Raw genomic sequence first — 230686 nt, 5'->3', positions numbered from 1 at the left:
GCGCTCGACCATTTCTTGCTGGCGGGCAATGTAGCCGGCATATTTGGTCTGGATCTCCAATTGCTCGGCGACGGCTTCCGGAAGGACAGAAAATTCGGGATCCAAGGCACAAAGCTGAGCCATAGAGATCTCTGGACGGCGCAGCAATTCCTCCAGAGTGCGGGCATTTTTCATATCGCCCAAGCCAAGATCTGCCAGGATTGCCGTTTCCGATGGACGTATTTTGCGACTGCGCAGGTATTCGCGGCCATGCGCCAAATGATCCTGCTTTTCGTTGAAAATACGCCAGCGCTCTTCGCTCACCAACCCTATCCGTCGCCCCACCGGGGTCAATCGCTGATCAGCATTATCTTCGCGCAAAAGCAGACGATATTCGGAGCGCGAGGTAAACATGCGATAAGGCTCCTCGGTTCCCAGGGTCACAAGATCATCAATCAGCACGCCGATATAAGAGCTGTCGCGGGTCAGGATCAACGGCTCCTCACCGCGCACCGCGCGGGCTGCATTGATTCCCGCGAGCAACCCCTGCGCCGCAGCCTCTTCATAACCGGAGGTTCCATTCACCTGGCCGGCATGGTAAAGCCCTGCAATCGCCCTGGTTTCCAGGCTCGGTTGCAACTGGGTCGGAGGGAAAAAATCATACTCAATGGCATATCCCGGGCGCATGATTTCGACCTTCTCCAGACCAACGATGGTACGCAGGAAAGCCAACTGCACATCAGGGGGCAAGGAAGTGGAGACGCCGTTGGGATAAATTTCGCGGGTCTGCAACCCTTCAGGCTCGAGAAAAATCTGGTGCTGATCTTTCTCGGGAAAGCGCATGACTTTGTCTTCGATGGACGGACAATAGCGTGCGCCCACGCCGGAAATTTTTCCGGTATAAAGGGGAGAGCGATCAAGACCCGTGCGGATGATTTGGTGTGTATGAGCATTGGTGTAGGTAATATAGCAGGGAACCTGTGGAACTGTAATTGCCGCGCTAAGGCAAGAAAAAGGCTTCGGGGGATCATCACCGGGCTGAGGCTCAAGACGTGAAAAATCTATAGAATTGGCGTCAAGCCTAGCGGGAGTGCCGGTTTTAAGCCGACCCACCCGCAAGCCCAAGGCGCGCAACTGATCCGAAACCCCCTCCGAAGGCGGTTCGCCCGCCCGCCCAGAAGGGTAATGAGACAGACCTACATGGATCAGTCCCTTCATAAAGGTCCCAGTGGTCAGAATCACTGTGCGTCCCGAAAAAACCAAACCCTCGCGTGTCTTGACCCCAGTTACGCGCGCTCCCTCAAAGAGCAGAGACTCAACCGTCCCTTGCTTCAAATCCAAGCCGGACTGATCCTCAATCACCTGCTTCAGGCGCTGCCGGTAGAGGTTGCGATCGGCCTGCGCGCGCGAAGCGCGCACCGCAGGGCCTTTTTTGGTATTCAGAGTGCGAAACTGGATGCCTGTTGCGTCGATATTGCATCCCATCTCTCCGCCCAGGGCATCAATTTCTTTTACGAGATGCCCCTTTGCCAGTCCGCCGATGGCCGGATTGCAGGACATCAGCCCGACAGTATCCAGATTCATGGTCAGCAACAGCGTAGCGCAACCCATGCGCGCCGCCGCCAAGGCCGCTTCACACCCAGCATGGCCGGCACCGACGACAATAACCCCGTAAATTTTTTCCTGTGAGGAACTCATGGGTATATTTCCCTGAAATACCAAACGGTTAGACAAAATGTTTCACGTGAAACATTTTGTCTATTTGCCAATACAGAAACGCTCAAAAATCCGCTGCAGTATTTCTTCCGGGGCGGTTTCCCCGGTAATCTCACCAAGATGATCGAGACCCTGGCGGATATCCAAGGCAACAAATTCAAGAGAGAGGCCATCATCGTGTGCGCCCAAGGCTCTATGGAGACTTTCAGAACATCGCACAAGGCAATCATAATGCCGTTCCTCGGTAACAAAAAGACCCTCACCGCAAGAGTCTTCCGAAGCGTCAAGAAAGAACTCGCGAATTCTGCTGCGCAAATCATCAAGACCCTGTCCAGTCTTTGCCGACAAGTGAACCCTCGGCAAAGACTGTAAATCTGAATCCAGGTCACAGAGACCAAGATCGCTTTTATTGACAACCAAAAGCACCTTGTGAAAATCGCAAAGACCCAAAGCCCCGAAATCCTCGTCCGTCAGGCCCTGATTTCCATCAACCATAAACAGCACCAGATCTGCTTCTGCGATTTTATCACGACTGCGGCGCACCCCTTCCTGCTCAACAGGGTCAGAACTGTCGCGCAGGCCGGCACTATCGATAAAGCGCGCACGCAGGCCCTGGAGGTCGATTTGTTCTTCAAGTGTGTCGCGAGTTGTGCCGGGGAGGTCCGTAACGATGGCTCGTTCACTGCCAAGCAGGGCATTAAGCAAGGAACTTTTTCCAACGTTGGGTCGACCAAGAATTAAAACCGCAACACCTTCGCGCAGAACCCGTCCGGATTCGAAACTTTCCAAAAGTTGTTTAACTTGACCAAGGCTTTCTTGCAGGTGGCTACGAATGCGGTTTTCCGATGAGGGATCGAGATCCTCTTCGGGAAAATCGATCCAAGCCTCAACGACAGACAAAACATCGCACAAAGTCTCACGCAATGCGGAACAGCGCTCGCTGAGCGCCCCTTGGAGGTGGCGCATGGCGAGACGCTGCCCCAAAACACTCTGAGCATTTATGAGTTGCATCACCCCTTCGGCCTGGCTTAAATCAATCCGTCCATTCAGAAAGGCGCGCAACGTAAATTCACCAGGATGCGCCAGACGTGCCCCTTGCTCAACCAATGCTTCAAGGATGCGCCTGCCGACCACGGCGCCGCCGTGGCAATGAATTTCAACTACATCCTCCCGCGTGTAGGTGTGAGGAGCTCGCATAAAAACAGCCATCACCTCATCGATGGGCTCTTCGGCACTAAGGCCGAAGTTCCCAAGGTAAAGACGATGGCTCGAAAATTTTTTATTCTTCCGCCGGGGGTGAAAAAGACGCTCCAACAGGGGCAGGGCGAGTGCCCCGGAGATACGAATGATGCCGATCCCGCCCTGACCGAAAACCGTGGCGGGAGCGGCAATGGTAGCGCGATCGCCGTAATCCAATTTATTTTTTCCGGTGAATCAAAACCTGCTGCCCAATGGTCAGTATATTGTTGACCAACCAGTAGAGAACCAACCCGGCAGGAAAATTCAGAAACAGAACCGTAAAAATTACGGGCATGGCAAGGAAAATTTTTGCCTGGACCGGATCAAGCGTCGTGGGCGTGAGTTTTTGCTGGAGAAACATGGATGCCCCCATGAGCAAGGGGGTGACGTAATAGGGATCTTTCGCCGAGAGATCGGTAATCCACAGAAAGAAGTGGGCATGGCGCATCTCGATGGACACCATGAGAACCTTGTAGAGAGCAAAAAATACCGGAATCTGGACGAGCATAGGCAGACAGCCCCCCAGGGGATTGACCCGGTGTTCTTTGTACAGATTCATCAACTCAAGATTCATCCGTTGTTTATCGTCTTTGTATTTAGTCCGAAGTTTCTGCATTTCCGGCTGCAATCTCTGCATGGACTTCATCGAATTAAAACTTTTCTGGGTTAGAGGCCAGAAAAGAATTTTAATGATTACAGTCAGCAGAATAATCGCTAAACCATAGTTGTGTAAAAAACTGTTGAAAAATATCAGGACGTGTAGCAGAGGGCGAGCCATAAACCCGACATACCCAAGATCAACGGCGTCACTCAACTGATAGCCGAGGGATTGCAAGGTATCAAAGTCTTTGGGACCGAAGTAAGCGAAAAACTCGAACTCGGCCTGCTCGCCAGGATGCAAGGTTCGATAGGGAGTTATCAACGCGTTGCCGATAAGATCATTGCTGCGAAAGACTCGCGCACGTTCGGCACTGTCAGCAAGGGGAACCAAAGCGTTCAAAAAATATTTTTTTTCAAACCCCGTCCACAGAACCCCTTGGGAATAGATGGATTCACCTTTGCGCAGATCGTCCACCTTATCTTTTCTCTTTTTCCCGTCGGCATAGGTGCTGGGTCCGACAAACTCATACATGGTACCGGCCATATCCTCATGCCAGGGCTGCACAAGGGTCAATGAAAGATTGCCGGAGAGAGGCGCGTTACCACGGTGAACAAGTTCAAGAGATACGGGCACCTGATAGGAATTTCCAGAAATGGTCAGGGTTTTGCGCACAAAAACGCCATCGGCGATCTGACCCTCAAAAACAAGTTCCCGCACATCGGTGGAACCGAGCTGAAGTCTATTTCCAGGAAAATCCGCCAGAGCAAAAACCGGTTGTTGCGCACCTGAAAATCCGTCGGTACCAGAAATTTGCAAGGTGCCGGAACTTTTTCCCAGGGTATCAAGCAGAACAAAAGCGGGTGAATCCTCATCCATGGTTTCTCGATACTGAAGAAGTTCGATCCTCCGAATGGTTCCGTAATTTTCATCGATCTCCATACGGAATTTATCGCTGAGGATTTCAATAATCCGTCCAGGCTGCGGAGCACGAACCTGAAATTCGGTCTCGATTCCGACAGGAGGACGAGTTACATGCGTATCAGGACTTATGTCTCTGGCATCAATAACCGATTCTTCACTGACGAGCGGCGGGGACGGGGGAGGGTAAAGAACCGTAAAACCAATCCAAACCACAAGCATCAATAAAATAGCAATCAGGGTATTTTTGTTTTCCATAATGGCTCCGCAGAAAAGCTAATCAGGGCAGGGGATCAACGCCCCCGGGATGAAATGGGTGGCATTTCAGTAATCGCCGGGTTCCAAGCAACACCCCTTTAAAAACGCCGTATTTGGATATGGCTTCGAGGCTGTATTGAGAACAGGTAGGATAAAATCGACAGGAAGGCCCAAATAGCGGGGATAAAAAATATTGATAAAAGCGGATCAAATTCAAACAGATAAGCCGCATGACGAAGACCTTAGACTTTTTTGCCCCCCAAACGCTCCTGCAACTCGGGTACAACCTGTGCGAAGCTTAGAAGGTGCGCTCCCGATCTCGCGATGATCGACAGGTCATATCCAACCATCTGCTTTTGCAAATGAATCCGATAGCATTCACGCAGCAAACGTTTGACCCGATTGCGTTTGACCGCATTGCCGACTTTGCGACTGACAGTCAGCCCTAAACGACTCTGACTCGTGCCGTTTTTATGCACATAAACAAGAAAGTGGGGCGTTCTAAACAAACGCCCCCGCCTGCGAATTTCGGCAAATTCTTTCCCTGTTTTAACGCGCGCCGCGCCGGGCAGCGGATAATTTTTAACCTTACTCACCAAAAATAACTATTTTTTGGGAATTTCCACCACCAGGCGGTGACGGCCTTTGGAACGACGACGCTTGATAACCTGCTGACCATTGCTGGTCAACATCCGCTTGCGAAACCCATGAGTTCTTTTGCGACGGATGCGGCTCGGCTGATAGGTACGTTTAGACATTGGATATGCACTCCTTCGAGCAATCTGTGAAAATAGACGTAGAAAAAAGCATTTCAAACATATCCTGAAAAAAAAGTCAACAACCTTTGTTTTTCTCTCCCTTGGCCGCTCCCGGAGGCCTGGGCAGGAGTTCGAGAAAATTTCTTGAAATAATTACCTATCTCTGTTAATTTTGCAGACTTGATTTTGCCTTGGAAAATAGTGATTTTAGATAAATTTGAAGGTTTTCCACAAGTGTGGATATCCTGTGAGCAACCGCAGGTCTGGTGAGCTGCTTTTTTTCAAAGATTAATAATAACTTTTCATCTTTAAATAGTGATTTATGGACAGACTCTGGCAAGAAACACTCGAACATCTTAAAGAAATTATCAGCCCGCAGCTGTTTTCAACGTGGATCAAGCCCATACACTTTATCCGGGTCGAAAAATCCACGGTGTTTCTTCAGGTACCCAATCGATTTTTCCTTGATTGGATCAGAGATAACTATGCCTCACGGATTGAACAAGCCCTTTCCACCATGGGAGCCGTTGATTATCACGTTGTCCTCGAAGTAGGCAAGCCGGAAAACGCGATAGGTACTCCTGCGGAGAGTGATGCAAATCAGAATTTTTCCGCGCCGGTTGAAAAGGAAATATTTCCCCAGAAGAAACCTGAATTTTTTCCATCCAATCTTAATCCGCGTTATGTTTTCAATGATTTTGTTTCCGGATCATCGAATCAGTTTGCCCATGCTGCCGCCATGGCCGTGGCCAATAACCCCGCAACGACCTATAATCCGCTATTCATCTATGGAGGAGTTGGTCTGGGAAAGACCCATCTGGTCAATGCCATAGGCAACGCTATCCTGAAAAAAAATCCGGATATGCGGGTTTGTTACTATGCCTCTGAAAAATTCATGAACGAATTAATCAATTCTCTACGCTATGCGCGTATGGATGAATTTCGCAATAAATTCAGATCCATGGATGTTCTTCTTATCGATGATGTGCAATTTATCGCCGGCAAGGAACGCACCCAAGAAGAATTTTTCCATACGTTCAATGCCTTATATGAGGCCCATAAACAAATTGTCGTAACCTCAGATAAATTTCCCAAGGACATACCGGGGTTGGAGGAACGCCTTCGTTCCCGCTTCGAATGGGGACTGATTGCCGATATCCAGGCACCGGACGTCGAAACAAAACAAGCCATTTTAAAAATGAAAGCCGAAAAAAACGCCATACCTCTTCCAGAGGATGTTGCTTATTTTCTATCCAACTCAGTTACCAGCAACGTCCGGGAACTCGAAGGTTTTCTCATTCGCTTGGGCGCCTACGCCAGCCTTACTTCGACGTCCATCACCCTGGAGATGGCACGTGAGGTACTCAAAGATATTCTGGTGGAGAAAAACAAAGAATTGACGGTGGAAGAAATCCAAAAAACCGTGGCCGCGCATTTCAATATAAAAATGGCCGATCTTAAATCTCCAAAAAGGCTCAAGGCTCTGGTCCTGCCACGCCAAATAGCCATGTATCTAGCGCGCAACCTAACGTCACTTTCTTTTCCCGAAATCGGCGAGCGCTTCGGCGGTAAAGATCACTCGACTATCATTCATGCCATTAAAAAAATTGATAGGTGTCAAGAAGACGATTTTCAGTTGCGCGCCGTCATCACCACCTTAAAAAATAATCTGACGCGATAAGGATGGATAAGTTGTGCGTAACCCTCTCAATAACTCGGGGGATAACACCAGTGGCCATCTTATCCCCAAAAAAAGGCTTTGGCTCCACAGCCGAAAAACATTCTTCCCAACATTTTTTTTATATTAGTTTCAATAGGTTAAGGTGGTTATCCACGAATCAACGTCCATGTACTATTACTACTATGAAAAGACTTTTAAAACCATAGAACCAGATAGGTCCTGTGAAAAGGAGTTCTTCCATGAATTTTAAAATTGAAAAACAGGTTTTTCTCAAGGGACTGGCCAAAGTTCAAGGAATCGTCGAGCGTAAAAATACCATCCCGGTTCTGGCCAATGTCCTTATTGAGGCAGGGGAAGAAACTGTCTGTCTGACAGCCACCGACCTGGAAGTCGGTATGAAGGCCTATTATCCCGCTCAAATTGAAGCGCCTGGTCGCATCACGGTTTCGGCAAAAAAACTTTTCGAAATTATCCGTGAATTACCCGAAGGTGAAATATCCTTCAAGGCAAAGGATAACTGCTGGATTGAAATCCGCTGCGGCAAAGCCCTATTTAATCTCGTAGGTCTCTCCCCGGAAGAATTCCCCCATTTTCCTAAAACCGACCAGAGTGAGCCGGTTATTCTCAAAAGCGCGGAACTAGCAGGGATGATTGAAAAAACAGCATTTGCCATGTCCACGGATGAAACCAAATATAATTTAAACGGCTTGTTTTTTCGTTATGAGGAGACCGATTCAGGTCCGAACCTGTTTCTGGTAGCTACTGACGGTCACCGTCTAACCAAAATCGGTTGCCAAATTCCAGTGAGCGAATGCCAGGAGTTGCGCAAAGGCATCATTTTCCCGCGCAAAGGTATTAACGAACTGCGAAAACTCGCAGAAGAGGGAGAAGCTGACATTCAGCTGAGCTTCCGTGAAAACAGTGCGGTCATCACCAAAGGCACAACGACTATCCTTATGCGTTTGGTTGATGGACAATTTCCGGATTACGAGCGCGTCATCCCCAAAACCAACGATTTGATCGCCGAAATTCCAGCCGAAAATTTTTGTCATGCTTTACGTCGCATGTCTACCCTGGCCAGCGAAAAATCCCGAGGCATAAAAGTATCTTTCAAGCAAGACTTTCTTGAAATATCTTCATCCAACCCGGAACTCGGCGATGCCCGCGAAGAAATGGAAATTTCTTATCAAGGACCTGAAATTGCCCTGGGATTTAACGCCCGCTATTTGACCGACATTCTTCAGGCCAACGACGAGGAAAAAATTCTTTTTAAAATTAAGGACAATATTTCCCCCGGCCTGATTACCCCGGGAAATGCAAAAAATTATTTGGCAGTCATCATGCCGATGCGTCTATAATGACGATTTTCCTGGAAAGGGAAAAAGCCTTTTATTAAAAGGCTTTTTTTTTGAATTTGTTCCCTGCTATGGTAATTACGTCTTTAAATTTTATAGCCTTTCGCAATTTAACTGCGACAAAATGCACACCGGCTGCGGATTTCAATGTGCTTTGGGGGCAGAATGCCCAGGGAAAAACTAACTTTCTTGAAGCTGTTTACCTTCTGGGATTTCTTAAAAGTTTTCGCACTCAACGCAACGAGGATCTGATTTCCAGTGGTGAGACGCACAGTCGCCTGCAAGGGAACATTGCTTCAGGACCTTTGTCACACCATATCGAATTAATGATTGAGCCCCAGCAGAAGCGTGTTCAACTGGATACCAAGAAGGTACGCAAAGCATCAGATATCCTTGGAATTTTACGCCCGGTGTTATTTTCACCGGATGAAGTGAACCTGGTTAAGGGATCACCATCCGGAAGACGTGATTTTCTTGATCGTGCCCTGCTTCAGGCCGATCCTACCTATCTTGAACGAGTTCAGGATTATCTGCGAACCCTACGTCAGCGCAACCGCCTGCTGCGCAATGGTGCCGCGGATTCGGAGTTGTCTCCCTGGAATGAGGCACTGATTACGAACGGTGCTCGAATTCATAAGGATCGTTGCCGATTTATAGAGCAGTTGCAGCCGCGAATACAGCACGCTTATGCCCGGATTACCGAAGTTCAGGAAGAGGCACGGTTAAATTATCCAAAGTCCGAAATTGAAAATCCCGCCGAGGATATGCGCTGTGCCTTGCATCGGCTGGCACGGGAAGAAAGACGCCTAGGTCAGACCCTGGTCGGACCTCACCGGGAGGACCCGCAGTTTCTCGTCAATGGCCAAAATTTGCGTGCTTTTGGCTCTCAAGGACAGCAGCGCTGTTTCATTCTCGCCTTTAAGGCGGCGCAGATCGAACACCTCGAACAGACAACGGGAGATTCCCCGGTTTTATTGCTTGACGACATCACCAGTGAACTTGACAGCCAACGGAAGAGTTACCTTTTTGATTTTTTGCGAGAACGCCGCGGCCAGGTGTTTTTGACCACGACTGATGCCGATTCCCTGCGCCGCGAAGGATTGGCCCAGGCTCGTTTCTTTCACGTAAAAAAAGGACAATTGCACGATGAGTGACAAACAGCAGGAACTTCTAACATCCCTTGAAAAAAAGGAATATGGCGCCGGCAGCATCAAGATACTCGAAGGGCTCTCCGCTGTACGCAAACGTCCGGCCATGTATATCGGTTCCACCGGAGCGGCAGGACTTCATCACTTGGTCTACGAACTGGTGGATAATTCCATCGATGAGGCTCTGGCCGGTCACTGCACCGAGGTTTCTGTAATCATTCATCTCGACGGTTCGGTCACCGTGGAAGATGACGGCCGCGGCATTCCTGTGGATATGCACCCCACCATGAATAAATCCGCCGCGGAGGTTGTGCTTACGGTTCTGCATGCCGGTGGTAAGTTTGATAACGATTCCTATAAGGTTTCCGGCGGATTGCACGGCGTCGGCGTGTCGGTGGTAAATGCTCTGGCAGAAAAGCTTGAGTTGGAAATTCGCCGCAACAGCAGCATTTATCGTCAGAGCTATCAACGCGGGATTCCTGATAATCCTCTGCGTGAAGACGGTGCCACCAAGAAACGCGGAACCAGCATTACCTTTTGGCCCGATCCCCAGATTTTCGAGACCACGGATTTTTCCTTTGAAATCCTTTCTCAGCGTCTGCGCGAAATGGCTTTTCTCAATGCCGGGGTCAAAATTCATATCCTCGATGAACGCAGCGAAAAAAAACATGATTTTTTCTATGAAGGTGGCATTGCATCCTTTGTGGAGTATCTCAACCGCGCAAAAACCCCTCTGCATCCACAGCCTATCTACATTTCCGGGGAACGAGAAGGTGTCGATATTGAAGTCGCCATGCAATACAACGATGGTTACGATGAGAAAATCTTTTCTTTCGCCAACACCATCAACACCCACGAAGGCGGGACTCACCTTATAGGTTTCAAGGCAGCGTTGACCCGCACCATGAACAGCTATGCGACAACCAACAATTTTCTTAAAAACGTTAAAACCACTATTTCCGGCGACGATTTACGCGAGGGTCTGACAGCGGTTATTTCGGTGAAAATACCGGACCCCCAGTTTGAGGGGCAGACCAAAACCAAACTCGGTAATTCGGAAATTAAGGGCTATGTGGAAACTCTTCTCAATGAAAAACTCGCCGAGTTTCTCGAAGAAAATCCGCAGGTTGCGAAAAAAATTCTCGAAAAAGGCATCGAGGCGGCACGTGCTCGCGAAGCAGCGCGCAAGGCCCGTGATCTGACCCGCCGCAAAGGGGCATTGGAAGGTTTGTCCCTACCCGGAAAATTGGCCGACTGCCAGGAAAAAGATCCGGCCCACTCGGAAATTTACCTGGTCGAGGGTGATTCGGCGGGCGGTAGCGCCAAGCAGGGTCGTGATCGCCGCACTCAGGCGATTCTGCCCCTCAAAGGCAAGATTCTCAACGTCGAAAAAGCACGGTTCGACAAGATGCTCACCTCGGCTGAAATTCGCACCCTGATCACCGCCATGGGCACGGGCATCGGCAAAGACGACTTCGATATCGCCAAATTGCGTTATCATCGCATCATCATCATGACGGATGCCGATGTCGATGGTTCGCATATTCGCACCCTGCTTCTGACCTTCTTCTTCCGTCAGATGCCTGAACTCATCGACCGCGGTTATCTCTACATCGCGCAACCGCCGTTGTACAAGGTCAAGCGGGGCAAAAAAGAAATTTACCTCAAGGATGACGCCAGTCTCCTGGAATATCTTCTGGACGAAGGCACCGAGGGCGCTACGGTGCAGATGGAAAAAAGTGGCAAGGTGCAGCGGGGTAAACAAATCATCCCGACTCTGCGCAGCATCATCGAATTTAATAACCTCTTCGATAAGCTGGTGCACAAGGGCATCAATCGCGAGGTTTTGAACGTATTTGTACGTGGCAAAATTCAAAACGGTTTCGCCGATATGGTTGATCTCACTCCTCTGGCCGAGCGCCTCAAGGCTGAAGAACCGCGCGCCGATTTTAAGGTGTTGCAGGATCCGGCACGCATCTTTTTTACCCTTGGCAATCTGCGCGCTCGCATCGACCAGAGTGCCCTGGAAGCTCTGTCTTCTCAGGAATATAAAATGTTGTTGGCGGCCTACCGCAAGGTCGAGGAAATCTGCCTTACCGAAAAAGCCTTCATTTCCTATGAAGGCAAAGAAATGGTTGAGGTCACCGACCGCCAGGATTTGCTCAAACATTTTCTTGACCGCGCTAAAAAAGGCCAATACATCCAGCGCTACAAGGGCCTGGGTGAAATGAATCCGGAACAGTTGTGGGAAACCACCATGAATCCTGAACCCGGCAAACGGGTATTGTTGCAGGTCAAAATCGAGGATGCGGTAGAAGCGGACGAGATCTTTACCGTACTCATGGGTGATCAGGTCGAGCCGCGTCGCGACTTTATCGAAAGAAACGCCCTCAACGTGTCCAACCTGGATATCTAAATTTTCAAGGAATGACGACTCATGCTGGAGCCTCAACCGCCTAATAAATTCACGGTCAATATCGAAGACGAAATGCGCAAGTCCTACATGGACTACGCCATGAGTGTCATCATCGGCCGCGCTCTACCCGACGTACGCGATGGGCTCAAGCCCGTGCATCGGCGGGTGCTGTTTGCCATGCATGACCTTGGCAACGAGTGGAACAAGCCCTACAAGAAGTCCGCCCGCGTCGTCGGTGACGTCATTGGTAAGTATCACCCCCACGGCGATTCGGCGGTCTATGACACCATCGTGCGCATGGCGCAGGATTTCTCCATGCGTCATCCTCTCGTCGACGGCCAGGGCAACTTTGGTTCCATTGATGGCGATTCGGCAGCGGCCATGCGTTACACCGAGGTGCGCATGGCGCGTCTGGCGTCGGAGTTGCTTGCCGACATCGAAAAGGAAACTGTCGATTTCGGGCCCAACTACGATGAATCAATGCATGAACCCCTGGTCCTTCCGGCCAAGTTTCCCAATTTGCTGGTCAACGGCTCTGAAGGGATCGCCGTCGGCATGGCGACAAAAATTCCGCCGCACAATCTGGGCGAGGTCATTGATGCTCTGGTGGCCGTCATCGACGATCCGCGGTTGCGCATCGACGAGCTGATGGAGATCATTCCCGGTCCCGATTTTCCCACCGCCGGCTTTATTTTCGGCCTCGAGGGAATCCGCGAGGCCTATCGCAGCGGACGTGGCATCATCCATATGCGTGCCCGCGCCCTGGTCGAGGTGGACAAGCGTACCGGCCGCGAGGCGATCATCATCACCGAAATCCCTTACCAGGTGAATAAGTCCCGGCTCATCGAAAAAATAGCCGAGTTGGTCAAGGATAAAAAAATCGAAGGCATTTCCGATCTGCGCGACGAATCCGACCGCGACGGTCTGCGGGTTGTCATCGAGCTGAAAAAAGACGTGATCCCAGGCGTCATTCTCAATCAGCTCTACAAAATGACGGCCATGCAATCGTCTTTCGGCATCATCATGCTTGCCATTGTCAACGGACAACCGCAGGTTCTCGATCTGCGCCGCATGCTCGACCTGTTCGTTGACCATCGCAAGGAGGTGGTGACGCGACGTTGTATCTTTGAGCTGAAAAAAGCCGAAGCGCGCGCCCATATTCTCGAAGGCCTCAAAATCGCTCTCGAAAACCTCGATGAAGTGATCGCCATCATCAAGGCTTCGGCAAGTCCGGCGGAAGCCAAGGAGCGTCTGATTGCACGTTTTTCATTCAGCGATCTGCAGGCTCAGGCAATTCTCGAGATGCGTTTGCATCGCCTTACCGGCCTGGAGCGCGACAAGATTATCGCCGAGTACCAGGAGGTGCTGGCGCTGATTGCGCGCCTCAAGGAAATTCTTGCCAGCGAAGTTGAAATTCTTAAAATAATTCGCGGTGAACTGCTCGAAATCAAAGAGAAATTCGCCAACCCCCGGCGCACCGAAATCGTTGCGCGCACCGGTGAACTTTCCCTTGAGGATCTTATCGTTGAAGAGGACATGGTGGTGACTGTGTCCCATTCGGGCTACATCAAGCGCAATGCCGTGTCCCTGTATCGCGCGCAGCGGCGCGGCGGTAAGGGTAAGACCGGCATGCGTCCCAAGGAAGAGGATTTTGTTGAAAAACTCTTCATTGCCTCGACGCACAGCTTCATCCTGATTTTTACCGACCAGGGCAAGGTTTACTGGCTCAAGGTTCACGAAATTCCCCAAGGGGGACGTGCCGCGCGCGGTAAGGCCATCGTCAATCTGCTCAATCTCGCCGCCGGCGAACAGGTCATGACGGTGCTGCCGGTAAAGGGGTTCGAAGAGGGCCGCTACATCATCACCGCCACACAAAAGGGCACGGTAAAAAAGACCGACCTCATGGCCTACTCCAATCCGCGTGCCGGTGGGATTATCGCCCTGACCATCGACGAAGGTGATCGGCTGATCGCCGCGCGTCTCACCGACGGCAGTCAGGACATCATCCTGGCCAGCCGCACCGGCAAATCCATCCGCTTTCCAGAGGCCGACGCCCGCCCCATGGGCCGCACCGCGCGCGGGGTACGCGGCATGATGCTCGAAGGCGACGATCTGGTGATCGGCATGGAGACCGTGACCGACGCCACCGCCGCGACCCTGGTCACCGTCACCGAGAATGGCTACGGCAAGCGCACCAACCTGGATGAATACCGGGTGCAGAGCCGCGGCGGCAAGGGCATCATCACCATCAAGACCTCGGAGCGCAACGGTAAGGTGGTTGACATCAAGCTCTGCGAGGAAGATTCGGATCTGATGTTCATTACCGACCGCGGCAAAGTGCTGCGCACTTCGGTCGGTCACCTCTCGGTGATCGGTCGTAACACCCAGGGCGTGCGCCTTATGGTGCTCGAACCCGGCGAACGGGTGGTAGCGGTGGCCAAGCTGGCGGAGAAGGATGAGGAAAATGAAATCGATTCGGAAATTGAAGAAGCAGATATTGAAGGAGGAATTGAAGCGCCGCCGCAAGACGAATAAGCGCTGGTTGCTGTTACCGGCGGCGTTGCTTATCGCAGCGTTGGCCGGCGGCGGCTGGTATTATTCTCACCAGGAAAATTTCATCGAGCGAAAATTTGAACGCGCACAAGGGTTACTGATTGAAAAGAATTACGCCGAGGCGGCGCACCTGTTACAGACTTTGACAAGGCAACATCCCGATTTTAATCGTGCGGATGAAGCCTTGTTTCGCCTCGGTGAAGTCCAGCACCTCTACCTCAAGAAGGATCAGGATGCGCTCCTCACCTTCCTGCTGGTGGAAAAAAATTATCCTGACAGCCCTTTCAATCTCAGGGCGCAGCGCCTGGCAGCCGACATTTACATGGACCGTCTGGAAGACTACGGGCGTGCTGTGATCGCCTACCAGAAACTTCTCGACCAGGGGGTTGCCGAGGGCGATCAGCTCCAGTATCGTATTGGTGAGGCCTACTTTCGCTTGAACAATTTCGAGCAGGCGCGAATTGAATGGGAGAGCCTGCTCAAGCTGTTTCCCGACAGTTCCCTGGTGCCGGAGGCGGGGTACCGCATTGCCGTCAGCTGGTCGCTGGAGGGCGAATATGAGCAGGCTGCCGAAGAATTCGAGCGGGTATATGCCACTTGGCCTGAGCATCCTTATGGCTTGGAGGCGCGATTTGGCTTGGCGTCCTTACTTGAGGAGCAGGAGCAGTTGGTAGCGGCGCTGGAGATATTACAAGAACTGCGTGGCCATTACCCCCGTCCCGAGGTTCTCGAGCAGCGCATCATCCAGGTCGAGGAGCGCATCGAAAAAAAGCAGGACGCCATCTGAGAGGATAGCCCTTATGAAAATTGGAGTCATCGGTGCCGGAAGCTGGGGCACCACTCTGGCCGATCTGCTGGCCCGCAAGGGCTATGCGGTGACTCTCTGGGCCTATGAGGCTGACCTGGTCGCGCGCATGACACAAAACCGCGAGAACGACCTGTTTCTGCCCAAAGTCGAACTGGCCGCAAATCTTTCTTTCAGCGCTGATCTCGCCCAGACCGTGACGGGTAAGGATCTGCTGCTGCTGGTGCCGCCCTCCCAAGTCATGCACGCCCTCATGCTGCAGGCCGGGCCGCACATTTCGCCAGGCACCCTGGTGGTGAGTGCCTCCAAAGGCATTGAAACCGAAACGCTGCGAACCATGTCCGAGGTTCTGGAGGAAACCCTTCCCAGGGCTTTGCACTCGCGCCTAACCTTTCTTTCCGGACCTTCGTTTGCCAAAGAAGTCGCGGCCGGCATGCCGACTGCGGTGGTGGTGGCCGGCCGCGATCTGGAAACCGCCCGTCTGGTGCAGGAGGTGGTCAGCACCGATACTTTTCGCACCTACACCAATACCGATATCATGGGGGTCGAACTCGGCGGTGCCCTGAAAAACGTCATCGCCCTGGCTGCCGGGGTCTCCGACGGGTTGGGCTTCGGCTATAACAGTCGCGCGGCGCTGATTACCCGAGGATTGGCCGAAATGACGCGCCTGGGTCTGGCCAAGGGTGCGCAGGCGGCTACTTTTGCCGGATTGGCCGGGATGGGGGATTTGGTTTTGACCTGTACCGGCGATCTTTCGCGTAACCGCAGCGTCGGCATCGAACTGGGGCGCGGACGCAAGCTTAAGGAAATTCTCTCCGGCATGAAGATGGTGGCCGAAGGCGTCAAAACCAGCCTTGCGACCTATCGTCTGGCGCAAAAACTTGGTGTTGAGGTGCCCATTACCGAACAGATGTATCTTATTCTTTATGAAGACAAGGATCCGCGGCAGGCCGTCATCGACCTCATGGCGCGCGATCTCAAGGCTGAAAACGTTTAAACTCGACAAGAAAAGGAGCTTTCATGCGCCAACTGTTTGCCGCTTTGTTGCTACTGATGATTTTTGTCATGCCGGCGTCGGCCGGCGAGATCGCCGTGATCAATACCGATCGGGGAGACATCCACATTGAGCTTTACGCGGACAAGGCACCGAAGACCGTGGCGAATTTTCGCAAGCTTGTGGAGGAAGGATTTTACGACGGACTGAGTTTTCATCGCGTGGTGCCGGGCTTTGTCGTCCAAGGGGGCGACCCTCTGGGCAACGGCACGGGTGGCCCCGGCTACGACCTGCCGGCAGAAATTCATGCGAGTCTCAAGCATCGCTCCGGTGCCGTCGCTACCGCGCGCAAGGGCGACCGCGTCAACCCAGAGCGGCGTTCCTCGGGTTCTCAATTCTATATCTGCCTGGGTCCCCAGCCTCATCTGGACGGAGACTACACCATTTTTGGCCAAGTCGTGGAGGGAATGGACGTGGTCGAGAAAATCCAAGCCGGCGACCTCATGAATAAACTTACCCTCAAAAGCACCCCCTGATTTCATGTTCCAGTCACCCAAGGCGGATCCCTTCAGCGGCGATCCGCCTTTTTTGTCATAATTTCTCAACAAGACACCTGAACCTCTGGCCTTTTACTCTCAATCAATTATAATCTATAATTTCAGGTGCTTGTCCGTGTCCTGATTTTCCGAAAAAATGCCTCGGCGTGCCTGCTTACCAGGGGGAGTCAGCGAAGAATGTCTGTGAGCCGTGTTCGCATCATGACTTACCAGGTCGGTTCCTGTCGTGGCAGCGATGGCCGCAGCGATCCTGGGCGCGTTGCCGAGGTGATTGCCGAAGGGTGCCCCGACATCGTCGCCGTGCAGAATATCGACGCGGACTCGGCATGCGACCACTTGCAGCAACTTGAAAAACGCCTGGGAATGACGGCTTACTCCAAGGGCCGGCGGGGTTGCAATGCTTTTCTCTCCTATTTTCCCCTGGCCGGATTGCGTGAATACGATCTCGGCGATGGGGGTAGCTGCTTGCGCGGCGATGCCGATGTGCGCGGCAAGCGACTGCATCTATTTAACCTGCTTCTAAAAAGCGGACTGCGGCGTGGTCGACAAGTGCAGAATCTTCTCAGTCGCGATCTTCTCGGGGATGACGCTCTGGTGTGTCCCGCCCTGATAGTGGGCGACTTCGGCGATATCGTCTGGACCCTGGCCAATCTTGAACTCAATATTCACCTGCGCCAGGCGCGGCGGCCTCTGTGGTCAGCCACCTATCCGGCGCGCTTTCCTCTGATCGGCCGTGACCGCGCCTACCTCAAGGGCAAAATCGAGGTGCTTGAGTCCCACATCGGTCGTTCTCGACTGGCGCGTTGTGCCGCACCACACCTTCCTCTGATCCTCACGGTGGAAATCCATGAGCCCGCCTGCACCCTGCGGGTCAAAGAAATAAAGAGTCGCGGTATGGAAGTCGCCGCCGGCTGAATACGGTCTGTCGAGGCTGTGGATAAGGTTGTGAAAGCAGTGGACAGGATTCAGATATCTGATATTTTCCAGCAAGTTGCGCAGCTACTCGAAGTGCAGGGCGGAAATCCGTACCGGGTCGGTGCCTATCGCCGCGCGGCACGCAGTCTGGTCGATTTTTCCGGATCTCTGGATGGATTGGCCGGCGCCGGGCGCCTGCGGGAGATTCCCGGAATCGGCGAGAAGCTCGCGCAAGATGTCGCGGAGGTGCTGAAAACCGGCGATCTTGCCTTGCGCCGCGAATTGCTTGCAACTTTGCCCAAAGGTGTCGAGGAGCTTCTGCGGATACCGAATCTGGGCCCGAAACGCGCGCGTATTCTTCTGGAGAAATTACAGATCGGCTCCCTGGGCGAATTGGAATACGCCTGTAACGAGAACCGCTTGTTGGATCTGCCCGGCTTCGGTGCCAGGATTCAGGATGTCATTCTCGCCGGTATCGAGCGTCTCAAACGTTTCAAGGGGCGCTTTCTCCTCTCTGACGGGCTGGAGGCCGCCGCTCTGCTCACAGCAGGGCTCGCCAACCATCCCCAGTGTGCGCAGCTCTCGGAGGCCGGCAGTGTGCGACGTGGCTGCGAAACAGTTAAGGATGTCGATCTGGTGGCGGCCGGCCGGCCGTGCCGCGTCCTATTGGACGTCTTTTATGCCACCCCGGGCGCGGTCATGCAGACGCCGCGCGGCAACAAGGCAAAAATTCGGTTGAAAAATGGCCTGCAGGTCGATCTGCACTGCGTTTCGCCTGCGCAATTTCCAGCCGCGCTATTGCATTATACCGGCAGCCGTGAGCACAACATTGCCTTGCGCGAACATGCCCGCGGCCTTGGCTTTGACCTGAGCCCTCAAGGTCTGAGAAACGCAGGCGGTTTGATTGCTTGCGCCAGCGAAGAGGATCTTTACCGGATTCTGCAGCTGGCCCCCATTGCGCCCGAATTGCGGGAGAATCGCGGTGAGATCGCCGCGGCTGCGGAGAATCGTCTGCCGAGGCTGGTGCAGGAGGCTGATCTGCGCGGTGTCTTTCATGTGCATACGGTGGCCAGCGACGGCCGGGCAACCCTTGCTGAACTGGCGGCCGCGGCACGTGCACGCGGCTGGAGCTATCTCGGTATCTGCGACCATAGCCAAAGCGCTCATTACGCCCGGGGGCTGGACGCTGAACGGGTCAGAGAACAATGGCGTGACATTGATGAACTTAATTCCCAATTTGAGGATTTTCAATTGCTCAAGGGCATCGAGTCGGACATCCTGGTCGATGGTCGGCTCGATTACCCGGATGAGCTGCTGGCCGGATTTGATTTTGTCATCGCCTCGATTCACTCGCATTTCAATCTGGGCCCGGCGGCGCAGACACGTCGTCTGCTGGCGGCCATCGCCAATCCTCGGACCACCATGCTCGGTCATCCCAGCGGGCGTCTTTTGCTGGCGCGCGACGCCTATCAATTTGATCAGCAAGCAGTGCTGCAGGCGGCAGCCAGGCATGGCGTCGTGGTGGAACTCAACGCCAACCCCCAGCGTCTCGATCTTGACTGGCGCCTGCTGCGCACCGCCAGGGATCTCGGCGTGCTCATCGCGATCAATCCTGATGCCCACAGCGTGCAAGGACTCGATCATGTGCGCTACGGAGTTATCAGCGCACGCAAGGGTTGGCTGGAAGCGCGGGATATTCTCAATTGTCGGGAAAAGGGCGAAATGCTGCAATACCTGCGGGCGCGCCGCGCCGGTTTTGCGGCACGGGTGGCTTGTCCTTGAGCACCGCAGCGAGCCGCCGCGCGGCAGCCCTCGTGGTTCTGTCTGTGTTGGAGACAACCCACGCGGATGCGCATTGCGCGCTGCATCATGCCGATCCATGGCAGTTGTTGGTGGCGACCATGCTGTCGGCGCAATGTACCGACGAGCGGGTCAATCAGGTCACACCGGCACTTTTTGCCCGCTATCCTGATGTCGCGGCATTTGCCGAGGCGGATCTGGGCGAGTTGGAAGAAGCCATTCGGTCGACGGGATTTTTTCGCAACAAGGCACGCAGCATTCAGGCTGCGGCGCGGGTGTTGTTAACCGATTTCGCCGGACGGGTACCGACAAGCCTGGAACAACTGGTGAGTCTGCCCGGTGTCGGGCGCAAAACCGCCAACGTCGTTCTGGGTGTGGCCTTCGGCCAGGCCGGCATGGTGGTCGACACCCACGTAAAGCGCATTGCTTTTCGGCTAGGGTGGACGGCGGAGCAGGATCCTGAGAAAATAGAGAGAGATCTTCGATGGTTATTGCCGGCTGAAAAATGGACGCAAACCGGGCATGTCCTCATTTTCCATGGACGGCGCATCTGTAAGGCGCCGACTCCCCAATGTTCGCACTGTCCGGTGAGCAAACCCTGCCCCCGCCGGGGGGTGGTCAATTCACGGTGAGGGTTCATTGAAGCGCGTTTTTGTTTTTTCGATTTTTGTTCTGATGGCTGTGGGGCTTATGGCCTCGACCCTGGGTGGTTGCGAGCAGCGCAGTCGCACCCTGCGTCTCGGCGGGGGTCCCTATGGCGGAACCTTTCAACTGGTGGGCGAGGGGTTGGTCGAGGTGTTGCAGCCCCACCACCCGGGGTACCGTTTCATGGTCGAGCGCAGCGGCGGCTCTGTCGCCAATCTGCGCGCCTTGGAGCGCGAGCAGATGGATCTTGGCCTGGTGTATGCCGCAGATTTCTGGGTGAGCGGCGGCCCGGACGAGAAGCCCGTGCCGGTGCAGCTGAAAAATGCCCTTCCCGCGGCACGCCTGTTCGGTGCGGTAGCTCAGTTGGCAGTGCTCGAACGCAGCCGCATCACTCGGCCTGAGCAGCTCAGAGGAGCGCGGATCGCGGTGGGCAACCCCGGATCAGGCGCTGCCCGCGCGGCGGAGCGTTATTTTCGCGCTCTGGGTATCTGGGAGCAGATCGTGCCCGTCTATCTGGGGTATGACATGGCGGTGAGCGAGTTGCTTCGCGGCAATGTGGTGGCGGTATGGGAAATGGTTGGAGTGCCCAGCGCCTCCTTTGAGGCGGCGTTGGCGCAACGGCCTCTGCGCCTGATAAATTTGCGCGATGTCGCGGGGATGGTGCGTTTTTTTGAACTCAACCCCTATTACCGACCGGTGGATATCGCTTCCGGAACCTACGAGGGACAGCAGCAGGCGGTGAGCAGTTTTGAGGACAGCGCGCTGCTGGTGGCCGGGCGGCACCTCTCACGGGATATGGTGTGGCGTATTCTTGAGGGGGTCTACAGCGAAGAGGGGGTAAAGTCGCTGCGCCGTGTGCATCCCGTGCTGGCTGATTTTTCCGCCGCCGCCGCCCTTACAGGGATCAACATCCCCTTGCATCCCGGCGCGGCCTATTTCTGGCGGCAGCAGGGGCGCGAACTTCCCGCGGCCTTGCTGCCGGAGGCCGTGGAGGATTCTCCCCTTGTTAATAGAGATCTTCCAGATCCAGGCGGAAAAAGTCCTGAGCCTTGAGATCCTTCTCGTCCATGCTGTAGCGCGTCGGGGCGCTACCGGGTGCGAAGGCCTCGAAGCGCAGGTGTTCGGCATCCTCGGTGGTGAGCAGTCCGGTGCGCGGATCAATGGGACGAAATTCGATGGAATCGGGTACGGGAAAGTGGGCGGGCGGCAGATCCCTGACCGCCTCCTGCATGAAGGAAATCCATGCCGGCGCGGCCGCTCGCGCACCGGTTTCATATCGACCCAGGGACCGTTCCTGATCGTAGCCGACCCAGGACGCGGCGACCAGTTGCGGCACGTAACCGATGAACCAGGCGTCCTTGAGCTCATTGGTGGTGCCGGTTTTCCCCGCCACCGGCCGATTAAGAACCTTGGCGCGCTGCCCGGTGCCGTCCTGCACCGCGCTTTCCAGCAGATTGGTGACGAGGTAGGCGGTGGTCGGCGAGATGACCCGCTCGGGCGATTGCCCCAGTAGGCGCTGTCCGGCGCCCAGGCCCATGGGAAAGTCGCCGGGATCGATGGATTCGAGAACGCGTCCGTCACGATCCTTAATGCGCACGATATACGAAGGCGAGGTGCGCACCCCGCCACTGGCGAAAACACTGTAGGCGCTGGTCAACTCCATGGGGGTCATGGCGGCCGAACCCAGAGCCAGAGTCAAGTCGCGGGGCAGGGGCGCCTCGATACCGAGTTTGCGGGCATAGTTAAGGGCATAGCCGAGGCCGATATCCTCGAGAATTTTTATGGTCACCACGTTGCGTGATAGGGCGAGCGCCTCGCGGAAACTGGTCTGACCTATAAATTTATCATCGTAGTTTTTCGGCCGCCATTCGGTTTCTTCGCCAGAAGCGCTCACCTCGCGATAGATCACGGGATTGTCGAGAATCAGTGTCGCCGGGGTATAGCCGCGGTCGAGGGCGGCGGCATAGATGAGGGGTTTGATTGCCGACCCGGGCAGGCGCCGTGCCTGGATGGTGCGGTTGAACTGGCTGGTGCCGAAATCATAGCCGCCCACCATGGCCCGGACCAGGCCGTTGCGCGGATCCAGAGCGATCAGAGCTCCCTGAGCCAGGGGTTCCTGCTCCAGGGCGAGACTCAGCGAACCGTCCGCATTGACCTTGGTGATGCGGACCTGCACGACCGACCCCAAAGGCAGACGTGTGCGTCCGCCATTGGCATTACCCGCCGCCGGGCGATCGGCGGCCACGACTTCGATGGTGCCGGCCCACCGCGCCTCGCTACGCTCGATGGTGCCGCTCCGGGCGCCCAGGCGCAGACGCAACCTGCGCTCATCAGAGCCGGTAAGAACCGCTTCATGCAGGGTATCTGCCTCGGGCGCAGCGCTGTCGAGGCTCTCTTGCTGCCGCAGCAAAAAATCATCCACTTCCGCCGGGGCCAAAACCCGCAGGGGGCCGCGATAGCCGCGACGCTTGTCGTGGTCGCGCAGATTGTCGCGCACCGCCGCCTGAGCGGCCTGCTGCATGCCGAGGTTCATGGATGTATGAACCTCGAGACCGCCGTTGTAGAGCAGGTCCTCGCCGTAATTCTGTTCCAGGTAGCGCCGTACCTGCTCGGTAAAATAGGCGGCGCCTGCGATGTGGCGGTTGACCCGGGGATGAATGGTCAACTCTTCGGCGAAGGCCGCGCGCGCCTCATCGGCGCTGATGAAGCCTTCATCGGCCATGCGATTGAGAACATAACGCTGGCGCTCCTTGGCGCCGGAAAAATTTCGATAAGGCGAAAAGCGGCTCGGCGCCTGGGGCAGGCCGGCGAGCATGGCGCATTCGGCCAAGGTGAGTTCCTGCACGTCTTTATTGAAGTAGTTTTCGGCGGCGGCCTGCACACCATAAGCGGCGTGGCCGAGGTAAATTTGATTCAGGTAGAGGTAGAGAATGCCCTCTTTGGACAGTCGCTGCTCCATGCGCCAGGCCAGGATGGCCTCTTTGAACTTGCGCGAGAATTTGCGCTCCGGAGTCAGCAGCATGCTCTTTGCCACCTGCTGGGTGATGGTGCTGCCGCCCTGGACGATGCCGCCGGCTTGCAGGTTGCGAATGGCGGCACGCACAATGGAGATGAAGTCTATGCCCTGGTGGCGGAAAAACTGGGAGTCTTCCGCAGCGACAAAGGCATTGACCAACTGCTGCGGCAAGCGCTCGACGGGCACCAGGATGCGGCGCTCCCGCGAGTATTCGGCGATCACCGCGCCATCGTCACTGTAGACCCGGGTGATGATCGGCGGCCGATAGTCGGACAGAGTGTCGACCCGCGGCAGATCACCGGCGACATAGACATAGGCCGCGGCCAGCAAGCCCGCCGCGCTGACCACCATGAAAAGCAACAACAGGCTCAGATATTTGAGGAGGCGTCCGATTGACATAAGGCGAAAAAAAATCCTTTTTCCGGTGACTTTCAAAAGGCGCATGTTACCATGGGGTCCTAGAGGGGGGCAACCGTTTTGCCGTTTGCCATCGCCGCCGCCTGTGTTATCATGAACTAAGATTTTATCGGGAGAGGTTTGCAGTATGAAGGGATTGTTGATTTTTCTGGTTGCCGCCGCCGGGTTGGTGGGTTGTGCCATGTTGGGATCCTGGAAAGCGATTCCGCCGCCGGGAGGCTGTGATCAGTGCCATCAGGCGGCTATCAGCAATGATTGGAGTGTTGCCATCGCGCCGGTCTATCTCAGTGATGAAAGCGGGACGCCTGCCTGGCAGCAGCCGACCTCGGTAATGCCGCCCGAAGCTTCGACCCTGGAGCAGCAGAAACTTACTGAACAGCGCTGTTTTCGCTGCCATAAGGGTCCTGATCGGGCGCACACCCAGTATAAAGGCCGCTACCATCATTGACAGGGCCCGATGCCAGATAGTTCAGACCCTTTTCCCTGCCGGGCGAGGGTCTTTTTGTTTGTTTTTTGGTAACATTTCAGCGTGTGCCGCGGCTAAAGTTACTTTTTTTGAGTCCAGGGAGTTCAGCTATGTTCCGTCGCACCAAAATCGTTGCCACTGTCGGCCCGTCCTGCGCCAACGAGGAGAAATTACTGGCTCTCATGGAGGCCGGCGCCGATGTCTTTCGTCTGAATTTTTCCCACGGCAGTCATGCCGACAAAGCGCAGTGGATCCGCACCATTCGCGCTCTTTCCGTGCGCCGCCGCTGTGCCGTAGGCATCATCGGCGACCTGCAGGGCCCCAAAATCCGTACCGGACTCATGCGCGGCGGGCAGATGTTGCTTGAAGTCGGGCAGGAGGTGCTCATCACCACGCGCGAGGTCCTCGGCGCCGACGGGGTGATCCCCACCATCTATGAAGCCCTGCCCGGCGACGTGGAAATTGGTGATCGTATCCTGCTTGATGATGGCCTGATGGAACTTGAGGTGCTGGGTGTCGTCAATGGTGAGGTGCGCTGCCGGGTCAAGGTCGGCGGCGCTCTCAAGGACCGCAAGGGCATGAATCTGCCCGGGGTTAAGGTTTCGGCCCCGGCTCTCACGGAAAAGGACGTTGAGGATCTCGCCTTCTGCGTGGAGCATGAGGTCGATTTTATCGCTCTGTCCTTTGTGCGGCGTCCCGAGGATGTTTGGGAGCTGAAAAACCGTCTTTACCAGGCAAAATCCGACATTCAGGTGATTGCGAAAATCGAAAAGCCCGAAGCAGTCGACAATTTTTCCGCGATTCTTGAAGCGGCCGACGGTATCATGGTGGCGCGCGGCGATCTTGGCGTGGAAATGCCGCCGGAGAAGGTTCCGCTGATCCAGAAGCGCATTATTCGCGAATGCAACGAGGTCGGCAAACCGGTGATCACCGCGACCCAGATGCTAGAGAGTATGATCGGCAATCCACGCCCGACCCGTGCCGAAACCTCCGATGTGGCCAACGCCATACTTGATGGCACCGACGCAGTGATGCTCTCGGGCGAAACCGCAGCGGGTCAATATCCGGTGGAAGCGGTCACGCTCATGGCGCGCGTGGCCCACGACGTGGAGTCCGATCCCAATCTGCGCGAAATGGTTTTTCACACCATTTCCGAAACGCGCGGTTATCGCAGCCTGCCCGAAGCCATCGGCCAGGCCGCCTGCCAGGTGGCCAAATCCCTCAGTACCACGGGGATCCTGGCGTTCACCCAGACCGGCAGTACCGCCGCCCTGGTGGCCAAGTTTCGGCCCAGCGTGCCCATCTTCGCTGTTACTCCTTCACCCCGTGTGCGCCGCCGACTGGCTCTCTACGCCGGCATCCGCTCGATTCGTGTCGACATCGAAGGGGACACCGAGGCGCAGATCCGCTCGGTGGAAAAGGCGGTGCTCGCCGCCGGAGTGCTCAAGCGCGGCGACGTGGTGGTTATCACCATGGGCAGTCCTGTCTCGGCGCCGGGTACCACCAATCTGATGAAGGTGCATCGCATCGGGGTTGGAGATTTCTACGAAGTGCACTAACGAAAACCGGGCCTTCGGCGTTAGCCGTCTGGCAGGAGAGACCTCAAAACAGCGATTCTCTCCCCCAATCCCAAAAAAGACGAGATTCGACCGATGAAAAAAGCCGTCATCCTTTACAGCGGCGGACTTGATTCCACCACCTGCATGGCGCTGGCCGGCCGCGCGGGTTTTGCGTCCTATGCCCTGTCCTTCGCCTACGGCCAGCGCCACAGCATTGAACTGGACAAGGCCCGCGAGTACGCGCCGCGCATCGGCGCGGCCGAGCACCTGGTGGTCGAGGTCGACATGCGTCGCATCGGCGGCAGTGCGTTGACCGCCGAGGGCCAGGTACCTAAGGACGGGATTGAGGAAGGGGCGATCCCGGTGACCTACGTACCGGCCCGCAATACATTGTTTCTCTCTTTCGCTCTGAGCTGGGCCGAGGTGCTGGGAGCCTTCGACATTTTCATCGGCGTCAATGCCCTTGATTATTCGGGCTATCCCGATTGTCGCCCGGAGTATATCGCCGCCTTTGAGCAACTGGCCAATCTCGCTACCCGCGCCGCAGTCGAAGGGCAGGGGCGCTACCGCATTCACACGCCGCTCATCGATCTCACCAAGGCGCAGATCATCCAGCGCGGTCTCGCTCTGGGCGTCGATTACGCCCTCACCCATTCCTGCTACGATCCTTTGCCCGAGGGTCTGGCCTGCGGCCGCTGCGATTCCTGCCGCCTGCGCCTCAAGGGTTTTGCCGAGGCGGGGGTAGAGGATCCGCTCAAATACGCCTAGAAAGAGAATCTTCATGCGAGACGTGCAGAAAACTCCCGATACCCGCAACATCGCCATCGACAAGGTGGGGGTGAAAAACATCCGCTATCCCATCGTCGTCATGGACAAAAGCAAGGCCCGCCAGCATACGGTGGCAAGGGTCAACATGTACGTGGATCTGCCCCATCATTTCAAGGGCACTCACATGAGCCGTTTCATCGAGGTTCTCAACCTCTATCACGGCGAAATCAGCATAGAGAGCCTCGACACCATGCTGCGCGAGATGAAACAGCGCCTCGAAGCGAGTCGCGCCCACCTGGAGCTCGATTTTCCCTACTTCATCGAAAAGAGCGCCCCGGTTTCCGGGGCGCGCAGCCTCATGGAGTACCAGTGTCGCATGATCGGCATTCTCGGCGAGGAGCAGGATTTCGTCCTCGGCGTCAGCGTACCAGTGACCTCCCTGTGCCCCTGTTCACGCGACATCAGCGCGCGCGGCGCCCACAACCAACGCAGCCTTCTCAGCGTGCAGATCCGTTACCAGGGCCATGTCTGGATCGAAGATCTGGTCAGCTGGCTCGAGCAGTGCGCCAGCGCCCCGGTTTATGCCCTGCTCAAGCGCGAGGACGAAAAGGCGGTGACCGAGCAGGCCTACGACAACCCCATGTTCGTCGAAGACATCGTGCGTGCCGTGACCCAGAAGCTCTCCGCCGTGCCAGAAATCACCTGGTTTCAGGTCGAGTGCGAGAATTTCGAATCGATCCACAATCATTCGGCCTATGCTTTGGTCGAGAGCCACGCGCGGCCGCTGTAGAAACCGCCTGTGGATAAGTCTGTGGAAGGTGTGGATAAGGTGCGGGACGCCAGGTTCCATGGGAAAAACGTTCTGGGGATCTTTGCCAAGGAGCCGCTGTCCGGACAAGTCAAAACGCGTTTTTGCCCGCCCCTGTCGCCCGCGGAGGCGGCCGACTTGTACACGGTGAGTCTGCGGGAAAGCGTTGCGCGCCTGAGCGCCGGCGCTTGGCGGACGGTGATTTTTTACGCCGGTGCGCGCGATTATTTTGTGCGCGCTTTCCCCGGCGTGGACTTGCTCGCGCAGCAGGGCGCGGATCTCGGCACGCGCATGGGCAACGCCCTGAGCGGGTTGTTGGCGGCTGGCGCCCGAGCGGCCGTGCTTAGCGGCACTGACAGTCCCGATCTGCCCCTCAGCCACGTGCAGGCGGCCTTTACCGTTCTGGGCGAGCAGGAAGTTGTCGTTGCTCCGGCACAGGACGGAGGCTATGTGCTGATTGGTGAAAGCCGCCATTACCCGGAGCTCTTTATGGATATCCCCTGGAGTACGCCGCAGGTTCTGGCCCTGACCCGCAAGCGCGCACGCGAGGCGGGGATTGGGTTGCAAGAGCTCGCGCCCTGGGAGGATCTCGATGATCTTGCCGCCTTGCGCGCTCTGCTCAAGCGCTCACCCGCAAGCGCTACCGCGCACTATCTGCAAACCCACTTCGCCCATATTCTCTGATCCGGAGTTGCTTGCACAGGAGGTTTCTGCATGGCTCGAACCGTTTTTATCACCGGTGCTTCCTCAGGCTTCGGCGCTGCCTGCGCCCGCGCCTTTGCCGCCCGGGGCGATCGACTGGTTCTCGTCGCCCGCCGTGCCCCGCAGCTTGAAAGCTTGGCCCGGCAGTTGGCTGAGATCACCCAAGTGCACCCCTTGGTTCTCGACCTGCGCGAGCGCGCCGCCGTTGAGGGCGCACTCGCCGGATTACCGGCGGACTTCGCCGAAGTCGACGTGCTGGTCAATAACGCCGGGCTGGCCCTGGGCCTTGAACCGGCGCACAAAACCGATCTCGACGACTGGGATGCCATGGTCGACACCAACATCAAGGGCCTGATGTACTGCACCCGCCTGTTGCTTCCGGACATGGTCGCGCGTCGGCGCGGCCATGTGATCAACATCAGTTCCACCGCCGGCGACTGGCCTTATCCCGGCGGCAACGTCTACGGCGGCACCAAGGCTTTTGTCGCCCAGTTTACCCGCAATCTACGTGCCGACCTGCTCGGAACCGGGGTGCGAGCAAGCTGTGTGGCCCCCGGAATGGCCGAAACCGAGTTTTCCAAGGTGCGCTTCAAGGGCGACACCGAGCGCGCCGAGCAGGTCTACGCCGATACCCGCCCCCTCACGGCCGAAAATCTGGCCGAAATCATCGTCTGGGTGGCCAGTGTGCCGCCTCACGTCAATATCAACAGCCTCGAAGTAATGTCCGTGGATCAGGCGTGGGGGCCTCTGGCGGTACACCGGGAAAAACCTTCCTGAACTAAGTGCAGGGGTGTGTCTGGCGGCTGGCGATTTTGCTGCCGCCTGAGATCGGCCGGCTGGCTGTAAAGCCTTTTCCTTCCTTGCCCTTCAGATGCTCCCAGGCGCCGATATGGACCAGGGCGCCTTCCCCAACTCGCCTAACCATCAACGGATACATCTGTTCAGTACGCATCGCATGGCGCGCCGGCAACGCTTGTGGCCATCGTAATGGACGGTGCCGAACAGAAATAGCCTGAAAACAAGCAGGAGGCTCTTGAGAAAAAAATAAAAATGAGCTAATATTGCTCATGGTTCATAAGGAAAAACTCAAAAAGGCGGTTGCTGTGAAACGCAGAATCTGGATTGGGGCGGCGGCCGTTGTGCTTCTGGCCTATGTCGTTGTAAGCCTTTGGCAGGTGGGCCATACCCGCGCCCAGGCCGCTGACGCCTACCTTGAGCGTCAACTGTGGTTGGCCCGTCAGGGCGCGCTTTTTCTTGAGCGCCAGGGCAGCAAAGATCTGGCCTCTCTGGCGGCGGCGGTTGAAGGCTTAACCATTAGCGAAGGACGCCTGGCCGAAAGTCACATGAGCCTGTTTGATCGGCGCCGGGAGACTTTTTTGCCGCTGCTCGCGGCGCCCCCCGCCTTAGATCTGCAGGTCGCCGGCGATCCGGAGTTGCGGCGCAGATTGGCGCGCGGTGCTCACGGCGGTTTGGTCCTCGCCCTTGCGGACGAGCGCTGGCTGGTGACCCATTTGCCCCTTAATGCCGGGGATGCGCCCCTGACCCTGATTTTGGCGACGCCGGAGAGCGAAATTGTCGCTCCTTGGTACTCTTTTGCGCGGGTGCAACTGGCGGGGCAATTGATCCTGCTGATGGTTGCGGCGGCTCTGGGGTGGCGGCTCCGGCTTCGCCCAGAGACGCCCGCGGACGGCTCGGAGGATGTGCAGCCTGGTCTCCAGGACACTTTGGCGGAGTTGCAGAATCAGTGCCGCGCCCTAGCGCAGGAAAACGCCCTGCTCGGCGCGGTGCGCCGCGAGTACCAGTTGCTTGTCGAGGGTGCTGAATACGGCACGGCGCGACTCAATTCCAACGGGTTGATCCTGTTTTGCAGCAAACCCTTGCTTGCGCTTTGCGGATGTGAGCGAACGGATCTGGTTGGGCGCAATCTTCTGGATCTCGATATCTTTGCCGACGACGCGCGCCAGAAATTGCGCAACAGCCTGGGAGATCTGCGCAACGGTGTTGCCACACCGCCGCACTCATGCGTGCTGGCGCGGTCTGGCGACGGGCCGCTCGAGGTGCAGGTCAAACTTTCGCCCCTGAGGGTAGACGGCGAAACCACCGGCTATGTGCTCCAAGTGCAACAGTCGGTCTGCGCCGAACCTTATCTCAGGGCATCGCTGTCGTAGCCTTCCCGGGCGAGTCGCCGACGCACCGCAGCGATATGCTCGGGGCCGCGTGTTTCGAGTTCAAGCAGTACCTCGGCGCGGCCCAGCGGTAGATGTGAACGGCGTCGATCATGGCGCACGGCAAAGATATTGGCCCCGGCCTCGCCCAGGATCGCGGTGAGCCGCGCCAGGGCGCCAGGCACATCGGGCAATTCCAGTCGCAGCTTGAGATAGCGCCCTTCTTCCAGCAATCCCCTTTCCACCACCCGCGCCAGGGTCTGAACGTCGATATTTCCCCCCGAGAGAACACACACCGTGGTGCCGCGATGAAGCGGCGGCGCGGCGCTGAACAGAGCTGCCGGTCCTACGGCGCCGGCCCCTTCGGTTACCAGCTTGGCCTTTTCCAGCAGAGTGACGATGGCCTGAGCGATGGCCTCTTCCTCAACGGTAAGAATATCGTCGACCCGTTGTTCGATTACCGGGTACGTCAGCTCACCCACTGCTTTGAGAGCAATGCCGTCGGCCAGGGAATGGGCTTCGGGCAGCGCTACCCTGTGTCCCGCGTGGCGCGACCTGAGTGCCGCGGCGGCTTGCGCCGCTTCGACCCCGATGATGCGGGTAGCGGGACGCAGACTCTTGATGGCGGTGGAGATTCCGGCAATCAATCCGCCGCCGCCGATGGGGACCAGCAAAGTATCCACTTCGGGCAGATCTTCGAGGATTTCGAGGCCGATGCTGCCCTGGGCGGCCATAATCAGGGGGTGATCGAAGGCCGGCACATTGAGCAGACCCTGCTCCTGCTCCAGAGTGCGGGCTACAGCGGCCGCCTCGTCGTAAGTGCTGCCGCGCAGAATGACCCGGGCGCCGTAGTCACGCGCGGCAAGCACTTTGGCCAAGGGCGTGGTTTCGGGCATGACGACCGTGGCCTGAATGCCTGCTAGGGTGGCGGCCAGGGCGACGCCCTGTGCATGGTTGCCGGCCGAGGCGGTGATGACCCCGGCGGCTAGGCGCGCGCGCTCCTGGCAGGCAAGAAACCAGGTTGCGCCGCGAATTTTGAAGGAGCCGGTCCGCTGTAGATTTTCGCACTTGAAAAACAGGGGCGAGCCCAGGCGCTCGGAGAGATAGGGTGAGTGGATCAGCTCGGTGCGCCGTACGCGCCCCTGCAGATGGGCAGCGGCTCGGCGGATGTCGGCAAGTTCGATCATGGCGCCAAACTCCCTGATTTCCTTCAAGCATAAACGCTTAAGCGAACTCGGCAAGCCACCTTGTTTGGTCGTTGTTGACTTGCGCGGGGGGATCGTCGATAATCGCAGCTTCGTTATTGAAAAACCGTCGCTTTTTCAGGGAGACAGATACGTGGACATGCTTCTCGAGGCAGGACCGGTGGTCAAGCTGGTCGTGCTGATTCTCATCTATTCATCCGTGGTGTCCTGGGCCATCATTTTTTACAAGGGACGAGTGGTTTACCGGGCCATGCGCGATTCTCAGCGTTTTCTCGACTTTTTCTGGGCCAAGAAGCGCTTTGATGTTATCAGCCAGGGATTGCGCGATTTTCCCCATGCCCCCCTGAGCGTGCTGTTCCGTGAGGCCTATCAGGAATTGATAAAGGGTCAGCGGCGCCGCGAGGGCGAAGATGCGCCGCAAAGTTTTGATTTCAGTGGCGGCGACAATGTCGCACGTGCCCTGCGGCGTGCAACGACTTCGGAGATTCAGCGCCTGGAAAAGTACCTGCCCTTTCTCGCCACCACCGGCTCCATTGCGCCCTTCATCGGGCTGTTCGGCACCGTGTGGGGAATCATGGATTCCTTCCATGAAATCGGCGAAACCGGCAGTGCTTCTCTGGCGGTGGTCGCCCCCGGCATCTCCGAAGCCCTGTTGGCCACCGCCATCGGTCTGGCCGCGGCCATCCCGGCGGTGGTGGGTTATAATCATTACCTGGCCAAAATCACCAACCTGAGCAACCAGATGGATAATTTTTCTCAGGAATTCCTCAATATCGTCGAGCGGATGGGGAGGCGCTAACCCTTGGGTTTGGAAGTCGGCCGCCGCGATGCGGGGGGGCGCCGCATGCTCTCCCAGATCAATGTCACGCCCTTTGTCGATGTCATGCTGGTTCTGCTGATCATGTTCATGGTTACAGTGCCCATGATGCAAAGCGGCGTCGAGGTCAATCTGCCCGAAGTGGCCGATGCTCCGACCCTGGATCAGGTCCAGGATCCCCTGGTGGTGAGCGTCACACGCGGCGGAGAAATCTCCATTGGTCAGGTTTTGGTCGAGAGCCCCGAGCAGCTGTTGCCGGTGCTGCGCCAGGTCATGGTCGGGCGCGAGACCCAGGAAGTCTTTCTTGAGGCCGATCGCGATGTTCCCTACGGACGGGTGGTGCAGGTCATGGCCGCTATCCGCGGCGCGGGCATCGAAAAGCTCGGCATGATCGCTCAGCCTCCCGAGGAGCCTGCTTCGCGCAGGCGTTGAACGTCTTACGCCCATGAACCGCAATCGTCACAAACGAGAGCCGAAGAGCACGCAGACCGAACGCGGCTTGGGACGCATGCTGCTCATGTCACTGCTGCTACATGGTGCCGTGGTGCTGTTGTTGGGTACCAGCTTTCATTCTCCGCCGGTGCGCGATACGCGACCGGTCTATTATGTTGATCTGTCGCAAATGCCGGTGGCTGATCCGCAGGCGGGACGTCCCGATGCCGCGCCGCCGCGCGCTGAACCCTCGGTCGCAACGCCGGTCCGCTCCGAACCGGCCCCGGCGCCGCCTCCGCGTCCCGCGCCTCAGCCCGTTGAGGTCGCGCGTCCAGCACCACCACCCGCGCCCAAGCCAGAGCCCAAGCCAGAGCCCAAGCCGGAGCCTAAACCGGAGCCTAAACCGGAGCCTAAACCGGAGCCTAAACCGGAGCCTAAACCGGAGCCTAAACCGGAGCCTAAACCGGAGCCTAAACCGGATCAGCGCCAGGCGCAGCAGGCCGACCTTGAACGCAGCTTGGCCGAGATGCGCGAGCGGACCCGCCGCCAGGAAGAAGCTGAGGCGCTTAAGCAGCGTCTCGCCGCATTGGCGCAACGCGATACCCGCCAAGCGCCGTCCAGCGCCGATGCCCCCCTGGGCATGCCCGACGGGCGCGGCAGCGAGGCCGGTGTTTCCCAGCAGGTCTGGCTGCAGGCGTTTCTCAAGGAACAGTGGAGCCTGTCGCGCTATCAGGTCAGTCGTCGGGATCTGGAGGTGCAGGCGACCCTTATTTATGATCCCCGCGGCAACCTGCTAGATTACCGCTTCACCAAGGAGTCCGGGGATCGCGTCTTCGACGATTCGGTGCGTGCCGCCATCCTGCGCGACCGCCGACTGCCCTTCGAACCCGGTCGGCGCTGGGAACCCCAGGTCGTATTCAACCTCAAGGATTTACTGGAGTAAATATATGCTGCGTGCTCTTATCCCTTTTCTTCTGGCCCTGACCCTGGCAACCCCTGCTGCCGCTCAGATCGAAATCCGTGCCCCGGGGCAGCAGACCATTCCCCTGGCGCTGACCAGCTTTCTGCCGCGCGACCAGGGCGGCGCCGCGCCCGAGGTGGCAGCGGAGGTGAAGGCGGTGCTGCAAGCCAATCTCGACCTTGCCGGAATGTTTTCCTTTATCGACCCGGCCGCTTTTCTCTCCGACGCGCAGCGTATCGGCCTGCTCAGCAGCGAGGTCGATTTCGCCCAATGGCGCCTGCTTGGCGCCGAGGTGCTGGTCAAGGGAAGTTATGCGGTGCAGGGTGAAACCCTCGTCATCGAGGCTCGGCTGTTTGATGTGACGCGCCGGCGCCTGCTCGAAGGGCGTCGCTACGTCGGACGCCTCAGCGATGCTCGTTACATGGCGCACGCCTTCAGCGATCAGATTCTCAAGAGCCTGACCGGTAGCCAGGGGCCGTTTAACACCCGTATCGCCTTTATTTCCGATGCCAGCGGCCACAAGGAGCTTTACCTGATGGATGTGGACGGGCATAACGCGACCCGTATTACCAACCATCGCTCCATTGTGCTCAATCCCGACTTCTCGCCGGTGGGCAAGGAGCTGGTTTTTACCTCGTACAAGGAAAACAATCCCGACGTCTATCGCAAGGAAATCTACTCAGGAAGTGAAGTGCGCCTTTCCTCGCGTCAGGGGCTCAACATCAGTCCGCGCTACCGGCCCGATGGACGCGAGATCGCCCTCACCCTGAGCTATCAGGGCAACCCCGATCTCTACCTCATCGGTACCGACGGCTCACTCCGCCGGCGCCTGACGCAGAACTGGAATATCGATGTGGAGCCCAGTTGGAGTCCGGGGGGCGATCAGATTGCCTTTTTGTCCGACCGCCAGGGCGGCCCGCATGTATTCATTATGGATGCGCAGGGTGACAACCTGCGGCGCCTGACTCCGGCGGGTACCCACAATGGGACTCCGGCCTGGAGCCCCACCGGCGAGCGCATCGCTTTTACCCGTCTTGAGCAGGGTCGATTTGACATTTACACCATTCGTCCTGACGGCAGCGACGAGCGGCGCCTGACTTTCGGCGCCGGCAGCAAGGAGCACCCTCGCTGGAGTCCTGATGGGCGCTTCCTGGTCTATTCCCTGACCCAGGACAGGCAGAAATGGATTTATGTCATGCGTGCCGACGGCACCGGAGCGCGCCGCATTTCGCCCCCCGGTGGTCAGGCGTCCCATCCCGCCTGGTCGGGGCCCTGGCAACAGTAGTTGAGTTTTTTGCCGTTTCTCGTTAAGATAGCGATGTTTTTCGCCGCCGCTCCATTCCGGAGCGAATCGGCATAAAAAGGATGATTTTTTTCAGGAGTGCTCAGAGATGAACAGGTTCCATCGGGTTTTTCGCGCAGCTTTGATTCTTGTCGCAGTGTCCCTGGTGTTTTCCGGCTGTGCCAGGCAGCCCGTCGAGGCCGACATTGCGCGAGCACCGGAGGTGACCGAGACCCGCCTGCCGGCTACCGACTTGCGCGGCTATGATGACAGCGTCCTCCAGGAAGGCCGCATTCGTGAGGCGGATCGTTATGATCGCAGCGTCCCCGGCGCGGCCGACATCGCCGCAGCCCTGGAGCGTGTTCACTTCGAGTTCGACGCCTTCACCCTGAGTTCGCGCGCCCAGGAGATTCTTACCCGCAACGCCGCCTATCTGCGCGCCAATCCCGAGGTCAAGGTGCTCATTGAAGGACATACCGACGAGCGCGGCTCTGATGAGTACAATTTGGCGCTGGGCGAGCGCCGCGCCCAGGCGGTCAGGAATTTCCTGGTTTCGCTGGGCATTGCAGCGGAGCGTTTGTCCATCATTTCGTACGGCGAAGAGTTGCCACTTGACCCGGCGAACCATGAAGATGCTTGGGCCAAGAACCGCCGTGCCGAGTTCAAGCCGGTCCTTTGATTTTAGGGTCGGCCGTATCGCAAAGGGCCGCGCTTAGCGCGGCCCTTTTGCCTTAGATAGCGGAGGTCATTGATCCATGAAAAGAATCAGAATTTTTCTTGTGCTGTTCTTGTTTGCGGCTCTCGCCGGTGGTTGCCTGCCGAGCCAGAGCCAACTGCGCCTGGAGCAAGACCAGCAGGAACTCAAGCGGCGTCTGGCCGAGCTCGAACGCCATACGCTCGGCCGCTCCCAGGAGCAGAGCCAGGAAATGTCTGCTCGCCTTGAAGCCCTGGCACTCCAGCAGGCCGAAACCCAGGTCGCTCTGGATGCTGTGCGCGTTGAGCTGCAAAGTATTAACGGCCGTCTCGAAGATACCTCGCGCAACAATGCGCAATTGCGCGACGAACTGCGTCTGGTTCGCGATGATCTCGGGCTCAAGGTCAGTGCCCTGGAAGACCGGCTTGCAGGTGTTGATGCGCGCGGCGGCAGTGCCGCGGCCGCTGCGGTGGCCGGCGCCGCACGGCCTCTTGAACCCGCAGCCGAGACCGCCGAGGAACGCTACCGCAAAGGGCTCGACCAGATTATGCGGCAGAACGAATTTGCCGCTGGTCGTGAAACCCTGACGGATTTTCTGCGGCGCCATCCCGACCACGAACTCTCCGTCAATGCCCAATACTGGATTGGCGAGGCCTTTTATGGCGAGAAGAAGTTCGAAAACGCCATCCTCCAGTTTCAGGATGTCATCCAACAACATGGTGAACATCCTAAGGCTGCTGCCGCCATGCTCAAGCAGGGGTTGGCTTTTGACGCCCTGGGGGATCGCGGCAATGCCCGGGTCATCATGGAAAAGGTGCGAGAAGCCTACCCCCTCTCGGACGAGGCCAAAAAAGCCGGGGAGCATCTCGATCAGTGGCGCTGAGACGCACACCGATGCTCGACTCTGCCTTCGCAACCCCGCCTCTTGTACTCCTTCACTGAATCGCTCGCGCACCTGTTGCACCCCGTGCCTCAGGTGCGCGTCGCGCGCCTCGTTTCGTCCGGCCGGATCAAAACCAATCACCACCTGCATAACCACCAATTACATAAAAATCAATCCGCCCCCTTTTCCCCGCCCAAATACCTGTTATCTTTACAGTATCCAATTTCTTCCGAAAGGATGATCCTATGCGCGCAGCGGACAAAGACGAAAAGCGTTCTCTTGAGGTGGCGGAAGCCTCGCGGGAGACTGAATGGCAGCAGCCGAGTTTCGTTAAAGAAATGTTCATGGGGCGGCTGCAGACCGACCTTATCTTTCCCTTTCCCGAACAGGATCCGGCGGATAAGTCCGTCGGTGATGACATACTCGCGCAGGTGCGAGATTATCTGGAAAAAAATCTCGACGCGGACCGCATCGACCGCACCTGCAACATACCCAAGCCGGTGATCGCCGGCTTGGCCAAGCTGGGGCTGTTCGGGATCAAAATTCCAAAGGAATACGGTGGCTTGGGGCTTTCGCAGATTAATTACAACCGCATCATTCATCTGGTGGCGAGCCACTGCGCCTCGACGGCGGTGCTTCTTTCTGCCCATCAGAGCATCGGTGTGCCCCAGCCCCTGAAGATGTTCGGCACCCCGGAGCAGAAGCAGAAATATCTGCCGCGCCTGGCGGCCGGGGCCGTGAGTGCATTTGCCCTGACCGAGCCGGAGGTCGGTTCCGATCCTTCGCGCATGAGCGCTCAAGCGGTGCAGAGTGAGGATGGGCAAAGCTGGATCATCAACGGCGAGAAGCTGTGGACCAGTAACGGACCTATCGCCGAACTGCTGGTCATCATGGTGCGCACCAATGACCCAGGATCTGAAAAACCGGAAATCACAGCGTTTATCGTCGAGGGCGACAGCCCCGGCCTGGAAACCGTGCATCGCTGTGACTTCATGGGGCTCAAGGGGTTGCGCAACGGCCTGCTGCGTTTTCGCGATGTGCGCGTTCCGGCGGAGAATATCCTCGGCGGGCGCGGCGAAGGTCTGCGCCTGGCCCTGCAGACCCTTAACGTCGGACGCCTGACCCTGCCCGCGGCCAGTGCGGCGACCATGAAACAGGCCCTGGCCATCGCCGTCGACTTCGGCAAGTCTCGCCGTCAGTGGGGAGCGCCTATAGGTCATCACGAGGCGGTCGCGGCCAAGATCGCGCGTATGAGCGCCGACCTTTTTGCCGTCGACAGTTTGACCTGGCTGACCTCGGCCATGGGTGATGCCGCCACCCAGGACATTCGCCTGGAAGCGGCCATGGCCAAACTCTTCTGCACCGAAGCCATGTGGCGCAGTGTGGATGATGCGGTGCAGGTGCGCGGCGGGCGCGGTTATGAAACGGCGGACTCCCTGCGGGGTCGCGGCGAAGCGGCGGTGCCCACCGAGCGGCTGTTGCGCGATGCGCGCATCAATCTCATTATCGAAGGCACCAGTGAAATCATGCACCTGTTCATCGCCCGCGAGGCCCTGGACGCACACCTCAAGGTGGCCGGCATGAGTGCCACCTCGACGCGCATGGATGTGAAAAATGCCGCGCGCTTCTATGCCAAATGGTATCCGCTGCTGTGGCTGCCGCGCCCCGCGGTGTTCAAGAGCGTGGATCTGCCCTGGAGTCTCAAGCGGCATCTCTGGTTCGTGGAGCGCGCCACCCGGCGCCTGGCGCGCGATCTGTTTCACCGCATGATGCTCCATCGTCAAGGGCTGCAGAAGAAGCAGATGCTGCTGGCCCGTCTGGTCGACGCCGGCGCCGAGCTGTTCGCCATGACCGCTGTCATTGCGCGCGCCGGCAGCCCCGAGGCGCCGCCCGGCGCCGACAAATTGGCCGATCTTTTCTGCCACCAGGCGCGTCGCCGCCTCAGCCGCCTGCATCGCGAGGTGTATTTCAACGATGACCGCCGCGCCTATCGGCGTGCTCGCGAGGTGCTCGACGGGCATTATCCCTGGCTGGAAGACAACATCCTCAGTACTTGGAAAGGAACGGAACCTCCGACATGAACACAGCCTATGATTTCATCATTCTTGGCTCCGGTACCACCGCCTTCGCCGCCGCCCGCAAGGCCTCCGTCCTAGGTGCGCGGGTACTCATGGTGGAGCAGAGCAAACTGGGCGGCACCTGCGTCAATTGGGGCTGCGTGCCGAGCAAAACCCTCATCCACAAAGCCAAGGAATTTTATGCCGCGGTACGCAGCGCGCCCTTCGGCATCAATCTGCGCGCCGAAGAGCCCGACTATAATCTGCTCATGCAGGCCAAGACCCGGGCTGTGGAAGATTTGCGCCGCGAGCACTACCAGAAAGAACTCGATGCCGATCCGCGTATCGAGGTTTTGCGCGGTCACGGCCGCTTTCTTTCGCCGCGTGAACTTCAGGTGGGGGCCGAAGTTCTGGTCAGCGACAAATTCCTTATAGCCACCGGCGGCGTCCCGCGCAGTCTGCGTCTGCCGGGGCTGGTCGAGGTCGGTTATCTCAACAGCTACTCCGCTTTGAATCTGCCCGCTTTTCCCGAGTCACTGCTGATTATCGGTGGCGGGGTGGTGGCCGTGGAAATGGGCCAGATGTTCGCCCGTTTCGGCACACGGGTGACGATTGTTGAACGTGGTGAGCGCCTGCTCAAGGAATTTGATGCGCGTCTCGTCGATATTTTTGCCGGGATTCTGGAGGATGAGGGGGTGGAGCTGATCTATAATTTTGAAGCCCAGGAAGTTCGTCGCGAGGGCGAGTTGGTCTGCCTTCACGGACGCACCAGGGAAGGCGAGGGGGATTGTTGTCTGCGCGCCGAGCGCATCATGCTCGCGGTGGGCACTGCCCCGGCCGACGACGACATCGGACTGGAGGAAGCGGGGGTGGCCCGCGATGCGGCGGGCTTTATCTGCGTCGATGAGGAAATGCGCACCAGCGCCCCGGGTATCTGGGCGGCCGGCGATGTCACCGGGCCTCCCTTGATCGCCCCTTCCGGTGCCCGCGAGGGCGAGGTGGCCGCGGAGAACATGCTCAATCCCGACGCGCATCGGCGCATCGACCACCGTACCACGCCCATGGCAGTGTTTGTCGACCCTGAACTGGCCGCGGTGGGGCTGAGTGGCGCGCAGGCACGGGCGGCCGGAAAATCGGTGGTGGAAACCTTTCTCCCCCTCGACCGGGTGGCCAAGGCCCACGTTATGGGCGGGCGGCGAGGCGGCTTTGTACTCTGTGCCGATCAAGGTTCAGGGCGGGTGCTCGGAGTGCAGGTTCTGGCACCGCGCGCCGCCGATCTTATCCATGAGGCGACCCTGGCGGTACGCTTCGGCCTCAGCGTTCAAGATCTGGCCGAAACCGTCCATGTCTATCCCACCATCGCCGACGGCCTGCATCTGGCCGCCGTCGAGAATATCCGGCAGCGGGGTTAGGGGGGGCGTTTCGTCGGTCCTGGAGGCTTGTTGCTCAAGGAGCGCAGAGGGCGTCGACGGCGTCGAAATCGAAACGCAGTGCGGCGAGTTCGCGCAGCAGGTCGAGTTTTTCCTGGTCTTCGGCGGTGATCTTGGACACATCATCCGTGATGAGATTGTGCAGTTCGGAGGTAGAGTGGCGAGTCGTGCGCAGGTAGGGTATGTGGCTGCGATCCAGAATTCTCTGAGTGATTTTACTGATCGGACTAATGCCGGGAATGACCAGGCCTACGAGCCTTGAGCGGTATTCCTCCATCTGGTAGAGGTTGGCCAGGGTCACCAGCAGTTCGTCACGGCTGCTGGTGACGATCAGCAGAGAGGACTCCTGCAACAGCTCGGTAACGCGTTGGGTCGAAGCGGCGCCGATCTGCACGTGATGGATGATGCGCCCGGCCTCGCTCTGATCGCCCTGCAGGGGTGTGTCGAGCAGACGCGCGATGCGCCTCAGGGTCGGGTTGGCCAGCACCGGTTGGTAGTTGAAGCCGCCCAGAACCTCTAAGGATCGAGGTGCAAAAGCGCGGCGCAGGTAGTCGAGGGTGATTTCACGCTTTTCCGCAACCAGCTTGTTGGCAACGATGCCGCGCACCCTGACGCCCTGCTCGCGAAACAGGGACAGGTTGAGGCATACCGCGTCGATGACGTTGCCCACGCCGCCGCCGGTGACCATGAGGACCGGTGCTTGGAGAAGATGGGCGATGCGCGCATTGGATAACTCCAGCACCGAACCGACTCCGGTGTGCCCGGCGCCTTCGATGATGACGAAATCACAGGTGCGGTCGAGTTCGGCATAGGCTTCGACAATTCTGCGCTCCAGCACCGCTGGATTGATTTCACCGTTAATCATGCGCCGTGTGGTGTCGGGTTGCAGCACCACCGGCGACATGTGCGGCAGATGCGCGCCCAGATTGAACACCTGGGCCATGAGCGCGGCATCCTTGTCCATCGCCAGCCCTTGGAAAAGCGTCGGCTTGGGGCCGAGAGGCTTGATGAAGCCGACCCTGGCGTACTTTGCCAACGCCAGGTATAACAGGGAGATGCTGGTGGTGGTTTTGCCGCAATTCTGGCCGGTGGCGGCGACGAAAATCTTACGAGCCATGATATCTGCTCCTTGGGGCGGCAATGGCACAGCGAATGTGTTTACACAATAGCCCCAAGCTGCCGCCGGTGCAAGAGGCGCAACCGGTCTTTGGTGAAAGACCCTGGCGGTGGGCAAGGACGAGCGACTTGGGCAAAAGGAAAGGATGGGTCAACTTATGTGGAGATTTCTGAACAAATATCGGGACATTGGTTTGCTGCTCATGCGCCTTGGCCTGGGAGTCATGTTTCTCGTGCATGGCGTGCCTAAGTTGCTCGGTGGACCCGAGCGCTGGTATCAACTGGGGCTAGCCATGAGCTATCTGGGAATCGACTTCATGCCGCATATGTGGGGCATCGCTGCGGCCCTGGCCGAGACCTTGGGTGCGCTCTGTCTGATTTTCGGGTTTTTCATGCGCCCGGCCTGCCTGGTGCTGGCCTGCACCATGGCGGTGGCCGCCACCATGCACCTTGGCCGTGGCGACGGCTTGCAAGTTGCCTCCCACGCCATTGAGCTGGGGATCGTGTTCTGCGGCCTGCTCATCCTGGGTCCCGGCCGCTTCAGCCTCGACCGGAGCTGAGGATCAGAAATCCAGGTGAAAGCAGCTTGAGGACTGGAGAGCGAAGATTATGATGCGGACCTTGCTGCAACTTGGTGCGGTGGGTTTTTCCATGGCCGCGCTCCTTGACCCTCTGTGGGTCAGTGGCTTGGGACGCCCTATTGCCTGGCAACGTGATTTGTTGCTCGCAATCGGAGGAATTCTTTGCTTCTACGCCCTGGTCAGGTTTCGCGATCTGCTCTGAGGTCGCGAAACCTGGCCGGGGGGGTCAGTGGCTTTGGTGTTGGCAGTCACGGCGCCACAGACAGTCGTCCTGGCCGCATTCCAGGCGCCAGGGTGCGCCGTAACAATCGGCATTGCCTTCATGCCTCTGAATGGCTTGGATGAGTTCAGCTTTCTTCATCTTGCTGGTCGCCTTGATTCCCATGGTCTTGGCGATTTCCCGAATTTCCGCAACGTTCATTGTTCTTTTCTCCTTGTAGATTGCTCATCTCTATGGATTGCCCGAGTATTACAGCAACAAGATTACACACTCGGCAGAAAAGTCAATAGTTGCATCTGTATTGAATACGCTGCCGGTGCCGGCGAGGTTTTATGCCTTGACTTCCACTCCGCATCGGTTATTTGGTTAAAAAGGTTTTTTTTGCGGATCTGCTCGCATTTGAGCGAACCGAGGGCTTATCGTCACTTTATATCAAGGGAGAGATATCAATGATTCGTTTACTTTTGTCTGCAATGATGCTGGTTTTGCTGAGCCTGGGTTTTGCTTGGGCCGATGACGATTTAATGCGGCGCGCCAAGGCACAGTTCCAACCGATTCCCGACACTCCGCCGGTGCTTGAGGGCAATCCCGCGACGCCGGAAAGGGTCGAACTGGGGCGCATGCTCTACTTTGACCCGCGCCTGTCCAAATCGCAATTGATCAGCTGCCAAACCTGCCACAACGTCGGACTGGCCGGCGCCGACCTGCAGGAAGTGTCAACCGGCCACGGCTGGCAGAAAGGCCCGCGCAATTCCCCCACGACTTTCAACGCGGTGTTTAACGTCGCGCAGTTCTGGGACGGGCGCGCGCAGGATCTTGCGGAACAGGCCAAGGGCCCCGTGCAGGCCTCCGTCGAGATGAACAACACCCCGGAGCGGGTCATGGAAACTCTGGGCAGCATGCCCGGCTATGTGGATGCCTTTAAGGCTGCCTTTCCGGACGACAAGGAGTCTCTGAGCTTCGACAACATGGCCAAGGCCATCGAGGTCTTCGAGGCCACCCTGATCACCCCCAACGCCCCCTTCGATCAGTTTCTCAAGGGTGACGCCAACGCCCTCAGCGCCGTTGAGAAAGACGGACTCAGGGCCTTTATGGGCAAGGGCTGCGCCAGTTGCCACAACGGCGTCAACATGGGTGGCCTCGGCTATTTCCCCTTCGGCGTGGTCGAGCGTCCCGGCGTGGACATCCTGCCCGAGGAAGATCTCGGCCGCTATCAGGTGACAAACACGGCCGCCGACAAGTATGTGTTCCGCTCACCGCCGCTGCGCAATGTCGCGATTACCCAGCCCTATTTCCACTCGGGCCGGGTATGGAGCCTGCGTGACGCCGTCGCCATCATGGGTTCCGCGCAGCTCGGCATCCAGCTCTCCCCCGAGGAAGCTGATCAGATCACGACCTTTCTCGCTACCCTGACCGGTGAGCAGCCCGAAGTCCTGCACCCGGTGCTGCCCCCAACGACCGAAAAGACGCCCAAGCCCAGTCTGGACTAAGCGCGACGGTTGAATAAGGCGAGAAATCTCAGGGCCCCCGTCGACTATGGCGAGGGCCCTGAGATTTTTTTGTTCGATAAAAAAAGGAGGGGGGACAGACTATTCATGTCATCTGGTGCGACAGGAAAGAGCCCTCAAGATATTTTGCGTGTCGCCTGCTATAACATCCATCAGGGGGTGGGGCGCGACGGCCGGCGCGACCTGCAACGGGTGGCGCAGGTCATCACAGCTATGGATGCCCATGTAGTGGTTCTGCAGGAAGTCCACGTGCTTTTCGGCAGCTCCAGCGAGCGGCGTCAGCTCGACGATCTGGCCGTAGCCACGGGCATGGTCGGCATCAGTGGCCCGACGATGCTGCGCCCCGATGGCCACTACGGCAATGCGGTGCTGGTACGGGTGCCTGTGGTGCGTCAGCGGTTGCACGACCTCAGTTATGGGTCGCGTGAACCCCGGGGCGCGGTCGAGCTTGAGTTGGACACGGACATCGGTCGGGTGCGCCTCATCGCCACCCATCTGGGGTTGGTGCCGCGGGAACGGCGCCGTCAGGTACGCAGGCTTTTGGAGTTGGCCGAAGAGGGCACGCAACCCCTGATATTGGCCGGCGATTTCAACGAGTGGTGGCCCTGGGGACGACCGGCGCGCCGGCTCAACCGGGCGTTTCCCGGTATGCCCGCCCCGGCGACCTTTCCCGCCCGCTGGCCGATATTCTCTCTCGACCGTATTTTCGTCGCTCCCCGGGGAGCTTTGCACAGTTTACAGGTCATCCGAAAGGGCGCGGCGGCCCTGGCCTCCGACCATCTTCCCCTGCTGGCCGAGATCGGACGGCCGACCTGAGGGGTTCCTGAACCTTTTGTCGCTTGCGACTGCAAAATCCAGGTCGATCTGCCTCCAGTTCACTATTTTTTCTTTGACAAAACTCGATTATTTCAGCACTGATAAGAACCTGGTGGGCTTTCAGGGTGGCTGTCAAAAGTGGTTTTCAGGTATTGGGGTTTGAGATGAAACGGATAATTCGACGCTTCTGTGGCCTGGTGTTTTTTCTCTGGATGCTGGCCGGTTCAGTCGCAGGGGCGGAGTATCCGGGAGTCTCTCAGGTTCCCGGTCTGGCCGCTGAGGTGGCGGCACAAGCCGTGCAAGCCGAAAGGCAAGTGGAGGGCTTGCTCGACACGGCCGCCTTTGAAACCCAGTTGCACCTCGCTGAGGGACGTTATCACCAATTACAGCAGCGCATGGATCAATATGGCGATCCCGCCACCTGGAGCATTGATCGGCTGCTTGAGGTGCGTGCCCTGCTGCAGGAAGAGCGCTCGCGCCTGGAGCGTGTACTCCTGGCGCTTGCGGCTCGCCAGGAGGAAAACGAGCGGCTGCGCCGCACCTGGGAGGAACGCCGGCAGTTCTGGCAGCGTTGGGAACAGCAACTGCGCGGTGATGAGGTTGTCTTTCCGCGGGAAACCTTTGCCCAAGCGCAGGAAGCTGTTCGCCGCGTCCTTGAGGGCGTGGATTCCGGCAGCGCGCCCCTGGTGGTGCTGCAGGAAGAGTTGACACGTCTGCTCAATCTCAACCTTTCCCATTTAACCCAGGTCGATGACATTTTGCGCTTGGTGCGTGGCCAGATTCTGCAGCGCACCGGGCATCCGCTGTTCAGTGCCGAGTTTTTTCACCAGTTCACCGCAGGGTTCGTTGATGAGGTGCGGCGTGGATTGCGGGAAGCAATACGCTTGGATCTGCGCTACTTTATCCGCCAGGGCTGGATCCTGGTGTCTCAGGTGCTGGTCGTTTTTGCCACCGCCGCCTTTATTTTGCGTTATCGTCGCCAGGTAGAAGGGACGCCGGAGTGGCGCTTTATTCTCGACCATCCCTGGGCAACGGGCATCTTTGTCTCCACGGCGGCCCTGACTCCCCTTTATGTCATTCCTCCGGCACTGTGGCGGCTGGTGCTGTGGGTGCTGCTTGCCTTTTCCACGGCGGTTTTGATTTCAGGGCTTGTGCGCAACCCCATGAAGCGTTTTACCGTCTACCTGCTGGCCACAGTTCTGGTCCTGTCCATGACGCTTCAGCTCATTCATTTGCCGACGCCTCTGCTGCGCCTGTTTATGGCGGCGTTGGCTCTTATCGGCCTGCCTCTCAGCCTGTTTCTGGCACACCTCAACATCCGGCGCCATGAGGGGCACATCAATATTTTCACTCTGGGCTTGCGCGCCGGAGCACTGGTCTGTCTGGTGTCCTTCCTCGCCCAGGCGGCAGGCTACAGCACCCTGGCTTCCCATCTCATCGACGCCTCGATCAAATCGGTGTTCGTCGGCATTTTTGCGGTGATGGTCGTGCACCTCGGACAGGGCGGTATTGATTTCTTTCGGGAACATCCCCTGCTGCAAAAGCGCGCCTTCGTGCAACAGTTCGGCGTGGAAGTCGCCAAGCGACTCAAGGCCCTGCTCGCCGTTCTCGTATGGGGCGCCGCGTTGTATCATTTCCTGGCCGTCTGGGGTTTTTACGACAGTTTCGCCCAGGCTTGGGGGGATTTGACCGGTGTTGGTGTGCTGGTCGGCCAGGTCCAGCTAACCCTGGCTATGTTGCTGTTGTCGCTGCTGGTTATATACCTGTCGATCCAGGCCTCCTGGCTGCTGCGCGCGATTCTCGACACCCAGGTCTTTCCCTACAGTCAGGTGGATCGCGGCATCCGCGACGCGATCAAAAAACTCATACACTATTTTCTGGTGTTCCTTGGTTTTCTGCTGGCCATGAGTCTGACAGGCATTGAAATGCGCAATTTTGCCGTGCTAGCTGGAGCGTTCGGCATCGGCATAGGTTTCGGTTTGCAGAATATCGTGAACAATTTCGTCAGCGGGCTGATTCTGTTGTTTGAGCGGCCGGTCAAGGTGGGAGATCTGATCGTGGTCGATCAGGATTGGGGCACGGTGCGCAAAATCGGCCTGCGTTCGACGATTATCGAAACCTTTGACAATTCAGAGCTGATCGTGCCCAATTCGCAATTGATTTCGGATAAGGTCACCAACTGGACGCTGTCAACCTCGAGGGCGCGAGTGATTATGCCGGTGGGCGTGGCCTACGGCAGCAATGTCGAGCGCGTTATAGAGATACTGAATGAGGCGGGAAGCCGCCATCCCCTCGCTTTGGAAGAGCCTGCTCCGTCGGCGATTTTTGTCGGCTTTGGCGACAGTTCGCTTAACTTTGAGCTGCGTTGTTATATCGCCGATGTCTCTAAACGGCTCAGTGTGCGCAGCGATCTGGGCCGTGATATCGACCGTCGCTTTCGCGAAGCCGGGGTTGAAATACCCTTTCCCCAGCGTGATTTGCACCTGCGTTCGGTGGACGGCGAGATTATAACGCGGGCGAAACGAGAATCCGAAAAAGCTTCTGCGCCTCCTTCCGCCTGAATTTTCATTCGTCGTACTTGGCCAGTTGACGCCGTCGCCGTGCCAGAGCTTTTTCGCCGCGCTCAAACTGCTGCAGCAATTGCTGGCGCAAATCACCCGCCATTTCCTCGCCGCGCTCGACTAGATCCCCAGCCTGCTCACCCAGACCTTCAATCATGTCATGCAGGCGGGTCGCGGCTTCCTGGGTGCTCTGGCCGGCACGGCGGCTCACCTGGTGCAGGTTGCGCTCGATCTTGCGGCGGGTACGGCGTCCCGATTGCGGTGCGAACAACAAGGCAACCGCCGCTCCTGCAGCACCCCCTGCCAACAACAGCAATGCTCCCGTCAGGGTCTTGTGGCTCTGATCACTCATACCGTACCTCCTTTTGATTTCTATAACAAATAACACAGTTCCGAGCCGGTGCAAGAATCCGAGAGCCTTTAGGGAAAACAAAAAAAATCCCCGGCCGCAGGAGCCGGGGATGACAACGAAATACTCAAAATGCGAGACTTTTAATAGAAGCCGAGATCTTTGAGAACCTGGGGACGGACTTCGTCCTGGGCCAGCACTTCGTGGCAGATGGTGCAGTCCATGGAGATGAACTCGCCGGTTTCCGCCTCATGCATATCGTTGTGGCAGCGGATGCAGCCGTTCTGGAAGTCAAAATCCTCCGTGTGGGCGATGTGATCCACATAGGTTCCCCAGGTAATGTTCATCTCGGGGAAGACGTTCTCCAGGTAGGCCGCCTGAACGCCGGCGATGGCTTGCTCCAATTTGCCGGGATTTGCGGCGATGAAATCGGGATAGTTCTTTTTGTACCAAGTGTTGAGCTCGTTGGCGATGGCGTTGCGCGCTTCATCGTGGCTGGCGTAGTCACGCTGAATGACTTCCATGGCTTGGCGCTTTATATAGGGCAATTCCTGGGAAATGACACCCTCAAGCATCTTGCGGTCCAGGGCGGGACCGGGCTTTTTATAGATGTGCGTAGGCCGGTTGTGGCAGTCGATGCAGTCCATGGTGCGTTCGACGACATCGGCTCCGATTTCGGCGAGTACCTCGTCGGCATCGGGCGTACGATAGATGACTTTGGTGCCGTCTGGACGATGCAGGGTGACCTCGGGGATCACCGTGCGGTCGGGAGATGCCTTGTAGGTGATGAGGTTGTCTTCCGACACATGCCAGTGGATGCCATGGGGACTGGTGGTGCGATCGCCCGCCGAGCCGATTTTCATGAGCAGCACGTTTTTCCGGTGCGTGTTCTCTTCGTCTTCGTCGAAATGATCATTGACCACCAGGCGGTTGCCGTGGAATTTCTCGGGCCGGTGGCACTCGGCGCAGGTTTCCGTGGCCGGGCGCAGGTCATGGAGCGGCGTGGGAATGGGACGCGGGAAGGTGTCCAGCATGACCGCAAGCAGCTGATAGGCGCCGGTGATTTTGGATTTGACGAACCAGTCGGCACCGGCGCCGATGTGACACTCAACACAAGCGACGCGGGAGTGGGGCGAGTTCTGGTAGGCCGTGTACTCCGGGCTCATGACCGTATGGCAGAACTGGCCGCAGAAGGCGTTGGACTCCATGTAGTGATAGCCACGATAGGCCAGCAGGCCCATGATGAAGAGGTTGATGCCGGTCAGAAACACTGCGAAAAACACCAGCTTACGTAGCTTGCTGAATTTGGCTGGATCAGTGAAATAGTCGCGCAGGTATTCCATGGTGAAGAGGCGCACCTCTTCCTGGCCCTTGAAGAAAAACAGGCCGAGGAACACCATGACCAGGCCGGTGATGAAGGCGGGTCCCAGAACCATGTAAATAAGCGCAGCAACGTAGGTGTTCTGAATATGCCAGATAAGATCATAGAAAATGGCGCCGAGCAGAAACGGGAAAATTACAGTGACGATCATGGCACCGATGAGAGACACCCGACTGTGGGTGATGCCTTTGGCAAAGGCGGTGACGATGTTGGTCAAGCTCTTCATTCTTGCAGCCCCTTTGTGTTGGAATTGTTGCAGGAGTGAGATTTATAAGACGGCTTCGCGGCTAGTCCTGAGCGCAGCAAATCAACCATCGCGCGGCGGTCGCCAGGCGACCGTATATATCCCGATTTTCACACAGGTGTGAAAAATACCTGGAAAAACATCGGTTTGTCAATGCATAAAATGCCCGCCAGGGGTGAGCAAGTGCGCATAAAAAAAGAGGAAACCGTACAGGCGCGGCTGTGTTATGCCCCCTTGAAAGACTGTGCAATTGCACGGGCCGACAAAAGAAACGCCGGCGCATAGGCGGTCGGCATTTCTTCTTGTTAAGGGCTCGAATCGCGTTCCTTAGTGGGCTTCTTCCTTCAAAAACACGGGGAAGATTTTGTTAAGAAAGTAAAAAAGCACAAACGGTGTTGTAATCACCAGCAGGGCTCCCGCCAGGCCCTCACGGAAGGTTTCCCACGTAGTTGGAATGATCGGCACATGGTAGTGCATGAAGCCGGCAAAGGTCAGGGAGAACGCCTGGCCGCCGATGACGACGTTCCAGCGCATCATGAACACACCAAAGAGCACCAGGGCGCTGGCCAGGGCCGCACGCTTTACCGTCAGCCCGGGAATGAGCAGAAGAATGAAAGGAACCAGGTTGCCCAGGCCGAACTGCAGCAAGAAAATCTGTGTGAAGTCCACTTCGTAAATGACCGAGCGAAGAATTTCCCAGGATTTGACTGCTGTATAGCCGCGGAAAATGATGTCCAGCAACTCCAAGGTTACCGCCAAAATCATGAAGATCAGCAGATAACGGGCGCTTACGCGGACTTCATAATCTTCAACGCCTTTGAGCTGCTCGACGGTGGCACCACCGGCTGTCCCTTTGCGACGTGCCCTGAATTTGCGGATTTCCATGGTGAGGATGTAGCACAGAATGCACAGGGCGATGCCGGACACCACTGCCGAACAGATGAAAATGACAGGCATCAGAGGAGTCATCCACAGGGCATTGGCCTTGACCGAGCCGAAAATAAAACCTGCGTAACCATGCAGGAAGCAGGCGACGGGAATACCGATAGCCGCAAGGACCGTGACTGCCTTGTGGTCCTTTTCCAGTGCCGCGGGACTGATGTCCGTGGCCCCCAGGGTGAGCAGGGAAAAGAACTTGAGCCGCAGGTTGTCCATGCCGTTGCGATCAGATTTGTTTTTCAGGCCCTGCACGGTATCGACAAAATGCTTGCGGTAGACGAACCAGAGCTCCGAGGCAACGATGCAGGCATAGGTCAGAAAGACGATGCCGAAGGCTGCTATGGCAGAGGTGAAGTGAGGTGTCATCATGACATGAATGCCGCGCAGCGGTTGGGACAGGTGCAGCATCAAGGGCATCATCGCCACCGGCAGCAGAGCAAACGAAAAGACCAGCGAGAAGCGCGCGATATCCTTGAGTTGTTTAAAGCCGAACACATGGTAGAGCGAAGAGAGAACGAAAGCACCGGCCACCAGACCGGTCATGAAGGGGTACATGACGATCTGGATGGACCAGTAGATATATTCATTGGGCAGAACGAACATTTCTTTTGCCGTCCAGATTTCACCGTGAGTCAGCATCTCAACGCACCTCCATGTTGAGCCCGAGATAGTAAACCTGGGGCTTGGTTCCGAAAGCATCCTTGAGCACCCCGACCCTCTGCGTCATGACCACCTTGGTAACCGGATCTTCAGGGTCTCTGAGATTGCCGAGCTTGCGCGCCCCGAAGGGGCAAGCGAAGGCGCAGGCCGTGGTCTCGCCGCGATGAATGCGGTGGTAGCAGAAGTTGCATTTTTCCGCCACATGGTGGATCGGGTGAAAGAAGCGCACACCGTACGGGCAGCCCATGACGCAGTAGCCGCAGCCGATGCACCAGGTGCGATCGACGAGCACCACGCCGTCCTCGGTCTTGTAGGTGGCGCCCACCGGGCAGACCTGTACGCAGGAGGGGTGATCGCACTGGTTGCAGAGCTTGGGTACAAAGAATGCCTGGGCGATGTCTTCATCGGCAATTTTGAGTTTTCCGGCGGTGCCGCGCTCGATTTCACGGTTGAGAAAACCTTCGTTGGCGCCGCGCGGCGAGTCGGCGTGGACCTGGCCGTCCTTGGTCATAACATAGCGCTCGACCCAGGTTCGCGTGGCATTGGTTTCCTGGGGAATGCCGTTTTCGTCCTTGCAGGCCTTGACGCAAAAGCCGCAGCCCACACATTTATGAGTATCGACGAGAAAGATCCAGCGCAGGTCGGGACGTGCGCCAAATACCTCGCGCGGATCGAGCCAGTCGAAAGCGGCCAGGGGTGCGCTCGCTCCGACGACGGCAACGGCTGTGCCTTTGAGAAAATCACGACGCTTCATGACTACATCTCCTCCAGGCTTGGATTGTGGGGATCGTGGCAATCAACACAGGACATGCCCGGATTGTGCTCATCGGGTTCGATCCCAGACAGCTTTCCGCGGTCGCTGCCCGGGTAGGGCAAGCGGGCATGGCAGCGCAGGCATTGCTCGCGGCTGCGGTCGATGGTGAGTTGCACCGGATCCTCGGGATGGTTGAGGGCTGGACCATGGCAGTTTTCGCACTGGATCGCGCCGTGCATGGAGGTCGGGGCAAGGTCCGTCTTGTCCATGTGGCAGTCAGCGCAGTAGGTCATGGAACGGTAAAGGGAGGGGAACTCTTTCCATTCCTCGACATTGCTCGCCCGGTACCAACCGTACATGTAGCCTTCACCGCCGTGGACGCCGAAATCCTTTGGCACATAAAAGGCGCGGCCGATCAGGATGACGACGACCAGAGCCAGCACGACATAGAGGGGGCGCCAGATATGATTTTTCACGATCAACTCCCTTCCGAAATGATAATTGTCCCGGTGGATTGCAGGTGATCTGCATAAAAAAGCATTTAACTTTCCTTGTGCGAGGGTTTAAGAGATTTCCGACTCTGCCTGAAGGACGCGTCAAGAAACCACAGACAAAACGAAAAAACAACGAATTTTTGAACCGTTCTAGGGTGTGCGGTTGCGCACTTGCCCCTGCGCTAAAAAGCAAACTTGTGTTCTATTTCGCAGTTCTGTAAAGACCGGGTCGAGAAGTGCTTGCAGAAGCACAGGCTTAGGTTTGGCCAATGTGCGTCAGTAAATGGATGTGAAAAGCTGGGTAGTAAAAAAAATATAAAAATGTTATACAAAAAAAACAGTTAAAAAACAAATGTTTTAGATGGCAAGAATTTGTACGGTAAAAAATATAAAAAAGGGTTTTGGGGGTTTAGGTTGGGTCTTTGGGTGCTCATTTTCGCAATTATTCAATGCCTGTTCAGAAATTATAGCAGCCTATTTCAAAAATCATTGGTAGGGCTAAAATTTTTGGTCCGCGATGACGTTCCGCAGCAGCAAGGGGTTTTCCCTGGGGAGCCGTTTCATGGGTGATAATTCGTCTTTGGAAGATCGTATCGAGCGACTTTCCGCAGAGGTTCAGAGGCTTCGTGAGCAGGTTGATCACCTGAGCAGGCAGCAGAGTTCGCCTGTGCCCAACCCTGCGGTTTCATTGAAGGCTTCCGAAGCGGTCGGCGAAGCCGAACCCGCTGATGCCTTTTTCTCCTGGGTGGGCCGCTCGGCTTTGCTGCAGCGGGTTTCGGCAGTCTGTTTTTTAATGGTTATTGCCTTGATCCTGCGCACACTGACCGACAGCGGATGGCTTGACATCCGCATTGGTTCCCCGACAGGAATGTTTTACGCAACCGCTCTAATGCTTCTTGGTTTGCTGCAGTACCGCAGCGGTAGACCTCTGGCGCCGGTGTTTGCCATATGCGGTGCGCTTCTGATGTTTCTGGTGGTCAGTGAGACCCATGCACGCTTCTCTTTTCTGCCGACGGCTTTAGCCTACATTCTGGTCATTGGGACTGGTGCCTTGATGGCCGTCATCAGCTATGTGTCCCGCGCGGCCCTGCCTATTTTTGTCGGAACGCTGGGCCTGTGCATTGCCGGAGTGGCCCTCGATTACCCCAATCCTTCCTATCCGGCTCTGGTCATTTTGCTCATTTCTGCTAATGCTCTAGGCTTTGTCGCTTCGCGGCTGCAGCGCTGCTCCTGGCTGCGGTGGACGCTTTTTCTGGTAACCGCGGTGCTGATTCAGGTGTGGGGCTACAAAATCGGTTTAACGCTGGGGGGAAAGGCGCAGCCTTCAGGTGATCTGGCGCAACGGTGGTTTTTCCCGTCCATGTTGCTGTTTGCCATGGGATATTTGCTCAGCGCACTCTACGGAATCTTGCGTCCCGCCTCGGAGAAAATCGCCCGGTTTGATTTTGCGTTGCCAGCGGTAGCTGGGGTCTGGTCTTTTTCGGTGACAGTCTATGTGGCGCAAATTTGGTTGGGAAACCTTGTGGGCGTGACGCTGCTTGGCGCCTCGGCCGCCATCGCCTATTTTTCCCTGGCGCTTTGGCTGGGGCAGCGCCCGGGTGCTGAAAGGCGGGCGGCAACCAGCTTTTTCCTGGGTGGGTCAGTCCTCGCAGGTCTGGTGCTTGGTCTGGGGGCTGGTGCGCCCTTGTTGGCCCTGGGCGTGCTCGCCGGGACCGCCTTTTGGGGAGCCCACCTTTCGGCGCAATGGCGCCTAGGTGCCTTGAGGCTGGTGTCCTATCTCGTGCAATTTTACGTGTGCTTTGCGCTGGGGAGTTGGCTTCTGGCGGATCTCCATCGTACGCAATACCTTCCGGCCATGGCTCTGGCCGGAGCCTTGGCGGTCGCTGTTTTTTGGCATTATCGCTGGTGTCTGCGCAATCCGCCGCCGGCTGAATCGCGATTTTTTTCTAAACTCGATGAAGGTAACCGGCTCTGCATATTTCTGCTGCTGGCCTCCCTGGGGCATGCCTATTATTTTGCACGGGGGGTATATGCCTTGGTGGTACCGGATTTCTCGTCGACCGGACTGTTTGGTTTTATGGGGATGCAGTCCGTACTCATCAGTGTCGGGGCAGTATTTGTCATGATTTGGTCTTTGGTGCGTCGGGATCGCGAGATGCGCAACCTTGCGGTCCTGATCACACTGGTGGGTGCCGGAAAGGTGTTCCTGTTTGATCTGCTCGGACTTTCGGGGCAGGGTATTGAAGGATTTCCTCTGGTAGTGAGCATCTTTTCTTTCGGGGCTGCCATCGCCGTTCAATCCCTGGTTTTGGGTCGCTGGCTGCGCATTGGCGCGGCCTGCACACCCACCCAGAAAGAGCAATCCGGACAGGGCTCAGAGTCATCGGCCGCCCGCAGGTAGCAAGTATAAGGGTTTCCTGGCGCTCAGCTAAGCTTGGTGGTTGATGGTGCAAAAAAAAAGGGCTGCCCCCATGGGAGCAGCCCTTTTTCTTGCAGTTAACCCAGGCCGGAACCCCGGCCGTCAGGGATCAGTGAAACCCAGAGGTCATGAAGGCGTAGATCATCAGGAAGACCAGACCGATGCCGGTAAATACGGCAAGGAAGCCGAAGGTCTTAAGGATGAAATCATACACAACGCCTGAAGGTTTGGGCTTGACGAACTGCTCGGTGATGCCGAGTTCCTCGTAGCGTTTCCACTGGTCAAGACGCTCGTGGATGAACTCTTCTTTGTTCATTTCACCGTTGAATATAACGAAATCCATGGGGAATTTCTCTGGCCGGCCATGGGTGTTGAAGAAATGGACGGTGAAGATAAACCCGGTCGCGAGAAGCGCCTCGTCCGAATGGACAATGGTCGCGACGTTGAAGGCCCAGCCGGGCAGGAAGCCGCCGAAAAACTCAGGGAACCAGAGCATCAGGCCCGAACCGCCAATGGCGATCATGCCCCAGAACACGGCGAGGAAGTCGAACTTTTCCCAATATGTCCAGCGCTCGAAAACCGGCTTGGGTCCCAGGAACAAGAACCAGCGCACCATTGCGGTAATGTCGCGAACATCACGCAGGTTGGGGAACAAGGAATCCGGTCCGAACAGTCGCTGCAGGGGATTTCCGGGAAGATCCTTGCGCACGAAAAGAAAGTTCCAGCTCATCACCAGGGAGGCACCGAAGTAGACAAAGGTGATGACGGCGCACCAGCGGTGAATGAGGGCTGCATTGTGGGCTCCGCCGAAGAACTCCATCAGCAATTTGGCCCAGGGTTGCCCCGCAAATTTGAGCGGCAAACCGGTCAAGGAAAGCCCGAGGAAGCTGATGATGACCAGCAGGTGCAGGAAGATATGCAGGCGGTTAAAGCGCCGATAGATCTTGTGTGCTTCGGGAATGTGGTGCGGAACTTCCCCGCGAATCAGAGCGGCGCGCTTTTCACGGTTTTCGACAAAACCGCGGAACATCCAAAGCAGGGTGTGTATCCAGAAAACCGCAAAAACCGAGACCAACAAGGTGGTCATGGCGATGAAAGTCCAGTAGAGAATCGGATAGTTTGCCCGGTCAGTCATGTCGCCATGGGAATAGAACTGTACAAACAGCGGGGTGGCCCCGGGATGACAGGCGCCGCAGGTAGCCACCAGGTTGTCCTGATGGGTGCTGGCGCGCGGATCATTGTGATTAAAAACCCCATGGGATGTGTGGCAATCGGCACAGCCTGCGACCAGTTCAGGATAGCCGAGACGATAGGTCTTGCCGTGGTAGCTGCTCATGTAGGTGGAGACGGCAACGCTGGTGACGTTGTTGCGCGCCATCATTTCCTGGTCGGCATGGCAATCGAGGCACACCGTGGTATGAAATTCGCGATTGTGGAAGGAGGTTGGATCACCAATTTCCTCGATGCGGTGCAGGTTGTGGCAGTCAAAGCAGGCAGCCGAATCCATCTTGCCCTCAGCCACGGCCTGGCCGTGAATCGAGTCGTTGTATACTTCCCAGGAATCCCAGTGGCACTCGGTGCATTTGTCGTTGGCGATGTTTTTGTCGCCCTGCCAGTACTGGTGGCTGTGAATGTCGTGATGGCAATCGGCGCAGCCGATGCCGGACAGCATATGCACCGAAGCAAAATGCTCGGCGGTCTCCTGCTTGTGACAACGCACGCACTGGGCCGGCCCGGGCATCTGCTCGCCCATCATGTGGGCGTCCAGGTCGGTAATGTCAGTGTGGCAGCTGGTGCAGGCGTTGCGGCCGTGGACTGAAGCGGCGAAAACTTCCGCGGACACCACGTTGTCGTGGCATTCGAGGCAGGTCATGGGGTCGATGGCAAGGCCGTTTTCAGCCCCCTGGACGGGTAGGCTTAACGGCAACAACAAAAGTACCGCAACGGCAAACCTGGAAAATAACTTAAACATTGAACTCCTCCTAGCGTGGTTGCTCCCTAAAAATCACAGGTTGTGCAAATTGGAACGAGGTGGCAGTGTACAAAAATAAAAGACAAGGTGAAATGGTAGGGTTTGAATCTAAAAAAACAGGGTGTGTTCCTGGGGAACACACCCTGTTTTTCTTCTTAGTAAGCGACGGTACCCGCCAGAGCGATGACCTGCTCGGTGAAGGGGTTGGCGAACAGGATGATCATGGCCACAACGAACACGTAGATGGCGAGGGACTCGATCATGGCCAGACCGATCATCAGAGTGGTCAGAACCTTGCCGCTGGCACCGGGGTTGCGCGCCACGCCTTCGACCGCGCTGCGGATGGCGTTACCCATACCGAGACCGGTCCCCAGGGAACCGAGAGCCATCGAAAAGCCTGCAGCGATCATGCACCAAGTAAAGAAATCCATGTTTTTTCTCCTTTTTGCGGTTTGTTTTTCCTATATGGCATAGGACTGTGGACATAACTGAGTTCACCTTGCTTTGATTCTTGATTAGTGCTGTTCTTCCAGTGCGCCGGCCAGATAGATCATGGCCAGCAGCGTAAAAACGAAAGTTTGAATGAAAGCGATGAGCAGACCGAGCAACATCATCGGCACCGGTAGCAGAAACGGCACCAGGGTGAGGAAGATCATGAGCACGACTTCCTTGCCGAACATGTTGCCGAAAAGACGCAGGGTCAGTGATACCAGCCGGGCAATATGACCGATGACCTCAATGGGGATCATGATTGGGGCCAACCACCAGACGGGTCCGACAAAATGCTTCAGATAGTGCAGGCCGTGCTCCTTGAAGCCGACGATGTGCGAGAGCACCACAACGGTGGCGGCCATGGCCAGGTTGGTGTTGACGTTGGCCGTTGCAGGAAAGCAACTGGGCACCAGACCCAGCAGGTTGCAGGTGAGGATGAACAGGGCCAGAGTGGCGATCAGGGGCAGATAGCCGCGGCCCTTGGGGCCCATGATCTGATCCATGAGATCGAGGATTGCACCGACGACCACCTCCATCAAATTCTGCAGACCCTGGGGAACCATCTTGAGGTTGCGCCCGGCGGCAAATGCCAAAACGATGAGCAGCGCCATGGCGAGCCAGGCATAGAGTACGTGTTCTCCGACATGCAGGTTGACCAAATCGGCCAGCCAATCCAGAAATAAAAACGGGTGAATCATGAGATGAAAGTCTCCTCGCGAGGTCTTGTCACCTGTGCCGGACGAAGCGAACGATCGCGGTACAGAAGATGTTGATAACCACCACCGAAAGGCCCAGCGCCAATCCCACCGGATGGACGCCGAGGCGGGCGATGAGGAAGTAAAGAATTATGCCGAGGGCCCCCATGCGCAAAAAGTAACGCACCTGAAAAGCCCGTGCGGTTTGAGGCGATGGCTGAGCCAGTATCTGTTGCAGCCCTCTGTGCAGCCACCAGAAACCGGCGAGGGCCAGGACACCACCGGCAAGGATCCCGGAAGTCAGCATCGCGGAGCGCCATAAAAGACTCAACGCGACCAGGCCAAGCAGGATAATCCAATTGCGCTGAGCGAGTCGCGACAGAAATTCCCGATCCGAATCACTCACTGTCGGTCATCGTCGTCGTTTTTCTGCTGCCGCTTGAGTTCGCGATCGGTCAGAATGTAGATGTTGCGAAAGCCCGCAACGACACCGAACAGCAGAAAGAGCAGGGTCAACCAGGGCGATGTGCCCAGCCACTTGTCGAGGTAGTAGCCGATGGCCAGACCCATCAGGGTCGCAACCACCATGGATATCCCGATGCCGGACAAAAAGCCCAGCGATTTAATCAGTTGGCGGTCTTTTGAGGCCATGGCTTTTGTATACAGCATGCAAGGGATACGGAAAAACCCGTCCTAATTATCACAGGGTTTGGGGGATGTCAACGGCTTTTTCGGCGCACACCCCTCCGCGGCAGGGCCGTGTGGCACCTGCCGCGGAGGGGTGCGCAAGTTGGAATCTCTTCGGCTCAGAGCGCTGCAAACGCACGCTCGGCGGCCTCGATGGTGCGGTCGAGATCGTCCCGGTTGTGGGCCATGCTCATGAACCCGGCCTCAAACTGCGAAGGGGCGATGTAGACCCCCTGATCGAGAAGCTTGCGGAAGAAGCGGCCGAAGGCGTCGGTGTCGCTCTGCGCGGCCTGGGCAAAGTTGTCGACCGGCCCATTTTGAAAATAAGTGCAGAACATGCCGCCGACCCGCTGGAAGCAGGTTTGCAGTGAGGTCCGGCCGGCTGCTTGGCGCAATCCTTGCTCAAGGTAGGCACTTTTTTCTTCGATCTGTTGGTAGAAGCCTTCTTCTTTAAGCAGGCTCAGGGTGGCGATCCCGGCGCTCATGGCCAAAGGATTGCCGGAGAGGGTTCCGGCTTGGTAAACTCCGCCCTGGGGCGAGAGCCTGTCCATTATTTCGGCTTTGCCGCCGAAGGCGCCCACCGGCATGCCGCCGCCGATGATTTTGCCCAGACACACCAGATCGCCCCAGACCTGAAAGCGCTCTTGGGCGCCGCCGTAGGCCAGGCGGAAGCCGGTCATAACCTCATCGATGATCAGCACGATACCCTCGGCGGTGCACAGTGCGCGCAAGCCTTCGAGAAAGCCCTTTTGCGGAAGGACGCAACCCATGTTGCCGGCGACCGGTTCAAGGATGATACAGGCGATGTCGCCGGAGTTGGCGGCGATCAGTGCTTTGACTTCGCCCAGATCGTTGTAGGTCGCAGTGAGGGTGTGTTTGGCGAAATCGGCGGGCACGCCGGGCGAGGTGGGCACGCCGTAGGTGGCGGCGCCGCTGCCGGCTTTGACCAGCAGGCTGTCGGCATGCCCATGGTAGCAGCCGTCGAATTTGAGGATCTTGTCGCGCCCGGTATAGCCGCGCGCCAGACGGATGGCGCTCATGGTCGCCTCGGTGCCAGAGGAGACCATGCGGACTTTTTCCATATTGGGATAGGCTTCGCACACCATTTGCGCCAGCTGGGTTTCCAGGGCGGTGGGCGCGCCGAAGGAGCAACCCGATGCGGCGGTCCTGGTAATGGCTTCGATGACCTTGGGATGGGCATGGCCAAGGATCATCGGTCCCCAGGAGCCCACATAATCGATATAATCGTTGCCGTCGGCGTCGACCACATGGGCGCCCTGGGCGCGGCTGATGAACACCGGATCGCAGCCCACCGATTTAAAGGCCCGCACCGGACTGTTCACCCCGCCCGGAATGAATTGCTTGGCCTGGGCAAAAAGCTTTGCCGATTCCTTGTGTTCCATGATGAGAATCCTTTTGTCGATGCGGAGGCGCTCCTCCGTTGAAAATTGATGAGCCCCGCCGGTTCGCACGGGAGCCCGGTCACTCGAGGATGAGGGCTTGCTTAGCATGGGCGAGAGGGGATGTCAAGCGCTGCCGCGGGCTCTGAATGCCCTGAAGAAAAAGCAGGCGCGGTCTACCTTTGGTTTGCGGCGCAAATCTGTCCAGGAGTCGCTCGAGGGGCGGTTGAAGGGTGCGATAAGTGCCTGGAATCAGGCTTGTCGGCTGAAGGGAGTGTCTCCCTCCACCGTTAAGTGTTTGACAGAGACCAAGCCCTCCATTAAATTGAGCCCTCAGGTCGCTGCGCGCTTTCTGGAATAAATTATCGGCGGAGACTTTCGTGACCGAACTTGCCCTCATTCTCATCAGTGCCGTCTTCGTCAACAACTTCGTGCTCGCCCGGTTCCTCGGCATCTGCCCCTTTATGGGGGTGTCGAAAAAGGTTGAAACGGCCTTGGGAATGGGCATGGCGGTAACCTTTGTCATGACCGTCGCGGCTGTCGCGACCTGGCTGATCCAATATTTTATCCTGACCCCTTTGAACATTGAATATCTGCAAACCATCGCCTTTATTCTCGTTATTGCCTCGCTGGTGCAGTTGGTGGAAACGGTGATGCAGAAAACCAGCCCGGCACTTTATCAGTCCCTCGGCATTTTCTTGCCGCTGATCACCACCAACTGTGCAGTGATCGGGTTGGCGGTTCTCAGTATCCAGAACGAGTACACATTTCTTGAGGCCGTGGTGTTTGCTCTCGGGGCTGCCATCGGTTTTACCTTGGCGCTGGTGCTCTTTGCCGGTTTGCGCGAGCGTATCGAGCTTGCGCCGGTGCCCGCTGCCTTTCGCGGGGCGGCCATCGGTTTTGTCACGGCCGGCCTGCTTTCCCTGGCCTTTATGGGCTTTGCCGGATTGGTGAAGGGATGATGCCCGGTGCGTGCTCTGGTCGACAGGAATCCTGGTTATGCTTGAAGCGATACTGAGTCTTGGTGGCATCGGCTTGACGGCCGCGATTATTCTGGGCCTGGCCGCGAAAAAATTCGCCGTTGAAGTCGATCCGCGCGAACTGGCTCTGCTTGAGGCGTTGCCCGGAGCCAATTGCGGCGCTTGCGGCTACCCCGGCTGTAGCGGGTTTGCCCAGGCGCTGGCCGAAGGCCGGGCTGATCCCGGTGACTGCACGCCGGGTGGCAAGGAAACGGTGGAACAGGTTGCGCGCATCCTTGGTGTGGCGGCGGTCAGTTCTGACCCGCAGGTTGCGGTGGTCCTGTGCCAGGGCGATCGTCAGCACGCCGCGGATAAGTATCGCTATCTGGGGATCGACGATTGCAACGCGGCACAGAAGCTAATCGGCGGCCCCAAACACTGTCCCGGTGGATGTCTGGGTCTGGGAAGCTGTTTGCGGGTTTGCCCCTTCGGCGCCATCGAAATCACTCCCCAGGGGCTTGCGGTGATCAGCCGCGAATTCTGCACGGGCTGTACCAAGTGCGTCGCGGTCTGCCCGCGCGAATTGATCCGCATGACACCCGCAGCCGCCGAGGTGCATGTGCTGTGCAACAGCCACGACAAGGGCGCGGTGGTGCGCAAATATTGTTCGATCGGCTGTATCGCCTGCCATATCTGCCACAAGGCCGCGCCCCAGGCCTACATCGTCGAGGATTTTCTCGCGCGGGTGGTGTATGAGCATCACGGGGACGCGGCGCCGGGGGTCGAGAAGTGTCCGACCAAATGTATTCGCGACTTTGCCAAGGGCTATCCCGCGGGAAGCTCCTTCCTGGGGCCTGCATCATCTTCCAAACCGGATATCGCGGCCTGAGGCCGTTTTTCAGGGACCGCCCATCATGATCAAGCAGTATAAAACGTTTCGCGGTGGCCTTCACCCCCCCGACTGCAAGGCGGGTTCGGCACACAAGGCTATCGAGGACTGTCCCCTGCCTGAAGAGCTGAGCATTCACCTGTCCCAGCACATCGGGGTGCCGGCTGAAGTCTGCGTAGCCGTCGGTGAGCGGGTTCTCAAGGGCCAAGCCATTGGGCGCGCGCGCGGTATGGTATCGGTTCCGGTGCATGCTTCGACTTCGGGCGAGGTGGTGGCCGTGGAGCCGCGGCCTCACCCGTCCGGCAAAACTCTTGAGGCAGTGGTTATTCGCCCCGACGGCATTGATGAACGACACGGCGCTTTAAGCGGCGCGGATTATCGTAGCCTAAGCCCAGAACAGTTGCGCGAGCGTATCCGTGGGGCGGGTATTGTCGGCTTGGGTGGAGCGACCTTTCCTACGCATGTCAAGCTCTCGCCGCCGCCCGAGAAATCCATTGATACCCTGATCATAAACGGCGCTGAATGCGAGCCCTATCTGACGGGTGATCATCGCCTGATGGTCGAGGCTGCTGCGGGGATTGTGCTCGGCATCAATATTTTTCGTCGGGCGCTTGGTGCGCGGCGGGTATGCGTAGGCATCGAAAATAACAAGCCCGATGCCGTTCTCGCCATGCGTCAGGCATGCCGCGAGACCGGCATTGAGGTGGTGGCGCTTGCGACCAAATATCCTCAAGGCGCGGAAAAACAGCTGATTTATGCCATGACCGGGCGCGAGGTGCCCAGTGGCGGTTTGCCCATGGATGTCGGAGCGCTGGTACAGAATGTCGGTACCGCGGAGGCGGCGGCCGCAGCTCTGAGCAGTGGCCGACCTTTGATCGAGCGTGTTCTTACCGTAACCGGACCCGGGGTGGCCGAGGCGAAAAACCTGCGGGTCCGTATCGGCACGCCCCTTTCGCACTTAATCGCCTGTTGCGGCGGCCTCAAGGGGGTGCCCGCCAAGATCATCGTCGGCGGGCCGATGATGGGAACGGCGCAGCTTGGACTCGATGTGCCCGCAGTGTGCGGGACCTCCGGCGTTCTGGTGTTGCGCGAAGAAGATCTTGCCGTGCGGCCCGAGGGGCCCTGTATCCGCTGCGGGCGCTGCCTGCAGGTTTGTCCAGCGCGTCTTGCCCCTACCACAATTGCCGCCTATGCCCGTCTCGACAGGATGTCTGAGGCACGGGCGTTTAACGCCATGGACTGTATCGAATGCGGCAGTTGCGCCTACATCTGCCCGTCTGCCATTCCGCTGGTGCAGTCCATCCGTCATGCCAAGGCGTCGATCTCGGCCAAGAGAAAGAAACACTGACGTGGACCAGAAACTCTATATCTCCTCATCGCCCCACCTTCGCGCGAAGCAGGACACCGAGCAGATCATGCGCGCGGTCATCTATGCCTTGCTGCCGGCGTGCGCCGTGGCCGTCTACCTTTTCGGTCTGCCGGCGCTGCGAGTTCTGGCTCTATGTACACTGACCTGCGTCCTGACGGAGGTGTGTTGCCAAAAACTCATGGGGCGGCCCTTCACCTGGCGCGACGGCAGCGCTGCTCTGACCGGCATCCTGCTGGCTCTCAATCTGCCGCCCTCCAGTCCCTGGTGGCTGGTGCTCATCGGGGCGGTCATCGCCATCGTCATCGGCAAACAGGTTTTTGGCGGGCTTGGGCATAATCCTTTCAACCCGGCCCTGGTGGCGCGGGTGGTTTTGCTGATTTCCTTTCCCGTGCAGATGACCACCTGGAGTGCGCCGACACCCTGGGGCTCAGGGCTGGATGTGGTGACTACGGCCACTCCCCTGGGCGAAATGCAAAGCGCGGTGATGCTCACCGGCGAACTCCCCGCAGCCTTGCAGCAAAACACCCTTAATTACGTTCTCGGCAATATGGGCGGATGTCTCGGCGAGGTTTCCGCACTGGCATTGCTGTTGGGCGCCGCTTTTTTGTTCTGGAAGCGGATTATCACCTGGCACATTCCCTTGAGTTTTATCGGCAGCGTCGTACTGCTCTCGGGGATTTTCTGGCTGATCGATCCGTCGCGCTACCCCAGTCCCCTGTTCCACTTATTAACCGGAGGCCTCATCCTTGGGGTGTTTTTCATGGCCACCGATATGGTGACTTCCCCCGTTACGCCTTGGGGAATGGCGCTTTTCGGGGTGGGTTGCGGCCTGCTCACGGTATTGATCCGGCTGTTCGGCGGCTATCCCGAGGGGGTTTCCTTCGCCATTCTGCTCATGAATGCAGCCACCCCGCTTATCGACCGCTATACGCGGCCGCGCGTCTTCGGCCATGGTGCGGCCAAGGCTCAGGCATAGAGGCAGCATTCCATGAAAGATATTTTTCGTCTTGCATTGGTTCTCACTCTGATCACCAGCGGTGCCGGGTTGGTCCTCTCTCTGGCGGAGCAGGTGACCCGCGAGCCCATCGCCGAACAGCGCCGGCAGGAGACCCTGCGGGCGCTGCGCGAGGTTTTGCCGACGTTTGACAACCAACCCGACCAGGACGTCGTCACCCTGGAGGTCGGCCGTGACCGCAGGGGCGCCCCTCTGGAGCGAACCTTCTACCGGGGGCGCCTGGAGGGTGAAATCAGCGGGGTGGCTTTCGTGGTGGTTGCGCCGGATGGGTATAGCGGCAACATCCACATTATGGTAGGGGTCGCGCCCGAGGCCAAGGTGTCCGGCATCGCCATCCTGCATCATGCCGAGACCCCGGGACTGGGGGACAAGATCGAAGATGACTGGTTCAGGAAACAGTTCGTCGGCAAGACGCGGGACAACGTACGCTGGTCGGTGAAAAAAGATGGCGGCGACTTTGATCAGTTGACTGGAGCGACTATTTCGGCGCGGGCCGTGGTGGGCGCGGTGCTCGATGGGCTGGAGTTTTTTCGTGCCGAGCGGGAAAAAATCCTTGCCTCAGCGCCACAAGGGGGATCCTGATGTTGAAGGCCGTTTTTACCCGCGGGCTGTGGCGTGAAAATCCCGTTTTCAAGCTGCTGCTCGGCCTGTGTCCGGTGCTTGCCGTTACCACCAGTGCGGAAAACGGTCTGGGAATGGGGCTTGCGACCACATTTGTGCTGTTGTGCTCCAACATCGTGGTGTCGTTGTTGCGCAAGGTGATTCCCGGCAAGGTGCGCATTCCGGCCTTCATTGTCGTGATAGCGTCCTTCGTTACCTTGGTGCAGCTGGCCATGGAAGCCTATATGTACGATCTGCACAAGGCTTTGGGGATTTTCATCCCCCTGATCGTGGCCAACTGCCTGATTCTCGGGCGCGCCGAAGCCTTTGCCTCGAAAAATCCCCTGCGTGCGGCGGTGATCGATGGTGTCGGCATGGGTTTGGGCTTTACCCTGGCTCTGTTTATTCTCGGCGCGGTGCGTGAGCTGTTCGGTGCCGGAACTCTGCTCGGCGTTACCCTGCTGGGTGGAGGCTATCAACCCTTTCTCCTGATGATTCTGCCGCCGGGCGCCTTTATCACTCTGGGTTTTTTACTGGCGGGCATGAACCGCATAGAATCTGCTCGCTCGCGAGCTTGAAAGGCCGGGTTGTCCGGCTCGCTCAAGCCTGCTCGTCGAGGGCCTCCCGCGGGGTTCCGAGAAGATGCACGTCGACTTCGCTGCCGGCCGGCAGATGCGTGGCCTCGGGCGCCAGGTAGACCAGGCCGCCGGCGCGCACCAGGGTGCGCAGGATTCCGGTATTCTGGTCGCCGCTGGTGCTGACCAGGATACGCCCGTCGCGAATCTCCAGGGCGACCCGCAAGAACTGGCCGCGACCTGGTTTCTTGCGGACATCTTCGCGCAGCGTGCCTTTGATAAAGGGCTGTATGGCCCGGTGATGTCCCATCATCCTGAGCACCGCCGGTTTAACCAGTTCCTCGAAGGTGATCAAGGTCGCCACGGGATTGCCTGGCAGGCAAAATACGGGTTTGGCTCCAAAGCGCAGAAATGCCGTGGGGCGCCCGGGCTTGATGTTGATTTTATAGAATATTTCGGTCGCGCCCAGTTCAAGGAGCACCTCGCGAACCAGGTCGCGATCGCCGGTGGAGATTCCGGCCGAGGTGATGAGGGCGTCGGCCTTCAGGCCCTCGCCGAGCAGCTGCAGGTGGCTTTCGCGATTGTCGCGCGCAATGCCGAGGAGCACGGGTTCGGCGCCCAGTTCACTCAGGGCGGCGGCGATGGCCAGGGCATTGCTGTTGATGATGCGTCCCTCGCCGAGCTGATCTCCGGGCTCAACCAGTTCGTCGCCGGTGGACAGCACCGCGATGCGTGCCCGGCGAAAAACCGGAATGAGAATTTTGCCGAATGTTGCGAGCATGCCGATTTCAGCGGGACGCAAGGGTGTTCCGGCGGGAATTACCAGGTCGCCGCTGCGGAGATCCTCGGCGCGCCGGCGAATGTGCGCACCTGCCTGGGGGGTGGAGCTAAAGCTTACCTGGCCGTCTTGTTCATCGGCCTGTTCAAAAGGGACGATGGTGTCGGCCTCGGCGGGAAGGGGCGCACCGGTCATGATTTTTGCCGCGGCACCCGGGGCGAGGGCCGCTCCGGGAACGGCACCGGCGGGCAGATAGCCTCTCACCGGCAAGCGCCGTCCCGGGGCGCAGTCCGCCAGACGAACCGCATAGCCATCCATGGCCGAGTTGTCCCAAGGTGGTAGATCCCAGGGCGCGCGGATCTCTTCGGCGAGAACTCGTCCTCCAGCGGTAAACAGAGAGATGCGCTCAGTGTCCAGGGGGCTGGTGTGGGTGAGAATGAGACGGCGGGCTTCTTCAAAACGGAGCATGGGTATCCCGATTCTTGAGAGCGGCTGCCGTAGCAGGCCGACGGTTTAATTGATTGGTCCTGATTGTGCCGGAGGCGCAAGGGAAAGATCAAGAGTGTTTACCTTATGTCTGTGTCGGGGGCGGGCAAAAGGGGTGGCGCCATTCAAGTGTGCGACTGCACAAAGAGGATCCCGTATGGCGCACAGTCGCGCAAAGCACAAAATCTCCTTTAAGCCCGCTCTCTTAGGCGACCCACAAGAGTGTCTCGAGCCCCGGATCTGGTCCGTGAAGGGTTGTCTCGAAAGCCTCTCGGTGTATGGATAAACAACTGTTTTAACAGGTGATTTAGCTGGCTTAAAGTGCATACAGTATACTGTATTTTTTCCTTGACAAGAAATGGCTTTTGTCCTACCTTGCCTTGGCCTGAGCCGTAAACGGCATCCGGGCCCATTAGGGAGTCGTAATAAAACAACGTTGGGAGGAGTCGCCCTATGCTTGACGCTTATCTGCCGATTCTCGTCCTTATCGGGATTGCCCTGGCTTTCGCTCTTGGGTCGGTGATTTTCTCCGGCTTGATCGGAATGAAGAAGCGCAATCCGAGCCCGGTCAAGTTTGCTCCCTATGAGTGCGGCTTGCCGCCTGTGGGTTCTGCGCGGGAGCGTGTCTCGATCAAGTTCTATCTGGTGGCGGTGGCCTTTATCGTGTTTGATCTCGAGATGGTCTTTCTTTACCCCTGGGCGGTGGTTTTTAAGCAGTTGGGTCTTTATGGCGCCGCGGTCATGGGGGTTTTTGTCTTCGTCCTCATTGTCGGCTTCATTTATGACTGGAAAAAAGGAGCACTGGAATGGGAGTAGATCAGCCTCTGGGAAGCAGTTTTGTCACCACCAGTCTGGACAAGGTCGTCAACTGGTCCCGGTCCCGTTCTCTTTGGCCGATGACCTTCGGCCTTGCCTGTTGCGCCATCGAGATGATGGCTACGGGTGCGGCGCGCTTTGACCTTGACCGTTTCGGCGTGTTGTTTCGCGCATCGCCGCGGCAGGCGGATCTGATCGTCATTGCGGGTACGGTCACAAAGAAGATGCTGCCGGTGATTCAGACGGTTTACGACCAGATGCCCGAGCCGCGTTATGTCATTGCCATGGGCGCCTGCGCGTGTTCCGGCGGTGTTTTCGATACCTACAGTACCGTGCAGGGTGTCGACGAAGCCCTGCCCGTCGATGTTTACATCCCCGGTTGTCCTCCCCGTCCCGAGGGGCTTCTTTATGGTCTGCTAAAGCTTCAGGAAAAGATCATGAAGGAGCGCAACACTTTCGGAGCCGCCATCGGGTTGGGCGAGGTTGTCAGGGACGCTTGATTCCTGGCTGAATTTTGGGTTCGGAAACCTTGTGATGAGGATAGAAGGATGACCGATCAGGCCGCAGTAGAAAAACTCAAGGGAAAATTTTCGTCCTCCGTGCTCGAGGTTAAGGAGTACCGGGGGGAGGTTACGCTGACAGTGCGGGCAGAGGACATTCTGGCGATCTGTGCCTTTTGTAAGAATGACCTCGGCTTTAACATGCTTGCCGACCTGTGCGGTGTGGATCTCCTCGCCATGGGCGGGGCTGGGCCGCGCTTTCAGGTGGTTTACAACATCTACAACATGAAGGCCAAGCAGCGGCTGCGCCTCAAGGCACCCGTGGCCGAGGCTGATCCGCGCATCGATTCGGTCTGCAGCGTGTGGGGCGCGGCCAACTGGCCGGAGCGTGAATGTTGGGATCTCATGGGTATTTCTTTTAATAACCATCCCGATTTGCGCCGCATCCTCATGACTGACGATTGGGTCGGCCACCCACTGCGTAAGGACTATCCGTTGCAGGGCCCTGATCGCGAGTCCTATCAGGGTCGGGAAGTCTGACGGGAACCCAATCGAGAAACCCCAAAGGAACGAGGCACGCCATGGCAGCGACAACCGAAACCATGACCATAAATATGGGGCCCCAGCACCCTTCTACTCACGGGGTGTTGCGGCTCGTTCTGGAGCTTGACGGCGAACACGTCGTCAAGACCACTCCGCATATCGGCTATCTGCACCGCGGGGTGGAAAAGCTCTCCGAATATCGCACCTACCACCAGGTCATTCCCCTGACGGACCGACTCGACTATCTCGCGCCCATGGCCAACAACCTCGGCTATGTGCTGGCGGTCGAGAAACTGCTCGGCATCACCGATGTCATCCCTGAGCGCGCCAAGGTCATCCGCGTGATGCTTGCCGAGTTGACCCGCATCAAGAGCCATCTGGTGTGGCTCGCCTGTCACGCGCTGGATATCGGTGCCATGACCGTGTTCATCTACTGTTTCCGTGAGCGTGAGCACATCATGGACCTGTACGAGAAGATCTCGGGCGCACGCATGACCTCCAACTACTTTCGAGTTGGCGGGCTCTCGGCGGATCTGCCGGATGGCTTCGAGAAGGAAGTGCGCGAGTTCGTCGAGAAGATGCCCGAGCATCTCGAGACCTATGAAGGCCTGTTGACCGGAAACAAGATCTGGCAAAAGCGTATCTGCGGGGTTGGCGTCATCAGTGGTGAGGCGGCTCTCGATATCGGCATTACCGGCTCGAGTCTGCGCGGGTCTGGGGTCGATTGGGATCTGCGTCGCGACCATCCCTATAGCGGATATGAGCAATATGATTTCAAGGTTCCGGTGAGCGAGGGATGCGATACCTGGGCGCGTTACAAGGTGCGGCTGGACGAAATGCGCGAATCTTGCAAGATCGTTCTTCAATCTTTGGACAAGCTCAAGCCTGGTCCGATCCTCGCCGATGTGCCCAAAGTTTGCTTGCCGCCGAAGAAGGATGTGGTAGAAACCATTGAAGGTCTTATCCATCACTTCAAAATCGTCACCGAGGGTTTCAAGCCCGAAGCCGGCGAGATCTATCAGAGTATCGAGGCGCCCAAGGGTGAGTTGGGTTTCTATCTGGTTTCCGATGGTTCCGGTCGCCCTTATCGTATGAAGATACGGCCCCCTTCCTTCATGAACCTTCAGGCTCTGCCGCAGATGGTTCAGGGACGGATGATCGCCGATGTGGTTGCAGTTATTGGAACCCTCGATATCGTCCTTGGCGATATCGACCGTTAATTATCCATCACCGCAGAAAGGGTTTCTCCATGAGTAACGCTGAAGCGCCTGTGGCACAAGAGGAAATTGATCTTGGCCCTGCCAACAAGGTGATCGATAAGTACCTCACATTGAAGGGCGCCCTGATGCCCGTTCTGCAGGAAGTGCAGGATGAGTATGGGTATCTGCCCGAGCCCTGCATTCACTTGATCGCTGAGCGTCTCAATGTGTATACGAGCCAGATTTACGGGGTCCTGACCTTCTATGCGCAGTTTCACCTCGAGCCACGCGGCAAATATATTGTCCGTGTGTGCATGGGGACTGCCTGTCACGTCAAGGGGGCTGGGCGTATTGCCGATACCCTCAGTCAGATTCTCGGTGTCGGGCACGCGGAGACCACGGAAGATCTCAAGTTCACGGTTGAGCACGTGGCCTGTATCGGCGCCTGCGGCATGGCCCCGGTCATCATGGTCAATGAAGACACTTACGGCAGCATCTCGGTAAAAAAGATGGAAGAAGTCGTCCACAAATACCAGGCGATGGATTAAGGACGGAGCGTTTCCTTCAAGCCAACCCATTTAATGCGTCGGGGAATTGATATATGGCCGCGATCGAAGAGCAAATCAGGGTTCTAATCTGCCAGGGAACAGGTGGTCTTGCCGCCGGCGCCAAGCCGGTGGAAGAAGCCTTTCGGGCTGAATTTGAAAAGCACGGTGTTGAGGCCAAGGTCGGCAAGCGCTGCACTTTGGTGGGGACCGGTTGCCGCGGTCTATGCGCCAATGACGTGCTGGTCGATATCGTCATCCCCGGCCAGGAAGCCGTAACCTATGACTTCGTCAAGCCTGAAATGGTTCCTCAACTCGTCGAAGAGCATATCCTGCAGGGCCAAATCGTTGAGAAGAAAAAGGCCGGCAATTACTACCAGAAATTTCTTGAAAAGCAGATGCGGGTGGTGTTTTCCCGTTGCGGCACCATCGATGCCGAGAGCCTTGAGGAGTTCCTCGCTCATGACGGTTTTACCGGCATAAAAAAAGCCGTAACCATGACCCCGCAGGAGGTCATTGAAGAGGTGAAAAAATCCGGCCTGCGCGGTCGTGGGGGCGGGGGCTTTCCGACGGGGGTCAAGTGGAGTTTCTGCGCCGCATCTCCCGGCAAAGACAAGTATTTGATCTGCAACGCGGACGAGGGCGATCCCGGGGCGTTCATGGACCGCTCCATTCTCGAAGGCGATCCCTATGGTTTGATCGAGGGGATGATGATCGCCTCTTATGCCATCGGCGCCGAGAGCGGCTATGTTTATGTGCGCGCTGAATATCCTCTGGCCATCAAGCGTTTGCAGAAGGCTATAGATGTCTGTTACGAAAAAGGCTTTCTCGGCAAGGACTGTCTGGGCCTGGGATTCGATTTTGATCTGCGCATCAAAGCCGGCGCCGGCGCCTTTGTCTGCGGCGAGGAGACCGCGCTGATGGCCTCCATCGAGGGCGAACGCGGCATGCCGCGCCCGCGCCCGCCGTTTCCCGCCGTGCGCGGCCTCTGGACCAAGCCCACCAACATCAACAACGTCGAAACCTTCGCCAACGTGTCTTATATCTTCTACCGCGGGGGCGACTGGTTTGCGTCCATCGGCACCGAGGGTACCAAGGGCACCAAGATCTTCGCCCTCACCGGCAAGGTCAAGCATACCGGTCTGGTCGAGGTTCCTGCCGGCATCACGGTGCGTGAAGTCATCTATGATGTCTGCGGGGGCATTCTCAACAACCGCAAGTTCAAGGCAGTGCAGGCCGGCGGGCCCTCGGGTGGTTGTTTGCCCAGCGAAGCCATCGACGCCGAGGTCGACTATGACTCTCTGATCAAGGCCGGGGCGATGATGGGATCCGGTGGCCTGGTCGTTATGGACGAAACCACCTGCATGGTGGATATCGCGCGGTTTTTTCTTAACTTTACCCGCGCAGAATCCTGCGGAAAGTGCGTTCCCTGTCGCATCGGCCTGAAGATTATGCTTGATATTTTGGAGCGTATTACAGAGGGCAAGGGGCGTGAGGGAGACATAGAACTGCTGGAGGACATGTGCCAAGACATAAAAAAAGCGTCTCTCTGCGGGCTCGGGCAGACGGCACCCAATCCGGTTCTCTCGACGATTCGTTATTTCCGCCATGAATATGAGGCGCACATCCATCATCAACGATGCCCTTCCAATTCCTGTAAGGCATTGCTCAAATTTGAAGTTGTTGACGCTGCCTGCAAAAAGTGTGGCCTGTGCTACAAGATCTGTCCTGTTGACGCCGTCCGGTGGGAAAAGGGACAGCTCGCCGTCATCGACAAGGAGAAGTGCACCAAGTGCACGTCCTGCTATGATGCCTGCCGCTTCATGGCCATCGAATAGCCGAACCCCCTACGACGAACAAGGACGAGGTCAAGATGGTTACACTGACGATAGACGGAAAACAGGTCAAGGTGAGCAAGGTTGCCACCATTCTCGAAGCAGCCGAGACAGTGGGAATTCATATTCCCGTTCTGTGTCACGCTAAAAAGCTGCTCCCTTATGGCGCATGCCGCGTCTGTTTGGTCGAGGTCGAGCAGATGAAAGGGCGTCTGATTCCTGCCTGCACCACGCCGGTAACCGAGGGTATGGTTGTTACTACAGGTTCCGCAGTCATCGACAAGGTTCGCAAAACGGTTCTTGAATTCCTCCTGGTCAACCATGTGGTTGACTGTCCGGTATGTGACAAGGGTGGAGAGTGCGACCTGCAAGACCTGACGTATGAATATGAAGTCGTCGGAAATCGTTTCAAGGATGAGAAGTTCAACCTCGAAACTGACGAACAGAACCCTTTTATCGAAAGAAATATGAATCGTTGCGTACTCTGCGGTAAATGTGTCCGCGTCTGCGACGAGATCGTATCTTACGGCTCCTATAGCTTTATCAATCGAGGATTTGATACCAAGGTTGCCACAGCTTACGATCGTGGGCTTGACTGCGAGTTTTGCGGGCAGTGTGTGTCCATGTGCCCGGTTGGCGCTCTTCTGCCGCGTCCCTTCAAATTCAAGGCTCGTCCCTGGCAGCTCAAGGAGGTCGATACCGTCTGCGGTTACTGCGGCAACGGCTGTACTCTGACCCTGGGAGTACTCAACAATAAGGTCGAAACAATTCGCTTCAATGACAAAATCGGCGTCAATGATGGGAATTTGTGTGTGCGTGGTCGCTTCGGCTATTCGTTTATCAATTCCGATGATCGGCTGCAAAAGCCCCTTGTGCGTAAGCATGGACGTTTGGAGCCCGCTTCCTGGAACGAAGCCTTGGAAGCCATGGTCGCCGGATTTGAAAAAGCGCGTGGCGAAAAAGGGTTGGGTATTCTCAGTGGCGGGCGATTGACCAACGAGGAATACTATTTTCTCGGCCACCTTGCCGACAAGGTGCTGAAAACCCCCCATCTCGATCACAACGGCGGTGAGTGCTACAAGGGGGTGAGTGAAGGTCTGGCTGAAACTCTCGGCATCAAGGCCTCCACGGGGACATTCCCGCAGGTTGAGGAGTGCGATGCCATTCTTGCCATACGGTCGGATTTGTACGAAACCCATCCCGTCTTCGGCATGGTGGTTAACCAGGCCGTCAAGCGCAATAACGCCAAATTCTCAGTCATCAGCGACAAGAAAGGCAAGTTCACCAAGCTGGCGGGAACTAAAACGCTCCTGACCAAGCCCGGTACTGAAATCAGCATTCTTAACGCCATGGCCCATGTGCTGCTGGTCGAAGATCTGGCCTGTACCGACGGGGTCGAGGGTGTCGCAGCACTGCGCGCCGGCCTGGCAGACTATTCGCCCAAGGCCGTGGCAACTAAAACAGGCGTGGCCGCCGAAATCATCGAAGCCGCGGCGCGTGATCTTGCCAAAGGGAAAAGCAAGGCGATTCTGTTGGCCTACGGGCTGCCCTACAGTGCTTATTCGCGTGAGCTCGGAATCGCTGCGGCCAACCTGGCCATTCTTTGCGGTGCGTTCGACGGCGACAACGGCGGGTTGTATCTGTGTGGAGAAAAAGCCAACAGCCAGGGCGCCATCGATCAGAATATCCTTCCCCGCGCGGGAGGAATGAGTGCGCAGGAGATGTTGACTGCCGCAGCCGGGGGCGAGCTTTCCGCTCTGTATGTCATCGGGGAAGACCCCCTTGCGTCTTATCCGGATCGCAACCAAGTCCAGGCCGCCCTTGAAAAGGTCCCTTTTCTGGTGGTACAGGATCTGTTCCTCACCGATACCGCCCGTGAAGCCGATGTGATCCTGCCGGCGATTTCCTTTGCCGAAAAAGAGGGAACCTTCACTAACGCGGAGCGCCGCATTCAGCGTTTGCACTCTGGTGTTAAAAGTCCCGGCGAGGCACGGAGCGATCTGGCGATCTTCTCCATGCTGGCAGGGCGGATGGGAGATCCCCTTTCCTTCACCGGACCCCATGCGGTTTTTGCCGAAATCACGGCGACTGTACCTGAGTATAAAGGCATCGATTTTAATGGCATCGGCCCGCAAGGGGTGGTCTGGGGCGGAGAGCGCCTGGCGCCTGCGAGGCGCAAACTCGTGGCGGTTAAAGGGGGCGAGCCCCTAGCCGCTCGTTTCCAGATGATTACGGGAAGCGCTCTTTACCATAGCGGCACCCTCTCCGCGCGTGCCCAGGGCCCTCTGGCCGCCATGCCCGAAAGCTATGTCGAGTTCGCTTATGAGGATGCGGCTGAGCTGGGCATTAAAGATAACGAAACCGTATCCCTCAAAGGTAACGGCGAAGAACTGCGACTCAAGGCAAAGGTCGGCAAGCGTTTGCAGCGCGGGGTGGTGTTCGTTCCTTACCATTTTGCCGGCGCCGGAGTTAATCGAATTTACCACGGTGAAGCAGCCGTGGCTGTTGAAGTCAGCAAGTTAAGCGTCTAGCCAGGAGCTCGCCATGCAATGTTCCAAGTGTAGCGCTTCAGTACCGGCCCAGGCCAAGTTTTGCGATCAGTGTGGTGCGAACCTGTCCAGCGACGTGGATTTTATCCATCAAAAGGCCCTTGATCTTTTCCACCGTGGGATGATCGAGGAGGCTCTTAGTTGCTGGGAGGAGGTTCTGAAAATCGATTCGACCTCGTCAAAAGCTCATTACTACAAGGGCCTTGCTCTTTACGACCAGGGCGATCTGGAAGCCGCAGTAAGTTGCTTTCGCAAGGCTTTGGAGGGCGGGAAGGACCTTTTCCGGGTTTTTTTCAAAATGGGCATGGCCCAGTACGGACTGGGTGATCTTGATGCGAGTATCGAGAATTTCCAAAAGGCGCGGGAAATCAATCCCAACAGTGCCGAAACCCATTACCGACTCGGCCTGTCATATCTGCGCAACACCGATCTGGTTCAGGCTGAAAAATCACTTCAGGAAGCCGCCCGCATCAATCCCAGTTACACGCGGGTGCTATATATGCTTGGCATGGTGTACTCCCAGAAAGGGGATTACGCTTCGGCGATTCAACAATTCCGCCGGGTGGTGGAATTGAGTCCCACCTATACCGCAGCTCGCTTCGAATTGGGGATGGCTTTTTTTAAGGAAGGGTTGCTGGCCGAGGCGGGGCAGGAATTCACCCAGGCCGCGGAAACCAACGCCCGTTTTGCCCCTGCTTTTTACATGCTCGGCGAAACATCTCGCCGCATGGGGGATTTCTCAGAGGCGATCAGCGCCTATGGGCAGGTTCTGGAGATCAACCCCAAGGATGCTGACGCTTGGGTCCGGATTGCCGAGTGCAATATTCAACTCGATTTTCTCGACGAAGCGCGCAAGGCCCTCCAAAAGGCACTCGCGATCAACCCCAACCATCGTGAGGCGCAATATCTCAGCAAGCACGTCGGGGAAATGGCCACTCCCCACAAACCTGGATTTTGATGAGACCATTTAAAACTTTGCAGAGAGGATTGCCATGACGCCTGTAGTGAGTCTCTCCAACAACTGGCCCTTGTTCGTTTCCACGATGCTCGTGAAGATCGTGGTCGTCTTTGTGGTCGTTATCCTGATCGTTGCCTATGCGACCTGGCTCGAGCGCAAGGTCATCGGCCATATGCAGACCCGCCTTGGACCCATGGAAACGGGGTGGCATGGCCTTTTGCAGCCGATCGCCGATGGACTTAAGCTCTTTTTCAAAGAAGACATTATTCCGGCCAAGGCAGCCAAGTTTACCTTTGTCCTTGCGCCCATGATGCTTCTGGTGCCCGCTTTTATCACCTTCGCGGTGGTGCCTTTCGGACGTGACATCGAGATCGGCGGCTACATCGTCCCTCTGCAGATCACCGACCTCAATGTCGGGGTCCTGTACGTTCTCGCAATGGCCGGACTTGGCGCTTATGGGATCGTGTTGGCCGGTTGGGCTTCGAATAGTAAATACTCCCTTCTTGGCGGCATTCGTTCCACCGCGCAAATGATTTCCTTCGAGCTGGCCGCTGGTCTCTCCATTGTTGCGGTCTTCATGCTTTCGGAAACCCTGAGCCTGCGCGAGATCGTGGCCCTGCAGATGGAGCCGCTGTGGGGAGTTATCACCTTTTTGCCGAACTGGTACATTTTTACCCAGCCGCTCGCTTTCGGCCTGTTTATTCTCACGTCCTTGATTGAAATAAATCGTACTCCCTTCGATCTTCCTGAGGCCGAATCGGAGTTGGTGTCAGGCTTCTGTACGGAATACTCTTCCATGAAGTACGCTCTGTTCTTCATGGCGGAATACGCCAACATGGTGGTTATCGCTGCCATTGCCGCGACTCTTTTCCTCGGTGGTTGGTCCGGCCCCTTCTTCGGTCCGATCAATCTTCTGCTCAAAATTGTGGCATTCATGTTTTTCGCCATCTGGCTGCGTGCCACCATGCCGCGAGTCAGGTATGACCAGTTGATGACTATGGGCTGGAAGGTTCTCATTCCCTTGGGTCTGGCCAACGTGATCGTCACCGGCGTGGTCGTCGTCCTGATGCAATAAAACCTGATTGAGAAGAAGAGGGATATCACCATGTTCAAAGAATTTGCCAAAGGTTTGAGCATCACCTTTAAACACCTGCTGCCGGGGCACAGCACCACGGTCCAATATCCGCATGTGAAGTTGACGCCCTCAGAGCGTTATCGCGGACTGCATCGGCTCGTGCCCACACAGGACCGGGAAAAGTGCGTGGCCTGCTATCTGTGTCCTACGGTTTGTCCGGCCAAATGCATCACGGTTGAGTCCGCGGAGAATGACAAGGGAGAAAAATATCCCAAAGTTTACACAATAGATATGCTGCGCTGCATCTTTTGCGGCTACTGCGTTGAGGCCTGCCCCGTCGAGGCCCTTGAAATGACAGGGGAGTACGAATTGGCTAATTATCGGCGGTCCGACTTCGAATTCACTAAAGAGCGGCTGCTGCGTTAAGCGGAAAGGAGCGAAGCCTCATGGAATTACTATTTTTTTATCTCGTTGCGATGGTCGCGGTCCTTTCCGGTTTTTCGGTGGTCATGTGCAAAAATCCGGTGAACAGCGGCATATCCCTGGTCATGACCTTCTTCTGCCTGGCCATTTTCTATGTCATGCTTTACGCGCCTTTCATGGCCGCCGTTCAGGTTCTGGTCTATGCCGGAGCCATCATGGTCTTGATTTTGTTCGTCATAATGCTGCTCAACCTCGGGCCCGAGATGATGAAAAAATTTCGCCATGGGGTCATCGGTGGTGCCATTGTCTCCGCCATCGTCATGCTGCAGGTCATGATGTTTGTGAACCGTGGCACGGTCGCCGGAGTCCAGGGCGACATCACTAAGCAGCGGGTGCTTGAAGAAGGTCACATGCAAATTATGGGCTTGAAATTGTTCACTGAATTTATGTTGCCCTTCCAGATCACCGGGATACTCCTTCTGATTGCGATCGTGGGCGCCCTCGTGCTGGCAAAAAAAGACGTTTAGACGGGAACTGACAGGAGCCGACCATGCTTACCGTTTATCATTATCTTGTGCTCAGCGGCATTCTCTTTGCTCTGGGGACGTACGGGGTTCTTACCCGGCGCAACGCGATCGTCATTTTCATGTGCATTGAGTTGATGCTCAATGCCGTGAATCTTACCTTCATCTCTCTTTCGAGCTTTTTAGGAAACATTGACGGTCAGATCTTCGTCCTTTTCATCATGTCGGTTGCGGCGGCTGAGGCTGCTGTGGGACTCGCCCTGATGATCGCTTTCTTCCGAAACAAAGAGTCCGTGGAAGTCGACGATTTCAACCTGCTGAAATGGTGATCAATTTCTGATTCGATCCGATCTAATCGACAGAGGAGATGGAAATGTACGACAAGCTATGGCTCATCCCGTTTTTTCCCTTGCTGGGCGCCATCATCAACGGCCTGCTTGGTAAGAAGATTAAAAACGAGAAGGTGATCGGGGGCATCGGGACCCTGGCGATTTTCGCATCCTTCGTCGTATCGGTTATGTGCTTTTTCGCGCTTACCGCCGACACCGTCAAAACCCACGAGCAGGTAATCGCCTCCTGGATGACAGTGGGCAACCTGCATATCGAGTGGGGCTTTCTGCTTGATCCCCTCTCGGCATTGATGCTGCTGGTGGTGACCGGGGTTGGAACCCTGATTCACCTTTATTCCATCGGCTACATGCACGGCGAGGAGGGCTATTACCGGTATTTCTCCTACCTCAACCTGTTTGCCTTCTCCATGCTGATGCTGGTGCTTGGCAACAATGCCATGGTTATGTTTGTTGGGTGGGAGGGCGTCGGTCTGTGCTCCTACCTGCTGATCGGCTACTACTTCCATAAGCAGAGTGCCGGCGATGCGGCAAAGAAAGCCTTCGTGGTCAACCGTATCGGTGACTTCGGCTTTCTTCTTGGTGTGTTTCTCCTGTTCTGGACTTTGGGCAGCGATCACGGCATCTGGACGCTCAATTTCGTCGAGATCGCCGAACATGGTCATCTGCTCGGTGCAGGCGGCATGGTGGTGACCATCATTACTCTGTGTTTCTTCCTCGGTGCTACCGGTAAATCGGCACAGATTCCGCTCTATACTTGGCTGCCCGACGCCATGGAGGGCCCCACCCCGGTTTCAGCCCTCATCCATGCGGCCACCATGGTCACCGCCGGCGTTTACATGATCGGCCGTATGAACGGATTGTTCGCCATGGCTCCGGACACCATGATGGTGATTGCTATCGTCGGTGCGGCCACCGCGATCTTTGCCGCTTCTATCGGTCTGGCGCAAAACGACATCAAGCGGGTACTCGCTTATTCCACGGTTTCGCAGCTTGGCTTCATGTTTCTGGCCATGGGTGTCGGCGCATTCACCGCGGGGATTTTTCACCTGATGACCCACGCCTTCTTCAAAGCTTGTCTCTTTTTGGGCTCGGGCGCGGTCATACACTCCATGCATCATGCGCTGCATAAGGTTCACTCTCACGACGATCCCCAGGATATGCGCAATATGGGCGGTTTGCGCAAACACATGCCCATCACTTTCATCACGTTCCTGATCGCCACCCTGGCCATTGCCGGCCTGCCGGGTCTCTCGGGCTTCTTCTCCAAGGATGAAATCCTGATCTGGACTCTGGCCGGTGATCGAGGACACTTCCTGCTCTGGGTGGTGGCGGTCTTTACCGCCGGCCTTACCGCCTTCTATATGTTCCGACTGTTGTTCATGACCTTCTTCGGCGAAGAGCGTATAACCGCCAAGGCCAAGAGTTATCTGCACGAATCACCCTGGGTGATTACCGTTCCCCTGGTGGTTCTGGCCGTCCTCTCGGTGTTCGGCGGCTATTTGAATTTGCCGGCGGTGCTGGGCGGAACCTATCGCCTCAAAGAGTTTCTGGCGCCGGTGTTCGCTCCGGCCCAGGAGACCTACGGCATCGGAAAGGCGCACGTGAGCCACGCCGCGGAATATGGTTTGATGTCCTTTGTAACCGCCATCGTGGTGATCGCCATCGGTCTGGCTTACCTCATGTACCTGAAGCGCCCGGAACTGCCCGGGCAACTGGTGGCCAAGGTCGGTGGTCTCTATCGAGCCATTTTCAATAAATGGTATGTCGATGAAATTTACGATGCGCTTTTCGTCAATCCGACCAAAAAACTCGGGACCTTCCTCTGGAAAGGGTTCGATGTGGTGGTGGTCGACGGCATCGTCAACGGAACAGGTTATATTGTCCGAGGTTTTTCCGGGGTCTTGCGTCTCACCCAGTCCGGCTTGGTGCACAATTACGCGTTGGCCATGGTGGTCGGGGTGATAGTCATGGTTGCTTACTACGTCTTCGGCTAAAAAAGCGCCAACCCCTTGTATTGTTGAGATAAGGAGCGATTTCCATGACCGACCACCTTTTAAGCCTGATGACGTTTTTCCCGATTCTCGGGATGCTGCTGCTGCTTTTCATCCCCAGGGATAATCATGGGCTTCTGAAGATCTTCACTCTGGTCGTGACAGTGATCACCTTTTTGATCAGTCTGCCTTTGGCCTTTGATGACGTCTTCAAAACCTCGGCCGCTTTCCACTATACCGAATTCGCCCGCTGGATCAGCGTCGGTGACTTCTTCCAGATGAACTACAATGTCGGCGTTGACGGCATCAGCCTATGGTTGGTTCTGTTGACCACCTTCATTATGCCGATCACGGTGCTCTCGACCTGGAAAGCCGTAGATAAGAATGTCAAGGGTTTCATGGCTCTGATGTTGCTGCTCGAAACGGCAATGCTCGGCGCTTTCATTTCCCTCGACCTGTTCCTGTTTTACATTTTCTGGGAATTGATGCTTATTCCCATGTATTTCATGATCGGTATCTGGGGTGGGAGCCGCAGGATTTACGCCGCCGTAAAGTTCTTTATCTTTACTGCCGTCGGCTCTCTGCTGATGCTGGTTGCGATCATCTACGTGTATTTCTTCTCAATGCAGGCAGGGATTGATTTCGACAGCGGCTTCAGTATCCTGCATTTCTACCTTCTCGACATTCCCCTTGATCTGCAGATCTGGTTGTTTTTGGCCTTTGCTTTCAGCTTTGCCATCAAGGTGCCCATGTTCCCCGTGCACACCTGGTTGCCCGATGCCCATACCGAGGCCCCGACGGCCGGCTCAGTCATTCTGGCCGCCATCCTGCTTAAGATGGGCACCTACGGTTATCTGCGTTTCGCCATGCCGCTGTTTCCCGACGCCACTCTCAAGTTTATTCCTTTCCTGTCGGTACTGGCGGTTATCGGTATCATCTATGGTGCCTTGGTCGCGATGATGCAGGACGACGTAAAGAAACTGGTCGCCTATTCTTCGGTCTCCCATCTCGGGTTTGTTATGCTCGGTCTTTTCGCCCTTAACATCCAAGGTCTTTCCGGCGGCATGATCCAGATGATCAATCACGGCATTTCCACCGGAGCGCTGTTTCTCATCGTCGGCTTCATATACGAGCGCCGCCATACCCGTCTGATTGCCGATTTCGGCGGGTTGGCCAAGCAGATGCCGATTTTTGCCACGATCTTCATGATCGTGACCTTCTCGTCCATCGGACTGCCCGGCACTAACGGATTCGTCGGTGAGTTCCTCATCCTGTTGGGCGCCTTTGAAAGCGATCTGCGCTGGTTCGCGGTCATCGCCACCACCGGCGTCATTTTCGCAGCCGTTTATATGCTCTGGATGTTCCAGCGCGTAATGTTTGGTGAAATCAAGAATCCCGCCAACGAGAAGATCAAAGATCTCAATGCACGCGAAATTGCTCTTATGATGCCTCTGCTACTGTTTGTCTTCTGGATCGGGCTCTATCCCAACACCTTCTTTGAGAAGATGAACCCGGCTCTGGAAAACATGATTGATCAGATCAAGAACAATCAGGTTGCGCAGGTTGAAATTGTTCAAACCGCGGCCCACACCGACGCGTTGCTGAAGTAATTTAGATCGATTTGGCATAACACCGCATCTGGAGGAGCGTTTCAATGGAAAACCTGGTGCAAGATGCAATCCAGAATGTCAACATGGCGGCCATCATGCCGTCCGTGGTCCTATGCTGCTTCGGCATGGCGATCCTGCTCATCACGGTCTTTCTGCCTAAAGGCAAGACCGCGCCCATTGCCTGGCTCAGTCTTGCCGCCTTGGTGGTAACCGGGCTGGTTTCCCTGGCGGGATGGGGTGAGCCCCAGACCGGGTTTTACGGCGCGGTTCAGTTGGATAAGTTTGCGACCTTTTTCAACATTATTTTCCTGCTGGCAGCCGGTTTGACGATCCTCATGTCCGAGGACTATCTCAAGCGCGAAGGCTACGCCATCGGCGAGTATTATCCGCTGATTCTGTTTACCACCGCAGGCGCCATGTGGATGGCCTCGGGGACGGATCTGATGACCATCTTCCTGGGTCTCGAGGTGCTCTCCGTCAGTCTCTATGTGCTGGCAGGAATGTTCCGTGGGCAACTGCGCTCCAACGAGGCAGGCCTGAAGTATTTCCTGCTCGGCGCCTTTTCCACCTGCTTTCTGCTCTACGGCATGGCTTTGGTGTACGGTGCTACGGGGACGACCAATCTGGCTGGAATCGCCCAGGCCCTGCAGACCGATGGCGGACTGCTCGGCAACCCCCTGATGGTCGCCGGCATGGTTTTGATGAGTTCGGGCTTTTTGTTTAAAATCGCCGCTGTTCCCTTCCATATGTGGACACCTGATGTTTATCACGGCGCTCCCACCCCGATCACCGCTTTTATGAGTGCCGGACCCAAGGCAGCAGCCTTTGCCGCCTTCATGCGCGTGTTTGTTGTCGGTTTGGGCGGGATGGCTGATCAGTGGACCAGTCTTTTGTGGGTGCTGGCGGTTCTGACCATGGTGGTCGGCAACGTCATCGCCATCTCACAGACCAATCTCAAGCGGATGCTGGCTTATTCCTCCGTGGCGCATGCCGGCTACGCGCTGGTTGGTCTGGTGGCTTTCAATGAAGTCGGGCTTTCCGGAATTCTCTTTTACATGCTGGCCTATACCTTCATGAACCTGGGGGCCTTTGCCGTCCTGGTGTTGGCGGGCAAAAAAGGGGAGGACAACCTCACTCTGGACGGTTTCGCCGGATTCGGCTATCGTCGCCCCGTGCTTGCAGTGGCCATGGCCATCTTCCTCTTCTCCCTGATGGGTCTACCCCCGACGGCGGGATTTGCCGGGAAATTTTATATCTTCGCCGGTGCCATCAAAGAAGGCTACATCTGGTTAGCGGTTCTGGGCATTCTGGCCTCGGCCGTTTCTCTCTACTATTATCTGCGGGTCATGGTCGTTATGTACTTCCGCGATCCGGTAGAGGATTTCGCCTGGGTGAAAATGCCGGTCGGGGCCATGGTCTCTATCGCTATTGCCATCGTCGGGGTTCTGCTGCTGGGGATTGTTCCCGGTCCGTTCATGGATTTGGCCCGGTTGGCAATTTTCTAAGGCTGAGTGTGCGAAATCGTCTCATCTGAATAAAAACCAAAAAAACCCTCCGCTATGCGGGGGGTTTTTTTATTGAATCTAGGCTAACATATAGCATCCGAGGCGATACTAGCGGGAAATAGATTGATTCACCAGGAGTTGCGCGCCCATGCGATCTTTGCCGAATTTTATACGCCAATTGAAGGGTGAAGACGATCTGCACGAGGTAAGGGTCCAGGTTGATCCGCTGTTGGAAATCGCGGCCATTACCGACCGGGTATGCAAGCAGCCTGGGGGCGGCCAGGGGCTTTTGTTCAGGCGCGTCAATGGCTCTGCTTTACCGGTGGCTACCAACCTTTATGGCTCCGAGCGGCGCGCTGCTCTGGCCTGGGGAAAGGTCGCGCCTCAGGAAATGGCTGGTGGTTTATCCTCGCGTCTTCAAAGCGCCCGACATGATGACATGGAGGCCTGCTTGCTCAACCTGGTGCGGGTTTCTCCAGGGACCGAGGCGATTCTGGAATCCTTGGTATTGCCCCAGGTTCCCCCCGATTTGCGCAGTCTGCCGGCGCTTCAGGCCTGGCCGGGCGATGGCGGCCGGTATTTGACACTGGCCCTGGTCAGTATGCGCGACCCTGACAGCGGTCGGACGAACTGGGGCGTTTATCGGATGCAGATTTTGGACAGGACCAGCGCCGCCATCCATTTTCTGCCTGGTTCCCAAGGGGCACAGCTGGTTAAAGAACATGCCCGGCGCGGGCTATCCTTGCCTTTGGCGGTGACGCTGGGTGGAGATCCAGGTTTGCTGGCCGCGGCCGTGCTGCCGTTGCCGGGATCCATTGATGAGGCGGCTTTTCTGAGCCTTGTGCGCGGGGAAGCACCCAGATTGGCCGCAGGACCACTGACCGGCCTACCGGTGGCAGCGGATGCGGAAATTGTGATCGAGGGAGAAATTTCTTCAGGAATTTTGGCAAACGAAGGGCCTTTTGGTAACCACACCGGCTTTTACCAGCCTGCCGCGCCGGCCCCGGTTTTCCATGTTCAGGGGCTTTACCGTGCCGAGGATGCCATCTTTCCTGCGACAGTGGTGGGGCCGCCGCCCATGGAAAATATTCATCTGGTGAGATCGGGAGAACCTTTGGTGCTTGCTTTGTTGCGCCACGATTATCCGAGTATCAGCGGTCTGCGCTATCTGAACGAGGGCGTGTTCCATGGTTGCGTCATTGTCGCACTGCAGTCCGCAGCACCGCCGCCGCTGGACCTGGCACGCGAGTTGTGGCGCAAAGGTCCTTTGCGTCGTTCACGTCTTTTGCTCTTTGTTGATGCCGAAGAAGAGCTCTCCAATTCATCACGCCTTCTCTGGCGAGCGATCAACCAAGCGCTGCCGGGTCGCGATATTCTGGAATGTACAGGTCGTCTGGCGATTGATGCCACCTGCAAGAAAAATTGGCCGCAAGTGCGCCCTGCTCCGGGGATTGCTGCACACATAGAGCGGCGATGGCGGGAGTATGGTCTGGGTGGCTAAATGCCGGGATCTATAGCCTATTCCAAATTATTGTTGCCAGATCGAGTCGCTGCTGACCAATTCCCGCCTTTGGCCAATTTTCACCAATATGTAAATTGTCTTGAAAATACGAGCCTTGAGACGTTTTTTAATCTCTCATGGCAGGGCCGTTTTCAGCCATTTACGGAAGGCCTTGCAAGTATGGAAAGTGGTTAGAATTAAACACTATTTCATGGTTTCTGCCGTGCTGTGCGTGCCAACATGGCGTAAACGCGAAGTTTTGAATTTCAAGAGGACAGGTCTTTTCTCCTTTTTCCTAGATTGGCATTGCGGTTGCTCAAAATAGAATGCAGTGTCATTTCCGCGGCGGGCTGCGCCCCCGCTCAAACTAGAGCAAAAGGAGATAGGAATGTATGTTGACCGCACTGTGGCGTCAAATGTGGGTAATGCACGATGAAACAAAACGGCTTTTTGTCTTCACTCCGGCGGCGGCCCGCCGCGAACTGAAACGCAAGTATTTGGATTTCAGCAAGGGTCGCCAGGAGCGTGATGTCGACCTTGCTGACGAGATGGAAGAAGCGCCCGCCGAACACATCAACCGCCTTTCTTCGGGGCCCGATGGCATCGAGGAAGGGGAGCCGCGCGAATACAGTCGCCGCCAGATGTTGGGACTTTTCCTTGGTCCGATTCTCTTTGCTCTGATGCTGTTGCTTCCCGCACCTGCGGGCATGGAGCCCGCTGCCCAGAAAATGGCGGCTATCGCCCTGCTCATGGCGACCTGGTGGATGTGCGAGTCAATCCCCATTCCCGCCACCAGTCTGCTGCCCATCGCCCTGTTTCCGTGGATGGGCATCATGGCCACCGGCAAAGCGACTGCGCCCTATGCCAACCACCTGATCTTTCTGTTCATGGGCGGATTCATCATCGCCCTGTCCATGCAGCGCTGGAACCTGCACCGGCGCATCGCCATGAACATCGTCAAGGTCATGGGCTTTTCCCCGAGCCGCCTGATTCTGGGTTTCATGGTTGCCACCGCTGCGCTTTCCGCCTTCGTCTCCAATACCGCAACCACAGTCATGATGATGCCCATCGGACTGGCGATCATCGCCCATGTGGTGGCCGAAGGCAAAAAAGAAGGTCTGGATAAGGAAATCGATTTTTCGCCGGACAAGTTCGCATTCGGCCTCAATCTGATGCTGGGCATCGCCTATGCCGCCTCCATCGGCGGCATCGCCACCCTCATCGGAACGCCGCCCAATACGGTGCTGGCGGGCTATTTGAACAAGACCTACGGTTATGAAATCACCTTCGCCAAGTGGATGTCGGTAGGTGTGCCTCTGGTGCTGGTCATGCTGCCCCTGTGCTGGCTGTGGTTGACGCGCGTTGCCAATCCCCTCAAGCTCAAGAAAGTGCCGGGCGGAAAGGATTTGATCAGCAACGAACTGCGCAAGATGGGCAAGATGAATACCGGTGAGCGCTGGACCTCTTTGGTGTTCGGACTGACCGCCTTCGCCTGGATATTCCAGAAACAGATCAGCGTGATTTTTCCCGAGCCCAAGTTCATTACCGATGCCACCATTGCCATGATCGGAGCGCTGGTGCTGTTTCTAATCCCCATCAACCTGCGTAAAAATCAGTTCGTCATGGACTGGCACTGGGCGAGCAAGATGCCCTGGGGCGTGCTGATCCTGTTCGGCGGTGGCCTTGCCTTGGCGGACGGCTTTAAAGATACCAAGCTGGCCGAATGGATCGGCGGCCAGGTCAGCCTGTTGGAAAATGCCCCGATTCTCATCCTGATAATCGCCGTTGCGACTCTGATTATCTTTCTTACCGAGTTGACCTCCAATACCGCCACCGCGGCCATGGTCATGCCGATCCTCTCGGCGGTGGCCATTGGTCTGGGACAGAATCCCCTGCTGCTGGTGGTGCCGGCGGCGGTGGCGGCGAGCTGTGCCTTCATGCTGCCGGTCGCAACGCCGCCCAATGCCATCGTGTTTGGCTCGGGCTATGTGACGATACCACAGATGGCCAGAAGCGGCTTCGGCCTCAACATCATCGGCATCATGCTCACGGTGGTGCTGACCTACTTGCTGGTCATTCCCGCCTTTGATGTGGTGATCGGCGAATTGCCGAGCTGGGTCAATGCCGTCAGTCCCTGATGCTATTGCTCATTGCTGATCCTGAAAGGGGCCGCGCTCGCGGCCCCTTTGCTTTTGAAAGACCTTGTGCGGGACGCGGCAGAGGTATAAACTAGGCGCCTCTTGGCCGCCTGGGCGGCCTCATCAAATCTATCGGAGAAGCATGCATGGCGCCCGCCACCCTTTGGGAAAAAACCCGCACTCTGCTGGAGATGATCAAATTCTCCCACACCGTCTTCGCCTTTCCCTTTGCCCTCATGGGTGTGGTGCTGGCCAGCCTCGCCAATCAGGCGCCGCCGACCCTGGGGCAGATTTTCTGGATTTGCCTCGCCATGATCGGCGCGCGCTCTGGCGCCATGGGCCTTAATCGCATCATCGATGCGCGCATCGATGCGAAAAACCCGCGCACCGCAGCGCGCCACATTCCCGCCGGCCAAGTCTCTCTGCGCGAGGCCTGGCTGTTTGTCCTGGGCTCCTTTGCGCTGATGCTGTTTGCCGCCTGGATGCTCAATCCCCTGTGTTTCTATCTGGCGCCGGTGGCGCTGTTCTTTCTCTTTCTTTATTCTTTCTGCAAGCGCTTTACCGCTTTGGCCCACGTAGTGCTGGGCATTTGTCTGGCGGCAGCGCCCATCGGCGCCTGGATCGCCCTGCGTGGCGACGTCAGCTGGCAGATCATCGCCCTGGGCCTGGCGGTGCTGTTCTGGGTGGCCGGATTCGACATTTTCTATGCCCTGCAGGATCTGGAATTCGATCGTGAGCAGGGGCTGCACTCCATTCCCGCACGCTTTGGCGTGGAGCGCTCTCTGTGGCTGGCGCGCGCCTTTCACATCATGATGGTGTTTCTGCTCCTGCTGCTGCTCATCGGCACGGGGCTGGGCTGGATTTATTTTCTCGGCGTATGCGTGGTGGCGGGGCTGCTCGCCTACGAGCACCTGCTGGTCAAACCCGATGACTTCTCGCGCATTGATGCGGCGTTTTTCAACATGAACGGCTATATCAGCCTGACGATTTTCGCTTTTACTCTGCTTGACGCCTTGATCTGACCAGAACAATCATGGGGACGCGGATGAACGCGGAAAAGGCGGGATCAGGGCGGATTAAGGCACGAAGGGATCTTCGCTCGGCGTTTATCCTGCAAATCGGCGTGCCGTTTCGGCCTCTTTGGGGAGAAGGGTGATATGACGCATATCCTGGTTGCCATAACCGGCGCCTCGGGTTCCATCTACGGCTTGCGCCTGGTCGAAGAGTTGCTGCGCGCCAAGTATCGCGTGACTCTGCTGGTCACTCGCGCCGGCATGGATGTGTTGCGCTATGAGACCGGGTTGAAGTGGAGTGGCACGACCAGCGAGCGCCAGGTGCTGATGCGCGATTATTTCGACGGCAATCAAAGTCTGCTGCACTACGACGCGGACGATCTTTTCGCGCCCGTCGCCAGCGGCTCCTCGGCGCCCGATGCCATGGTGGTGGCGCCCTGCTCCATGGGCAGCGCGGCGCGCATGGCCGCCGGCATCAGCGACAACCTGGTGGAGCGGGTCGCCGATGTCATGCTCAAGGAGCGCCGCGAGCTGGTCCTGGTGCCGCGCGAAACGCCCTTCAACCAGCTGCACCTGGAAAATCTGCTGCGTCTGGCGCGCGCCGGGGCGCACATCCTGCCGGCCATGCCGGCCTTTTACCAGCGCCCGCAAACGATGGAAGATCTGATTGACTTTGTGGTCGGCAAAATTCTTGACAGCCTGCGGCTTGAACATAAGTTGTTCGAGCGCTGGGGCGAGGGATAACCCGAAACCAGGGAGAGGTCCGTAAGCTTTGCCCATGATCCGACTGTTTGAAACCATCCGCGCCAAGCTCGAAAGCGGCGCGCGTATTTCCGATGCCGAAGCCCTGGCGCTGTTTGAAAGTCCTGACCTGCTGGGTATCGGAGAACTGGCGGCTCAGGCCAACCGCCGGCGCAACGGCGACAAGGTGTATTTCAACCTCAACCGCCACATCAATTACACCAACCTCTGCGTCAATCGCTGTACTTTCTGCGCCTTCTGCAAGGGTGAGGAGGACGAGGGCTGTTACACCCTGGCCCTCAACGACATCCTCGCAAAGGCCGGCGCAGCGGCCGCTGCCGGTGCCACGGAACTTCACATGGTGGGCGGCTTGCATCCCGAGCTGCCCTTTGATTTTTATCTGGAGATGCTCGCCGCAGTGCGCGCCGACTGTCCGCAGCTGCACATCAAGGCCTTTACCGCGGTGGAGATCGACTACTTCGCGCAGCTCACCGGCCAGAGCGTCGAGCAGGTCATCGCGGAGCTCAAGGAAGCGGGTCTGGGCTCCATGCCCGGCGGCGGAGCGGAAATTTTCGCCGCGCGGGTGCGGGAAAAAATCTGCCCGGAAAAGATCTCCGGCGAGCGCTGGCTGGAGGTCACCGAAAAGGTCCACCGCGCCGGCCTCAAGACCAACGCCACCATGCTTTTCGGCCATGTGGAGGAATACGTCGATCGCGTCGATCACCTCGCGCGTCTGCGCCGGCTGCAGGATCGAACCGGCGGTTTTCAGGCCTTCATCCCCCTGGCTTTTCAGCCCGACAACACGCGCGTGCCCGGCGCCAAGGGCGTCGGGGGCGTCGATGCCCTCAAGACCCTGGCCATCAGCCGCATCTACCTCGACAATTTTCGCCACATCAAGGCCTACTGGGTGATGCTCGGCCTCAAGATCGCCCAGGTAGCCCTCGCTTTCGGCGTCAACGATCTCGACGGCACAGTGGTCGAGGAGAAGATCGGCCACGATGCCGGCGCCGAGTCGCCCCAGGCCCTGTCGCGCGAACAGCTCTGCGCCCTGATCCGCAAGGCCGGGCGGGTGCCGGTGGAGCGCGACACCCTGTACCGGGAATTGCGCCAATTTTAGGGGCAATCTCACGCAAAGGCGCATAGCGCCAAAGAAAAACCGGTCCGAACTTTGCCCTTGGTGACTTTGTGCCTGGGGCGAACTTGGCAAGTGAGCGACAGATGTTGACGATGATGCAGACTCTTTCAGATAAAATAGCCGACGGGCAGCAACTCAACCGCGACGAAGCTCTGTGGCTGCTCAGCGATGCCGATCTGCTTGAGGTGGGCAAGCTTGCCGACCGTATCCGGCGGCGCAAACATCCCCACGGGCGAGTGACCTTCGTGGTCGACCGCAACGTCAACTACACCAACGTCTGCGAGTCGCAGTGCAAGTTCTGCGCGTTTTATCGCAACGCCGCAGCCGACGACGCCTATCTGCTAGAGCCCGAGGCGATTTTCGCCAAGATCGCGGAACTGGTGGCGCACGGCGGCACCCAGTTGCTCATGCAGGGTGGTCTGCACCCCGACTTGAAAATCACCTGGTTCGAAGAGCTGTTTCGCGCCATCAAGCAGCGCTTTCCCCAAGTCCAGGTGCATTCGCTCTCGCCCGCCGAGGTGATCCATATCGCCAAGCTGTCCGGACTGTCCATGGCTGAGTGTTTGCGCCGCCTGCAGGCCGCCGGACTCGATTCGGTGCCCGGCGGCGGTGCCGAGGTGCTGGTCGATGAGGTGCGCCAGGTGATTTCGCCCAACAAGATCGGCTGGCGCGACTGGGCGGCGGTGATGGAAGAGGCGCACCGTCTGGGCATGCGCACCACGGCGACGATGATGTTCGGCAGCAGGGAAACCCCCGCCGACATCGTCGAGCATCTGCTGCGGATCCGCGAGATCCAGTCCCGTACGCGCGGCTTTACCGCCTTCATCCCCTGGACGTTTCAGCCCACCAACACCGAACTGGGCGGCGAGACGGCGAGCGGCGTCGAATACCTCAAAGTGCTGGCGCTGTCGCGTATTCTGCTCGACAACATCGCCAACATCCAGGCGAGTTGGGTCACTCAGGGGGCGATGATGGCCCAGGTGGCGCTGTTCTTCGGCGCCAACGACCTCGGCGGCACCATGCTCGAAGAAAACGTGGTGGCCGCCGCCGGGATCTCTTTTCGCATGTCTCAGGAGCAAGTCGTCGAGCTGGCGCGCGGCGCCGGCTTCAAACCGGCCAAGCGCAATACCCTGTACGAAATACTGGAGGAATATTAGCCCATTTTGGAGAGACGATGATTCCCCTGCGCCCCAACATCAGAAATATGACCGGCTATGTGCCGGGCTTCCAGCCCCGCGACGAGCAGCGCTGGATCAAGCTCAACACCAACGAAAATCCTTACCCGCCCAGCCCAAGGGTGCGGGCCGCGATCCTCGCCGAACTGGGCGAAGACGGAGCAAGTTTGCGCCAGTATCCCGATCCGCCCAGCACGGCGGCGCGCGAGGAAGCGGCGCGTCTCTACGGCTTCGATCCTTCCTGGGTGATCCTGGCCAACGGCTCGGATGAACTGCTCAACAACCTGATCCGTGCTTTTGCCGAGGCGGGTGAGGAAATCGCCTACGTACAGCCCTCCTACAGCTATTACGCGACCCTGGCCGAGATTCAGGGCGCGCGGGTGCGCACCTTCGGCCTCGGCGAGGGCTGGGATTTGCTGGACTTTCCCCCGCGCTACGAAGGCAAGCTGTTTTTCCTCACCAACCCCAATGCGCCTCTGGGATTTAGCTATCCCCCGGCGTTCATCGAAGAGCTGGCCGGGCGCGTTTCCGGCATGCTGGTCGTGGATGAGGCTTATGCGGATTTCGCCGATGGAAATGCCTTGGCGTTGGTGAAAAAGCACGAAAACGTCGTCGTCACCCGCACTCTGTCGAAAAGCTATGCCCTGGCCGGCATGCGTCTGGGGCTGGCGGTGGCACGACCCGAGGTGATCGAGGCGCTGGACAAGATCCGCGACCATTACAACCTCGATCGCCTGGCTCAGGCGGCAGCCCTGGCGGCGTTGCGCGATCAGAACTACTTTCGCCGGGCGGTGGAAAAAATCCGCACGACGCGCGACTGGTTCAGCACCGAGCTGCGCGTCATCGGCTACAGCGTTATTCCGTCAAGTGGCAATTATCTGTTTGCCACGCCCCCGGATCGCAACGGCCGGCGGGTCTACGACGCGCTGTTTGCGCGGCACATCCTGGTGCGGCATTTTTCCGATCCGAGCCTGAGTCACGGCCTGCGCATTTCCATCGGCACCCGTGAGGAAATGGAAGCGACCCTGGCCGCGCTGAAAGAGATCGGCTGAAATGGTGTGGAGCCGCGAATGACACCACTGGGCGCCAATGGCTCAGGTGCGGATTTTTCCTTTGATCCCGCCGAGGTGTCGCGTCGCCTGCTCGCCTGGTACTCCGATGCCGGGCGCGACCTGCCATGGCGCCACAGCCGCGATCCCTACCGCATCTGGCTTTCCGAAGTCATGTTGCAACAGACCACCGTCGAAGCGGTAATCCCCTACTATCTGCGGTTTCTCGCGCGCTTTGACGATGTTCACGCGCTGGCCGCTGCCCCCCTGGATGAAGTCATCGATCTGTGGGCGGGCCTCGGTTATTATTCCCGCGCGCGCAACCTGCACGCCGCAGCCCGCCAGGTGGCGAGCGCGCCTGGAGAGATTTTCCCCGACACCCTGGAAGGCCTCATGGCATTGCCCGGCATTGGGCGCTCCACCGCCGGGGCGATTCTCTCCATTGCCTTTGACCGCCCGGCGCCGATTCTTGACGGCAATGTGCGGCGCGTTCTGTGCCGGCTGTTTGCCCTGGAGGAAAACCCGCGCGGCAGTGCCGCCGAGAAGAAACTCTGGGCCTGGGCCGCGGCTCTGACCCCCGCCGATCGTTCTCATGACTACGCGCAGGCGATCATGGATCTGGGCGCGACCCTGTGCGTGCCGCGTCGACCCGCTTGCCCACGCTGTCCCCTGGCGGGCCTGTGTCGCGCGCGCGTCTTGGGGCTGGCCGAAAAGCTGCCTCTGAAGGCGGCGAAAAAGGCTGTTCCCGAAATCATGCGCGTGGCACTGCTGGTTCGGCGTCAGGGCGAGGTGCTGATCTGCCGACGGCCCTACCATGGATTGCTCGGCGGCATGTGGGAATTTCCCGATGCCGAGGTGTCCGCCGGTCGCAGTCCCGATGCGACGGCCGCCGAACTGGCGGCGCGCTGGGGTGGGGCGGAGGTGCAGAGCCTCGGCGCGGTGCGTCATGCCTACAGCCATTTCCGCCTCGATCTGCGTGTTTACGCGACCCTGTTCAAGGGAGCGCGGAGGGTGGCTGAGGGCGAAGAATGTCGATGGCTCCCTCCGGCCGCCCTGTCTGAGTTCGCTTTACACGGGGCGCACAAGAAAGCCCTGGATCTGGTTGCAGGCGCGGGCTGATTCTGGCAAGATAAGAGCCCTTTTAACCTTCATGGAGTAAGCTGATTCTGATGCCCGACACCCCGATACTCACGACCACCGATGAGCTTCTCACCCTGGCCGAAGAGTTGGCCGGCCAAGCGGCCATCGCCGTGGATCTCGAAGCCGATTCCATGCACCATTACCGCGAGCAGGTGTGCTTGCTGCAGGTGTCCACCACGGCGCGCACGGTGCTTATCGATCCCCTGGCGGTGCGCGATCTGTCGCCCCTCAAACCGGTGCTCGCCGATCCCGCCGTGCGCAAATACTTTCATGCCGCCGATTACGACATCCGCTGCCTGCACCGTGATTTTGCCATTGAGGTCCGCGGTCTGTTCGATACCATGATCGCCTGCCAGTTTCTCGGCGAAGAGAAAGTGGGACTGGCCGATGTGCTGCAAACCTATTTCGATGTGAGTCTCGACAAGCGCTTTCAGCGTGCCGACTGGTCGAAGCGCCCCCTTTCCGGCGAGATGATTCGCTATGCCGCAGAGGACACCCGCCATCTGCATCGGCTGGGGGAGTGGCTGGAAGGACGGCTGGCCGCCAAAGGCCGCCTGGATTGGGTGGCGGAGGAATTCGCTCTGCTTGAGGGCGTGCGGCATAACGAGAACCAGGGGCCGCTCTATCTGCGATTCAAGGGCGCTGGAATGCTCAAGCCGCGCCAGTTGGCGGTGCTCGATGCTCTGCTGCAATTTCGCGATGCAGAGGCGCAGCGCCGTGATTGCCCAGCCTTCAAGGTGTTGGGCAATTCAGCGTTGCTGGAGATAGCGCGTACCGCGCCCACCAGCCTGCGCGCCCTGGTCGGGCTGGCGGGCATGCCGGCGCGCTTGGTGGAGCGCTACGGCAGCCGGCTGCTCAAGGTCATCGAGGCGGCCATGGAGTTGCCCGATGCCCAACTGCCCCAGTTTCCCCGCAGCGAAAGATCCGAGCGCAATCCGGAGGCCGAAGCGCGTCTGAATCTGCTGAAAAAATGGCGTACCGCCAAAGCCGGGGAGTTGGGGATGGATCCGGGCATCCTGATCAACAACGCCGCTCTGGAGGAGCTGTCGCGTCGGCCCCCCGCAACCGCCCGGGCACTGGCTGAAAGCGCCTTGAAAAACTGGCAGAAGGACGTGCTCGGTGACGATATTATTGCCGTGCTCTTTGCTCCCCAATGAAAAAGCTGCGCGCCTTCGGTCCCCATGAACGACCCCTGGCCGCCCTGCTCAAAGGGCGTTTGGAACAGCAAGGCGTTGCCTGTCTGTTGCGCAACGAGGAACTGTTCGCGGCCATGGGCGAAATCCCATTTCTCGAATGTCGCCCCGAAATCTGGGTGGTCGACGATGAAGTCCTGCCGCGCGCTCGGCAACTGGTGGAAAACTGGCTCTATGAGGACATCGCCGCCCAGCCTTGGCGCTGCCCGGACTGCGGCGAAGAGCTGGAAAGACAGTTTGACCTGTGCTGGAAGTGCGGCCGCGAGCGGGTTTGACCTTCAGCGCGTCTTGCCGGGGATGCCCGGCTCCGTCATGGGGCGCGGATCGAGAATTCGCTCCAATTCTTCCGCGCTCAACAGATTTTTTTCCCTGACCACCTCCCGCACCGTTTTGTTCTGCTCCCAGGCGTCCTTGGCGATGGCCGCGGCATGGTCATAGCCCAGGACCGGCGCCAGGGCGGTGACCATCGCGAGGCTCTGCTCCACCAGCGCCTCGCAGCGCTCACGATTGGCCGCCAGCCCCTGAATGCAGCGCGCGCTGAAAACCCGGCTCGCCTGCGTCAGCAGTTCGATGCTCTGGAGCAGATTGTGGCTCATGACGGGCATCATGGTGTTGAGTTCAAAATTGCCCGAGAGCCCCGCAGCCCCGATGGCGGCATCGTTGCCGATAACCTGGACACAGGCCTGCATGAGGCTCTCAGCCATGACCGGGTTGACCTTGCCCGGCATGATCGAGCTGCCCGGCTGCACCGCCGGCAGTTCCAGCTCGCCCAGTCCGCAACGCGGCCCGCTGCCGAGAAAACGGATGTCGTTGGCGATTTTGAACAGGGCCGTGGCGCAGGCCTTGAGGGCGCCGCTCAGATTGACCACGGCATCACGGCCGGCCTGGGCCTCGAAATGATTGGCCGCCTCGCGCAGGGGCAACCCCGTGGCCTGGGCGAGCCCGGCGATGACCTTGGCGGCAAACTCCGGATGGGTGTTGATACCGGTGCCCACCGCCGTGCCGCCCAGGGGCAGCTCGTTGAGACCGTTGGAGGCACCCTCCAGGCGGCGGATGGACAGGGCCACCTGGCGCGCGTAGCCGGAAAACACCTGGCCGAGGCGGATGGGCACCGCATCCTGCAGATGGGTGCGGCCGATCTTGACGATGTCGTCGAAAGCGCCGGATTTTTCTCCCAGAGCCTCCTGCAGGTCGAAGAGCGCCGGGATGAGGCGCTGACGGGTTTCCACCGCCGCCGCAAGGTGCAGGGCGGTGGGGAAGACATCGTTGCTCGACTGGCCGAGATTGACGTGATCGTTGGGATGCACGGGATGCGCGCCGGATGCGGCGCCCAGCATCTGCGCGGCGCGCCGGGCGATGACCTCGTTGGCGTTCATGTTGGTGCTGGTCCCCGAGCCGGTCTGGAACACATCGACCACGAAATGCGCGTCGAGTTCTCCGGTAATGACCTCTTCCGCGGCCTCCATGACGGCCAGGGCGATTTCCTTGTCAAGCAGTCCCAGCTCCAGGTTGGCGCGCGCCGCGCCCTCCTTGATCATGCCCAGCGCACGGATGAAGGGACGCGGCATGCGTAGTCCGGAAATGGGAAAATTCTCCACCGCACGGGCCGTTTGCGCACCATAGAGCGCATCAGCCGGCACCTGCATCTCACCCATGGAATCTTTTTCAACACGAAAATCGCTCATGACGCCGCTCCTCGGAAAATCATATAAACTTCTTGGACACGGATCAAATCTGATCAAATCGGATTTGAAAGCGAAAGGAATTATCTGAAAAACCAGGGGAAAGATGAAACTTTGTCTTTTCGCCCTGATCCGCCTTGATCAGATCTGGTCCGTGTCCCAGTGCTTTGCCATTTATCTTATAATTCTGCCGCCTGGCGCTGATTTGTCAATATTTTCAGGGTGGCTGCGTTCGGCGCTTTGTGCGCAACGCGATCTGCAGTAGAATGCGCCGATGAGCGATCTGGCCTTTTTTCTCATTCTCTTCAGTGCCTTCATGCACGCCCTGTGGAACCTGCTGGTCAAGCGCAGCGTCGACAAGACAGTCTTCATCTGGTGGATGTTCATCAGTTCGGGCCTCCTGCTCAACCTCGCGCTGCTGTTTCTGCCCGGCGCGTTCCCCGTGCCCGATCTGCGCATTCTGCTCCTCGGTGCCGTCGGCGGGCTGTGTTTCGTGCTCTACCATCTGTTTAACGGCCGCGCCTATCGCGACGGCGATATGTCTCTGACCTATCCCCTGGCGCAGACCTCCATGCTTTACGTGCCGGTATGGGGCGTTCTGTTTTTCGGTGAACGTCTGTCTCTGTTCGGCCTGCTCGGCATCGCCCTGATTGCTGCAGGCGCCTACAGCATCCAGTTGCGCCGCTTCGCCCTGAACGAGGTGCTGCGCCCGTTCCGCAGCCTCAGCGAGCCACCGGTTATCGCCGCGCTCATCGCCGGGTTTATCTACTCGGTGGGGGCGGTCATCGACAAGACCGGGGTGATGATCTATCCGCCTTTTCATTTCACCTATCTGCTGGTCATGTTCATGCTGGTGTTCATGACCGCCAACCTGCTGCGCCCGCGCTACCGGGGTCGGGTCGTCGCTGAATGGCGGCGCAGTCGCCATTTGATTCTCATTTCCGGGCCGGTGATGATGGGCTCCTTTCTCACCTTTCGCTTCGGCCTGCAACTGGCGCCGGTCAGCTACGCCGTGCCCATGCGCCAGGTCAGCCTGCTCATCGGTGTGCTTATCGGCGTGCTGTTTCTGCGTGAAAGCTGTGGCCGCATCCGCTTCGCCGCGGCGTTGGTGATTCTCACCGGAGCCTGTTTCCTGAGGCTGGGGTAGAGGGGCTGTCCCTGGTCACTGGTCCTTGGCCCTTTGCTAAAAGCTCAAAGGCTCAAAACCGGTAATTAAGGACAAAGGACTGGGGACAAGGGACGATTTATTTTATGAAAAATCTCGCCAATTTTTTCTTCGAAGCCGGTATGCTCAAGCGCACGCCACGCACCGGCTTTCAGTTTCTCGGCTCGGGTACCGAATCGGTGGCCGAACATATCTTTCGCGCCACGCTCATCGGCTATTCCCTGGCGCGTCTCGACGGCGGCGTGGATGTCGGGCGGGTACTGGCGCTGTGCCTTTTTCACGACATTCCCGAAGCGCGCACCGGCGATCTCAACTACGTCAACAAAAAGTACGTAAAGGTCGATGAAGAGCGTGCCGTGGACGATCTTGCCCGCACCTTGCCCTTCGGTGATGACTACCGCGGGCTGCTCGCCGAATTCGCCGCCGGCGAAACACCTGAAGCGCGCATCGCCCACGATGCCGATCAGCTCGAAATGATCCTGGCACTCAAAGAGTACAAGGACCTTGGCAACCGCTATGCCGACGAGTGGTATCCCTTCGCCGTGCGCCGTCTGCGCACCGAGTCCGCCAAGCGCCTGGCGGAAACCATCTGGGCTACGGATTCGACGCGCTGGTGGTTCGACGAGAACAGCGACTGGTGGGTGAGGGGAGGCAGCTAGGCTCCTAGGCTCTGTTCGGCGGTTGACGCAAGGCTCATGAGGTGCTAATAATACCTGCTCATTTTCCGAAAGAAGGCTATCCATGCTCGATCTCAAATATCTGCGTGACCAACTCGACGAAGCGGAGCGGCGCCTGCAGCAGCGCGGCGGCGAACTCGATCTCTCTGATTTTCGTGATTTCGACCAGCGTCGGCGCGCCCTGTTGCAGGAGGCGGAAAGCCTCAAGGCCGAGCGTAACCAGGTTTCGGCGCTCATCGGCCGCACCAAGGATAAAAGCCAAGTGCAGGGCGAGATCGTCCGCATGAAAGAGGTCTCCGGCCGAATCAAGGATCTCGATGCCGAACTCAAGGCCGCCGAAGAGGCCCTGCAGGGCCTGCTCATGCAGATTCCCAACCTTCCCCACGAGCAGATTCCCCTGGGCACCTCCGAGGCCGACAATGTCGAGGTGCGTCGCTGGGGCACGCCGCCGAGTTTTTCCTTCACCCCCAAGGCCCACTGGGATCTGGGCGAGGATCTCGCCATTATAGACTTTGAGCGAGCGGGCAAGATTACCGGGGCGCGTTTTTCCCTCATGCGCGGCGCCGGTGCGCGCCTGGAGCGGGCGCTGATCAACCTGATGCTCGACCTGCATACGCAAGAACACAAATATGTTGAAGTATTGCCGCCCTTTATGGTAAACAGAGAATCCATGACGGGGACCGGACAGCTCCCCAAGTTCGAAAGCGATCTTTTTCATACCGACGACGTCGATTTCTTTCTGGTGCCGACGGCCGAAGTGCCGGTGACCAATATCCACCGCGATGAAATTCTGGCCGCCGCGCAGTTGCCGATTTCCTACGCCGCTTACACGCCCTGCTTCCGCAAGGAGGCCGGGTCTCACGGACGCGACGTGCGCGGGCTGATCCGTCAGCACCAGTTCAACAAAGTCGAGCTGGTCAAGTTCACCCGCCCCGAAGATTCCGACACCGAGTTGCAGGCCCTGCTCGGTCATGCCGAAAAAGTGCTGCAGTTGCTCGAACTGCCTTATCGGGTGGTGGATCTGTGCAGCGGTGACTTGGGTTTTTCCGCAGCCCGCACCTTTGATATCGAAGTCTGGCTGCCCGGTCAGGAGGCCTATCGCGAGATTTCCTCCTGCTCCAACTTCCGCGACTTCCAGGCGCGCCGCGCCGGCATCCGTTTTCGCCGTGAAGAAGGTGCCAAGCCTGAATTCGTGCATACCCTCAACGGTTCGGGACTGGCCGTTGGGCGCACTCTGGTGGCGATTCTGGAAAACTACCAGCAGCAGGACGGTTCGGTGGTTGTTCCTGAAGTTCTGCGACCTTACATGGGCGGTTTGGAACGCATCAGCAAGAGTTGAGACAGACCTGCGGAGGAGTGGCCGAGTGGTTGAAGGCGGCGGTCTTGAAAACCGTTGAACGAAAGTTCCGTGGGTTCGAATCCTACCTCCTCCGCCAATTTTGATTTCGGGTCTGGTAGGGATTGAAGCATCGTTGGAAATAGAATATATAAGCAGGTTGTACGGAGAGGTGGCCGAGTTGGCTGAAGGCGCTCGCCTGCTAAGCGAGTGTACGGGGTAAACCTGTACCGAGGGTTCGAATCCCTCCCTCTCCGCCAGTTTAAAAACATTCCTTTCATTGTAAGAGACGCGTTACCCAGCCCCTTCCACTGTTTTTCGCCTTATCCGGTCTGGCACGATGTTTTTTGCCGAACAGAGGATCACTCACGATTTGCCCATAAATGTTTTTTTTGCCCTTATTCTGTGCTTCCTGTTGCTTGGGTGCACCGAAAAGCAGGAACCGCCTCTGGAATCTTCGGCAGTGGAGACTCTCGGAGAGCCCCTGCGGGTCTGCCCCTCGCGGGCGTTGATCATCGTGCCTCCCGAAGTTCATGGGCAATGGAAGGCGGTGAGAATCGCCGTTTACGACCGCGAAACGGGACACGAAGAAGTTCACACCGCCCATATCGGCGAAGAATTCAAATTCGGTGACGCAGGGCTCAGTCTGGAGGTCAGAAACTTTCTCCCGCACTTTGTCATGAACGGTCTGGTGATGACCTCGGCTTCCAATCGCCCCGAAAATCCGGGCACCCAGATCGCCATTCACGACGAGGGTGAGGAAATCTACTGCGGCTGGCTGTTCAGCCTCTACCCCGAGGCCCATGCCTATGAGCACCCCCGCTACGTTTTCAATCTGGTGGATTTCTTTCCCAGCGAACAGGATGACCTCAATTAGGCCTTGACATTCTCTCGAATTTGAGAGATAAGAGTACCCTCTTTGCGCGCCTCTAGCTCAGCTGGATAGAGCGTCTGACTACGGATCAGAAGGCCGGGAGTTCGAATCTCTCGAGGCGCGCCACTAAAATCAAGGGCTTAGCTGAAATTTCAGCTAAGCCTTTTTTGGTTTTTAAGGTCTCGGTTGTCTGACTGTGGTCCGGCGTTCCCGAGGCTGATCACTTCTCTTATCCCTTCCACCGTCATTCACCATCCCCAAGTCATTCCTTGGCTTTTCGGTTCACGGACGGTTAGAAAAATGTTATGCTGCAAGCGTTTTTTGCTTTTCTGATTCGATGCGGAAAAACCGAGGGCGAGCATGGCCATTCCGTACCACCAATTCCCGATATCCCCATTGATGATCTCGGCCGGCGACGGAAGGGGTTTACGCACATGCGATCCTTATCACCTTTCGGTGCTGCCATCGTGTGGGCTCTATAAGCAGGAGCAGTGACGATGAGTCAGTTGGAATGGATTCGTACCGGGCGCAAGGCCTTGGGCCTGTCCCAGGGCAAGCTGGGGAAAATGGTCGGCGCCACCCAGGTGCTGGTGTCGCAGTGGGAAACCGGCAAGGCGGAGCCGTCCCCGGAACAGGGTGCGAAGCTGACAGAGCTGTTCGGCAACCCAGCGCCGAAAGTAGAACCTGCCGCCAAGCCTGCCGAAAAACCGCGCAAAGCGAAAAACGGCAACGGCAGGGCGGTTGCGCCGAAGAAGCAGAAGAGCTTCGAGCAGACGCTCTGGGATACTGCCGACCGGCTGCGGGGCAGCGTCGAGTCGTCCGAGTACAAGCACGTGGTACTGAGCCTGATCTTCCTCAAGTTCATCAGCGACAAGTTCGAGGAGCGCCGCAGGGAGATTATCGCCGAGGGGAAAGAAGCGTATGTCGACATGGTGGAGTTCTACACCATGAAGAACGTCTTCTACCTCTCCGAAGAGTCGCGCTGGTCGTTCATCCAGAAAAACGCCAAGCAGGACGACATCGCGGTGAAGATCGACACCGCCCTGCACACGGTCGAGAAGAACAACAAATCCCTGCGCGGGGCGCTGCCCGACAACTACTTCTCCCGCCTCGGTATCCAGGTCAGCAAGCTGGCTGCCCTGATCGACTCCATTGACAACATCGACACCGTCGCGGACAAAGAAGAGGATGTCGTCGGGCGGGTCTACGAATACTTTCTCGGCAAGTTCGCCGCCACCGAAGGCAAGGGCGGCGGTGAGTTCTACACCCCCAAGTGCGTGGTCAACCTCATCGCCGAGATGATCGAACCCTTCCGGGGGAAGATCTACGACCCCTGCTGCGGTTCGGGCGGCATGTTCGTGCAGTCGGTCAAGTTCGTCGAGAGCCATCAGGGGAACAAGAAGGATGTCTCCATCTACGGCCAGGAGCTGACCGCCACCACCTACAAGCTGGCGAAGATGAACCTCGCTATCCGGGGGATCGCCACCAACCTGGGGGACGTCCCCGCCGATACCTTCTTCAGGGATCAGCATCCCGACCTCAAGGCCGATTTCATCATGGCCAACCCGCCCTTCAACCTCGACCAGTGGCGCGGAGCCGACGAGCTTCTCGACGACCCGCGCTGGTCCGGCTACGACGTCCCGCCCACCGGCAACGCCAACTACGCCTGGATTCTGCACATGATCTCCAAGCTCTCCGAGAACGGGGTGGCGGGCTTCGTCCTGGCGAATGGGTCGATGTCGACCAACACGCGAGGCGAAGGAGCGATACGCCAAAAGATGATCGAAAATGATCTGGTCGACTGCATGATTGCCCTGCCGGGACAGCTCTTTTACACCACCCAGATTCCGGTCTGCCTCTGGTTTATCACCAAGAACAAGAAAGCCCAGATCATCGAAGGGCACAGCGACAGCAATCACCGCGATCGCCAGGGAGAGACGCTTTTCATCGACGCCCGCAATATGGGGATGATGATCGATCGCACCCATAAGGAGTTAACCTCCGACGACATTGCCGAGATAGCCCGTACTTATCACGCATGGCGAGGTGAAGCGAAGGATGGGGCTTATGAGGACAAACCCGGTTTCTGCAAGGTGGCAACGCTGGAGGAAATCAAGGCCAACGATTTCGTTCTGACGCCGGGGCGGTATGTGGGTGCTGCGGAAATCGCGGATGATGGCGTGCCTTTCGAAGAGAAGATGGCTGAGCTGACCCAGACCCTTTACCGGCAGATGGACGAGTCGGTGAAACTCGATACTGAGATTCGGAAGAATCTGGAGGTGTTGGGTTATGGGGGGTGAGTGGCAAGAATCATTTCTCACTGACTTGTATGAAATCGGCTCAGGCTTATCAAAACCGGCAAAAGATTTTGGCTCTGGGTACCCATTTCTCGCCTTCAAAGACGTTTTTAACAACTTCTTTTTGCCTGAGACCCTTACCCAGTTGGTTCAGTCGAGCGAAAAAGAGCAAGAAAAATGCTCTGTGAAACGCGGGGATGTATTTCTTACTCGTACCAGCGAAACGATGGATGAGCTTGGGATGAGTAGTGTTTCCCTGAAAGACTATGAAAAAGCTACTTTTAACGGCTTCACAAAGAGACTGCGCCCGAAAGAGGGGAACTGCCTTGTACCAGAATATGTTGGCTATTTTCTGCGAAGCCAAAAATTTAGAAGGGCGATGTTGGCATTTTCCACAATGTCCACGAGGGCAAGTCTCAATAATGGAATGATCAGCCGCTTAAAGATATCCCATCCTTCGATCCAAGAACAAAGAACGATCGCCTATATTCTGAAAACCCTCGACGACAAAATCGAACTCAACCGCCAGATGAATGTCACGCTGGAGGCGATGGCGCAGGCGCTGTTCAAGAGCTGGTTTGTCGATTTCGATCCGGTGATCGACAACGCCCTTGCCGCAGGCAACCCCATCCCCGAGGAGCTGCAAGCCAGGGCCGATGCCCGGGCGGCCCTCGGTGACAAGCGCAAACCCCTCCCCGAAGCGATTCAAAAGCAGTTTCCGAGCCGCTTTGTCTTTACCGAGGTGATGGGGTGGGTGCCGGAGGGGTGGAACCCGGTTAAGCTTGGGGACTATGTCACTGTCAAAAGAGGAGGTTCTCCAAGGCCCATTCATGATTACTTGGTCGAAAACGGTCTACCTTGGGTGAAAATCAGTGATGCTACCGCAAGCTCTTCACGCTTTATAATGAGTACAAAGCAGTACATCAAACCAGAAGGACTGAAGAAAACGGTAATGTTAAAGAAAGGAGAGCTAATCCTTTCCAACAGTGCGACGCCAGGCTTGCCAATGTTTTTGAATCTGGACGCATGCATACACGATGGTTGGCTCTTTTTTCCCAAAAAAAGATGGTTTGGGGATCTGTATCTTTATCAGCTTTTTTTGGTTGTTCGCAGCGAATTGCTTTTGCAGGGTAACGGGAGTGTATTCACTAACTTAAAGACTGATATTCTTAAAAACCATTTAGTTGTAATGCCTGGTGAGTCAATACTGAAAGAGGTAGAGATCCAGCTTAGGGTTGGCCACCGGAAGTCATTATTAATTCAGGAAGAAATAGAGTCTCTGGTGGCGACAAGAGACACCCTCCTCCCCAAGCTCCTCTCCGGCGAACTTCGCCTCCCGGATGCCGAGAAACTGGCGGCGGAGGCCGTATGAGCCAGAATCAGGAATCCGTCGGCGAATTCATCCTCTACTCCACCGAGGACGGCAAGACCCGGGTCGAGTGTCGCTTCGAAAACGAGACGATCTGGCTTTCGCAGGCGTTGATGGCGGAATTATACGATCGCTCGAAGAAGACCATCAGTGAACACCTGCAGAACCTCTTTGACGAAGGGGAACTGGACTCTGATTCAGTTGTCCGGAATTTCCGGACAACTGCCAGCGTTGGCAAAGGCTACGATGTGCAGCACTACAACCTCGAAGCCATCCTGGCCGTTGGTTACGGAGCACCAGAGCAAGTTTGTGTTGACTGAGTGGACATTGTGGACATTGTGGACTTTGTGGAGGGGCGAGGTGGAACGGGAGCGGCTGATTGCAAAACATGGGGGCTACCGAAAGCTGAAGAGCTTTCAGATCGCGCAGCTGGTCTACGATGTGACGGTGCGATTCTGCGACCGCTATATCGACCGCTTCAGCCGCACCCGCGACCAGATGGTGCAGGCGGCCCGCAGCGGGGTGCAGAACATCGCCGAAGGGTCCCAGGCCTCGGCAACCTCGAAGAAAACCGAACTGAAACTGACCCAGGTGGCACGGGCCAGCCTGGAAGAACTGAAGCTCGATTACGAGGATTTTCTGCGCCAGCGGCGGCTGCGCCAGTGGTCGAAAGAAGACCCCTTGCGGCAAGAGCTGATCGACCGGCGCTGCCGAACCGCCGATGAGGTTGCGGCCTGGGTGATGGTCGTGGCGAAGAGCAGTGGACCTGGTGGACAGTGTGGACTTAGTGGACAGCTCGGAAAAAAGTCCACCGCGTCCACCCGGTCCACACTGTCCACCCGAACCTACCCCGAGCTGTCCGCCAACGCAGCCCTGGTGCTGCTGGCCGTGGCTTGCTCTTTGCTCGACCGGCAGGTGGCGCAACTGGCGGAAAACTTTGAAAACGATGGCGGGTTTACCGAACGACTGTACCGGGTACGCAAGCAGAAGCGGGGTTATTAAACCATGACGTTCACCGAGGAAAAGCTCGAGCAGGCGATCATCGCCCTGATGGAAAAGCAGGGCTACCCGCACCACCGGGGCGATTCCTTCACCCGCCCGCCGAGCGAGGTGCTGATCAAAGATGACCTGCGCGCCTACCTCGCCAGACGCTACGCCGGCGACAGTATCACCGAAGGCGAGATCGACAGCATCATCCGCCAGCTCGAGACCCTCCCCGCCAACGACCTCTACGAATCCAACAGATCCATCCACAAGCGCATTGCCGACGGCTTCCTTCTCAAGCGCGAAGACCGCACCCAGAAAGACCTCTACATCCAGCTCATCGACTACGCGGGACTGCCCGAGCAGCGGATTCCCCGGCCTGGCGAGGTGGAAACCCTGGTGGCTGAAGGCGAGGACGGCTACGGCGGGTCCAACAACATCTTCAAGATCGTCAATCAGCTGGAAATCGAGGGGACGGAGAGACGCATCCCCGACGCCATCCTCTACGTCAACGGCCTGCCGCTGGTGGTCTTCGAGTTTAAGAGCGCCATCCGCGAAGAGGCGACCATCCATGATGCCTACGTGCAGCTCACCAACCGCTACTGCCGCGACATCCCCGAGCTGATGAAGTACAACGCCCTGTGCGTGATCTCCGACGGGGTCAACTCGCGCATGGGCTCACTCTTCGCCCCCTACGACTTCTTTTACACCTGGCGCAAAGTCACCGGCAACGAGACCATTGAGCATGACGGCATCAGCTCTCTGCACACCATGATCAAGGGGCTCTTCGACAGGGACCGCCTGCGCGAGGTGATCCGCCATTTCATCTATTTTCCCGATGTCTCCAAGCAGCAGGTTAAGGTCGTCTGCCGCTACCCGCAGTTCTACGCCGCGCGCAAGCTCTACGCGAACATCAAGTGCCACCGTAAGCCGGAAGGCGACGGCAAGGGCGGAACCTACTTCGGCGCCACCGGCTGCGGAAAGAGCTTCACCATGCTCTTTCTCACCCGGTTGCTGATGAAGAGCGTCGATTTCGAAAGCCCGACCATTGTGCTGATCACCGACCGCACCGATCTCGACGATCAGCTCTCGGGCCAGTTCACCGGCGCCAAAAACTACATTGGCGACCAGACCGTCGTCAGCGTCGAGAGCCGCGAGCAACTGCGCGACCTGCTCAAAGGCCGCAACAGCGGCGGGGNACCGGCGCCAAAAACTACATTGGCGACCAGACCGTCGTCAGCGTCGAGAGCCGCGAGCAACTGCGCGACCTGCTCAAAGGCCGCAACAGCGGCGGGGTCTTTCTCACCACCATTCATAAATTTACTGAGGACACCTTGCTGCTCACCGAACGCAGCAACGTCATCTGCATCTCCGACGAGGCGCACCGCAGCCAGGTCAACCTCGACCAGAAGGTGCGGGTGACCGAGAACGGGGTCAGGCGCACCTACGGCTTCGCCAAATACCTGCACGACTCGCTGCCCAACGCCACCTACGTCGGTTTCACCGGCACCCCCATCGACGCCACCCTCGATGTCTTCGGCGACGTGGTCGATGCCTACACCATGACCGAATCGGTCAAAGACGGTATCACCGTGCGCATCGTCTACGAGGGACGCGCCGCCAAGGTCATCCTCGACAACCAGAAGCTCAAGGAGATCGAGGGCTATTACGACCAGTGCGCCGAAGCCGGCGCCAGCGAGTACCAGATCGAAAAAAGCAAGAAAGCAAGCGCCAGCATGTCGACCATCCTCGGCGACCCCGACCGCATCAAAGCGTTGGCCCTCGACTTCGTCCACCACCATGAAAAACGGCTGGAGGAAGGGGCCACCGTCAAGGGCAAGGCGATGTTCGTCTCCAGCAAGCGCGAGATCGCCTACGCCTTGTGGAAAGAGCTGATCGACCTGCGCCCCGAGTGGAACAGGGTATTGGCCTGCGAAGAGGGCGCGCAGCTCACAGAGCGAGAGCAGCAGACCATCAAGCCGATGGAGCGGGTCAAGATGATCATGACCCGGGGGCAGGACGATCCCAAAGAGCTGTACGACCTGCTCGGCACGCCGGAGTACCGCAAGGAGCTCGACCGGCAGTTCAAGAACGAAAAATCCAACTTCAAGATCGCCATTGTCGTCGATATGTGGCTGACCGGCTTCGACGTTCCTTTCCTCGACACCATCTACATCGACAAGCCGATCCAGCGCCACAACCTGATCCAGACCATCTCCCGGGTTAACCGCAAGTTCGAGGGGAAGGAGAAGGGGCTGGTGGTCGACTACATCGGCATCAAGAAGCAGATGAACCTGGCCCTGGCCCACTACAACAAGGCCGACAAGCAGAACATCGAGGAAATCGCTCAATCCATCGTCGTGGTGCGCGACCACCTTGATCTGCTGAACCGCATGTTCCACCGCTTCGACACCACCCCCTACGACAGCGGAAGCCCCGTGGAACAGCTCAATTGCCTCAACAACGCCGCCGAGTACGTCCAGATCACCGATAAGATCGAGAAACGCTTCATGCAGCTGGTCAAGCGCCTGAAGGCGGCCTACGACATCTGCTGCGGTTCGGAAGAAATCACCCAGGCCGAGCGCGACAAGATCCACTTCTATCTGGCAATCCGCTCCATCGTCCTCAAGCTCACCAAAGGCAACGCCCCCGATACCGCCCAGATGAACGCCAAGGTGCGGGAGATGATCGAGGAGGCGCTGAAGAGCGACGGCGTGGAAGAGGTCTTCAAGATGGGCGAGGATAAGGCCGGCGCGGTCGATCTTTTCGACGCGGACTACCTGGCCAAGATCGAGAAGATCAAGCTGCCCAACACCAAGATCAAGATCCTGCAGCATCTGCTCGCCAAAGCTATCGACGACTTCAGGAAGATCAACAAGGCCAAGGGAACCGACTTTTCAAAAAAGTTCAAGGCGCTGGTCGACGCCTATAACGAGCGCAAGGAAGACCCCACCTACCTGGGCGAAGTCTACGAGGACATCACCAACGAGATCGTCGACATGATCCGCGCCCTGAAAAAGGAGATGGAGGCGGGGGAAGACCTCGGAATCGACATTGAAGAAAAGGCCTTCTACGACATTCTGAAGGGGCTGACGGTCAAGTACGAGTTCACCTATCCCGAGGAAAAGCTCATCGCTCTGGCCCAAGCCGTGAAGCAGGTGGTGGATGACAAGGCCAGGTACACCGACTGGAGTCAGCGCGACGACATCAAGGCCGAGCTGAAGGTCGATTTAATCCTGAAATTGGCGGAGTTCGGCTATCCGCCGGTGGATCGGGATGAAGTTTACAAAGAGATTTTTGAGCAGGCGGAGAATTTTAAGAAGTACCGGGCTGGTGCCTAAGTAGTGAATAGTCCATGGCCTCAAAGGCTGTGTTTGGATGCTTGCCCCGCCGCACTGGATAAAACCGCGAATCACCGAAAGTCCTCGCTCTTTCTCCGCAGCTGACATTGACAGCATTCAGTTCCCTGGTTTAATGCGGAGGTGGCAGTTCACCTTCTTCTTTACGGAGGGGAGAATGGCAAGGGTCGCCGACGAGCGTGTTTTCATCTATCGCGTTGACGCGCAGAATCGCATCGGGTTCGTGAACCGCGCGTGGCTTGACTTCGCACAGGAGAACGAAGCGCCGGAGTTGATCGCCGAGCGGGTTTTGGGGCGGGAGCTTGATGCTTTCATTGCCGATTGGGAGACCCGGCATCTCTATGAAATCATTTATGAGAGGGTGCGTCAAGCCGGGCGAACTTTCTATCTTCCCCTGCGTTGCGACTCTCCCACCCGAAGGCGGTATCTTCGGATGGAAATTTCTCCCTTGCCCCTTGCAGGCATGGAGTTTTCGGTGAGGGTTGAGCGCATGGAGGAGCGTAGCCCCATCCTCCTTCTCGATGATTCAGTGGAGCATTCAAAAGAATTTGTGGTGATTTGCAGTTGGTGCAAGAAAATCGAGATCGGCGCGGGGCGCTGGGCCGAAATTGAGGACGCCACCGAGAAGGCGGAAATCTTTGGCGCCGCACCGCCCAGCCTGACGCATACTGCCTGCCCGGACTGCCTGGCGACGATCCGTCGCCAGCTAGGGGATGGCTGAAGGTTGTCGTGCGCTTGGGGCGTCGAAAAAAAATGGCGCCTGCCTGCCCGACCCGCCCGCGCCCGGGACTAATCAATTAAGTCTCGGACATCCTGCCGCAGAATTTCGATCTTGAAGGGTTTGGTGAGATAACCACTCGCACCGATCTCAAGTGCTCGATCGAGCGTGGCCTGCTGATTTTTCGCGGTTAGTATGAGAACCGGGCAGTCACGCGTTTTCTGCCTTCCCTTGAGAGCTTTTAAAGTTTCAAGCCCATCGATGCCGCCCGGCATCACCATATCCAGAATGATGAGGTCCAGGTTTTCCCGCTGAGCAATCTCGAGCGCTTTTTCCCCGCTTTCCGCTTCAAAAAAGTGGAAAGGCTCGGAATCGAGGGTGAGCTTTACGATCTGACGAATGCTTGCCTGGTCATCGACCACGAGGATGTTTTTCATCCCTGCTGCGCCTCCTTGCCCCGCTGCAGCCAGACATCGATCGCCTCAGCCACGCGTCGCGCTTCGCGCATGGCGAGAATCACGGTTTGCGGTTCATGCACCACGTCGCCGGCAGCGAAAACGCCTTCGCGGGTGGTCATGCCGTAGTAGGGTTGGGTTTCGGTGAGGACGTAGCCCTGGGTGCTGGTCTTGATGCCGGTGGTGGTCGAGACGATGCGCGCGAAGGGCTTCTGGCCGATGGCGATGATCACCTTGTCGCAGGGCCGTTCCTGTTCCGTCCCGGGAACCGGCAGGATCACGCTCTCCCGTCCGCTAAGCTGACGCGCAAAGTTCTGCAACACCACGCCTTCCACCCGGTCCTTGCCGAGAATCCGCACGACGCTGCGTTCAAAATGAAAATTTATCCCTTCGTGCAATGCTTCTTCGTATTCCTTGTCACTGGCGCGCCGCTCCTTTTCGGGCACGATATCGACCACCTCGACCTGCTGGGCGCCGAGTCTGAGGGCCGAACGCGCGGCATCGACGGCGACATTGCCGGCGCCCACAACCAGCACGCTGTCGCCCGGCTGAACCGGGTAGGGGCTGTTCGGCAGGCTGCCGTCGCGGATCAGGCTCAGGGTTTCGAGAAAGTAGATGGCCTGCATGGCGCCGGGCAAGCTCTCGCCTTCAACACCGAGCTTGCGCGCCAGGCCGGTGCCGGTGCCGATGAACACCGCCTGATAGCCCATGGCGAAGAGCTGATCAAGGGTCAGGTCCTCTCCGATGGTCACGCCGGTTTCCAGGCGTGCTCCAAGGTTGCGCACGATCTCGATCTGCTTATCGACCACCTCATTAGGCAGACGGTATTCGGGGATGCCGAGCCGCAGCACCCCACCGGCCTTTTGCTGTGCTTCGAAAATGGTGACGCGGTAGTTCTGCTTGGAGAGGATCGCCGCCACCGAGAGTCCCGCCGGACCCGAGCCGATCACCGCCACCTTGCCGCGCAGGCGGTTGAGAGCCAGTTCCATCTCCTTTTCGGCAAGAAAGCGCTCAAGTTTGCTGATCCTGATGCCCTGGCCTTTGCGACCCAGTACGCAGGCGCCCTCGCATTGCTCGTTGTGCGGGCAGACGCGCGCGCAGATGATGGCCAGGTTGCTGTTTTCATTGATGATGTCGATGGCCCTTTGATAGTCCTTGGCCTCGATGGCGCGGATGATATCGGGGATGCGGTTTTCGATGGGACAGCCCTTAACGCAGGCGGGATTTTTGCATTTGAGGCAGCGGCGCGCCTCTTCCAGCGCTTCTTCTTCGCTGAAGCCTTGTTCGAGTTCGTCGAAATTGAGCAAGGGATACTCCTCGGAGTAAAGTGATTTGCCGCGCAGGATAGCATAGTTTGCTCTGTGCGGGCAAAGCGGTGCGTCTTTCCGGGGGCTGGATCAGATCTCGTGAGGCAGCAAGGGATCTGCTTGTCCCAGCTCACCGTGGGCCTCGGCAAGGTGGCCGATGTCTCGCCAGTCCAGCCCTAAAATGCCGCAGCCATAGGCATCCACGGCAACCGGGTCATACCCGCAGACAAGCAGGTTGGGCGCCGGATCGCAGGTGGGCCCCCAGAGATGGGCTTTCTGCATGCCGACGCTGGCGTCGAGCAGGGTGAAGTCGGGTCTGCGGTAGCGGTTGAGGTCGCAGATGGCGTCGTGAATTCCCGTGTGAAAGGCGGCCTTTTTCCAGTGGCCGCCCTGCTGGTAGTGACGAGGCGGGGCGGCGCCCATCATGTTTTTCATGCTCAGGGTGACGCCGGCCAGGGTGTGCGCCTTGAGGACCGGGAGAGAAATGAGAAAGGATTCAAACAGCACCGAGGGCAGATGCATGCTTGGCCAGCGTCGACACTGAGGGTGGCTGATTTCAATAAGGGGCGCGTGATTGAGATCCAGCAGTTCGATTTTGCGGTCGGCGGCAAGTTCAGTGTACCCCAGGGTTGCGAAGCAGTGGGGGGTGTCGTATTCGAGGGAGCCACAGCCTTCCCCGATAATGATCCGTATTCCGGGTGCTTGCGCCTGAATGAAGTCGACTACGGCCGCCGTGAGGTCGACAGGGGTGGTTACGGGCGGGACGCTGGCCTCGACCAGGTTGGGTTTGAGCAGCACGGTGCGATGGCCGGCCAATTGCTGGGCCAGACCGGCCGCAGAGAGAAGGTGTGACACACTTGCGGTCCAACTGGAAAGAGAATGGACAAAAACCTCGCCGCGCTTTAGCGGCGGGTTGTTTCTGCCGGGATCAAACCGGCCGAATGTTTCTGCGCGGTTGGTCTGCATGACGGATCTCCTGGCGTTGCCGGTCTTCTTCGCAAATGTAGCATTGAAGGATTTGTGTCTGCAAGGTGCCCGAACGCAGCACCTCAGCATGAGCTGCCGCCGTGCGTCTGTGCATCTGCGCACTCGCGAAAGGCGTAACCTTGATGAAAATTTTGCCTGCCTGAACGTAGCCGCCCAAAGAACTTCGGGTTAAGATCACAACCATCGAAGGCCTGTTGTGGCAGGCGGGCTTTCGAAACCCTCTTCTCCCTCTCTCTGTTGAGACCCGGGGCGAGTCTGGATCCCTACCTCCTTCCAGGCTCGCCCCAATTTTTTTGTTTATTCCCTCCGAAAATCTGTTCCTGGAAAGAAAATCAGTGTTTTTCCGTAACTGTTCAGCATGCACCGCAGGACCCGGCGGCATCGCGTGCGGCAAAAACTCACCTGCGGCTCAAACATTTGCCGCAGCGCTCAACCGCCGCNGGCGGCATCGCGTGCGGCAAAAACTCACCTGCGGCTCAAACATTTGCCGCAGCGCTCAACCGCCGCATCCTGCGGTACTGTGGGACGTGCCAGCTGAATAGTTACGTTTTCCCTTCGAGATAAGAGTGCTTTCGGCGCTTGTCAAGGTCCGCCGATCGTGGTAAAAGATAGCTCCTTGTGTCGAGCATGGATGGCGAAACCTTTGATGACGATTGACCCCGCGCAGCAGTCCCAAGATCTGATGTTCATGGAGCTGGCGCTGGGCGAGGCGCGGCGGGCCGAGGCGCTGGGCGAAGTACCCATCGGCGCGCTTGTCGTTGAAAGTGGGCGGATTGTCGGGCGTGGCTGCAATTACCGCGAAACCAGCAATGATCCGACCACCCATGCCGAGATGCTGGCAATCCGCGAGGCGGCTGCCGCGCTCAATTCCTGGCGTTTGCTCGACACCACCCTGTATGTGACTCTGGAACCCTGTGTCATGTGCATGGGCGCGATTATTCTGGCGCGCATTCCGCGGCTGGTGTTTGCCTGTCGCGATCCGCGCGCCGGCGCCGTCGGCTCCATATACGATTTTTCCCAGGATCCGCGCTTCAATCATCGCGTGGCGGTGACCGAAGGCGTCTTGCAGCAGGAGTGCAGCGCGCTGCTCAGCGGCTTTTTTCGTCGGTTGCGCGAGGACAAGCGCCGAAAGCGAGCCGAGACTTGACGTTACTGGAACAAACCCCTGCGGAGGGGTGTCCGAGAGGTCGAAGGTGACAGACTCGAAATCTGTTGTACCGCAAGGTACCGTGGGTTCGAATCCCACCCCCTCCGCCATTTTAATTTTTGTATTGCGAGGTCAGTTGTTTTATAGCTGGCCTCGTTTTATTTTCACCTGATTCGGTGCGTGAACGCTTGCAGGAAGTTGCCGCCCCCGTTATCATATGGGCGCTGAAGAGTATTCTGGTCTCAGGGAGAACGCTTTGCGATCCATTCTGCTCGTTGATAATGACCGCCTCGGCCGAGAAACCCTCGCCGTGATGCTGCGCAAGGAGATCGGCTGTCCGGTGCTGGAGGCCGACTCGCCCGAGGAGGCGCTGGAATCCCTCGACGGGCAGGAAATCTCCTTGTTGATCAGCGACCTGTTCGCGCCCAAGGATCTTGGCGTCGAGCTGGTCAAGGCGGTGCTGCGCAAGAACCCCGAGGTGGTTTCGGTGGTCATGCTGCCCGCCGGCAATCGCGAGGCAGTGGTCAAGACTCTGCAAGCCGGTGCGCTGTTTTACCTCAACAAGCCGACCGATCTGGATGAAGCGATCATCGTCACCGCCCGCAGCCTGGAGCACTATGATCTGCTGGTCCACAAGGAAAAGCGCGGGCCGAAAATCCGCAAGACCGAAGGTTTTCACGGCATCATCGGCCAGTCGTCGGCAATGCAGACGCTATTCAACATCATTGAGCGGGTTGCCGAGGACGGCGAGAGCACGGTTCTCATCCAGGGCGAAAGCGGCACCGGCAAAGAGATGGTGGCCAAGGCGGTGCATGCCTTCAGCCCCCGCGCCGGTAAGAATTTCGTGCCCCTCAACTGCGCGGCGATCCCCGACGATCTGCTCGAAAGTGAACTTTTCGGCTACGTCAAGGGTGCCTTTACCGGTGCCAACCAGTCGAAGCAGGGACGTATCCAGTATGCCGAAGGCGGCACCCTGTTTCTCGATGAAATCGGTGACATGAAACCGGCTTTGCAGGCCAAGTTGCTGCGGGTGCTGCAAGAAAAAGAATTCGAGCCGGTCGGTGGGCTCAAACCTGTACGTGCCGATGTGCGCATTGTTGCGGCGACCCACCGCAATCTTGAGGACTCGGTGAAAAAGGGATTATTCCGCGAGGATCTTTACTATCGCTTGAGCGTTGTGCCCTTGCAGATTCCGCCTCTGCGCGAACGCAAGGAAGACATTGCGCTGCTCATCGAAAAATTCATGCAAGTGTATAATCGCGGCCGCAAGCGGGCCCTGGCCGGGTTTACCGGTGAGGCCCTGGCGGCGCTGCAAAATTATGCCTGGCCCGGCAACGTGCGTGAGTTGGAAAATCTGGTGCAGCGCCTGGCGATTCTGCATGCCGAAGGCCTGGTCAGCACCGCCGACCTGCCGGAAAAATATCGGGCCGGCTTCGATGGAGTGGCTCCCGAAGTGGTCTCGGCCCCGGTGTTGAGTTCGAACCCGGTGCGGAGTGCGGCGCCTGCGGCGCAGATTCCCGTGCGCGAAGCCGATGCGCCGAGCACCGATGGCGAGGTGGAGGCCCTGGAGAATCAGGCCGATTTCAATACCCTGGTGAGCGATTTTGAAGATCGCCTCATTCTGCAAGCTCTGACCCGTACCGGCGGCAACAAGAAAGAAGCGGCCGAGCTGCTGAATCTCAAGCGCACCACCCTTCTGGAAAAAATCAAGAAAAAGCAGCTCGACAGTTTTCTGGCTCGCGTCGGGCGCAATAAAGACTGATCAACCAGCAACCATTTTGACGAATAACAAAGCCCATTCCCGCGAGGGAGTGGGCTTTTTGCGTGGGCCTTTCCGGAATAATCAGGGTGCGGTGGCCGCGACCATGTGGCGGCCGAGTTTTTCGGCAATTTCCTTGCTGTCGGCGGGGGTCACCAGGATGTCGCGCACCCCGTAGCGCACGGCCTTGAGGACGCTGGTGCGCGTCCACTCGGGGCCGGCCATCACCAGGGGTACATTTTTCGGCAGAGCCGATTTAATTTTGATGGCGGTGGCGAAACCCTGCTCGGAAACCTGGTTCATGACCAGAAAAACGCCGTAAACCTTGTGGCCGTTGATAACCTGTTTGAGATTGTCCTGAAAGCGCATGATCTGGTGTTCCTGCCCCCGAGTTTGCAGCAACTGACCAAAGGGGGCGCCGGCCTCGGCGGTTTCGGCCACAACAAGAACGGTGCCCCGCTGCTGGTCCGCCTCCTCAGCGTCGGGCTCGGCTGCGGCCGCCTGCAAGGCAGCCAGATCCGAGCTGCTGATGGCATTGGCGTGGGTGACGCCGCGCTCGCTGGCGGCGTTTTCCGCCTGACGCGAAGCGCTGCTCTGATCCTGGCGCGTTGCGCTTGCCGCAGGCTGGGCTTTGGGTTCGTCAAACTTGATATCGAGCGCTGCGGCGGGAAAGAGCAGGTCGAGTTCACCCAGGGGCTTTTTTTCAAGGGCCAGTTGACAGGTGGCCAGGTAGTATTCGCCGGGGGCAAAGGGCGTGGCACCCTCGGGATCGACCTTGGTTGGGATCAACGGCTCGAGTTCGGTACGCTTGAGGTGCAGTTTGCGCGGGTACTGTTCTTCAAGAATCTTGGTCAAGGAGCCGGTGATGATGTTGGCGACCTCACCGTAGGCATCGGCCTCCTCGCCCTCGAATTTACTCGCCTTGACTTTAGCCGCAAGCTCCTCGTTGGGCAGCATGATGAGAGTGCCGCCGAACAGAATGGCATCACGCTGACGCACGATGAGAAAGGCTTCGCCCTGATGGTCGCCGTTGATTTCCATGCGCGCCAGAGCCCCCTTGTCGCGGGGTAGCGCCAGGTATTCGGCCTTGGTCAAGGGTTGAAAGACGGGGCCCGCGCATTTGACCGGCTGGCCGGTAAGATCTGAGAGATCCTTGGCGATTTCCTTGAAAGCGTTGCCGAGGATGTTGTCGACGATGTTGCGGGCCACTCCGGACGCCGGTGGCGCGCTTGGCTCAGGCGCCTCGGCTGCGGCGGGCTCAGCGGGTGCGGATTCCGGCTCGGCGCTTTGGGCCACGCGCGCCGCGGCCTGGCGCTCTTCGTTCGAGCTGTCCGGTGCCTTGCGCGCCGCCGCCTTGGTCGCGGTCTCCTCGGTTTGCGCTTTGCGTTGGGCGGCCGCAGCTTCCGGCTGTTCCGCCGGCGATGGGGCGGCGGCGGTTTTCTCTTCGGCCACCGGCAGGCCGAGCAGCGCAAAGGGAAACAGCAACTCCAGGGCGCCGAGAGCCTTGCCTTCCAAAGTCATGGTTGAGGTGCTGAGATGATAATGGCCCGGAGGGAAGGGGGCATCGGCGTCGAGGTCGACCTTGGTGGGAATGAGAACTTCGCTCTCGGTTTTTTTGAAATGCAGCTTTTTCGGATAGAGATCTTCGAAAACCGCCGTCACCGCGCCGACGATGATGTTGGCGACCTCGCCGAAGGCATCGCCTTCCTCGCCATCCAGAGTGGGATTCTTGATTTTTTCGGCCACTTCGTCGGCCGGTAGCATGATCAGGGTGCCGCCGAGCAGCACGGCGTCCTTGAGGGGCAGGATGATGGCCGCCTCGCCGCTGAAATCGCCGCTGCCGCTGACCCGGCTGTAGGCGCACTTATCCCGCGGAGTCGCAAAGAACTCCGGCTTGGTCACCGCCTGAAAGCGAGGTTCGGAAAGCTTGAATTCCTCGCCCATCAAGCTGGCGACCTCTTCGGCGATTTTAGCCATCGCCGATTTGAGAACGCTGTCGACTACCGCCCTTTGCACGTCAGGCTTCTTTCTTTTTTTAAGTGGTCTGCCGGTATTTCACTTCGACGAAAAACCTGCCTTCATCCAGAGTAAACGGAATGCAGATGCGGTTTTCGGCTTTTTGGCTCGCGATGCGAAAGGAGCGCCCGACGATGGTGGTAGGAATCGCCAGGCGTATATCCTGGCCGACATGGGCCAGACCTTCCTTGAGGCTGCCGGTGAGCATGTTGACCATCTCACCGATGGCGTCTTTGACATCATTATCGATTTCTTCGATTTCCATGCCGAGAAAGCTGCCGGTGATGCCGGTCGCCACTTCGGCCGGGCAGTGCAGGCTGAGCATCCCGCTGAAATCGCCGGAAAAGCCCAGCATGCCCGTAATGCCGCCTTTGAACGCGGCTTCCGTGGATGCATCTTCCGGGTCGGGCTTGACCTCAAGCATGAGCATGGTGGAAAAGACGCACCGGGTTGCGGTGACGATCAAAGGTTTGAGATCCACATTCTCCTCCCTGGCCGCCCGCGCTGCGGGCGGCAGATGGTGCACCTGATACCGGGGGTAAAAAAACAGGGCTCAGGCCTGTTTTTCCACCTGAATTTCCACCAAAAACTGTCCTTCGCCCAGGGTGAAAGGCATGATTACGCGATCCGTGTCGAGAATGCAGTTGATGCAATACTCCTCGCCGGTGATCGTCGAGGGAATGGACAGGGTAATATCCTTGCCGTTTTGCGACAAGACCATTTTCACCGATCCCGCCAACATGTTGGCCAACTCGCCGATGGCGTCGGTGACATCTTCATTGACTTCGTCCACATCCATGCCGAGAAAGCTGCTGGTGATGGACATGGCCACGGCGTCGGGGGTGTGAATGGCGATCATTCCTTTAAACAGGCCCGCCAGTCCGACCATGCCTGAGACCGTGCAGCTGTATTTTTGCGAACCCTCGTTGCGGGGTTCGCCGGGAATGACCTCGGTCATGATCATTGTCTCGAAGATTTCCCGAGTGGCGTCGCTGATGGTTTTTGCCAGATCCACGGTCGGCTCCTTTGTCGAGTGTTTAGATAAGACCGCCGAGGACGTCCTGTACCTGGTCGGCAGTGAAGGGTTTCTTGATGCTGCCTTTGGCGCCCAGCGCCTTGGCTTCGCCAAGGATGTCAGTGCCCGCCTCGGTGGTGATCATGACCACGGGAATGTCCTTGATGTCGTCGTTGGCCGCTTTCTGGCGCAAAAACTCCAGCCCGTCCATGTTGGGCATGTTGATGTCGGACAGAATCAGATCGACCTGCTCGGCGGCCAGAACCGACAGGGCTTCCTGGCCGTCGCCGGCTTCGAGGATCTTGCCGAATTCAAAACCGGCCTGACGCAGGGAGCGCTGTACGATTTTGCGCATGGTGTTGGAATCATCGATGATCAGTACGCTTGTGGCCATGGGTACCTCCTGGGTGTTTAGGTTCTTGGTTTGGGTTATTGAGTTGTGAGGATTTATTCGCTCAGGAGCCGTCGCCAGGAATCGCCCTCGGCGCCCAGGCAGAAATGGCCCCGGTCGGCCTGAAAGTGCCATTGCAGAAGGGTCGGTTCGAGCTTTCTGCATTCGATTTCACCGATCTCGGGCAGGCCCAGCTCAAAGGTCTGATTGGCGGGAAGTACTCGCGCGAGGAACAACCCGGCGATGGTGTTGAGCAGTTCCGTTAGAATGTCGGAGAGTTTCGCGCTCGCCAAGTCCTGCGGCGGCGCGGCATAGATGCCCGCGGCGATTTCGCGCAGCAACTCCTCGGGCATGAGCAGGTACAGCTCACCCTGCAGGGGATCCTTGACCAGCAGGCGGGCGCGGAACACCCGTTCATGGCTCTGACAGTCATGCGGTTCGCGCAGTGGCTGAATGTCCATGAACGCCATGTTTTCGAGGGTGGTGCTGACCGCCTCGAGCATGGCCTGCTCCACGCGGGCGGGCATGTCATGAGACATCGTTGTTCTCCTGGGGCAGCAGGGGCGCAAGAACCTTGAGCAACGGCGCCGGCGCCACGGGTTTGTTGAGCACGGCAAAGGCGCCCAATTCAAGCAGTTCTTTTTCCTTGGCCGGGTTGCCGGCGCTGGTGATGATCAGGACCGGCAATGCCGTGAGCCTGGGGCTGGTCTTGACCCACTTGAGCAGGGTGGCGCCATCCATCACCGGCATGTTGAGGTCGGAGACCAGCAGGTCGGTGGGCGCTTCCTTGGCCCTCTGCAGGGCCTCGCGGCCGTTTTCCGCCTCGATGAATTCAGCGTCGCGCAGGCCGATGATTTCCAGGCAGCGGCGGATGAACATGCGGGCGGTTTCCGAGTCGTCGGCGATCACAATGCGATTCACACCAGCTTCTCCTTGGCTTCGGCCATTGAATGGGTGATTTTTTGAAATTCCGTGTCGGCTTCGAGAATGATCTCGAAGAGCCCGTCCTGGGTCAGTTCAAAGAACTCCGGGTAGCTTGGGTCGAGGCGGTAGCGCAGAGAGTCGGCACCGGTGCCGCAGCCGGCCATCATGGCGATGATGTCGCCCAGGTGCACGGCATACACCAGGGGGCGCTGTTCGGGTGGCGCATCCTGGGGCGCATGGTGATGGCGAATCGCTGCTTGCAGAGACTGGGGCAGATGCCAGGCACGCGCCAGCTCCGATCCCGCCTCGGGATGATCGATGCCCAGGGTTTCGCGCTCGCCCTCCAGATAGTCGTTGAGCAGGTGCTCTTCGAGTTCACGCAGCAGGCCTTCGGGGGTGCCCTTGAGAAAATCAGAAATCAGCGCCTTGCCGATGTCGTGCAGCAATCCGGCGGTGAAGGCCAGATCGGGATTGAGGGGCGTGCGGCATTTGGTCGCCACCTCGCGCGCCGCGATGGCGGTGAGCAGATCGTGGCGCCAGAGGCTGCCCTTTTCACTCTCGTATCCCACCAGGGGTTTTTGAAAGAGCTGTGATGCGCAATCGCCGATGGCGATGCCGACCACCATGCGCTCGCCCAGGTAATTCACCGCGCGGTCGATGGAGGTGATTTCATAGAGCAGGCCGAAAGCGGCGGAGTTGACGGTTTTCAAGACCCGCGCGGTGAGCTGTGCGTCGGTGCGCACCACGGCGATGACTTCCGCCATTTCATGCTCGCGGGCCGCAGTGATCTGCAACAGGCGCGAGGCGCTGGGGGAGAGCATGGGCGCCTTTTTGATGGCCTCGAGAATGGCTTGACGATCGACCTTGGTTGCCATGGCGTCCTCTTAAAGTTTCCAGTTGGGGCGGCCGGGCGAGGAGAGCCATACCTCGCCTTTGTGCACGGTGATGGTGACGGTGCGACTGAAGTTGCCGCCGACATCTTCGGCTACGGCCCCCAGGCCGTGAGCCCAGAGGATTTTTTTGGCGGCGAGCAGATTGCGCTTGCCGATATTGAACGTGTCGTTGGGATCCATGACCTTGGCGCCTCCGGCGAGCTTGACGATAAATCCGCGTCCCGACGGATCGCAGCCGTGGCGAGCCATCTCGCGCAGCAGAGCCGGAATTCCCGAGTCGGCGAAATAGCCTGGGCGTTCCTGGGCCTTGGCCGGATTGATGCGCGCCTCGGGCAGGGCGCAGTGCACCATGCCGGCGGTGCGGGTCTTGGGATCGAGCATGATTACGGCCACGCACGAACCCAAAGCGAAGGTCTTGACCAGGTCGTCGGGATTCTTGGTGGCGCCCAAATCGCCGATGCCCAGAATCAGAGTACTCATGCGCGTCTCTCACTCAGCAGGCGCAGCAGCGCCGGCGCGATATCGTCGATTGGTAGGAGTTTTTCGGCGCCACCACGCTCATAGGCGACCTTGGGCATGCCGAACACCACGCAGCTCGCCTCGTCCTGGGCAATGCAGCGTGCCCCCGCCTGGCGCATGGCCGCCATGCCGTCCGCGCCGTCTGCGCCCATGCCGGTGAGCATCGCCGCCACGGCGTTGGCACCCACATGCTTGGCCACCGAATGCATCATCACATCCACGGAGGGGCAATGGCCGCTGACCTTTTCTCCCAGCTCGCAGGTCACTTGATAAAAGCCTCCGGAACGGATGACCCGCATCTGCTTTTCTCCCGGGGCGACCAGAATCCGGCCCGGCATGACCCGGTCGCCGCTGCTTGCCTCCTTGACTTCCATGGGACAGAGCTGGTTGAGGCGCTCGGCGAACATTTTGGTGAAACCGGCCGGCATGTGCTGCACGATTACCACGCCGGGACTGGTGGCGGGAAACCGGGTGATGACCTTCTTGATCGCCTCGGTGCCGCCGGTAGACGCGCCGATGGCGATGACCTTGTCCGTCGATTCGGCCAGGGCTGCGGTTGTCGCCAGGGGCGGGCGCGGCGGGGGTGCGGCGGCGAGGCGCTGCGCCTTCCAGTGGGAAACGTTGGCGGTGGAGGCAATTTTCACCTTGACGCGCAGTTCCAGCATCATCGCCTGTAGGCCGCGCGCGACATCGGCGGTCGGCTTGGCGACGAAATCCACCGCGCCCGCTTCGAGGGCGTCGATGGTGATCTGCTTGCCCTTTTGCGTCAAAGAGCTGACCATAACCACCGGCATGGGATGCTGCGGCATGAGGCGACGCAGGAACTCCACCCCGTCCATGCGCGGCATTTCCACATCGAGCGTCAGGACGTCGGGTTGCAGCTGAATGATCTTGTCGCGCGCCTGGTAGGGGTCGGCGGCAGAGCCCACCACCTCGATGGCGGGGTCGGCATTGAGCCCCTGGGTGAGGATCTGGCGCACCAGCGCCGAATCGTCCACCACCAGCACACGGACCTTGTTCAAAACCATGATCAGGCTCCCTTCTGAAATACCGCGGGCATCACGTAGCGATAAAGGGAATGATTGCGGCCCAGGGTTTCCGAGTGGCCGATGAACAGATAGCCACCGGGTACGGTGAGTTGGTGAAACTTGCCGACCAGTTCCTCGCGGGTCGGCTGGTCGAAATAAATCATGACATTGCGGCAGAAAATGATGTCAAAGGGCTTCTTAAAGGGAAATTGCCGGTTCATCAGGTTGAAGCGGCGAAAGGTCACCTCTTTGCGCACACTTTCGATCACCTGGCTGCTGCCGTCGGGCAGACGGCGAAAATACTTGCGTTGCAGGGTTTCGGGCAGCTGCATGACCCGTTCCTGGGCATAGATGCCCTGGTCGGCAATGCTCAGCACCCGCTCGGAAATATCCGTGGCCAGGATGCCCGCGTCCCAGCGCCCGTAATCGCCGCCGAAATATTCGAGCATGAGCATCTGCAGGGTATAGGCCTCTTCGCCCGACGAGCAGCCCGCGCACCAAATGCGCAGATCGCGGCTGTTGCGGCGCTTGAGGTTTTCCGTCACCGCCGGAAGGGCGACCTGCTGAAAGTAATCGAAGTGCGCCTTCTCCCGGTTGAAATAGGTGTGGTTGGTGGAGATGCGGTTGATCAGCTCCGAGAGGGCGCTCTCGTTCTTGCCATCGGTCAAATACTCGTAATAGGCGCGGAAGGATTGAAAACCCGTACTGCGCAGCAGCTTCTGCAAACGGCCCACCACCAGGGATTTTTTCTGGTCGGTGAGATTGATGCCGAAGCGGCTCTTGATGAGGCGCCGCAGCAGCTCGAACTCTTCGTCGCTGATGGACATGAGGCCGCTGTTTCCACCCTCGGCCGAGGATGCTGATTTGAGGCTTTGTTCCGTCATGATGGGTTCAGTTGCCCGCCAGGCTTGCGCCCTGGCTGATTTCCATGAGGCTGCCGATATCGAGAATCAAGCAGACTTCGCCGTTGCCCATGATGGTGCAGCCCGAAACCGCGCCCACCGAACCGATGTAATCGGAGAGTCCCTTGATCACCGTCTGCTGCTGACCGAGAATCTCATCGACGAGTAGACAGATGCTGGCGTCCTGGTTCTCCAGCACGATGAGAATGCCGTCTTCGACCTGGCGTGAATCGGGTTCCTTGCGCAGGATGTCGTGCAGACGCACCACCGGCAGAAAGCGTTCGCGTACGCGCACCAGGTGATCGCCGTCGGGGGTGATCGTCAGGGCGTCGGCCGGGGGACGGAAGGCTTCGCGGATCGCCAGGGTCGGGACGATGGCCTTGGTTTGCCCGACGCGCACCAGCATGCCGTCGATGATCGCCAATGTCAGGGGAATGCGCAGGGTGATCCGGGTCCCCTGGCCCTTGCGGCTGTGCACATCCACGCGTCCCTTGATCTTGTCGAGATTCTGACGCACCACATCCATGCCCACGCCGCGGCCGGAGATATCGGTAATTTTCTCCGCCGTGGAAAAGCCCGGCGCAAAGATCAGGTTGTAGATCGCCTTGTCCGACATGTCCGAGCCATCGCCTTCCACCAGACCCTTGCTGATGGCTTTGGCCAGGAGTTTGTCGCGATCCAGGCCGCGACCGTCGTCCTCGATGGTGATCCACACCTCGCCCTCTTCGTGACAGGCCGAAAGTTTGACCACGCCTTTTTCCGGCTTGCCCGCCTGGAGCCGCTCGGCGGGCGGTTCGACCCCGTGGTCACAGGAATTGCGCAGAATGTGGACGAGGGGGTCGGTGATGGTTTCGATGACGGTCTTGTCCATCTCGGTTTCTTCGCCGGAGAGACGTAGTTCGACTTTTTTTCCCGCCTTCAGCGAGATGTCGTGGACCAGGCGGATCATGCGCCGGAACAGGCCGGAGACGGGAATCATGCGAATGATCATGGCTGTTTCTTGCAGCTCGCGCACCAATTTGCTCATGTGCTGGCCGGCTTTGGAAAAATTTTCCAGCTCCAGGCCGTCGAGGTCGGGATTGCGCACCAGCATGTTCTCGGCAATGACGATCTCGCCAATGAGATTGATCAGGTTGTCGAGCTTTTCCAGATCGACCCGGATATCCTGACGCTTGAGGGGCGCCGCACTTGCGGCGGGCGCGGACTTGCCTTCAGCCGCCTTGGCTTTGGGCGCGGCGACGGGGGTCACCGCAGGTTTGGTCTTGGGCGCGACCGGTCTGGGTTCTGCCGGCGTGACGGATGGTTGTTCGGCAATCGGTTGCGGCTCGGGCACGGACGGTTGGACGGCGCGTTCCTGTTCCTCCGCAACCGGCTTTTCGGCAACCTGGGGTTCCGGATTTGCCTCCTCCAGCGTTTCGGCGAGTTGCTCCAGGTAGGCATTGAGGTTGTCGATGCGCCCGCCGCCGCCGCGGGAGAGATCGGCGAGGGCTTCGCGCAGGACATCAATGAGGCCCAGCATGATCTCGCCGGGCCGCAGGCCATAGTCCTGCCCCGACTTGACAGCGTCGAGCACTGTTTCCATCTGATGGGAGAGCCGCTCCATGTCGGCCACGCCAAAAAAACCGCAGTTGCCTTTAAAGCTGTGCACGCTGCGAAACAGATTGGCGATGATAGCAGGGTTTTCGCCGATCTCTTCCCATTTGAGCAGATCCTGCTCGGCGTTTTGCAGCAGCTCATCGCCCTCCTGTACGAATTTTTCGAGCATATCGGCGGAAATTGCCAGCTCGAACGGCGGCTCTTCCGCCGGGGCCGTTTCTGCCGCCTCAGGGGCGGCCGCCTCGTCGGTTGTGGCCAAAGCGGTCTGCGCCAGATTCCGTGCCTGCTCGATGGCCTGATCGAGGCGTGCGGCCATATCTTCGGCCGCTGCGCGCATGCCTTGGTCGCTGAAATGCTCTTCCACCAGATCCAGAGCTTCCTTGGCAAAATCGCAACTGGCGCACAGCAGCATCACATGCTCGGGTTGCATGCGGATGCCGCCGTTGCGGATCAGGTCGAGCAGATTTTCCGCGGTGTGGGCGACGCGGGTGATGTCATCGAATTCGAGAAAGCCGGCGCTACCCTTCATGGAATGAAACAGGCGAAAGATGGCGTTCATGGTTTTTCCGTCGCCGTTGATCGACTGAAATACCCGGCAGTTGAGGCAGTCCTGTTTGGATTCGGTGAAAATGCAACTGCCGTTGCCATCAGCAATATGGCCCATCTCCAGCCAGCAGGGAAAATCGCGTTGCCGGCCGTGACGGGCACAGTCCGTTGCGCTGCAGTTGAGGGTTTCCCAGCATTGCACGTCATGCACGCTTTGTCCGAGCTCGATAATGGTCGGCTCGAGCTGTTCGATCATGTCGCGGCTTTCCTGCACGAACTCCTGGATGATTTCAATCTGGTCGTCGCTCACCATGGGTTTCCTGTCCCTTTGTTTCTTGCAGACGCTCGCTTGAGAGTGGTGCGAGCTGATTGACATGGGCGGGCGGAGCCCGGATGTTGTAGTAGATTATATAATTGGATTGTAATTAGCAATACCTAATTTCCAAAAATCGTACGGGTTCCCCGCAGAGGGATAGCAGAAACCGCGCCAAAAATTGACCAGGGCCGGCATTAATATTTGGCTGTTCCGGGCTGCGTAGGTCTTATGGGGCCTGGGCGCATTGTGCATTGGCCAGGGATCGGCAGCGGCGCCGTCAAAATGCCGACAATGACGACTGGCACGAATTTCGCTTTTATGGGTTTTTGCGGAGGTGCGAAGGTTGGAGAAATTAAACTTTTTACGAATACCCCTGATTTTCTTTTGCGCTTGGCTGCTGGTGGCGACTTCCGCCGCGGCACAACCTGCGGGCCCCCTGGTCCTGGGCATGGCCAAGCAAGAGACGCCTGGCGCGGTGCGCATCTCTCTGGAGGTTTCGGCGCGAGTGGCTCCCCAGGTCGCGGTATCTGGTCAGAGAGTTGACCTGACTTTGGGGGACACCGCCCTGGGCGCCAATGTCCAGAATCTGCCTGAGGACGCCGGTTTGGTCCGGGTGATGTTCATCAATCGCCGTGGTGATCTGGTGGTTTCCTTTCTGTTCCGGCGTCCACCGACGCGCGCCGAAGCCGCATACGACCGCGCGCGTAATCAAGTTGTTTTGGACGTGTTCTGGAACGAGGAGGGCGACGGGCGGCGACCGGCCATCATGTCGCACCTCGGCGGCGCGTTGGTGGTGCAACCCGACGGCGCCTCCAGCATGCGTCAGCGCCAATCCGTCTATGCCGGTGATTGGCGGCGTTTTTTTGCCGAATATGAAACGCTGCTGCGTTTCGAGTTGCAACCCACCTTTTCCCTGCCCGCGCTGCCGCCCTTGCAGCCCCTGGCGGAAAACGCCGCGGGAGAAATCACCAGGGTTCTCAACGCGGCCCTGGATCTTGGCCACGGCGGCGACTGGCGGGGGGCACTGGAAATGTTGCGCGAAGTGCCCGCGGCCTCCTTGCAGGGCGCTGCACGCGAACAGTTCACTCTTTTGTCGAGCGAGGCTCTGGCGCGTAGCGGCGCGGCGAACGAGGCGCGCGGCCGCCTGCAGAGTTTTGTCGAAACTTTCCCCGGCGCGGATCTTGAGCCCCGGGCGCGCTATCTTTGCGCCTACGCCCAGGCGACTACGGGTGATCCTTATGGTGCCCTGTTCCATCTCAGCCAGGCGCGCGCGATTCTTGCCGAGGGGCATCCCTTGCTGTCCCAGGTGAGTTTGCTGGAGGCGGAGATTGTACTCGGCATGGGCCGCGACACCCAGGTGCTGGCGCTGCTTGAGGAGGTCGCGCTGGCGGGCGGCGCCGATGACCTGCGGCAGCTGGCCCGCGCCGGCGCTCTCAGCGGGATGGGTCGACATGCCGAGGCGGTGAGGCTGTTTGGCGAGTTGGAAGAGCGCTACGGCCAATTGCGGAATGCTTTTGCCGTGGAGCGCCTGGCGCGCGCCCTCTATGGGCTGGGTCGCTTCGCCGAGGCGGCCGAGGCTTACGCCCGCCTCGCGGTGCTGTGCGCCGGCACCAGCGAAGAGGGGCCGGCCTATTTTGCTCAGGCTCAGGCGGCCTGGCGTGCCGGCGACAATCGCGCCGCGCGGATTCTGCTTGATCGCGTGCTGGTCGCATTTCCCGACAGCAGGGGCGGTCCCCGTGCGACTCTCAAGCTCATCGACCTGGCCGTGCTCAACGGCGAAGACAAGGCCCTGGTCTGGGCCATTATGGATTACGCGCGCATGGCCGAAGAGGCAGGCGAGCGTCCGTTGCGCGAAGAGGCGGCGTTCAAGCAGGCGCTCGCGCTGCATCTGAGTCATGACAATGTGGGCAGCATAGCGCTGCTTGAGCGATTCATCCGCAACTATTTCAGCGGCCGTCTGCGTCCCCAGGCCGAAGCCCTGCTGGGAGATCTGTTACCGCTGGTGATCGATGAGCTCATCGACCGGCAAGAGCATCTGCAGGCGCTGGTATTGGTCGAGAGGCACCGCGAAATCCTTTTGGATCAGCGCATCAACTGGGAGTTTCTGGAACGCCTCGCCAGCGCTTTTCGCGACATGGAGTTGCTCGGGCGCGCCGCGCGGGTCTATCTGTTCATGCTCGACAACAACCGCGAACCCGGCCGTGAAGAGTCTCTCTATCTGCCCTTGCTGGGTCTGTTGTTGCAGCGCGAGCAGTATGAATTGGTCGGCGAGTACGCCCGCCGTTATGCGCGCGACTATCCGCGCGGGCGTGATCGTGTCGAGGTGCTTCTGGTCAAGGCGCGCGCGCTGCAGGCAAGCGGCCGCGACGAAGAGGCCGCCGCTCTGCTGACGGCGCCTGACCGCCCCGCGGGGCGCGCGCTTGACCTTCTCGGTGGGCGGATCTGCTTTAAGCTTGGACGATACGCGGATGCCGTCGTTTGCCTGCAGCGCTTCGCTGAAGATTTGGCGATTGCGCCCACGCCCGAGGAGCTTCTGCTGCTGGCGGAATCCCTGTATCGGGCTGAGCTTCTGCCCGAGGCACTGGAGTTGTTCGAGTCCCTGCGCACCCGGGCGGAGGTTGCCGACCAGGCTGCTTATCGCAGCGCCCAGATCTATCTGCACCAGGGCCGGCGGGCCCTTGCCCTTAAGGTTTTGCGCGAACTGGTCGATGAGGGGAGCAGTGATCTGTGGCGCAAATTGGGTCAAGAGAAGATAGCTGTTTTGGCTTTGTGAGCCCGTTTCTGTCAAAAGACTGACATTGCGCGACGGGCGCCCGAGCCGGATGTCAACAGAAGGAGAGTAAATCATGTCCACCCTGGGAATTTTCGACCAGACCAGTCAGTTGCTGCACAAGGTTCTGGATTTGCGGCAGCAGAATCAGCAGGTCATCGCCAGCAACATCGCCAATGCCCACACCCCGAGCTACAGCGCGGCGCGTTTTGAGTTCGCCGACGAACTCGGTGCCGCCGTCGGTCGGCGTGACGGCAGGATGTCGGCGACCCATGCGCAGCATTTTCCCCTGTCCGGAGGCAATCTTGAGCAGGTGTCCGGACGCGTGTTGCGCACTCCGGATCGCTCGGGTGTGGGCGATGCAAACAACGTCAGCGTCGATCAGGAGATGCTCAGCATGGCCGAAAATCAGCTGCTCTACGAAGCTGCGGCGCAGATGTTGAGCAAGAAGCTGGGATTGCTTAAATATGTGGCCCAGGACGGGCGCTAGGAGGTCGGCGGCATGGATCTTTTCAATAGTTTGAGAATCAGTTCGTCGGCGTTACAGGCCCAGCGCATGCGTCTGGACACCATCAGCTCCAATCTGGCCAACATGGAGACGACCCGCACGCCGGAAGGTGGTCCTTATCAAAAGAAAAGTGTGGTTTTTCGCCCGGTGGGCACGTCTTTTGAAGAACGTCTAGATCGAAGCCTGCGTGGCGCGGTGCAAGGTGTTCGGGTGGATCGCATTCTGGCCGACACCAGTGAGCCGAAAATGGTTTACGATCCGGCGCACCCCGATGCCGAGGACAGCGGCTACGTGGCCATGCCCAACATCAATCTGATGGATGAAATGGTGGACATGAAATCGGCCAGCCGCGCCTACGAAGCCAATGTCACCGTGGTCAAAGCATCTAAGCGCATGGCGCTAAAAGCCCTGGAAATAGGAAGGTAAATCATCATGAAAGACATTACCCTGAATACCCATCTGCAGGGTCTGGGAACACCGCCCGCCCAGCCGGTCAACGCTAAGGGCACGGGGTTTGGTGAAATCCTTGCGGACACCATCACCAAGGTCAACAATGCACAGGTCAATGCCGATCGCCAGGTGGAGCAACTGCACACCGGTCAGGCCAAGAATCTGCACGAAGTCATGATCGCCATGGAAGAAGCCGATATTTCCCTGCGCCTCATGGTGCAGATGCGCAACAAGGTCAGCGAGGCCTACCACGAAGTCATGCGCATGCAGGTTTAGGGTCTATAGCGATTTCGCAAGCAATGTGATTCAACATCCTGCAATGAGGTTCCGGGCCGATGGCCGAAAACGCTAAGAAATTGCCGCCGAAAAATTTGTTCGAGCTCATCATGCAATGGCCCCTCAAGCGCAAGCTGAGCTTTGCCGGGGTGGGCATTGTCAGCGTGGTGTTGTTCGGACTCATTATTCTGTCCGCGCGCGGCGGCGACTATCGCCTGCTCTACAATAATCTTGATGCGACGGATGCCGCCGCGGTGGTGGCCTGGCTCAAGGAAAACCGCGTGCCTTATCGGCTGCAGAACGAGGGGCGCTCCATCTATCTGCCGGTGGCCCAGGTCTACGAAGCGCGTTTGGAGTTGGCCGGTGCCGGGATTCCCCAGGGCGGCGGCATCGGTTTTGAGCTCTTCGACAAACAAAGTTTCGGCATGACCGACTTTGCGCAGAAAGTCAATTATCAGCGGGCCCTGCAGGGTGAGCTGGCGCGCACCATCGCCAATCTCTCCCTGGTCGAGGGCGCGCGGGTGCATCTGGCTTTACCGGAAAAGCGCCTGTTTCGCGAGCAGCAGCAAGTCGCCACCGCCTCGGTCATCCTCAAACTGGTGCCCGGGCGCAGTCCCAATGAGGGCCAGGTGCAGGGCATCGTGCATCTGGTGGCGAGCAGCATCGAGGGCCTTGATCCGCAACAGGTCACGGTCATTGACTCCACCGGGCGGGTGCTGTCGAAAAAACCCGGTGACGGCATCGACGGGCCCATGACTCCGGGCATGCTTGATTATCAGCAACGCGTTGAACGGACTCTTGAAGAGCGCGCCCAGTCGCTTATGGATCGGGCCCTGGGAATCGGCAATTCTCTGGTGCGCATCACCGCGCAGCTGGACTTTTCCCAGGTTGAACGGACCGAGGAGATTTTCGACCCCAACCGCACTGCGGTGCGCAGTGAACAGGTCATGGAAGAACGCTCGGGCCAGCAGGACGCCGGCGGCGTGCCCGGGGTGGAAGCCAATCTGGAAGGACCGGCCATGGGTCTGGGTGGGGCAATTCCGTCCAGCCGCAACGAGGAAACCACCAATTTTGAAATCAGCAAATCCATCAGCCGTACTGTCGGCTCCGTCGGCGGACTCAAAAATCTCTCGGTGGCGGTGCTGGTCGGCGACCGGCCGGCGCCCCCGGGCAGCGATGGCCCGGCCTTCGTGCCGCGCAACGACAACGAACTGAGATCCATCGAGAACATGGTGGCCGGCGCCCTGGGCCTGGACCGCAACCGCGGCGATCAGATTCAGATCGTCTCCATGCCTTTTGAAAACGGCATAGCCGATTTTTCCGGCGTGGAATCCAGCCCCCTGGATACCTTCTGGCAGTTCTGGCCGCTGATCAAATACGCGCTGCTGGCCGTGGCCGCGGCCCTGGTCTATTTCATTCTGCTGCGGCCCCTGGTGCGAACCATCAAGAGCGAAGCCAAGGCCGTCGAGCATTACAAGACGGTGGAAGAACTTGAGTCGGAGATGAGCCAGACCGGTATGCTCCCCGGTCCTAAGGATCCCCTGGCGCAGATTCGCAACGATGTGCTAGGCGGCAGGGCGACACCGGCTCAGGTGATCAAGACCTGGCTCAAAGAAAGCTGAGGACTGAGGCAAGGGCATGCAATATTCCAAACTCTCCGGTGTGGAAAAAGCGGCAATCCTGCTGCTGTGTCTCGGCGAGGAGGCCTCCTCGGCCATCTTTGCCGAGCTCGATGACCTCGAAGTGCGCATGATCAGCCGTTGCATGATGACCATCGATCATGTTCCCTCGGATATCGCGCGCGACGTGCTCAACGAATGTAAGCAGGTTCAGAACAAAAGTATCGGCTTATTTGTCAACGGCAACGACTTCATGCGGCGCGCCATTGCCAGTTCCGGCGATGACGAGCGCGCCGAGAGCCTGCTTGAGCAGATGGCCAGCGGCACCGAGGGTCGTCCCCTGGAAACCATTTCCATGATGCAGCCGCGCATGGTTGCAAGCCTTCTCGAAAGCGAACACCCCCAGACCATCGCGCTGATTCTCTCGACGCAGAAATCCGAACATGCGAGCAAAGTCGTCTCCTTTCTGCCTGAAGAACTGCAGGCCGATGTCATGTACCGCGTGGCCAAGATCGACCGGGTGTCGCCGGAGGTCATCGCGCAGATCGAGGATGCCTTGCAGCGCGAGATCGGGGTGGTGGTGAGCAAGGAGCAGAAGCAGGTCGGCGGCATCGACAAAGTGGTGGAGATTCTCGGGCGACTCGACAAGGGCGGGGATCGCGCGATTCTTGCCGCCCTGGAAGTCACCGATCCGGAGATGGCCGAAACCATCCGGCGCAAAATGTTCACGTTCGACGACCTGGTCAAGCTCGACAACCGCTCGCTGCAGATGGTGCTGCGCGAGATCAACAACGATACTCTGACCCTGGCCCTCAAATCGGCTTCCGAGGACGTCAAGGAAAAGATCTTCAGCAACATCTCCCAGCGTGCCGCGGAGATGATCGAGGAAGATCTCGAAGCCATGGGACCGGTGCGGGTCTCGGAAGTCGAGGCCATGCAGCAGACCATTTTGCAGGTCGCCCTCAAGCTCGAGGAAGAAGGCCAGTTGGTGATTCCGGGCCGCGGCGGGGAGGATGCTCTTGTCTAGAGTCTTTCGCGTCAGCGAACCCGCGGGTCTCAAAACCCTGCGCTTTCTTGATTTCGATGAACAGAGCGAAGGTCAGGGGGGGCTCGGGGTGTTCGTCGAAGACGAGCCTGCCGCCCGCGCTCTGGTGGTCGACACGCCGGGCTCCGGCGCGCCGGGTGCAGCCATAACCCGTGAGCAGCTTGAAGAGGCGCGCAGCGCGGGGTACCGCCAGGCCCTTGATGAAGGCGCCGCCGCCCTGGTGAGCGCGGCCGACGCCTTGAGCCAGGCCCTCAACGAGGTCACCCGCCTGCGCGCGAGCTTACTTAAAAACAGCACCGAGGACATGGTGCAGCTGGTAATGGCGATTTCCGAGCAGGTCATCGGCGCGGAGGTCGCCACGCGACCCGAGTTCGTCTTTGATACCCTGAAAAGCGCCCTGCAGAATGCCCTCAAGGCCGACGAGTACGAGGTGCGGGTGCATCCCGATGATCTGGCGCAGGTTGTTGAACACAAACCGCTGTTTCTGGCGGCGGTGAGCGGCCTTCGCGAATTGCGTTTCGGCGCCGACGCAAAGATCTCGCGCGGCGGCTGCATCGTTGAATCGCGCCTCGGTCAGGTCGATGCAACCATCGACAGTCGTCTCGACGAAATCCGCAGTCGCTTGCAAGAGCATCTCGGAGCGCGCTGATGGAAGCATTGCTCGATAGCATTCGCGCCGTGCCGGCCCTGCGGGTCCTCGGCAAGGTGACGCGCATCGTCGGCCTGATTGTCGAGGGATCCTGCCCGCAGGCCTCGGTGGGCACTCTCTGTGAAATCCAACCCCTTGACGGCGGCCCCGGCGTACCCGCCGAGGTGGTGGGTTTTCGCGACTCCCAGGCGCTGCTCATGCCCTTGGGCGAACTGCGCGGCCTGGGGCCCGGCAGTCTGATCCGCGTGCGCCGCTCCAGCGCGACGCTGGCGGTTCATGAGGGACTGCTGGGGCGGGTCATCGGCGCCATGGGCGAGCCTCTCGACGGGGGCCCGGCCCTGACGGGGGGGAGCGAAATGCCTCTTTATTCCCTGCCGCCCGGACCCATGGAGCGAAAGAAAATAGAGCAACCTCTGGATCTGGGAGTGCGCTCCATCAATGCTCTGCTGACCAGCGGCCTGGGGCAGCGCATGGGCATCATGGCCGGGTCGGGCGTTGGTAAAAGCGTGCTGCTCGGCATGATGGCCAAGCATGCCCGCGCCGACGTCAATGTGATCGCCCTCATCGGCGAGCGTGGTCGCGAGGTCATGGAATTCATGGAACGCGATCTGGGGCCCGAGGGTCTGGCGCGCTCGGTGGTGGTGGTCGCCACCTCCGATCAATCGCCGCTGCTGCGCATGCGCGGCGCCTTTGTCGCCACCACCGTGGCCGAATATTTCTGCGGCCAGGGCGCCGAGGTGCTGCTGATGATGGACTCGGTGACGCGTTTTGCCATGGCCATGCGCGAAGTCGGCCTGGCCGTCGGCGAACCGCCTACCACCAAAGGCTACACCCCTTCGGTCTTCGCCACCCTGCCCAAACTTCTCGAGCGCGCCGGCTCCTTTCGTGGCCGCGGCAGCATCACCGGTCTTTATACCGTGTTGGTCGAAGGCGACGACATGAACGAGCCCATCGCTGATTCGGTGCGCTCCATTCTCGACGGCCACATTGTGCTCTCGCGCGCGCTGGCGGCGAAAAATCACTATCCCTGCATTGATATCCTGGCCTCGGCCAGCCGCGTCATGCGCGACATCATCTCCGCCGATCACCTCAAATACGCCGGGCAGGTGCGCGAAATTCTCGCCACCTATAAAGAGGCGGAGGATCTGGTCAACATCGGTGCCTACGCCAAGGGAAGCAACGCCAAGATCGACTACGCCCTGACCCGCATCGATGCGGTGATCGAATTTCTGCGCCAGAGCATGGACGAAAAGGTCGACCTGGAGACCACCCTGGCCGAAATGGAGGCTTTGGTGCTCGACCGCCGCAAAGAGCTGCGCTGAAAACCCACCGCGTGTTTGAACAGCCTGGAGGCTGATCTATGAAAAACTCGTTCAAACTGCAACCCGTACTCAACTATCGGCAAATTCTCGAAGATCAGGCGAAACAAGACCTTGCGCGCAGCCTGCAACAGGAGGCCGACCTTTTGCTCAAGCTCACCCGCGAAGAGCAGGAACTGGGCGACCTTTATCGTGAATTGGAGGAGCGCCAGCGCGCCGGCATCCGCTGCGAGCACCTGTTGTTGTTCCAGAACCGCATTAGTCACAAGGTGGAGACTCTTGCGCAACTGGTCGAAGACATGGAGCGTCTGCAGCAGCAGATCCTGCGCAAGCGCCGCCACCTCACCGAAGCTGGCCGCGACAAAAAGCTTCTGGAAAAGCTCAAGGAGAAAAAACGCCTGGAATTCGAGGAGGAAAGCAAACGCCGAGAAGCTATTGTGCTCGATGAGATCGCGGTTCAGTTTCACAGGAGATAAGACCATGAACCCTTTGCTGATACTGTCGATTTTGATGTGCGGCCTGCTGATGCTGACGCCAGCGAGCGGTCAGGCCGGCTCGGTGGAGGAGCGCCGCATCCTTACGGAACTGCAGGAGCAGCGCCGCGCCCTGCAAGAAAGAGACAAGAAGCTCGATCAGCGCGAAATCGAGCTAAAGACTCTGCAGGCCGAAGTCGATAAGAAACTCGATGAGCTGCGGCAGTGGCGCGAGGAACTGGCCGGCATGCTCGCGCAGAAGGACGCCGCGGAAATCGCCAAAGCCCAAGAGCTGAGCAAAATGTACGAACGTATGGACCCCGCCAGCGCCGCGCGCATCATTACCACCCTCGACAAGGATCTGGCCGTGGCCATCCTGGAGGGCATGCGCGCCAAATCCGCCGGGCGCATTCTGGCGACAATGGACTACGAAGTCGCCTCGCAACTGACAATTTCCTATTCCTCGCTGGAGCAATAAGGGCTTCGGCAGGGACGGCACGACCATTTCGCAATGAAAGGAGGTGAAAAAACATGCAAACTCTGATGATCGATATGGCACAGCTTCTGCCCATGGCAAACGCTGTTCAGGCGCCCGGTCCCGGGGCGGGCAAGACGGACTTTGCCCAGATGTTGCAGCTGTTCGCGGATTCTCAGGGGCAGGCCGCGGAATTGCTTTCGCCCTTTGTCTTTCACGAGCAGAATCAGGGCGGGCTGCCGACGGACCTGTTCGCGCCCCTGGCGGATCTTCTGCAGGCGCAGTTGGCGGATCTTCCGCAGGAGCTGCAAGCGCAGAGTCCAGAATTGCAGGAACTGTTTTTCCTCCTGCAGCAGGGTGTCTTGCCGGAAATGCCGGTGGCGCAAGCACTGAATGCTCCAGCGCAGCAACAAAACCAAGAGGTTGTTCCCGCGCCGGTGCTTGGTTCTAAGTACGCCGCAGCTCCGCCGGCTCCCGGGGCGCAGTTCACCGCACAACATCCCTTCGGCGGTGCCGCGCGGCCGGATCCTGCTCCTCAGGCTGAAATGGCGCAGGCTGAGTCCGTCCCTCGTGGGCAGGTTTCCGGCACAAATGGGGAAACGACCGCGCCCGGCGCGGTAATCCCTGTTGGTCGGCGCCCGGGAGATGTTCTGTTCCCCGAGGCGCGCGCGGTTGTCCTTGAGCCGACGGCGGACCAAGGTCGCCGACTCGAGCCGGAAGCGGCTCCTTTGCGAACCTTGCGCCAGGATCTGGGCGGCAGGGCGGAGCGTGAACTCACGGATGCGCGATTCGCCGCACTGATTGCTCCACGTACCCTGCAGGGCGAAGCCCCCCGCGTGGGTGAAGGGAGCCGTCTCGACGCGTTTCTCTCCCAGGCAGAGGCCGCCGGTGAGGACAGCAGTCGGGTGCAGGGTGCCGCTTCTCGCCAGGGGCAATCCGATCTGGGATCACTGCTTCATCGTGGCGCGCCCCAGTCGTTTCCGTTGCCCGCCGCAGCGCCGCCTGCGGAAACCGGTACGGCCTTTTCCGTCGAAGCCCAGCGCGCCCAGACGGCAGGTGTCGACCCGACTCCGTCCCAGGGACTCAAGCTGCCTTCGGGAGCCACGGTCCCCGAAAACCATGTCCTCAACCAAGTCATGGAGCGGCTCCAGGTGCGCAACACAGGTGAGCGCAGCGTCATGACACTGCGGCTCAATCCCAAGGAGCTCGGGGAACTGCGTATGGAACTGGTGATGGAAAAAGGTGTTCTCAAAGCCCAGATCCTGGCTCAGAACACCCAGGTTCAAGAGGTGCTGGAGCGCAACCTGTTCCGTCTGCGTGAAGCTCTGGAAGGGCAGGGCGTCAAAATCGAGAGCTTCGAGGTCGGTCTTGACGACGGCCGGCGCAACGGTGGGCAGCACGGCTTCGAACAGCGCCCCGAGCAGGCTTTCGAGGAACCGCGCAAGGCCGTCCGCGTGGCGGCAGATCTGGAAAGAGAATCTGAACGCCCGGCAGCGGTTACCGGCGCGGGCGCAGGCATCAACCTGCGTATCTGAAAGAATCAGGAGACAAGACCTTCATGACAATGATCGCGGATACCCAGGCCGTCGCGACCGGCAGCCTGACCAAATCCCTCGCGGGCGGCTCGGTCATGGGCAAGGACGACTTTCTGCTCCTGCTCGTGACCCAGTTGCAGAACCAGGATCCCATGGATCCTCAGGATCCCACCGAGTTCACCGCGCAGTTGGCGCAGTTCAGCTCCCTGGAGCAGCTCTTCGCCATCAACGACAACCTCGGCCTGATGGCCGGCAGCTCCATTGAGATGGAACGGCTCTCGGCCCTCTCCATGATCGGCAAAGAAGCTGTGTCCGGCGGCGGATTTTTTAACTTCAACGGTTCTTCGGCAACCCTCGGTTACCAGCTCGAAGTTGGCGCCCACGAGGCGAGCCTGCATGTGCTCGACGCTACCGGGCGCAATGTCGCCAATCTGCCGGCATCCGGCACCAATCCCGGCGAACACTTCCTCACCTGGGACGGCACCGGACTCAACGGCCAGAAAGTCGCCCCCGGCGAATACCAGGTGGTGGCCCGTGCCCTCAATGCAAACGAGGAGACGATCCCCACCAAACCCCTGGTCAAAAGCGTCATCACCGGGGTCGATATGCTCGGCGGCACCAACTGGCTGGTTTCCGACAACGGCAATTTCCGTCTCAAGGATATCGTCAGCGTAAGGGACCTCTAACCATGAGCGATAAATTTACACTGTATACCCCGCCGGTCTATCCGACGGCGCCCCAACCGCCGCCCCCAGGTGCCCGGCAGCCGGCCAAGCCGCAGGGGACGTCCTTCGACGAGGTGTTGCGCGGTCAACTCAAGGGCCCGCAGGAACTGCAGTTCTCCCGTCACGCCCTGGCGCGCATGGAAAGCCGCGGCATCAACTTCGGCCCTGCGGAGATGGGGCGCATCGAAAGCGCCGTCCAATCCGTCCAGGCCAAGGGCGGACGCGATTCGCTGGTCATGCTCGACGGCAACGCCCTGGTGGTCAGCGTAAAAAATTCCACCGTCGTCACCGTTGTCGATCAGCAAAGCCTCAAAAACAACGTCTTCACCAACATCGACAGCGCAATCATCGCCTGAAAGTGCATTTGGTTTTAAACAACGAACAACGGACAACTGACCAGCTTTTAACCGAACCGAACCGGTCCTCATTGAGGAGGTTCGCGGGCCACCGACCGACAGAGGTGGCCCCTCACCACGGAGGATAAAGAAAAATGGGTATTTCCAGCGCACTGTACACCGGCGTTTCCGGCCTCAACACCAATGGCAACGCCATGAGCGTACTCGGCAACAACATCGCCAACACCAACACCATCGGCTTCAAGTCGAGCCGTACCATTTTCTCCGATCTGCTCTCGGCCAACATCTCGGGTTCGGGCGGCGCCTCCCAGGTCGGTCGCGGCACCCAGCTTTCGGTGGTCGACAACATCTTCAGCCAGGGCACCTTCGAAAATACCGAATCCAACACCGATCTGGCCATCGAGGGTGACGGCTTCTTCATCGTCAAGGCGCCCGGCGGTCAGCAGGATTTCTACACCCGCGCCGGGGCGTTCCGTTTTAACGAGCAGGGCTTTCTGGTCAATCCCGAAGGCTTTCGCGTGCAGGGCAAGGCCTTTGAGGCCGACGGCACCCTGGGCATCGGCGATCCCGCGGAGATTCGCGTCGATACCGGAACGCTGATTCCGGCGCGGCCCACCAGCGAGATCAATCTGACCACCAACCTCGATTCCAATGCGCCCGTCGTCGCGGGCGGCTTTGATCCTCTCAATCCCATGGGGACTTCGAGCTACGCGACCTCGATACCGGTTTACGATACTCTCGGCAATACCCATCTGCTTTCGACGTATTTCACCAAGACCGATGCCAATGAGTGGCAGTGGAATACCGTGGTGGATGGTGCGGAAATCGGCGGCACTCCGGGCGATCTGACGGTGGTTGGCACCGGCACCCTGGAATTCGATACCGGTGGCAATCTCACCAGCGGCCAGAGCGGATCCCTCATCCCCGGTGTTCTCACCTGGGTCAACGGCGCCAGCACTCAGGATATCGACCTGAGTTTCAACACCACCCAGTACAGCAGTGACTCCATCGTCATCTCTCAGGGCCAGAACGGCTTCGGCGCCGGCAGTCTGGTGCGCATCGCCATCGACGGCGATGGCATCGTCACCGCCAACTACTCCAACGGCGAGCGCATTCGTGTCGCTCAGATCGCTCTGGCCAAATTTCCCAATACCAACGGTCTGACCAAGGAGGGCAGCAACCTCTACGCCTCTTCGGCCAATTCGGGCGATCCGCGCGTCGGAGTTCCCGGTGCCGAGTTGGGCAAAATCTTCACCAATGCCCTGGAGCAGTCCAACGTCGACCTGGCGCAGGAATTTGTCAAGATGATCACCACCCAGCGCGGCTTTCAGGCCAACTCGCGCATCATTACCACCACCGACGAGATGCTCGGGGAACTGATCAATCTCAAACGCTAATTCGAGTCAAAAAGTTGACCGCACGGGCCGTCTCTTCGGAGGCGGCCTTTTTTTTGACGGGGCGCCCCTTGACGTAGGGGCGACCCGGTGGGTCGCCCTGGGCGAGGCAGTGCCTCGCCCCTGCATGAACGGAGAATTCGTAGGGGCGGACTGCGTCCGCCCAGGGCGCATCCAATGCGCCCCGACAGAGGGGCGCTAAAGCAATTCGTGGCATTTCCCGCCTTCGTGGCACGGCATTTGCTCAATCAGGGTTGCCGGGGCTCGCAGGTTGAAGCCCGGCATAATGAGAACACGACCGAATCGAGGTTTTCCATCATGGATCTCTCCACCATTCTGGGCATCATCGCCGCCTTTGGCCTGATGATCATGGCCATCACTTCCGGCAGCGGCATCACGCTTTTTATCGACTTCGCGGCCTTGACCGTGGTGGCCGGCGGCACTATGGGCGCGACCCTGGTGCATTATCCTTTCCGTGAGGTGATGCGGGCCTTTGCCGTACTCAAGAAGACGTTTTTCCACACCGACGAGTCGCCCACGGAAACGATCGAGGCGCTGATCCGCTACTCGAATAAGGCGCGCAAGGAAGGCATTCTTTCGCTGCAAGCGGTGGTTTCCGAAATCCGGGACCCCTTTTTCGTCAAGGGGGTGCAAATGGCGGTGGACGGCCAGGAACCCGAGGCGATGAAGGAAATGCTCGACCGCGAGATCGAATATATCATGGAGCGCCACGGCGAAGGCGCCGACATTTTTGTCGCCATGGGCACTTACGCTCCGGCCATGGGCATGATCGGCACCCTCATCGGGCTGGTGCAGATGCTCCAGACCATGGAAGACCCCTCAACCATCGGCCCGGCCATGGCCATGGCGCTGCTCACGACTTTTTACGGCGCGGTCATGGCCAACGTGCTTTTCATTCCCATGTCGGGCAAGCTGCGCAACCGCTCGCAGTCGGAAATCCTCAAAAAGACCCTGATCTCCGAAGGCATGAAGTCGATCCTGGCCGGCGAGAACCCGCGCATCATGGAGCAGAAGCTCCATGCCTTCGTGGCGCCTAAGTTCCGCGAAAGCTTTTTCAACAAGAAAAAGGGGTAGGCCGTGGCCGAAGAAAATAACAACGGCGGAGCGAAAAAGAAAAAGCGCCCTGTCGCCGCAGGCGCTCCCCTGTGGATGGTGACCTACAGCGACATGGTGACCCTGTTGCTGACCTTCTTCGTGCTGCTGCTGTCCATGGCACAGCTCGACCAGATGAAGTTCAAGGAAGTGTTGGGTTCTCTTCAGGGGGCTTTCGGGGTCATGGCCAGCTCCAACCTGACCACCGTTGAGCGACCGCGCATCGTCGAATTCCTGCCCATCGAGGATGATTATACCGCGCGGCTCTACAAACGGCTCATTGTACAGATGCAGCGCCTCAAGCTCGATCGCGACATCACCCTGGTGCAGGATCGCGGCGCGGTGGTTCTGCGGGTCAACGACGCGGTGCTGTTCGAGGCGGGGCAGACCGAGGTGCGCTCCGAGGCCTACCCGGTCTTGCGCAAGGTGGCCGAAATGGTTCGGCCACTGCCTTTCAATCTGCGTATCGAGGGGCACACGGATTCAGTGCCGGTAAGCCGACCCGGATTGAGCAACTGGGATTATTCCGTCGCCCGTGCCGTGTCGGTGCTCAAGTTTTTCGGCAACGAAGACCTGTTGCCCCTGGAGCGGCTCGCGGCGGTCGGCTATGGCGAAAAGCGCCCCCTGGGCTCCAACGACACTGCCGAGGGCCGCGCCCTGAACCGGCGCGTCGAATTCGTGCTCGAGAGCACCAGCTCGTCACGCGAAGAACTTCCCTATCTCATCGATGCGCGTGAGCAGATGCCGTTTTAAGGGTTTTTGGATTTTTCAACATCTTTGGAGATTGATCATGGCGGAAAAGAAGAAGGACGAGCAGGAAGGCGGCAAGAAATCCGGCGGCAAGAAGGGGCTGATCATCGCGGTGGTGGTTCTGCTGGCCGCCGGCATTGGCGCCGGCGCCTACTTCATGGGCAGCAAAGGCGCCCTGCCCGGCGCGGGAGGTGCCGCGGCGGCGGGTTCATCGAATCTGGCATCCGATGCCGTCGGGCCGATGATTGAAATCGAGCCGTTTATCGTCAACATCCTCGACAATGACGGAACCCGTTACCTCAAGGCGGCGCTCACCCTGGAGGTGGAAACCGTGGCCGGGCGCCAGGAGGTGATTGAACGTATGCCGCAATTGCGCGACGCCATTCTGCTGGTGACCGGCAACAAGACCTTCGATGAACTCAACGACCTGCAAGGTAAGCTGCAATTGCGCGCCGAGCTGCTCGGCCGGGTCAACGAGATCCTGAAGCGCGATCGGGTACGACGCATCTACTTCACCGAATTCGTCGTTCAGTAGGGACGCAGCGCGCTGCGCCCGCGAATTTGACCTGGGTCCGGGCTTTTCGAAGCCCACGGGGGGATTGCTTGGAACGGATACTGACCAAAGAAGAAATCGCCGAATTGCTCTCGGCGGTCAACGAGGGCGAAATCGACACCGAAGAATTCGGCGGCGAGATCGATCTGCCCGAGCGCGGCGAGCCCAGTCGGCTTGACCTGCTGCGCCTGCAGGATTCCGGGCGCTGGCGTTTCCAGAATATCGATATCCTCCTCGACGGTTTTGCGCGCAATTACGGCATGTCCCTGACCAACCGCCTGCAATCGTCCGTGTCGGTCAAGCGCAACGATCTGGAGACCGTCGAATTTGAGACATTTCTGAATAATCTGCCGAAAAATGGTTTGATCGGGATTCTGCGCCTTGATCCTCTCAAGGCCGGTGGCCTGCTGATTCTGGATGATCAACTTTCTTTCTCGCTGCTTGAGTTGATGCTTGGCGGCACCACCCGCAATAAGTTCACCATTTTCGAGCGGGCCATGACCGCCATTGAGATCAACGTCATTAAAGGCATTATCGCCGATGCCTGTCCGGATCTGAAAAAGGCCTTTGCGCCCCTGGAGAATCTTGACTGCTCGCTGGTCAAGGTTGAAACCAACCCGCGCCTGGTGACCATCGTGCCGCCTGATTCGGCGATGCTCGTCACCCGGCTCACGGTGCGGGTCGACAATTTGCAGGGCAAGCTGACCCTGGCCATTCCCCATGCCACCCTGGATCCCCTGCGGGAAAAGCTCAAGGAGAGTGCCTTGGGCAGCGGCGGCGGACGGCGCGAGTCCCTGTGGTCGCGACGTCTGCAGGAAGAAATGGGCGAAACCGAGGTGACCCTTGCCGCCTCTCTGGGCAAAGTTACTCTAAGCGTGCGCGACATTCTCAACTTCCAGGTCGGCGACATCATCGATCTGGGTTGCGAACCCCATTCGCCTCTCCAGATCCACGTCGAGGAACGGCCCAAGTTCGCGGGCCTGCCCGGCGTCAAGAACGGCAAGAAAGCCGTGCGTATCACCGGACAGATGTGACCCGACCCTCATCCCTTGACACTAAATCAACCGGCAGGAGATAGCGCCATGGAAAACAGCAAGGCCAACAGTCAATCCGCAGCGTCAGCAACCGGCGCGGCGGGAGAAATGCGCAACCTCGATTTTTTGCTGGACGTGCCCCTGCAGGTCTCGGTGGAAGTCGGCCGCACCCGTATCCTGATCAAGGATCTGCTGCAGATGCGCGAGGGCTATGTCGTCGAGCTGGACAAGCTCGCCGGTGAAACCCTCGATGTCTATGTCAATCAGCGCCTGATCGCGCGTGGCGAAGCGGTGCTGGTCAACGACAAGTTCGGGCTGCGCCTGACCGATGTGGTCAGTCCCGCCGAGCGTCTGGAAAAGCTGGGGTAACCCCGTCATGATGAAAAAAGTTTTGACCATTGTGCTGCTGTCGCCCACCCTGGCGTGGGCCGCCGAAAGCGGCGCGGCAACCACCACCGCGACGCTGCTCAAGGCTTTGAGCGGCCTGGCGCTGGTTCTGGGGCTGGTGTTTTTGCTCTACGCGCTCTCGCGGCGCGGCCTCAACCTCATGCCGGGTACGCGCAACGGGCGTATCAAGGTGCTGGAAATGCGCAGCCTCGGGCCGAAAAAGGGCTTGTATCTGGTCGAGGTTGGCGGCCAGGAACTGCTGCTCGGCGTTGGCGCCGAGCGTGTAGAGCTGCTGGTGAGCCTCGGGCAGGCGCAACCGGGCGCGTTCGACCGCAATCTGCGCACGGAGCTGGAGAAGGGGTCATGATAAGGGTGTTTGCGGCCCTGGCGGCCCTGGTTCTTCTGCCCGCCGTCGCGGCGGCGCAGAGCCTGCCCAGCATTACCCTCGGCATCGGCGAAGCTAGCGGGCCGCAGGAAGTCGCTACGGCCCTGCAGGTACTGTTTGTTTTCACCGTGCTTTCGGTGGCGCCGGCGATTCTGCTCATGACCACCAGTTTCACCCGCATCGTCATCGTGCTGGGCTTTGTGCGCAACGCCATGGGCACCCAGCAGGCGCCGCCCAATCAGGTGATCATCGGACTGGCTCTGTTTTTGACTTTTTTCATTATGGCGCCGGTGTTCGGGGAGATCAACGAGCGCGCTTTGCAGCCCTACATGGCCGAGGAGATCGGCTTCAACGAGGCGGTGGAGGAGGCCTTGATCCCCATGCGCGGCTTCATGCTCGGCCAGACCAGCGAAAAGGATCTGGCCCTGATGATCGACATCAGCGGCCGCCCGGCGCCCAACAACGTCGAGGAACTGGCCACCACCACCCTGATCCCGGCATTCATGCTGTCCGAGCTTAAGCGCGCCTTTCAGATCGGCTTTCTCATCTACATTCCCTTTTTGGTGATCGACATGGTCATCGCTTCGGTGCTCATGGGGATGGGCATGATGATGCTGCCGCCGATTATCATTTCGCTGCCTTTCAAGTTGCTGCTGTTCGTCCTGGTGGACGGCTGGGAGCTGGTTCTGGCCTCTTTGGTCAGAAGTTTCGGCTGAGGATGACTCATGACTCCCGAATTTGTCGTTGATATCGGCCGACAGGCCGTGGAAACGGTGCTGATGGTCGCCGGGCCGCTGCTCATCGTGGCCCTGGTCACGGGCCTGAGCATCGCCATCTTTCAGGCCGCGACCCAGATCAACGAACAGACCATGACCTTTATTCCCAAAATCGTCGCGGTGCTGGTCACTTTGTTGATTATGGCGCCGTGGATGATCAAGGTCTTGCTGGCCTTCACCACCCGTATTTACGAATCCATTCATCTGGTGGGCGGCTAGGCGTCCTGTGGAACTGCTGCTGTTGCCCGTCGAGCGCTTCCAGAGTTTTCTGGTATGCCTGGCCCGCGTCGGTACCCTGGTGGCGGTGCTGCCGGTGTTCAGCGGTGGGCAGGTCCCGGCCCAGGTGCGGGTCGGGCTGGCGGTGATCCTTTCGCTGGTGGTGTTTCCCCGGGCGCTGATGCATATCCCGGAGATGTCCTTCGATCCTCTGAGCCTCGCCCTGCTGATCCTCAGCGAAGCGCTTATCGGCCTGCTGTTCGGCTTTGTTGCGCAGTTCGTGTTCAGCGCGGTGGAGTTGGGCGGTACCATCATCAGCTATCAGATGGGCTTTGCCGCCGCCAATGTCTTCGATCCTCAGACGCAGCGGCAGATTTCGGTGGTGCCCCAGTTTCAGAACATTCTTGCGATTCTGATTTTCCTCTCCCTCGATCTGCATCACATGTTTCTGCGCGTTCTGGCCGAATCCTACGCGCTGCTGGCACCTGGACAGGCGAACCTCTCGCAGGGGGCGCTGGGCTATGTGATCCAGCTCTCCAGCGATATTTTCGTGCTCGGCGTCAAGCTGGCCGCGCCGGTGCTGGCGGTGTTGATCCTGCTCAGCGTGGTGCTGGGCGTGATGGCGCGCGTGTTTCCCCAGCTCAATGTGTTTTTCCTCTCCTTTCCCATCAAGATCGCCCTGTCACTGCTCATCATCAGCGCCACCATGAACCTGACGGCGGCGATCCTGATTCGTGAGTTCAACGGCCTGAGCGAGCATTTCCTTAACATTCTCAGCTTGTTGTAAATAAGGCACGAAACCTGCTTTCGCCTTAGGGTGCGTGGGCTGCCAGAGAGAAAACAGGCAAAGATTTGACTTGCCTGCCTCTGCGGCCGCGGTGTTTTTCCGGAATCCGCGGATGGATTTCGGTCCCCCGGGGATTTGTTTGAACAGCGGAGCGATACGGCATGTCGGCGGAAAGCGGTCAGGAAAAGACAGAGAAAGCGACAGCCAAGCGCCGCGATGACTTTCGCAAGAAAGGTCAGGTGGCGCAGAGCCGCGAAGTCAATACCGCCGTCATCATGATCGGCGCGGTTATTCTGTGGTTTTTCTACGCGCCCCATTTCTACAAAGAGCTTGAAACGCTGCTGACCTCCATCTGGGGACGCTCGAGCGAATTGGAGGTGACCGTCGGTTCCGTGCCCGGACTGATGCGCACCGTGCTGGGCAAGATGGGCTTGTTGCTGATGCCCTTGCTGGCCCTCACCATGATTCTGGGCATGGCCGCCTCGGTGTTGCAGATCGGCTGGTTGTTCACCACCAAGCCCATGGAGCCCGATCTGACCAAGCTCAACCCCATCACCGGAATGAAGAAGTTCGTTTCCAAGCGCATGCTGGTGGAGCTGGTCAAGTCGCTGACCAAGGTCGGGGTCGTCGGATTCGTGGCTTACCGCACCGTGGCGGGCGAGTTCGAGAACGCTCTCTATCTGCTTGACATGGATTTGCACGAAACCCTTAATTTCGTCGCGCGCGTCACCTTCCTGGTGCTGCTCAAAACCTGCGGGGTCCTCATTGTCCTGGCCATCTTCGACTACGCCTTCACGCGCTACGAGATGGAGGAAAAGATGAAGATGACCAAGCAGGAAACCAAGGATGAGCACAAGCAGACCGAGGGCGATCCGCATCTCAAGGCCAAGATCCGCGGGGTGCAGATGGAGATGGCGCGCAAGCGCATGATGGCCGAGGTTCCCACGGCCGATGTGGTGGTGACCAATCCCACCCACCTTTCGGTGGCGCTGCGTTATGAGCGCGGGCGCATGGACGCACCGCGGGTGGTGGCCAAGGGCGCGGATCGCGTGGCGCTGCGCATTCGCGAAATCGCCCGCGAAAACGATGTGCCCCTGGTGGAGAACGTGCCGGTGGCGCGCGCCCTCTTTCAGGTGGAGCTGGGGCAGGATATTCCCGAAGATATGTTCAAGGCGGTGGCGGAAATCCTCGCTTATGTCTATAGCCTCAAAGGACAGCAATCGTGATTCTGGATAACTTGAAAAATTTTCGTTTCGTCGAAACGGTCGTGCGCAGCGACGTGATGGTGGCCCTGGGGCTGGTGTCCATCCTGCTGGTGATGATCATTCCCCTGCCGACCATTCTGCTCGATCTGTTTCTGTCCCTCAACATCACCGTATCGCTGCTGATTCTGGTCATCGGCCTCTACACCGTGCGGGTTCTCGATTTTGCCGTGTTTCCCGCGATTCTGCTGGCGACCACCCTGTTTCGCCTGTCCTTGAACGTCGCCTCGACGCGCCTGATTTTGCTCAACGGCGATCAGGGGACCGATGCCGCCGGCAACGTGATCGCTTCCTTCGGGCAGTTCGTGGTGGGCGGCAACTACGTGGTCGGTATCGTCATCTTCACGATCCTGGTGGTGATTAACTTCATGGTCATCACCAAGGGTGCCGGGCGCGTCGCCGAGGTGGCGGCGCGTTTCACCCTGGACGCCATGCCGGGCAAGCAGATGGCCATCGATGCCGACCTCAACGCGGGTTCCATCACAGAAGACGAGGCGCGCCAGCGGCGCAAGGAAATCGGTCAAGAATCCGACTTCTACGGCGCCATGGACGGGGCCAGCAAATTCGTGCGTGGCGACGCCGTCGCCGGCATCATCATCACCCTGATCAACATCGGAGCCGGTTTTGTCATCGGTGTGCTGCAAAAGGGTATGCCGGCGGCCGAGGCGGCCCAGACCTATACGATTCTCACCGTCGGCGACGGGCTGGTCGGGCAGATCCCAGCGCTGATCATTTCCACCGCCGCCGGTATTCTCGTGACCCGCACCTCGGGCATGGGGGATTTCGGCAGCGAGCTAAAAGGTCAATTTACCCTGCACCCGCGCGCTCTCTGGGTGGTTGCGGGGATTCTTGGCGGCTTCGCTCTGATTCCGGGCCTGCCCACCTTGCCCTTCATGGTGCTGTCGCTGAGCCTGGGTTATGTCGCCTACCGGGTGCAGCAGGGTAAGGCGGCCCAACGGGAGAGCGAAGACCAGGAAGAGCGCGACCTGCTGCCGGAGCAGAGCGATAATTACGAAGAAATGCTTTCCATCGATCTGCTCGAACTTGAAGTGGGCTACGGTCTGATTCCCCTGGTCGATGCCAGCCAGGAGGGGGACCTTTTGCCGCGCATCAAGTCGATTCGCAAGCAGTTCGCCCTGGAGATGGGTTTTATCGTGCCGCCGGTGCACATCAAGGACAATCTGCAACTCAAACCCAACGAGTACAACATCCTGCTCAAGGGCGTGGCTCTGGCCGGCGGCGAGATGCTGCCCGGACATTTCCTGGCCATGAACCCCGGCACCGCGACCGAAACTCTCAAGGGCGTGCAGACCACCGAACCAGCCTTCGGCCTGCCCGCGGTGTGGATTTCCGATGACAAGAAGGATCGCGCGCAGATCGCCGGTTATACGGTGGTCGACTGCACCACGGTGGTCGCCACCCATATCAGCGAAATCATAAAAAGACACGCCCATGAGCTGCTTGGCCGTCAGGAGGTACAGAACTTGCTGGATAACTTCCGCAAGAGCCACCCCAAGGTGGTGGAAGAGCTGGTACCTGATCTGCTCAACCTGGGAACGGTGATGCGCGTGCTGCAAAATCTGTTGCGAGAACATGTTTCGATCCGCGATCTACGCTCGATTCTGGAGACCCTGGCCGACTGGGCGCCGGTCAGTCAGGATCCCGACGTGCTCACCGAGCACGTGCGCCGCACCATGGCACGTGCCATCTGTGCGGGCGTGGTCGCCCAGGACGGCGTGCTGCCGGTGCTGACTTTGGCTCGCGACATCGAAGCGCGCATTCAGGAGGCGGTGCAGCACAGCGGCCAGGGCAGCTATCTGGCCCTGGATCCGACCACCGCGCAGAACATCCTGAGCGGTCTCGGCGAAGTGATTCAACAATACGCCGGCGGTGATCCGGTGCTGTTGTGTCCGCCGACCATCCGTCCTCATGTCAAAAGGTTGACCGAGCGCTATCTGCCCAATCTGATGGTGATTTCTCATAACGAAGTGGCCCCGGATCTGAAGATCCGGGCGGTGGGAACGGTGAAGGCCAATGCTGGTTAAGGTATTTGAATCCGAAGACATGGCCTCGGCTCTGAAAAAGGTCAAGGAAACGCTTGGACCCGACGCTCTGATCATCTCCACCCGTACTATCCGCAAAGGTGGGCTGGGGGTGCTGGGCAAGCCGATTCTCGAGGTGACCGCCGCCATCGAACCCGCCGCGGTTGCCGGCGGGGCGGCCCGCAGTTCCGCCGCGCCGCGTCGCGCGGATCCCTATCAGGGCGCGCAGCGCCGCAACCGATCCGGCAACGAAGCAAAAAGCGATGAAATCAGCTATGAAGACATCTGGAACCCCGGCCGCCAAGACCCGGCGCCAAGGCCGCCGCGAAGTGAAGCGGCACCGCGCGAAACCGGCGAAATCCACGCGTTGCGCGGTGAGATCGATGAACTCAAGAGCCTGATGCGCAATTTTCTCAGCGAAACGCGCGTCGGCGCAACCGCGGTGCAACCGGCCGCCGCCGTGGGGCAAACGCTGCCGGTGACGCCCTTGCCCGCGCCCGTATCCGCGCCGCGTACCGGGCGGCGGCGCGCCGCGGCAGGGTCCGGCGAGGGTCGCGAACTCAATTCCCTGGTGCAATTGCTGCGCGCGCGCGGAATCGACGAAGAGGCGGCCGAAACCATCGTACGCTTTGCTGCACAGCGCGCGGCGCCCGAGCAGCAGCAGAATCCCGAGGTGATGCGCGCGATTTTCAGCGATGTCATCGGCGATCTCATTCAGGTGAGCCGGCGTCCCGTCGGACAGCGGCGGCAGCGGCGCCTGGCGCTGATCGGGCCCACCGGAGTCGGCAAGACCACCACCATCGCCAAGCTGGCCGCCGAACACCTTCTCGGCGGCGGTCAGAGCGTGGCGCTGGTGACCATCGACACCTTCCGTATCGCTGCCGTGGAGCAGCTCAAGGTGTACGGCGAAATCATGAACCTGCCCGTCGAGGTGGTGGTCTCGCCCAAACAGATGCGCGGGGTGCTCAACAGGCACAACGACAAAGATTTGATCCTCATCGACACGGCCGGCCGCAGCCCGCGCGACGAGGTCAACCTCAAAAACCTGGAAGAGATTCTCGCCCCGGATCTGGCCACGGAGAATCATCTGGTGCTCTCGGCCGCCACCCGCGACGAGGATCTCTACGAGGCGGTGACGCGCTTCGGGCGCGTGCCGCTGCACAACCTGGTTTTCACCAAGATCGACGAGTGCGCCAACCTCGGCGTGCTGCTCAATGTTCATCTGCGCCACAACTTTCCTCTGGCCTATCTGACCAACGGTCAGCGTGTGCCGGAAGATATCCTGGTGGCCGATGCGAAGAAAATCGCCCAACTCATTCTGGGGCAGAGATAGAGGAAGGACGGAGATGGAAATGTTGCAGGAACGAGAGGATCAGGCCGGAACCCTCAGATCGCTGAGCGAACGCTTCGGGCCGGCGCGCAAGGACGTTGAGCCGCGTCAGGCGGCGCGCGTACTGTCGGTGACCAGCGGCAAGGGCGGGGTGGGCAAGACCGCGGTGGTGTCCAACGTGGCCCTGGCCCTGGCGCAGCTGGGCAAGAAAGTACTGATCATCGATGCCGATCTAGGCCTGGCCAATATCGACGTGGTCTTCGGCCTGGCGCCGCAATACAACCTCAACCACTTCTTCAGCGGTGAGCGCTCCCTGGTGGAAATCATGGTCGAGGGTCCCGCGGGCATCAAGATTCTTCCCGCCGGCTCGGGCATGCAGACCGTCACGCGCCTGAGTTCCGACCAGAAAATGAGATTTCTCGACGAACTCGACGCTCTCCATGGTGATTTTGAGATCGTCATCATCGATACCGAAGCGGGTATTTCGGAGAATGTCACCTATTTCAACGTCGCCGCCCAGGATATCCTGGTGGTCACCACGCCCGAGCCGACCGCCATTACCGATGCCTATGCGCTGATGAAGCTGCTCTCCGTGCAGTATCACGAAAAGCGCTTCAATCTCATTGTCAACTCGGTGACCAGCAGCGACGAGGCGCTCGATGTCTATCGCAAGCTGACCATGGTATCCAACCGCTACCTGGATATCTCCATCGATTATCTCGGTTGCATCCCTCATGACAAGCGTATGCGCGAATCGGTACGACGCCAGCGGGTGATGGTCGATCTGTTCCCCAAGACCAAGGTCAGCGGCGCCTTCGAGGATATCGCGCGCAATCTGGTTAATGGCCAGCAGCAAGCCGCGCCCAAGGGCAGCCTGCAGTTTTTCTGGCGGCGTCTGCTGTCCTTCGGGCAGGGAGCCTGAGTTAGGGGCGATGATCATGAATCCTCCCGATCCCTATTTTCAGCCGCAAACCGATATCCGTACCCGTCTGGTGGAGGATCATCTGCCGCTGGTTAATTTTCTGGTGGAACGCATGATCACCCAGGTGCCGGCTTCGCTGACCCGCGACGATCTGGCCAGCGCCGCCATGATGGGGCTGCTCGATGCGGCCAATCGCTATGACCCGTCTCGCGGCATCCTGTTCAAAACCTTCGCCGAGCATCGGATGCGCGGCGCCATGCTTGACGAGGCGCGCCGCAACGACTGGTTTTCACGCTCCTTGCGGGAAAAGCAGACCCGCCTGACGCGTACCCTGGAGAGGCTTGAGCAGCAACTTGGGCGCTCGCCGGAAGAACACGAAGTCGCCGCCGCCCTGGATCTCGACTTGGAGAGCTACCGCAATCTGCTCACCGAAGTCAGTCATCTGGGCTGTGTCAGTCTGCATCAGACCATCGACGAATACGATGAGGGCCGCAGCTTCATCGACAATCTGCCCGATACCGATGCCGCCACGCCCCTGGAAAACGTCGAGCGTCGCGAGCTGACCCGTGAGTTGGCCGAGCATCTGGAGCGGCTTTCGGAAAAAGAGCGGCTGGTGGTTTCGCTCTACTATTACGAGGAACTCACCCAAAAAGAGATTGCCGAGGTGCTCTCGGTAACCGAGGGGCGGGTTTCGCAGTTGCACAGCCAGGCGCTGCACAAGCTCAAGGCGCGCCTGAGCAGCAATCTCAAGAAGCGGCGCTGAGTCGCCCCTCACCAGAAATTCGAAATTATGGATCTGCAATACGTCAATTTTTTTGCCGTCGCCGTGCTGGCCGCGGTCATCGGTGTGACGCTGATTGTGGTGCATCTGAGCCAGCGCAAGTTGCGGGCTGAGTTGACGCAGCTGCGCGAAGAGCTGGCCCTGTGGCAAAAGGCGGGTTTGCATGCCCCGCGCGCCGTCGCGGCAGCGGAGCCGGACGCGCGACCCTCTCAGGCCCAGGGCGCTCCGATGGCACCCGCCCCGCAACCCTTGAGCGAGGAACAGATCCGAGAACGCCTGCAGCAGGCTGCCGGTGCCGGCGAAGCGCCCGAGCGCTACCGCCATGTGGTGACCCTGGCAGACAAGGGTCTTGCGCCCGAAGAGATCGCCCGTGTTTTGCAGGTGTCTTCGGCCGAAGCCCAGCAGCTCGTGCGTTTGGCCGAGGTGGGGCGTAAAAAAAGCTAAAGATCGCCTGACGAAAGGTCGAAACGAACAACAGCCCGCACGGTGCGGGATTATTCACTGGAACAGCGCGCGCCTGGCGCGGCCGCCGCTCCTAACGCAGAGAGAGTCTTATGAGTTCAGGTGTGTACAGTGCCCTTTCCGGTGCCCGCTCGCGCATGCAGTTGCTCGAAGTGGTCAGCAACAACCTGGCCAATGCCCACACCGCCGGGTACAAGAAGGACCGGCTGTGCTTTGAGTCCCTCATCGACGGCGCGCGCCAGCGCAGCCTCGCCAAAGGCGTGAACTTCAATCGCAGCGCCGAAGGTTACACCGATCTTTCCCAGGGGCTGTTTCAGGCCACGGGCAACCCTTTTGATGTGGCCATTGATGGTCCGGGTTTTTTCAAGATAGAAGGGCAGGGCGGTGATTTCTACACCCGCCAGGGCAATTTTCGTCTGGATGCCGAAGGTTTCCTGGTCAACAGTAGCGGCAATCGTGTGCTTGGCGAAAATGGTCCCATCCAGCTTGGTGACGAAGAGGTGCGCATCGACGAAGACGGCCGCATCTGGGCTGGCGAAGTCGAGGCGGGACGCTTGGCGGTTGTCGAGGTGAATGATCCGCGCGCGCTGCAAAAACGGGCCGACGGCTTGTTTGCACCGGCTCCCGAAACCATTGAGGTTCCGGTGTTGCGCCCCAATCTGGTTCAGGGACAGATCGAAGGGTCCAACGTCAATCCTCTGCAGGAAATGACCCTGCTGATGGAGGCCCATCGCAGCTTCGAGGCCTATACCAAAATGATGAAAATCTACTCGGACGTCAACAGCAAGGCCGACGAGCTCGGCAGCCTCGGTTGATAAGTGATATGCGCACCGGCTGGGTCGGTTGCGCACAGAATAAGGAGATATACAGCAATGATCAGAGCACTTTGGACCGCAGCGACCGGCATGACCGCCCAGCAGCTCAACATGGACGTCATTTCCAACAATCTGGCCAATGTCAACACCGCGGGCTTCAAGAAGAGCCGCGCCGACTTCCAGGACCTGCTCTACCAGACCAGCCGGACCGCCGGTGCCGAATCGGTGGAAGGCAACGAGGTGCCCACCGGCATTCAGGTCGGCCTCGGTGCGCGCGCCGCAGCTGTGCAGAAGGTCTTCACCGTTGGTGACCTGATGCAGACCGGCAATGATCTGGACGTGGCGATTGAAGGCGCGGGCTTTTTCCGTGTCCAGCTGCCCGGCGGCGAAGAGGCCTACACCCGCGCCGGAGCCTTCAAAAAAGACGGCACCGGACGGCTGGTTACCTCCGACGGCTATCCGTTGTTGCCGCAGATCATTGTTCCCGAAAACACCACGCGCCTGGCCATCACCGAGGACGGTGCGGTCAACGTGTTCCTCGACGGCAACAACCAGCCCAACCAGATCGGGGATCTCGAGCTGGCCAAATTCAGCAATCCCGCCGGGCTCCATGCCATGGGCCGCAGCCTGTTTCTTGAGACCCCGGCCTCGGGTCCCGCAGTACTCGGCACTCCCGGTCTGGAAGGCTTCGGTGGCTTGGCCCAGGGCTTTCTCGAAGGTTCCAACGTCAGCGTCATGGAAGAGATGGTGAGCATGATCGCCACCCAGCGCGCTTACGAAATCAATTCCAAAGCCATTCGTTCTGCCGACGAAATGTTGCAGATGGTCAACAATCTGGCCTGATGAGCATTGTTGGGCGCAAAGCTTGCAGTGAATGGATGTTATGAAACCTTTGATAACCACCATTTTTCTGTGCCTGGTGCTGCTGAGCGGCGCCGCTTTCGCCGTCGCCTCCGCACCCGCCAAGGGCACCTACATCGGGCCTGAGCAGATCCGCGCATTGCTTGAGGACTACCTTGAGGAGAAGCGGGGTTTGCTGCCCCAGGGCGAGATCCGCATCCGAACCCTTGACGTCAACAACAGCTTCACCCTGCCCCCGGGGCGGGTGAGCCACGAGATCATTCCCTCGGATCCGCAGATTCTCACCAGTCGCCGCTTTACCTTCATTTTCCAGGTGGATGGGCGTACTCAGCACAACCAGTCCTACCGTGTCGTGCTAGAAGCCCTCGCCCCGGTGGCGGTGGCTGCGCTGGACCTGTCACGCGGGGTGACCCTGACCGAGCGCGACATCAACTTTGTCGAGATGGATCTGGCGCGGGTGCGCAATCCGGCATTTTCCGCCGAGGAGCTGGTTGGAAAAGTGCTGCGGCGCACGGTGCGCCTGGGTGATGTTCTTGACCGCAGCTTCGTTGAGGAGCCCTCCCTGGTGCGGCGCGGCGAGGTGGTGACCATCATCGCCAAGCGCGGCGCCCTGCAGTTGAACGCAACGGGCGTGGCACGCGACGAGGGCAAGTTGGGCGATACCATCCGCATTCGCAACAGTGCTTCGCAGAAGGAAATCCTCTGCGAGGTGGTGGCTCCGGCCACCGTCACGGTGGAGTTTTGACATGAAAGAACTTGTCTGGCGCCTTGCGGCGCTGTTGCTTATTGCCGCCCTTTCCGGTGGCTGCGCGGGGCGCTCGGGCAGCCATATGTCGGAAACGGGCTTTGCCCCGACTGAGGTGGTCATTGTTCCGGAGCGGCCCGCGACGCCGGGTTCCCTGTGGACCACCAGTCAGGGCGGTTTGCTCTATGACGTCAAGGGTCGCTATGTCGGCGACATCATCACCGTGGCGATTTTCGAGCGGGCCAGCGCCAGCCGCGAAGCGACAACTTCCACCGGGCGCAGCAGCAGCGCCTCGGCCGGCATCTCGCGCCTCTTCGGCCTGGAAAAGTCCATTGGCACCATCAACAGCGCCATCGATCCTGAGCGCCTGATCAGCGCCAACTACGAAAACAACTTCCAGGGGTCGGGTTCCACCACGCGTCGCGAGGACTTGGTAGCGACGATCACCACTCAGGTGGTGGAGGTGCTGCCTAACGGCAACCTGCGCATCGACGGCAGCAAGAACGTCATTGTCAACAACGAAGAGCAGGTCATCCGCCTGGCCGGCATCGTGCGGCCCGCTGACATCAACGCCGGCAATGTGGTCGACTCCCAGCACATTCTCGACGCGCGCATCGCCTACACCGGCAAGGGCGTGATTAGCGACAAGCAGCGCCAGGGCTGGCTGGTGCGCATCCTCGACACCATCACGCCCTTCTAAGAGGACTTTACAGGCATGAAACGATTTTCATACGTCGCATACATCCTCCTCGTCCTCTGCCTATGCCTGGCCCCCAGTCTCTCCCAGGCCACCCGCATCAAGGACATCGCGCGCCTCGAAGGAGTGCGCGACAACCAGTTGGTGGGTTACGGCCTGGTGGTGGGTCTCAACGGTACCGGCGACAGCCAGAGCACGCAGTTTACCGTGCAGTCGCTGGTGAGCATGATGGAGCGTCTCGGTGTGTCTGTCGATCGCCGTCAGGTACGCGTCGACAATGTCGCGGCGGTCATGGTGACCGCTCAATTGCCGCCCTTTGCCAAAGCCGGCGGCACCATCGACGTGCTGGTTTCCTCCATCGGCGACGCGGACAGCCTGCTTGGCGGTACCCTGCTTATGACGCCTCTCAACGGCCCCGACGGCAGCGTCTATGCGGTGGCCCAGGGACCGCTGGTGGTCGGAGCTCTGGCGTTCGGCGGCAAGGCGGCCACCGTGCAGAAGAATCATCCCACCGTGGGGCGCATCCCCGGCGGAGCCCTTGTCGAGCGTGAGGTGCCCCTGGCCCTGGGTGCGGGAGACATTCTTACCTACCGGATCCAGAATCCCGACTTTACCACCATTTCGCGCATGAGCCGGAGCATCAATCAGCGCTTCGGCGAGGGCGTCGCCGCCGCCGTCGACGGCGGTAGCGTGCGCGTGCGACTTCCGGCGTCTTACAGCGGCCGGCTCATTGAATTCATCGCCGCCATGGAAGAGCTTTCCGTCACTCCCGATACGGTGGCGCGCGTGGTCATTAACGAAAAAACCGGCACCATCGTCATGGGCGACAATGTGCGCATCCAGCGGGTGGCGGTGAGTCACGGCAACCTCAACCTGGTGATCAGCGAATCGGCCCAGGTTTCCCAGCCCGGTCCCTTCTCCGAGGGAGAGACGGTGGTGGTGCCGCAGACCGGCATTGAGGTGCTCGAAGAGCAGGGCAATCTGGTGGTGGTCGAGCCCGGGGTGTCCCTAGGCGATATCGCCCGTGCCCTCAACGCCATCGGCGCCACGCCACGCGACCTCATCGCCATCTTTCAGGCGATCAAGGCGAGCGGCTCCCTGCATGCCGAACTGGTGATTCTCTAAACAGACCATCCGCACTGACGAGGCCCTATGAGCACCAACATCGATCCGCGCCTGCTGGTTACCGCGACTCTGCCCAACGCGCCCGAGTCGTCCACCAAAAACAAGAACCCGGAGCAGCTGCGCGCCGCCTGTCAGGATTTTGAAGCCCTGTTCGTGCACGCCATGTTCAAGGAAATGCGCAAAACCATCCCCCAGGACGGCCTGCTGCCCCGTGGCATGGGTGAAGATGCCTTTCAGGAGATGATGGATTGGGAGCTGGCGCAGCAGACCTCGCGCACCAGCAGTCTGGGCATAGGCGAGGCGTTGTTTCGGCAATTGGGCGGTGAAGGTAAAAAGTAACTGGATTCCCCGGCTACTGCCGGGGCCGTCAGATTTCAATTAAAAAAACCGGGGTCCGGAGGCGGACCCCGGTTTTTTTTGCTAAAGGATATTGCTGCGGTTGCCGAAAAGAGGGCAGGACGATAAGTAGATGGCGCTGCGGCGAATAACTGCCGCACTGCGCTGCGCTCGAAAATAAGGCCGCATGCGGCCGACCGGAAGGATGGCCCCCATGAGTATCAAGAAAATTTTCGGCAATCAGATCGTGCCTCCGCCGGCCCCCGCGCGCGGAGCGCAAAAAGCGGGCGCCAACAAGGCGGGTGCGGCGCGGGCGACGGACAAGGTCGACTTCTCTTCTGTGCTGCAACAGGTCAACAAAGCCAAGGAGTCCAAGGGCATGGCCGATGTGCAACGCGCCGAGAAAGTCGCCGCGCTCAAGGCGCAGATCGCCAGCGGGAGCTATCAGCCTGATCTGCACAAAGTTGCCGCAAGTCTTTTGAAGTATGTCACGGAGGGCGGAAACCATGGCCAGTCATGATCCCTACGCGAGCTTGCAGCGTTTGCATGAGCTGATCCTGCAGGAGCGTGCGGCGGCGCGCGGTCTCGATATGTCGGCGCTCAATGCGGTGGTCCGGGAAAAGGAAGAACTGATTCAGGCCCTGCATGAGCAAGGATCACTGGATGCTTATGCGGATGATGAACTGGCGGGGCTTGCCGAGCGCGTGCGCGAGGAGAACCGGCGTAACGCCTATCTGTTCTGGACCGGACTCAATCTGGTGCGCGACACCATGGCTTTTTTCGAAAAACAGGTGCCGCCGCCGGGCTACGGCGCCGCGGGCCTCATGACTCAGACGCGCCCCGGTGGACGCCTGCTCTCGGGGAGGATCTGAGCCATGGCCGGACTCCTCAGCGCCCTCAGCGCCGGCAAGACCAGTTTGCGCACCAGCCAGAAGGCGGTGGAAATCGCCGGCAACAACATCGCCAACGTCAACACCCCGGGTTATTCGCGGCAGGTGGCGGTGTTCCAGCCGGTGCCCTCCTTGGAGTTGCGCGGCTTTTTCATCGGCCAGGGCGTCAATATCAACAATATCGCCCGCGAGCACGACGTTTTTTTGACGCGCCAGATTCACGACAAAAGCGGTACTCTCGGCGAGGAAAGCGCGCGCTTGGCGCCCATGGCCGAGCTGGAGCGTATTTTCAGCGTCGCCGAAAACAATCTGGCCACGGAGATCGACCGTTTTTTCGATTCATGGAAGGAACTTTCCACCAATCCCAGCGGTCAGACCGAGCGTCAGATCGTGCTGCAGCGCGGCGATCTGCTGGCGCGTTCCTTCGAAGACGCTGTCACCAGCCTGACCGGAGCGCAGCGCAACATCAACGCCTCGGTGGAATCCAAGGTGACGGGTGTCAATCCCGTGCTGCGGGAGATTGCCGATCTCAACCTGCGCATCTCCACTTTGGAGATTTCGGGGCAGACCGCCAACTCCGACCGCGACCGGCGCGATATGCTGCTGGAGGATCTTTCCAAGCAGCTCGGCGTCACCTATTACGAAGAAAAAGGCCAGGTCTCGGTCCAATTGCCCGGTGGTTTGCCCCTGGTCCAAGGCACCCAGGCCATGAGCATCGAAACGCAGATGGACAGCGCGCTCAATCTGCAACTGGTGCTGCGCACCGGCCCCAATACCACCACCGACTTGAGTACCAACATGCTCGGCGGGGAATTCAAAGGGCTGCTGAGTGTGCGCGACGAGTTCATCCCGCAGCGCATGGAAGAGCTTGATCACCTGGCCTACAGCCTGGCGTATCAGGTCAACGATCTGCATCGCGCCGGCACCGACCTCGACGGGCAGGCCGGGCTGGATTTCTTCATTGCGACGCCCGACCCGCCGGGAGCGGCACCCAACCCCCCGGCTGTGCCTTTGGCGGCCCATGAAAAGGGTTTCGCCAAGAGCCTGGCCGTGGCCCTGAGCGATACCCGTCAGGTCGCGGCGGCCCAGGGCGGAGTGCCCGGCGACCCGCTCATCGGCGACAACCGCAACGCTTTGGCCCTGGCGTCTCTCGCCGACAATCTGCAGGCCGTGGACGGTAATGACTCTTTCATCGGCTACTTCTCCAAGATTACTTCCAAGGTGGGCACTGAAGCGAGTCGCGGTGCGCTGGCCGCCCAGGGGATGGAGGATGCCATGGTGCAGATCAAAAATATGCGTGACGCCACGGTGGGGGTCTCACTGGAAGAGGAGATGATCGACCTCATTCAGTTCCAGAAGGGTTTCGAGGCCTCGGCGAAATTTCTGGCGGTGGTCGACGAACTGATGGAATCCATCCTGAACCTCAAGAGGTAAGCCATGCGCGCCACTTTGACCACGACTTATCGCAGCTTGCTGGCCAATCTCTCGCAGTCCACCAACCGGCTTGAGGATCTGCGCATTCAAGCGGCGACCGGCAAACGTATGAACAAGCCCTCGGATGATCCTTCGGCGATCCGCCCGGTCCTCGACAGCCGCGGCCAGATCCGCTCCTCCGAACGATTCCTGCGCACCCTGGGCACCTCCGCCGATCGACTGGGGATTCTCGATACACACCTGGACCGGGTCGATAACCTCATGGTGCGCACCAAGGAAACCCTGGTCTACGCCGGCAACGGTAGCCTCTCGCAGCAGGATCTGGCGACCCTGGGCGACCAGGTACGCCTGATGAAGGACGAACTGCTCGCCGTGGCCAACGCCAATGTTGACGGCAAGTATTTGTTTTCCGGCTACAAAGAGAACATGCGGCCCTATCCGACCGGCACACCCGGTGAGTTTGAAGGCGATACCCAGCTTATTGAGCTCGAAATCGGCCCAGGCGAGAAGGTTCCTGTCAGTCTGTCCGGTGACGCCGTGTTCGGTGACCCGGGCACGGGCAAGGACATCTGGCAGCTTTTTGACAACATGATCGCCGCTCTCGCCGCCGGCGACAGCGGCGCCGCCCTGGCGGAGATGGACGATCTCGATCAGGCCGCCGACCATATGCGTGCGCAGCGCTCGCAGATGGGCAACATCGCCCAGCGTGTCGACAATGCCCAGCTCAACATGGCAGACATGCGCATCGACATGATGGCCATGCTCTCGCGTTACGAGGATGCCGACCTGGTTGAAACCATCACCAACATGACCATGCAGGAAACCGCCTTCAAGGCTGCGCTCGACATCACCTCGCGGGTGTCGCGGCTCTCGATTCTCGATTATATGCGCTAGAGGTTTGCACGCTTCTTGCAGTCCAGGAAGGACAGCAACACATCACAGCCAGGGAGGGCGAGAATATGCTGGTACTGACCCGCAAGGCCGGAGAAGGAATCGTTATCGGTGAGGACATCCGGATCACCGTGGTCGAAATCAAGGGGGGCGCGATCCGTATCGGCATCGATGCTCCCGCCGACAAAAAAATCTACCGGCAGGAAATCTTTGAGCGCATCTGCCGTGAAAATCAGGAGGCCACACAGTGGAACCCGTCCGATCTGGATGCCTTGAGCGAGAGCCTGCAGAAGCGCAGGCGCCCATGAATAAAATTATCGGCACCCGCTTCGGCGATATCGAATACGAGCCGGACAAGACCCTGCATTTCCCCGAAGGGCTCATCGGCTTCGGCCATCTGCGCGATTTCGTGGTCATGCCGCAGCGCAAGCCCGGACCCCTGTTCTGGATGCAAAGCGTCGAGGATCCGGCCCTGGCTTTTATCCTGACCGACCCCCAGGGGTTCTTTCTCGACTATGCCGTCACTCCCGATGCTGTTGAGCTGCGCAAACTCGGAATCGACGAACAAGACGAATGCCTGGTGCTGGCGGTGGCCACTGTGCCCCCCGATCGCAAAATTACTCTCAATCTGGCCGCGCCCATCCTGTTTTCGCCGAAAAACAATCGGGCCGTTCAGGTGATTCTCGAAAAAACTTCCTGGCAGACCCGCACACCCCTGCCGGCGGCTTGATCTTTTCGTAATTATTCAGTTGCAACCTCCGACAGTGCCGCACGCTGCCCCTGCACCCTGAGGTGCGTGCTGAAAAGTTTGCATCTTTTTTTCTGCCAGTCCGCACAAAACCACGACAGCGAAAGGGCTCAGAGGCGCGAATAATGTGCCCCTGGGCCTTTCGTCGTTGGTCTGTGTGCAACCGGGCCATACCTGCGTTGACAGTTCTCCCTGCCGCGGCATAGAATGCCGATTGTTTTCGCTGTATTCGCGCTGAATGCTCAGCAACCGGCAGCACAACCTCCGTGGCTCTCTATCCATGAAAAAACGCACCCTTTTTACCTGTCAGCAATGCGGCTGCCAGAGCCCCAAATGGCTGGGGCGCTGTCCGGACTGCGGTCAATGGAACTCCCTGGTGGAAGAAAGCGTCACGCCGCAGCGCGGCGCGGCGCGCGGCACGGCCACCGCGAGCAGCACGCCGCAGCGCCTGACCGAAGTGGCGACGAGCAAAGAAGATCGCCTGTTGTGCGGTATCGGCGAGTTTGATCAGGTGCTGGGCGGCGGGGTCGTGGCGGGCTCGCTGATTCTCATCGGCGGCGATCCCGGCATCGGCAAGTCAACGCTGTTGCTGCAGGCCATCAGCCGCCTCTCCGAACAGGGGGGCGCTTTGTACGTAACGGCGGAAGAATCGACGCGTCAGGTGAGGATGCGGGCCGATCGCCTCGGGGTGCGCGCCGAAAATCTCTATCTGCTCGCCGAGACCTCTCTGGAGGCGGTGCTTGAGCAGGTGCGGGCGCTCAAGCCCGGTTTTCTCGTCATCGACTCCATTCAGACCATCTTCACCGCCGCCCTGGATTCGGCGCCGGGCAGCGTCAGCCAGGTGCGCGAGTGCGCCGGGCGCCTCATGCAGGTCGCCAAGGGTGACGCCATCCCGACCTTTCTAGTCGGTCATGTGACCAAGGATGGCGCCATCGCCGGGCCGCGCATGCTCGAGCACATGGTCGATACGGTTCTCTATTTCGAGGGCGAGCCCGGCCATCCCTACCGGATTCTGCGCGCGGTCAAGAATCGTTTTGGTTCCACCAATGAAATCGGCGTGTTTCAGATGAAGGACTCGGGCCTCGCCGAAGTCGGCAACCCGTCCGAGTTGTTTCTCTCCGAGCGCCCCGAAGGGGCGGCGGGCAGCGCCGTGGTACCGGCCATGGAAGGCAGCCGCCCGATTCTGGTGGAATTGCAGGCCCTGGTGTCGGGCTCATCCTTCGGTACGCCGCGCCGCACTACCATGGGCATCGATCACAATCGGGTGTCGCTGTTGGTGGCGGTGCTGGAAAAGAAGGTGGGCCTGTCGCTGCTCTCCCAGGACATCTTTCTCAATGTCGCCGGCGGCGTGCGTCTCGACGAGCCGGCTATCGATCTCGGCGTGATGGCGGCGCTGGCCTCCAGCCATCTCAACCGACCCATTGCCGCACGCACCATCGTCTTTGGCGAAGTTGGCCTGGCGGGTGAGGTGCGCGCCGTATCGCACCCTGAGCTGCGCGTCAAGGAAGCCGCGCGCCTGGGTTTTGACCGTTGTTTTCTGCCCGCCGGCAGCCTCAAGAGTGTTACCGCCCCGGCGGGGTTGCAGCTCATCGGGGTGAAGAGCGCTGGTGAGGTCATGGATGGAATCTTTGATTAAGGATGCTGAGATGACAGAGCGTTTGACCCATTTTGACGAAGAAGGCCAGGCCGTCATGGTCGATGTCGGCGCCAAGGCCGATACCCAGCGGCTGGCCGTGGCCCGTGGCGAAATCCGTATGCGCGAGGCGACCCTGCAGCGCATTCTCGACCGCACCCTGGAAAAGGGCGATGTGTTCGCCGTGGCGCGCATCGCCGGCATCATGGCGGCCAAGCAGACCGCGGGGTTGATTCCCCTGTGTCATCCTCTGATGCTCAACGCGGTGACCCTTGATTTCGTGCCCCATCCCGGCCAGGGGCGGGTGGAGGTCGAGGCGCGGGTCAGGGTCGACGGCAAGACGGGAGTCGAAATGGAGGCCCTCACCGCCGTGTCGGTGGCGGCGCTGACCATCTACGACATGTGCAAGGCGGTGGACAAGGAAATGGTTATCGGCGAAATCCGCCTGCTTGAAAAGCATGGCGGTAAAAGCGGTTCCTTCGTGCGCGGTGCGGACGCGGGTGGCGCGGCATCTTCAGCTCAGGAGTAGCGCGCCATGACCCTGAATACCCTTGGCACTCCACTACAGTTCCGTATCCGCCGCGCTTTTCTGCTGCCTCTGGGTCTGCTGCTGGCGCTGACCCTGCTGCTGCTGCTCGTTTGTCTGCTGCAAGGCCAGACCGGCGGCAAGGTTGTCATCCTCGGTCTGATGCTGCTGCCCATCGGTGGCCTGTTTGTGGAAAGTATGGCGCGGCGCACGGAAATCGAGGCGGGTGGAGTCACCGTGCACAAGTTCATGCGCCGCCGACATCTGCCCTTTGCCGAACTCACCGCCGTGGAGGCAACCCTGGTGCGCAAACGCGCGTTTTTGAGCCTCAGCACCCTTGATCACTTTGTGATCTTCTCCAATGCCTACGAGGATTTTCCGCAACTCGTGAGATCCCTGCTGGCCCAGGCACCCGATGAGACGATCAGCGCCGATGCGCGCACTCTGGCGACCAATCCCCCGACAAAGAGCACGGATATCGTTTCCTGTTGGGTGGCCGTGGGGTTGATGGTGCTGATTCTGCTGGTGCAGCTTTTCAGCGGTGGCTGAAGAAGCGGGCGGTGTGCCTGCTGCGGCTCCGGCGGGCCCCCGGATTTGACCTCAGCGGCAGCTCTTGGTATAAAAGGGCGTTAGGAAATGGTTGCGGACCCTGTTTCCGTGAATCACAACTTCAACCCTTGCCCCAGGGAGAGGCATGCTTGAAACCAGGAAAAAAGAGACTATCGCCCCCAATACTGACTGGAGCCGGATTGACTGGCGGGAAGAACTGAAAAACAACGTCACCAACGTCGATGAACTCAAGAAATACGTGACCCTGTCAGCCGAGGAAGAGGCGGACATGCGGCGCATCGTCGACAACCACCCCATGAACATCCCCCGCTATTATCTGGATCTTGTCGATACCGGTAATCCACAGGATCCTATCCGCAAGATGTGTGTGCCCGAAGCCGATGAGCTTATTGTCGCCGGCGCCATGGGCGAAACCACCGGTGACCCTTACGGCGACGACAAGCACGACAAGGGCAATGGTATTCTGCACAAATACTCCTATACCGCCCTGGTGGTCGCCACCGAATACTGCTCCATGTACTGCCGTCATTGCTTCCGCAAGCGCATGGTCGGCCTGCCCAATGAGCAGACCGTACAGAACTTTCGCGGCGCGGCGCGCTACATTGCCGAACACCCGGAAATCACCAACGTCGTGATCAGTGGCGGCGACCCCTTTCTGCTGCCCAACGAGGTGCTGCGACCCATGCTCGACGCGCTGCGCGGCATCCCGCACCTCAATTATGTGCGCATCGGGTCACGGGCGCCGGTGGTTTTCCCCATGCGTTTTTTCGATGAGGAACTCCTCGAACTGCTTGCCGATTTCAATCAGCACAAAGCGCTCTATGTGCCGACCCACTTCAATCACCCGAATGAGATGACCCCGGTGGCGCGACAGGCCGTACAGAATCTGCGCAGCGCCGGCATCACGGTCAATAATCAGGCCGTCTTTCTGCGTGGCGTCAACGACGATGAAGACACCCTCGTCGAGCTGATGAACGGGCTGCTGCGCATGGGTGTGAGCCCCTACTATCTGTATCAGTGCATGCCCGTGTCGCGGGTGCGGCATCACTTCCAGGTGCCCCTTAAGGAGGGTATCGACATCATTGACCGCGCCCGGCGGCGCATGGACGGCTACGCCAAGCGCTTCAAATTCATCCTCGGTCACGATATCGGCAAGCTCGAAGTCTGCGGACGCATCGACGATAAAGTGTTCTTCAAGCAATTGCACGCGCGTCCCGGTCATCGCGAGGAAGCCTCACGCATGTTGGTGCGTCAGCTCACCGATTCCGGTGGCTGGCTCGATGATCTGCCCGAGGTCGAGATTTAGAGGTGCGGCACCAGGAGCAGCAGCGCAAAAGACCTTGCGTTTCACCCCCATCCGTGCTAAATCTGTCCGCCGCATAAACAATGGCAAAGACCACGTCGGGGCGTAGCGCAGCCTGGTAGCGCACCTGCTTCGGGAGCAGGGGGTCGGAGGTTCGAATCCTCTCGCCCCGACCATTTTCCTCCTTGCGTTTCATAGGCTTTCGATCTCGAGTGCGGAAGCCGAAAAAGACAAAATAAGCGCCTTCGGTCCCAGTACGGTCCGTAGGCGCTTTTTTGTGCTTCGTCCTCGATTTTTTTTGCCAAAAAACGGGTAAGAGGCTCCATCAGGCCTGACGTCCGCCCCCTTCTACGGGCAAGCGAAATTGTGGTACGGGAAGACCTGACCCAATGTGCCCTTTGTCCCCAATGTACCCTGTTACAATATCACCAGATTGCGAATACATTTCATGTTTGGCGTAAAACGTCAAAAATGTTATAAATCAGGGATAAGTTCCCTCCCTATTTACATCAAATTGCAAACCGCCGATGCTCACTGATAGAGGATTGAATGCTCCAGTATACGTTTCGACATCTCAAGGGATTTGGGGCAAAAAAGGAGGCTGAGCTTTGGCGCGCCTATACCTTCACTTGGGATGATTTCGAAAACGCGTACAACTCCCAGCTATCGCTTTTTGAACATACTGCTTCGTTCCTTCAAGAATCAAGGCTTGCACTTGAAGCAGGCGATGTTGAGTATTTTGCAACATCCCTGCCGCACCAAGAGCATTTCCGGATTGCCCTGACCTACCCTGAAGACACCATGTTTCTCGATATCGAGACAACGGGTCTAAGCAAGTACTACGACAAGATTACTTTAATTGGTTGGAGTATCGGTACCGAATACGGTGTCTATCTTCAAGGTGATGACGATTCAGAATTTCGCAAAGCATTGTCCTCTGCAAAGGCAATAGTAACGTTTAATGGATCAATTTTTGACTTACCGTTTATCAGAAATGAGTTTGAAGATATTCGCTTCCCTGCCTGTCACGTCGATCTACGTTTTATGTCTAAACGCGCTGGTTTCAGTGGTGGACAAAAGGTCATTGAGGAACAACTGGGCCTAAAACGATCAGCCAAGGCCGCTGAAGTTGATGGATTGAAGGCGACGCTTCTCTGGCACAAATACAAATGGGGCGATGAAAAGGCTCTTCGCCAGCTGATTGTTTACAATCATGCGGATGTTGAGGGGATGAAGGTGATCTTCGACAAGGTTGCGAAGATCCTGCTAAAAAACTATCAGCTTCCAACCAGTAAAATTACTCTTCCAAAATTCGCAAAAAGAAGAAGCAAAATCAATTGGGCAAACAAGAAAACCGACAAACCAGATGGCATTGTTATTCGCCCATACGGAGGCAAAATAGGTCCTCTCGTCTTCCTTGACGAACTGGCGCTCCCAAAACAGCAAGGTCTTAGGGTCGTGGGGATTGATCTGACCGGGAGCGAAGGCCGTCCCTCTGGTTGGTGTTTTCTCAATCATGACTTAGCTGAAACAAAATGCCTTGGGCCGGATGAGGATCTGATAAACGAAACCCTGAAGGTGAAACCCGACCTAGTCTCTATTGACTCACCACTGTCGATTCCGTTTGGCCGAACCTCTGTAGATGACAGCGACCCCGGCCGTCACGAATTCGGCATCATGCGTAAGTGTGAGCGGTTGTTGAAAAAACGCGGGGTGAATGTTTACCCCTCGCTGATTCCCAGCATGCAGCAATTAACGGCCCGGGGAATGCGTCTTGCGGAACGTTTTCGCAAACTGGGTGTCCCGGTGATAGAAAGCTACCCCGGTGCGGCCCAGGACATCATGGGCATACCGCGCAAAGGGGCAAGTCTTGATTATTTATCTAAAGGGCTGGAGCTCTTTGGCGTCAAAGGCAATTATCTGACCGAACAAGTTTGTCACGATGAACTCGACGCCATCACTTCGGCTGTCGTTGGGCTTTTCTTCTGGAGCGGTAAGTTTGAGGCAATCGGCAATGAAGAGGAAGATTACCTCATCATCCCAGACCTGGAGGTGGATACGACAAACTGGCTTGAACGCAAAGTGATTGGCCTCAGTGGTCCAATTGCCACCGGCAAAACAACTGCAGCGAAATTTATTGAGGAGGCAGGTTTTGCCTACGGTAGGTTCAGTCAGATATTGAAGCAAATGTTGATTGACCGAGGGGAAGACGTTAACAGGGAAACGCTGCAGGAAATAGGTGAGAAGGTGAATAAAACTCCTGGTCAGCGTTGGTTATGCACACAACTACTTAAAATGCTGCCCGAGCAAGGCAAACTCGTTATTGATGGGTTACGCCATCCCGAGGATCACGCCTTTATGATCGAATCCTTCGGGCCAGCTTTTATGCATGCCCATATTGAATCCTCAGAGTCAGTTCGCACTACAAGATATGTTGCTGATGGACATTCAGTCGAGGAATTCAAGGTAGCCTGTAACCACCCTGCAGAGAAAGATATTAGTAAACTTGCTCTATTGGCGCATAGAACCATCCGCAACAATGGAGATTTGAAATCTTTGCAGTCCTCAGTGGATGAGATCGCCCAATAATTCATTTGGAGATTTTCTATGCCGGTCACGGTCATTGTTGGTGGACAATTCGGAGGAGAAGGCAAAGGGAAGGTAGCTCATTACCTTGCCCGTGAAATGGGGGCTAAGGTTGCCGTTCGAGTAGGTGGTTCCAATTCTGGGCACACGGTCATTACTCCAGATGGAAACCCTTTGATTCTTAGGCAACTGCCAACACCTTCCATCCTACCGGACGTTCATTGTGTCTTGGGTGCTGGCAGTTACATTGATATAGATATTTTATTTGATGAGATTGCCAAAACAGGCCTATCCGACGATCGCCTGCATATCGATCCGAACGCGGTGATAGTCACTGACAATGATAAGAGGGCTGAAGAAAACAGTTGCCTACGAAAATCTATTGGTTCCACACTCAGCGGAACGGGCGCCGCCTTAGCTAGAAGGATTAGTAGAGATGGATCTACACGCTTGGCAAAAGATGATGAGCGCTTAAAGAGCTATGTGGCCCCGGTTGTCCTCTATATGCGCGATCTCCTTTCTAAGGGGAAGCGAATAATAATTGAAGGCACCCAAGGCTTTGGCTTATCAGTGCTTCATTCGCAATACTATCCCTATGCTACTAGTAGAGATACATCTGCAGCAGCATTTGTTTCTGAGGCAGGTCTAAGCCCTTTAGATGTGGATGATGTTGTTCTTGTTATTAGGACTTACCCAATAAGAGTAGGGGGCAATTCTGGGCCACTAAAAAATGAGGTCGATTGGAATGTTGTATCTTTGAGCTCTGGTAGTGGAAAAAGTCTACTAGAACTAACCTCTGTCACAAAAACAAAAAGACGTGTAGCAATATTTGACCCTAAAATTGTAATAAATGCCATCGAGTGTAATAATCCATCGAGAATTGTAATGAATCATCTAGATTATATTTGCAGCAATATTAAAAAAGACTGTTTTGAAATAAAAGCTTCTGAATTTATTAAATCTGTTGAATTCAACATAAGAAAAAAAATAGATTATGTCGGGACGTCTAATAGTTCTCTTGTCAAAACGCCAAATTGATTGGATATTGACATGATATTTCCGCAAGAAATAGACCGATTTGATTTTGCTGCCTCTTTAGATGAAGCAAAGAAAAAGTTTGATGAGTCAAAAATAAAAGACCCCTTGTCGGGCATTAAGGCAACACTCCTTAATAAGCGTGACATAGCAAAGTATGTTTCTGCAACGGGTATGATTTTCCCATTCTACCCTGATGATCTTAAAGCTGCATCGTATGAAGTGAAAATTGGAAATGAAATTTTTTACTGGGATAAACATGAAAACAAACAACATAAAATAGATCTAAAGAACACCGACCATATTATATTTAAAAGAAATTCAATTACATTCGTCGGAGTCGAGCCTAAATTCTTGGTGCCATATTACATTGCATTAAGATTCAACCTTTCGATTACACATGTACACCGTGGATTGCTCTTGGGTACAGGACCTCTTATTGATCCAACATTCGTTGGCAAAATAATGATACCCATCCACAACCTTACAAACAATGATTACTCAATCAGACCTGGGGACCCTTTGATCGCTGTTGAGTTTACAAAGATTTGGTTTGACGAAGGAGATGAGCACAATATTGACTTTGATAAAATGTCTCGTAACGTTAAAAAAGCTGACCCAAAATTCGATGACTATTTTAAAAGGGCGCTTCCTGATGGCATCGATTCTGTACAAAGCTCATTAGAGCAAACCGTAGAGCGCGCCGAGGAATATGTGGCAAAGTCAGAGACACACATCAAAAAAATAGAAGAAAAATCAATTAAAGAAATCAATGATATCAAAGCAGCCGCCGATAGATCTAGAAATTTATATACCGTACTAGGTATTATTAGTGCTATCGCTCTTGTCGGGGCAATGATGGCTGTATTTTTCCAGGCAAAATCAGTTGTCAGCGATGCTAATAATTATGTCTCGAGTTCATCAAATGCCTTGCAAGGCAATATAAAGAAGTCATTTGACCCTGAAGGGTTCGATAGGGCCATTAACGAGCTTAGAAAAGATCTTATACAGCAAAACAAAGAGGATTTCGCTAAATTTACTGAAGCTCAAAATAGGCAATATAGACAAATCGATCAAAGGCTAGAGCACTTAGCGAACAGAATTACTCATGAATCAGACAAAGCCGAAAGCTTTAAAAATGACCTTTTAAGAGAGATCAATAGTTTAGAAAATATTTTAGGTTCAATCGAAGGAAAAAAATATGATCAAAGGATCAATCTGTTGTATGAGAATTTGCAAGGACGCAACTCAGATTAATAAAATAAATAGAAGAATAGAGATCTGCGGTGGAATAGCTTCGGGTAAAACTACTTTTGCAACTTTATTGGCCAATGCAGGCTTCATAAGCATTTATGAAGCGTTTCGCGAGGTTCCTTTTTGGAAGGCATTTTATGCCGACCCCGTCAAATATGCATTTGAGACAGAAATAACCTTTACCCTTCAGCATTATCATCAAATAAAGAAACATCCTGCATCAAACAAATTTTTAGCTTGTGACTATTCTTTTCTGCTGGATATGGCTTACGCTGAAATGGGTTTGAAAGATTCGCAGCTATCCGCCTTTAAAGCAGTGTATTTAGAAATTGAGAAGGAGTTAAGCGCACCTGCTCTGGTCGTTCATCTTCAGTGTGATTCTGAAATTGAATTAGATCGTATCTGCTCTCGTGGCAGGAATGTCGAAAAGAACATCACACTCAACTTTCTCAGAGCCTTAAATGATGCCGTTTCTAAACAAATTGAAAAAGCAAAAATGACAACACCGATTCTGACGATTGATAGTGCAAAAAATAATTTTGCCTTTGATGAGACAGTGAAAAAGAAGATGCTGGAGATGGTAACGACAGCCTTGGCAGTTGGTGAAAAATGTCAGTGAGGTCACTGCTATAACCCGCTATGCGTTGCCCTTCCCCACTGAGGCTTCTTCGCCTTGTAGCCCGGAAGGCTGGGACACTCGATGGCACGTTGAGCGCCAATAAGGCTGACGACATAGTCACAATGTTCCTTGTGAATCCTCATCCGACCGTCGTGTAAAGCAAGATATATGGCATTTACTGACAGCTCTTCTCCCAAGATTGCAACCACATGCGGATGGCAGAAAAGATCAAGTGACCAGGCCGGCTCTCGATCTGGCAAGTGAGATTGGCAGAGGTTCCGTCCCTTTTGATCGTCAATAACGGGCAAACAACTTAATCGCGCCGCCGTAGCAATAGTCGCCGCCTCGCCGTCATCCAGTGAAAAGCGACCCAATACAAGCTCGCCGTAGACCTCATATCCCTTCTCATCCAGATCGAACACTTCCACTATTTCGGCAGCAATCAAGTTCTGAAGAAATTGATGCTCTCCATTGCTCCTGCTCGTTTCATGCTTCAATTCTGAAACCACAATCTCTGGCACCAGAATTTCGTTCGGCAGGGCACTGAGAATACGTCCCCCACTTTTACACGCATGAAGATTTATCAGAACACTCGTATCAAGCACCAGCGGTGAGAGCTCGTTAGCTATTGAGCTTGAGTAGGTCATCCGAATTACTCTCCCCCTGCGCCATTTGATCAAGTAGTTCCCGAAGCTCAATACGACCCATTTTTAACAATTCTGCAAGTTGCCCCTCAGACATAAGATCGCGATTCCAAACTTCATAGGCCATTAAGCTCATTCGGTGTGACAGCGGCTGATTGGCTTCCTCCTTTGCAGGGTCAGGCCTAAGGGCTGCCTCACCGAGTACCATTTTCGCGTCCTTGTCCTTAATCCCGCCATTCATCTCAAACCAGTCCCAAGTCCCTTTTTTAACTAGGCTAAGTTCTTCGAGTCGACGAATGCAGGCTTCACGTGAGATATGATATTGATGAGCTAGGAGTATGACATGCCGTCTCGTGAGCTTATCCGCGCCGGCAGTTAACTGACGGAAGCTCATTTCGAAACTTCTTCTCGGCGATATAAAGGAGCGACCAAATGCATGAGCGTACCGCTCTTCCCGAGACTGAAAGCGTTCATCCTCTTCAAGAACCTCAGGCGAGCGCCTCGTTCCATAGAAGTGACCTAGTTCATGCACGGCAGACTGTTCACGTCGTTCTAAGGGATGATTTGCGTTTAGCAGTATGCATGCCCCAATCTCTGAGTCATAAGTGAATAACCCCGCTACTCTTGAACCCGAGGACAACCGCCGCTGATAGAGGCGGATACCCAGGTCCAGTTCTATAAGGGTAAATAGGTCGGCTACTGGCCCTGAACCAAGGCCTAACCAATCTCGCAACTCTTGTGCATGCTGCTCTGCAAGTTCGATTACATTGCCGGTGTTCACACCTCGTTCCGGGGGATAATTTCTACGGCGCTCAATGCCAAGGATGTTTTCTAGCTCGACTTCCGCTTTCACCAGATCATTCAATAATTGAACGGCTTCGGCGGCGTGGTGATCTTCGGTTTCCTTCATTTTTCGGAAACGTGGAATCAAGTCAGTATGCACGGCTTCGCGACGCAGCAGAGCATTCACAGACACCCCATAGTGATGCGCAAGTTTTTGAAGTTCCTGGATGCGAACGCGCCGCGTGCCTTTTTCGATGGACACCAGAGTCGGACGCGACGTGTCGATGACCTGTGCTGCTTCGTCTTGGCGGATGCCCGCATTTTCGCGAGCAAGTCGAAGGCGGCGACCAATTTCTTGTGCACTGAGTTCATTTAGATCGGCCATAACGCCCTCCTTTGGTCCAAATGTGTAAAAAGCTTTTCTCTCCTTGGGCGTTAATAAAATCGAACCATTCTTGAGAATGTTTCGACAAAAGAGTTTTCAATTTAGTCATTGTCTCCTGTTGTGACATGCCGGTTGCCCGGGAAATCTCAAATGCGTCTCGGAGCAAGATGTTATCGGGCTGAGCTGCTAATTCTGATAGCTGCTGTAAATGCCTTGACCCAACACTGCCATACTCGATGATGGATTTGGTCGGTTTTCCGTGGAAGTTTTGTGGCAAGGCATCCTTGAAGTCGGTCGTCATTAAATTAGCGAAAGCATAGGTATCATCGGGCTCGACAACGCCTGCGGCGTGCATGCTCATTCGCCGAAGCAAGCAGGCTGCGCAAATGCCGCACTGCCGGCGTTTTCCATCCACCTGGACATTGTGCCGCGTTTGCCAGCAGGAGCGCGTATCAAATAGGTCCTTTTCGGGCCTCCCCGTTTGGGCCAGAAAGGCCGAAATAGTTTGCCCTTTGGTGAACCAGAGACGGGGTTGCTTGTAAATGACTGAGTACTCCAGAAGTGCGTCAAGAAATTTCTCCATCCTTCGAAAGAAGGTTGGATGATTTCGGTAGTCTGAGTAGATATTGTGTAGCGGCACCAACACCGGGCCGAGGGCCCCCTGACCACTCTCAGGGACAATTATTTTGCTAACACCGGAAAGCTGCCCAGCTATTGCGGTTATTGCCGCGAACTTAAATCCTCTGGAACGTACGCTGCTCTCTGGTGATGGCCTGGGTTTGGCATCGAAAGGAATCCGGTCAAACGGGCGCTCGGTTTTGTTGATCTTGTCCTTGTGTTTCGAAACCCGGACTCGAACGGCTATATCCCCTTGGTCGTAAATACCAGACACACACCGTGAGTCGAGCCCCTCGCTATAGGCTATGGCGAAGTCTTTATTATTAGCGAAAGGGAGAGAGTGTTGGCGGTGCTCATTAGGGCCAGAGGACATAGCTTGAACAAAAGAAAATTGCCAATCATCACCCGTCAGATGACGCAGGGTCTCGACGAGATACTTTTTGACTTCTGGCTGTTGCCAACGTTCCAACTCCCACACAGGGACGGTAATTTGAAAAGGACGATGCCATTGCGTAGGGCGACGTTGACAGCGGCAATCGGCAAACTCGACAGCGGCACATACTACTAACAAGTCATAATGTAGCGGCTTCCAACCCTCATAGTTGTAGGTATCAAGAATGGCGGGATTGAAGGTTATCTCTTTCCCGATCTCAGCAACAGTGGCACCGTTCTGGCCGATTTGTGCTTTCTTATTGTTGTTTTCAACGAGCAACAAGGTGAGGCCGTAGCTATTTTTCCCATTGTAATTCAAAGGCTTGGCCCCTCTTCAAGGCCGTCTTTTTTAGCAACGGCTCCCTTAAAAGCTTGCTTGTTCCCTGCGATTATCGCTTCACAGATACTTTGCCTGTCTAAGGATTCGAATGCCGAGTTGGCTCTCTCGATAGTTCGATCAAGCTGATCTTGCCTCATTTGTCCTATTTCAGAGGAATGAATGCATTCTTCTTGGATGCGGTTACGAGCTATATTGATCTGATCATCAACTGATGCGGCCAAAGCCTGTTCCAATGCCTCACCAGGAAGGCACTTTTCACTCAAGTGAAACCTCATCTCTCTCTGCAAGGTGTCCGCGAATTGATCCTTGCTGTGTTCGTTAAAAATTCTTTCTAAAGATGACAATGGATCAATGTCCATTTGGTTTTGAGTCACATAAGAGTTGAGTGCTGACACCAAGGCCCGAACGGAATCGGTGAGCGCATCTTGAACAACTGCATCCGAAGCCATAGCACAATATTCGATCTGGTCGAATGCATCGTTATAGGCTGCCTCGGTAAACTTCCTCCAACGCTTAGTGAGCCTCAGGTTCTTGAATGGTCCGTCAGACATATCAACCCCCTATCGTCGTAAAGGTTAGATCACGTTTCTGACATTGTCAACGCTTAAATCTAAAATACTGACATTCTTCCACCGGAAAAGTTGATTTTGTCTCATGATACCCTCTTTGATCGGAGACCAGTTCCACGTGTTGCTGCTTTCAAATCCCTACGGTAAACCTACGGTCCGGAGACCGGAGATCATCTTCCGCCGTGTTTTCGGAACGCAACTCAAAAACCCAAGGTTTCTTACCGTTGGGGGTGTATGAAAGATGATCCCTTTCCTTCATTCTTCAAGTTTTGCTCCACCAGCGATGATTTCATCCCCTCATGAAAGCCCCTTCTAGCACATAGGCTTATTCAAAAATAAACAGTCGTAACCCAGGTGAGTTCACCGAATTCGGTAGCAGGGGGGCGGAGGTTCAAATCCTTTCGCCCCGACCATCTCTTTCTCTTTAGTTTTCATTTTCTGTTTCCGGTCCGTCTCCGGTCCACGTGCGATATCCCTTGCCGACGATCAATATCGCGAAGAGCCATCGTACCGCAAATTCCTGGTCGTGCCGGGCATTCTCGGTTCGGAGATCATCGCGCTCTGCGCCCAGGGCTGAGCGACGCCGGGCGGAATACAGGGACGCCGGGGACTTTTTCGCAGGTCCTTGCTGCCCACAACCCGGTCTTTTCGCCTGCTGGAAGAAACCCGTGTCGATCCGACAAAAGGCGAGGCTCTCCTGCACCAGTGAGAAAATGTTTGACAGTCAAGATATTTCATGCTTGGATTGCTTGAATTTCAAACTAATATTCGCAAAGGTTTCTTCATGGTCGATCAGCGACAGATCGAACTTTCGCAAATTCTTATCGAATTGTATGACAAGATTTCTTCCTGGGAGCATGCCGTGGTGCGCAAAAGCGGCCTGTCGCCGGCCCAGATGCATGCGGTGGAAATCGTTGGTCACCACGAGAAACTGCGCATGAAAGAGTTGGCCGAAAAGATGGGGATTACCACCGGCACGCTGACAGTCATGGTCGACCGGCTGGAAAGGGAAGGTCTGGTCAGCCGACAGCCGCATCCGACGGACCGTCGCTCCTATGTCATCGTTTTGACCGAGAATGGGCGCGAACAGTTTGAAGAGCACCATCAGATGCACTGCCTTCTCACCGCCGAGATCACGGCGTCCTTCGACGATGAGGAGATGGACAGACTGAAAGGTTATCTGGAGCGTCTGGTTCAACGGTTCTGACCAGGGAAGAATAGGGGGAATCCGCCCTGGGACGACAATGGATGGATATCTCTTTCCTTTGATTGAAAACGACAACCATGAACGTTTTCCCGGCACCGAATTACGCAGGTAGAGGCGGGACAGGAGAATTTTATGAAATTTTTCAGGGCAGTGATGGAGGCCGAAGAAAGACGAGCCATCTTTCTGACTGCAATTTCCGGTGTCTTTCTGCTGTTGAGTATCGCCACCGATGTCGCTCCGTTGGGAATCGACCCCGCCTGGGGCGCCATCCTCATCTCCGGCGCACCCGTTATCTACAACAGTTTTTACAAGCTTATTTTTCACGGCAATGTCCGGGCCGGCCTGCTCATTTCCATCGCCGTCATCGCCTGTGTGGCGGTGGGAGAGTTTTTCGCGGCCGGCGAAGTGGTGTTCATCATGGCCATCGGGGGGCTTCTCGAGGATTACACCGTGAGGCGATCCAAAGCCGGACTGAAATCTCTGATGAACATGAAACCCGCCACGGCGCGTGTACAAAGAAACGGCGAATATGCCGTGATCGCCGCCAAGGACGTGGTCGCAGGCGATATCGTGCGGATCATCGCCGGTGAGACCATCCCCGTCGACGGTGTGGTGATCGAAGGGGCCACCAACGTCGACCAGGCGCTCATGACAGGGGAATCCGTTCCCGTGGATAAAGTCGCAGGCGATGAGGTGTACAGCGCCACGACCAACATTCACGGCAGCATCCTGGTGCGGGCGACCAAGGTAGGCGCGGATTCTACGATCGCGCGCATGATCGCCATGATCAGTGAAGCCGAAAACAAGAAGGCTCCCATTGTGCGCACCATGGACAAGTGGGCCAGCTATTTGGTTGTCGTCGCGCTGGTGCTCTCGGTCGTCGTCGGCTTCGCCACCGGCGACATTATCCGCGCCATTACCGTGCTGGTGGTCTTTTGTCCCTGCGCCCTCGTTCTGGCAACGCCCACGGCTATTGCGGCAGGGATCGGCAATGCGACCAAGCATGGAGTCATCATCAAGTCGGGGGCGGCGCTGGAGCAGCTGACCCACGTCAAACGCATCGTCTTCGATAAAACCGGCACCCTGACCCACGGCGAACCGAAGGTCAAAGAGATCTTTCTGGCCGAGGGCTCATCACTGACGGAAGAAGAGTTCCTGCACCTGTGCGCTTCGGTCGAGATGCACTCTGAGCATCCGCTGGGGATGGCCATCGTCAAGGCCGCCAAAAATCGCAATATCGCTGTGCGCGAGCCGGAGAAGTTCACGGTCCTTCCCGGTAAAGGCGTCGATGCCGTTGTGCAGGGCAAGGAGGTCATTATAGGGAATCGCTCCATCCTGAACGACCATGGCCTGTCTCTGGATCCCGTCTTCGCCGATCTCGTCACGCGGCAGAACGAAGAGGGCCGTAGCGTGGTTTTTGCGGCAATAGAGCAGAAGGTTGTCGGGGCCCTGGCCCTGGCCGATACTTTGCGGCCTGACGCCAAAGAAATCGTCGAACGTCTGGCCGGGTTCAGGAAGAAGCTCACCCTGCTGACCGGCGATGCCCAGGCGATAGCAGCAAAGATATCGCAGCAAGTGGGTATTGCGGACTACCGCGCCAATCTTCTGCCTGAAGGCAAGATGCAGGCGATTGAAGAGTACGAGGGTTCAGGCGAAAGGGTCTGCATGGTGGGGGACGGGATCAATGACGCACCGGCGCTGAAAACCGCGAGCATCGGTATCGCCATGGCAGGAATCGGCAGCGACATTGCAGCGGATGCCGCGGACATTATCCTGGTCAAGGATGAGCTTGCCAAGCTTCCCTATATCATGGCACTGGCCACTGCGGTTTCGCAAAAGATAAAGCAGAATATCATTTTGTCTCTGAGCATGAATTTCGGCGCCATTGCTCTTGCTGCTCTCGGCATCCTCGGTCCGGTCAGCGGCGCGCTGATGCACAATGTCAGCTCCGTGCTGGTGGTGTTGAATGCCGCTTTGCTGTTGAAGGGTGTCAAAGAAACAAAAGATCAAAAACAAACCAGCTTCGAGCCGCGTCCAGCCTATTTAGAGGAGGTACCGTAGCCAACTCTACAAGAGTCCGGTCCATTTTTGCTGGAACGGCGAGTCTTTGGCAACAAGCCAACTCTTCAGATGGTAGAGGGTTTCATCCTGAGTAAGTAGATGATGAACTCTTTCCTTGTCGTCTCTGGAAGCAGGCCCGCGCAAGGTACATGCCGAGGAAGATTCTTGTCATTTTCGGGAGGATATGCTAGAAACGTTCAAGCAATTGCGGGAATAATGCACCTTGAACCCCACCCCTCGCCGTAATGCGCCGGGTTCGGGAGCAGGGCGGGCGGAGGTTCGAGTCCTCGCGCCCCAACTATTTTCAGCGCGACAAAGCGGCTTCGGCCGCTTTTTGTCTTTGCGGGGACAGCGCCCTGCCGAGAGAGCTTTATGAGCGGATTTATTTTGATGCTGGCGGCGGCCTATTTCATCGGCGCCATACCCTGCGGACTGGTGCTGACCCGGCTCGCGGGGCTGGGAGACATCCGCAACGTTGGCAGCGGCAACATCGGTGCCACCAATGTTTATCGTGTCGGCGGGCGGCGTCTTGGGGTGGCCACCCTGATTCTCGATGCCTTCAAGGGTCTGCTGCCGGTGCTTTTGGCCGTGCAGGTTTTCCCCGAATCGCTCTGGCAGGTGAGTCTGGTCGCGGCGGCGGCCTTTCTGGGACACTGCTATCCCGTGTATATAGGTTTTAAGGGGGGCAAGGGTGTGGCTACGGGACTTGGCATCTACCTGGTGCTCTCGCCCGTCTCGGTGCTGGTGGCCCTGGGGGTATTTGCCGGAGTCCTCTGGAAGTGGGGCTATGTGTCCCTGGCCTCTATCTGTGCCGCCGGGGCTATTCCTCTGCTGGTGGTGGTTTTTGAGCGCTCCCTGCCTCTGTTTTTGGTTACCCTGCTTATCAGCGGGATAGTGATTTTCCGTCATCGTGCTAATATCGAGCGGCTTTTGAGCGGGAGCGAAAATCGCTTTCGTGCCTGAGTTCCCGATGTGTAAGCTTTGGCCCTTATGAAGAAAAGAACCCGGATACTTCTCGCCTCCCTGGCGGCGGCCGTCCTTCTACCGCTGCTGCTGGTGACGGCAGATATCGCCCTGTTTCTTGTCCAGCCTGTGCAGCCCTCCGAGCCGCGCGTGGTGACGGTTGCGCCCGGCACCGGCTTTGTCCGTATCGCGCGTGACCTCGAAGACCAACAGGTGATTCGTCGCAGTGCTTATTTTATTGCCCTGGCACGCTTCAAGGAAATGCAGGGGCGGGTGCATGCGGGGGATTATCGGTTCGAGGAGCCGGCGCGGCCATTAGAGATATTGCACCGGCTGGTGGTGGGTGATGTTCTGCGTTACGCTTTTACGGTGCCTGAAGGCCTGACCCTGTGGGAAATCGGCGCACGCCTTGAGCGCGAGGGCTTCGGCCGTGCCGAGACGTTTCTTGCCCTGGCGCGGGACCCGGATTTGATCACACAGTTGGGGGTTGAGGCGCAGTCCTTGGAAGGGTATCTGTTTCCCGAGACCTACCTGCTGGAGCGCGGCGCCGTCGAGCGGCGTCTGATTAATGCCATGGTGCGCGAATTCCGCCGCCGTGCTTTGCCCCAATGGCAACAGGCCGCGGCAGAGTTGGGGCTGGATCTGCATGAGTGGGTGACGCTGGCTTCCATCGTGCAGAAAGAAGCGGGTTCGGCTGGGGAAAAGCCGGTGATTTCCGCGGTGTTTCATAACCGCCTGCAGCAGGGTATGCGTCTGCAAGCCGATCCGACAGTGGTGTACGGTGTCGAGGATTATGCGGGGCGTATCACGCGCCGCCATCTGCGCGATCCTCACCCCTACAACACCTATGTCATTTCCGGCTTGCCGCCCGGCCCCATTGCCAATCCCGGTGCCGCTGCCCTCGAAGCCACGGCGTTTCCCAGTGATGACGACTACCTGTACTTCGTTTCGCGCGGTGACGGCAGTCACGTCTTCTCCCGCACCCTGGAGGAACACAACCGCGCGGTGCGCCGCTATATCCTCTCGCCGCGCAATTCATCCCCTTGAAAGCCAGGCGACGCCGATAGCCGCAGAAAAATCGGATCGGTCAAAAATCCGCGTTTGTTTTGAACGATTACGTAACTGTTCAGCATGCACCGCAGGACCCGGCGGCATCGCGTGCGGCAAAAACTCACCTGCGGCTCAAACATTTGCCGCAGCGCTCAACCGCCGCNTCAGCATGCACCGCAGGACCCGGCGGCATCGCGTGCGGCAAAAACTCACCTGCGGCTCAAACATTTGCCGCAGCGCTCAACCGCCGCATCCTGAGGTACTGTGGGACGTGGCAGAATAGTTGCGAATTTACATCCCCATGCTTTCTCCCCTGTGTCTTACCCCGCGGAGACACTCACGAAGACCAGACCTTGATCGCCGTCGTTGCGGACGCCGTGGGGGCGCCCGGCAGGCGCGACCAGAACCGTCCCGACACCGATTTCCTGCGACATCTCGTTTTCACCCAGAAAAGTTCCGCGGCCTTGCAACACCACCCAGACATGGTCACCGGCGTGGACGTGGGGATGAATATGCTGACCTGGGGCCAGACACCAGAGGGTGGTGCGCGAATGATCGGTGGTGGCAAGAGCAATTTTGCGTGCCGCATCATCGGAAAAAGCAATCTGATCCTGGATCTGAAAAAAAGAGGTGTCCATGCTGATCTCCATAAGGGGTTGTAAGTTTTGCATCATATAAGGCGCAGCAAATCTTTGCCAGTAAGAAAAAAGCCCGAAGAAATAATTCTCCGGGCTACCAAATAAATAAAATGGGATTGGAACTTCAGGAATTCAGGCTTTGGCGACATCCACGGCCACGCGGTTGACCGCCATGGGCATGATCTGGTTGATGTCGACGTCGCTGAAATGGTAAGGCGCGAAGAGCAGGCCGGGCGGAACGTTTTCGGTGATCTTGACCTTGGCCTGCGCCGCTCCGGTCTGAGAGGTCACGCGGATGGCACCGCCATCGGCAACGCCGAGAGTTTGGGCATCCTGAGGATTGACCTCGATAAAGCCTTCGGGCGCGACTTCCAGCGGACCCTCGGCAAAGGTGGTGGTGGTGCCGAAGTGGAAAAGGATTTTCCCCGTGAGCAGCTGCATGCCGCTGGCTTCCGCCTTGGCCGTGACCGGCGCATAGCGCAGGCTCTTTTTCTCAGGCATGGGCAGCGGCTTCACGCAGGGTCGGCACCGGTCCTGAGCCGGCAGGCACACATCGCTGTAGATGGGGGCTGCGGTTTTGATTTCGTCAAGCAATGCCGCATTGTCGAGACGCACGCTGCCGGGGAGCAGTCGCTGATAAAGATCGGCGAGGATGTCCCAATCCTCGCGGGCCTTGCCCGGAGCCTTCATGGCACGGCGCAGACAATTGACGCGATGGTCAAGGGAGGTCAGGCTGCCTGATTTTTCGGCGAAGGCGGCGGCGGGCAGCACCACATGGGCGAGGCGGGTGACTTCCGACGGCAGAATGTCCTGTACCACCAGCATGTCCAGGCTTTCCAATGCCTTGCGCCAGCGGCGGCTGTCAGGAAAGGAGATGAGCGGATTGGTCGCTGCAAGATAGAGGAAGCGCACCTCACCCTTTTCGATCCCTTCAAGAATCTTCTCGGCATTGCGCCCGCCGTCGGGCAGGCTGCACGACCAGAGCTTCTCGAAGCGCGATTTTTCTTTTGCATAATCGGAAAACCCGGGCAGGAATTCGGGGCAGGCGCCCATATCGAGCAATCCCTGAGTGTTGCCCTTTTCGTCCACCGGGAACAGTCCACCGACGTCGCCGTGCAGGGCCCCGCAGATCAAGGCCAGGTTGGCGATAGCCTGTACTTTATCGGCCGCGGCAGCGCCGCGGGTGATGTCCCCGCCGAAAATGACGGCAACTGTTTCGGCCTGACCGAGATAGTCGGCTGCTTCTTCGAGAAGGGCCTGAGACAGCCCGGTTTCCTTGATGGCCTGGGCGAGGTCGACTTGGCTCAGATGTTTTTCGACGTCCTCGGGGTTGGCCAAATATTGATTCAGATAGTCTTTGTCGGCCAGGCCCTTGTCCACAATCAAGCGGGCCAGGGCGTTGGCCAGAAAAACTTCGCTGCCGGGACGATAACTGAGTTGCGTGTTGGCCCAGCGCGACAGTTTGACCCGCCGCATGTTGGCCACGACCAGTTTACCGTCGCGCTTGCGGCAGGCGGCTTCGATCTGCCAGTCGATGGCGGGTGCTTCGGCGGTGACGTCGCTGCCGAAAACCAATACCGCGTCGGAGTGGCCGATACGATCCATGCGATTGCTGGCACCCGGGAGGCCGAGGTTAGCGGCGAGGGGCAGCAGAGCGCGCAGTGCGCCGAAGCGGGCCTCGGAATCGATATTGTTCGAGCCCAGCCCAACGCGGAAAAGCTTTTGGAAGAGATAGTTCTCCTCGTTGGTCAGGCGCGGCGAGGCGAGACCGGCCAAGGCATCGGCGCCATGGGCGGCACGGATTTGCTGAGCGCGTTCGGCAACCTGACCCAGGGCTTCGTCCCAATCGGCACGCATCAATTGCCCGCCCTGGTTAATCAGGGGCGTGCTCAGGCGCTGTGTGGAGTTGACATAGCCGTAGCTGAAAAACCCCCCGATGCATAGATTGCCGTTGTTGACGGTATTCTCATCGTCTGAAGTGATGCGATAGATCTGGTTGTTCTTGACATGAATATCTATTTCGCACTGACTGCCGCAGCCGGTACACAGGGAACGGGTTTTTTTCAGCTCCCAGGGGCGCGCGCGGAATTTGAAAAGTTTGGAGATCATTGTGCCGGTGGGACAAACGGCCACGCAATTGCCGCAGAACTCGCACAGCTCAAGGTGTTTGTCGATGTAGGCGCGTTCGCCCTTGTCGTTGATGAACAACGAACTTGAGCCGACCACCTCATGGCAGACCTTGACGCATTTCTCGCACAGGATACAGCGCGATGGAACCTGCTGGATCAGGGGCCACTTGTCGATGGGACCGGGCTGGACATCTTCGGCGCTGAATTCTTGACGCACGACGTCGAGATTGTAGCAGGCGTCCTGCAGGTCACACTCTCCGCCGGCATCGCACACCGGACAATCCAGAGGGTGGTTGACCAGCATCAGTTCCATGATCTGGCGACGTGTTGCGGAAATCTCTTCGCTGTCGGTCGTGACGACGATTCCCTCTTTGACCGGTGTGTTGCACGCGGTCATTAGACGCTCGACACCCTCGATCCGCACAACGCAGACGCGACAGGCGCCGGTCGGCGAGACTTTTTGCAGCCAGCACAGGGTCGGAATGGCAATGCCGAGCTGACGAGCCGCTTCCAGGATGGTGGTGCCTGCGGGTACGCTGACCGTCCTGCCATCAATCGTCAAACTGACCATGTTGATATCACCTCGAAAATCGGGCAGCAGGCGCAGTGCCCGGATCCGCCTATGGACCAACACCTGCGCGCTGATGTCCTAAATGCAACTGATGTGTTCAAATCGCCGCCATGGCCATGCGATAACAGCGCAGGCAACGTTCGGCTTCGCGAACCGCTTGACTGTCCTTGAATCCGAGTTCGACTTCGGAATAATTCTTGTAGCTGGCTCGTTCGGGGCCATGTATTTCGGCCTGATGTTCACGGCTTGCGGAATCCAACCAGGACACCTGCTCATTTTTGTCGTAAACGCCGAGGTAGGTGAGAATGTCTTCCATGATTTCCTCGTCCGTCAGGTACGACTTCCCCTCCTCAAGCCAGCGCTGCATGACTTTGGCCGCGCGGTGACCGCTGCCGACGCAGGCCACCGCCGTCAATGGCCCGATTTCTGCGTCGCCGCCGGCGAAAACCCCTTCGCAGTCAGTGACCAGGACGCGGGACAGGGGATTTCCCATGCTGTCGTTGAGATTTTTGCCCTTGGCATCTTTAAGCGGCAGAAAGCGGGTGACGACGGTATTCCATTTGGTGATATCGATGCCCATTTTCTCGGGGATGAAGGACAGTTCCGGATCCTGTCCGATGGCCGGAATCACCGTGTCGCATTCGACAACAAATTCACTGCCCTCCACCGGCTGTGGTCGACGTCGTCCAGAATCGTCGGGTTCGCCGAGTTCCATGCGCACGCATTCGACGCCGATCACCTGATCCTTCTTGTCGACGACAATACGTTTGGGCAGAACGAGAAATTCGAACTTGACCCCTTCCTCTTCGGCCCCGTCGACTTCCCAGACATCGGCAGGCATTTCCTTGCGCGAGCGACGGTAAAGCAGCACGGATTCCTCGGCGCCCTCGCGCAAGGCGACGCGTACGCAGTCTATAGCGGTGTTGCCGCCGCCGACCACGACGACCTTTTTCCCCATGCCGGTGGGCTGACCCATGTAGGCTTCGCGCAGAAAATCGATGCCGCCTTTGAGAAAGCCCTTGTAGCCCTTGTCCTCACCTTCGACGCCCATGGGTTTGGAGCGGTGCGCGCCGGGAGCAAGAAATACCGCGTCGAATTTTCCCTTCAATTCGGGTAGTGAAATGTCTTTGCCTACGCGGGTGTTATAAATGATTTTGACGCCCAGGGCGGAAATGATATCGATGTCGCGCTGGAGAATGGGGCGCGGCATCCGGTAGGGTGGTATGCCCACCGCGACCATGCCCCCGCCGTAGCCATCCGGCAGAGCCTCATAGATAGTGACGGGATAGCCCTCAAGGGCGAGGTAATAGGCGGCGGTGAGACCTGCCGGTCCGGCGCCGACGACGGCCACGGTTTTGTTTTTGCGCGCCTTGGGCTGCATAGGCGGATTCTGGTGATGCTTCCATTCCCAGTCGGAGGCCGAGCGCTTGAGCAGCATGATGCTGATGGGTTCATCGACGTTGGTGCGGCGACAAGCGGTTTCGCAGGGATGTGGGCAGACCCGGCCGCAAACGGCAGGAATGGGCATGCTGTTGCGGATCACTTCAAGGGATTCATCGAAGCGATATTCTTTGACCGCCTCGATATAGGCGGGAATATCGATGTGAGCAGGACATTTGTCCTGACAGGGTGCGGTATATTTATGGATGAGGTGATGCCCCTGCGCAGGCTTGTTCAGCGAGCCGCTGAGGCAGGCTAGAAAGTCTTCGCGGTAGTGGGTGACGGCGTGCAGTACCGGAACCGTGGCGCTCTGGCACAGGGTGCACTTGCAGTTTTTCATCAATTCGGCAAGTTGCGGCACCTTGTCAAGGTCGGCGGCTGCGGCCTGGCCGGCAAGCACCGCGCCGAGCAAATCGGCGAGCACCTTGGTGCCTTTTTTGCCGGGAGTACATTTGCCGCAGCAGTACAGTTCCTGCACTCGCTTCATGTATTCCGCGGCCATGGCCGGTATGTTGACATTGTCGTCGAAGGCGATGATGCCGTCCCAACCCATGAAGGCGGCGAGGGGTTTTTCGCCATCAAGGGTGACGGGCAGCTTGAAGCTCGGAGCTTCGGCTTGCTCGCCGCCCTTGCGGTTGTCAACGACCTTGTTTCCCCAACTGGAAAAAACGATCTGGGCCAAATCGACCTCCTGTCGGCTTCGTCTGGCCGGAGCTCTGGTGAGGGGCTGTCTGCCCGCGAAATAAGGGCGAAGGACCGGTCAATACTGTGGTTTGCTGCCGTGTGTAATGTATACAGTATGCAGTTAAATAGCACAAACGTAAACGTCAAATCAAGGGAAAAGTTCTTCGTTGCCAAGTGTTCGCCCCGGGTGTCTTGGGCTGGGAAAACGTCGCTTCACAGCGCTCAATGCAGGTCCGGAAAAGGGGTGTGAATGCGCCAGGACTGGGACCCCGGAAGGCCTCCGGGAAGCATTTCCCAGTGCTGTTCGATGTCCAGGCGCCGCAAGGATGCCGAGGGCAGCAGAAAATATTCAATGCGCAGGCGCACCTGTGCCTGATCGCGTTCGGGGCTCATGTGGACTTCGCTCAGGGAAACATCGGTCATGTTGAGATCATCCCGGCTGCGATAGCGGTCAAGATAGTCCTGGTCGTAAGGGTCAGCGAAAAAGCGCGCCGTTGCCTGAACATCGCCCCAGCGCAGACTCTGTGCGAACCGCCCGAGGGCATCGTGCAAATCTTTTTCCGGGGTCAGGCCCTGTCGCGGGCAGCCGCTCAGCAACATGGCCGTCAGGGTCAGTGACACGAAAAGAAAGAACGGGAATTTCACGGAAAACTCCTTCAGGGGGCCAGACTCCCCTTGCAAGCGCGCAAACCTCGGTTAGACTGAGACATTCAAAGCCAATGGCGCCAAGCACCGATGAAGTGAGGTTGGGTATGAAACGCGTTGAAATATATACGAAAAGCTACTGTCCCTATTGCAAGAGGGCGAAAGAGCTGCTCCACATCAAGGGGATCGATTACATCGAATACGATGTCACCGACGATCCCCGCAAGGAGCAGGAAATGAGGCAGCGCTCAGGACGGACCACCGTGCCCGAAGTCTTCATCGAAGATCGACTTGTGGGCGGCTGCAGTGATCTCTTCGAATTTGACGAAAAAGGTGAACTCGACAAAATGCTCGGCCTCAGTGCTCCGCGTTCCGGCGAATCTCCTTCATAAGCGCCAGCGCCAGATCAACCTTGCCGAAAGGCGGCATCAGATACCAGCCGCCGACCCGTCCGCGCCCCGCCGCCACCAGCTCGCCAGAAATGGCCAGCCCCTCCCGGATCCCTTCTTCGCCGCGCAGCCCACGCATGCGCTTGCGCACCTCATCGGGCAGTGAAATGCCCGGCACCTCGTTATGCAGAAATTCGGCGTTGCGCTCGCTCACCAGGGGCAGAATGCCGACGAGGACCGGTATTTCCAGGGGATCGGTCAGTGTCAGCATTTTATCCAGAATCTCGTGACTGTAAACCGGCTGGGTTTGCACAAAGCGTGCGCCGGCGGCGATTTTCTTTTCCAGCCGCCGGATTTGTCCATCCATGTGGCGCACATTGGGGTTGAACGCAGCGCCGAGAAGAAATTCGCTGCGGCCCTCCAATTCGGTGCCGAAAAGATTTATTCCCTCATTGAGCGCAGTGAGCAGCTCCAGCAGACCGATGGAGTTGAGATCAAAGACGCTTGAGGCCCCGGCCTCGCCGCCGAGGGACACCGGATCGCCGGTCACGGCGAGAAGGTTGCGGATGCCCAGCAGGTGGGCGCCCATCATTTCGGAGTGCAGGCCGATGAGGTTGCGATCCCGGCAGGTGACATGCGCGATGACCGGTACGCCGGTCTGCTCTTGCATGCGGCAGGCCAGGGCGAGGTTGCCCATGCGGATGCGGGCCAGGGGATTTTCCGCCAGGCTGATGGCATCGACGCCGGCGGCGCGCAGTTTTTCGGCGGCGCCCAGCACTTTGTCGCAATTGAGCCCGCGCGGCGGGTCGAGTTCGACGGTGATGATGGGCCGCCGGCCCCAGTCGGCGAGAAAGTGCGGTGCTGCAGGTTTTGGCGAGATCGAAGGTTGCGTGGCATGGGGGCGGGCCGGCGCGGATGGCCGAGCCGCCGGAGTGAGCTGGTTGAGGGACTGGGCCAACGCACGGATGTGATCCGGGGTGGTGCCGCAGCAGCCCCCGATCAGTGTCGCTCCGGCCAGAGCCATTTCGCGACCCATGGCGGCAAAATATTCCGGCGTCGCCAAATAAATAAAACGTCCATCGCGGTACTGGGGAAAGCCCGAATTGGCATAGGCTGCAAGCGGTCTTTGAGTCAGGGGGGCAATCTGGCGCAGGACGGTGAGCAGGTCGCGCGGCCCCGCGCCGCAATTGGCGCCGATGAGCGCCGCATCGGCCTGCTCCAGGGCGCGAACCGCAGCCTCGGCGGCGACTCCGTCGCGGGTGCGTCCGCCTTCGAGAAACGCCAATTGGGCGCTGGCCGGCAACCCCAAATCGGCTGCGATTCCCAGGGCCAGTTGCAGGTCGGCCAGAGAAGAGAAGGTTTCCAGAATAAATAGATCAACCCCGCCTTCGGCCAGGGCGGACATCTGCTCGCGGAGAATTTCGCCTTTCTGCGTTTCGCTCAGATCCTGTTCCTCGCCGCGCGCCGGTGGCAGAGGGCCGACCGAACCGGCGACAAAGCGTTCTTCGCCTGCCACCTGTCGCGCCAACCGCGCCCCGGCGGTATTGATTGCGGCGACCTTGTGGGCGAGCCCGATGGCTCCCAGGCGCAAGCGATTGGCGCCGAAGGTATTGGTTTCCAGAACCTCGGCGCCGGCGGCGGCGTAGTCCTGATGCACCTCCAGAACCAATTGTGGACGAACCAGGTTGAGATGCTCGAAATTGGCGTCAAGCGCCACGCCGCGCTGGTACAGCAGGGTGCCCATGGCACCATCGCCGACCAGGACGCGCTGTTGAAGAAGATCGAGAAAACGCTGAGAACGAGAAGGATAGACAGTCATGGGAGAAGCACTTCCGCAATTCTAATATTCAAATAAAAACTGTAACTGTTCAGCCTGCACCGCAGGGTGGGGCGCCATCGTCGGACGTTGCCGTTGACTCGTTGCGGCGGGTTCTTTAAACCCTCACAATCGCCGTATAGAAGATATGCCCGTCGGATTCGGTCAAGGACAGGGCGAGTTCCATGGACATCGCCGAACCGTCGCGCCGCCGCCCCGGAATCCGGCGGATTTCCTTCATCAGTTCGGCGGAATGGATACGAAAATATTCCTGGGCGCCGATCTGGTGAATGGAGGGGCAGTCAGGGTGGATGAGTTCGCTGATGTTCATGCCAATGGCTTCGCGTTTGCTGAAGCCGAAAATTTTCTCCGCCTGGCGATTGAAAAGAATAATCTGGCCGTTGGCGAGAAACGAGATGATGCCGTCGCGGGCGTTCTCGGTGAGCAGGCGAAAGCGTCGCTCGGATTCCTCGAGCGCGCCGGTCTTCTCGCGCAGATGCGCAGTCATTTCATTGAAAACTTCGATGAGGTGACCGATTTCGTCACGTCCGCGGCCGGGGAGCTGTTCCTCGAAGCGTCCGGTTCGCATGATCTCGCCGATGGCGCCGCCGAGCTGCGATAGGGGACGGGTCACGGTGTGGCGGATGAGAAAGCCCAGGCACGTAATGAGGGCGAGGAAGGTGCCTCCGGTGGCCAGCAGATCAAAACGCAGATTGGCGTAGATCTGGCGGTAGAGATCCTCCATGGGAATGCTGATGGAAGCGGCGCCGATGATTTCACCGAGTTCATAATTGTAGGCCTGATCTGTTTCGCGGGGGAAAAGCTCCTGAATGTATGCAGGTGCCTCTGCGGGGTCGCCGTGGCACTGTAGGCAGCTCTCGTCGGCGCTGAAGGGCAGCATGTAGCGAAACATCGGCTCGCCGTCGAGAGTCGTTTCTTCAAAATATTCCAGCATGCTTTGCTCTTCACGAAACGTCTTGAGCGCTGCGGCCTCAAAAGGATCGGGAGCATTGTCGGGATTGCGGTAGCGGTCCGAGGTCTGGCGGATATGGTAATCAAGATCCTGGGCCACCAGCAGCCCGATGCGATTGGATGCGACCACCGGAATCAGTCCGTAGCGCTCCTTCGACAATTCGACCTGGCCTGCGAGGTATTGGGCCGAAAGATATTCGCGTGCTTGTACAGCGTGGTAGGCGGCGCCGCGGGCCTTCATCAGGGCTTCGTCGAGGATAATGTTTTTTTGCTGATGATAGTTGAGCAGGGCGTTGAACCCGAGAAAAAGCGTCAGGATGGCGACCACGATCACGGAGATCTTAGCCAGCAGGCCGAGATTGCGAAAAAAATTCATGGTCCGATCATCCTGAAAAAGACGGTGAAGGCAAGGACTTTCGCTAAATTTCCGGATTAATTCTAGCGTCAAAGCTGCGCGGCGCAAGGCCCGAATTCAGGCTTTGGCCGCCAGTTGCAGAAATTGGCTGAGCATAGCGGCGGTTAATCCCCAAATCTGATGGTGATCGATTTCGTAAAAATGCACCGGATAGCTGCGCCCGCGATGACTCCAATCCTCGGTGCGGAAAATCGCCGGATCCCGCAAGCGGGACAGGGGCACCATGATGACTTCGGCAACCTCGCGTGGATTGACGCGAAACGCATAAGGATAGGCAAAATAGCCGACGAAAGGGGTTATATGGTAGCCATGGACTGAAAAAAAATCATCAAGGCGACCGAGGATCTGCACATCCTCGCTCGCGATGCCCATCTCTTCTTCTGTCTCGCGCAAGGCGGTTGCCAGAAGATCAAAGTCTTCCGGTTGTCGCCGGCCGCCGGGAAACGAGATCTCTCCCTGATGGTGGGGCATGGTATCTGGGCGCCGGGTGAAGAGAACCTGATCTTCGCCGTCGCGCACGAAGAGCGGCAGCAGCACCGCCGCCGGCGCCAGGTTTTCCCTGGGCAGACGCTGCGGCGTATGCGCCGCCAGCACATGGCGCACCCTTTCGGGGTCGAGTCTCATGCGCTCGGAGCGGCAGCGTTGGCCTTGAGGGCGGCGATGGTGGCGGCATAATCGCCGCTGCCGAAAACCGCGCTGCCCGCGACAAACACATCGGCGCCGGCGGCGGCGATCTCGGCAATGTTGTCCGGTTTGACGCCGCCGTCGACTTCGAGTTCCACCTGAAGGCCGCGCCTTGTGATTTCGCGGCGCAGGGTCGTGATCTTGCCCAGGGCCGAAGGGATGAAGCTCTGTCCGCCGAAGCCGGGGTTGACGCTCATCACCAGCACCAGGTCAAGATCGTCGAGAACGATTTCCAGAGTGCCGACCGGGGTAGCCGGATTAATGGAGACTCCGGCTTTCTTGCCGAGACTGCGGATTAGCTGCACCGAGCGGTGCAGATGAGTGCTCGCCTCCTGATGCACGGTAATAATATCGGCGCCGGCCTGGGCGAAATCCGGAATGTAGGCGTCGGGGTTGTTGATCATCAGATGCACATCGAGGGGCAGCTTCGTGACCTTGCGCAACGCGGCGACCACCGGTGGGCCGATGGTCAGGTTGGGCACGAAGTGGCCGTCCATGACGTCGACATGCACGTAGTCGGCGCCGGCCGCCTCAATGGCCCACACTTCCTCGCCCAGGCGGGCAAAATCGGCGGAAAGGATGGAGGGGGCGATTTTGATCATGGGGGAGCTCCTGTTGTTGGTCCGTAGTCCGGTGTCCGTTGTAAAAAATCGAATAACCAAAACAGCTCTTCCAGCTTTTAACGAAGCAGCGCAGAATTCTTACCTGACACCTGACACCTGACACCTGACACCTGACACCTGACACCTGACACCTGACACCTGACACCTGACACCTGACACCTGACACCTGACACCTGACACCTGACACCTGACACCTTACCGTTTTTTAAGTCTTACCGCCCAGAACGCATCCATGCCGTCGTGGCGGTGGGGCAGGGTGCAGAGCGCGCCCTGCTCGTCAAACAGTTCCTGCCAGTGGGGCGGTGCGTGTGGCCGCAGGTCATCGCGCGCGAAGTCCCGGTGGGCGGCGAGAAAAGCCGCGATCACCTCTTCGGTTTCCTCGCGGGTGAAGGTGCACACCGAATAAAGCAACACACCGCCCGGGCGCAGCAGGGGCGCGGCGCCGGCAAGGATGGCACCTTGCAGGGCGGCCATTTCCGCAAGATCCTGGGGTTTGCGCCGCCAGCGTAATTCGGGGTTGCGGCGCAGGACGCCGAGACCGCTGCAGGGTGCGTCGACCAGAATGCGATGGCAGCTTTGCTCGGGAATAAAGTCGGGAGCATGGGTCATATCCCAGGAGCGCGCCTCGATGCATGTGCAGCCCAGACGTTGGGCACCCTGGCGAATCAACGCCACGCGTTGGGGATGCAGGTCCAGGGCAAGAATGCGGGCGTGATTCTCGGTAAGGGCGGCCAGATGCGTGGTCTTGCCGCCGGGCGCGGCGCAGGCGTCGAGAATGGTTTCGCCGGCTTGGGAAGCGAGCAGCGGCGCAATGAGCTGGCTCGCCTGATCCTGGACCTGATAGAGTCCTTCGCTGTTGCCCGGCAATTCGCTGTCGCCGCGCTTCTCCAGCACCACGCCCTGATCAGCGTAATGAGTCTCGCGTCCCTGATGACCAGCTTGGGTAAGCCGCTCAAGAAGTATTTCGCGCGTGGCCTTGATGCGGTTTGCACGCAGTGTGAAGGGGGCGGGATCGAGTAGGGCGGCGGCCAGTTCGCAGGCTTCCCGCGGGCCGAACTGGGTGAGCAGGTGCTGTGCCAGCCAGCTTGGCAAAGATAGGGCGTGCTCTAAATGAGCCTGGGGTGCGCGGTGCGCTTCGGGCCATGGAATCGTTTGCTGTTCGCGGGTGAGGCGGCGCAGCACGCCGTTGATCAGGCCGGTAGCGCGCTCCAGGCCCAGACCTCGGGCGAGATTGACGGTTTCGTTGAGCACGGCGTGGGCGGGAATCCGCTCCAGGTGCAGCAGTTGGTGAGCTCCCAGGCGCAGCAGGCGCAGCACCGCCGGCTCAAGCTTTGACAGGGGCTGCCGACAGCAGCGGCTCAGGGCGAAATCGAGCCGTCCGCGACGGCGCAGTACTCCGTACACCAGTTCGGTCAGCAGCGCCCGGTCACGTGGATCGGCCAGACTCAGGCGCTTGAGGGCGGCGTCGATGGCCAGATCGGCGAAGGCGCCGTTTTCGACCTGGCGCAAAATGTCAAACGCCGCATGGCGTGGGGAGGTGATGGCCAAAGAAGTTCCTCTCGGGAGTCAGCGCACGACGCATTGGTCGAGGGCGTCGCGCACCTGCTCAAGCACGATCTGGGTGTTGAAGCAGGGGCCGTGAGGCCGCTCGTTGAGAATTCCGATGACCGGCAGGGGATAGGCATCGCGGATGCCCGAGGTCAGATCCCGCTCGCAGGCCACCGCCACGATCAGCCGCGGCCGTTTGTCGACAATGATCTTGCGCGCAAGGGTGCCGCCGGTGGCCACCGCGATGTCGATGCCACGTTCGGTGGCGATCTCCACCAGTCCTTTGATGTCACAGCGCCCGCAGCCGGTGCACTTGCTCACGTCACCAGTGATTTTAATGCCGCAATCGAAAAGCTGAACGCAGTGGGGCAGCAGAATCAGTACCTGTCCGGCACCGACCCGCAGCTTCTTGGCCTGCACCAGTTGGTTGTTAAGAGCGATGAAGGACTGATGCAGGGTGTCGCGATCCATGCCGAGCAGGCGACCCAAGCCGATGATGCCGGGAAACAGGTATTTGATGACCACCCGCCGCAGGCGTTCGGAAAAAAACAGGTCGCGCCCGGTGAGCAGGGTCGCTACCAGTAGCAGCAGGCCGCCGACAATGCACAGGGACAGGGTCGCCAGCACCACTGCGAGAACGACGGGCAACACCGGGTGAATGTTGGCCAGACCGACGCTCGGTGCCCACCACAGCAGAAGCGCGAGCCCCAGAACCAGAGCGCAGACACCGGCGAGCAGGCCGATAAACAAGCGTTTGCGGGGTTGGAGTCTGCTCTGCGGAGAAGAGGAATCGTTCACCGACAAATCCTCAACCGAGTGTGGTCCCGGGGGGCAGGGCTCTGCCGCGCAAAAAATCTGCGGCGCTCAGGCGTTTGCGCCCGGGTAGCTGCAGCGCTCCGATCACCAGCGCCCCCTGGCCACAGGCGATGTGGATGCCCGCAGCGTCTGCGGCCAGCACCGTGCCGGGCCGGCCCTGCCCTTGCGCGGGGCGGGTGTCGGCCAAACGCAGCACTTCGCCGTTGAGGTGCGTATATGCGCCGGGCCAGGGGTCGAGACCGCGCACCTGATTGTGCAGCGTGCGCGCATCGCGGTTCCAGTCGATCAGGCCATCTTCTTTTTTGAGCATGGGCGCGTAAGTGCTCTGGCTGTCATCCTGCTTTTCCGGTTGCAGAAGTCCGGCGCACAAGCGGGCCAGGGTTTCTTCCATGGTTTCGCGTCCGAGCAGGGCAAGGCGGTCGTGCAGTTCTCCAGCGGTTTCGTTCGGGTGGATGGGCGTGGAGCGCTTGATGAGCATGTCGCCGGTGTCCAGGCCGACATCCATGAGCATGGTCGTAATGCCGGTTTCCTGGTCACCGTCCATGATCGCCTTGTTGATGGGCGCCGCACCCCGGTGGCGGGGCAGCAGGCTGGCGTGGACATTGATGCAGCCGTGGCGGGGAATGTCGAGCACGCTTTGCGGCAAAATCTGGCCGTAGGCCACCACCACGATGAGGTCGGGGGCCAGGGCGCGCAGTTCTTCCACAACCTCGGGGCGGCGCAATCTGGGCGGCTGAAAGACGGGGATGCCGTGCTGCTCGGCGAGCAGTTTGACCGGCGGCGGTGCCAGCTGCTTGCCGCGGCCCTTGGGCCGGTCAGGCTGGGTATAGACGCCGACCAGTTGCAGACCGGAAGCGAGCAGTCCCTGCAGGGTGGGCAGGGCAAAGGCGGGGGTGCCCATGAAGACGGTGCGGATGTCGCGGGGATCGATCACAGCTCCTCCTGCTTTTTCTCCATGATTTTTTTGTATTTTTTCTTGAACAGGTTTTTTTTCAGAGAGGAAAGGTGGTCGACGAACAGTACACCGTTGAGATGGTCGATTTCATGCTGAAATGCGACCGCGAGCAGACCCTCGACCGTCATTTCGACAGTTTCGCCCTGAAGATCGAGAAAGCCTACCCGCACTTCAGGACTGCGCACCACGCGGGCGTAATAGCCGGGCACCGACAGGCAGCCTTCCTCTTCATTGATTTCGCCTGTGCCGGAAAGGATTTCCGGATTGACCGCAACGATCAGTTGTCGCTCTTCGTCCTGGGGAGAGCAGTCGAGTACGATCACCCGTTTGAGCACCCCGACCTGGGGCGCGGCCAGGCCGACGCCGGGTGCGGCATACATGGTTTCCGTCATGTCGCGCGCTAATTCGCGGATGTCATCGTTGACCTCGGTGACCGGCTGCGAAACCTCACGCAGCAGCGGCTCGGGATAGTGCAGAATTTTGCGAAGGGCCATAAGCTTTCGGCTCCCGAATGTTGGGGGGAATTGTTGACTTGTCGAATCCGACATTCTAATTGCAGCGTTTACGCCAAGTCAACCGGTGCGGCCGAAACCGCCCGGCGCGGTGCGTCTATTTTCGCGCTTGGGGCAGCAACTCCTCGAGCAGACCGAACAGCTCATCCAGATCCTTCAGGGTCATGTCGGCCATGTGAGCGATGCGAAAGGTTTGGTTCTTGATCTTGCCGTAGCCGTTGTCGATGGCATAGCCGCGCTCAGCGGCGAGTTTTTTCAGGGTTTCAAGATCGGTGCGACCATCGTTGTTGGCGCAGGTCAGGGTTTGCGAGCGCGCACCTTCAGCGGCGAACAGGCTGAAGCCCTGGGTCTGCACCCAGGCGCGCGCGGCATCGGCCATGCGCGCGTGGCGGGCATAGCGCTGGGCAAGGCCTTCGGCAAACATCTTGTCGAGTTGATGGGCCAGGGCGTAGATCAGGCTGATGCACGGGGTGCTCGGCGTGTTGTGCTTAAGGTCATTCTGTTCGAATTCCTCAAAATCGAAATAGTAGCCGCGGGCGGGAGTGGTACGGGCCTTGTCGAGGGCACGCCGCGAGACGGAAAAAACCGTCAGCCCCGGCGGCAGACCGAAGGCTTTCTGGACCCCGGCCAAGCAGACATCGGTACCCAATTCTGTCAGATCCAGGGGAACCGCGCTCATTGAGGAGACCGTGTCGACGATAAAGGAGACTTTCGGAAACTTTTTCATGACCGCCGCGATCTCATCCAAGGGCGACATCACACCGGTGGAGGTTTCGTTGTGGACCAGAGTCATGGCGTCGTATTTTCCCGTGGACAGGGCTTTCTCGACCAGCGCGGCAGTGATGGGCGCGCCCCAGGGCGCACTGAACAGGTCGGCCTCGATGCCGCAACGGCGCGTGACGTCGTGCCACTTGCCGCTAAAGGCGCCGTTGCCGAAACAGGCGCAGCGTTTCTGCACCAGATTGCGCACCGCCCCTTCCATGACGCCGAAAGCGCTGGATGTAGACAGAAACACCGGATCCTGGGTGTTGAGCAATTGTTTGAGGGCGCTGGTTACTTTCTCATGGACCAAGGCATATTCTTTCATGCGATGGCCGACCATGGGGGCGCACATGGCCTCCATGACATCAGGCGACACCTCCACCGGGCCGGGGATGTAGAGTTTTTTGTGCATGGGGAAAGCTCCTTGCAGGGATGTCATTTGTCAGCTGTCATTGATCGGGGGGGGAACCGAGACGCTTGCAGGTCCCTGGTCATGGATAAAAAAACGCCTGGACCTTTTCGCGAAAGGTGCCCAGGCGTGCGGCTTCTCGGTCCATGCGTTCCTGCTCCCCGGGGGATGTCCACTTCAGCGCCGGTTGCGGGAGACCTTTGCAATTGTCGTTGTTTGTATTCTATGCAACTAGTTCAGTTGCATTTATTATATTTATAAGTGTCGAGTAATCTACTCGCGGGGGGCCTTGAGTGTCAACCTGAAACCGTGAGATCCGGGCGCCAAGGGAACGACGTTGACAGGAGAGTGGCGCCGCGGCTAAGATTGACCCTTAGTGGGTGCCAATGGTTGGCGAGAGTCATTCCAGTGTGCCGGGAAGGGCGAATCGGATGAAAATAATGCGAGTCTCGATGGTTTTTGGTTTTGCGTTGCTGCTGGCTGCCTGTGTTGCCGGCTCGCCCCTCGTCGTCGAGAAGAAAACCGGATTTGCCGCCCGTCCCGAGATGGACGCCGTCTTTGTCGTGCCGTTCCGCACTGTGATGGTTCCCGCCGCAGTGGCCGATCCGCTCTTCGACAGATTCATCGATGAGCTCAACCAGCGCGCCGCGACCCTTGGGGACGATGCTTTCGAATTCATCATTCTCAAAGAGGAGCTCGCCCGCATCGACCCCGCGTGGCTTGCCGCGCGCCACTATGTCACCGGCGAGATCTTCGGTTATATCGAAGACAGCGGCTCTCGCTCCACCGACATCCGCATCAAAGCGCGCCTCGAATTGCGCCAACCCGGCCCAGCCGAGCCAACCCTGATGATCGAATATCCCGATGGCGTTTTTTTTGATCATGAGCGCGCCACGCTGGACGAGAAACGCGCCGAACTTGCTCATCGCGTCGCCGCCGCCCTCGCCGCCGGTCTCTGGAGCGCTCTGATGGAAGAGTATAAACCGGTCGCCGCTCAGCGGTAACCGACCATCCGTCTTTCTCCCTCCACCGCCCATCGTTTTTTTTTCTCCTTTGCCCCCTTGACATTGTTTTTGAGCTGATTATATTTAGGCCTGTCGTTAGCACTCGCTTGCGGTGAGTGCTAACAAAATTTAAGAGCACAGGCCGGAAATCAAACCTGTTCGTCGTCATTCAGACGGATTAATCGCGGGGGCTCGACTCCGCTTATCTTTCGCTTCGCGGAAAGGAGAAAAAGAAAATGAACATCAGACCGCTGCACGACCGTATCATCGTTGAGAGAATTGAAGAAGAGACCACAACCGCCGGGGGCCTCATTATCCCCGACACCGCCAAGGAAAAACCCCAGCAGGGCCAGATCATCGCCGTAGGCAAGGGCAAGAAGACCGAAGACGGCAAGGTGCTGCCTCTCGATGTCAAGGTCGGCGACAAGGTGTTGTTCGGCAAGTATGCCGGCAGCGAAATCAAGATCGAAGGCAAGGAATATCTGATGATGCGCGAAGAAGATATTCTCGGCGTCGTTGAAAACTAATTCTCTCTTAAACTTAATCCTGACAAGGAGGACATAATTATTATGGCAGCTAAGGAAATCAAATACGGGCAGGACGCCCGCGCCAAGATTCTCACAGGAGTCAATGCTCTGGCCAATGCCGTCAAGGTCACCCTCGGTCCCAAGGGCCGCAACGTGGTCATCGAAAAATCTTTTGGTGCACCGCTGATCACCAAGGACGGCGTGACGGTTGCCAAAGAAATGGAACTCGAGGACAAGTTCGAGAACATGGGCGTGCAGCTGGTCAAGGAAGTCGCCTCCAAGACTTCCGATGTCGCCGGTGACGGCACCACCACCGCCACCGTCTTGGCCCAGGCCATTTACCGTGAAGGCGTCAAGCTGGTCACCGCCGGGCACAATCCCATGGAAATCAAGCGCGGCATCGACAAGGCCGTCGAAGCCTGTGTTGCGTCCCTGCGTGAGCTCTCCAAGCCCATCAAGGACCACAAAGAAATTGCTCAGATCGGCACCATCTCCGCCAACGGCGATGCCACCATCGGCAACATTATCGCCGAGGCCATGGAGAAAGTCGGCAAGGAAGGGGTCATTACCGTCGAGGAAGCCAAGTCGATGGAGACCACTCTGGAGACTGTCGAGGGCATGCAGTTCGACCGCGGCTATCTCTCACCGTACTTCGTCACCGATGCCGAGCGCATGGAAACCGTGCTCGAAGACGCCTTGATTCTCATCCATGACAAGAAGATCAGCAACATGCGCGACCTGCTGCCGGTGCTCGAGCCGGTCGCCAAGCAGGGCCGCCCCCTGGTGATCATCTCCGAAGACGTCGAGGGCGAAGCTCTGGCCACGTTGGTTGTCAACAAGCTGCGCGGCACCCTTAACGTTGCTGCCGTCAAGGCCCCCGGCTTCGGTGACCGCCGCAAAGCCATGCTCGAAGACATCGCCGTTCTGACCGGCGGCAAGGTCATCAGCGAAGAGATCGGCTTCAAGCTTGAGAATGCAACACTCGACATGCTCGGCAGCGCCAAGCGCATCGTCATCGACAAAGACAACACCACCATCATCGACGGTGCCGGCGCCGAGGCCGATATCGAAGGGCGGGTCAAGATCATTCGCGCCCAGATCGAGGAAACCACCAGCGACTATGATCGGGAGAAGCTCCAGGAGCGTCTTGCCAAACTGGTCGGCGGCGTTGCCGTGGTCAAGGTCGGTGCCGCCACCGAGACCGAAATGAAAGAGAAGAAAGCCCGCGTTGAAGATGCCCTTCATGCGACTCGCGCGGCTGTGGAAGAGGGCATCGTGCCTGGCGGCGGCGTCGCGATGATTCGCGTCATCAGCGCGCTCGACACCATCAAGGTCGAAGGCGAGCAGGAGTTCGGCGTCAAGATCGTGCGCCGGGCCCTTGAAGAGCCTCTGCGCCAGATTGCGGCCAATGCCGGCATGGAAGGCTCCATCGTGGTCAACAAGGTCATGAGCGAAAGCGGTGCCTTTGGTTTTGACGCCGCCACCGACACTTATTGCGACATGATTGAGGCCGGTATCATCGATCCCACCAAAGTCTCCCGCTATGCGCTGCAGAACGCAGGCTCCGTGGCCGGTCTCATGCTGACCACCGAAGCCTGTATCGCCGAGAAGCCCAAGAAGGATGAGGGCGGCATGCCTGCGATGCCGGGCGGCATGGGCGGCATGGGCGGCATGGGCGGCATGGACATGATGTAAGTCGCACCGCTTAAGTCGTTGTTCAGTAAATGAAGAAGGGGGCTTGCGCGTGATGCGCAAGCCCCCTTGTTTTATTTCGGCCGAAGGTTTTTTGTAACTATTCAGCGGCAACGTCCGAGAGTACCGCAGGGTGCGGCGGTTGAGTGCTGCGGCAAATGTTTGAGCCGCAGTTGAGTTTTTGCCGCACGCGATGCCGCCGTGCCCTGCGGTGTATGCTGAACAGTTACGGTTTTTTTATCTGCACTCTGGCTACATGCGCAGGTTTGACGGTGCATGCATTTCGCTGGCTTTGAACTCAGTCTTGCCGAATTGGAAGATTTCGGTGCGGTTGCGTCCGTTGCGCTTGGCGGAATATAGAGCGCAGTCGGCCTGTTCGAAGATCAGTGCCCCTTCGACGGTCTCTTCCCCAGGGCAACAACTGATGCCGATACTGACGGTCAGGGGTTGGCGGAAATGCGCATAGTCTGCGGCGAGATCGGCGATTTCCCGGTGAATGCGCGCGGCCAGCACCTGGGCCTTGGGAATGTCGGTTTCGGGCAGCAGCAGGGCAAATTCTTCGCCGCCGTAGCGAAAGGCCATATCCGACTTGCGCACCGCATGGCGCAGGACGCGGGCGATGGCTTGCAGGACTGTGTCGCCTAATTGGTGGCCGTAGGTATCGTTGACCCATTTGAAATGATCGACATCAACCAGCAGCAGCGAATAGGACGCGCCCGTGCGGGCGCTGCGCGCCGCTTCCGATTCGAGGCTGGCATCAAAGAAAGCGCGGTTGCACAGTCCGGTAAGCCCATCGGTGAGCGCGACTCGGGCAAGGTCTTCGCGCGATTTTTTGATCTTTTTAATTTCCTTGCGTTCTCGCAGGCGACAGCGCAGGCGAGCGGCGATTTCGGGTCCAGGGGTGGTGAAGCTCAGGACATCGCAGGCTCCCATTTCCAGGGCCGCAACACGAGTTTCCACCTGTTCTTCGCCCGTGAAGACCACCACCGGGATTTCTTTCCAGCGGTCGCGTTTGGCCAGATTTTTCAGCCAGAGCAAAGCCTCCGGACCGCGCTGGTCGCAGCTGTACAAAATAAGCTCGACGTTGCGATTTTCCAGAACATCAAAGAGCTGCTCTTCGCCTGCGCAGTGCGAGGCCGCTTCCAGCAGGCCTTCGCCGGCGCCGACCCTGGCCAAAAGGTCAAGCTCGGAGCGGGTGTGGGCAAAAATAACAGCCTGAAGATTCATGCGCTGTGGTCCTTTTTGTGTGGGTCGAAAAATCCGGGCTTCAGTTGTGCGGTCCCTCTGTTCTATTTACTTATCGGCCAGACCTGCCAAATTATTAAATAAAATTAAACAATTTTCCACTCTAGCCCGTTCCCTCGCCTCTTCAGTATAGGCCCGGCAAGACGAAAAATCATTAAAGAATCCCCTTTTGCTGCCCGATAAGAGTCCCATGAATATTGTGCCTGCCCTCACGCTGCCGAATGTCGTGGTTCACGCTGCGTCGCAACCGGCTCAGTTAACCCGCGAGGAGCGCCAAAACGCGCTGTTGATGCATCAGATGGTCCGCGCCACCGTTGAAGAGGGCGGGCAGGAAAAGGCATTGCTGCAGTTCGGTGAGCGCAAACTCTGGGTCGAAAGCCGGGTGCCCCTGCGCGCCGGAGAGCAACTCAGCCTGCAGGTCATCGAAACTCATCCTGAGCTTAAGCTGCGGATTCTTGACACCGGTCTGCTGGAGCGTCTGGGGCGCTCACTGCATATGCTGGGAAGCCGCCTGGATGTAGGAGCACTTGCGGCAGCCTTGCTGCGCATGGCGCCGCAGGCGGGGGACGGCGCGGGCGAGAAGGCTTTGGCGCAAAATCTTCAGAGCCTGGCCGACGGGCTCAGAGGGCAGACGGCTGTGCCTTTTTCGACCGCCCAGTTGCAGGCGCTGTCCGGACAGCTTGGACTGGCCCTGGAGCGTCAGCTGATTGCCGGTCAAGGCGGGCAGGCCGCGGCCTCCCTTAAAAATGCCCTGCTCGCCAACGGCAGCCTGCTCGGGCAGCGGCAAAACGAACTTTCGCGCCAGTTGCAGCCCTTGTTGGCCGCTTTATCGCTGGTGCCCCAAGCCCTTGCAACACCGAGCGCGGAGCCCCCCCAATTTCTGAGCTTGAGCGAAGGTGGGCGACAGATTGCCGAGGCCCTTCTGGGCATGGCGCGCTTGCCGCCGGGGCAGGAGGGCCGCGGTCAAGCCGAATCTCTGGCGCGCTTGCTGGGTCAGGGTTTTGAGCGATATCTGGCCGCATTTCCCGCAGAAACCGCAGACGCCCTGGCGCGTCTGCGCCAGGTATTCGCCGAGTTGCCGGCACTGGTTCTTAATCCCGCGGCTGAAGCGGCGGTGGTTTCGCGGTTGGATCCTGTGCAACGCGACTTGCTTGCCAGTCTGCTGCGCCTGATTCAGCGTGAACCCCGGCGGCATGTGGGTGGCGAAGGCGAGACCTTGATGCGGCGCCTGGCTGCCGGGCTTGAAAAAGAGCTGCTGGCCGGGTTGCAACAGGGGCGCGAGAAAAATGCCGATGCTCTCCAGCATCTGGAGTTCTGGCAGATGTGCCGGGCGCGGATGGCGGAAATCGGAGCTGATTTTCTTCCTTTGCCCCTCGGCTTTCTTGAGCAGGGCTACCTGCTGGCCCGCCGTCACGGCGGCCAGGACGACACAGAGGCCGGGCCGACCAAGCAGGCTTGCTCTCTGTCATTGTTTCTGGAGCTTGAGGGGTTGGGATCTTTGCAGGTCCATTGCCTGCATCAGGAAGACGGCTTGTATCTGCGTTTTTCCTGCCAGAACGCGCAGGTTGCCGAATTTCTCGCCGGCGGCCGGGACGAATTGACCCAGGCCCTGGGCGAGTCGCTTTTGCGTGCGGTAACCTTCGCCGATGACGCCGAAGCCCCGGGCCCGGCCCTCATTCGCTGTCTGATGCCGGCCGAAACCCGCATTGTCAACGCAAGAGTCTGAGGGCAAAACACCGGAAAAGGACAAAGGATCAAGAACAAAGGACGGCCTGACCGAGATGATGAATAATAGATTCAAAAAAGCCGCGGCCCTGCAATACGAGGGCGCCGGCGGCAAGGCGCCCGTGGTCGTGGCCAGCGGGCGCGGCGAGGTGGCGGAGCGGATTCTTGAGAAGGCGCGCGAGGCCGGCGTGCAGATAGTTGAAGATCCCGATCTCATTGAAATCCTTGCCCAGGTTCCGGTGGGCGAAGAAATTCCCGAAGATCTTTACCAGGCGGTGGCAGAGATTCTGGCCTTTGTCTATCGCATGAACGAACGATACAAAAATGTATCGCCCCCTGTCCGAGATGCGGTCGATTGAAGAACGCGCTGAAGCGGGGCTGATCATCCGAGCGAAACTGCCTGCCGGTTTAAACCTTTCCCTTGATTTTCGCAAGCCTCTCATGTATCTTGTCCCCCCTGCGGAGAGGTGACCGAGAGGCCGAAGGTGCACGACTGGAAATCGTGTGTACCGCAAGGTACCGGGGGTTCGAATCCCCCCCTCTCCGCCAGATTTGATTTTTGTCACAGGCCTCAGAGGCCGGATTGCCGATAGAAGTGACAGCCGGGTCCTGCGCAACGGACGGTCGCCAACCCCGTCAGGCCCGGAAGGGAGCAGCGGTAACGACTTGCTTCGTGTGCCGCGGGGGTGCCTGGCTGTCACTTGTGCCGGCAATTCTTTTATGCGTCGGCTGGTGCCGCCGCCTTTTCCTCGGAGCCGCAACCTCGCATGTCCTACCTGGTACTCGCTCGCAAGTATCGGCCTCAGAGCTTCGCCGATCTGGTGGGCCAGGAACATGTCAGCCGCACCCTCGGCAACGCCATCGCCGGCGACCGGGTGCATCACGCCTTTTTGTTTACCGGTGCGCGCGGAGTCGGAAAAACCTCGGCGGCACGCATTTTTGCCAAATCCCTCAATTGCGAAACCGGCCCGGGCTCCTTCCCCTGCAACGTCTGCCCCATCTGTGAAGAAATCACCAGCGGCACCAGCGTCGATGTGTTGGAAATTGACGGTGCCTCCAATACCGGGGTCGACGATGTGCGCGAATTGCGCGAGAGTATTCGTTACCTGCCGTCGCGGGCGCGCTATAAGATCTTCATCATCGACGAAGTGCATATGCTCTCCATCAATGCCTTCAATGCTTTGTTGAAAACCCTGGAAGAGCCGCCCCCTCACGCCAAGTTCATTTTCGCCACCACCGAGCCGCATAAAATCCCCGCCACCATTTTGTCGCGCTGTCAGCGCTTCGATTTTCGCAAAATCGCTCTTGCCCAGGTGGTTGAACATTTGCGCGGGATCGTCACTCAGGAGCACATTGAGATCTCCGATCGCGCTTTGGCCCTGGTGGCGCGCCGCGGCGAAGGCAGCATGCGCGATGCGCTCTCGGCCCTGGATCAGGTCATCGCCTTCTGCGGCGCTCAGGTGCGGGACGAAGAAGTCCAGGCGTTGTTCGGACAGGTCGATCGCCGCTTGCTGCTCGATACGGTGGAGGCGGTTCTGCACCACGACGGTCGTCGAGCGCTGGAAGCGGTACGGCGGGTCGATCATCTCGGCCATTCTTTTCGTCAGTTCTGTCGGGAATTGGTGGAAATCTTTCGCAGCCTGACCGTGCTTAAAGTGGCCGAAGATCCGGAAGGGTTGCTTGAGGCGACTGCCGAGGAACTGGCCGAATTGCAGAAACTGGCCGCCGAGACCGGGCTCGAAGAGCTGCAGCGCACCTTGACCTTGCTGCTCAAGACCGAAGCGGAATTGCCGGCCTCGAGCTTTCCCCGCCTGACATTGGAAATGGTCCTGATTCGCCTGGCGCATTTGCCGCCGGCGCGGGATGTGGCGACTCTTATCCGTAAGCTGGAGGATCTTGAACGACGCTTGGGCGAGGGCCGGATGCCCTCATCCGGTGGGGGATCTTCCGCGGCGCCTGCCGATTTGCCCGGCGAACCACCGCCTGAGGAGCCGCCACCCCCCAGGCAAACCCTGGCGGCGCAAAGCCGTCCGCGGCCCGCTGCCGCGCCAGAGCGGCCTGCGCCCGTCGCAACGGCGGCTGCCAAGGGCTGGCCGGGGTTGGTGGACAAAATCCGCAAGAAAAAACCTCTGCTTGCCAGCATTCTCGAGCACGGCAGTCTGCTGCCGCCGCAGTTGCCACGCTTGGAGATCGCTTTCCCCGCAGGCTCCTTTTATTATGACCAACTCAAGGATCCCGATAAGTTGGAGCAGCTCGAGCTGTTGGCGACGGACTATTTCGGTGAAAAGGTGCAACTGCGGGTCAGTGTGCTTGAGGGCGGTGCGCACCCGGCGCCGGCGCCGCTGATTGAGGAGCGTCGGGCACAGGAGCAGGGCTATCGGGCGCAGGTTCGCCAGCAGGCCATGGATCACCCCAAGGTCAAGGCGGTGCTGGAGGTTTTCGGCGGCGAGGTGAAGCAGGTCCGGCCCCTGGAGCCTGCATCGGGCAGCGATGCCGGAGCAGATGTGAAAGAAGAACGATGAACGATTTTGTCAACCATATCGGCCGCGGTGACGGCCGTCTCAGGAGGATTGATCATGGCTAAGGGTTTGGGCAACATTATGAAGCAAGCGCAAATGATGCAGCAGAAAATGGCGCGCTTGCAGGAAGAACTTGCGGAGCGCACCATCGAAGCCAGCTCCGGCGGCGGCATGGTGACAGCAGTGGCCAACGGTAAGCAGCAACTGGTCGCGCTCAAAATCGAGAAGGACGTGGTTGATCCCGACGACATCGAAATGTTGCAGGATCTGGTGCTGGCCGCGGCTAACGAAGCTCTCAAGAAAAGCCAGGAAATGATGCAGGAAGAAATGGGCAAGATCACCGGCGGCCTTAACATCCCCGGGATGTTCTGAGGCCCCGCAGCCGTTTCTTGGCACGACTGGGCGACTGAAATTGGCCGGAGTGGCCGATGTCGGCCCATTTTGTGGCGGGCAGGGCGTGGCGATTTCCGGTTTCAGGATTCTGTTTACAATGAGTTCCGTTTACGGTATTACTTTTGCTTGGTCAGACCACTGTGTTTTAGTGGGAAGAAATTTTTTTCATCCCCTTAAAACAAAATAAAACACCATTTTAAAAAGTTTGGAATTTAACGGAACGCATGCTAGACTCCATACCGTCTTTTGCGCGATTGGTCGCCGAGCTGTCGAAACTTCCCGGAATTGGGAAGAAAACGGCTGCTCGACTGGTGTTTCACCTGCTGCGTCGCCCCGCGGCCGAGGTCGAGGCTCTGGCGGCGGCGATTGCTGAAATCAAGCGCAATGTGCGTTTTTGTTCGTGCTGCTTCAGCTTGACTGAGCAAGACCCCTGCCGCCTGTGCGTTGATCCCGCGCGGGATGATCGTGTGTTGTGCGTGGTCGAGCAGCCTCAGGATTTGATCGCTATTGAGCGCAGCCGCTCTTTTCGTGGCCGCTATCATGTCCTGCACGGTGCTCTTTCCCCCCTCGATGGCATGGGTCCGGAAGATCTACATCTGGCGGAGTTGATGACCCGCCTGGAGGGCGTCGAGGAAGTGGTCGTCGCCACCAATTTTTCGGTGGAGGGCGAAGCCACGGCTCTTTATCTGGCCGACCAGGTCAAGGGGCGCGGCATCCGGGTGACGCGTCTGGCTTATGGTATTCCCATGGGCAGCGACCTTGAATTTGTCGACGAGGCGACGGTCAATCGTGCCGTGGAGGGCAGGCGTGAGCTGTAAGATCCCCGGCAGCGGTTGTTTTTTTCACCCTTTTTCGTATACTCTTTTTTTTCGTGTCGGTGCGAATTGCCGGCATGCTTTTTAAATGCTCCAGCTGTTTTCTTTCCCTTTCGGCCGCAGGGATTCGCGGTGCGACCGATTCAGCCAGTGATCCAACCTAAAGGAGGAGCTTCAATGTCCAAAAAGATGGTGACTATTGACGGAAACACCGCGGCTGCGCATGTGGCGCACGCCACCAACGAGGTGTGTGCGATCTATCCCATTACCCCTTCGTCGGTCATGGGTGAAATCTGCGATGCCAAGAGTGCGGTGGGCCAGAAAAACATCTGGGGTACGGTGCCCAAGGTTGTCGAGCTGCAATCCGAAGGCGGCGCCGCCGGCGCGGTGCACGGCGCTTTGCAAGGTGGCGCGCTGACCACCACCTTTACCGCCTCCCAGGGCTTGCTGCTGATGATCCCCAACATGTACAAGATCGCCGGTGAGCTTACCCCCACGGTCTTTCATGTCTCGGCGCGCGCCATTGCCGCCCAGGGCCTGTCGATCTTCGGCGATCATTCCGACGTCATGGCCTGCCGCCAGACCGGCTGGGGCATGCTCGCCTCCAACAACGTGCAGGAAGTCATGGACTTCGCCTGTATCTCCCAGGCTGTTACGCTGGAGTCGCGTATTCCGGTTCTGCACTACTTTGACGGCTTTCGCACCTCCCACGAAGTGCAGAAGGTGCATGAACTCTCCAACGACGACATGAAGCAGATGATCGATGACGAGTTGGTGCGCGCCCACCGCGCCCGCGCGCTGTCGCCCGATCATCCTGTGCTGCGCGGCACCGCCCAGAACCCGGACGTTTATTTCCAGGGCCGCGAGACCGTCAACAAGTATTATGATGCTTTCCCCGGTATCCTGCAGACGCAGATGGACAAGTTCGCCGGCATCACCGGTCGCCAGTACAAGCTGGTTGACTACGTGGGCGCTCCCGACGCCGAGCGCGTCGTGGTGGTCATGGGCTCAGGTGCCGACACGGTTCACGAATTGGTGGAATACCTGGTTTCCAAGGGCGAGAAGGTCGGCGTGCTCAAAATTCGCATGTTCAACCCTTTCCCGGTCGATGGCCTGGTGGATTGCCTGCCCAAGACGGTCAAATCCATCGCCGTCATGGACCGCACGAAAGAGCCCGGCTCCCTGGGAGAGCCTCTCTATCAACTGGTGCGCACCGCCATCGGCGAAGCCATGGCCGATCAGAAAGTCCAGTTCAAGGGCTATCCGGTCATCGTCGGTGGCCGCTACGGCCTGGGCTCCTACGAATTCTCCCCGGGCATGGCTAAAGCGATCTTCGACAATCTGGCCGGCGCCAAGCCCAAGAACCATTTCATCGTCGGCATCAAGGACGATGTCACCAACGCAAGTCTTGATTACGATCCCGACTTCAAGGTTTCCCACGAAGGCATCTATCAGGCCATGTTCTTCGGCCTGGGTTCCGACGGCACCGTGGGCGCCAACAAGAACTCCATCAAGATCATCGGCGAGACCACCGACAACAACGTGCAGGCCTATTTTGTCTACGATTCCAAGAAGGCCGGCAGCATGACCACCTCGCACCTGCGTTTCGGCATGAAGGAAATCCGCGCGCCCTATCTGGTGCAGACCGCCGATTTCGTCGCCTGCCACAACTTTGCCTTCCTTGAGAAGTTCGACATGCTCAAGAACGCCAAGCAGGGCGCGACCTTCCTGCTCAACAGCCCCTTCAACAAGGATGAGGTGTGGGAAAACCTGCCCCTTGAGGTGCAGAAGCGCATCATCGACAAGAAGCTCAAGTTCTACGTGATCGATGCCGTGCATCTGGGCGAGAAGATCGGGCTGGGCGCGCGCATCAACGTCATCATGCAGACCGCCTTCTTCAAAATCTCCAACATCATCCCCTTTGCGCAAGCCGAAGAGCAGATCAAGGAGGCCATCGTCGCCAGTTACGGCAAGGCCGGCGAGAAGGTCGTCAACATGAACTTCCTGGCGGTGGATGCCGGCGCCAACAACATCGAGGAAGTGGCGGTGCCCGCCCAGGCCACCAGCTCTATCGGCATGAAGAGCGGCTTGGGCGCCGAAGCGCCTGATTTCGTGCGCAATACCATCGGACCCATTATCGACGGCAAGGGCGATCAGCTGCCCATCTCCGCAATGCCCGCTGACGGCACCTTCCCCACCGACACCGCCAAGTGGGAAAAGCGCAACATCGCCGTCAACATTCCCGTGTGGGACGAGGAGCTGTGCATTCAGTGCGGGATCTGCTCCTTTGTCTGTCCCCATGCCACTATCCGCATGAAAATCTACGAAGGCGACAAGCTGGACGGCGCCCCTGCGACCTTCAAGTCAACCGAAGCGCGCGGCAAGGGCCTGGAGGGCAAGAAGTTCACCCTGCAGGTGGCACCCGAAGACTGCACCGGCTGCGGCGCCTGCGTCTACAATTGCCCGGCCAAGAGCAAAGAAGATCCCAAGCACAAGGCCATCAACATGAAATTCCAGGCGCCTCTGCGCGCCGAGGAAGCGAAGAACTGGGACTTTTTCCTGAGTCTTCCCGAAACCGATGCGGCGCTCGTCAACCGCGCCACCCTCAAGGGTACCCAGTTGCTCCGGCCACTCTTCGAGTTCTCCGGGGCCTGCGCCGGCTGCGGCGAAACACCCTTCATCAAGCTGGCCAGCCAGTTGTTCGGCGACCGCATGATGATCGCCAATGCAACCGGTTGTACCTCAATCTACTGCGGCAACTTGCCCACCACGCCCTTCACCAAGCGCGCCGATGGCCGTGGCCCGACTTGGAGCAACTCGCTGTTCGAGGACAATGCCGAATTCGGCTATGGCATGCGCCTAGCCGTCGACAAATTCAACACCTATGCACTGGAGTTGCTGGACCGCATCGCCAGCTGCGATTGCAGCGCCTGCAAAGGTCAGGATGCGCTGTTTGCCGCGATTAAGGATGCCGACCAGTCGACCCAGGAGGCCATCGAGGAGCAGCGCGCGCGCGTTGATCAGCTTAAAACCCTTCTTTCCCAGTGCAACGATGCCGATGCGCAAAATCTGCTGTCGGTAGCCGACTACCTGGTGAAAAAGTCGGTGTGGATCGTCGGCGGTGACGGCTGGGCCTACGACATCGGCTACGGCGGCCTCGACCATGTGCTCGCCTCGGGGGAGAATGTTAATGTCCTGGTGCTTGACACCGAGGTTTACTCTAATACTGGCGGTCAGGCCTCCAAGGCGACACCCTTGGGTGCTGTCGCCCAGTTTGCCGCCGGCGGCAAGCGCATGCCCAAGAAGGACCTGGGACTGATCTCCATGACCTACGGCAATATCTATGTCGCCAAGGTTTCGTTGGCCAACCCGGCCCAGTGCGTCAAGGCTTTCATTGAAGCCGATGCCTACGATGGTCCGTCGATCATCTTGGCCTACAGCCACTGTATTGCCCACGGTATCGCCATGGACAGCGGTATCGAGAACTGTAAAAAGGCCGTTAACTCCGGCCATTGGCCGCTGTTCCGCTTCGACCCCCGCCGCGCCGCGGAAGACAAGAATCCCTTGCAGCTCGACAGCAAGGATTCCACGATCTCCTTTGAGGATTATGCCTCGGTGGAAAACCGATACCGCGTCCTCAAAAAGTCCAACCCCGAAGCCTCGGCCATGCTCATGGAGAAGGCCAATCGCTTCACCGCCAGCCGTTTTGAGCTTTACAAGAAGCTGGCCGAAATGCAGACCGATTGGGGCGCAAAGTAAGCGCTTTATGACAGGATAGTTCAGCTCAAACAGCAAACCCCCGGTGGGAACCGGGGGTTTGCTGTTTTGCGGCCTATTAATTGCAGCTCCTTTTGGAAACTCAGGGATTCTTGATATCAGATCTTTGCGATGCTATAACAGCCTGGCATGCCAACCCCAGTAAGGAGCAAGGCGAACATGTTCGGACCCCAGTCTCCCTTTGTCATGTACGATGAGGAGCTTGAGAACATCAATGCCGTCATCGAGAAGTTGCGGCATGACTCCAATTCCAAGGTCATCTTCCTGGTTGACAAAAATGGTCAGCTCATTTCGTCTGTCGGCGAGACCGCGCAACTCGATACGACCAGTCTTGCCTCCTTGACCGCCGGCAACATAGCTGCCACCGGCGGACTCGCTAAGCTCATCGGCGAAAAGGAATTCTCCATCCTCTTCCACGAAGGGGAAAAGGACAATCTGCACATTTCCATCGTCGGGGGTCGCGTCATTCTGGTGGTGATCTTCGATCAGCGCAGCTCTCTGGGATTGGTGCGTCTGCGTGTCAAGCGCGCCAGTCGCGACCTTGATCAGATTTTTGCCGATCTTGCGCAAAAAACCGCTGAAGCCGAAAAGCGCGGCGGTCTTGGCAGTCCCTTTGCCGAGATCACCGATGACGACATCGACAATCTCTTTCGCTAGGAGGCGTGCCGCATGTCCTTCATCAACTACGCCTCGCGCGAAATCAATTGCAAAATCGTCTATTACGGGCCCGGTTTATGCGGGAAAACCGCCAACCTGCAACACATCTACCAGAAAACCGCCCCGGAGGCCAAAGGCAAGATGATCAGCCTGGCTACCGAAACCGAGCGTACCCTGTTCTTTGACTTTCTGCCCCTGGCGCTCGGGGAGATTCGCGGCTTCAAGGTGCGCTTTCACCTCTACACAGTCCCTGGACAGGTGTTTTACGACGCCTCGCGCAAGCTCATTCTCAAAGGAGTCGACGGGGTGGTTTTTGTGGCTGACTCCCAGGAAGAGCGTCTCGACGCCAATATCGAAAGCCTCGAAAATCTGCGCTACAACCTTGAAGAGCAAGGGCTGATGCTGGAAAAATTGCCTTTTGTCATGCAGTACAATAAGCGCGATCTGGCCAATGTCAGCTCTTTGGAAGAACTGCGCAACCTTCTCAATCCCGATGGGATTCCTGATTTTGAGGCTTGCGCCCTGACCGGCGAAGGTGTATTTGAAACACTCAAGTCCGTGGCTAAACTGATTCTGCTCGATCTGCAGAAAGGTCGGCGCTGAGCGGCGGTAAAAGATCGGGATTTTCCCTTGACTTGTCGCAAGTGAAAAGTGTATAAAGCAACTCGTTTCAAGCCAAGGCTCGAGACAAACCCATTCCCCGGTAGCTCAGTTGGTAGAGCAGGCGGCTGTTAACCGCCTTGTCGCTGGTTCGAGTCCGGCCCGGGGAGCCAAACAATCAAAGGCCGATTTCCTTAAGGAAATCGGCCTTTTGTCGCTATCTCCGTTTTTGTCCCCCAAAACTCTCCCCCATAAAACTGTAGCGGAACCGGTTTCTTGGACACAAGTTAAGCCTACACCACATGACGGATTTCATAGGGCGATTTGAATTGGTTTTTCTCGACGCGCCCGCCTGCTCATGTCGATGCCGTCGACATCAACCGGGCGCAGGCCCCTCTTGTGTCGATAGAATTAAATTGTTTCGACATTGAATGGTTGACATGTCGATATCCTCGACATATCTTGGGCCTATCACCCACTATGTGTCGATAAAAGGCGGATTTGCAAAGATGAAATGGCAACCGGATCAACCCTACAACGCCCTTCCGCCCCTGCCACCCCCGGTGGAAGCGGTCGAAACCCGAACGATTCTTAAAGCCTGTATCGCGGCTCGCGCCGCACTTGCCGAGCTTAAGCAGGCGGGGGAATTGCTGCCGGATCAGGGCCTGTTGATCAACCTGCTGCCGATGCTGGAAGCCAAGGACAGCTCGGAAATCGAGAATATCCTGACTACCACCGACAAGCTGTTCCGCCACGCCCAGCGGGAGAGCGAGGCCGATGCGGCCACCCGGGAGGCGCTGCGTTACCGTACCGCCCTGTACCAGGGGTTCAGGCAACTGCGGGACCGGCCCCTGTCCACCGCAACCGCCATCGAGGTCTGTAGCACCCTGAAGAATCAGGCCATGGAGCTGCGCCGGTTACCGGGAACCGTCATTGGCAATCAGGCTACGGGCGAGGTGATCTACACGCCGCCTGAAGGCGAAATTGTCGTCCGCGATCTGCTGAGCAACTGGGAGCGCTTTGTCCACGCCGAAGACGATCTGGACCCGCTGATCAAGATGGCCATCAGCCACTACCAGTTTGAGGCCATTCATCCCTTTTACGATGGCAATGGCCGCACCGGGCGTATCCTCAATGTCTTGTATCTGATCGAACAGGGGCTGTTGCCCCTGCCGATACTCTATCTGAGCCGCTATATCGTGCAGAACAAATCGGCGTACTACCGTTTGTTGACCCAGGTGACACGGGAGGATCAGTGGCAGGAGTGGATCCTGTTCATGCTCGAAGGAGTCGAGCAGGTATCGCGCTGGACCTGTCTGAAAATTGCTGCCGTGCGGGGGTTGATGGAGCAAACCTCGCACTACGTCAAAGAGCAGCTCCCCAAGATATACAGCCACGAGTTGATGCAAATGCTCTTCGAACAACCCTATTGCCGCATCAGCTCGCTGGCGGAGCGGGATATCGCCAAACGGCAAACGGCCTCGGTTTACCTGAAACATCTGGTGGATATTGGCGTACTGGAAGAAAAGTCCGCCGGCAAGGAGAAACTATTCATGCATACGAAGCTGGTGCGACTGATGTCGCAGGACAGTAACCAATTCCCCCCGTATCCGACGCTATGAGCTGTAGCGGAACCGGTTTTTTGGACAATGGGCATTCTTCTCGGCGGCATGTTGAGGGGCCGGAGAATCGCTTGACGACCGTTCACATTGTTGGATAAAGTGTGCGAAATTCACTGGGAGTCCGGGCTGTTGATCAGAACCCCCCTTCATAGCTCGATCATCTCCGGCATTGTGTTGCTGACCTTCCTCTTTTCTGCCAACGGCTTTCTTTTCGGCAGCCATGCGGCTGAGGAGATGATTTCGGGGGCCGCCCGCATTGATTTCGATTTTGCCTCTCGTTGCGAATCTCACTCTTCATTGCACCATCACGGCCACAGCCATCACTCGCACAGCGACTCCGAATGCTGCGGCGTTCACGGACATCACAGTCACGATTTCAGGATTGGACAGCCGCTAATCGTTTCACCCTTTGTTTTTTCTTCCCAGCGCCGTTTTTTCGACATCGTCGTTTATATCCCCGAAGTTTATCTCGAACGCTTCATCCCCCCGCAAAATAACGCCTGACCCTGCTTTTCACACAACCTCATCCGTCGGCTCGATCCCGGTTGCAAGCCTGTGTCCTTTCGCAATTGATCGCCGAGTGATGATTTTTTGACCTGACCTGGTGCGGTTCGGAATGGCTCACTGCCACGACCGAATCCAAATCGTAACGGAGTAACCATGATTTTGTCGCTCACTGCCCGCGCGCAGTCTGAACAACCATCATTCCACTACAGAGCCCTCCTGAGCGCTTTTCTTTGCATTCTTCTCTCTCTGCTCTTCAGCGCCGTCGCGCATGCCCATGGCGTGGCCGACGGCGACAAGGGCTATATTCAGGAGATTTCCGGCACACACCTGCTCCCCTTCACCTATCTCGGCGCCAAACACATGGTCACAGGCTACGACCATCTGCTCTTTTTGGCGGGGGTGATCTTTTTCCTGTATCGCCTGAAGGACATCGCCATCTACGTCAGCCTTTTTGCGATTGGCCATTCCCTCACCATGCTGTACGGAGTCTATGCCGGGGTGAACGTCAACGCCTACCTGATCGACGCCATTATCGGCCTGTCGGTGGTCTACAAGGCCCTCGACAATCTCGGCGCCTACCAGCGCTGGTTCGGCATCCAGCCCAACACCAAGATCGCCACCCTCGTCTTCGGGCTTTTCCACGGCTTCGGCCTGGCGGCTAAAATCCAGGAATATGAGATCGCCCGCGAGGGTCTTTTGCCGAATCTGCTCGCCTTCAACGTTGGTGTCGAAATCGGGCAACTGCTGGCTCTTGGCGCCATTCTCATCGCTATGGGATTTTGGAGGCGAACCCCGGCTTTTCTCAAATACGCATACACAACGAATGTGGCTCTGATGTGCGCGGGCTTTGTCCTGGTCGGCTATCAGCTCACCGGCTTTTTCGTATCCTGAAACAAGGAGATTTACTCATGTACAATACCGATCTTCCCACCCGAGCTGAACTGCCCACGACAGGCAGACTGGTGCGTTCCACTGTTGTTGCCGCCCTCATTGCGGCGGTCTTGCTCGTTACCACCATCCTTCCGGCGGAGTACGGCATCGATCCGACCGGGGTCGGCCACGCCCTCGGCCTGACGCATATGGGTGAAATCAAAGTCTCGCTTGCTGCTGAGGCGGGAGTTTCAGCAAGCGAGCCGGCTCCCACCACCCCAACACCGCCAGTGACGGTCGAGCAACCGACGGCACCTGTCGAGAGCGCGCCGGTCGGGCAAGCGCACACCATGACGGTCACGCTCAAACCAGGGGAGGCAGCAGAGATCAAGCTGTCCATGCGCAAAGACGCCAGGGTCCTTTTCGAATGGACTTCTGCAGGGGGACCGGTCAACTTCGATACCCACGGCGACCCGGTCGGCGCTCCGAGGGGCTTTTACCATGGCTACGATAAAGGAAGAAATCAGATGGGCCAGTCCGGCGAGTTGCAAGCTGCCTTCGACGGCACACATGGATGGTTCTGGCGCAATCGCTCAAACGCCGAGGTGACGATCACTCTAGACACCAGTGGCGAGTATGAAGAGATAAAGCGCGTACTCTGAGTCCGAATAGAATTAATCTGAGATGAACAACATGGCCCCTTTCACCTTCGGTGACGGGGGCCATGTTCATTGATGTCAAAAAAATGCAACGGCGGTCGCCGTCTCGCATCAGGCTGACTGATGGCCAAACCCGCGGTAAAGCAGGTCATCGACTGCGGCGTTGACGAGATCTTCGATGCCATTTTGGTTGATCTGCTTGAGCAGAAAATGAAAGTCCTCTTCTTTGACCTGGAAAAATGCCTCAAGAATCTGCGGGTCAAAAAGTTTTCCCGAGGCTTGGGCAAGATGCTCGCGCGCCTGGCAAAAGGAAAATGCCTGCTTATAAGGGCGCTCGCTGAGCAGGGCGTCAAAGACATCGACCACGGCAAAGACCCGTGCGGCAACCGGAATGCTGGTCTGGCTCAGACCGTGCGGATAGCCCGAGCCATCCCATCGTTCATGATGAAATTGGATGACTTCGGCGGCGGGCTGCAAGAAAGCAACATCACGAATGATCTCCAGCCCTTTGCAAACATGGGTTTCAATGATGGTACGCTGGTCGGCTGAGAGTTCGCCGGGACGCAGCAGAACATCGTCGGGGATGCCGATTTTGCCAAGGTCATGCAGAAACGCACCAATGACCAGTTTATGGATTTCCGTTTCGGGCAATTCAAGAGAGCGCCCGATGTGAACAGCCAGAGCCACCACGCGCTCCGAATGCCCCTCGGTTTCCATGTCGCGCACTTCAAGTGCTCTGGCCAGGCTGCGGATGGTTGCCACATAGGACATGCCAAGGGATTGATAGGCCTGGCCAAGCTTTTCTTCGTTGGCGACCACGGTCTGTACGGCGCGGCGAAAACGTCCGAACAAAAGCAGGTGAAGCATGATAAGCGTGAGAAAAGACAAAGAGACGACAAGGAAAATATGGCTGCCGAGAAAGCGAAAAGGCGGCGTGACACGATAAACTTCGGCAGCGCCCACCACCTTGTCGCCGTGCACAATAGGTGCATAGAGTTCGACAAGTTTGCCGAATTTTTTCAGGTCCAGATTTTCATGGTCACGCGTGTCCTCGATTTCTGTGTGCGGCATGCGCGTTTGAAGCATTGTCTGCAAACGCGCATTGTCAAATTGCAGGCCGACTTGCTCGCGCTGGCGAAAGGCATAAAGCACCCTACCGTCATGTGCCCATATCTTGAATTCGACGAAATCGGCATAGGCAAGAAAATTTTCAATATTTCCCAGCGCGCGTTGCGCTCTTGGAGAAGGCTCGTGGAGCTCGCCCAAGGGGAAGTCGAGTTCCTTGGCAATGAATGTCTCAAGCAGGTGAAGAGATTCTTGCTGATATGCGCGCAGATGATGGTGGTAAATCAGAGCCGGCAAGGCCACGAGCAGAGCCAGGGCCAGAATCATCACAATCCCCAGGCTGCGATTGAAGAAATTTTTCAGAAGTCGTTGCGATGCCTGTTCGGTCACTTGGATAATCCAATCTTTTTTAAGATTCGAGCAACGGGCCAACGTGTGGCGGTGATGTTTCCCCATCAGCGTCAGCCGAATCGAGACCTGTTTTGGCGGCATAGCCAAAATTGCGGGGCTTGACCCAGGAATAAGACACCAGGCAGCTGGAAGAGGAGGTTGACGTCTCTTAGGCGCAGATCCGAGGGATCACGGCATAACAATTACTTCTTCCTGACCGCAGGGCTCCGCAGGTTCGTCATAGAGCAGATGGGGGACATTGAGTAAGATTTTGACCTCCTGACCCGTCTTCGCCATTCCCTGAATGTAGCGGCTGCACGCCGTTGCGCTTGTGCGCGGCGGCGGCTCAATCTGATCCTCGGCGATATCGGCGACTTCGCTCACCTCATCGACCAGCAGGCCCATGGAGGCCTCGTTGACATGAACCACGATGATGCAGGTGCGATCATCAAAATCACGCGGTGACATGAGAAAGCGCATGCGCACATCCATCACCGGTACGAGTTTGTTGCGCAGGTTGATCACGCCGCGGATAAAATCGGGCATATCCACGACCTTGGTGATTTTCTGCAGGTTGACGATTTCGGTGACGTAGCGGATCTCGATTCCGTATTCCTCGCCGGCAAGATGAAAGCTCAGATATTTGCCCTGCTGGGTGTCTTCCTGCTCGCTGGAGAGTGGCGGGTCCAGGGCCGCGGGCTCTTGCGTCATACGGGGCTCCTTCATCCGTGTGTTATCGCGCGCAGGTTCTCGGAGGCGCCGGCGCCTTGCCTCAAGGTAAAACCTTGCAGCATCTGCCGCAACTCTGCGGCCTGGCCGGAGAGTTCTTCCGCGGCTGCAGCGCTTTGCTCAGCGCTGGCGGTATTTTGCTGGGTGACCTGATCGATCTGGGTGAGCCCCTGATTGATCTGGGCGACGCCTTCACTCTGTTCGGCGGTGGCTGCGGCGATTTCACTGACCAGATCCGAGGTCTTATTAATCGCAGAAACAATCTGCTCCAGCGCGTTTTCTGTCTTTCCGGCAATTGCCACGCCAACCTGTGTTTTCTGACCCGCCTGTTCAATGAGAGTAGCGGTTTCACCCGCCGCCTTGGCACTGCGCGCCGCAAGGTTTCGCACTTCTTCAGCCACGACCGCAAAGCCCTTGCCATGCTGGCCGGCGCGCGCTGCTTCCACGGCGGCATTGAGGGCAAGCAGGTTGGTTTGGAAGGCAATTTCTTCTATGGTCTTGATGATGTGCGAGACCGAAGTGCTGGCCGTATTGATTTCCTTCATGGCACTCACCATTGCCTGCATCTGTGCTTGACCGTGCTCGGCAGACTTTTTGGCCTCACAGGAATTACGATCCGCCTGGGTTGCGTTTTCCGCGCTGGCCCTGACTTGCGCGGCAATCTGATTCATCGAGGCAGCAATCTCCTCCAGCGAACTGGCCTGCTCCGTTGCGCCCTGACTCAGGGATTGGCTCGCATCGGAAACCTCTCCCGCGGCGGAGGCGATCTGGCCACCGGCCCCTTGCACACGCGCCAGAACCTCGTTGAGCGCGGTGTTGGCCTCATGCAGTGGTTCGCGAATCACGCCCTTAGCGCTAAAGGTGAAGTCCCCGGTGGCCAGTGCTTTAAAGGCCGCCACCACCTCATCGCGCATGTTGTCGGCAAAGGCATCAAGGGCCAGGGCCAAGCGGCCGATTTCGTCCTTGCGGCTCATCCGCAGGCGCGGCTCCAGATTGCCGCGCCCGAGTTCTTCGATCATGTGCACCGCCTGGGCGGTCGGGCGGGTAATGCCGCGAATAATCAGGAACGACAACAGAATCGCCAGTAAAATGCCGCCGCCGAGACTGCCGACGACCATCTTCTGAATGAACTTATAGTTACCCACTGCCGTTGCAACTTCGGCTTGCGCCACCTCAAGCTGAACGTCGATTAAGTCGGCGACGGTATCGCTGATTGGATCGATCTTGGCATAGAGTTCCGTCCTGATGAAAAGGACCAGAGCGGCCTCATCGCGTTGCTCGAAAATCTTTCTCAATCTGGACACGGCCTGATCGGCATCGGCCATGAGGGGTCCGGCACGCGTGACAAGAGTTTTCTCCTGCGGCACCAATTCGGTGCCGAGGTAGGTCTGCCAATTGACTCGGATCTGCTGGCCGGCTGCGGCCAGATTGTCTAATCCTTGCTGCCAGCTCAATTCGTTATTACGCACCTTGTGCGCGGTATCAACGATATTGACCGCATACATGTCGCTGACGATTTTAAGCTGTTGCAAGGGCACGACGCGGTCCTGATAGACGGTTTCCAAAGCGTCGTTTGAGGAACTGATTCCGGCGAGACCTTGCAGACCGATGGTCGCCAGAAGCAAGATCAGAATTCCGACCAGAAGGCTCAATCGCACGCCAATTTTTAAGTCACTGAATTTCATCGCCGACTCCTGTGTAATGAGGGAATTATTCGTATTTTTAATGTCGCTTCGCAGGATGCTTTTTTTGTGGCAAGCAGGGAATCGGAGCGGATGCAGATGATTAAGGTGAGCCAATAATATGGCAAGCAGAAAGATTGGTGTCAACTAAAATTTTGCAGGAAAAACTTTACTTAAAGAGTGGGGAATCATCGATCGGGGCCAAAATAGCTTGACTGTTAAATGTGAACCTTGAGATAATTTGTAAAATTTAACATACGGACCAAGGGTCAAGCTGAGAGGATTTGATGGATAATCAATTTTTGGAACAGGTTTTTTCGGCGTCTGGGCCGCTTTGTTTACAGCGAATGCAGTGTCCGGAGCTGGGATTTCTTCAATCCATCCTCGATGCTATGCCCAACCCCGTTGTGCTCAAGGCGCGTGACGGCAGCTATCTTGGCTGCAATCAAGAAATGGAAAAGTGGGCGGGCATGTCACGCCAGGAATTGCTCGGCAAGTCCCCCCTGGATATCTTTGGTCGGTCCTTGGCCGATCTCTGCCTGGAGAATGACCGCAAGGTTTTCGACAGTGGCAAGCCCTGTTCATACGGCGCCAGGATTACCTCGTTCCAGGGCTGTGAAAAAGAGGCGTTGGTTTTCAAGGCGCCTCTGTATCAGCTCGATGGCACCGTTGCGGGCGTTGTCACGACCCTGGTCGATGTTTCCGACTTGAAGACTTCTCAACGCCAACTTCAGGAAAGCGGTGAATTTTGGAAGACGATTCTCGATGAGATGAGTGACGCAGTGGCCATCATCGATGGGGCGACACGCAAGATCATCAGTGCAAACAAAGTGTTTTTGAGGCAGTTCGGGGTTTCCGCCAACCAGGTCCTGGGAGGCTTTTGTCACGATATTGTGTTTCCCGGCGAGAGAGATCAGGCACGTGCCTGGCAGAACCCCTGTCCCTTAAATGAAGCAATTGTCACCGGCCGTGCAACTCTCATGGAGCATCAGCTGTCGTTGCCCGATGGTCAGAGGTGGCTGGAAGTTTCCACCACGCCCATTAAGGATGAAGGCGGCAACCTCAAGTATCTGGTGCATGTGTGCCGCGATGTGACGGCGCGCAAAAAAGCCGAGCGCGAGATCGAGCGCTTGGCCTGTTTTGATCAACTCACTGACTTGCCCAACCGTACGTTGCTGCTGGACCGTCTCCACCAGGCCATCAGCTTGGCCGGGCGCGATGAGCGGATGCTGGCGGTGTTGTTTCTTGACCTTGATCATTTCAAGAAAATCAACGATTCCTTGGGTTACAGTGTCGGGGACAGCATGTTGCAGGCTATCGCACAGCGTCTGCGCCAGTGCGTGCGCGCGAGCGATACCTTGTCGCGAATCGGCGGCGATGATTTTGTTGTGCTGTTGAACTCCATCCACAGCGAAAATGATGTGCTCAGTGTCGTGCGCCATCTACAGGAGGCCCTTGTCCCTCCCGTTCGGGTGGGGGGGCAGGAATTTCACCTGGACGCAAGCATCGGCATCAGCCTGTTTCCCCATGACGGCGACAAAGCGCAGGATCTTTTGCGTACTGCGGAACTGGCTATGCACGAAGCGAAAAACGCGGGCCGCAACAACTACAAGTTTTTTTCCAGCCAGATGAACAGTGAGGCCTTTGAGCGGCTGCGCATGGAAGTAGATTTGCGCCGTGCGCTGCGCGAGGATGAGCTGTTTGTGGTCTATCAGCCTCAGCTCGATCTGACCACCAGGCGCGTCTGTGGGGTTGAAGCTCTGGTTCGTTGGCACCATCCCCAGCTGGGTGTAGTTTCCCCGGCACGCTTTATTCCTTTGGCGGAAGAGACGGGGCTGATTCTACCTTTGGGCGAATGGGTGCTGCGTGAGGCCTGTAGCCAGATACGCGCCTGGCAGAAGGCTGGATTGAACGATTTGCGCCTGGGGGTCAACCTCTCTCCGGTTCAGTTTCGCCAGGCTGGCCTGGTTGCCACGGTACGCGACATTCTCGCAGAAACGGGTCTTGCCGCCAGCAGCTTGGAGTTGGAGTTGACCGAAAGTGTGTTGATGGAAAAAGGTCGTGCCGTCAAGGACAGCCTCGATGAGTTCAAAACTTTGGGTATCCGCCTGTCTTTGGATGATTTCGGTACCGGGTACTCGTCGCTGAGTTATTTGAAATATTTTCCCATTGACCGCATTAAGATCGCACAGGAGTTTGTACGTGACCTCCTGGCCGATTCCAACCATGTGGAGATCGTCAAGGCCATCCTTGCCATGGCCGCCAGTTTTAAGTTCGACGTGATCGCTGAAGGGGTCGAAAACCGCGACCAGTTTGACATGCTTGTGGCGCTGGGATGCCGCGAGATGCAAGGCTATTACTTCGCCCGCCCTCTCATAGCCAAAGAGTGCTTTCATTTGCTGCAGGAGTGGATAGCCGAGCCGCCAGGACCTCTGCGCTGATTTGAGATGCTTCAGGAGAGAAATAAATGTTGCCCTTTTATTCTTCAAGCCAAGCTTCAGCCTGTGCCTCTTCATCGGAGGAGAAAGCCTTGATGGTCAGCCCCGGAATCAATGCGCCCTCCATCTCGCTTATTTTTCTGACCCACTGCTTGCCGGCCACGACTGCGGCACGGTCGAATTTGCGAATAAACCGGAACAATTGAGGCAGACGCGAAAGTTCAACCCCGATGGCACCCAGAGTGGGCATATCGAAATCCCCTATTCGATAGAGCATGCGTCCATGCTCAATACCTTCACCCTTGGCGACAAGATCGTCAAGGGCTACCTTCATCGCATCACGATCAAGTTTGCCGCCAAATTGGATATCTAGGCGATTATCGCTCTTGCGGTGGACAGTGAACATAAATACCCCCAGGATTTACCATCAATTTGTTTGCCGGAAGCCGTTTCGCGAACCATCTGTTGACTTACAGTTTAGCAGATAACCTCCCTCAAGATTAGATCAAATCTATTTTCTGCCCCCCCCTGAAACGTCTAGGCGGTCAAAGGATTAAAGACTTCATTAATTTGATGGGTCCTCTTGCTCAAGCGGCATTATTTATTATGCTTTGAAGAATCGGGCGCTGAGATTTCTTGAGACCTCAGGCTGAGGGTCACGGCCCGATAGAAATCGAGCAAAAGATGCCTATCCTGTGTCGCTTGATTTTCTGGGTGTTGGTGTCCGCAACGGGGGCCGGCTGCAGTTCCTGGGCGTCCATGGAACTGCGTGTGGCCCAGGCGGAGGAGCAGGAACGGCAACTCAAAAAGGCTGTAACGGGACATTTGGATTCCTGGATCGGCAGGCCCGTCGGCTCCGCCCTGGATAAAGCGGTGACAGCTCTTTTGCCTCGTCAATGGCTTGAGAACGCCCCCAGAATTTCTCCGACGCAACCAGGCTATGCAAATATCAGGATAGATGAAAGCACCGGGAAAATCGCCCCGCAAACGCGCCTTTCTCAAGTCCAGCTGCATATTCAGCAGGAACAGGGATGCCTGGCCTGCCATCAGCGATGAAAAAGCCGAGGCCGGCGCGCGGGGCGGCGGCAATTGATTATTTCACCTGAAGATCCTCGGCGGCCTTGCGGTTCATGGGGGTGACGCTGAGCAGCGTCGCATCCTCGCCCTGGGCATCCTCGGATATGGCGACGGTCACCTGTTCGAAATCCTTGCCCTTGCCGTAGCTCGCGACCAGAGCGCCGGCGGCTTTCAAGTCGCCTTCATCGGGCTGTCCGGTGATCAGTCCCAAGGGTCCGGAAATGCCGCAAGCGCGCACCAGCAGCGACCCCTCGCGCAGCCGCTCACGGATCGCGGTATTGTCGTCTTCATTGCGCCCGAGGGTGAGTTTTGCGCGAGGGGAGAGGCGAAACTGCCGGCCGACCTTGAGCAGTTCGACATCGGCGGGGGTGCAGTCGGGCTGATGCTCAAAAAGGTCGTGCAGGCGCCCGGTAAAGGATTTTTCCGTGAGCAGGCAGCCACCGCCGGAAGACGGGTATTCTTTGAGGCCCCATTCCTGGGCAAATTCCTGCTGGCGGCGGCGCGAACGGCCCTGAATGTCAAGAAGTTGCTCGCGCACGACCAGTCCCTGCTCCTCCATGGGCGTGATGGGCAGCAGCTTTGCGGACAGGGGGCGCAAGATGCGCTGGGGGAATCCCGAATAGTTGGCCACCGATTTAAGTGCGTTGATGTTCTGGCTCATGGGACGTTGCCCCAGGACTTCGCCTGAGAAGAGAAAATCAAACCCTTGCTCTTCCATGATCCGCCCCGCCAGACGAAACATCATGGCGTGGCAGTCGATGCAGGGGTTGAGGTTCTTACCGTAGCCATAGCGCGGGTTTTTGACCATCTCGAGGTGCTCCGCGCTGATGTTTTGCACGATCAGGGGGATGTCCATGGCGGCTGCGGCTTTTTGCGCGCGGCCCGAACCGAAGAACGGCGTGACGAAGGAGATGCAGGTGACTTCGATGCCCTGGCGCTTGAGAGCCAGGGCCGCCAGGCTGCTGTCAAGACCGCCGGATAGAAGTCCTAGTGCTTTACTCATATTTCTTTCTCCGAAAAAATCGATTTATCGTGCTGTTAGGTGGGGAAGATACCACAGAAGATTACCGCAGACAAGCCGCGGGCCGAGGAAGACTTGACAGGCAAGGGAAATTGGTAGAGACTAATTATTGGTTTTTATTATCCCTGGATTCGCAGGCAACGGACAGAAAATACCATGGCCAAAATCGATGCTTTGTTCAAATTGATGAAGCAGCAGGGTGCCAGCGACCTGCATATTTCTTCCGGAGCCCCACCTCTGCTGCGCCTGCATGGCGAGATGGCGCAACTCAATTATCCGCCGTTGACCGCCGAGCAGGCCAGGGGCCTGCTGTTTGAGATGTTGACCGGCGAGCAGCGCAAAGAGTTCGAGGAAACCCGCGATCTGGATTTTGCCTACGCTCTGCCGGAGGTGGCGCGCTTTCGCGGCAACATTCTCGACACTCACCGCGGCATCGCCGCAGTGTTTCGCATCATCCCCAGTAAAATCCTCTCCGCCGACGACCTCAACCTGCCGGAGGGCATCCGCAAGCTCACCCGGCTGAAAAAAGGCCTGGTGCTGGTCACCGGTCCCACGGGCAGTGGCAAGTCGACGACTCTGGCGGCCATGGTCGATTTGATCAACAGCACCCGCAAAGAGCACATCCTGACCCTGGAAGATCCTCTCGAATTCATCCACGAGAATAAACAGTCGCTGGTCAATCAGCGCCAGGTGGGACAGCACACCCAATCCTTTACCAGCGCTCTGCGTGCGGCCCTACGCGAGGATCCCGACGTCATCCTGGTCGGCGAGATGCGCGACCTGGAGACCATCTCCCTGGCCATGACCGCCGCCGAAACGGGTCATCTGGTGTTCGGCACCCTGCACACCAACTCGGCGGCCAAGACCATCGACCGCATCATCGATGCCTTTCCCAAGGATGCTCAGGAGCAGGTACGCACCATGCTCGGCGAAAGTCTCAAGGGCGTGGTCTGTCAGCAGTTGATGAAAACAGCAGACGGCAAGGGGCGGGTGGCGGCCCATGAAATTCTCATCGGCAACGCGGCCGTGAGCAACCTGATCCGCGAAGGCAAGACATTCCAGATTCCCTCCATCATGCAGACCGCCAAGGGCGAGGGCATGCAACTCATGGATCAGCGCATCATGGAGTTGTTGAAAGACAGCAAAGTGACAGCGGAAGAGGCCTGCCGCTGCGCCGTCGAAAAGCGCTCCTTTGAGGCGCTGCTGCCCAAAGGGGGCGCAGGCGGCGCGGGACGCTGAGTGCTACGGGTTGCCGTGAGAACTCCGGAGGTGGTATAAGGAGTAAATGCCTTGGGCGCAAACCCTTTGCCGTTTGTGCCTCTTGCTCTCCTCTAGCCTGCGGAGTTTCCCTTGCGCGATAATTTTGGGCGAGTTGTTGATTATCTGCGGCTTTCGGTGACGGATCGCTGTAATCTGCGCTGCCGTTACTGCATGCCGGCGCAGGGGGTCGACTCCCTTGGTCATGGGCAGATTCTTTCTTACGAAGAATTGCTGCGGGTAGCGGCGGCGGCCGCTGCCATCGGCGTGCGCAAGATTCGCGTGACCGGCGGCGAGCCTTTGGTACGCAAGGGGCTGGTGGAATTTATCGGGCGCTTGGCGGCTTTGCCGCAGCGGCCCGAAATCACCCTGACCACCAACGGCATGCTGCTGGCCCAATATGCGGCGCCATTGAAGCAGGCCGGGCTCTCGCGGGTCAATGTGAGTCTCGACACTCTGCGCTCCGAGCGCTTTGCGCAGTTGACGCGCCGTTCCGGGTTCGAGCAGGTGTTGGCGGGGTTGACTGCGGCGGAACAGGTTGGGCTGGCGCCGCTGAAAATCAATATGGTACCCATTGCCGGAGTCAATGCCGACGAGGTCGCCGACTTCGCCCGCCTGACTCTGGAACACCCCTGGGAAATCCGTTTTATCGAATTCATGCCCGTCAGCGGCGACCTCGATTTTCCTCCCGAAAGCCGTTTTCCTGCTGACGACATCATTGCCGCCTTCTCCAGCGTCGCCCCGGTGAAAGTGATCCCGCGCCAGGGATCCGGCGGCGTGGCGCGCCTGTTTCGCTTTGCCGGTGCGTCGGGCCGCCTCGGGGTGATACCCGCGGTGTCTCATCATTTCTGTCATGAGTGCAACCGCCTGCGGGTCACCGCCGACGGGCGCGTGCGCCCCTGTCTTTTTTCCGACGATGAACTCGACTTGCGCACTCTGCTGCGCAGCGGCGTCGGCGACGAGGAATTGCATCGCTTTTTGCGCCATGCCATCAGCGCCAAGCCCGAAAAGCACCACATCGGAGAAGAGGATTTTCGACCCGGTGCGCGTCCCATGCAGGGCATCGGCGGCTGAGGGGCGCGCTACGCAAAAAGGCCCGCTTTGCAGCAGGCCTTTTCAAATCGATTGATCAACAAACTCAACTCTTTTTGTCTTCCGACTCGCCTTCAATTCGATCGGTCTTGGCGCTTTTTCCCTCATCCTCGTCATCCTTGTTGAGGCCTTCCTTGAAATTGCGCAAACCTTTCCCCAAGGCGCCACCGACCTGCGGGAGCTTGCCCGCGCCGAAAATCACCAGAACCAGCACCAGGATAATCAACAGTTCCTGCGTCCCCAATCCGAACATGTCCGCTCTCTCCTAAAAAAAGGGTTACGTCCGAACATACCATCGGCGCGGCGCATTGTGCAACGTCTACGTTATCCGATCCTATTTCACCAGATATTTACGAATACCCTCGGCGAAATCCCTGGGCTCGATACCAAAGGTTTCGCGCCAGGTCTGCATCGCCTCTTCTGCGCACAGGTTGCCTTCGAGCAGCATGGTCAATTGCGCGCTCGTGATGGGAAACTGGGGGATGCTCTGCAAGACCTTGACGACCGGCTTCATCAGGCAGACCGGATGATGCAGCTTGCGCACCGGCGTCTTGCCGAGGGTCTCGCCGATCAGATCGAGAATCTCGTCATAGGAAAAATCCCCGGGGCCGCACAGATGATAAGTCTGGCCCAGGCACTCTTCTTTGGTGAGGGCGGCGACAAAGCTGGCGGCCACGTCTTCCACCGCCACCGGCGCCATGCGATAGCGGCCGTCGCCGATGACCGGTACCACCGGCGCCTTGCGAACCAGATCGGCGAGCATGTTGACGAATTCATCGGCCGGGCCGAAAATCAGCGACGGACGAAAGATGGTCCAGTCGAGTTGCGCGGCGCGCACCGCTTCTTCGCCTTGCCACTTGGTACGGTGATATTCCGATTCGGCGTCGGGGCGCACACCATTGGCGCTCATTTGCAGGTAGCGCCGTACCCCCTGGTTTTCGGCGGCGGCGACCAGATTCCGTGTGGCCTCGACGTGCAATTTTTTAAAGGTGACGCCTTTGCCGGGAAACTCGCGGATGATGCCGACCAGATGAATGGCTGCATCGCAGCCTTCCAGCGATGCGTCGAGGCTTTCGGCGTCGGTGGCGTCGCCCAGACGCACTTCGATGTTTTTCTCGATGGGCAGTCGGCCTTCGGACCCGGGCCGCACCAGGCAGCGCACGATGTGGCCCGCGGCAAGCAATTGCTTCAGCATTTCGTGCCCCACGAAGCCGGTGGCGCCGGTAAGGAAAACTTTCATCGCGATTCTCCCTTGCAGGTACTCAGATTGTTGACAAGTCTTAACCCTTGATCACCGCCAGCGGCCGCAGCCGGGCGACGATGCGGCCGATTCCGGCCTGAGCGACGATGTTCACAACGTCCTTGACATCCTTGTAGGCCTCCGAAATTTCTTCGGCAACCGTGGCACGGTTGGCGGCGCGCACCAGAATGCCCCGGGCGGCCAGTTCGGTCTCGGTGTTGTGGCCACGCGCCTGTTTCTTGGCCGCGTGGCGCGAGAGGACGCGGCCCGCGCCGTGGCAGGTGGAGCCAAAGGTCTCATCGAAGGCCTCCGGGGTGCCGACCAGGACGTAGGAGTAGCGCCCCATGTCGCCGGGGATCAGCACCGGCTGGCCGATGGCGCGATACAGTGCCGGGGTGTCGGGGTGATGGGGTGGAAAGGCACGGGTCGCTCCCTTGCGATGCACGCAGAGGCGGCGTTTTTGGCCCTGCACCTCGTGCTGTTCCCATTTTGCGATGTTGTGGCAGACATCGTAAATCAGGCCCATGCGCAGTTGCGCCGGTCCCTTGCCCAGAACCTGCTCGAAGGTTTCACGCACCCAGTGGGTGATGAGCTGGCGGTTGGCGAAGGCGAAATTGGCAGCGCCGGCCATGGCGGCCAGATACTGCTTGCCTTCGGGACTGGTCAGGGGCGCGCAGCACAGTTGGCGGTCGGGCAAATGGATGCCGTATTTGGCCGCGGCGCGCAACATGGTGCGGATGGAGTCGTCGCACACCTGGTAGCCGAGGCCGCGGCTGCCGGTGTGAATCGAGACGGTGACCTGCCCGGCAAACAGACCGAGCACCGCGGCAGCCTGCTCATCGTGAATTTCTTCGACGACCTGTACTTCGAGAAAATGATTGCCGCCGCCCAGGGTGCCGAGCTGGTTGCGGCCCCGCTCAAGAGCGCGGTCGGAAACCAGTTCGGGCTCGGCGTCGGGCAAGGTGCCGCGTTCTTCGATGTGCTCAAGATCCTCGGCGCGGCCGAACCCGTTGCGCACCGCCCAGTGCGCACCCTCCTTGAGCACCTTGCATTCTTCCTGCACCGAGAGCTTGAGATCGCGCCGGTGCGAGCCGACCCCTGAAGGTACGTTGCGAAACAGCGCGTCGGCCAGTTCCTTGAGACGCGGGCGTACCTCGCTCACTTCCAATTCGCTGCGCAGCAGGCGCACTCCGCAGTTGATGTCGTAGCCCACCCCGCCGGGCGACACCACGCCCCCGTCATCGGGATCAAAGGCCGCTACTCCACCGATGGGAAAGCCGTAGCCCCAATGGATATCAGGCATGGCGATAGAGCGCCCGACGATGCCGGGCAGAGTGGCCACATTGCGCACCTGCTCCAGGGCCTGCTCCTTTTGCAGCACCTCGATCATGGCCTGGTCGGCAAACACCAGGCCCTCGGTGCGCATGGCTCCTTCGCGGGGAATGCGCCAGCGGCAAGCGTCGATTTGTTCGATCTTGACGGGCATGGTTTTATCACTCGCTTCGTTTGCAGCTCGCCGTTTAGCGGCCAGGGGCCTTGTCCCGCAGGCCTACAAGTCCAGGTAAACGCGACCGTGCCAGCCTTGGGCGGTTTGTTCAGCCAGCACTTGATGGTGCGTGACGGCCTTGACCTCGCGCTCGACGGGGTGGCGTTGAAAGTCAAAATCCTCGCCCCTGATCCGCGCCACCAGAGAATCGTCTTCGAACTCAAGTATAAACTCTGCAGGCAGAAAGTCGCGGCATTCAAACTGGAAAAGCAACTCGGACAGCCAATTGACCAGCAACTCGGCAGTGTCGCCGCCGCTGATTTCCACCTGCGCACTGCGCCCGGTGCTGACCCTGGCCCTTTTCCCCAGAATAACCTCGCGCAGTGCCAGGGCCGCTTGCGTGAAAAGCGCCTCGCGGCTCTCTCCCCAAGCTTCCAGCCCTATATCGGCGGTGTGTTCAAGCAGACGATAATGATCCATGTGCCGCGCGCCTAAAGCAAAAAGAACCGGGACGCCTGTTGCAGACGCGGTTCCGGTTCTTTGTTTGATAATGTGCTCTGGCCGCGCCTTATAGGAGTCTTTCCCAGCCGACCCGGCAGAGCCTGTGGTCGTCACTCCAAGTGACCGAAAGAGCACCCTGGTGAGCGCGGTGCAAGACTTTTCCCAGCCGTTCGGCAAGCTTTTGCTCCGTGGTTTCGATAATCAGCTCGTCGCCCTCGCGTTCCATGCGCATGATGCGCTGCAAAGGGTTTTGAGACATGGCGCGGCTTTCTTCATTGCGCAGAATGTTGCGGATTTCTTCTTCGTGTTCCCAAAGGTAAGCACCGCGCAAAGTGACAACGCCTTCGGGATATTTCTCCGCAATCTTCTGGCAGGCCGGACAGCTCACCCGGCTCACCTCGGGATTGGCGCTTTCGACTTCCGCGGCCTGTGCATCCAACTGCCAGCGACGGTTGCGATACAGCGCACCGCAGCCGTCGCAGATCGCCGGCTCCTTCAGTCCTTCCTCGGGATGGTAGGGATCTTCATTGGTGATCGTGCGGTCGCGTTTGCCGCTGATCCCAAACTTTCCGATGTCTTTTTGCATACAAGCCTCCCTTTACGGCAACATGACGCATCCTGTTGTGTCTTCAGTATACCATCTTAACGGGAGGTTTGCGGAATTCAGCGGGGCAGGTCGAGGATCAGGCGAACTTCATATTCAAGGATGGCGGCGGCCAGGCCGAGAACGATCTGATTGGGTGTCGGCTCGCTTTCCCACCAGGCCAGATCGAGCTGGTGAGCAAGGCCGTCCCAGTCGCGGATGATCTGGCCATAGGGATCGGGTGTGTGGCTGAGAATTTGGCTGATTTCACGCGCCAGCACGGAGTTGAGGTCACCAGTGGGGGCTTCAATCAAAGGCATGGCGAACTGGCGGCAAACGATCTCCGCGACGCGGCGTGCCAACTCTTCACGAGATTTCATGGCAAAGGCCTCCTGATAAAGCAAATTTGGAATATCAAAAAAATCACCGTCCAGGGCGCAGCATGCGGCGCCCCTACGCCGGCAGGTCGCGGGCGATGAGTTCGAGCAGATGAATCACACGCGGTTTGAGACCGGCATGATTGATGGTGTCCTGCAACTGCATCATGCACCCCGGGCAGGCGGTGGCGACCAGATCGGAGCCGCTTTGTTCGATGCCCGGCACCTTGCGCGCGCCGATCAGCTTGCTGGTGTCGTAGTGATAGACTGAAAAAGTACCGCCCAGCCCGCAGCAGCGATCGGCGCCTTCCATGTCCACGAAGCGTACCCCGGGCAGGGCCTTGAGCAGCGCGCGCGGCTCCTTGGTGATGCCCTGGGTGCGCAGGTGGCAGGGGTCGTGGTAGGTGACGCGCTGGAAGACTTCCTTGCGCGGCAGCTCGGCGAGCAGCTTGTCGAGACCATGGCGTACCAGAAACACGTTCATGTCCATGACTTTTTCCGCCATGGCCGCGTAGTCGCCCTCGAGGTGCTTGAAATGGCGACCGATGCCCTCGTTGCAGGTGGCGCAGGCGGTAATAATAACATCCGGGGTGCGCCGCGTGAGTGCCGCCAGATTGCGTTCGGAGAGTTCCTCGACGATGTCGCCGGCACCCGCGGAGATGGCCGGCAGACCGCAGCAGCCCTGATCCCCGGGAATAAGCACGGTGACGCCCATGAACTTGAGGATCTTGAGCAGCGCATCGCCGATTTCGGGGTACATGTAATTAATCATGCAGCCGGTGAAAAAGGCCACCGTCGGCTTGCCCGGCTCGCCGGGGATGACCTCGGGATGACGCTCGCGAAAGGGCTTGGCGGCGATGGCGGGGATGCTGCGATCACGGCTCACGAAGGGCACCGGAAAGCGCAGGCGCAAACCGCTCTGGTCGGGGACTTTCTTGAACAGCAGCCCGGAGAAGGTCTTGCCGCTTTTCGCCAGGACGTTCATCAGCCTGGGGCTCTTGATCACCGTGGTCAGAGCCTTGCCGAAATTGCTCAGGCCCTGCTTTTCGGTAATCTCGCGGCGCGCGGCGGCGACGATTTCATCCGTCGGCACCAGGTTCGGGCACTTGTCGAAGCAGCTCGCACACAGCAGGCACTTGCTCATATCCTCGACCATGCGCTCGTCGAGTTCGACCTCGTCGTTGAGCAGCGCATGGGCCAGAGCCACTTTGCCGCGCGCGACGATGGATTCGCGCTTGTGTTCGCCGAACACCGGGCAATGCGCCTGGCAGGCGCCGCATTTGACGCACTGTTCGATCTGTTCGCGGTAGTCTTCGAGTTTCTTATGTTTGGCCATGATTTTATTAACCGCCCGCTCGCATGCTCGCTTGAGCGCGCTGAGAGCGCCGAGAAACCCAAGAGAAAAACCTGAAAAATCTCCTTGAGGCTTGTCTCGGCGCACTCCGCGCGCTCAGCGGTGAAAATTCTAATCCAAAAGGATTTTCCCGGGATTGAGAATGTTGTTGGGGTCGAGTGCCTTCTTGATGGCCTTCATGTAGGCCACCGCCGCCGGATCGAGCTCCATGGCGATGTAGGGCGCCTTGGTGATGCCCACGCCGTGCTCGCCGCTCATGGTGCCGCCCAGTTTGAGAGCTGCGGCGAAGATTTCTTCGATGGCCTGATCGGCTTTTTCCTGCTGGCCGGGCACCTTTTTGTCGATCATGACGTTAACGTGAATGTTGCCGTCGCCGGCGTGGCCGAAATTGACGATGGGAATGGCGTGTTTCTGTGCAATCGCCTCCACCGCGCGAATCATGTCAGGCACTTTGGAGCGCGGCACGCAGATGTCCTCGTTGAACTTGTCGGGGTTGACCTTGCGCAGGCTGGGGCTGACCAGACGTCGCACCTTCCAGATATCCTCGCTCTCGGCGGGGGTGTTGGCGACGCGTGTTTCGACGACGCCCAGGGGCTCGACGATTTCGAGAATTTTTTTCGCCTGGCGCTCAAGCATTTCGCGCTCGCCGTCCACCTCGATGATCAGCACCGCCTTGGCCGCTTCGGGTAGTTGAAGACCGGTGGCCTTGCGCACGCAGTCGATGGTGGTGGCATCCATGAATTCGAGGGTGGCGGGGATGATCTTGCCGCCGATGATGGCCGAAACCGCCTGGGCTGCGCCGTCGATGGAATCAAACAGCACGAGCATGGTTTTGCGCCCTTCGGGCAGGGGCAGCAGCTTGATGATGATTTTGGTAATGACGCCCAGGGTGCCTTCCGATCCGCACATAAGCTTGGTCAGATCGTATCCCACCACGCCCTTCATGGTTTCGCCGCCGGTGCGGATGATATCACCCTGGGGCGTGACCAGTTCAAGTCCGAGAATATAATCCTTGGTCACGCCGTATTTGACGCAGCGCGGGCCGCCGGCGCACTCGGCGACGTTGCCGCCCAGAGTCGAGAATTTCAGCGAGGCCGGATCGGGAGGATAGAACAGGCCGACTTTTTCCACCGCCTGCTGGAACTGCTCGGTCACCACTCCCGGCTGCACTTCGGCCACCAGGTTGTCGCTGTCGATGCGCAGAATCTTGTCCAGGCGTGAGGTGACCAGCACGATACCGCCTTGCGTCGGCAGGCTGCCGCCGGTAAAGCCGCTGCCCGCGCCGCGGGGGAATACGGGAACCTTCTCGGCGTTGGCCAGTTTGATAATCAAGCTGATCTGCTCGGCGTTTGCGGGAAACACCACCGCCTCGGGCAGAAATTTCTGCTGGGTGGCGTCGTAGGAATAACAGATGAGGTCGGCGCGTTCGGTGGTGACCTGATCCTTGCCGACGATCTCCTGCAGGGTGCTGAGGATGTGTTGCTGCATAAGGGCTGTCCTTTGTCCTTGGTCCTTGGTCATTTGTTCGTTGGGGGCGCGGGGGCCTCGAATCAGCCCGCCGGGGGATCGATCCGCGGCAGGACCGTGCCGCCGTCGGGGATAATCACCGTGCGCGCCCTGGAGGGCAGACCTTCCTGGGCCAGGGTCAGGGCCGCGTCGAGGCCGGCGGCTTTTTCCATGCCCATGGCGGCGGTCTGCTCGGGGCTGAACTCGCTGACCAGAATCACGCGGAATTTTCTGGCCTTGGCCAGGGTGGCGTGGGCGGTCTGGCCGTTGATTTCGTAGTTGCGCCGCAGAGCGGCTTCAAATTCATCCAGATCGCGGTGGCGAAACCAGTCGAAAAACGTCTTGTTGCCGAAGCCGTCGGCGCAGGCGGCCAGCAGAATCAGGGTGCCGCCCGGTCGCAGGGCTTGAACGCCGTAATCCAGGGCCTTGTGCGCCTGGATGAAGTTGATGTCCTTGGGGTAGCCGCCGCAGGAGACCACCGCCAGATCCGCCGGTTCCTCCAGGGCGACACTGTAAAGCGCGTTGCAGCGGGCGCAGCCGGCAAGGTGCGCCTCTTCCAGATCGCCGCAGAAGACCTCGAGAATTTCCTTGTCCGGCGAGAGCACAGTGTTGAGGAGGAAATCGGGATGAATCATGCGCGCCGCTTCCAGAATCGCTTCATGCACCGGGTTGCCCTCAAGGATTCCAGTGACCGCGCGTGGGTGCTTGCCGCCGATCTCGGGCGGATTGAACACGCCGAAATGGGTCGCCATACAGGTGGCTCGGCTCGCCACGCCTGGTACCAGGCCCTTGCGGCCCCCGCCGAAACCGGCGAAATAGTGAAAGCCCACCGTGCCGGTGACGATCAGCCGCTCGGCCTCGGCCACGCACCGATTGACGCTCACGGGAATGCCGTTTGTGGTTTCGCCCAGCACCACCAGCTCGGCCGGGTTGTCGCAATCGTGATCGACCACCTTCACCCGTCCGTACAACGATCCGAGGATCTTGCGGTGTTCGGTTTCGCTCTGCGCACGGTGAATGCCCAG

Annotated in this window: 219 protein-coding genes, 7 tRNA genes, 1 other RNA gene and 1 riboswitch (2 of these 228 running past the window's edge); of the genes, 158 read left to right on the top strand and 69 right to left on the bottom strand. The window is 58.1% G+C overall.

Annotated features, from left to right (window positions below):
- The 6 genes in view from mnmG to rpmH are tightly spaced (at most 60 nt apart) and all read right to left on the bottom strand, a layout consistent with a single transcriptional unit that may run on beyond the window.
- Window positions 1–1677: the 5' portion of a tRNA uridine-5-carboxymethylaminomethyl(34) synthesis enzyme MnmG gene (gene mnmG, locus GFER_RS03075; protein WP_040095944.1), read on the bottom strand. It extends 186 nt beyond the left edge of the window; 1677 of the gene's 1863 nt are visible here — the first part of the coding sequence; its start codon is at window positions 1675–1677; its stop codon lies off the left edge, out of view.
- Window positions 1678–1737: 60 nt separating this feature from the next.
- Entirely contained in the window at window positions 1738–3111 is a 1374-nt protein-coding gene (mnmE, locus tag GFER_RS03070) for a tRNA uridine-5-carboxymethylaminomethyl(34) synthesis GTPase MnmE (RefSeq protein WP_040095942.1), read from the bottom strand.
- Between the two features lies 1 nt (window position 3112).
- Window positions 3113–4711, bottom strand: a complete 1599-nt coding sequence (gene yidC / locus GFER_RS03065; RefSeq protein WP_040095939.1) for a membrane protein insertase YidC — start codon at window positions 4709–4711, stop codon at window positions 3113–3115.
- 22 nt (window positions 4712–4733) lie between these two features.
- Window positions 4734–4943, bottom strand: a complete 210-nt coding sequence (yidD, locus tag GFER_RS18100) for a membrane protein insertion efficiency factor YidD (protein ID WP_074669491.1) — start codon at window positions 4941–4943, stop codon at window positions 4734–4736.
- 10 nt (window positions 4944–4953) lie between these two features.
- Window positions 4954–5307, bottom strand: coding sequence for a ribonuclease P protein component (gene rnpA, locus GFER_RS19670; protein ID WP_052445898.1), 354 nt, complete (start codon window positions 5305–5307; stop codon window positions 4954–4956).
- Window positions 5308–5316: 9 nt separating this feature from the next.
- The gene (gene rpmH, locus GFER_RS03055) at window positions 5317–5469 is read right to left on the bottom strand and encodes a 50S ribosomal protein L34 (RefSeq protein WP_040095936.1); all 153 of its coding nucleotides are present in this window, start codon (window positions 5467–5469) and stop codon (window positions 5317–5319) included.
- 322 nt (window positions 5470–5791) lie between these two features.
- Between rpmH and dnaA the strand changes: the two genes are divergently transcribed.
- From dnaA to GFER_RS02995, 12 genes are all read left to right on the top strand, one after another.
- Window positions 5792–7150, top strand: coding sequence for a chromosomal replication initiator protein DnaA (gene dnaA, locus GFER_RS03050; RefSeq protein ID WP_040095933.1), 1359 nt, complete (start codon window positions 5792–5794; stop codon window positions 7148–7150).
- Between the two features lie 239 nt (window positions 7151–7389).
- A complete protein-coding gene (gene dnaN, locus GFER_RS03045) occupies window positions 7390–8508 on the top strand; it encodes a DNA polymerase III subunit beta (RefSeq protein ID WP_040095931.1) in 1119 nt (372 codons plus the stop codon).
- Window positions 8509–8558: 50 nt separating this feature from the next.
- Entirely contained in the window at window positions 8559–9659 is a 1101-nt protein-coding gene (gene recF / locus GFER_RS03040; protein WP_139172019.1) for a DNA replication/repair protein RecF, read from the top strand.
- The gene (gene gyrB / locus GFER_RS03035; RefSeq protein ID WP_040095927.1) at window positions 9652–12069 is read left to right on the top strand and encodes a DNA topoisomerase (ATP-hydrolyzing) subunit B; all 2418 of its coding nucleotides are present in this window, start codon (window positions 9652–9654) and stop codon (window positions 12067–12069) included. The genes recF and gyrB overlap by 8 nt, the downstream gene beginning before the upstream one ends.
- A gap of 21 nt (window positions 12070–12090) precedes the next feature.
- The gene (gene gyrA, locus GFER_RS03030) at window positions 12091–14604 is read left to right on the top strand and encodes a DNA gyrase subunit A (protein WP_040095925.1); all 2514 of its coding nucleotides are present in this window, start codon (window positions 12091–12093) and stop codon (window positions 14602–14604) included.
- Window positions 14567–15409 carry a tetratricopeptide repeat protein gene (locus GFER_RS03025; protein WP_161807376.1) on the top strand — a complete coding sequence of 281 codons (843 nt, stop codon included), beginning with the start codon at window positions 14567–14569 and terminating at the stop codon, window positions 15407–15409. The genes gyrA and GFER_RS03025 overlap by 38 nt, the downstream gene beginning before the upstream one ends.
- A 13-nt stretch (window positions 15410–15422) precedes the next feature.
- A complete protein-coding gene (locus tag GFER_RS03020) occupies window positions 15423–16424 on the top strand; it encodes an NAD(P)H-dependent glycerol-3-phosphate dehydrogenase (protein ID WP_040095921.1) in 1002 nt (333 codons plus the stop codon).
- Window positions 16425–16447: 23 nt separating this feature from the next.
- On the top strand, window positions 16448–16957 hold the full coding sequence (locus GFER_RS03015; RefSeq protein ID WP_082047789.1) for a peptidylprolyl isomerase: 510 nt from the start codon (window positions 16448–16450) through the stop codon (window positions 16955–16957).
- 198 nt (window positions 16958–17155) lie between these two features.
- On the top strand, window positions 17156–17893 hold the full coding sequence (locus GFER_RS03010; protein WP_040095919.1) for an endonuclease/exonuclease/phosphatase family protein: 738 nt from the start codon (window positions 17156–17158) through the stop codon (window positions 17891–17893).
- 39 nt (window positions 17894–17932) lie between these two features.
- Window positions 17933–19675, top strand: a complete 1743-nt coding sequence (polX, locus tag GFER_RS03005; protein WP_040095917.1) for a DNA polymerase/3'-5' exonuclease PolX — start codon at window positions 17933–17935, stop codon at window positions 19673–19675.
- The gene (gene nth / locus GFER_RS03000) at window positions 19672–20325 is read left to right on the top strand and encodes an endonuclease III (protein WP_167334942.1); all 654 of its coding nucleotides are present in this window, start codon (window positions 19672–19674) and stop codon (window positions 20323–20325) included. The genes polX and nth overlap by 4 nt, the downstream gene beginning before the upstream one ends.
- A gap of 7 nt (window positions 20326–20332) precedes the next feature.
- A complete protein-coding gene (locus GFER_RS02995; RefSeq protein ID WP_040095912.1) occupies window positions 20333–21391 on the top strand; it encodes a TAXI family TRAP transporter solute-binding subunit in 1059 nt (352 codons plus the stop codon).
- On the opposite strand, the gene GFER_RS02990 is transcribed toward GFER_RS02995, so the two are convergent.
- Window positions 21345–23753, bottom strand: coding sequence for a penicillin-binding protein 1A (locus tag GFER_RS02990; RefSeq protein WP_040097300.1), 2409 nt, complete (start codon window positions 23751–23753; stop codon window positions 21345–21347). The two genes, GFER_RS02995 and GFER_RS02990, sit on opposite strands and share 47 nt — an antisense overlap.
- 145 nt (window positions 23754–23898) lie before the next feature.
- Here GFER_RS02990 and GFER_RS02985 point away from each other — a divergent pair, with 145 nt between their 5' ends.
- From GFER_RS02985 to GFER_RS02955, 7 genes are all read left to right on the top strand, one after another.
- Window positions 23899–24219 carry a hypothetical protein gene (locus GFER_RS02985; RefSeq protein ID WP_040095910.1) on the top strand — a complete coding sequence of 107 codons (321 nt, stop codon included), beginning with the start codon at window positions 23899–23901 and terminating at the stop codon, window positions 24217–24219.
- 128 nt (window positions 24220–24347) lie between these two features.
- Window positions 24348–25796 (top strand): pyruvate kinase, encoded by a 1449-nt coding sequence (gene pyk / locus GFER_RS02980; RefSeq protein ID WP_040095907.1) that lies wholly within the window; start codon window positions 24348–24350, stop codon window positions 25794–25796.
- Between the two features lie 93 nt (window positions 25797–25889).
- Window positions 25890–26564 (top strand): 7-cyano-7-deazaguanine synthase QueC, encoded by a 675-nt coding sequence (queC, locus tag GFER_RS02975; RefSeq protein WP_040095906.1) that lies wholly within the window; start codon window positions 25890–25892, stop codon window positions 26562–26564.
- Window positions 26565–26577: 13 nt separating this feature from the next.
- Entirely contained in the window at window positions 26578–27354 is a 777-nt protein-coding gene (folE2, locus tag GFER_RS02970) for a GTP cyclohydrolase FolE2 (RefSeq protein ID WP_040095905.1), read from the top strand.
- A 9-nt stretch (window positions 27355–27363) separates the two neighbouring features.
- Window positions 27364–28056 (top strand): TIGR04282 family arsenosugar biosynthesis glycosyltransferase, encoded by a 693-nt coding sequence (locus GFER_RS02965; RefSeq protein WP_082047787.1) that lies wholly within the window; start codon window positions 27364–27366, stop codon window positions 28054–28056.
- 30 nt (window positions 28057–28086) lie between these two features.
- Window positions 28087–28851, top strand: coding sequence for an SDR family NAD(P)-dependent oxidoreductase (locus GFER_RS02960; RefSeq protein WP_040095904.1), 765 nt, complete (start codon window positions 28087–28089; stop codon window positions 28849–28851).
- Between the two features lie 326 nt (window positions 28852–29177).
- Window positions 29178–30242, top strand: a complete 1065-nt coding sequence (locus GFER_RS02955) for a PAS domain-containing protein (protein WP_139172017.1) — start codon at window positions 29178–29180, stop codon at window positions 30240–30242.
- On the opposite strand, the gene ilvA is transcribed toward GFER_RS02955, so the two are convergent.
- Complete coding sequence (gene ilvA, locus GFER_RS02950) at window positions 30218–31426, bottom strand: threonine ammonia-lyase (RefSeq protein WP_040095902.1); 1209 nt, start codon at window positions 31424–31426, stop codon at window positions 30218–30220. The genes GFER_RS02955 and ilvA overlap by 25 nt on opposite strands.
- Window positions 31427–31577: 151 nt before the next feature.
- On the opposite strand from ilvA, the gene tolQ reads away from it, so the two are divergent.
- From tolQ to GFER_RS02910, 8 genes are all read left to right on the top strand, one after another.
- On the top strand, window positions 31578–32243 hold the full coding sequence (tolQ, locus tag GFER_RS02945) for a protein TolQ (RefSeq protein ID WP_412171493.1): 666 nt from the start codon (window positions 31578–31580) through the stop codon (window positions 32241–32243).
- Between the two features lie 9 nt (window positions 32244–32252).
- Window positions 32253–32693, top strand: coding sequence for an ExbD/TolR family protein (locus tag GFER_RS02940; RefSeq protein WP_040097295.1), 441 nt, complete (start codon window positions 32253–32255; stop codon window positions 32691–32693).
- Between the two features lie 13 nt (window positions 32694–32706).
- Window positions 32707–33636 carry a TonB C-terminal domain-containing protein gene (locus tag GFER_RS18855; RefSeq protein WP_052445895.1) on the top strand — a complete coding sequence of 310 codons (930 nt, stop codon included), beginning with the start codon at window positions 32707–32709 and terminating at the stop codon, window positions 33634–33636.
- A 4-nt stretch (window positions 33637–33640) separates the two neighbouring features.
- Entirely contained in the window at window positions 33641–34939 is a 1299-nt protein-coding gene (tolB, locus tag GFER_RS02930; RefSeq protein ID WP_040095900.1) for a Tol-Pal system beta propeller repeat protein TolB, read from the top strand.
- 106 nt (window positions 34940–35045) lie between these two features.
- Window positions 35046–35615 carry a peptidoglycan-associated lipoprotein Pal gene (pal, locus tag GFER_RS02925; RefSeq protein ID WP_040095898.1) on the top strand — a complete coding sequence of 190 codons (570 nt, stop codon included), beginning with the start codon at window positions 35046–35048 and terminating at the stop codon, window positions 35613–35615.
- Window positions 35616–35691: 76 nt separating this feature from the next.
- Window positions 35692–36513 (top strand): tol-pal system protein YbgF, encoded by an 822-nt coding sequence (gene ybgF, locus GFER_RS02920; protein WP_040095896.1) that lies wholly within the window; start codon window positions 35692–35694, stop codon window positions 36511–36513.
- Window positions 36514–36758: 245 nt separating this feature from the next.
- Window positions 36759–38594 (top strand): acyl-CoA dehydrogenase family protein, encoded by a 1836-nt coding sequence (locus GFER_RS02915; protein WP_040095893.1) that lies wholly within the window; start codon window positions 36759–36761, stop codon window positions 38592–38594.
- A complete protein-coding gene (locus tag GFER_RS02910) occupies window positions 38591–39982 on the top strand; it encodes a dihydrolipoyl dehydrogenase family protein (protein WP_040095891.1) in 1392 nt (463 codons plus the stop codon). Before GFER_RS02915 ends, GFER_RS02910 begins: the two co-directional genes overlap by 4 nt.
- A 34-nt stretch (window positions 39983–40016) precedes the next feature.
- Here the strand turns inward: GFER_RS02910 and GFER_RS02905 are convergent, their stop codons facing one another.
- Window positions 40017–41117 (bottom strand): phosphotransacetylase family protein, encoded by a 1101-nt coding sequence (locus tag GFER_RS02905; RefSeq protein WP_040095888.1) that lies wholly within the window; start codon window positions 41115–41117, stop codon window positions 40017–40019.
- Between the two features lie 157 nt (window positions 41118–41274).
- Here GFER_RS02905 and GFER_RS02900 point away from each other — a divergent pair, with 157 nt between their 5' ends.
- Window positions 41275–41676, top strand: coding sequence for a DoxX family protein (locus tag GFER_RS02900; RefSeq protein ID WP_040095886.1), 402 nt, complete (start codon window positions 41275–41277; stop codon window positions 41674–41676).
- 49 nt (window positions 41677–41725) lie between these two features.
- Window positions 41726–41899: a hypothetical protein gene (locus GFER_RS19070; RefSeq protein ID WP_153304546.1), complete on the top strand. Its 174-nt coding sequence runs from the start codon at window positions 41726–41728 to the stop codon at window positions 41897–41899.
- A gap of 24 nt (window positions 41900–41923) precedes the next feature.
- On the opposite strand, the gene GFER_RS02895 is transcribed toward GFER_RS19070, so the two are convergent.
- A complete protein-coding gene (locus tag GFER_RS02895; protein ID WP_040095884.1) occupies window positions 41924–42118 on the bottom strand; it encodes a Rho termination factor N-terminal domain-containing protein in 195 nt (64 codons plus the stop codon).
- Window positions 42119–42366: 248 nt separating this feature from the next.
- Here GFER_RS02895 and GFER_RS02890 point away from each other — a divergent pair, with 248 nt between their 5' ends.
- The 3 genes from GFER_RS02890 (at window position 42367) to GFER_RS17415 (ending at window position 46802) form a co-directional block, all read left to right on the top strand.
- A complete protein-coding gene (locus tag GFER_RS02890) occupies window positions 42367–43407 on the top strand; it encodes a cytochrome-c peroxidase (RefSeq protein ID WP_040095882.1) in 1041 nt (346 codons plus the stop codon).
- Window positions 43408–43512: 105 nt separating this feature from the next.
- Window positions 43513–44241 carry an endonuclease/exonuclease/phosphatase family protein gene (locus GFER_RS02885; RefSeq protein WP_040095880.1) on the top strand — a complete coding sequence of 243 codons (729 nt, stop codon included), beginning with the start codon at window positions 43513–43515 and terminating at the stop codon, window positions 44239–44241.
- A gap of 164 nt (window positions 44242–44405) precedes the next feature.
- Complete coding sequence (locus tag GFER_RS17415) at window positions 44406–46802, top strand: mechanosensitive ion channel domain-containing protein (protein WP_139172011.1); 2397 nt, start codon at window positions 44406–44408, stop codon at window positions 46800–46802.
- 4 nt (window positions 46803–46806) lie between these two features.
- Here the strand turns inward: GFER_RS17415 and GFER_RS02875 are convergent, their stop codons facing one another.
- The 5 genes from GFER_RS02875 to GFER_RS02855 form a co-directional block, all read right to left on the bottom strand.
- Entirely contained in the window at window positions 46807–47154 is a 348-nt protein-coding gene (locus tag GFER_RS02875; protein ID WP_040095877.1) for a YtxH domain-containing protein, read from the bottom strand.
- A gap of 140 nt (window positions 47155–47294) precedes the next feature.
- Window positions 47295–48758, bottom strand: a complete 1464-nt coding sequence (locus tag GFER_RS02870; RefSeq protein ID WP_052445893.1) for a NapC/NirT family cytochrome c — start codon at window positions 48756–48758, stop codon at window positions 47295–47297.
- A 345-nt stretch (window positions 48759–49103) separates the two neighbouring features.
- Entirely contained in the window at window positions 49104–50351 is a 1248-nt protein-coding gene (nrfD, locus tag GFER_RS02865; RefSeq protein WP_040097285.1) for an NrfD/PsrC family molybdoenzyme membrane anchor subunit, read from the bottom strand.
- Between the two features lie 4 nt (window positions 50352–50355).
- On the bottom strand, window positions 50356–51129 hold the full coding sequence (locus tag GFER_RS02860) for a 4Fe-4S dicluster domain-containing protein (protein WP_040095875.1): 774 nt from the start codon (window positions 51127–51129) through the stop codon (window positions 50356–50358).
- Between the two features lie 2 nt (window positions 51130–51131).
- Window positions 51132–51605 carry a cytochrome c3 family protein gene (locus GFER_RS02855; RefSeq protein WP_040095873.1) on the bottom strand — a complete coding sequence of 158 codons (474 nt, stop codon included), beginning with the start codon at window positions 51603–51605 and terminating at the stop codon, window positions 51132–51134.
- Between the two features lie 580 nt (window positions 51606–52185).
- Between GFER_RS02855 and GFER_RS02850 the strand changes: the two genes are divergently transcribed.
- The gene (locus GFER_RS02850; protein WP_040095871.1) at window positions 52186–54024 is read left to right on the top strand and encodes a DUF2339 domain-containing protein; all 1839 of its coding nucleotides are present in this window, start codon (window positions 52186–52188) and stop codon (window positions 54022–54024) included.
- Between the two features lie 127 nt (window positions 54025–54151).
- On the opposite strand, the gene GFER_RS02845 is transcribed toward GFER_RS02850, so the two are convergent.
- From GFER_RS02845 to hemL, 6 genes are all read right to left on the bottom strand, one after another.
- Window positions 54152–56014, bottom strand: coding sequence for a cytochrome c3 family protein (locus tag GFER_RS02845; protein WP_040095868.1), 1863 nt, complete (start codon window positions 56012–56014; stop codon window positions 54152–54154).
- A gap of 155 nt (window positions 56015–56169) precedes the next feature.
- The gene (gene atpE / locus GFER_RS02840; protein WP_040095865.1) at window positions 56170–56445 is read right to left on the bottom strand and encodes an ATP synthase F0 subunit C; all 276 of its coding nucleotides are present in this window, start codon (window positions 56443–56445) and stop codon (window positions 56170–56172) included.
- An 84-nt stretch (window positions 56446–56529) separates the two neighbouring features.
- On the bottom strand, window positions 56530–57204 hold the full coding sequence (gene atpB, locus GFER_RS02835) for a F0F1 ATP synthase subunit A (protein WP_040095863.1): 675 nt from the start codon (window positions 57202–57204) through the stop codon (window positions 56530–56532).
- Window positions 57205–57232: 28 nt separating this feature from the next.
- Window positions 57233–57607, bottom strand: coding sequence for an ATP synthase subunit I (locus GFER_RS02830; protein WP_052445892.1), 375 nt, complete (start codon window positions 57605–57607; stop codon window positions 57233–57235).
- Entirely contained in the window at window positions 57604–57852 is a 249-nt protein-coding gene (locus GFER_RS02825) for an AtpZ/AtpI family protein (protein ID WP_040097280.1), read from the bottom strand. The genes GFER_RS02830 and GFER_RS02825 overlap by 4 nt, the downstream gene beginning before the upstream one ends.
- Window positions 57853–58007: 155 nt before the next feature.
- Complete coding sequence (gene hemL, locus GFER_RS02820; protein ID WP_040095861.1) at window positions 58008–59291, bottom strand: glutamate-1-semialdehyde 2,1-aminomutase; 1284 nt, start codon at window positions 59289–59291, stop codon at window positions 58008–58010.
- A gap of 377 nt (window positions 59292–59668) precedes the next feature.
- On the opposite strand from hemL, the gene rsxA reads away from it, so the two are divergent.
- Genes rsxA through rsxE form a run of 6 tightly spaced genes read left to right on the top strand, consistent with a single transcriptional unit; the run spans window position 59669 to window position 64698 of the window.
- The gene (gene rsxA / locus GFER_RS02810; protein ID WP_040095857.1) at window positions 59669–60250 is read left to right on the top strand and encodes an electron transport complex subunit RsxA; all 582 of its coding nucleotides are present in this window, start codon (window positions 59669–59671) and stop codon (window positions 60248–60250) included.
- Window positions 60251–60287: 37 nt separating this feature from the next.
- Window positions 60288–61136: an RnfABCDGE type electron transport complex subunit B gene (locus GFER_RS02805; RefSeq protein WP_040095855.1), complete on the top strand. Its 849-nt coding sequence runs from the start codon at window positions 60288–60290 to the stop codon at window positions 61134–61136.
- A gap of 25 nt (window positions 61137–61161) precedes the next feature.
- Window positions 61162–62484: an electron transport complex subunit RsxC gene (gene rsxC, locus GFER_RS02800; protein ID WP_040095853.1), complete on the top strand. Its 1323-nt coding sequence runs from the start codon at window positions 61162–61164 to the stop codon at window positions 62482–62484.
- A 1-nt stretch (window position 62485) separates the two neighbouring features.
- A complete protein-coding gene (locus GFER_RS02795; RefSeq protein ID WP_040095851.1) occupies window positions 62486–63481 on the top strand; it encodes an RnfABCDGE type electron transport complex subunit D in 996 nt (331 codons plus the stop codon).
- Between the two features lie 12 nt (window positions 63482–63493).
- Window positions 63494–64102: an RnfABCDGE type electron transport complex subunit G gene (locus tag GFER_RS02790; protein WP_040095849.1), complete on the top strand. Its 609-nt coding sequence runs from the start codon at window positions 63494–63496 to the stop codon at window positions 64100–64102.
- Complete coding sequence (rsxE, locus tag GFER_RS02785) at window positions 64102–64698, top strand: electron transport complex subunit RsxE (RefSeq protein ID WP_040095847.1); 597 nt, start codon at window positions 64102–64104, stop codon at window positions 64696–64698. Before GFER_RS02790 ends, rsxE begins: the two co-directional genes overlap by 1 nt.
- Before the next feature lie 22 nt (window positions 64699–64720).
- Here rsxE and GFER_RS02780 read toward each other — a convergent pair whose 3' ends face one another.
- Window positions 64721–65941: a molybdopterin molybdotransferase MoeA gene (locus GFER_RS02780; protein ID WP_040095844.1), complete on the bottom strand. Its 1221-nt coding sequence runs from the start codon at window positions 65939–65941 to the stop codon at window positions 64721–64723.
- 471 nt (window positions 65942–66412) lie between these two features.
- Between GFER_RS02780 and GFER_RS02775 the strand changes: the two genes are divergently transcribed.
- The 25 genes from GFER_RS02775 to GFER_RS02655 all read left to right on the top strand — a co-directional run bounded on the left by GFER_RS02775 (window position 66413) and on the right by GFER_RS02655 (window position 93742).
- Complete coding sequence (locus GFER_RS02775; protein ID WP_040095842.1) at window positions 66413–66775, top strand: NADH-quinone oxidoreductase subunit A; 363 nt, start codon at window positions 66413–66415, stop codon at window positions 66773–66775.
- Window positions 66766–67275: an NADH-quinone oxidoreductase subunit B gene (locus tag GFER_RS02770; RefSeq protein WP_040095839.1), complete on the top strand. Its 510-nt coding sequence runs from the start codon at window positions 66766–66768 to the stop codon at window positions 67273–67275. Before GFER_RS02775 ends, GFER_RS02770 begins: the two co-directional genes overlap by 10 nt.
- Before the next feature lie 48 nt (window positions 67276–67323).
- Window positions 67324–67815 carry an NADH-quinone oxidoreductase subunit C gene (locus GFER_RS02765; protein WP_040095836.1) on the top strand — a complete coding sequence of 164 codons (492 nt, stop codon included), beginning with the start codon at window positions 67324–67326 and terminating at the stop codon, window positions 67813–67815.
- A 41-nt stretch (window positions 67816–67856) separates the two neighbouring features.
- The gene (gene nuoD / locus GFER_RS02760; RefSeq protein ID WP_040095834.1) at window positions 67857–69038 is read left to right on the top strand and encodes an NADH dehydrogenase (quinone) subunit D; all 1182 of its coding nucleotides are present in this window, start codon (window positions 67857–67859) and stop codon (window positions 69036–69038) included.
- Window positions 69039–69067: 29 nt separating this feature from the next.
- The gene (gene nuoE, locus GFER_RS02755) at window positions 69068–69565 is read left to right on the top strand and encodes an NADH-quinone oxidoreductase subunit NuoE (protein ID WP_040095832.1); all 498 of its coding nucleotides are present in this window, start codon (window positions 69068–69070) and stop codon (window positions 69563–69565) included.
- Window positions 69566–69618: 53 nt separating this feature from the next.
- Entirely contained in the window at window positions 69619–71400 is a 1782-nt protein-coding gene (nuoF, locus tag GFER_RS02750; RefSeq protein WP_040095829.1) for an NADH-quinone oxidoreductase subunit NuoF, read from the top strand.
- Between the two features lie 35 nt (window positions 71401–71435).
- Window positions 71436–73928 (top strand): molybdopterin-dependent oxidoreductase, encoded by a 2493-nt coding sequence (locus GFER_RS02745; protein WP_040095827.1) that lies wholly within the window; start codon window positions 71436–71438, stop codon window positions 73926–73928.
- 13 nt (window positions 73929–73941) lie between these two features.
- Window positions 73942–74904, top strand: a complete 963-nt coding sequence (locus tag GFER_RS02740) for a tetratricopeptide repeat protein (RefSeq protein ID WP_040095824.1) — start codon at window positions 73942–73944, stop codon at window positions 74902–74904.
- A 34-nt stretch (window positions 74905–74938) separates the two neighbouring features.
- Window positions 74939–75979: an NADH-quinone oxidoreductase subunit NuoH gene (gene nuoH / locus GFER_RS02735; RefSeq protein ID WP_052445890.1), complete on the top strand. Its 1041-nt coding sequence runs from the start codon at window positions 74939–74941 to the stop codon at window positions 75977–75979.
- A 30-nt stretch (window positions 75980–76009) separates the two neighbouring features.
- The gene (locus GFER_RS02730) at window positions 76010–76405 is read left to right on the top strand and encodes a NuoI/complex I 23 kDa subunit family protein (RefSeq protein ID WP_040095820.1); all 396 of its coding nucleotides are present in this window, start codon (window positions 76010–76012) and stop codon (window positions 76403–76405) included.
- 20 nt (window positions 76406–76425) lie between these two features.
- Window positions 76426–76929, top strand: coding sequence for an NADH-quinone oxidoreductase subunit J (locus GFER_RS02725; protein ID WP_040095818.1), 504 nt, complete (start codon window positions 76426–76428; stop codon window positions 76927–76929).
- A gap of 23 nt (window positions 76930–76952) precedes the next feature.
- Window positions 76953–77255 carry an NADH-quinone oxidoreductase subunit NuoK gene (nuoK, locus tag GFER_RS02720; RefSeq protein ID WP_040095816.1) on the top strand — a complete coding sequence of 101 codons (303 nt, stop codon included), beginning with the start codon at window positions 76953–76955 and terminating at the stop codon, window positions 77253–77255.
- 44 nt (window positions 77256–77299) lie between these two features.
- The gene (nuoL, locus tag GFER_RS02715; RefSeq protein WP_040095814.1) at window positions 77300–79270 is read left to right on the top strand and encodes an NADH-quinone oxidoreductase subunit L; all 1971 of its coding nucleotides are present in this window, start codon (window positions 77300–77302) and stop codon (window positions 79268–79270) included.
- Between the two features lie 44 nt (window positions 79271–79314).
- Window positions 79315–80877 (top strand): NADH-quinone oxidoreductase subunit M, encoded by a 1563-nt coding sequence (locus GFER_RS02710; protein WP_040095812.1) that lies wholly within the window; start codon window positions 79315–79317, stop codon window positions 80875–80877.
- A 44-nt stretch (window positions 80878–80921) separates the two neighbouring features.
- Entirely contained in the window at window positions 80922–82382 is a 1461-nt protein-coding gene (locus GFER_RS02705; protein WP_040095809.1) for an NADH-quinone oxidoreductase subunit N, read from the top strand.
- A gap of 148 nt (window positions 82383–82530) precedes the next feature.
- Window positions 82531–83883, top strand: a complete 1353-nt coding sequence (locus tag GFER_RS02700) for a UbiD family decarboxylase domain-containing protein (RefSeq protein ID WP_040095807.1) — start codon at window positions 82531–82533, stop codon at window positions 83881–83883.
- Window positions 83884–84275: 392 nt separating this feature from the next.
- Window positions 84276–86021 (top strand): SLC13 family permease, encoded by a 1746-nt coding sequence (locus tag GFER_RS02695; protein ID WP_040095804.1) that lies wholly within the window; start codon window positions 84276–84278, stop codon window positions 86019–86021.
- Window positions 86022–86167: 146 nt separating this feature from the next.
- Window positions 86168–87043: a UbiA-like polyprenyltransferase gene (locus GFER_RS02690; protein WP_040095802.1), complete on the top strand. Its 876-nt coding sequence runs from the start codon at window positions 86168–86170 to the stop codon at window positions 87041–87043.
- 135 nt (window positions 87044–87178) lie between these two features.
- Entirely contained in the window at window positions 87179–87778 is a 600-nt protein-coding gene (locus GFER_RS02685; RefSeq protein ID WP_040095800.1) for a UbiX family flavin prenyltransferase, read from the top strand.
- Window positions 87779–87812: 34 nt separating this feature from the next.
- Window positions 87813–88892 carry an aminofutalosine synthase MqnE gene (gene mqnE / locus GFER_RS02680; protein ID WP_040095797.1) on the top strand — a complete coding sequence of 360 codons (1080 nt, stop codon included), beginning with the start codon at window positions 87813–87815 and terminating at the stop codon, window positions 88890–88892.
- 110 nt (window positions 88893–89002) lie between these two features.
- The gene (gene mqnC / locus GFER_RS02675; protein WP_139172037.1) at window positions 89003–90067 is read left to right on the top strand and encodes a cyclic dehypoxanthinyl futalosine synthase; all 1065 of its coding nucleotides are present in this window, start codon (window positions 89003–89005) and stop codon (window positions 90065–90067) included.
- Between the two features lie 17 nt (window positions 90068–90084).
- A complete protein-coding gene (gene hisC / locus GFER_RS02670; protein WP_040095794.1) occupies window positions 90085–91137 on the top strand; it encodes a histidinol-phosphate transaminase in 1053 nt (350 codons plus the stop codon).
- Window positions 91138–91155: 18 nt separating this feature from the next.
- The gene (gene mutY / locus GFER_RS02665; protein ID WP_052445889.1) at window positions 91156–92253 is read left to right on the top strand and encodes an A/G-specific adenine glycosylase; all 1098 of its coding nucleotides are present in this window, start codon (window positions 91156–91158) and stop codon (window positions 92251–92253) included.
- Window positions 92254–92303: 50 nt separating this feature from the next.
- Window positions 92304–93431 (top strand): ribonuclease D, encoded by a 1128-nt coding sequence (locus GFER_RS02660; RefSeq protein ID WP_052445888.1) that lies wholly within the window; start codon window positions 92304–92306, stop codon window positions 93429–93431.
- Complete coding sequence (locus GFER_RS02655) at window positions 93428–93742, top strand: putative signal transducing protein (RefSeq protein ID WP_040095790.1); 315 nt, start codon at window positions 93428–93430, stop codon at window positions 93740–93742. Before GFER_RS02660 ends, GFER_RS02655 begins: the two co-directional genes overlap by 4 nt.
- 3 nt (window positions 93743–93745) lie before the next feature.
- Here the strand turns inward: GFER_RS02655 and GFER_RS02650 are convergent, their stop codons facing one another.
- Window positions 93746–95152, bottom strand: coding sequence for a class II fumarate hydratase (locus GFER_RS02650; RefSeq protein ID WP_040095788.1), 1407 nt, complete (start codon window positions 95150–95152; stop codon window positions 93746–93748).
- 271 nt (window positions 95153–95423) lie between these two features.
- Between GFER_RS02650 and GFER_RS02645 the strand changes: the two genes are divergently transcribed.
- The 14 genes from GFER_RS02645 to GFER_RS02580 all read left to right on the top strand — a co-directional run bounded on the left by GFER_RS02645 (window position 95424) and on the right by GFER_RS02580 (window position 107931).
- Window positions 95424–96296: an EamA family transporter gene (locus GFER_RS02645; protein WP_040095786.1), complete on the top strand. Its 873-nt coding sequence runs from the start codon at window positions 95424–95426 to the stop codon at window positions 96294–96296.
- A gap of 104 nt (window positions 96297–96400) precedes the next feature.
- On the top strand, window positions 96401–96973 hold the full coding sequence (locus GFER_RS02640) for an HD domain-containing protein (protein ID WP_040095783.1): 573 nt from the start codon (window positions 96401–96403) through the stop codon (window positions 96971–96973).
- Window positions 96974–97055: 82 nt separating this feature from the next.
- The gene (gene serS, locus GFER_RS02635) at window positions 97056–98330 is read left to right on the top strand and encodes a serine--tRNA ligase (RefSeq protein ID WP_040095780.1); all 1275 of its coding nucleotides are present in this window, start codon (window positions 97056–97058) and stop codon (window positions 98328–98330) included.
- A gap of 11 nt (window positions 98331–98341) precedes the next feature.
- Window positions 98342–98427, top strand: a tRNA-Ser gene (locus GFER_RS02630).
- A 66-nt stretch (window positions 98428–98493) separates the two neighbouring features.
- A tRNA-Ser gene (locus GFER_RS02625) sits at window positions 98494–98587 on the top strand.
- A 113-nt stretch (window positions 98588–98700) separates the two neighbouring features.
- Window positions 98701–99204, top strand: coding sequence for a DUF2155 domain-containing protein (locus GFER_RS02620; protein ID WP_161807375.1), 504 nt, complete (start codon window positions 98701–98703; stop codon window positions 99202–99204).
- A 46-nt stretch (window positions 99205–99250) separates the two neighbouring features.
- Window positions 99251–99327, top strand: a tRNA-Arg gene (locus GFER_RS02615).
- A gap of 371 nt (window positions 99328–99698) precedes the next feature.
- Window positions 99699–101501, top strand: a complete 1803-nt coding sequence (locus GFER_RS02605; protein WP_161807374.1) for an N-6 DNA methylase — start codon at window positions 99699–99701, stop codon at window positions 101499–101501.
- Window positions 101491–102870 carry a restriction endonuclease subunit S gene (locus tag GFER_RS02600; RefSeq protein WP_040095774.1) on the top strand — a complete coding sequence of 460 codons (1380 nt, stop codon included), beginning with the start codon at window positions 101491–101493 and terminating at the stop codon, window positions 102868–102870. Before GFER_RS02605 ends, GFER_RS02600 begins: the two co-directional genes overlap by 11 nt.
- Entirely contained in the window at window positions 102867–103187 is a 321-nt protein-coding gene (locus GFER_RS02595; RefSeq protein WP_040095772.1) for a hypothetical protein, read from the top strand. The genes GFER_RS02600 and GFER_RS02595 overlap by 4 nt, the downstream gene beginning before the upstream one ends.
- 40 nt (window positions 103188–103227) lie before the next feature.
- Window positions 103228–103869 carry a four helix bundle suffix domain-containing protein gene (locus tag GFER_RS02590; protein WP_040095770.1) on the top strand — a complete coding sequence of 214 codons (642 nt, stop codon included), beginning with the start codon at window positions 103228–103230 and terminating at the stop codon, window positions 103867–103869.
- A 3-nt stretch (window positions 103870–103872) separates the two neighbouring features.
- Window positions 103873–105273: a type I restriction endonuclease gene (locus tag GFER_RS19170; protein WP_200889282.1), complete on the top strand. Its 1401-nt coding sequence runs from the start codon at window positions 103873–103875 to the stop codon at window positions 105271–105273.
- Complete coding sequence (locus GFER_RS19165; protein WP_200889281.1) at window positions 105186–107192, top strand: type I restriction endonuclease subunit R; 2007 nt, start codon at window positions 105186–105188, stop codon at window positions 107190–107192. The genes GFER_RS19170 and GFER_RS19165 overlap by 88 nt, the downstream gene beginning before the upstream one ends.
- 175 nt (window positions 107193–107367) lie before the next feature.
- A complete protein-coding gene (locus GFER_RS02580) occupies window positions 107368–107931 on the top strand; it encodes a hypothetical protein (protein WP_040095767.1) in 564 nt (187 codons plus the stop codon).
- 68 nt (window positions 107932–107999) lie between these two features.
- Here GFER_RS02580 and GFER_RS02575 read toward each other — a convergent pair whose 3' ends face one another.
- The 3 genes from GFER_RS02575 to GFER_RS02565 all read right to left on the bottom strand — a co-directional run bounded on the left by GFER_RS02575 (window position 108000) and on the right by GFER_RS02565 (window position 110656).
- The gene (locus tag GFER_RS02575) at window positions 108000–108365 is read right to left on the bottom strand and encodes a response regulator (protein ID WP_052445886.1); all 366 of its coding nucleotides are present in this window, start codon (window positions 108363–108365) and stop codon (window positions 108000–108002) included.
- Window positions 108362–109690, bottom strand: a complete 1329-nt coding sequence (locus tag GFER_RS02570) for an FAD-dependent oxidoreductase (RefSeq protein WP_040095765.1) — start codon at window positions 109688–109690, stop codon at window positions 108362–108364. The genes GFER_RS02575 and GFER_RS02570 overlap by 4 nt, the downstream gene beginning before the upstream one ends.
- 90 nt (window positions 109691–109780) lie before the next feature.
- A complete protein-coding gene (locus GFER_RS02565) occupies window positions 109781–110656 on the bottom strand; it encodes a DUF362 domain-containing protein (RefSeq protein WP_082047783.1) in 876 nt (291 codons plus the stop codon).
- 667 nt (window positions 110657–111323) lie between these two features.
- Here GFER_RS02565 and tadA point away from each other — a divergent pair.
- From tadA to GFER_RS02550, 3 genes are all read left to right on the top strand, one after another.
- On the top strand, window positions 111324–111824 hold the full coding sequence (gene tadA / locus GFER_RS02560; protein ID WP_040095762.1) for a tRNA adenosine(34) deaminase TadA: 501 nt from the start codon (window positions 111324–111326) through the stop codon (window positions 111822–111824).
- Between the two features lie 22 nt (window positions 111825–111846).
- Window positions 111847–111934, top strand: a tRNA-Ser gene (locus GFER_RS02555).
- 146 nt (window positions 111935–112080) lie between these two features.
- Window positions 112081–113586, top strand: coding sequence for a sigma-54-dependent transcriptional regulator (locus GFER_RS02550; protein ID WP_040095759.1), 1506 nt, complete (start codon window positions 112081–112083; stop codon window positions 113584–113586).
- An 81-nt stretch (window positions 113587–113667) separates the two neighbouring features.
- On the opposite strand, the gene GFER_RS02545 is transcribed toward GFER_RS02550, so the two are convergent.
- The 11 genes from GFER_RS02545 to GFER_RS02495 all read right to left on the bottom strand — a co-directional run bounded on the left by GFER_RS02545 (window position 113668) and on the right by GFER_RS02495 (window position 123726).
- Window positions 113668–115599, bottom strand: coding sequence for a hypothetical protein (locus GFER_RS02545; protein WP_040095757.1), 1932 nt, complete (start codon window positions 115597–115599; stop codon window positions 113668–113670).
- Window positions 115600–115618: 19 nt separating this feature from the next.
- Complete coding sequence (locus GFER_RS02540) at window positions 115619–116080, bottom strand: chemotaxis protein CheX (RefSeq protein WP_040095755.1); 462 nt, start codon at window positions 116078–116080, stop codon at window positions 115619–115621.
- 72 nt (window positions 116081–116152) lie between these two features.
- Window positions 116153–116614, bottom strand: a complete 462-nt coding sequence (locus GFER_RS02535) for a chemotaxis protein CheX (protein ID WP_040095753.1) — start codon at window positions 116612–116614, stop codon at window positions 116153–116155.
- Between the two features lie 22 nt (window positions 116615–116636).
- Complete coding sequence (locus GFER_RS02530; protein WP_040095751.1) at window positions 116637–117008, bottom strand: response regulator; 372 nt, start codon at window positions 117006–117008, stop codon at window positions 116637–116639.
- Between the two features lie 53 nt (window positions 117009–117061).
- Entirely contained in the window at window positions 117062–117544 is a 483-nt protein-coding gene (locus GFER_RS02525; protein WP_040095749.1) for a chemotaxis protein CheX, read from the bottom strand.
- Entirely contained in the window at window positions 117534–117926 is a 393-nt protein-coding gene (locus GFER_RS02520; RefSeq protein WP_040095747.1) for a response regulator, read from the bottom strand. Before GFER_RS02520 ends, GFER_RS02525 begins: the two co-directional genes overlap by 11 nt.
- Window positions 117923–118804: an HDOD domain-containing protein gene (locus GFER_RS02515; protein ID WP_052445883.1), complete on the bottom strand. Its 882-nt coding sequence runs from the start codon at window positions 118802–118804 to the stop codon at window positions 117923–117925. The genes GFER_RS02520 and GFER_RS02515 overlap by 4 nt, the downstream gene beginning before the upstream one ends.
- Before the next feature lie 9 nt (window positions 118805–118813).
- The gene (locus GFER_RS02510) at window positions 118814–119302 is read right to left on the bottom strand and encodes a chemotaxis protein CheD (protein WP_040095745.1); all 489 of its coding nucleotides are present in this window, start codon (window positions 119300–119302) and stop codon (window positions 118814–118816) included.
- Window positions 119299–120369, bottom strand: coding sequence for a protein-glutamate methylesterase/protein-glutamine glutaminase (locus GFER_RS02505; protein ID WP_040095742.1), 1071 nt, complete (start codon window positions 120367–120369; stop codon window positions 119299–119301). Before GFER_RS02505 ends, GFER_RS02510 begins: the two co-directional genes overlap by 4 nt.
- Window positions 120370–120371: 2 nt before the next feature.
- On the bottom strand, window positions 120372–121253 hold the full coding sequence (locus GFER_RS02500; protein ID WP_052445882.1) for a CheR family methyltransferase: 882 nt from the start codon (window positions 121251–121253) through the stop codon (window positions 120372–120374).
- Window positions 121254–121260: 7 nt separating this feature from the next.
- Complete coding sequence (locus tag GFER_RS02495; RefSeq protein WP_040095736.1) at window positions 121261–123726, bottom strand: chemotaxis protein CheA; 2466 nt, start codon at window positions 123724–123726, stop codon at window positions 121261–121263.
- 346 nt (window positions 123727–124072) lie between these two features.
- Here GFER_RS02495 and GFER_RS02490 point away from each other — a divergent pair, with 346 nt between their 5' ends.
- The 50 genes from GFER_RS02490 (at window position 124073) to GFER_RS02245 (ending at window position 168191) form a co-directional block, all read left to right on the top strand.
- Window positions 124073–126502, top strand: coding sequence for a tetratricopeptide repeat protein (locus GFER_RS02490; protein WP_040095735.1), 2430 nt, complete (start codon window positions 124073–124075; stop codon window positions 126500–126502).
- A gap of 73 nt (window positions 126503–126575) precedes the next feature.
- Window positions 126576–126989 carry a flagellar basal body rod protein FlgB gene (gene flgB / locus GFER_RS02485; RefSeq protein ID WP_040095733.1) on the top strand — a complete coding sequence of 138 codons (414 nt, stop codon included), beginning with the start codon at window positions 126576–126578 and terminating at the stop codon, window positions 126987–126989.
- Window positions 126990–127001: 12 nt separating this feature from the next.
- Window positions 127002–127433 (top strand): flagellar basal body rod protein FlgC, encoded by a 432-nt coding sequence (flgC, locus tag GFER_RS02480; protein ID WP_040095730.1) that lies wholly within the window; start codon window positions 127002–127004, stop codon window positions 127431–127433.
- Window positions 127434–127439: 6 nt separating this feature from the next.
- The gene (gene fliE / locus GFER_RS02475; RefSeq protein WP_040095728.1) at window positions 127440–127733 is read left to right on the top strand and encodes a flagellar hook-basal body complex protein FliE; all 294 of its coding nucleotides are present in this window, start codon (window positions 127440–127442) and stop codon (window positions 127731–127733) included.
- Between the two features lie 59 nt (window positions 127734–127792).
- Entirely contained in the window at window positions 127793–129355 is a 1563-nt protein-coding gene (gene fliF / locus GFER_RS02470; RefSeq protein ID WP_040095726.1) for a flagellar basal-body MS-ring/collar protein FliF, read from the top strand.
- A gap of 16 nt (window positions 129356–129371) precedes the next feature.
- Window positions 129372–130379: a flagellar motor switch protein FliG gene (fliG, locus tag GFER_RS02465; protein WP_040095724.1), complete on the top strand. Its 1008-nt coding sequence runs from the start codon at window positions 129372–129374 to the stop codon at window positions 130377–130379.
- The gene (locus GFER_RS02460; protein ID WP_040095721.1) at window positions 130372–131046 is read left to right on the top strand and encodes a FliH/SctL family protein; all 675 of its coding nucleotides are present in this window, start codon (window positions 130372–130374) and stop codon (window positions 131044–131046) included. Before fliG ends, GFER_RS02460 begins: the two co-directional genes overlap by 8 nt.
- A complete protein-coding gene (locus GFER_RS02455) occupies window positions 131046–132368 on the top strand; it encodes a FliI/YscN family ATPase (protein WP_040095719.1) in 1323 nt (440 codons plus the stop codon). The genes GFER_RS02460 and GFER_RS02455 overlap by 1 nt, the downstream gene beginning before the upstream one ends.
- A 38-nt stretch (window positions 132369–132406) precedes the next feature.
- On the top strand, window positions 132407–132841 hold the full coding sequence (gene fliJ, locus GFER_RS02450; protein WP_040095717.1) for a flagellar export protein FliJ: 435 nt from the start codon (window positions 132407–132409) through the stop codon (window positions 132839–132841).
- Window positions 132842–132845: 4 nt separating this feature from the next.
- Window positions 132846–133316 carry a MotE family protein gene (locus GFER_RS02445; protein WP_040095715.1) on the top strand — a complete coding sequence of 157 codons (471 nt, stop codon included), beginning with the start codon at window positions 132846–132848 and terminating at the stop codon, window positions 133314–133316.
- A gap of 53 nt (window positions 133317–133369) precedes the next feature.
- Complete coding sequence (locus GFER_RS02440; RefSeq protein ID WP_040095712.1) at window positions 133370–134848, top strand: flagellar hook-length control protein FliK; 1479 nt, start codon at window positions 133370–133372, stop codon at window positions 134846–134848.
- Between the two features lie 23 nt (window positions 134849–134871).
- Window positions 134872–135534 (top strand): flagellar hook assembly protein FlgD, encoded by a 663-nt coding sequence (locus GFER_RS17410; protein ID WP_052445881.1) that lies wholly within the window; start codon window positions 134872–134874, stop codon window positions 135532–135534.
- A 2-nt stretch (window positions 135535–135536) separates the two neighbouring features.
- Window positions 135537–135929 carry a TIGR02530 family flagellar biosynthesis protein gene (locus GFER_RS02430; protein ID WP_040095710.1) on the top strand — a complete coding sequence of 131 codons (393 nt, stop codon included), beginning with the start codon at window positions 135537–135539 and terminating at the stop codon, window positions 135927–135929.
- A gap of 134 nt (window positions 135930–136063) precedes the next feature.
- The gene (flgF, locus tag GFER_RS02425; protein WP_040095708.1) at window positions 136064–137326 is read left to right on the top strand and encodes a flagellar basal-body rod protein FlgF; all 1263 of its coding nucleotides are present in this window, start codon (window positions 136064–136066) and stop codon (window positions 137324–137326) included.
- A 174-nt stretch (window positions 137327–137500) separates the two neighbouring features.
- Window positions 137501–138418 carry a motility protein A gene (locus GFER_RS02420; protein ID WP_235263995.1) on the top strand — a complete coding sequence of 306 codons (918 nt, stop codon included), beginning with the start codon at window positions 137501–137503 and terminating at the stop codon, window positions 138416–138418.
- 3 nt (window positions 138419–138421) lie between these two features.
- Window positions 138422–139189, top strand: coding sequence for an OmpA/MotB family protein (locus GFER_RS02415; protein ID WP_040095706.1), 768 nt, complete (start codon window positions 138422–138424; stop codon window positions 139187–139189).
- 37 nt (window positions 139190–139226) lie between these two features.
- Window positions 139227–139721, top strand: a complete 495-nt coding sequence (locus GFER_RS02410; RefSeq protein ID WP_040095704.1) for a flagellar basal body-associated FliL family protein — start codon at window positions 139227–139229, stop codon at window positions 139719–139721.
- Between the two features lie 68 nt (window positions 139722–139789).
- Window positions 139790–140773, top strand: coding sequence for a flagellar motor switch protein FliM (gene fliM / locus GFER_RS02405; protein WP_040095701.1), 984 nt, complete (start codon window positions 139790–139792; stop codon window positions 140771–140773).
- 48 nt (window positions 140774–140821) lie between these two features.
- The gene (gene fliN / locus GFER_RS02400; protein WP_052445880.1) at window positions 140822–141142 is read left to right on the top strand and encodes a flagellar motor switch protein FliN; all 321 of its coding nucleotides are present in this window, start codon (window positions 140822–140824) and stop codon (window positions 141140–141142) included.
- A 7-nt stretch (window positions 141143–141149) separates the two neighbouring features.
- The gene (gene fliO, locus GFER_RS02395; RefSeq protein WP_052445879.1) at window positions 141150–141527 is read left to right on the top strand and encodes a flagellar biosynthetic protein FliO; all 378 of its coding nucleotides are present in this window, start codon (window positions 141150–141152) and stop codon (window positions 141525–141527) included.
- Window positions 141524–142261: a flagellar type III secretion system pore protein FliP gene (gene fliP / locus GFER_RS02390; RefSeq protein ID WP_040095699.1), complete on the top strand. Its 738-nt coding sequence runs from the start codon at window positions 141524–141526 to the stop codon at window positions 142259–142261. The genes fliO and fliP overlap by 4 nt, the downstream gene beginning before the upstream one ends.
- 9 nt (window positions 142262–142270) lie before the next feature.
- Window positions 142271–142540, top strand: coding sequence for a flagellar biosynthesis protein FliQ (gene fliQ, locus GFER_RS02385; protein ID WP_040095697.1), 270 nt, complete (start codon window positions 142271–142273; stop codon window positions 142538–142540).
- Window positions 142541–142547: 7 nt separating this feature from the next.
- On the top strand, window positions 142548–143324 hold the full coding sequence (fliR, locus tag GFER_RS02380) for a flagellar biosynthetic protein FliR (RefSeq protein ID WP_040095695.1): 777 nt from the start codon (window positions 142548–142550) through the stop codon (window positions 143322–143324).
- Between the two features lie 161 nt (window positions 143325–143485).
- On the top strand, window positions 143486–144550 hold the full coding sequence (gene flhB, locus GFER_RS02375; RefSeq protein WP_040095693.1) for a flagellar biosynthesis protein FlhB: 1065 nt from the start codon (window positions 143486–143488) through the stop codon (window positions 144548–144550).
- Window positions 144551–144606: 56 nt separating this feature from the next.
- Window positions 144607–146631, top strand: a complete 2025-nt coding sequence (gene flhA, locus GFER_RS02370; RefSeq protein WP_052446040.1) for a flagellar biosynthesis protein FlhA — start codon at window positions 144607–144609, stop codon at window positions 146629–146631.
- Complete coding sequence (gene flhF / locus GFER_RS02365; RefSeq protein ID WP_040095691.1) at window positions 146621–147961, top strand: flagellar biosynthesis protein FlhF; 1341 nt, start codon at window positions 146621–146623, stop codon at window positions 147959–147961. The genes flhA and flhF overlap by 11 nt, the downstream gene beginning before the upstream one ends.
- Before the next feature lie 13 nt (window positions 147962–147974).
- Window positions 147975–148880 carry a MinD/ParA family protein gene (locus GFER_RS02360; protein WP_040095689.1) on the top strand — a complete coding sequence of 302 codons (906 nt, stop codon included), beginning with the start codon at window positions 147975–147977 and terminating at the stop codon, window positions 148878–148880.
- A 16-nt stretch (window positions 148881–148896) separates the two neighbouring features.
- Complete coding sequence (locus GFER_RS02355; RefSeq protein WP_040097254.1) at window positions 148897–149643, top strand: FliA/WhiG family RNA polymerase sigma factor; 747 nt, start codon at window positions 148897–148899, stop codon at window positions 149641–149643.
- 27 nt (window positions 149644–149670) lie between these two features.
- Window positions 149671–150105: a hypothetical protein gene (locus GFER_RS02350; RefSeq protein WP_040095686.1), complete on the top strand. Its 435-nt coding sequence runs from the start codon at window positions 149671–149673 to the stop codon at window positions 150103–150105.
- Window positions 150106–150215: 110 nt separating this feature from the next.
- Window positions 150216–150938, top strand: coding sequence for a flagellar basal-body rod protein FlgF (flgF, locus tag GFER_RS02345; RefSeq protein WP_040095684.1), 723 nt, complete (start codon window positions 150216–150218; stop codon window positions 150936–150938).
- A gap of 57 nt (window positions 150939–150995) precedes the next feature.
- Window positions 150996–151781 (top strand): flagellar basal-body rod protein FlgG, encoded by a 786-nt coding sequence (gene flgG / locus GFER_RS02340; RefSeq protein WP_040095682.1) that lies wholly within the window; start codon window positions 150996–150998, stop codon window positions 151779–151781.
- 40 nt (window positions 151782–151821) lie between these two features.
- Window positions 151822–152544, top strand: a complete 723-nt coding sequence (gene flgA / locus GFER_RS02335) for a flagellar basal body P-ring formation chaperone FlgA (RefSeq protein WP_040095679.1) — start codon at window positions 151822–151824, stop codon at window positions 152542–152544.
- A 1-nt stretch (window position 152545) separates the two neighbouring features.
- Window positions 152546–153244, top strand: a complete 699-nt coding sequence (locus tag GFER_RS02330; protein WP_040095677.1) for a flagellar basal body L-ring protein FlgH — start codon at window positions 152546–152548, stop codon at window positions 153242–153244.
- A gap of 15 nt (window positions 153245–153259) precedes the next feature.
- On the top strand, window positions 153260–154366 hold the full coding sequence (locus GFER_RS02325; protein WP_040095675.1) for a flagellar basal body P-ring protein FlgI: 1107 nt from the start codon (window positions 153260–153262) through the stop codon (window positions 154364–154366).
- Between the two features lie 27 nt (window positions 154367–154393).
- Window positions 154394–154705, top strand: coding sequence for a rod-binding protein (locus GFER_RS02320; protein WP_052445878.1), 312 nt, complete (start codon window positions 154394–154396; stop codon window positions 154703–154705).
- A gap of 211 nt (window positions 154706–154916) precedes the next feature.
- The gene (gene flgM, locus GFER_RS02315) at window positions 154917–155222 is read left to right on the top strand and encodes a flagellar biosynthesis anti-sigma factor FlgM (RefSeq protein ID WP_052445877.1); all 306 of its coding nucleotides are present in this window, start codon (window positions 154917–154919) and stop codon (window positions 155220–155222) included.
- Window positions 155209–155574, top strand: coding sequence for a flagellar protein FlgN (locus tag GFER_RS02310; RefSeq protein ID WP_040095672.1), 366 nt, complete (start codon window positions 155209–155211; stop codon window positions 155572–155574). The genes flgM and GFER_RS02310 overlap by 14 nt, the downstream gene beginning before the upstream one ends.
- 3 nt (window positions 155575–155577) lie before the next feature.
- A complete protein-coding gene (gene flgK, locus GFER_RS02305; protein WP_040095670.1) occupies window positions 155578–157026 on the top strand; it encodes a flagellar hook-associated protein FlgK in 1449 nt (482 codons plus the stop codon).
- A 3-nt stretch (window positions 157027–157029) separates the two neighbouring features.
- The gene (gene flgL / locus GFER_RS02300; RefSeq protein WP_040095668.1) at window positions 157030–157920 is read left to right on the top strand and encodes a flagellar hook-associated protein FlgL; all 891 of its coding nucleotides are present in this window, start codon (window positions 157030–157032) and stop codon (window positions 157918–157920) included.
- Window positions 157921–157985: 65 nt separating this feature from the next.
- Window positions 157986–158225 carry a carbon storage regulator CsrA gene (gene csrA / locus GFER_RS02295; protein ID WP_040095666.1) on the top strand — a complete coding sequence of 80 codons (240 nt, stop codon included), beginning with the start codon at window positions 157986–157988 and terminating at the stop codon, window positions 158223–158225.
- Window positions 158222–158647: a flagellar assembly protein FliW gene (locus GFER_RS02290; RefSeq protein WP_040095664.1), complete on the top strand. Its 426-nt coding sequence runs from the start codon at window positions 158222–158224 to the stop codon at window positions 158645–158647. Before csrA ends, GFER_RS02290 begins: the two co-directional genes overlap by 4 nt.
- 298 nt (window positions 158648–158945) lie before the next feature.
- Window positions 158946–160301 (top strand): DNA repair protein RadA, encoded by a 1356-nt coding sequence (gene radA, locus GFER_RS02285; protein WP_040095661.1) that lies wholly within the window; start codon window positions 158946–158948, stop codon window positions 160299–160301.
- A gap of 10 nt (window positions 160302–160311) precedes the next feature.
- Window positions 160312–160827 (top strand): cyclic pyranopterin monophosphate synthase MoaC, encoded by a 516-nt coding sequence (moaC, locus tag GFER_RS02280; protein WP_052445876.1) that lies wholly within the window; start codon window positions 160312–160314, stop codon window positions 160825–160827.
- A gap of 6 nt (window positions 160828–160833) precedes the next feature.
- Window positions 160834–161373 (top strand): hypothetical protein, encoded by a 540-nt coding sequence (locus GFER_RS02275; RefSeq protein WP_040095659.1) that lies wholly within the window; start codon window positions 160834–160836, stop codon window positions 161371–161373.
- 145 nt (window positions 161374–161518) lie between these two features.
- Window positions 161519–162700: a KamA family radical SAM protein gene (locus GFER_RS02270; protein ID WP_052445875.1), complete on the top strand. Its 1182-nt coding sequence runs from the start codon at window positions 161519–161521 to the stop codon at window positions 162698–162700.
- A gap of 96 nt (window positions 162701–162796) precedes the next feature.
- Window positions 162797–162873 (top strand) — tRNA-Pro (locus GFER_RS02265).
- Window positions 162874–163246: 373 nt separating this feature from the next.
- Window positions 163247–165286, top strand: a complete 2040-nt coding sequence (locus tag GFER_RS17405; protein WP_052445874.1) for a ribonuclease H-like domain-containing protein — start codon at window positions 163247–163249, stop codon at window positions 165284–165286.
- An 18-nt stretch (window positions 165287–165304) separates the two neighbouring features.
- Window positions 165305–166321 carry an adenylosuccinate synthetase gene (locus GFER_RS18095; RefSeq protein ID WP_074669488.1) on the top strand — a complete coding sequence of 339 codons (1017 nt, stop codon included), beginning with the start codon at window positions 165305–165307 and terminating at the stop codon, window positions 166319–166321.
- 12 nt (window positions 166322–166333) lie between these two features.
- Window positions 166334–167575, top strand: coding sequence for a hypothetical protein (locus tag GFER_RS02250; protein ID WP_040095657.1), 1242 nt, complete (start codon window positions 166334–166336; stop codon window positions 167573–167575).
- The gene (locus tag GFER_RS02245) at window positions 167544–168191 is read left to right on the top strand and encodes a deoxynucleoside kinase (RefSeq protein ID WP_040095655.1); all 648 of its coding nucleotides are present in this window, start codon (window positions 167544–167546) and stop codon (window positions 168189–168191) included. Before GFER_RS02250 ends, GFER_RS02245 begins: the two co-directional genes overlap by 32 nt.
- A gap of 8 nt (window positions 168192–168199) precedes the next feature.
- On the opposite strand, the gene GFER_RS02240 is transcribed toward GFER_RS02245, so the two are convergent.
- Genes GFER_RS02240 through GFER_RS02225 form a run of 4 tightly spaced genes read right to left on the bottom strand, consistent with a single transcriptional unit; the run spans window position 168200 to window position 171944 of the window.
- Window positions 168200–168838 carry a PIN domain-containing protein gene (locus GFER_RS02240; RefSeq protein WP_040095652.1) on the bottom strand — a complete coding sequence of 213 codons (639 nt, stop codon included), beginning with the start codon at window positions 168836–168838 and terminating at the stop codon, window positions 168200–168202.
- Complete coding sequence (locus GFER_RS02235; protein ID WP_040095649.1) at window positions 168813–170003, bottom strand: helix-turn-helix domain-containing protein; 1191 nt, start codon at window positions 170001–170003, stop codon at window positions 168813–168815. The genes GFER_RS02240 and GFER_RS02235 overlap by 26 nt, the downstream gene beginning before the upstream one ends.
- Window positions 169987–171372, bottom strand: a complete 1386-nt coding sequence (locus GFER_RS02230) for an adenine nucleotide alpha hydrolase family protein (protein WP_040095647.1) — start codon at window positions 171370–171372, stop codon at window positions 169987–169989. The genes GFER_RS02235 and GFER_RS02230 overlap by 17 nt, the downstream gene beginning before the upstream one ends.
- Complete coding sequence (locus GFER_RS02225) at window positions 171369–171944, bottom strand: hypothetical protein (RefSeq protein WP_040095645.1); 576 nt, start codon at window positions 171942–171944, stop codon at window positions 171369–171371. Before GFER_RS02225 ends, GFER_RS02230 begins: the two co-directional genes overlap by 4 nt.
- Before the next feature lie 802 nt (window positions 171945–172746).
- Between GFER_RS02225 and GFER_RS02220 the strand changes: the two genes are divergently transcribed.
- The 4 genes from GFER_RS02220 to mltG all read left to right on the top strand — a co-directional run bounded on the left by GFER_RS02220 (window position 172747) and on the right by mltG (window position 177240).
- Window positions 172747–173169 (top strand): MarR family winged helix-turn-helix transcriptional regulator, encoded by a 423-nt coding sequence (locus GFER_RS02220; RefSeq protein ID WP_040097241.1) that lies wholly within the window; start codon window positions 172747–172749, stop codon window positions 173167–173169.
- A gap of 132 nt (window positions 173170–173301) precedes the next feature.
- The gene (locus tag GFER_RS02215; RefSeq protein ID WP_052445873.1) at window positions 173302–175230 is read left to right on the top strand and encodes a heavy metal translocating P-type ATPase; all 1929 of its coding nucleotides are present in this window, start codon (window positions 173302–173304) and stop codon (window positions 175228–175230) included.
- A 372-nt stretch (window positions 175231–175602) separates the two neighbouring features.
- Window positions 175603–176193, top strand: a complete 591-nt coding sequence (plsY, locus tag GFER_RS02210; protein ID WP_040095643.1) for a glycerol-3-phosphate 1-O-acyltransferase PlsY — start codon at window positions 175603–175605, stop codon at window positions 176191–176193.
- A gap of 27 nt (window positions 176194–176220) precedes the next feature.
- Entirely contained in the window at window positions 176221–177240 is a 1020-nt protein-coding gene (gene mltG, locus GFER_RS02205) for an endolytic transglycosylase MltG (protein ID WP_040095640.1), read from the top strand.
- 323 nt (window positions 177241–177563) lie between these two features.
- Here the strand turns inward: mltG and GFER_RS02200 are convergent, their stop codons facing one another.
- The 4 genes from GFER_RS02200 to GFER_RS02185 form a co-directional block, all read right to left on the bottom strand.
- Window positions 177564–177881 carry a cupin domain-containing protein gene (locus GFER_RS02200; RefSeq protein WP_052445872.1) on the bottom strand — a complete coding sequence of 106 codons (318 nt, stop codon included), beginning with the start codon at window positions 177879–177881 and terminating at the stop codon, window positions 177564–177566.
- 132 nt (window positions 177882–178013) lie between these two features.
- Entirely contained in the window at window positions 178014–180581 is a 2568-nt protein-coding gene (locus GFER_RS02195; RefSeq protein ID WP_040095637.1) for a molybdopterin-dependent oxidoreductase, read from the bottom strand.
- Window positions 180582–180678: 97 nt separating this feature from the next.
- Window positions 180679–182703 (bottom strand): FAD-dependent oxidoreductase, encoded by a 2025-nt coding sequence (locus tag GFER_RS02190; protein ID WP_040095635.1) that lies wholly within the window; start codon window positions 182701–182703, stop codon window positions 180679–180681.
- Window positions 182704–182927: 224 nt separating this feature from the next.
- Complete coding sequence (locus tag GFER_RS02185; protein ID WP_040095633.1) at window positions 182928–183350, bottom strand: hypothetical protein; 423 nt, start codon at window positions 183348–183350, stop codon at window positions 182928–182930.
- Window positions 183351–183457: 107 nt separating this feature from the next.
- Here GFER_RS02185 and grxC point away from each other — a divergent pair, with 107 nt between their 5' ends.
- Window positions 183458–183742, top strand: coding sequence for a glutaredoxin 3 (gene grxC, locus GFER_RS02180; RefSeq protein ID WP_040095631.1), 285 nt, complete (start codon window positions 183458–183460; stop codon window positions 183740–183742).
- Here the strand turns inward: grxC and GFER_RS02175 are convergent.
- From GFER_RS02175 to GFER_RS02135, 9 genes are all read right to left on the bottom strand, one after another.
- On the bottom strand, window positions 183708–185558 hold the full coding sequence (locus tag GFER_RS02175) for a bifunctional homocysteine S-methyltransferase/methylenetetrahydrofolate reductase (protein WP_040095629.1): 1851 nt from the start codon (window positions 185556–185558) through the stop codon (window positions 183708–183710). The two genes, grxC and GFER_RS02175, sit on opposite strands and share 35 nt — an antisense overlap.
- A gap of 115 nt (window positions 185559–185673) precedes the next feature.
- A complete protein-coding gene (locus GFER_RS02170) occupies window positions 185674–186903 on the bottom strand; it encodes a c-type heme family protein (protein WP_040095627.1) in 1230 nt (409 codons plus the stop codon).
- A gap of 96 nt (window positions 186904–186999) precedes the next feature.
- Window positions 187000–187566 (bottom strand): NUDIX hydrolase, encoded by a 567-nt coding sequence (locus tag GFER_RS02165; protein WP_040095626.1) that lies wholly within the window; start codon window positions 187564–187566, stop codon window positions 187000–187002.
- Window positions 187563–188228: a ribulose-phosphate 3-epimerase gene (gene rpe / locus GFER_RS02160; protein WP_040095623.1), complete on the bottom strand. Its 666-nt coding sequence runs from the start codon at window positions 188226–188228 to the stop codon at window positions 187563–187565. Before rpe ends, GFER_RS02165 begins: the two co-directional genes overlap by 4 nt.
- Window positions 188229–188444: 216 nt before the next feature.
- The gene (gene rsmB, locus GFER_RS02155; protein ID WP_040095621.1) at window positions 188445–189797 is read right to left on the bottom strand and encodes a 16S rRNA (cytosine(967)-C(5))-methyltransferase RsmB; all 1353 of its coding nucleotides are present in this window, start codon (window positions 189795–189797) and stop codon (window positions 188445–188447) included.
- 18 nt (window positions 189798–189815) lie between these two features.
- Window positions 189816–190595, bottom strand: coding sequence for a DUF116 domain-containing protein (locus tag GFER_RS02150; protein WP_052445871.1), 780 nt, complete (start codon window positions 190593–190595; stop codon window positions 189816–189818).
- A gap of 10 nt (window positions 190596–190605) precedes the next feature.
- A complete protein-coding gene (gene fmt / locus GFER_RS02145) occupies window positions 190606–191514 on the bottom strand; it encodes a methionyl-tRNA formyltransferase (protein WP_040097232.1) in 909 nt (302 codons plus the stop codon).
- Window positions 191515–191543: 29 nt separating this feature from the next.
- Window positions 191544–192062, bottom strand: coding sequence for a peptide deformylase (gene def, locus GFER_RS02140; protein WP_040095619.1), 519 nt, complete (start codon window positions 192060–192062; stop codon window positions 191544–191546).
- A 115-nt stretch (window positions 192063–192177) separates the two neighbouring features.
- The gene (locus tag GFER_RS02135; protein WP_040095617.1) at window positions 192178–193254 is read right to left on the bottom strand and encodes a pyridoxal-phosphate-dependent aminotransferase family protein; all 1077 of its coding nucleotides are present in this window, start codon (window positions 193252–193254) and stop codon (window positions 192178–192180) included.
- Window positions 193255–193365: 111 nt separating this feature from the next.
- Window positions 193366–193452: riboswitch (ZMP/ZTP riboswitch) on the bottom strand.
- A gap of 230 nt (window positions 193453–193682) precedes the next feature.
- Here GFER_RS02135 and GFER_RS02130 point away from each other — a divergent pair.
- From GFER_RS02130 to groL, 3 genes are all read left to right on the top strand, one after another.
- The gene (locus tag GFER_RS02130; protein ID WP_074669487.1) at window positions 193683–194255 is read left to right on the top strand and encodes a hypothetical protein; all 573 of its coding nucleotides are present in this window, start codon (window positions 193683–193685) and stop codon (window positions 194253–194255) included.
- Window positions 194256–194491: 236 nt separating this feature from the next.
- Window positions 194492–194782, top strand: coding sequence for a co-chaperone GroES (gene groES, locus GFER_RS02125; protein WP_040095615.1), 291 nt, complete (start codon window positions 194492–194494; stop codon window positions 194780–194782).
- 42 nt (window positions 194783–194824) lie between these two features.
- Window positions 194825–196477 (top strand): chaperonin GroEL, encoded by a 1653-nt coding sequence (gene groL / locus GFER_RS02120; protein WP_040095613.1) that lies wholly within the window; start codon window positions 194825–194827, stop codon window positions 196475–196477.
- A gap of 249 nt (window positions 196478–196726) precedes the next feature.
- Here the strand turns inward: groL and GFER_RS02115 are convergent, their stop codons facing one another.
- Entirely contained in the window at window positions 196727–197701 is a 975-nt protein-coding gene (locus tag GFER_RS02115; RefSeq protein WP_052445869.1) for a GGDEF domain-containing protein, read from the bottom strand.
- A gap of 208 nt (window positions 197702–197909) precedes the next feature.
- On the opposite strand from GFER_RS02115, the gene GFER_RS02110 reads away from it, so the two are divergent.
- The 15 genes from GFER_RS02110 to GFER_RS02045 all read left to right on the top strand — a co-directional run bounded on the left by GFER_RS02110 (window position 197910) and on the right by GFER_RS02045 (window position 211866).
- Window positions 197910–199445, top strand: coding sequence for a hypothetical protein (locus GFER_RS02110; RefSeq protein WP_139172007.1), 1536 nt, complete (start codon window positions 197910–197912; stop codon window positions 199443–199445).
- Window positions 199446–199500: 55 nt separating this feature from the next.
- Complete coding sequence (locus GFER_RS02105) at window positions 199501–199803, top strand: EscU/YscU/HrcU family type III secretion system export apparatus switch protein (RefSeq protein WP_040095608.1); 303 nt, start codon at window positions 199501–199503, stop codon at window positions 199801–199803.
- Between the two features lie 102 nt (window positions 199804–199905).
- Window positions 199906–199993 (top strand) — tRNA-Ser (locus GFER_RS02100).
- Between the two features lie 51 nt (window positions 199994–200044).
- An RNA gene (gene ffs / locus GFER_RS18090) (signal recognition particle sRNA small type) lies at window positions 200045–200143 on the top strand.
- A gap of 68 nt (window positions 200144–200211) precedes the next feature.
- The gene (gene dnaX, locus GFER_RS02095) at window positions 200212–201966 is read left to right on the top strand and encodes a DNA polymerase III subunit gamma/tau (protein ID WP_040095606.1); all 1755 of its coding nucleotides are present in this window, start codon (window positions 200212–200214) and stop codon (window positions 201964–201966) included.
- 54 nt (window positions 201967–202020) lie between these two features.
- Window positions 202021–202335 carry a YbaB/EbfC family nucleoid-associated protein gene (locus GFER_RS02090; RefSeq protein ID WP_040095604.1) on the top strand — a complete coding sequence of 105 codons (315 nt, stop codon included), beginning with the start codon at window positions 202021–202023 and terminating at the stop codon, window positions 202333–202335.
- Between the two features lie 245 nt (window positions 202336–202580).
- Window positions 202581–203174 carry a recombination mediator RecR gene (gene recR, locus GFER_RS02085; protein WP_040095602.1) on the top strand — a complete coding sequence of 198 codons (594 nt, stop codon included), beginning with the start codon at window positions 202581–202583 and terminating at the stop codon, window positions 203172–203174.
- Window positions 203175–203348: 174 nt separating this feature from the next.
- On the top strand, window positions 203349–206930 hold the full coding sequence (nifJ, locus tag GFER_RS02080) for a pyruvate:ferredoxin (flavodoxin) oxidoreductase (protein WP_040095601.1): 3582 nt from the start codon (window positions 203349–203351) through the stop codon (window positions 206928–206930).
- Between the two features lie 177 nt (window positions 206931–207107).
- Entirely contained in the window at window positions 207108–207605 is a 498-nt protein-coding gene (locus tag GFER_RS02075; protein ID WP_040095599.1) for a roadblock/LC7 domain-containing protein, read from the top strand.
- 12 nt (window positions 207606–207617) lie between these two features.
- Window positions 207618–208208, top strand: coding sequence for a GTP-binding protein (locus tag GFER_RS02070; protein ID WP_040095596.1), 591 nt, complete (start codon window positions 207618–207620; stop codon window positions 208206–208208).
- Between the two features lie 94 nt (window positions 208209–208302).
- Window positions 208303–208378 (top strand) — tRNA-Asn (locus tag GFER_RS02065).
- A gap of 336 nt (window positions 208379–208714) precedes the next feature.
- Window positions 208715–209827: a protein adenylyltransferase Fic gene (fic, locus tag GFER_RS02060; RefSeq protein ID WP_040095593.1), complete on the top strand. Its 1113-nt coding sequence runs from the start codon at window positions 208715–208717 to the stop codon at window positions 209825–209827.
- Window positions 209828–209956: 129 nt separating this feature from the next.
- Window positions 209957–210331, top strand: coding sequence for a hypothetical protein (locus tag GFER_RS02055; protein ID WP_139172005.1), 375 nt, complete (start codon window positions 209957–209959; stop codon window positions 210329–210331).
- Window positions 210332–210487: 156 nt separating this feature from the next.
- Window positions 210488–211225 carry a HupE/UreJ family protein gene (locus GFER_RS02050; protein WP_082047767.1) on the top strand — a complete coding sequence of 246 codons (738 nt, stop codon included), beginning with the start codon at window positions 210488–210490 and terminating at the stop codon, window positions 211223–211225.
- A gap of 17 nt (window positions 211226–211242) precedes the next feature.
- Window positions 211243–211866: a hypothetical protein gene (locus GFER_RS02045; protein ID WP_040095589.1), complete on the top strand. Its 624-nt coding sequence runs from the start codon at window positions 211243–211245 to the stop codon at window positions 211864–211866.
- 108 nt (window positions 211867–211974) lie between these two features.
- Here GFER_RS02045 and GFER_RS17400 read toward each other — a convergent pair whose 3' ends face one another.
- The 3 genes from GFER_RS17400 to GFER_RS02030 all read right to left on the bottom strand — a co-directional run bounded on the left by GFER_RS17400 (window position 211975) and on the right by GFER_RS02030 (window position 215732).
- Window positions 211975–213318 (bottom strand): HD-GYP domain-containing protein, encoded by a 1344-nt coding sequence (locus GFER_RS17400; protein WP_052445868.1) that lies wholly within the window; start codon window positions 213316–213318, stop codon window positions 211975–211977.
- A 189-nt stretch (window positions 213319–213507) separates the two neighbouring features.
- The gene (locus tag GFER_RS02035; RefSeq protein ID WP_052445867.1) at window positions 213508–214029 is read right to left on the bottom strand and encodes a chemotaxis protein CheW; all 522 of its coding nucleotides are present in this window, start codon (window positions 214027–214029) and stop codon (window positions 213508–213510) included.
- An 11-nt stretch (window positions 214030–214040) separates the two neighbouring features.
- Entirely contained in the window at window positions 214041–215732 is a 1692-nt protein-coding gene (locus tag GFER_RS02030) for a methyl-accepting chemotaxis protein (protein WP_052445866.1), read from the bottom strand.
- A 284-nt stretch (window positions 215733–216016) separates the two neighbouring features.
- Here GFER_RS02030 and GFER_RS02025 point away from each other — a divergent pair, with 284 nt between their 5' ends.
- Complete coding sequence (locus tag GFER_RS02025; RefSeq protein WP_052445865.1) at window positions 216017–218170, top strand: bifunctional diguanylate cyclase/phosphodiesterase; 2154 nt, start codon at window positions 216017–216019, stop codon at window positions 218168–218170.
- 37 nt (window positions 218171–218207) lie between these two features.
- On the opposite strand, the gene GFER_RS02020 is transcribed toward GFER_RS02025, so the two are convergent.
- A complete protein-coding gene (locus GFER_RS02020; RefSeq protein WP_040095586.1) occupies window positions 218208–218573 on the bottom strand; it encodes a SpoIIAA family protein in 366 nt (121 codons plus the stop codon).
- Between the two features lie 278 nt (window positions 218574–218851).
- Between GFER_RS02020 and GFER_RS18535 the strand changes: the two genes are divergently transcribed.
- Entirely contained in the window at window positions 218852–219223 is a 372-nt protein-coding gene (locus tag GFER_RS18535) for a hypothetical protein (RefSeq protein ID WP_139172003.1), read from the top strand.
- Between the two features lie 37 nt (window positions 219224–219260).
- On the opposite strand, the gene GFER_RS02015 is transcribed toward GFER_RS18535, so the two are convergent.
- Entirely contained in the window at window positions 219261–220247 is a 987-nt protein-coding gene (locus GFER_RS02015; RefSeq protein ID WP_040095584.1) for a thiamine biosynthesis protein, read from the bottom strand.
- A 174-nt stretch (window positions 220248–220421) separates the two neighbouring features.
- Here GFER_RS02015 and GFER_RS02010 point away from each other — a divergent pair, with 174 nt between their 5' ends.
- Window positions 220422–221504: a type IV pilus twitching motility protein PilT gene (locus GFER_RS02010; RefSeq protein WP_040095581.1), complete on the top strand. Its 1083-nt coding sequence runs from the start codon at window positions 220422–220424 to the stop codon at window positions 221502–221504.
- Between the two features lie 111 nt (window positions 221505–221615).
- Window positions 221616–222596, top strand: coding sequence for a GTP 3',8-cyclase MoaA (moaA, locus tag GFER_RS02005; RefSeq protein WP_040095578.1), 981 nt, complete (start codon window positions 221616–221618; stop codon window positions 222594–222596).
- A 64-nt stretch (window positions 222597–222660) separates the two neighbouring features.
- Here moaA and tatA read toward each other — a convergent pair whose 3' ends face one another.
- The 9 genes from tatA to GFER_RS01960 all read right to left on the bottom strand — a co-directional run.
- Window positions 222661–222867: a twin-arginine translocase TatA/TatE family subunit gene (gene tatA, locus GFER_RS02000; RefSeq protein ID WP_040095576.1), complete on the bottom strand. Its 207-nt coding sequence runs from the start codon at window positions 222865–222867 to the stop codon at window positions 222661–222663.
- Between the two features lie 81 nt (window positions 222868–222948).
- Complete coding sequence (locus GFER_RS01995; RefSeq protein WP_040095573.1) at window positions 222949–223854, bottom strand: complex I NDUFA9 subunit family protein; 906 nt, start codon at window positions 223852–223854, stop codon at window positions 222949–222951.
- Window positions 223855–223894: 40 nt separating this feature from the next.
- Window positions 223895–225340 (bottom strand): RtcB family protein, encoded by a 1446-nt coding sequence (locus GFER_RS01990; RefSeq protein WP_040095571.1) that lies wholly within the window; start codon window positions 225338–225340, stop codon window positions 223895–223897.
- A gap of 63 nt (window positions 225341–225403) precedes the next feature.
- Window positions 225404–225820, bottom strand: a complete 417-nt coding sequence (locus tag GFER_RS01985; protein WP_040095568.1) for an archease — start codon at window positions 225818–225820, stop codon at window positions 225404–225406.
- A gap of 88 nt (window positions 225821–225908) precedes the next feature.
- Entirely contained in the window at window positions 225909–226427 is a 519-nt protein-coding gene (locus GFER_RS01980; protein WP_052445864.1) for a BCAM0308 family protein, read from the bottom strand.
- 77 nt (window positions 226428–226504) lie between these two features.
- A complete protein-coding gene (locus GFER_RS01975; protein WP_040095566.1) occupies window positions 226505–226804 on the bottom strand; it encodes a hypothetical protein in 300 nt (99 codons plus the stop codon).
- A 73-nt stretch (window positions 226805–226877) separates the two neighbouring features.
- Window positions 226878–228137 carry a (Fe-S)-binding protein gene (locus tag GFER_RS01970; RefSeq protein WP_040095564.1) on the bottom strand — a complete coding sequence of 420 codons (1260 nt, stop codon included), beginning with the start codon at window positions 228135–228137 and terminating at the stop codon, window positions 226878–226880.
- A 129-nt stretch (window positions 228138–228266) separates the two neighbouring features.
- Entirely contained in the window at window positions 228267–229643 is a 1377-nt protein-coding gene (locus GFER_RS01965) for an FAD-binding oxidoreductase (RefSeq protein WP_235263992.1), read from the bottom strand.
- A gap of 62 nt (window positions 229644–229705) precedes the next feature.
- On the bottom strand, window positions 229706–230686 hold the 3' portion of the coding sequence (locus GFER_RS01960; protein WP_139172001.1) for a nickel-dependent lactate racemase family protein. It continues 300 nt past the right edge of the window; the window shows 981 of its 1281 coding nt (coding positions 301–1281); the start codon falls outside the window, past its right edge; the stop codon is at window positions 229706–229708.

The sequence above is a fragment of the Geoalkalibacter ferrihydriticus DSM 17813 genome (assembly GCF_000820505.1).
Taxonomy (GTDB): domain Bacteria; phylum Desulfobacterota; class Desulfuromonadia; order Desulfuromonadales; family Geoalkalibacteraceae; genus Geoalkalibacter; species Geoalkalibacter ferrihydriticus.
Note: the sequence above shows the minus strand (reverse complement) of the source record. Positions and strands in the feature narration are given on the sequence as shown.

Bases quoted from the DNA above. Each gene is read 5' to 3' on its own strand.
- yidC (WP_040095939.1), bottom strand. From the start codon at position 4,711: ATGGAAAACAAAAATACCCTGATTGCTATTTTATTGATGCTTGTGGTT.
- yidD (WP_074669491.1), bottom strand. From the start codon at position 4,943: ATGCGGCTTATCTGTTTGAATTTGATCCGCTTTTATCAATATTTTTTA.
- rpmH (WP_040095936.1), bottom strand. From the start codon at position 5,469: ATGTCTAAACGTACCTATCAGCCGAGCCGCATCCGTCGCAAAAGAACT.
- dnaA (WP_040095933.1), top strand. From the start codon at position 5,792: ATGGACAGACTCTGGCAAGAAACACTCGAACATCTTAAAGAAATTATC.
- dnaN (WP_040095931.1), top strand. From the start codon at position 7,390: ATGAATTTTAAAATTGAAAAACAGGTTTTTCTCAAGGGACTGGCCAAA.
- gyrB (WP_040095927.1), top strand. From the start codon at position 9,652: ATGAGTGACAAACAGCAGGAACTTCTAACATCCCTTGAAAAAAAGGAA.
- gyrA (WP_040095925.1), top strand. From the start codon at position 12,091: ATGCTGGAGCCTCAACCGCCTAATAAATTCACGGTCAATATCGAAGAC.
- GFER_RS03020 (WP_040095921.1), top strand. From the start codon at position 15,423: ATGAAAATTGGAGTCATCGGTGCCGGAAGCTGGGGCACCACTCTGGCC.
- GFER_RS03015 (WP_082047789.1), top strand. From the start codon at position 16,448: ATGCGCCAACTGTTTGCCGCTTTGTTGCTACTGATGATTTTTGTCATG.
- GFER_RS03010 (WP_040095919.1), top strand. From the start codon at position 17,156: ATGTCTGTGAGCCGTGTTCGCATCATGACTTACCAGGTCGGTTCCTGT.
- GFER_RS02990 (WP_040097300.1), bottom strand. From the start codon at position 23,753: ATGTCAATCGGACGCCTCCTCAAATATCTGAGCCTGTTGTTGCTTTTC.
- GFER_RS02985 (WP_040095910.1), top strand. From the start codon at position 23,899: ATGAAGGGATTGTTGATTTTTCTGGTTGCCGCCGCCGGGTTGGTGGGT.
- pyk (WP_040095907.1), top strand. From the start codon at position 24,348: ATGTTCCGTCGCACCAAAATCGTTGCCACTGTCGGCCCGTCCTGCGCC.
- queC (WP_040095906.1), top strand. From the start codon at position 25,890: ATGAAAAAAGCCGTCATCCTTTACAGCGGCGGACTTGATTCCACCACC.
- folE2 (WP_040095905.1), top strand. From the start codon at position 26,578: ATGCGAGACGTGCAGAAAACTCCCGATACCCGCAACATCGCCATCGAC.
- GFER_RS02960 (WP_040095904.1), top strand. From the start codon at position 28,087: ATGGCTCGAACCGTTTTTATCACCGGTGCTTCCTCAGGCTTCGGCGCT.
- ilvA (WP_040095902.1), bottom strand. From the start codon at position 31,426: ATGATCGAACTTGCCGACATCCGCCGAGCCGCTGCCCATCTGCAGGGG.
- GFER_RS18855 (WP_052445895.1), top strand. From the start codon at position 32,707: ATGAACCGCAATCGTCACAAACGAGAGCCGAAGAGCACGCAGACCGAA.
- tolB (WP_040095900.1), top strand. From the start codon at position 33,641: ATGCTGCGTGCTCTTATCCCTTTTCTTCTGGCCCTGACCCTGGCAACC.
- pal (WP_040095898.1), top strand. From the start codon at position 35,046: ATGAACAGGTTCCATCGGGTTTTTCGCGCAGCTTTGATTCTTGTCGCA.
- ybgF (WP_040095896.1), top strand. From the start codon at position 35,692: ATGAAAAGAATCAGAATTTTTCTTGTGCTGTTCTTGTTTGCGGCTCTC.
- GFER_RS02915 (WP_040095893.1), top strand. From the start codon at position 36,759: ATGCGCGCAGCGGACAAAGACGAAAAGCGTTCTCTTGAGGTGGCGGAA.
- GFER_RS02910 (WP_040095891.1), top strand. From the start codon at position 38,591: ATGAACACAGCCTATGATTTCATCATTCTTGGCTCCGGTACCACCGCC.
- GFER_RS02905 (WP_040095888.1), bottom strand. From the start codon at position 41,117: ATGGCTCGTAAGATTTTCGTCGCCGCCACCGGCCAGAATTGCGGCAAA.
- GFER_RS02900 (WP_040095886.1), top strand. From the start codon at position 41,275: ATGTGGAGATTTCTGAACAAATATCGGGACATTGGTTTGCTGCTCATG.
- GFER_RS19070 (WP_153304546.1), top strand. From the start codon at position 41,726: ATGATGCGGACCTTGCTGCAACTTGGTGCGGTGGGTTTTTCCATGGCC.
- GFER_RS02895 (WP_040095884.1), bottom strand. From the start codon at position 42,118: ATGAACGTTGCGGAAATTCGGGAAATCGCCAAGACCATGGGAATCAAG.
- GFER_RS02890 (WP_040095882.1), top strand. From the start codon at position 42,367: ATGATTCGTTTACTTTTGTCTGCAATGATGCTGGTTTTGCTGAGCCTG.
- GFER_RS02885 (WP_040095880.1), top strand. From the start codon at position 43,513: ATGTCATCTGGTGCGACAGGAAAGAGCCCTCAAGATATTTTGCGTGTC.
- GFER_RS17415 (WP_139172011.1), top strand. From the start codon at position 44,406: ATGAAACGGATAATTCGACGCTTCTGTGGCCTGGTGTTTTTTCTCTGG.
- GFER_RS02875 (WP_040095877.1), bottom strand. From the start codon at position 47,154: ATGAGTGATCAGAGCCACAAGACCCTGACGGGAGCATTGCTGTTGTTG.
- GFER_RS02870 (WP_052445893.1), bottom strand. From the start codon at position 48,758: ATGAAGAGCTTGACCAACATCGTCACCGCCTTTGCCAAAGGCATCACC.
- GFER_RS02860 (WP_040095875.1), bottom strand. From the start codon at position 51,129: ATGAAGCGTCGTGATTTTCTCAAAGGCACAGCCGTTGCCGTCGTCGGA.
- GFER_RS02850 (WP_040095871.1), top strand. From the start codon at position 52,186: ATGGGTGATAATTCGTCTTTGGAAGATCGTATCGAGCGACTTTCCGCA.
- GFER_RS02845 (WP_040095868.1), bottom strand. From the start codon at position 56,014: ATGTTTAAGTTATTTTCCAGGTTTGCCGTTGCGGTACTTTTGTTGTTG.
- atpE (WP_040095865.1), bottom strand. From the start codon at position 56,445: ATGGATTTCTTTACTTGGTGCATGATCGCTGCAGGCTTTTCGATGGCT.
- atpB (WP_040095863.1), bottom strand. From the start codon at position 57,204: ATGATTCACCCGTTTTTATTTCTGGATTGGCTGGCCGATTTGGTCAAC.
- GFER_RS02825 (WP_040097280.1), bottom strand. From the start codon at position 57,852: ATGGCCTCAAAAGACCGCCAACTGATTAAATCGCTGGGCTTTTTGTCC.
- hemL (WP_040095861.1), bottom strand. From the start codon at position 59,291: ATGGAACACAAGGAATCGGCAAAGCTTTTTGCCCAGGCCAAGCAATTC.
- GFER_RS02805 (WP_040095855.1), top strand. From the start codon at position 60,288: ATGCTTGAAGCGATACTGAGTCTTGGTGGCATCGGCTTGACGGCCGCG.
- rsxC (WP_040095853.1), top strand. From the start codon at position 61,162: ATGATCAAGCAGTATAAAACGTTTCGCGGTGGCCTTCACCCCCCCGAC.
- GFER_RS02790 (WP_040095849.1), top strand. From the start codon at position 63,494: ATGAAAGATATTTTTCGTCTTGCATTGGTTCTCACTCTGATCACCAGC.
- rsxE (WP_040095847.1), top strand. From the start codon at position 64,102: ATGTTGAAGGCCGTTTTTACCCGCGGGCTGTGGCGTGAAAATCCCGTT.
- GFER_RS02780 (WP_040095844.1), bottom strand. From the start codon at position 65,941: ATGCTCCGTTTTGAAGAAGCCCGCCGTCTCATTCTCACCCACACCAGC.
- GFER_RS02775 (WP_040095842.1), top strand. From the start codon at position 66,413: ATGCTTGACGCTTATCTGCCGATTCTCGTCCTTATCGGGATTGCCCTG.
- GFER_RS02770 (WP_040095839.1), top strand. From the start codon at position 66,766: ATGGGAGTAGATCAGCCTCTGGGAAGCAGTTTTGTCACCACCAGTCTG.
- GFER_RS02765 (WP_040095836.1), top strand. From the start codon at position 67,324: ATGACCGATCAGGCCGCAGTAGAAAAACTCAAGGGAAAATTTTCGTCC.
- nuoD (WP_040095834.1), top strand. From the start codon at position 67,857: ATGGCAGCGACAACCGAAACCATGACCATAAATATGGGGCCCCAGCAC.
- nuoE (WP_040095832.1), top strand. From the start codon at position 69,068: ATGAGTAACGCTGAAGCGCCTGTGGCACAAGAGGAAATTGATCTTGGC.
- nuoF (WP_040095829.1), top strand. From the start codon at position 69,619: ATGGCCGCGATCGAAGAGCAAATCAGGGTTCTAATCTGCCAGGGAACA.
- GFER_RS02745 (WP_040095827.1), top strand. From the start codon at position 71,436: ATGGTTACACTGACGATAGACGGAAAACAGGTCAAGGTGAGCAAGGTT.
- GFER_RS02740 (WP_040095824.1), top strand. From the start codon at position 73,942: ATGCAATGTTCCAAGTGTAGCGCTTCAGTACCGGCCCAGGCCAAGTTT.
- nuoH (WP_052445890.1), top strand. From the start codon at position 74,939: ATGACGCCTGTAGTGAGTCTCTCCAACAACTGGCCCTTGTTCGTTTCC.
- GFER_RS02730 (WP_040095820.1), top strand. From the start codon at position 76,010: ATGTTCAAAGAATTTGCCAAAGGTTTGAGCATCACCTTTAAACACCTG.
- GFER_RS02725 (WP_040095818.1), top strand. From the start codon at position 76,426: ATGGAATTACTATTTTTTTATCTCGTTGCGATGGTCGCGGTCCTTTCC.
- nuoK (WP_040095816.1), top strand. From the start codon at position 76,953: ATGCTTACCGTTTATCATTATCTTGTGCTCAGCGGCATTCTCTTTGCT.
- nuoL (WP_040095814.1), top strand. From the start codon at position 77,300: ATGTACGACAAGCTATGGCTCATCCCGTTTTTTCCCTTGCTGGGCGCC.
- GFER_RS02710 (WP_040095812.1), top strand. From the start codon at position 79,315: ATGACCGACCACCTTTTAAGCCTGATGACGTTTTTCCCGATTCTCGGG.
- GFER_RS02705 (WP_040095809.1), top strand. From the start codon at position 80,922: ATGGAAAACCTGGTGCAAGATGCAATCCAGAATGTCAACATGGCGGCC.
- GFER_RS02700 (WP_040095807.1), top strand. From the start codon at position 82,531: ATGCGATCTTTGCCGAATTTTATACGCCAATTGAAGGGTGAAGACGAT.
- GFER_RS02695 (WP_040095804.1), top strand. From the start codon at position 84,276: ATGTTGACCGCACTGTGGCGTCAAATGTGGGTAATGCACGATGAAACA.
- GFER_RS02690 (WP_040095802.1), top strand. From the start codon at position 86,168: ATGGCGCCCGCCACCCTTTGGGAAAAAACCCGCACTCTGCTGGAGATG.
- GFER_RS02685 (WP_040095800.1), top strand. From the start codon at position 87,179: ATGACGCATATCCTGGTTGCCATAACCGGCGCCTCGGGTTCCATCTAC.
- mqnE (WP_040095797.1), top strand. From the start codon at position 87,813: ATGATCCGACTGTTTGAAACCATCCGCGCCAAGCTCGAAAGCGGCGCG.
- mqnC (WP_139172037.1), top strand. From the start codon at position 89,003: ATGATGCAGACTCTTTCAGATAAAATAGCCGACGGGCAGCAACTCAAC.
- hisC (WP_040095794.1), top strand. From the start codon at position 90,085: ATGATTCCCCTGCGCCCCAACATCAGAAATATGACCGGCTATGTGCCG.
- mutY (WP_052445889.1), top strand. From the start codon at position 91,156: ATGACACCACTGGGCGCCAATGGCTCAGGTGCGGATTTTTCCTTTGAT.
- GFER_RS02660 (WP_052445888.1), top strand. From the start codon at position 92,304: ATGCCCGACACCCCGATACTCACGACCACCGATGAGCTTCTCACCCTG.
- GFER_RS02655 (WP_040095790.1), top strand. From the start codon at position 93,428: ATGAAAAAGCTGCGCGCCTTCGGTCCCCATGAACGACCCCTGGCCGCC.
- GFER_RS02650 (WP_040095788.1), bottom strand. From the start codon at position 95,152: ATGAGCGATTTTCGTGTTGAAAAAGATTCCATGGGTGAGATGCAGGTG.
- GFER_RS02645 (WP_040095786.1), top strand. From the start codon at position 95,424: ATGAGCGATCTGGCCTTTTTTCTCATTCTCTTCAGTGCCTTCATGCAC.
- GFER_RS02640 (WP_040095783.1), top strand. From the start codon at position 96,401: ATGAAAAATCTCGCCAATTTTTTCTTCGAAGCCGGTATGCTCAAGCGC.
- serS (WP_040095780.1), top strand. From the start codon at position 97,056: ATGCTCGATCTCAAATATCTGCGTGACCAACTCGACGAAGCGGAGCGG.
- GFER_RS02605 (WP_161807374.1), top strand. From the start codon at position 99,699: ATGAGTCAGTTGGAATGGATTCGTACCGGGCGCAAGGCCTTGGGCCTG.
- GFER_RS02600 (WP_040095774.1), top strand. From the start codon at position 101,491: ATGGGGGGTGAGTGGCAAGAATCATTTCTCACTGACTTGTATGAAATC.
- GFER_RS02595 (WP_040095772.1), top strand. From the start codon at position 102,867: ATGAGCCAGAATCAGGAATCCGTCGGCGAATTCATCCTCTACTCCACC.
- GFER_RS02580 (WP_040095767.1), top strand. From the start codon at position 107,368: ATGGCAAGGGTCGCCGACGAGCGTGTTTTCATCTATCGCGTTGACGCG.
- GFER_RS02575 (WP_052445886.1), bottom strand. From the start codon at position 108,365: ATGAAAAACATCCTCGTGGTCGATGACCAGGCAAGCATTCGTCAGATC.
- GFER_RS02565 (WP_082047783.1), bottom strand. From the start codon at position 110,656: ATGCAGACCAACCGCGCAGAAACATTCGGCCGGTTTGATCCCGGCAGA.
- tadA (WP_040095762.1), top strand. From the start codon at position 111,324: ATGACGATTGACCCCGCGCAGCAGTCCCAAGATCTGATGTTCATGGAG.
- GFER_RS02530 (WP_040095751.1), bottom strand. From the start codon at position 117,008: ATGGCCACAAGCGTACTGATCATCGATGATTCCAACACCATGCGCAAA.
- GFER_RS02525 (WP_040095749.1), bottom strand. From the start codon at position 117,544: ATGTCTCATGACATGCCCGCCCGCGTGGAGCAGGCCATGCTCGAGGCG.
- GFER_RS02515 (WP_052445883.1), bottom strand. From the start codon at position 118,804: ATGGCAACCAAGGTCGATCGTCAAGCCATTCTCGAGGCCATCAAAAAG.
- GFER_RS02510 (WP_040095745.1), bottom strand. From the start codon at position 119,302: ATGAGTACTCTGATTCTGGGCATCGGCGATTTGGGCGCCACCAAGAAT.
- GFER_RS02505 (WP_040095742.1), bottom strand. From the start codon at position 120,369: ATGGTTTTGAACAAGGTCCGTGTGCTGGTGGTGGACGATTCGGCGCTG.
- GFER_RS02500 (WP_052445882.1), bottom strand. From the start codon at position 121,253: ATGACGGAACAAAGCCTCAAATCAGCATCCTCGGCCGAGGGTGGAAAC.
- GFER_RS02495 (WP_040095736.1), bottom strand. From the start codon at position 123,726: ATGGTGAGCGACGACCAGATTGAAATCATCCAGGAGTTCGTGCAGGAA.
- flgB (WP_040095733.1), top strand. From the start codon at position 126,576: ATGTCCACCCTGGGAATTTTCGACCAGACCAGTCAGTTGCTGCACAAG.
- flgC (WP_040095730.1), top strand. From the start codon at position 127,002: ATGGATCTTTTCAATAGTTTGAGAATCAGTTCGTCGGCGTTACAGGCC.
- fliE (WP_040095728.1), top strand. From the start codon at position 127,440: ATGAAAGACATTACCCTGAATACCCATCTGCAGGGTCTGGGAACACCG.
- fliF (WP_040095726.1), top strand. From the start codon at position 127,793: ATGGCCGAAAACGCTAAGAAATTGCCGCCGAAAAATTTGTTCGAGCTC.
- fliG (WP_040095724.1), top strand. From the start codon at position 129,372: ATGCAATATTCCAAACTCTCCGGTGTGGAAAAAGCGGCAATCCTGCTG.
- GFER_RS02455 (WP_040095719.1), top strand. From the start codon at position 131,046: ATGGAAGCATTGCTCGATAGCATTCGCGCCGTGCCGGCCCTGCGGGTC.
- fliJ (WP_040095717.1), top strand. From the start codon at position 132,407: ATGAAAAACTCGTTCAAACTGCAACCCGTACTCAACTATCGGCAAATT.
- GFER_RS02445 (WP_040095715.1), top strand. From the start codon at position 132,846: ATGAACCCTTTGCTGATACTGTCGATTTTGATGTGCGGCCTGCTGATG.
- GFER_RS02440 (WP_040095712.1), top strand. From the start codon at position 133,370: ATGCAAACTCTGATGATCGATATGGCACAGCTTCTGCCCATGGCAAAC.
- GFER_RS17410 (WP_052445881.1), top strand. From the start codon at position 134,872: ATGACAATGATCGCGGATACCCAGGCCGTCGCGACCGGCAGCCTGACC.
- GFER_RS02430 (WP_040095710.1), top strand. From the start codon at position 135,537: ATGAGCGATAAATTTACACTGTATACCCCGCCGGTCTATCCGACGGCG.
- flgF (WP_040095708.1), top strand. From the start codon at position 136,064: ATGGGTATTTCCAGCGCACTGTACACCGGCGTTTCCGGCCTCAACACC.
- GFER_RS02420 (WP_235263995.1), top strand. From the start codon at position 137,501: ATGCGCCCCGACAGAGGGGCGCTAAAGCAATTCGTGGCATTTCCCGCC.
- GFER_RS02410 (WP_040095704.1), top strand. From the start codon at position 139,227: ATGGCGGAAAAGAAGAAGGACGAGCAGGAAGGCGGCAAGAAATCCGGC.
- fliN (WP_052445880.1), top strand. From the start codon at position 140,822: ATGGAAAACAGCAAGGCCAACAGTCAATCCGCAGCGTCAGCAACCGGC.
- fliO (WP_052445879.1), top strand. From the start codon at position 141,150: ATGATGAAAAAAGTTTTGACCATTGTGCTGCTGTCGCCCACCCTGGCG.
- fliP (WP_040095699.1), top strand. From the start codon at position 141,524: ATGATAAGGGTGTTTGCGGCCCTGGCGGCCCTGGTTCTTCTGCCCGCC.
- fliQ (WP_040095697.1), top strand. From the start codon at position 142,271: ATGACTCCCGAATTTGTCGTTGATATCGGCCGACAGGCCGTGGAAACG.
- flhB (WP_040095693.1), top strand. From the start codon at position 143,486: ATGTCGGCGGAAAGCGGTCAGGAAAAGACAGAGAAAGCGACAGCCAAG.
- flhA (WP_052446040.1), top strand. From the start codon at position 144,607: ATGGTGGCCCTGGGGCTGGTGTCCATCCTGCTGGTGATGATCATTCCC.
- flhF (WP_040095691.1), top strand. From the start codon at position 146,621: ATGCTGGTTAAGGTATTTGAATCCGAAGACATGGCCTCGGCTCTGAAA.
- GFER_RS02360 (WP_040095689.1), top strand. From the start codon at position 147,975: ATGGAAATGTTGCAGGAACGAGAGGATCAGGCCGGAACCCTCAGATCG.
- GFER_RS02355 (WP_040097254.1), top strand. From the start codon at position 148,897: ATGAATCCTCCCGATCCCTATTTTCAGCCGCAAACCGATATCCGTACC.
- GFER_RS02350 (WP_040095686.1), top strand. From the start codon at position 149,671: ATGGATCTGCAATACGTCAATTTTTTTGCCGTCGCCGTGCTGGCCGCG.
- flgF (WP_040095684.1), top strand. From the start codon at position 150,216: ATGAGTTCAGGTGTGTACAGTGCCCTTTCCGGTGCCCGCTCGCGCATG.
- flgG (WP_040095682.1), top strand. From the start codon at position 150,996: ATGATCAGAGCACTTTGGACCGCAGCGACCGGCATGACCGCCCAGCAG.
- flgA (WP_040095679.1), top strand. From the start codon at position 151,822: ATGAAACCTTTGATAACCACCATTTTTCTGTGCCTGGTGCTGCTGAGC.
- GFER_RS02330 (WP_040095677.1), top strand. From the start codon at position 152,546: ATGAAAGAACTTGTCTGGCGCCTTGCGGCGCTGTTGCTTATTGCCGCC.
- GFER_RS02325 (WP_040095675.1), top strand. From the start codon at position 153,260: ATGAAACGATTTTCATACGTCGCATACATCCTCCTCGTCCTCTGCCTA.
- GFER_RS02320 (WP_052445878.1), top strand. From the start codon at position 154,394: ATGAGCACCAACATCGATCCGCGCCTGCTGGTTACCGCGACTCTGCCC.
- flgM (WP_052445877.1), top strand. From the start codon at position 154,917: ATGAGTATCAAGAAAATTTTCGGCAATCAGATCGTGCCTCCGCCGGCC.
- GFER_RS02310 (WP_040095672.1), top strand. From the start codon at position 155,209: ATGGCCAGTCATGATCCCTACGCGAGCTTGCAGCGTTTGCATGAGCTG.
- flgK (WP_040095670.1), top strand. From the start codon at position 155,578: ATGGCCGGACTCCTCAGCGCCCTCAGCGCCGGCAAGACCAGTTTGCGC.
- flgL (WP_040095668.1), top strand. From the start codon at position 157,030: ATGCGCGCCACTTTGACCACGACTTATCGCAGCTTGCTGGCCAATCTC.
- csrA (WP_040095666.1), top strand. From the start codon at position 157,986: ATGCTGGTACTGACCCGCAAGGCCGGAGAAGGAATCGTTATCGGTGAG.
- GFER_RS02290 (WP_040095664.1), top strand. From the start codon at position 158,222: ATGAATAAAATTATCGGCACCCGCTTCGGCGATATCGAATACGAGCCG.
- radA (WP_040095661.1), top strand. From the start codon at position 158,946: ATGAAAAAACGCACCCTTTTTACCTGTCAGCAATGCGGCTGCCAGAGC.
- moaC (WP_052445876.1), top strand. From the start codon at position 160,312: ATGACAGAGCGTTTGACCCATTTTGACGAAGAAGGCCAGGCCGTCATG.
- GFER_RS02275 (WP_040095659.1), top strand. From the start codon at position 160,834: ATGACCCTGAATACCCTTGGCACTCCACTACAGTTCCGTATCCGCCGC.
- GFER_RS02270 (WP_052445875.1), top strand. From the start codon at position 161,519: ATGCTTGAAACCAGGAAAAAAGAGACTATCGCCCCCAATACTGACTGG.
- GFER_RS17405 (WP_052445874.1), top strand. From the start codon at position 163,247: ATGCTCCAGTATACGTTTCGACATCTCAAGGGATTTGGGGCAAAAAAG.
- GFER_RS18095 (WP_074669488.1), top strand. From the start codon at position 165,305: ATGCCGGTCACGGTCATTGTTGGTGGACAATTCGGAGGAGAAGGCAAA.
- GFER_RS02250 (WP_040095657.1), top strand. From the start codon at position 166,334: ATGATATTTCCGCAAGAAATAGACCGATTTGATTTTGCTGCCTCTTTA.
- GFER_RS02245 (WP_040095655.1), top strand. From the start codon at position 167,544: ATGAGAATTTGCAAGGACGCAACTCAGATTAATAAAATAAATAGAAGA.
- GFER_RS02240 (WP_040095652.1), bottom strand. From the start codon at position 168,838: ATGACCTACTCAAGCTCAATAGCTAACGAGCTCTCACCGCTGGTGCTT.
- GFER_RS02235 (WP_040095649.1), bottom strand. From the start codon at position 170,003: ATGGCCGATCTAAATGAACTCAGTGCACAAGAAATTGGTCGCCGCCTT.
- GFER_RS02225 (WP_040095645.1), bottom strand. From the start codon at position 171,944: ATGTCTGACGGACCATTCAAGAACCTGAGGCTCACTAAGCGTTGGAGG.
- GFER_RS02220 (WP_040097241.1), top strand. From the start codon at position 172,747: ATGGTCGATCAGCGACAGATCGAACTTTCGCAAATTCTTATCGAATTG.
- GFER_RS02215 (WP_052445873.1), top strand. From the start codon at position 173,302: ATGAAATTTTTCAGGGCAGTGATGGAGGCCGAAGAAAGACGAGCCATC.
- plsY (WP_040095643.1), top strand. From the start codon at position 175,603: ATGAGCGGATTTATTTTGATGCTGGCGGCGGCCTATTTCATCGGCGCC.
- mltG (WP_040095640.1), top strand. From the start codon at position 176,221: ATGAAGAAAAGAACCCGGATACTTCTCGCCTCCCTGGCGGCGGCCGTC.
- GFER_RS02200 (WP_052445872.1), bottom strand. From the start codon at position 177,881: ATGGACACCTCTTTTTTTCAGATCCAGGATCAGATTGCTTTTTCCGAT.
- GFER_RS02195 (WP_040095637.1), bottom strand. From the start codon at position 180,581: ATGGTCAGTTTGACGATTGATGGCAGGACGGTCAGCGTACCCGCAGGC.
- grxC (WP_040095631.1), top strand. From the start codon at position 183,458: ATGAAACGCGTTGAAATATATACGAAAAGCTACTGTCCCTATTGCAAG.
- GFER_RS02175 (WP_040095629.1), bottom strand. From the start codon at position 185,558: ATGACTGTCTATCCTTCTCGTTCTCAGCGTTTTCTCGATCTTCTTCAA.
- GFER_RS02170 (WP_040095627.1), bottom strand. From the start codon at position 186,903: ATGAATTTTTTTCGCAATCTCGGCCTGCTGGCTAAGATCTCCGTGATC.
- GFER_RS02165 (WP_040095626.1), bottom strand. From the start codon at position 187,566: ATGAGACTCGACCCCGAAAGGGTGCGCCATGTGCTGGCGGCGCATACG.
- rpe (WP_040095623.1), bottom strand. From the start codon at position 188,228: ATGATCAAAATCGCCCCCTCCATCCTTTCCGCCGATTTTGCCCGCCTG.
- fmt (WP_040097232.1), bottom strand. From the start codon at position 191,514: ATGGGCACCCCCGCCTTTGCCCTGCCCACCCTGCAGGGACTGCTCGCT.
- def (WP_040095619.1), bottom strand. From the start codon at position 192,062: ATGGCCCTTCGCAAAATTCTGCACTATCCCGAGCCGCTGCTGCGTGAG.
- GFER_RS02135 (WP_040095617.1), bottom strand. From the start codon at position 193,254: ATGCACAAAAAACTCTACATCCCCGGCCCGGTGGAGGTGTCGCCTGAT.
- GFER_RS02130 (WP_074669487.1), top strand. From the start codon at position 193,683: ATGAAAATAATGCGAGTCTCGATGGTTTTTGGTTTTGCGTTGCTGCTG.
- groES (WP_040095615.1), top strand. From the start codon at position 194,492: ATGAACATCAGACCGCTGCACGACCGTATCATCGTTGAGAGAATTGAA.
- groL (WP_040095613.1), top strand. From the start codon at position 194,825: ATGGCAGCTAAGGAAATCAAATACGGGCAGGACGCCCGCGCCAAGATT.
- GFER_RS02115 (WP_052445869.1), bottom strand. From the start codon at position 197,701: ATGAATCTTCAGGCTGTTATTTTTGCCCACACCCGCTCCGAGCTTGAC.
- GFER_RS02110 (WP_139172007.1), top strand. From the start codon at position 197,910: ATGAATATTGTGCCTGCCCTCACGCTGCCGAATGTCGTGGTTCACGCT.
- GFER_RS02105 (WP_040095608.1), top strand. From the start codon at position 199,501: ATGATGAATAATAGATTCAAAAAAGCCGCGGCCCTGCAATACGAGGGC.
- dnaX (WP_040095606.1), top strand. From the start codon at position 200,212: ATGTCCTACCTGGTACTCGCTCGCAAGTATCGGCCTCAGAGCTTCGCC.
- GFER_RS02090 (WP_040095604.1), top strand. From the start codon at position 202,021: ATGGCTAAGGGTTTGGGCAACATTATGAAGCAAGCGCAAATGATGCAG.
- recR (WP_040095602.1), top strand. From the start codon at position 202,581: ATGCTAGACTCCATACCGTCTTTTGCGCGATTGGTCGCCGAGCTGTCG.
- nifJ (WP_040095601.1), top strand. From the start codon at position 203,349: ATGTCCAAAAAGATGGTGACTATTGACGGAAACACCGCGGCTGCGCAT.
- GFER_RS02075 (WP_040095599.1), top strand. From the start codon at position 207,108: ATGTTCGGACCCCAGTCTCCCTTTGTCATGTACGATGAGGAGCTTGAG.
- GFER_RS02070 (WP_040095596.1), top strand. From the start codon at position 207,618: ATGTCCTTCATCAACTACGCCTCGCGCGAAATCAATTGCAAAATCGTC.
- fic (WP_040095593.1), top strand. From the start codon at position 208,715: ATGAAATGGCAACCGGATCAACCCTACAACGCCCTTCCGCCCCTGCCA.
- GFER_RS02050 (WP_082047767.1), top strand. From the start codon at position 210,488: ATGATTTTGTCGCTCACTGCCCGCGCGCAGTCTGAACAACCATCATTC.
- GFER_RS02045 (WP_040095589.1), top strand. From the start codon at position 211,243: ATGTACAATACCGATCTTCCCACCCGAGCTGAACTGCCCACGACAGGC.
- GFER_RS02035 (WP_052445867.1), bottom strand. From the start codon at position 214,029: ATGACGCAAGAGCCCGCGGCCCTGGACCCGCCACTCTCCAGCGAGCAG.
- GFER_RS02030 (WP_052445866.1), bottom strand. From the start codon at position 215,732: ATGAAATTCAGTGACTTAAAAATTGGCGTGCGATTGAGCCTTCTGGTC.
- GFER_RS02025 (WP_052445865.1), top strand. From the start codon at position 216,017: ATGGATAATCAATTTTTGGAACAGGTTTTTTCGGCGTCTGGGCCGCTT.
- GFER_RS02020 (WP_040095586.1), bottom strand. From the start codon at position 218,573: ATGTTCACTGTCCACCGCAAGAGCGATAATCGCCTAGATATCCAATTT.
- GFER_RS18535 (WP_139172003.1), top strand. From the start codon at position 218,852: ATGCCTATCCTGTGTCGCTTGATTTTCTGGGTGTTGGTGTCCGCAACG.
- GFER_RS02015 (WP_040095584.1), bottom strand. From the start codon at position 220,247: ATGAGTAAAGCACTAGGACTTCTATCCGGCGGTCTTGACAGCAGCCTG.
- GFER_RS02010 (WP_040095581.1), top strand. From the start codon at position 220,422: ATGGCCAAAATCGATGCTTTGTTCAAATTGATGAAGCAGCAGGGTGCC.
- tatA (WP_040095576.1), bottom strand. From the start codon at position 222,867: ATGTTCGGATTGGGGACGCAGGAACTGTTGATTATCCTGGTGCTGGTT.
- GFER_RS01995 (WP_040095573.1), bottom strand. From the start codon at position 223,854: ATGAAAGTTTTCCTTACCGGCGCCACCGGCTTCGTGGGGCACGAAATG.
- GFER_RS01990 (WP_040095571.1), bottom strand. From the start codon at position 225,340: ATGCCCGTCAAGATCGAACAAATCGACGCTTGCCGCTGGCGCATTCCC.
- GFER_RS01985 (WP_040095568.1), bottom strand. From the start codon at position 225,820: ATGGATCATTATCGTCTGCTTGAACACACCGCCGATATAGGGCTGGAA.
- GFER_RS01980 (WP_052445864.1), bottom strand. From the start codon at position 226,427: ATGCAAAAAGACATCGGAAAGTTTGGGATCAGCGGCAAACGCGACCGC.
- GFER_RS01975 (WP_040095566.1), bottom strand. From the start codon at position 226,804: ATGAAATCTCGTGAAGAGTTGGCACGCCGCGTCGCGGAGATCGTTTGC.
- GFER_RS01970 (WP_040095564.1), bottom strand. From the start codon at position 228,137: ATGGCCAAACATAAGAAACTCGAAGACTACCGCGAACAGATCGAACAG.
- GFER_RS01965 (WP_235263992.1), bottom strand. From the start codon at position 229,643: ATGCAGCAACACATCCTCAGCACCCTGCAGGAGATCGTCGGCAAGGAT.